Below are 230,686 nucleotides of genomic sequence, written 5' to 3'. Positions count from 1 at the left end.
GTTACAAAGTCTGGAGAGTAGCGCAAGACGGCACGCTGACAGAGATAACAGATCAGGTGAGTGCGCAGTTTGGAACAGGTTCTACAATAGTTGAGCTTTCAATACCTATCACTGAACAGGTCGATCAGGTAAAGGCTGTCTTTGCCATCAGCGGTGGAACAGGCGGAGGAAAACAGTGGGTTGGAGACTTCTATCCCAACCAGCCTGATCACGACGCAACATCGGATGGGGGGCTTACACAGCCAGCATCCGTTGTGAACTTTGTTGTGTGTGACAGCCAAGGTAATGTGACAGAAGAGATAAATCAGACAGAACCTACTCCAAGTGAAGAACAGCCCGCTCCACAACCCACAGCTACGATAACCGTAGATGGAGATTTGAGTGATCTTGGAACTCCCGTTGCAACAAGCACAAATCCTGGTGGAGGAAATGGAGCAGATCTGTACCAGCTCTATGTGACATACGATGCAACGTATCTTTACATAGGATTTGATACTCAAAACTCTGGATCCTGGGATGTTGCATACGGAATAGGAATCGATACAAAACCTGGTGGTTATTACACTGGAGACAGCGATGCGTGGGGAAGAAAGATAAGCTTCGGCGCTGGTTATGCGGTAGATTACGAGATCTACTTCTGGTGGGCCGGGGGGTCAGGTCTTGATAGTAACAACTTCTGCGAATGGAACGGTTTAGTCTGGAATTATAGATCAATAGCTGATGCTGGAGGAACGTTCGATTACACCGGTGACACTAGTAGTGGACTTCAAACGATGGAAATAGCGATTCCATGGTCTGCCATTGGAGGAAAACAGGACGTGGCTTTGATCGTTTGGATAACAGGTGGTAGTGGTTCGGCTGTAGACAGCATTCCTGATGATGGTTCTACAATTGATAATGCCAATGCCGACGAATGGAATGACTCTGATACTTTCACGAATCTCTATCTTCTCCAAGTGAACTGAGGAGGTGATCTCCTTGAAAAAGATAATCCCAGCTCTTTTGTTGATTACGTTTCTTTCTGGATGTATGACACTGCTCAATATAAAGCTTCCGGACGGTGTTTATGTGATAGGAGATTTCTCAAACGGTGTGCCGAGCTCCGAATACAAAATGGCGCTTCAGGGTGATTTCTACACCCTGGAGCTTCCTTCTTCCGTTTTGAGCTTTGAAAATGACATCGCCTGGTATCAGGTTGTGGTTGTTGAAAACGGAAAACCAGTGAAGACCACTTCCGAGATTCCTCTGTGGAAACAGCTCGTTGGAGCCACCGTCACCATATACGCAACACCGAACCTGATGGAAAACGACACAGCAAAGGGAGTGGGAGACTCTGAGAAAGAAACACCTCCCTGGTACTGCGCCGGAGATTTCAACAACTGGACGCTCGAAGAGATGACCTACCAAGATGGAAAGTTTGTTTTGAACACAGGCCGCACCGTCTCTTCCGGTGAAACGATACAATACAAAATCGCAAGAAACACCGACTGGACTCCTTACGAAGAACAGTTCGATGGAACCAGTTACGAAGCCGGATACGGTAAAAACGCCACCTTCACCGCGGACAAAGACGGCACTCTCGTCATAGAATTCGATCCGAAAACGAGCACACTTCAAGCCTACGTGGAGTGAGGTGAGGAATATGAAAAAACTCGCTGTTTTGATAATGTGTCTTCTTGCGTTTTCTTACGTGTTCTCCTTTTCGCCAACGGGTTCTCTCAAGGTGGGTTACTCCTACGATCTGGAAAACCAGAGCGGATCCAGCTACACTGAGCTGTACCTCTCGGGGAACAGTCTTTCCGGCGAGTTCACAACCAAAGATTTGAAACTCGACTCCGGATACATCGCCCTCGATACAGACCTGGTGGATCTCAAAGCCTACTACAATAGAGTCTTTGGATCCACAGGTGACTGGCTTGGAATCTACAGCTTCAACGACTCTAGAAATGGACTTGAAATTGAGCTTTTCGGTTTCAGAGGTGTGACCACAGGAGATGTTTCTTATCTCCAGTACCGAGGAAATCTTTCGAATTTCCATTTCAGCGCAATGCTTGGGAAGCGCTCCACAGTGAACGACACGTACTTCGATTTCAACTGGGAACCGGGCCTCAGGTATTTTGGAGAATTCGGTGTGAGTTATGAGAACGAGGAAAAGATAGGATCAAACAATTTCTTCTACATGTTTGGTATTTCAACCGCAGACTGGAAACACGGAGTGAAACTCACCGGAGTAGGTTCAGAAACATACCTTGACTACTGTGACTACGTGAACGACAACGATCTCGAAGGTGAGATACTCGCAAACCTCTGGACGACATTCGGCGACTTCAAGCTTTGGTTCGATTACAAATTCACATCGAAGACTCCCAAATACGGTGTCGAGTACTCTTCCGGTGATGTCTGGTTCAAGGCCTGGAAGGAAGGAACGAAATTCGATTCTGACATTCTCAACTGGGATGACTTCGGAATGGAAATTGGAAAGAACTTCAGCTTCATTGGCTTCAATGGAAAGATCTCTTACAAGTTCGGCAAACCCGCCCACGATTCCACAAGCGCGATGGGTGAGGTATTCTACGCGGAACTGTGGAAAAACTTCGGCAGTGTCAACTTCTTCGCCAAGTGGCAGTATCTGAACACTCTCTACACAGAGGCGTACACAGCCTACTACGAGCTGAAGTTCACGGATGAAAAGTCCGAGTTCAAACTCTCTCTTGGCGATGGCGATTTCTCCAGCCAGATAAACTTTGTCAAGAAAATCTCTCTTGAATATTCAACGTGGTGGTAAGGAGGTGTCTAAGGTATGAAAAAACTTCTCATTCTCTCTGTGCTTTTGCTGAGTGCCTTCGTATTTTCTGATGTCTTTGTAGAAAACGGAAAAGTGATTTTCACCTTCGAGTGGGAAGGAGCCAAGGTGGTGTACCTCGCAGGAACCTTCAACAACTGGAATCCCACAGCGCTTCCAATGGAAGAAGTGGAACCCGGTCTCTGGAGAGCAGAGCTCGAACTCGAACCCGGAACGTATCAATACAAATACGTGATAGATGGAACTACGTGGAAAGAAGATCCCAACGCACCCGGATACGTGGACGATGGTTTCGGAGGCTACAACGGAATATTCACACTGGTGGAAAAAGACGGACAGCTCTTCATCGTTGGCCTTCAGAAGAAAGAAGAATCAAAGAAATACGAGCCCAATCCCGACAGGGAAGACACCATCTTTGTCGAAGACGGTATAGTGGTTCTCAGATACTACAATCCCGAAGCGGAATTCGTAACCATAGCTGGAAATTTCAACAACTGGAACGCAGAAGAGATAGAGATGTATCCACTCGAAGATGGTTGGTGGGAAGGAGTACTTGAACTTGGTCCTGGAGTGTATGAATACAAGTTCGTTGTGAACGGTGAAGAGTGGGTAACCGACCCCAACGCCTTCGCTTTCGCCGATGACGGTTTTGGAGGAAAGAACGGTGTTTTCGAAGTTTATGAAGAAAACGGAGAACTGAAGGTAAAATCTCCCATCGAGGAAACTGTCCAAGAAGAGACTTCAGAAGAAGCACCCGAAGTCGCTCAGCAAGAAACCGCAGAAGCCGAACCAGAAGAGGTTGAAAAATCCGAGCTGAAAGAAGGACTCAGCGTGGAAGACGGTTTTGTTGTCTTCGCCGTTAGAAAGCCAGAAGCTTCCGAGGCTTACGTTGCGGGAAGTTTCAACAACTGGAGCACTACAGCGAATCCAATGGAAAAAGAAGGGAACCTCTGGGTGGCAAGAATCAAGCTCAACCCTGGCACTTATCAGTACAAGTACGTCTTCACGATAGCGGGAAATCAGGTCTGGCAAGAAGATCCCAACGCGCCTTCCTATGTCCCGGATGGATTCGGTGGAAAAAACGGCGCTTTCATGCTCTCTGAAGAGGATGGAAAACTCGTCATAAAACCACTGGAACAGAAATCTGAGAGTGAGACTCCGTTCTTCGGGAAATACTCCATTGATCTGACTTACAAATACGCAACGGATACCTTCCTCAAATCTCTCGAAAGCTCCCATGAACTCACTCTCGGTGTAAAAACCGACTTCTTGAAAGCAACCTTGAATTTCAAACCGGAAGGCTCTTTCTTGGACAGCGCGAACATAAAGGTGGAAAAGGACGGCTTCGAGGTTTTCGGACACTACAACGTGGCATCTCTGGTGGAAGGGAAGCCCTACGAAGAATGGTTCGCCGAAACAGGCTTTGGTCTCGGTATTTCTTTCCTTTCCTACAAGTTCACAGCTGATGTCGCTTTTGACACAAACGCGGAAAAGGAAAGATTTTTGATAGGAGTTTCGGGAGAGAATTTCGGTACCTACTTTGGAAGTAATTACTTGCTTGGGATAGAAAAAATAGACCTCGCAGGTTTCTTATCCTTTGATCTTCTTGGAGCAAAAACAACCGTCTGGACCGGTTTAATCTTTGCCAAGCCCGTTCTCTACTTTGTGAACCTCGAAGTCGATTCGGACAACTTCGATGTCAACTACCTGTACTATGAAAAAACATCTTCAGAAGACAAAGGATTTCTCAAAGCAAGCATTGATCTCTTCAACCTGGAACTCTACGGGGATTACAATTTCAACAACAAAACGTATACGGTAAGCGCAGGGTACGTTTTCGATGACACCTATGTCCTCGGATTGGCCTACAGATACGGAGACTACGACAACTTTGAAAACGACCCCGACAAAATAACCGTCTTTGGGGAGCTCAGAAACGAATTCGCAAGCGCAAAACTTGGAGTAACTTACGACGCATACAAGAACATCTATCTGGATTTCCAAGGTGAAGTCAACTTCTGATTGTGAGGTGATTCAAGGTGAAGACTAAACTCTGGTTGTTACTTGTTCTCCTCCTTTCCGCTTTGATATTCTCAGAAACCACCATCGTAGTCCACTATCACAGATACGATGGAAAATACGATGGATGGAATCTCTGGATATGGCCCGTGGAGCCTGTGTCTCAGGAAGGGAAAGCTTATCAGTTCACAGGTGAGGATGATTTTGGTAAAGTAGCAGTAGTGAAATTACCAATGGATCTTACAAAGGTGGGGATCATAGTGAGGCTGAACGAGTGGCAGGCAAAAGACGTGGCAAAAGACAGGTTCATAGAGATAAAAGACGGAAAGGCTGAAGTGTGGATACTCCAGGGAGTGGAAGAGATTTTCTACGAAAAACCAGACACATCTCCCAGAATCTTCTTCGCACAGGCAAGGTCGAACAAGGTGATCGAGGCTTTTCTGACCAATCCTGTGGATACGAAAAAGAAAGAACTCTTCAAGGTTACTGTTGACGGAAAAGAGATTCCCGTCTCAAGAGTGGAAAAGGCCGATCCCACGGACATAGACGTGACGAACTACGTGAGAATCGTCCTTTCTGAATCCCTGAAAGAAGAAGACCTCAGAAAAGACGTGGAACTGATCATAGAAGGTTACAAACCGGCAAGAGTCATCATGATGGAGATCCTGGACGACTACTATTACGATGGAGAGCTCGGAGCCGTATATTCTCCAGAGAAGACGATATTCAGAGTCTGGTCCCCCGTTTCTAAGTGGGTAAAGGTGCTTCTCTTCAAAAACGGAGAAGACACAGAACCGTACCAGGTTGTGAACATGGAATACAAGGGAAACGGGGTCTGGGAAGCGGTTGTTGAAGGCGATCTCGACGGAGTGTTCTACCTCTATCAGCTGGAAAACTACGGAAAGATCAGAACAACCGTCGATCCTTATTCGAAAGCGGTTTACGCAAACAGCAAAAAGAGCGCCGTTGTGAATCTTGCCAGGACAAACCCAGAAGGATGGGAAAACGACAGGGGACCGAAAATCGAAGGATACGAAGACGCGATAATCTATGAAATACACATAGCGGACATCACAGGACTCGAAAACTCCGGGGTAAAAAACAAAGGCCTCTATCTCGGGCTCACCGAAGAAAACACGAAAGGACCGGGCGGTGTGACAACAGGCCTTTCGCACCTTGTGGAACTCGGTGTTACACACGTTCATATACTTCCTTTCTTTGATTTCTACACAGGCGACGAACTCGATAAAGATTTCGAGAAGTACTACAACTGGGGTTACGATCCTTACCTGTTCATGGTTCCGGAGGGCAGATACTCAACCGATCCCAAAAACCCACACACGAGAATCAGAGAAGTCAAAGAAATGGTCAAAGCCCTTCACAAACACGGTATAGGTGTGATTATGGACATGGTGTTCCCTCACACCTACGGTATAGGCGAACTCTCTGCGTTCGATCAGACGGTGCCGTACTACTTCTACAGAATCGACAAGACAGGTGCCTATTTGAACGAAAGCGGATGTGGTAACGTCATCGCAAGCGAAAGACCCATGATGAGAAAATTCATAGTCGATACCGTCACCTACTGGGTAAAGGAGTATCACATAGACGGATTCAGATTCGATCAGATGGGTCTCATCGACAAAAAGACAATGCTCGAAGTCGAAAGAGCTCTTCATAAAATCGATCCAACTATCATTCTCTACGGCGAACCGTGGGGTGGATGGGGAGCACCGATCAGGTTTGGAAAGAGCGATGTCGCCGGCACACACGTGGCAGCTTTCAACGATGAGTTCAGAGACGCAATAAGGGGTTCCGTGTCCAACCCGAGCGTCAAGGGATTCGTCATGGGAGGATACGGAAAGGAAACCAAGATCAAAAGGGGTGTTGTTGGAAGCATAAACTACGACGGAAAACTCATCAAAAGTTTCGCCCTTGATCCAGAAGAAACTATAAACTACGCAGCGTGTCACGACAACCACACACTGTGGGACAAGAACTACCTTGCCGCCAAAGCTGATAAGAAAAAGGAATGGACCGAAGAAGAACTGAAAAACGCCCAGAAACTGGCTGGTGCGATACTTCTCACTTCTCAAGGTGTTCCTTTCCTCCACGGAGGGCAGGACTTCTGCAGGACGAAGAATTTCAACGACAACTCCTACAACGCCCCTATCTCGATAAACGGCTTCGATTACGAAAGAAAACTTCAGTTCATAGACGTGTTCAATTACCACAAGGGTCTCATAAAACTCAGAAAAGAACACCCTGCTTTCAGGCTGAAAAACGCTGAAGAGATCAAAAAACACCTGGAATTTCTCCCGGGCGGGAGAAGAATAGTTGCGTTCATGCTTAAAGACCACGCAGGTGGTGATCCCTGGAAAGACATCGTGGTGATTTACAATGGAAACTTAGAGAAGACAACATACAAACTGCCAGAAGGAAAATGGAATGTGGTTGTGAACAGCCAGAAAGCCGGAACAGAAGTGATAGAAACCGTCGAAGGAACAATAGAACTCGATCCGCTTTCCGCGTACGTTCTGTACAGAGAGTGAAAAGTTGTAAAATCTCAATGGTCAAGCCCCAGCGTGAGCTGGGGCTTTGAAACCTAATTTCAGGAGGGTGAGCCGATGAAAAAATCACTGACACTGGTTTTAGTCGTTGTATCGATCCTGATTTTCTCTCAAACATTCAAACTCGAGAAGGTGCTGGGATTCAGCGACATTTCATCTTTAGCATTCAAAGATGGTTATCTCTTACTTGGAACGGGAAACGGTGAAATCATCGTTTACAAAGACGGATCCTATTACAGAGCTTTCAAAGTCCACGACAACAGAGTAAACGAAGTAACCTTTGAAAACGGGTTTATCGTGAGCGCTTCGGACGACAAAACAGTTGGTGTGACGAATCTGGAAACAGGTGAAATAAAACTCCTCAAAGGTCACATGAAAGGTGTTTCTTCCGTCGCAGTGGCGGGCAGTAAAATCCTGAGCGCCTCCTTTGATGGAACCGTGAGAGTATGGTCTTTCCCAGATGGAGGGGAAATCTCTTCTCAAAAGCTTGGACCATCGGTTGTTCAAATCGCCGCCCATGAGAACAGATACGTCGTGGGACTGGCCAACGGACTTGCACTGATCAGAGACCTCTCGAATCAATCATTTTCCATTCCCCTCAAGGCCCATCCTGAAGGAATCAAAAAGATCGTGTTCTCAGAGAATGGACAGTTGATCGCAACCTGTGGGGGAAACACCGTAAAGGTATGGAACGCCTCGAATGGAAATCTCGTCCTCCAGTACGACCACGTCATAACGGTGAACGATGTGGCTTTTCTTGAAAATGACAGTCTCATTTTTGTAGCCGACGACTACAAAGCTGTGGTTTTGAACATTCAGAAAAACGAAGTGGTGAAATCAATCGACGCTCATAACAACTTTGTTCTTTTCGTCTCTTCAGATGACGGCAGCATAGCAACCTACGGAATGGACAAAACTGTCAAAGTGTGGAACGCCAACTTAGAGCTTCAATACTCTCTCTACGGTCACCAACTCTCGGTGAACACAGTAGCTTTATCAAGCGACAGGAAATTCATTGTGAGCGGCAGTGACGATAGAGAAATTCTGATATGGAACGCTGAGAAGGGGATCGCTGAACACAGGATAAAGGCTCTATCAGGGGTCAGAAAGCTTTTGACAGTAGAAAACAACATCATTTCCTGTCTTGATAGCAATCAACTCAAGATTTATAACCTGGAAAATGGAAAGCTCGTGAAGAGAATCAAAGTTGGCACGACGAGCACAATGGACATTGCTCTTCAAAACGATAGAATGGCAATAGGATTCTACGACGGAAGTGTCGCTCTGTTCAGATATCCAACCTTCGAAGAGATATGGAGAAAAGACACAGAACACGAAATGATCCAAACGATTGATATGAACAACAAATTCATCGCCTTCGGAGTTTCTTACTCTGATCCAAAAGACAAGATAGGTTACGTAGAAGTTCTCTCCGCAGACACAGGGGAAAGAGTACTTCTGCTGGAAGGTCACAGAGGAAACGTAAACGCTGTGAAATTCGCTGGGGACTTTCTTGTCTCAGGTGGAGAAGACGGAAAGGTCATTCTCTGGAGCTTGGATACAGGTTCAAAAGTCCGCGAGATCTACCTGAACGAACCAGTGTCCTCTCTATTAATCGATGAAAAGGAACTCTTTGTTGGAACCTGGAATGGAAATATCAAAATTTTTGCTTTTCCAGATCTGACCTTGAAGACTTCTTTGAAAGCCTCTGATCAAAAGATAGGACATTTCATAAAGGTGGGCGATCAGCTCGTAGTTCCATGCGGTGATGGAAAGATAAGGATCCTCGTGGAAAAGTGAGGGGGGAAATCCCCCTCATTTTACACTAGTCTTTCACTTATCATCATGGAAGAAAGTATCGAAGTCCCCTCTAAAACCACTTCTTTGTTGGAGAGACTACCCTTCTCAACGGAAACCTCTTTATCCATTGGATGAATCTGTCTTCTCGTTTCTGATACAATCACCTCAAATACACCTTCAGGAAGAAATACTCCTTCTCCACCAACAATCACGATCTCTGGGCTCAGAATGTTCACAAGATTCACAATACCATCTATGAGGATACCGGTGAATTCGTCCAGTACCTCTTTAGCCAGTGGGTCTTCTTCGTATATTTTGCAGAGCGTTTCGAACTTTTCGTACATGGTTCTTCCTGGAAGAGGTTTTTTCTTTTCATACTGACGGACGCAGTGGGAGATGGAAGTGTTGGCCTCCCAGCATCCGACCCTTCCACAAAAACACGGTCCTCTGTCGTACATTTTCATGTGACCGATCTCTCCAGCCGCGTTGAAAGAACCCTTGTAGAGTTTTCCTTCGATGATAATGCCTCCACCTATTCCTTCTCTGACGAGTATGTACACGATGTTCTTTCTATCACCGAAATGTTTGTTTCTCATCATTTCCGCGAGGGCCGCAAGGTTCGCGTCGTTCTCCAAATACACCTCGAACACCTTGAAGTACTTCTCCACATCTATGTCTCTCCATCTGTTGAGATTTGGAGCGAATGCCAATTTCTTGTGAGTCTTATCAACAGATCCTGGAACCCCTATCACAATCAATGGAAAAACACCGGGGAACCTGGAAACCTTTTCCGTCAAAACTCTGAAACACTCCTCAGGTGTGTCGGGCGTGTCGAATTCATCGACCACTTCAACTGTCCCATCGAAAAACGATATCCCAACGATGGAATGCGTCACCCCAAGATCGACCACTATCGCCTTTGAAAAATCTCTGTTCACGTAGAGTCGTTTGGAGTGCCTTCCCAACTTCGATGGGAGTATTCCTTTCTCGTAGATCATCCTTTTCCTCTTCATCTCGTTCACGAGTTTTGTAACAGTGCTGGGATCGAGCCCGGTTTTTTCCGATATCATGTTTCGAGTAACTCCAGGCTCAAATCTTATCGTGTTGAGAACTCTCAATTTGTTTATGATCCTTGCCTGCTTTAGGGAGTAAATTTCCATGTTTTGCAACTTTTCAGACCTCCCAGAAAGTTTACTTTCGCTTTCAAAGATTATATCCGAATTGTGGTTACAAAAACTTTACCGGCATCAACCCTTAACCGCTCCTGCACTCAAGCCAGCTATGATTCTGTTCTGGAAAACCAAAACGAGTATCACAAGTGGAAGTGTGACGATAACGGCTGCGGCCATGAGCTGACCCCATGGTATCTCGTACTGAGACGCTCCTTTGAAGAGAGCGACTGCGACAGGAACCGTGTACAGGCTCGGCTTTTGCATGAACGTGAGAGCGAAGAGAAACTCGTTCCACGCGGCGATGAACGTCAAAAGCCCTGTTGCCACAAGACCAGGAGCAGACATAGGAAGCACGATAGACCAGAGAGTTCTGAGTTTAGAAGCTCCGTCGATGAACGCCGATTCTTCCACTTCTTTTGGAAGCTCCCTGAAGAAACTCTGAAGCACCCAGACAGTGAGAGGCAGATTCATAGCGGTGTAGGGTATGATGAGGCCAGTATAGGTGTTTATCAACTTCAGCCCTCTCAAAATCAAAAACAGAGATCCCAAAATGGAAACCTGTGGGAACATGCTCACCGCAAGAATCAACGACATCACGATGACCTTTCCTCTGAACTTGAGTCTTGCGATGGCGTATCCAGCAAGCGATCCTACAATTAGTGCCAAAGCCGTGGTTATGCCTGCCACTATAATGCTGTTTTTGATGTTTATATGAAACGGTCTTTCCTTGAAGACCTTCACGTAGTTTTCAAAGGTTATTCTTTTTGGGAAAAGAGAAGGGTTCTTTTCGAAAAGATCCTGATCAGGCTTTATCGACGAAATAAAAGCCCAATAAAGGGGAAAAACGCACCATACAAGAATGAGCACAACAGCTATATAAAGAAGGATTCTTTGCGTTATCGATCTGCTCATCAGGTTCCCTCCTCAATCGAGTTTCAGCCTCAAGGACTTTATGTAAAGTATGGCAAAGACCGATATAAGAACGAATATGAAAACAGATATGGCAGAACCGTATCCAAACCACGCACCGGTGAAAGCCCTATCCATCAGAACGTGTCGGTTATAAACGGCCAGGGTCTCTGTGTTCACAGCACCCCTCGTCATGATGTAGACAACATCGAACACGCGCAGCGCATCGAGTGTCCTGAAAATCAAAGCCACTCCTATCGTTGGCGTTATCAACGGAAGAGTGATTCTGAAGAATCTTTGAATTGTATTTGCTCCGTCGATTCTCGCCGCTTCGTAAATATCCTCTGGTATCACCTGAAGTCCCGCGAGAATCAAGAGAGCCATGAACGGAGTCGTTTTCCACACATCGACGAATATGATCGCCCACATGGCGAGCCCTGGTGTTCCGAGAATGGGGGTTCCCGGTTCTATTATTCCGAGTTTCTCCCAGAGTCTCGACATTATTCCGAATTGATCGTGGAACATCCATCGCCACATTTGAGAAGAAATGGCCGTTGGAATTGCCCATGGAACGAGCATAGCGGCCCTCACAACGCCTCTCAACGCGAATCTCTGATGAACAACTATGGCGATGAGAACACCAAGCACCGTCTCCAGAGAAACCGAAATCACCGTGAAAAAGACGGTGTTTTTCAAAGCCATTATGAAGCGGGTGTCCTCAAAGAGTCTGAAATAGTTCTGAAGCCCAACGAATCTTCTCTCTATACCGGGCCTCAAACCGAAACTGTAGAAACTGTCGTAGAAGGTTTTGAACAGAGGAAAAAAAGCCACTACGGATATGACAAGAATTGTCGGCAAAATCATCCAGAACGCTGTCCAACCACTTCTTTTTTTCATCTTTCTGTATCCTCCTTCAACAGAGTAAAAGAGGCGGGGGAGAGCCCCTCGCCTCTGTTACTGTCCAAGCAGGAATTTGAGCTCTTTTGCAATGTTCTTTATTGCGTCTTCTGGTGTTGTCTGTCTTGTCAGAGCAGCGTGCACGTACCTCTGAATGACATCGGAAACTTCTGTGTAGTTCGCAACCCTTGGTCTTGGAAGAGCGTTGATGAAAACTCCGAGAAGTTCAACCATGAACGGAGCAGCTTCTTTGAGTTTTGGATCTTTGTAAACGGCTTTTCTCGTTGGATTCTGTCCGGCGTTGATCGCTTTGTAGAGCTGCTGGTCGTAACTTGTGAGGAACTTTATGAGCTTCTTTGCGGCTTCCTTTTCTTCAGGTGACGAGAATTTGTTTATACCGAGGACCCACCCACCGAGTGTGGCAGCTCTTCTTCCACCAGGACCCATTGGAAGAGGAGCAACTCCAACCTTTCCTTTGATTGGGGATTCGTCGCTGTTCACGAGGGACCAGGCGTACGGCCAGTTCCTCATAAAAACAGCTTCTCCGTTCTGGAAGATTCTTCTTGCGTCTTCTTCCATGTAGGTGGTAACTCCTTCAGGAGTGACTTTGTGCTTGTAGATGAGATCGACCATGAACTGAAGAGCCGCAACAGCTTCTGGAGAATCGATCACAACTTTTCCACTCTCATCGAGCACATCCCCACCGAAAGACCAGAGGTATTCAAGGAAATCACAGACAAGGCCTTCGTATCTTGCACCCTGCCAGACGAATCCGTGGATGCCTTCAGCCTGAGAGATCTTCTTTGCCATTTCGACGAGTTCATCCCAGGTTCTCGGAGCGTGATCGTAACCGTATTTCTCGAGGAGGTCTTTTCTGTAGTAAAGGAGACCTGCATCTGTGAACCAGGGAACAGCAACGATTCTTCCATTGACCGTGACAGACATCACAGTTCCGGGTAGGAATTCACCGAGTTCGAAGTAGTCTTTGTCTGCTGTCAGATCTTCAAGGAACGGAGCAAACTCAGCAGGCCATATCACATCGAGCATGAGAACGTCTGGATCCGTCTCTCCGGCGGCAAAGTACGTGACGTAGAGATCGTGCCTTTCAGTTGAACTGTCCGGCATCGGAATGATTTCCACTTCGATATCTGGGTACTGCTGGTGGAACATCTCCAGCTGCTTTTTCAGTACCTCGAGTTCCTTTCCGACCCCTCCAGATGTCATAGTGATTTTCACAGCGAAGAGTCCACCAACCAGAAGAACTGCAAGCAACAGAGCAAAGTACTTCCTCATAACAAAAACACCTCCTTAAGTATCAGTTAAATGACGTTATAATCAAATTAACCTATTTGATATTTTGCCAGACTTTTAAATTCTTTGCAAGTGAGTTATCGGGAGAAAACGGGAGATTTTTTTTCGTTAAATGAAAATAATCGAGGATATTCACTCAGAATGAACGAATAGGGGGAAAAATAATGCATCAAAAAGAAAGGGCGGCTAGGCCGCCCTTTTCAATCTTCCAGACCGTTGCTTTTGACCACGTTCGAGTACCAGTAACCACTGTCTTTTATGATACGTTTTTGAGTGCTGTAGTCCACGTACACGATACCAAATCTCTTAGAGTATCCCTCTGCCCATTCGAAATTGTCGAGGAGCGACCAGACGAAGTAACCTTTAAGCGGCACTCCCTCCTGTATGGCCTTCCATGCCTGACCAATGTGGGCCTTCAAATAATCGATTCTGTTTTGATCGTGAACTCTTCCATCTTCACTAACTACGTCGTCAAAAGCAGCCCCATTCTCTGTGATGTAAACCTCTGGTGGGTTGTATTCTTCTTTCACCTTCTTCAGGATCCAGTAGATTCCTTCTGGAACGATCTCCCATCCCATGGCTGTTTTTGGAAGATCCCTTTCAACGAAAGAGACCTTAGCTGGTGCATCTGGATCGAACTTCACCAAATGACCGGAGTAATAGTTCAATCCAACAAAGTCGATCTTTTCCTGTATCTCGGACATGTCATCTTTGTAATTCTCCGGTAGATACTCTCTGGCAAATTCCAGAACGAGCTCCGGATAATCTCCTCTGTAGATCGGATTGAGAAAGAGAGGATAGTTGTTGAACTGATGCATGAATCTCGCCGCTCTGAGGTCTTCCTCTTTTTCACTCGCGGGTTCGAAATATCCATTGTTGAAAACTATTCCGATCTTTCCATCTTTCACAGTTTCCCTGAACACTTTCACCGCTTTGGCGTGTGCCCTCAAGAGATTGTGAACAGCTCGGAAAGCCACGTAAATATCTCTCATTCCAGGAGCGTGGACTCCGTACAGATGCCCCACTATGGCAACAACCCACGGTTCGTTCAAGGTGATCCAGTTCTTCACACGGTCGCCGAAATTTTCAAAGAGAACCCTTGAGTATTCTGCGAACCAATCCGCTATTTCTCTGTTCGCCCATCCTCCTTTCAACTGAAGAGCGAAGGGAAGATCCCAGTGATAGATGGTCACAAAGGGTGTGATACCTTTTTCCAGCAGGGTGTCTATGATCCTGTTGTAAAAATCCAGTCCTTTCTGATTCACCCTTCCTGTTCCTTCCGGAAGTATTCTTGGCCAGCTGATTGAAAATCTGTAAGCCTTTACTCCGAGTTTCTCTATGATTTCAATGTCCTCTTTCCATCTGTTGTAGTGGTCGCAGGCCACATCTCCCGTGTCACCGTTCTTTACATTTCCAGGAGTATGGGAGAAGGTGTGCCAGATAGACATACCAGCTCCGTCTGCGAGGGGAGAACCCTCGATCTGGTAGGAAGCTGTTGCAACACCCCAGAGGAATCCTTCAGGGAACTTTTTCACGTTCATCACCTCTCCTGTTGTTTTGATTCGTGTGCCTAACTATTCTATCAAAACTCTCTGCACAAAAAAAGAGGGGGAGTACCCCCTCGTCTGTACTATATCATCGGAGAACAAAAGGTCAGCCCATCACAACTTCAACCCTGTGCACCTTTCCATCCTCGAAAACTGGAAGTACTTGTCCTTCTATCTTTTTTCCATCAACAATGATCTCTTTGACTCCTTTGGAAACATGAGAGAGATTCTTCACCGTTATATCGTAGATGCTTCCTCTGAACTTTCTTGTGATCCTGAATCCTTCCCATTCTTTCGGGATGCAGGGATCCACCACCAGGCCGTCGTAAGTAGGCCTTATCCCGAGTATATGCTGAGTGATCGCTACAAAGCTCCAAGCAGCAGTCCCCGTGAGCCAGGAATTCTTTGCCTCTCCATGCCTCGGTGCATCTTTTCCGGCAACCATCTGAGCGTAGACGTACGGCTCAGTCCTGTGTATTTCGCTGATGTCTTCGAGATAAGCCGGTGTGATTTTTCTGTAGATCTCAAAGGCTCTGTCTCCCCTACCTATAACAGTCTCGGCTATCGCTACCCATGGGTTGTTGTGACAGAAGATCCCCGCGTTTTCTTTGTAGCCCGGTGGGTAACTCGAGATCTCACCAAGCTCGATGTAATATCTGCTGTACGCCGGCTGCTGAAGAACGAGTCCGTAGGGTGTGTCGAGATATTTTTTGACAGAATCGAGAGCTTTTTCCGCGTATCCGTTGTCCACACCGATACTTGCCATAACACACATTCCCTGTGGTTCTATGAAGATCTTACCTTCTTCACACTCTTTGCTTCCCACCTTTCTCCCAAAGGCATCGTACGCCCTGAGGAACCATTCACCATCCCAGCCGTATTTCAGAGTGGTCTCGATCATTTTGTTCACATGTTTTTCTGCTTCTCTCGCTTCTTCTTCAAGTCCTCGTCTTTTGCAGATCTCCACGAATTCTTTTCCAGCAAGAACGAAGAGCCCCGCTATGAAGACGGACTCCGCTACCCTTCCGTCGAGAGCGTTGACGGTTGTTTGGAAAGACTCATCGGGATCTTTCGAGAAACAATTGAGGTTAAGACAATCGTTCCAATCGGCCCTTCCTATCAATGGAAGACCGTGGGGACCGAGGTTGTTCACAGTGAAGTAGAAAGATCTCTTCAGATGCTCGAAGAGTGATGCCTTTTTGTTCGGATCGTTGTCGAAGGGAACCTCTTCGTCCAGTATGCTCCAGTCACCCGTTTCTTTGATGTAAGCGCTCGTTGAGAGAATGAGCCAAAGCGGATCGTCGTTGAAGCCTCCTCCTATTTCGTTGTTGCCCTTCTTGGTGAGCGGCTGGAACTGGTGGTAAGTGCTTCCATCCTCGAATTGGATAGAGGCCAAATCGAGTATTCTCTGCCTTGCCTTCTCCGGGATCATGTGAACAAAACCTAAGATATCCTGGTTCGAGTCCCTGAAACCTATTCCTCTACTGATACCAGACTCGAAGTACGAAGCGCTTCGAGAGATGTTGAACGTGACCATACACTGGTACTGATTCCAGATGTTCACCATTCTGTTGAGTTTTTCGTCATGGGTTTCTACCTGTATTCTTCCAAGAAGGTCGTCCCAGTATTCTTTGAGTTCCTTCAGGGCGTGCTCAACATCTTCACCTGTTTTGAATTTCTCTATCATCTCTTTTGCTCGCTTTTTGTTTATCACACCGGGCTTTTCCCATTTTTCCTCCTCTGGATTCTCTACGTACCCGAGAATGAAGATGAGTTCTTTCTTTTCGGATGGAGCGAGTTCTATCTCTAAGTAATGTGAAGCGATCGGTGCCCACCCGCTCGCGACGGAATTTCTGGGTTTTCCTTCCACCACCGCTTGAGGAGCTTCAAAACCGCTGTAGAGACCTATGAAGGACTCTCTGTCTGTATCAAAACCATCTATCGGTTGATTCACAGAATAGAACGCGTAGTGGTTTCTTCTTTCTCTGTATTCTGTCTTGTGGTAAATCACAGAACCTTCTATTTCCACTTCACCCGTACTGTAGTTTCTCTGGAAGTTCGTCATATCATCGAGAGCGTTCCAGAGGCAGAACTCTATAAAGGAGAAAAGTTTTATCCTCCTCGGCGTGTTCGTTCTGTTCTCCAGAACAAGGTGATGGACCTCCCCTGTGAAATGTCTTGGCACAAAGTAGGTGATGGTGGCTCTCAGGCCGTTCCTTTCACCTGTGATCTTTGTGTATCCAAGACCGTGGCGCGCTTCAAAGAAGGAAAGATCTTTTCTCACAGGCATCCACGTGGGTGTCCAGAAATCTCCATTTTCTTCTCTGATGTAAAAGTACCTTCCTCCAGCATCCGTTGGAACGTTGTTGTATCTGAACCTCGTTATTCTTCTGAGTCTCGCGTCTTTGTAAAAACAGTAACCCCCTGCCATGTGAGATATGATGGAAAAGAAGTCCTCCGTTCCCAGATAATTTATCCATGGATACGGAGTTTGAGGAGTTGTGATCACGTATTCACGGTTGACGTCATCAAAATAACCGAATCGCACGCTATCACCCTCTCTTCACTTTTTCTGTCTCTGGTATTTTATTCTGAAAATGTTTTCATTCAAAATCTGAAGAGATGGATGCAGAAACAAGTATCGGCGAATATTTTTCAAAAGAAACCATTTTCTTCTAAATCCGCGGTTCCAGTCTCCGGTATTTATTAGACGAAATCAAAAAAGATAATTTATTAGTGGGCAAAAATCTTAGTGTTTAAGATCGAAAACATACAGGCTATTAATAGATAATTTGTTCACATATTTATTATGAAACCATTAATGAGTTAAAATATATTTTGGAGGAGGTGAGAACATGAAATACGTGCTCTGGGCAGTTCTGATTTTGAGTTTGCTGGCTGGATGTGTGCTTTTCACAACCGGAACCAACACCGTAAAAGTTCCTGTGTATCTCACGGACAACCCAACTTTCAACATCGAAAAATTACTGGTGAAAATTTCAAACGCGGAATACCACTATTCATTGGATGGAGAAGAGTACACTGCTACCGCTGCTCTGCTGGAGAATGAGTTCGATCTCCTCTCACTTGCTGGAACTAAAGTTCAGTTCTTCGAGATGGAATTGCCCGAGGGCGCTAATCTCGAGTGGATCAGACTCTACATCGATGCCGCCACTGCTGTTACAAACGGTTCAACAGAGACTGTTAGGGTTTCTTCCAGAAAGATCAAAATCATAAAGCCTGTTATAGTGCAGAACGGCGACTCGATCGTTCTCGACTTCGATGTGGCAAGATCTCTCAAAATCGCAACCACAGGAAATGGTGAATATCTGCTCAGGCCTGTTATAGTTCCCTATCACCATAGGGAAAGGAACGAATACGGTCCTGGTGAGGGAGAAGAACACAGGTACGAAGTGGAAGGAAAATTGAAAGAGACACTTTCAGGAACACCATGCCTTGTAGCGCTCTTTGAAGGAGAAACCTGCCCCGGTACACTCGTGAATCTTGAAATCACAGACGATGATTTTAATTTCGAAGAGCTGAAAAAAGCCACTTACACCGTTTGTGTGTACACCGATTTTGAACTTCCAGAGGAAAATGAAGTCGCTAACACTGATGAAGAATTGGAGATAGACGAAGACGATATGGAAAACGCAAATAATGAGATTTCAACCATACTAGCAGATCTCTCTCCATTCGCATTAGAAACGTTCTATCTCAACGACTCGACGATCACCTACATTTTCGATTCAAATCTGATAGAACTTGCACTCGGTGATTAAAAGTAGGGGAGGGATGCCTGGAAGACTCGAAGAAGGATATCTGGGAAGGCAGATCGTTAAAGATGGCGGGTAAATAATCTTTACACTTCGACTGTTTCTTTCTCTCTTCTCCTCCTTCTGGAGGAGACTTTCTTTTCTTCTTTCACTACCTTTTCAAGGAGTTCTTTTTTGAGTTCGATGGCTTTGAGATTTTCGAGAGCTTTCTTTACCCTCTCTTCGTGGATCTCTCTAACAACTTCCGGCGGCAAGAACATCATCATAGTTTCACCTCCTTTTTGTTGTCATGCCTTTTTATCATTTATTTCTTCTGTCCTGTTATTTTTATAACATAACAGTGATACAAATCAAGAACACATTTTAGAAGAATCGTTTAAGGCTTTATTTATGGGTGTTTACACAGGAAAAATTAGGTTGATCAAAGAGCGGGGTGCCATCCCCGCTCTCGAGTGACAAGTTTGAACCTTCAACCTTCTACAACAAAAGTGTAGATCTTGAACGGATGGTAAACCACTGGGAAGGTGACTTTCTGTTTTTTCTCTTCCAGAACGTTCGTCTGGTAGATTTCACCGTTCCACGGGGTCTTAATGGAAAGTTTTCCTGATGTTCCGAAGATCTCAACAAGCCTCAGAACAATTTTGCCATTCACCCTTCTCAGTGAAGTGAGACGGAAATTCTGGGGAGAGATCTCCAGTAAAGGAGAGGGGAGGTTCAACACCCCGCGATGAACGATGAAAGATCTGTTGAGATCTTCTGATTCTTTTACAACATCTCTCAAGCTGTCCCCAGGGTGCACGTAGACAGAATAGGTGAAACTGTGTTTACCCTCGTCACAGAGAAAATCGGGGAAAATACCCGCTTTTATCAGTGAAAGCGCCATAGTACCCTGATGAACACTGCCACCGTATTTTCCGTCGTTCATAATAGACACACCGAAGTCTGTCTGGGAGAGATCCATCCACCTGTGAAACGGCACCTCGAAACGTGCCTGTTCGAAACTGGTGTTTCTGTGTGTGGGCCTTTCGATGAAACCACCGGAGATATCGAACCTTGCCTTTCTCGACAGAACAGTTGTTGGGAAGTAAGCTCTGAGAAGAGCTCGTCTTGTGTGCCAGTCTACCTTCGTTTCTATATCGAGCCTTCTACTCTTTCTGTAAAGGATGTAATGCTGCGTGATCCTGCTTCCTTCTGATTCATATTCAACACGGATCACTTCTCGAACAGGGCCAGACTCTATTTTTTCTATGTTTTTCGCCCTCAGGGTATATCCTGTCTTTTCCACGTTTTCTGCGATATCCCAGTTGTCCCAGTAGGCAGGGATGTTTTTATGAAGTTTCAAGATGTTTCCCTTCTCTTCGAAAACGTACCTGTCCAGTTCTTTGTCGTAGATTTGAATTGTTCCGTCATCGTTGACGTGCACCCTGAGAAATTCGTTCTCCATGATGTTTGTTTCTCTCAACTCACTTGGAGTTTCCTCAAACGTGGCTTTGCGAAATTTCAGTTCTACTTTCGTGAACGGAGGAATCTCCCTGTCTATGAAGTACACATACCTTCCATCGTGAGTTCTCTGTTTCAAGAGCGCTTCTCCTTCAAAGGAAATCGCGAGATCTTCGTTGAGGAAGAAAAGACACTTCTTTGGAAAAGAGGAAACGTTCAAAAGGGTTAAAACCTCTTCGTCCTCAGAAGAAAAAACTTTGAGAGATTCGATAACGATGTCTTTTGATTTTTCTATCACATGTCTGAGCTCTTTTTCTGTATCTTTATAGACTTCCTTTATAGAAGAACCAGGTAGAATATCGTGAAATTCGTTTCTCAACAGAATCTTCCAGAGTTCGTCTATTTCGTCAGAAAAATCTTTATCCGTGAAAGCAGAAATCAATTCCGCAAGGTAAAGACTGTCTTCCGCTTCTTTGTGAAGTTTCTTTGTCCTGGACTGTGAAGTGTAGGTTCCCCTGTGAAGTTCAAGGTAAAGCTCTCCGTCCCACACAGGAAGTTCTCCGTCGATATCCATTTTTTTGAAGAATTCTTCCACAGTTCCCATCTCAAGGCGCGGCAGTCCAGGAAAATCCTTCAGAACTTCGTAATTTTCCAGCATCTCTTCGGTTGGACCGCCACCGCCATCACCGTGGCCGAACGAAAGAAGGACTCTGTTTGTGAAATCCTTCTGCCTGAAATTCTTCCAGGTTTTGTAGATCGTATCGGGATCTATCTTCCCGTTGTACCCCTCGTTGGGATTTTTGAAACTGAAATAGATCACTTCGGATCCATCTATTCCCCTCCAGCGGCACAGATCGTACGGAAACTCGTTCGTGTCGTTCCAGTTGAGTTTCGTGGTGACGAAGTATTTTATCCCGGCTTCTTTCAGAATTTGGGGAAGCACCCAGGAAAACCCAAACACGTCTGGAAGCCAGCATACCTTGCTCTTTTTTCCGAATTCCCTTTCGAAGAATTTTTGCCCATAGTAGAACTGTCTCACAAGCGACTCTATCGATGGAACGTTGCAGTCCGACTCCACCCACATGCCACCAACGGGTTCCCATCTTCCTTCCTTTACAAGTTTTCTGACTTCCTCGAAAAGTTCTGGTGAATTTTGCTTGAGATCCTCGTACATCTGAGCGGAAGACTGAGTGTAAACGAACTCTGAATAGAGTTTAGAAAGCAACACAGAGTTCGAAAAAGTGCGTAGGATCTTTCTCTTCGTCTCCTCAACTGGCCAGAGCCAGGCGTAGTCTATGTGCGCGTGCCCCACAAGGTGAATCGTTCCAAAACCCGGATGGTCTTTTCTTATTCTATCCAGCTTTTCTTTGAATTTTTCGAACTCTTCCAGAATCTGATTTCTCAACTCTTCAGAAAGCTTCACACCTGTGAACTCTTTGAACTCCGGTGTGTTCCAGGTGTTTTTGATCTCATCTTTTATTCCCGGATCTTCCGGTGCTGTCATCAGATAGGTATCTGTGTCTCTTGGGATCCACACTTTCGAGAGAAACTTCTCGGAGATGTCCAGCAGTTTCTTAGAAAGTGACTCATCTTCTATTACTTCTGCCGTTTTTATGGTGAGTTCGAGAGTTTTCACCACCTTCATCAGTGCTTCATCAACGACGATGAAGAAAGCTTCTGTAAACACCGGTTTTTCCGGTCTTCCAAAAAGACCTCTTGGCATCACCTGAGCTTCTATCGTGTGTGGTTTTCCATCAGCAAGGGGGGTGATGTTCAACATCCTATGATACTCGTTGATCTCACCGTAAGGCTTCCCATCCACAAAAACAAGGGTCTCCCCACCGAACCAGAGTTTCAGGTAGGCCCTCTGCTCTCCAGCGGCAGAGAAAGGCTCTAGCTCTTTCCTGAACCAGACGGGAGCGGAGCTGAAGTCCCATTCGAAGGAAGGATCCACGATTCTCTCAACAGCACCATCGGAGAAAATCCAGCTTTCTATTCTTTCTATTCTCAGAACAGTATACGGAACAATCTCTGAAAGCATTCTCCACAATCGGCCTTTCACAACTTTTTCCTCCTGTTATTCTCTACACCATTTCATAACCTTTTCCACAGGAATTGTTGCAAGAGCAATGCAGTTGTCCGCGGCTCCGTAGTAGACGTAGTAGTAACCGTTGTACTCTATCATCGCATCGCTGAAGACCACGTTTGGTACTCCTCCGAACTTTTCCCAGTCCTCTTCCGGTTCCAGAATGGGTTCCTGTGATCTCTTTATCACCTTCGTGGGATCTTCCAGATCGAGCAGCATGAACCCGAGTCGGTATATGGGTCTGGAAGTACCCGTGTTCTGCACACCATGGTAGAGAACAAGCCAGCCGTACTCAGTCTTTATGGGAGGGGCACCCACTCCGATCTTCAGGTCATCCCACATTCCAGGCCTTGGAGAAGCAATCTTCACAAAGTTGTCCCAGTGCACGAGATCATCGGAAAACGCGAGCCACATGTCAGGCGGTATTCTATGGAACATAACGTACTTTCCATTTATCTTTTCGGGAAATAGAGCCGCGTCTTTGTTGTCCACTTCTGGTATCACAACACCGTACCTCTTCCAGGTGATGAAATTCTTCGTGGAGGCCATAGCGATTCTGACACCACGTGGAGAATAGGCGGTATAAACCATGTAGTACTCGTCTCCTATCCTCGTGATCCTGGGATCTTCCACTCCATAGAGTTCATCATCACTCTTGGGAGCAAAGACGGGTTTTTCAAATTTGTTGAAGTGGATTCCGTCGGTGCTCACAGCGTATCCGATTCTTGAAACCATGTCCTCTCCCTGAGCTCTGTAGAGCAAGTGAAAGAGCTCTCCGTCGTAGACCACAGCCGGGTTGAAAACAAACCTGCTCTCCCAGAGAAAGTACGGAGAAGGTTCCAGAATGGGGTTTGCCGGATGTCTTTCCAGTTTCAGCTCCATGTTCTCCCTCCTCTACTTGAAAGACATAGAAATTCCCTGAAGGAATTGCTTTCTGAAAATCAAAAAGATGAGAACCATTGGAAGAGTTTGTATCACAGACCCTGCCATCAATGGCCCCACATAGGCTGCGTATTCGTGGTTAAAAGTGGCAAGCAAAACGGAGAGAGGCATCTTGTTGTAATCCTTCACCACCATCAGAGGCCAGAGGAAATTGTCCCAGATCCCTATGAACGTGAAAAGACCTACAATAGAGAGTGTGCTTCTGGAGAGAGGTACCATCACCCTAAATATTATCCACAAAGTACTGGCTCCGTCAATTTTAGCGGCTTCTATGTAATCCTGAGGAATCGTTTTGTAGGATTGTGTTAACATAAAAAGGCTCCATGCACTCATCAGAAACGGAATGATCATGGCAGAGTAAGTGTTGTAGAGACCAAGCTTTCTTATGAGAACGAACAACGGGATTATGAACATGAACCCAGGAAAGAGCATCTGGAAAATTATGAAGTTGAAGACAGCGTTGCTTCCCTTGAATCTCAACTTTGAAAGTCCATAGGCAATGATGGAAGAAGTGAAAACCACAGAGAAAGTAACTGTGAGAGTTACAAACAAGCTGTTAAAAAAAGCTCTCAAAAATGGTCTTTCCATTTTCTCTGCCATTGTGAAAATGTACTTGTAGTGCTCCAGAGTGATTCTGGAGGGAAGAAATCGTGTGAATATCTCTTCAGGAGGCTTTATAGACGAAAGAAAAAGCCATACGTACGGGTATATCCAGATCAAGGCAAGAAGAATCATCACCCCATGAAGTATGATCTCACCCAATTTTTTTCTCATACGATGGTCACCTCTTTTTCAATGACTTTTCTGATGAAGATCACAATGGAGAAGTTTATCAATGCTGTCATAATCGCTATTGTCGTCGCATAGCTTGGATTTATTCTCTGAAAGGCGGTGTTGTACATGTATAGCATAAATGTGAGAGTTCTGTTCATCGGTCCTCCACCGGTGATCATGTATGGCTCTGTGAATATACCAAAGGAGAGGTTCACAGCGAGTATCAAAACCGTCACAATTGCCGGGTTTAGTAGAGGAAGTGTGATCTTCCAGAACTTCACCCAGGAAGTTGCACCATCCAGTTCCGCCGCCTCGAATATAGATTTGGGAATAGCCTGAAGTCCTGAGTAGAGAATGAGACCGTAGTACCCGACGAATTTCCAAGTGACCATTATCGCTATAGTCAACATTGCAAGCTGTGGATCTGTGAACCATGGTATCGTGATTCCAAACGCGTTGTAAAGAAATCTGTTTATGGGGCCTGTTTCTGAGAATATTCTCTGGAACATGATTGAGTACGCAACACCTGATGATACATAGGCAACCAAAAAACTCAGAGTCACAAACGTCTTGAAGTACTTCATGCGGTTCAGAGCGATTGCAAACAGAATCGACGCGATGAAAACCATGGGTATGAAATAGGAAAGAAAGTTCATCGTGTTCAGAAAGACCCTCCAGAACATCTTGTCTTCGAAGATCCTGAAGAAATTCTGAAGCCCCACGAATTTAGGAGATCCCACGAATTTCCATCGTGAAAAGGCGAGTATCAGCATCCAGACAAACGGATATCCCCAGAAAATAGCGGTGTATAGAAAATAGATAGAGACGAGACCCCACCCGAGCCTTGCTTCTCTTCTTCTGAGGCTCATCTTTCTCCCTCCGTACCAAACTCAAGGGTAATGGCAAATACATGCACATTTGGAGCGTTGGGTAAGGTTATCTCTTTTATAGGAGTATCAACAGGTATGCTTATCAGGTCAAGACCACATTTTATGTTCTGTTTTTCCCCACTGGCGATATATCTATAATCGAACATCAATTCCTTTGGAAGGATACACCAATCAGTGGCCGTAACTTTGAACATTTTATCATCCACAAAAATTTCAATCTCATAGTCCCCGTGATTTGCAGCCATAAGTAAGTGAAGATTTTTCACATGGATCGCCTCTTCCAACGATATTCTCTGTCCAAAACATCTCACATTATCAAGACCAGAAACCTTAAGAAGAAATGGAGTACTTTCCACAAAGATCAATCCTTCTTCAATCTCATTAGCAGGGAAATAAGCACCTACTATTCCTGCAGGATTATCGAAATTACCTGGTGATACTGGTGTTCCAAATCCATCATTGTTGAATATTTCTTCTAGATTCAAGATAGCGTAATTGCTGATCACTTCTAAAGATACTCTATAAGTCAATTTTTGTTTTTTTGATTCTTCCTCCTGGAAAACCTGACCTTCAACCAAATACAACCTGTTTTCTCGGAGATCAAAGAAAACCGATTTCACTTTTTCACCCTCTCTAAAACTAATTCCATATCTTTCTGGTACGAGTATCAACTGGTCTAAAAAGCCGCTTCCAGATAGAGAAATCCTCAAACTGTTATCCAGCATAATTTCTCCAACGTAGAAAATACCATCACCAGAGAGATTTTTCTCTATCTTTTCACCCATATTCGAATAAACTGCTAAGCTTACATCCGAGAAATTACCACTCGCAAAAACTCTATATTTCCCTGATACTCTCTGACTTTCCCATTTCAGTCTTGCATTTCCTTTAAAGGTGACAGCTGCTCCCCCTCCGAAATCCCCAGTAACAATCTTCACATCGGATATTCCTGGATTCCCGGATTCGGCCTCTAATACAATCAATCCTTTCCTTGATACAATATGGGGATTTTCTATAAGATTCTGATATCGATAAGGCAAACTCATCGCGTGGAGCACAACTCTCAGCGCGCAGATTGTGGACTCTGCACCGGCATTTCTGTTTACGTGTAAATACTCCAGTCCATCATATCCTTCTCCATTTGGACCCAGCATAGGAACACCCAATCTGTTTCCCCCGAAGAGCCATGAAGCGGCAAGGGACGTCAGATAAGCATATTTTTCTTCTCCTGTGATCTCCCAGATTTTTACCAGGGGTGTTACAATGCAATCCAAGGAATAGGAGAGTTCAGGAAAGAGATGAACGTATCTGTCTATGGAGTAAATTAGCCCAGTTGCCAGAAACAAAGGAACCTGTGATTCAAGCATTTTTCCTGCTACCTTCAGATAATTTTCTTCCCCTGTTGCAATGTACGCTTCCACTAAGGCTTCTGCGTAATGATTTCCCCATCCGTTCCATGAAAACCGTTCTTTATAAACTGAGAAGAACGTCCCCACGAAATCCTCTCGAATAAAATCTAAGAGTTTATCAGCAAATTCTTTTATGTCCTCTTTCACATCAAAAACTTTATTGTATTCACACAATCCAAGTATAAAAAGGGCAAGTCGTGAAGATGTCTCCGGCGGAGATTTCTTTACCGCATGATAGATAGCCTGGATGGAACGCAATACTTCCTCATCTTTCGTAAACTGAGCCAGTTTTGATAATCCCCAAAACGCTCTTAGGGTCCACCATGAAGAGGGGATTTTTGCGCTCGTTGGACCATGTTTGTTTATTGTTCCATCTAAGTAAGCGAAGTTGTACAGTAGACCATCAGATGCTTGCATTCGAAGAACAAACCTCGCAGCCTCCTTTGCAAGATCGAGGTATTCCTTCTTTCCGGTTTTTTCGTAAGCTTCACTGTAGAGAAGAACCACCCTCGCCACATCATCAACGCAAAAATCTCCTTCACCCTTTGCTCCAAGAACCTGATATTTGTCTCCGCGTTTTTCGGCATAAACCCAGTAACCTTTCACTTCCTGTCCTTCCAGAAAAAAATTTTGGGACAGAGATTCAAGGTGTGATGGATTAAAAGAGATTGAAAAACCGGCGATCGCTATGAAAAAAGATAAGATGAAAACTTTCTTTATCATTTCCCCACCTCCTGCTTCTTCGGGGAACTAAAAGATGGGGGAAAACCCCCATCAAAATTCTCTGAAGGGTTTCCCCCCAATCTTCAGATTTCTGAAAGATTCACTCTTTTTCTCTAAAAATCGTACGGCGGATTCTACACCTTCAGCCTCATAAATACTGAAGAGTCTGAGATGACGAACAACATCGCCGTATTTGTATCTGTTTGGCATATCTTCCAGTCTCATAGAATAGATTCCCTTTGTGGCGGAATAAACCTCGAACTCACTGGGCATCCACTTAAAAACACCATCCCTGAATTCAAGACTTTCATATATCCAGGTGTCCCCATCGAGCCATTTCCTATAGTCTGAAGGAACAAGTGGATTCTCGGGGAGTATTTCTGCCACGCCTATTCGTGCAATGGGTGAAAAGTTTGTTCTCCAGCGTTCCATGGAAGCGAATATATAAGTTGCCCCCCACCAGAGAGGTTTCATACTATCTTTTGCAGGAAAAACGATGTAGGGTAACTTATCAACCCAGGTCACTGCATTCCTTTCCAACCAATACTCGTAAGGAGTGACGCCTAACTGATCAGCCCAGATCAGTCTTCTGAAAACAGGAAGTATATGTAAAGTGTCTTCAAACAGAATTGCCAAAGGTCTTGTTACCATCGTCTGAAGTTTCATTATATCAGCGTAATTCTCGAATTCAAAAGAATTGTCAACAAGTATATCACCATTGCAGAAAATATGAACCACCAGATTTTGTATCAAACCTCTAAACTTTTCAGAGGCCAGGGTTGTCATTATACCAGCGGCAACAGGACCAGCGCCTATTATTTTCACAGAAACTATTCTGAAAGCACCTGAAGTTTCTTCATAGTGATTGCCAAGATTTCCATCAACATAGAAAGTCGATTCTGGCCAACCACTCACTCTAGCTATGCCTATTTCATCCAAAATAGTACCTTCAATATTTTCGTATCTGATGATCTTCGCAAGACCCCGTTTGTTGACTGTTGCTCCAATTTTTTCAGATTTTATCTCCCAACCAGTTTCTGTCTCAATCACATCAAAAACCTTTTCATATTCAGGTTTACTCACTCTCTCATCTGAAAACACAATTTCTCCTTTTCCTTTTGCAAGAAACACAAGATAATCTTGTGCTGAAATTTTGCCGTTTCCATCAACATCTTCCACTTGATAAGGGATTTCCTTTCCATCAAAGTAAATCCTAATACTATCCCAGACAGGCTCGAAATCTTCTGGTATTAAGTCAAGAAAATGCGAAAATTTCATAACAACAGGTACTTCAACATCCCCAGCTACTACAGGTATCGAAAAATTGGTGCCGAAAAGAACAAAACTAATTAGAAGTAACATTGACACAAAGAAACCTTTCATAATTTCACCCCCAATAAGGAAAAATAAAGGTGAGAGGGAAATCCCCCCTCACCACAGGAGTGCGTTGATTTCTTTAACAGCCTGTTTTAGAGCCTCTTCGGGTGTAGCTTTCAGATACATGAGAGGCTCCATCAGATATGTGGTCATGGCGTTCTGGACGTCTATTGTGTTGGTGATCATCGCAGGCGGTACAGCGTAAGCCACTGCTTCCGCGATCTTTGCAAAATATGGATCCTTCATGTACTCGGCAAACACCGGATTCGTTCCAAGATCTTCTCGCGCAGGCGGCATCCTTGTGAGCTCGATCCAGCGCGCGTCGTTTTGTGCGTTGGAGAAGACCCATTTGATGAATTCAAAGGCTTCCTTCTTGTATTTGCAATGTTCGAACATAACGAGTCCTTTGGTATCCGCGAAGGTGTAGATTGGTTTGTCTTCGGGGTAATTATCTGGAACGGGAGGAGGTGTCATCACTATGTGCGGGTACACCTCAGGATAGTGTTCTTTCGTGTAGTTCAGGTGCCATGGTCCCATGAGCTGACCAAGGATCGTACCGTTTTCGAAAGGATCCTGGCCCAGATCCACAGCGGTCCAGCCGTTCTTGAAGAGTGTGTAGATGAATTCAGCGACGGCTTTTCCGTACTCGTTATTGAAGACGGCTTTACCATTTTCGATGTAGGGTTTTCCACCGCTTGCCGCATAGTAGAACGTGATGAAGTCGAACCATCTGTCCCACCAGTTTCTCCCAGCAACTGCTCTTATAACGTACTTTTCTTTCGGAACAACCCATTTCTTTGCCAGTTCGTAGATCTCAGAGTAAGTTCTTGGAGGTTTGTCGTATCCGAGTTCTTTCAGAAGATCTCCTCTCCACCAGAAGAGCATTGGATTGGAATAGATGGGTATGACGTAGTAATGTCCGTTGAGCTTCCAGCCCTCGAGTATGCCTCTCATTTTCCTTGCGTCCACGAGTTTCCAGAACTCTTCTCCAAACTCCTCATCGAAAGCAACGAGAACGTCCAGTTCTTCTGCAAGCTGGGCAGCAAAGCCACTGAATATGTTGGTACAAATATCTGGTGCGTTCCCAGCTGCAATAGCGTTCAAAATGGCTTCTTCAGAACTTCCAGCAGCTGGGATAACCGACCACTCGATCTGAACATCCGGATGTTCTGCGTTCCACTTTTCAACGAGTTCTTTCCAGAAAGTTTCCTGATTCGGGTTTGGTGCTGTCCAGAACACTATTTTCTTGACCTCGGCGAATGCAAAGACAGAAAGAACAACGAGCATAAAAAGAAGCACTCTTTTCCACATACGTATCCCTCCTTTATGAAAGGTTGGTGTTATTTTGTACTTTTTCTCTTTACAAACTGTGTGAAAACAAGAATACGAACAGGATGCGGATTAATTCCAGTCAGCAATTCATGTAAACGCTTACACGCAAGACAACCCATTTCGTACTTGAAGACCCTCAGTGTCGTCAAAGGAGGATCGAAGTTTTCAGCATCAACAATATCGTCAAATCCTATTACAGAAACATCATCTGGCACTTTGATGTTATGCTCCTTGAGGCGCTTTATCACCCAGAATGCAATGCTGTCGTTGGAAGTGAAAATAGCTTCCGGTATACCATAAGAGTTCAACATGATGTCGATAACTTTTCTGGTTCCCTCTTCCGTGTCATCACATTCATAAAATCGAGGCATCAATCCCGCTTTTTCCATCGCATCTTTGTAACCGTCGTATCTCATCTTGAAGCCGTATGGATGCAGTGGACCGTGAACGTGGACAATCCGCTTAAAACCTTTAGAAATAAGATAATTTGTTGCATAAACCGCACCATCGTATCCGTCACTTATCACACAATCCACACGCTCTCCAGGAATGTAATGGTCCACCAGAACAAAGGGTTTCTTCCTCGATTTGATTTCCTTCAAAGTCTTCTCCGAAAGATCTCCCCCTATGAATATGTAACCATCGGCTCCATTCGACTCAGAAAAATTCTCGAGCATTTTCAGTTCTACATTCATTCCAAGTCTTCCACAATTTTCCTCAATAGCTCTTATTATCACTCCGTAGAACTCTCCCAAAATGCCATTGTTTTGAAGAGGCGACAGTATTCTTTTACTGGCGAACACATAGATATTGAACAGTTTTCCCTTCGAAGCAAGGAGCTTCGCTGAAATCTCTGGTTTGTAACCCAGCTCTTCAATGGCTTTCCAGACTTTGTACCTTGTTTTTTCCGAAACATAACCCGAACCGTTTATCACTCTTGAAACAGTTGCGATGGAAACCCCGGCAAGCTTTGCGACATCTTCTATTGTTGGCACAGTTTGCACCTCCTGTAAGCGCTTACATATCGTTTATACAAAAAATTTCCGTGTTAAATCAAGATCTATTTCAAGCGAATACCTTCAACTATTTCCGATTAAGAAAAATTATTCAGGATTATGACGCAAAATCTCAATTTTAATCAAAATTCACAAAAAACAAAAGCCCCCTGATGGGGGCTTGAAGGTTTTCCATATCAAAACTCTTACTTTGCGTAAGCGACACTTCTTTTCTCTCTTATCACCACAACTTTCAGAACACCAGGATACTCGAGCTCTTCTTCTATCTTTTTAGAAATATCGTAGGCGAGTTTTTCAGCGAGAGCGTCATCCACTTTGTCGGGTTCCACAATCACTCTAATTTCTCTTCCAGCCTGAATGGCGTAGGCCTTTTCAACGTACTTGAAGCTTTTTGCTATCTCCTCCAGCTTCATAAGACGTTTGATGTAGTTTTCCAGACTCTCTCTTCTCGCACCTGGTCTTGCCGCAGAGAGAGCATCGGCAGCTGCCACGAGTACTGCTTCAGGTGTCATGGGTTCTTCTTCTCCGTGATGGCTGAGAATCATGTTTATGATGTCTTCTTTTTCTCCGTATCTTCGGGCAAGCTCTGCACCTATGGTCGTGTGTGAACCTTCCAGCTCCTGATCAACAGCTTTTCCTATATCGTGGAGGAGTCCTCCTCTTCTCGCTTTGTCCGCGTTTAGCCCAAGTTCAGAAGCCATGTAACCGGCGAGCAGAGCCACTTCTATCGAATGGTTCAGAACGTTTTGGCCATAGCTCGTTCTGTATTTCAATTTTCCAAGGAGTTTCACAAGCTCCGGATGGAGCCCCATAACACCCGCTTTGAACGTCGCCTCTTGTCCAGCTTCTTTTATGGCTTTCTCCACTTCCTGCTTTGCTTTTTCGTACATTTCTTCGATCCTTGCAGGATGTATTCTTCCATCCGCCACCAGTTTTTCCAGTGTGATACGGGCTATCTCTCTTCTCAGAGGGTTAAAGCAGGAAAGAACCACCACTTCCGGGGTGTCGTCTATTATCAAGTCCACACCCGTGATCTTTTCAAACGTTCTGATGTTTCTTCCTTCTCTACCTATGATTCTTCCCTTCATGTCATCCGACGGAAGAGAAACGGTAGAAACGGTGATTTCTCCTACATAATCCGGTGCGTATCTCTGAACAGCGAATGCTATGACTTTCTTGGCTTCCTTTTCGACTTCTTCTTCAACCTGTTCTTTCATCTCTTTGTAGAGTTTCGCAAGGTCGTGTTCGTACCTCTGCCTGGCTTCTTCGAGAATGAGCTCTCTTGCTTCTTCCACAGTCATACCGGCAAGACGCTTCAATTCTTCGTCGATTCTTTTTTCCTTTTCTTCGACCTCTCTCATTTTCTCTTCCAGATTTGCTTTGAGTTCCTCAATCTGATGTTCCCTTTTTTCAAGGTTTTCCTCTTTCCTCGTCAGGAGTTCTTCTCTCTTTAAAATTCTTTCCTCAAACGCTCTCAATTCTTCTTCTCTTCTGGATCGCTCTTTCTCGAATTCCTCTCTGAGCCTGTGAACTTCCTCTCTTCCTTCTATTATCGCTTTCTTTTTTATCTCGTTTGCTTCTTTTTCTGCTTTCTCGATTATGGTTTGAGCGTCTTCTTTCGCTTTTCTGAGCTTTTGATTTATCTGATAACTTGCTATTAAGTATCCAATCAGAAGACCACCGGCTCCTGCTACTATGTACCACAGCATCATTCTTCACCTCCATCTATTTTATTGAGAATTTCCTCGATGAGAGAAGGATCGAACCCTCTTCTGTAGAGATAATCTCTTAACTCCCATCGATCTTTGAATCGACCTTTCAATCTCTTCAATTCTTCGTGAAAATCGATCTCCTCCAGAGCCTTTTCGATCGCTCTTTCTATGATCTCTTCATCCACTCCAAGTGATTTGAGCTTCATTTTCACGACTCTCGGTCCAAAGAGTTTCAACCGCATTTCGTCGAGTGCAAAGAGATAAGCCGCTTTTTCGTCGTCCAGATATCCCTGCTTCTTCAAGGTAGTAATGGTACTTTCCACTTCCTCATCTGCGAAGCCCTGTTTCTTCAATCGTTCGCGAAGTTCGTCTTCAAATCTGACTCGATATTTGAGGAGCCTCAACGCATAATTAAGAGGCTTCTTCGCCTGAAGATTTCTTTTCTTTCCTCTGTTCTTCTTTCTCCACTGATAGTAATCCATATTTTTCTCTTATTCTCCTTTCGATCTCTCCTGCTATTTCAGGGTTATCTTTGAGAAACTGAACGGCGTTCGAGCTTCCCTGCCCAAGGGAAACTTCCTCACCTTTGAGAGTGGTGTAGTAATACCAGCTACCTTTTCTTTCTACCATGCTTTCCTCAACAGCGATATTGAACAGCTCGTACTCTCTATCGATCCCTTTCCCGTATATGATGTACGTCTGAGCGGTTTTGAACGGAGGAGCAACCTTGTTCTTCACGATCTTTACACTTATCACGTTGCCTATCACATCTTTTCCTTCCTTTATAGGTTCACCCCTCCTGACTTCCATCCTCATGGTTGCGTAGAATTTCAAGGCGAGTCCGCCGGTCGTGGTTTCCGGGCTTCCAAACATAACGCCTATCTTCATTCTGATCTGGTTTGTGAATATAACTACCGCCTTGGATTTGTTCACACTTCCCGCGATCTTTCTCAGTGCCTGAGACATGAGACGCGCCTGAAGACCCACCTGCATGTCTCCCATGGCACCTTCTATTTCCGCTCTGGGAACGAGAGCCGCAACGGAATCAACAACTATGAGGTCGACCACACCACTTCTTACGAGTTCATCCACTATTTCGAGTGCTTGCTCTCCATGATCAGGCTGAGAGATGAGAAGACTCTTCAGATCCACTCCAAGGTTTTTCGCGTAAACAGGGTCCAGTGCGTGTTCTGCGTCTATGAAAGCAGCCACTCCTCCCATCTTCTGGGCCTCTGCTATGGCGTGAAGCGCGAGGGTGGTTTTTCCGCTCGATTCCTGACCAAAGATTTCCACAATCCTTCCTCTTGGGTATCCTCCAACACCCGTTGCGATATCGATGGCGAGAGACCCTGTTGGTATCACCTCTACAGGCTGAACCTGGGTTTCATCACCCAGGATCATTATGGAACCCTTTCCAAAGTTCTCTTCTATTCTCTTCAACGCTTTTTCCAGGACACTCTTTTTCTGTTTTTCATCAGACATACCTGATCAATCCTCCTTCAAACTGGCATTCGTAAAGAACTCTGTAGATGGGACCCGTCGGTGTTAACGTGGACGAGTAAATCTTGAATCTGTCCACAGCAACTTCGATGGGTGGAAAATCGATGTCTTCGATCAGTTTTTCCCATTTGTCCGGGTAGTACTTCACCCTTCCAATCGTAATGTGAGGGACGAACTTCTCTTCAAACGAAAAACCGTGGTGAGACAGCTCGTTTCTGAGCTCTTCGTAGAGTTTCATCAGGCGATCAGTGTTCTCCACTCCGAGCCAGAAGACGCGCGGAGACATCTTCCTTTTGAAGTACCCAAAACCCTTCACGGTGAACGAAAAAGAAGGAAAACCTCTCACCCTTCTACAGAGGTGTTCGGCTATTTCAGAGATTTTTTGTTCGTCAACCTCCCCCAGGAAAAAAAGTGTGAGGTGCATGTTTTCTTCAGAAACCCACGTTGCACCAAAACCTCTTCTCATGAGTTTTTCTATGATTTCAGAAGCTTGCTTCTTGACTTCTTCGTTAACATCGATAGCAATGAAGGTCCTCATGAACTATCCCTCCAATTTCGTGATTCTTGCAATATCGATCGTGTACGTAATCCAGGAGATCACCGTTACTGTGAGTGAGAGCACCACAAAAAACATGAGAAGTGCGTTACTCAAAAAGCCCATCTTGAAGAGATACGCAGCGATCAACACCACAAATTGAGAAACAGTCTTCGCCTTCCCTATCCACCTCGCTGGCACAACGTTTCCTCTGCTGGCTGCGAGTATTCTGAGCCCGTTTACAAAGGTGTCTCTTGCAAAGACAACCAGAACGTACCACAACGGAAGAACATCCAACATGGCCACTGCCGTGGATATCACGAGAATCTTGTCAGAAACCTGATCGAAGACCTTTCCAAAATCCGTTACCTGGTTTTTCTTCCTCGCAAAAAAACCATCGAGATAATCTGTGAAAGCCGCAAATACAAAAATCAGGAACGACAAAGAGATCCATCCTTCCATGTAAAACCAGACAACAGGAATTACCAGCGCCGCTCTCAACAAAGAAAAAAAGTTCGCAAGATTCATATCACTGACCCCCACATGTCGTACTCGTCGTGCTCTTTTATCACCACTTCAAGAAAGTCTCCTATCTTCCCTTTCCCTCTTACAAAAACCACTCCGTCCACTTCAGGTGCTTCCGTCCAGGTCCTTCCCACAAGAAACTTCCCTTCTTTTCCCTCAACCAGGAACTTCAATTTTTTTCCAACGAATCTATCAAGCCTGCTGTTTGAGATCTCCGCCTGGAGAAGGAGCAGTTCTTCCTGTCTTCTTTTCGCCATTTCCGGGTCAACTTTCTCTTTGAGGTTGAAAGCAACCGTTCCCTCCTCATCCGAATAAACGAAAGCTCCGAGTTTGTCAAACTGAATTTCTTCCACAAATTGCTTGAGTTCTTCGAAGTCTTCTTCAGTTTCTCCCGGAAATCCCACGATTATACTCGTTCTGAGGACCGCGTCCGGGAACCTCTCTCTGATGCTCGAAAGCATTTTTTTCAACTCTTCTGAACTCTTCGTTCGTCCCATTAGTTTCAATATTTTATCGCTTCCATGCTGCACTGGAACATCGAAATACTTCACAACCTTATCCAGTTCCAGCATTGCGCTTATTATTTCCTCTGTCAGATGATCCGGATGAAGGTACATAACCCTGATCCAGAACTCTCCGTTTAGACTGTTCAGTCTCCTCAAAAGATCAGGCAGCGCTTGCTTTCTATAAAGATCAATTCCATAGGACGTTGTATCCTGAGCGACGAGAATTATTTCTTTCTTTCCTTCTTTCAAAAGGTCTTCTACCTCGTGCGTTATGTCTTCTATGCTCCTGCTTCTCAGACTTCCTTTGAACGAAGGTATGGAACAGAAAGTGCATCCTCTGTCACACCCGTCGGATATCTTCACGTAAGCGTAGGGTCTCTCCTCCAGATCGATTCTTTTTCTGTATCTGTACACGGTCTCCGGTCGATTTGGAACAAGATCTGTACCCTTTTCAAGGGCATTCGCTATCTCTTCAGGATCTACAACACCTATCCACTGATCCACCTCGGGGATTTCTTTTTTCAGCTCTTCGTAATAACGCTGAACAAGACAGCCTTTCACAACCAGTTTGTAACTGTACTGATCCTTTGCATCTATGAAAGAGAAGATTTCATCTATTGATTCTCTCTTTGCGTCCTCTATGAAAGCACAGGTGTCCAACACAACCACATCCGCATCCTTCACATCGAAAACTATCTCGTGACCTCCTTCTCTCAACACACCTGCCAGGACTTCGCAATCCGCTTCGTTTTTCGGACATCCTAGAACCTTTATACCAACCCTCACTTCATCATTTTCCTCCTCTTTTTGAGGTACAGCTCCCTGATCTTTTCAAGATGCTTTTTGTACTCTTCTTCTCTGTAATTTGGATAGGTGAACTCCATGTGTCTGAATTCTCCCCGCACGTAAACCAGCGTCACCTCAGCGTAGATTCCTTTGCCTATGTAGATGCGGTTCCCCCAGTGTTTGGTGGAAGCGAGAACGAACTGAGTGTGATGAATGTATCCTGGATCTATGTTGACTTTTCTCTTTCCTTCGATCGAGAACATCTTTTCTATCTCGTTGGTTTCGCGCTTTATATCCGCCAGCTGGAAAGGATGGACGAGTCTTTCAAAACTCACAAGTCTTCCCTTCAAACCCTGTCCCATTTCTTCCGAATAGTAAAGAGTGTACTTCTCGAAATCGAGAACATCCGAAATGTAATCCATGGGCCCAAAACGTCCTTCGAGAACGGGCCTCACTTCGTTGAACCAGTAATCTATGTGCGATGCGAATATGAACATCACAAGATTCACCATGTCAGGTACCTTCACTTCTCCCATGAAACACTCACCTCGAACTTCCTGATCTTCACTGTCCACTCCTCGGAAGCCGTTTTTAGAACCACGTCGCTTCTGGATTCGACAATATACTCTCCTTCTTGAAGAGGAATCTCTCCACTCACACTTTTACCGTTCACGATCGTTTCCTCTGGTGCAACAAGGTAAGCAGGTGGTGTCTGCCGCAGCTTCAAATTCTCCACCGCTGAAAACAGAAGAAAAACCAGTCCTGCTATCAGAAAAAAGAACATCACCAGGTCCCTTGTTTTCTCTTTCTCCTTCTTTTTTCTCGGCTTCTTCTCTTCAACTTCTTCAGCTACTTCTTCCTTGCCTTCTTCGTACAGTTTGAGCATCTCATCTGGGGAGAGTTCGAGAAACTCCGAGTATCGTTTTATGTAACTTTTTATATAGACTTCTGCGTCAAGTCCCTTCAGATCGCCTTCCTCGATCCGCTTCAATTTCGATGGATTTATGTTCGTGAACAGAGAAGCGTCGAGAAGGGTTATTCTTCTTTCCTCCCTCTTTTTTCTGAAAGTCTCACCGAGTTTCTTCCATTTTTCGCTCAAAACAATCTCCTCCAGACCCCCGTGTCTGGTATCCTGAGGCTGAATTTATTTTATCACAGCCGAAAAATCTTTCAGAAAAGGCCTTTTTTGAGCCGTTGTGTGTAGATGTGTGCCAGTCTGGTGGGTTCCGGTATCCTTCTTCCGGGTAAGGTAAAAGCCTTGATCAGTCTTTTCGAACTTTCAACGTCCATGAGATGGCCCGGAGACACGAAAACAGGAGCACTTCCTTCTTTTGTTCTGACCACACAGCCTATTATCTCCTCGCCGTCGTAGAGATAACTCCAGGAACATCTTTTATCTTCAGGCATTTTGAACGTTCCATACAGTCTGGATTTTGCCACACCAATGGTCGGGATCTCTATGAAGAGTCCCATGTGGGAGGCTATCCCAAGTTTTCTGGGATGTGCCAGCCCCTGACCATCGAAGACTACAACATCGGGTTTCGTTCTCAGCTTTTCCCAGGCCTTCAAGAACAGAGGCCCTTCTCTGAAAGCGAGAAGCCCCGGGATGTAGGGAAAAGTTATTTCTCCCCTTTCAGAAACAATCTCCACTATTCTGAAAGAAGGATATTCGAGTACCACTATCACCGCGAGCCCTTCTTTTTTTCCCGGAAACGAAAGATCTACTCCTGCCACGTACTCGGGCTCTCCTTCGTATGGTACAAGCTTTATCTTCTTTCTGAGTTCGTTCTGCACCTTTATCGCTTCCTCCGGAGAAAGATCCCATCTGTGAAGCTGCCTGTAATCCATCGAATCACTCCCTGAAATCGTCTATCAGAATCAAAGCAGATACCGGAAAATCGGGATATATTCTGTTCTTTGCGAGGCTTTCCAGTATCGTGTAGTACATCGTGTAATCTTCCGGTCTGTCGAACCTGTGCACCGTAAAATGCCTGGAAGGATGCGCTTTCCTCAGAATTTCCAGGATATAGTCCTCCTTTTCCGGTTCCCCTATGAAGACATGGTCTCCCTCGAATTTCTGCGATATTCCCACGTCTTCCCAGACAACACGGTCCGGTTCGAATCCAACCCTGTCTTTCCACACTCCCCTCAGGTTGGCTTCGAATACCCTCGAAACAAGCGATGAGATGTTCACAACAAGGAAATTCACGCGATACTTCTCCTGAACGCTGCTTCCAATGAGATTCTCTTTGAAAGAAACGAGTCTTTTTTCATCCACAAAGATGCTTCCGTCGCTATCCACCTTGTACGGAAGTGTCGAAAAGCTCACCCTAACACTGTTTTTCAATTTAGAAAAGAGTGTTAGAATCTCTGGAAGACCGATATCCGTTTCGATGTAAGGACTTATCTTTTTGTAAAGTACGGAAATTTCGAGAGGATTTCTTGAAAGGGCCTTGCTGAGGAGTTTCTTCAGTACATCCTTCTGTCTTTCTATTCGGGCAAGATCCCCCATGGAGTCTTTTCTGTATCTTATGTACGCAAGAAGCTGTTCTCCATTCAATTTGTAAGGAACCCCAGGTTTGAAATCTATGACGAGATTCTGCGACAGATCTTCATAAAACATGACCTCGTTCGGTATCACCTCTATTGGTCCCAGTTCATCCACGAGTATTTTGAAAGCCTCGTAGTTGAATATCACGTAAGAATCCGGCTTCTGTCCCAGAAGTGATTCGATGATCTGAAATAGTTTTTCCATTCCATAAGTGTTGTAAATCGCGTTGATCTTTTTTCCCTCTATCATCAAATCCCTGGGTATCGATACAAAAGAGAGATTTCCTTTTTTCCAGTCCAGCACACCAACAACTATCACATCGGTTCGAACGGTGTGTTCGATCTCTTTATCTTTTCCCAGAACGAGAAACACGTAAGGGTTTTTCACCTCACCCTTGAAGAGATAAGATACCATCTTATCCAGTAAAAAGAAGGATGATATAATTAAAAAGAAGGCTAAACTAATTGAAAGTGACAGAAAGATTTTCTTCAACACGATATCACCCTGACTGTATTCTATCACCGGGGAGGTGATTCTGATGAAAATAGGTATCGTAGGACTCGGAAGGGTTGGTTCCAGCACGGCTTTTGCACTCCTGATGAAAGGTTTTGCGAGGGAAATGGTTCTGATAGACGTCGATAAGAAAAGAGCAGAAGGAGACGCTCTCGATCTCATTCACGGAACACCTTTCACGAGAAGAGCGAACATCTACGCTGGAGACTATGCGGATCTGAAAGGATCAGATGTGGTGATCGTCGCTGCGGGAGTACCTCAGAAACCAGGAGAGACGAGGCTTCAGCTTCTTGGGAGAAATGCAAGAGTGATGAAAGAAATAGCGCGAAACGTCTCCAAATACGCTCCTGATTCGATTGTCATCGTGGTCACGAATCCCGTCGATGTCCTCACGTATTTCTTCCTCAAAGAGTCCGGAATGGATCCCAGGAAGGTGTTCGGTTCCGGAACGGTTCTCGACACAGCAAGGCTCAGAACTTTGATAGCGCAACACTGCGGCTTTTCTCCAAGAAGTGTGCACGTGTACGTGATAGGAGAACATGGAGATTCAGAGGTTCCTGTGTGGAGCGGTGCCATGATAGGAGGTATCCCCCTACAGAACATGTGTCAGATTTGTCAGAAGTGCGATTCGAAGATACTGGAAAACTTCGCTGAAAAAACCAAAAGAGCCGCGTACGAGATCATAGAGAGAAAGGGAGCCACCCATTACGCCATAGCTCTCGCCGTGGCCGACATAGTGGAGAGCATCTTCTTCGACGAAAAGAGAGTGCTTACGCTTTCCGTTTATCTCGAAGATTACCTCGGTGTAAAAGATCTCTGTATCAGTGTTCCTGTTACCCTTGGAAAGCACGGAGTGGAAAGAATCCTCGAACTGAACCTGAACGAAGAAGAACTGGAAGCCTTCAGAAAGTCAGCTTCCATATTGAAAAACGCCATCAACGAAATAACGGCCGAAGAGAACAAGCACCAGAACACCAGCGGTTAATAGGACGTAGAGTGTGTCCATCGGTTTCCACTTTATGTCTTTGAACCGTGTTTTTGGAGGCTCGCCCGTGTAGAGACGAGCCTCCATGGCCACAGCCAGTTCTTCTGCTTTTCTGAGGGCCGATATGAGAAGGGGCACTATTATCACCACAAGCGCTCTTATTCTGTCGAAAAACTTTCCCCTTTCGAAGTTTGCCCCCCTGGCAATCTGGGCCTTCAAGATCCTATCCGCCTCGAGCGCCAAAACAGGAACGAACCTCATCGCAATGGTCATCACCATTCCTATCTCATGGCCGATTTTTCTGGCACCGAACGTCGAGAAGATACTCTCTATAGCCCTGGCAGAAAGCAAGGGCGGAGTGGTGGCAGAGAAATTCTCAGCAAGGAGGATTATGAGCACCAGTCTGAGCATAATGTAAACGGCAGACCATATGGCTCTGTCGGTGATCATCCAGAAGATCTTTTCACCCTCTGATGAGGAAAAGAACTGAACCAGAACCGCAAACACAAGGAAGAACCAGAGACTCCTGAGTCCCGCAAGGTAAATCTTGAATCCTGTTCTGCTCAGAAACATCAAAAGAAAGATAGCCAAACCCGGTACGAGGTAAAACAAAAGATTGGGTACGATCAGCACAGCGGAAATGAGAAAGATCATACCCAGGAGTTTCGCTCTTGGATCGAGTCTGTGAACAATCGAATCAACCGGAATATATCTTCCTATCAGAACCGTCGGCAGTCTCATTTTTTACCCTTTCTCTTTTTTTTCTTCCTTTCTTCTGGGACTCCATCGAGGAGTTTTTTCATCTTCTTCAATTCGCGGTAAACCAGGTAATTCACACTGTTTCTTTCGAATTTTCCGGTCTTTGTAACCCTTCCGGCCTTCATTCCCATGACGATCTCAATCGCGTCGTCTATGGTTTCCACGGTCCATATATGGAAGAGGCCTTTCTTCATAGCCTGGATGATTTCATCCTTCAGCACCAGATTCTTCGCGTTGGCTTTGGGTATGATCACGCCCTGTTCCCCATCGAATCCACGGGTTTTACAGGCTCTGTAGAAACCCTCCACTTTCTCTACGATTCCCCCAACGGGCTGCACCTCACCGTGCTGATTTATGGAACCCGTTACGGCTATTCCCTGCTTTATGGGCACCTTAGAAATGGCAGAAAGGAGAGCCAAGGCTTCTGCAAGTGAAGCGCTGTCTCCCTCCACCTCACTGTAAACCTGCTCGAAGCTGATGGACGCGCTGACGGAAAGTGGAAAGTCCTGAGCGTATCTGCTCCCCAGAAATCCTTCCAGTATGAGAACAGCCTTGCTGTGGATTTTCCCGCTCAGATCCGCTTCGCGCTGAATGTCAACAACACCCGGCCTTCCAAGATAGACCTTCGCGGTGATTTTCACAGGAACACCAAAAGAATGATCTCCAAGGTCGAGAACGGTAAGACCGTTTATCTGTCCCACTTTCGATCCAGTTACTTCGATCATGAGATCGAATGTTTTTATCATTTCGTCGTATTTTTCTTCGAGGAGATTTCTTCTGTTCTCCATAGCTTGATATGACTTGAGAACGTGATCAGAAGTGGTAACTTCTGCTCCTTCCAATCTTGCGAGTTCCCCCGATTCAACTATGAGATTCACTATGTCTCCAAAAACAGCGGAAAGTTTCGTGCTGTTTCCAGCGTTTCTCATAGCGTACCATATGACTCTCTTCACAGCGCCTCTGTCGAAGTGGGGAAGATTCTTCTCTCGACAGACAGACGAGATGAAGGATACGTACTTCTGGACGTTCAATTCGTTTCTGGGTATTTCCCAGTCGAACTCCGCTTTTATCCTGAACAGCTTTCTGAAGTCTGGATCGAGTTCGTAAAGGAGTTCGTACAAATAGGGTGTGCCAATGATGACGACTTTCAGATCGAGGGGTATTTTTTCTGGTTTCAGGGTGATCGTGCTTGAAACTCCTAAGGTGTGTTCGAGATTTTCAACGGAAATCTGACTTTCCATGAGAACCCTTTTCAGGTTGTACCACGCGTAAGGCTGACTCAAAAGCCGCTCGGCCTCGACGATCAAGAAACCACCGTTCGCTTTGTGAACACTGCCTGGCCTTATCATACTGAAATCCGTGTGGAGGAAACCGCCTCTCACGTAGTACTCGATCTTTCCGAACAGATTGGAATAAGTGGGATTCGTTTCATAAATGACAGGGGCGCCTGTGAGATCCGAGTTGTCCACAATCAGATTCAGAGAGTACTTCCTCATGTATATCTCTTTTCTCTCCCTGGCGTCCATTCTCAAAAAGTCCAGGAGATTCTCCACAATATCCTTCTTTACGGATTCAAGGAATTCTTTCACACCTTCGTTTTCGAATTCACTCTCCACTTCAACAAAGAGTGGATCAATGGCGAAGAGTGCCGTTCTTTTGTGGAACTCTTCGAGGGATTTTCTGAACTCGATATCCAGCTTCCTGATTCTGTAGAGCGTCCCATCCACTAGATGCTTCAACTTCATCTGCCTTTCTTCGATTTCCCTTTTGGCCTGGTCTGGTAGGGCATTCACCGCTTCTGGTGGAAGCGGTTTCCCGTCCACCACAGGCAGCATAACGACACCGGCTGGAGTCAGCTGAACCACGAAACCGAGTTCGCTCGCCTTTGCCTCTAAACTCTCCCAGAGCTGCTTTCTCATGAGAGCGTATTTTTCTTCCATTTCGGAAATCTTTCTTGCGAACTCCTCGCTCTCGAAGGATTTGTTCAAAGCTTCAACCACTTCGTTGATCAAATCTTCGAGCCTCTTTTTAAACCTCCTTCCCTGTCCCGCTTTGAAAGAAATGGCCTTTGGTTCATACGGATTCTCGAAATTGTAAACATACCCCCAGTCGTTCGGTGCGGGAAGTTTCTTCGCGACATCCTGGAGCATCATCTGAACGAAGGTCCTTCTTCCCGTTCCCGTCACTCCCGTGACGAAAATGTTGTAACCCTTTTCTTTGATTCTTATTCCCGTTTCGATAGCCTCTTTCGCCCTCTTTTGACCTATAAAACCTTCGTTTGGAGGGACCTCCTCCGTGGTCTGGAAATTCAAAAAATCAAGGTCGAAATTGTTTATCTCATCGGGCCTCAACTTTCTGATCATAATATCACTCCTTTTTTTGTATGATCACATTTTATTGTACAATATTTTGGGAAGAAAACTGTTCAGGTGAACGAGAAAGGGTGGGATTGATGGGAAATGTCATAGTAGTGACTTCCGGAAAAGGAGGGGTGGGTAAAACCACCATAACGGCCAATCTCGGATGCGCCCTGGCCAAACTCGGGGAGAAGGTGTGTCTCATCGATGCCGACATAGGATTGAAAAATCTGGACATAGTTCTTGGGTTGGAAAACAGAATCGTTTACACCATGATCGATGTAGTGAACGGTAAGGTCTCTCCCCAAGAGGCCCTTGTCAAACACAAAATGCTGAAGAATCTGTATCTTCTTCCTGCTTCGCAGATAGCTACGAAAGAAATGATCTCGCCGAACGACATGAAGGCCATTGTGAAAGAACTGATACCACACTTCGACTACATCATAATCGATTCTCCGGCCGGTATCGAAAGGGGATTCAGAAATGCTGTTGCCCCAGCTGAGAGAGTGCTTGTTGTCACAACTCCGGAACTCCCTGCGATTTCTGACGCGGATCGTGTGATCGGTCTTCTGGAAAACTTCGGATTTTCCGATGAGAAGATAAACGTGATCATAAACAGATTCAAACCGCACATGGTGAAAAAGGGAGAGATGCTCACCACTGACGATATCAAACACACACTGTCACTGGAGATCATAGCCGTTATACCGGACTCAGAAGATATCATAGTTGCTTCAAACACAGGAATCCCGGTTTCATTAAACGGAAATTCGAGGATTTCCAAAAACTTCGAAAACCTCGCAAGAAGAATTCGGGGAGAGGGTGTTCCTCTAGAGAACGATTTCGTCACCGTCTCAAAGGGTCTCATCGACACGCTGAAAGACTTCTTCTCAAAACTCAAGAGGGGATGATATTATGAAGTTCCTGTTCTGGGAGTTCGGAAAGAAAAACAAAAGCAGAGAAACCGCTAAAAAAAGGCTGGAACAGATAGTTGGGACAACAAAAAGAAGACAGATGAACATAACAGAGATCATTCCAAAAGAGATACTCGACAAGAATTCGGATAAGATAAAAGAGAGAATCGCCAGCTGGCTTTCCGAGACTTTCAACGTTGAAAAAGAAAAGATAAAGATAGATCTCGAAGAAAGAGAAGGTCATGTGGTGATAATCACAAATGTGTTTTTCAAATGAAGAGGGGGGAAATAGATGCTTAAAAGACTCACAGTTCGGACCTCTTCGCGAACGCAGTTCGTGGATATCACTTCGGAGATTGTGAAATTCATAGAAGAATCTAAAGTGAGAAACGGTATCTGCGTGGTTTTCGTTCCGCACACCACCGCGGGTATCACAATAAACGAAAACGCAGACCCGAGTGTGAGACAGGACATAATGAACACGCTGAACAAACTGGTTCCACCGTCGGCTGGTTACACACATCTGGAAGGAAACGCCGACTCTCATATAAAAGCGTCTCTGGTGGGATCTTCTGTCACGCTCATAATAGAAAACGGACGCCCTCTCCTCGGAACCTGGCAGGGAATATATTTCTGCGAATTCGACGGCCCGAGGACGAGGAGCGTTTATGTAAAAATCGTTGAGGGATGATTCAATCCAGCACTCGTGTTTTGATTTTCTCCTCTATTGAGATCTCCGTGAGTTCTTCGATGAAAACCATCTTTGGAGGTTCTATTCCGTTGAAACGGGTGTTGTACTCAACCGTGTAAGCCCCCGCGTTTATGAAGCACACAAGGTCGTTCAGAGTGATGCTCTTTGGAAGAAAGATTCTGTCGTATATCACATCCACGCTGTCACAAGTGGGACCCGCCAGATGGTACTCTTCGAGCTCTTCTCTTTCTTTTCCGAGGACTCTGATTTCGTACTCGAAGTTTTGGATAGTTTCTGCGAGCCCGTGAAATACTCCCGCGTCGATGTAAACCCATTTTTCACCTGATCTTTCGCTCTTCAAAAGCACTTTTGTGACAAGCCAGCCTGCTTCTCCGACCATGTACCTTCCGGGCTCGGCTATCACTTTCAAATTGTGGACAAACCAGAGGTTTTCGTCTATCGCCTCTTCGATTGCCTTTCCTATTTCTTCCATACTTGGAATTGGCTTTGTGTGCTGAACAGGAAAGCCTCCACCAACGTTCAAGAGGAAAAGATTCAAACCGGATCTCATGGCTTTTTTGAACACTCTCCCCGCGATCTCTATCGCCTTTTTCCAGCTTTCAGGATTCAAATTCTGAGATCCCACGTGAAAACTCAATCCCGCGGGGATCAGTTTCATCTTCGAAGCATAGGAGAGAAGCTGAAGAGCATGCTCTGGATTGGTTCCAAACTTTCTGGAAAGGGGCCAGTCTGCGTCTGCACCATCCGTTTCCACTCTCACAAAAACGAAGCTTCCAGGAGCATTTATAGCGACTTTTTCCACTTCCATCTCACTATCCACTGCAAAGAGCCTTATACCGTTTTTGTACGCGAACGCGATGTCTTCCTCTCTTTTTATGGTGTTACCAAAACTCATTCTCTTCCCATCCACACCAAGTGCGAGGAGCTTTTCTATCTCCCCCTTGGAAGCCACATCGAAATTACTCCCCAACCTGGCAAGAAGGGATATAATACGCGGGTGGGAGTTTGCCTTCACAGCGTAGTAAATATCCGCTTTTTTGAGAGCAGCTTTCATCTCCAGATATTTCTTTTCCACGACCGACAGATCGAAAAGAAGAAAAGGCGTTTTCACTACTTCAAGGGCTCTTCTAATCCAGTATTCCATCATGGACTCCTCCTCAACGGGATATGGTTATGCATATAAAGAATAGGTAAAAAACTCTTTCATAGAAAGACCCATTAAGTTAAATAAATATGTCTTTAGGATAAAACTAAGATTTCAAAACACCGTAAACCCCTTCTGATGAAGAATACAGAGATTTTGACAAAGCCGTATCCGGGGTGTACACTTAGGAGGTGCCGCCTTGAGCGGAAAGATTTTTAAGAAGGAGTGATTTTTTCATGAGAGGTACGGTTAAGTGGTTTGACTCCAAGAAAGGCTACGGTTTTATCACCATGGAGAACGGAGAGGACATCTTCGTTCACTGGTCAGCGATCCAGATGGACGGTTTCAAGACCCTCAGGGAAAACGAAACAGTCGAGTTCGAAGTCCAGAAAGGTACCAAAGGACCTCAGGCTGTCAATGTGAGACCTGTTAGATAATAGAGGTCGAAACCGAATCCAGGCCCCGGTGTTCATCACCGGGGCTTTTTTTGATATATTAGAAGTCGGATCAAAAAAATCAGGAGGTGCTTTGAATTGGTGAGAGTCAGGTTCGCCCCGAGTCCAACAGGCCATCTCCACGTAGGTGGAGCCAGAACCGCTCTGTTCAACTGGATGTTCGCAAGAAAAGAGGGTGGAAAGTTTATCCTTCGAATAGAAGACACCGATACTGAGAGAAGCTCAAGAGAATACGAACAGCAGATCCTGGAATCTTTGAGGTGGTGCGGTCTCGATTGGGACGAAGGGCCTGACATAGGTGGAGATTTCGGACCCTATCGACAGAGCGAAAGACTCGAGATCTACCGAGAATACGCTGAGAAACTGGTGGAAGATAAGAGGGCTTATTACGTGGTTTACGATAAGGAAGATCCCTCTAAAGAGCTCTTCACAACTTACGAGTATCCCCACGAATACAAGGAGAAAGGGCATCCCGTTACCATAAAATTCAAAGTTCTTCCCGGAAAGACTTCCTTCGAGGATCTTCTGAAAGGCTACATGGAATTCGATAACTCCACCTTAGAAGATTTCATCATCATGAAGTCGAACGGATTTCCCACCTATAATTTTGCGGTCGTGGTGGACGATCATCTCATGAGAATCTCCCATGTGTTTCGCGGTGAAGATCACCTTTCTAACACCCCAAAACAGCTCATGATATACGAGGCTTTCGGATGGGAAGCACCCGTCTTCATGCACATTCCACTCATCCTTGGATCGGACAGAACGCCTTTGAGTAAAAGACATGGCGCCACTTCCGTTGAACACTTCAGAAGGGAGGGCATTTTGAGCAGGGCTTTGATGAACTATCTTGCACTTCTCGGATGGAGAGTGGAAGGAGACGAAATCTTCACTATAGAAGAGAAACTTCAGTCATTCGATCCAAAAGATATTTCGAACAAGGGAGTCATATTCGATTACCAGAAACTCGAATGGGTGAACGGAAAGCACATGAGAAGAATCGATCTCGAAGACCTGAAGAGGGAATTCATCGAATGGGCAAAGTACGCGGGAAAAGAAATCCCCTCCGTGGATGAAAGATACTTCTCAGAGACCCTCCGTATATGTCGGGAAAAGGTGAACACACTCTCTCAGCTGTACGACATCATGTATCCGTTCATGAACGACGATTACGAATACGAAAAGGACTATGTAGAGAAATTTTTGAAGAGAGAAGAAGCCGAAAGGGTGCTTGAAGAAGCAAAAAAAGCCTTCAAAGATCTCAACAGCTGGAATATGGAAGAGATAGAAAAAACATTGAGAGATCTTTCTGAAAAGGGTCTGGCATCGAAAAAGGTGGTCTTTCAGCTCATAAGAGGAGCGGTTACTGGAAAGCTGGTAACACCCGGTCTTTTTGAAACCATAGAGGTGCTGGGAAAAGAAAGAACACTGAAAAGACTTGAAAGAACTTTACAGTTCTTAAAGAAAACCTAAAAAAATCACGCTTTATAGTTGAGGGTGACAAAATGAGGCTTGCCTTCTTTGGAGATGTTCATGGAAATTTCGAAGCGTTGAAGGCCGTTCTGGAGGACATGGAGAACAAAGGTGTCGATGAAGTGTTCTGCCTTGGAGATTTGGTCGGCTATGGACCCGATCCTGAAGCTGTTGTACAGACAATCATGGAAAAAAACATCAAAACGATTATGGGAAACTACGACGATGCCGTTGGCTATTCCAAAGAGAGCTGTGGTTGTTCCTACGCGCCCGGAAGGGAAACAGAGGTTGGAGACATCTCCCTCAAGTGGTCGATCGAAAACACTTCTGAGAAAACCAGAGAATTTTTGAGAAATCTTCCCAAAAAGCTGAGTTTCGAAGTTGAAGGAGTCAGATTCTTGCTCGTTCATGGAAGTCCTCTAAACGAACTCCTCGAGTACGTGAAGCCCAACACTCCTCCAGACAGGCTGAAGAAGATCGTGGAATCGGTCGAAGAGAATGTTGTTGTGAACGGACACACTCACCTTCCCATGGTGAAATGGGTTATGGGAAAGCTCGTTTTGAACCCAGGAAGCGCCGGAAGACCGAAAGACGGGGACCCGAGAGCGTCTTACATGATCGTTGATGTTGAAAACGGTACGGTCAGCTTTGAAATAGTGCGTGTCAGGTACGATGTGAAGACAACCGTAGAAAAGATCGCAAGAAACGGCCTCCCAGTTGAACTTGCGACCGTTCTGGCACTCGGACAAACGTTCGACATGGGACCAGGGAAAGTCACTTTCACCCTCGGCCGATGAAGGCACAGCATCCTTTGAACTCACCCGTCCCGCCGACGGGCTTTGTGATGACATCCACGAGATCTTTCAACTCGCTTTGAAGCTTCTTTCTGTATTCCCCCCTCGGTTGCATACAGCCGAGGATTACTCTTTTGAACAGTTTTCTTGCCTTCTCGAAGAGTTTCACAACCTCCTGGAGATCCGGTGGGAAAGATTTTCCAAACTTCGTTCCGGGAGTTGGAATGAACACGTTCAAAACAACGGTGTCTGTCTCCTGAGACAGGATCTCGAGCGCTTTTTCTTCGTGGGTGATCTTTCCACCCGTTATTCCTACCGTGATGTGAAACACCACGTTCTCATAAAAGTGAGCGATATCTAAAATTTCCTGTGGAGTCAATGCGAGTCCGTAGATGCTTTTCAAAACGGTTTCATCACCGAAGAAATCCATAGAAACGACGTCAGCCAGCTCCTTTGCAACCTTGGACTTTTGAAACCCCACGTGAAAGTTGTAAAGAAGACCGTGGGATTCTTTCAGCTCCTTCAAATGTTCGTAATACTTTTCAAACGGAATTGAACCATCTGGAAGCATTCCACCGCTTATCAGAAAGCTTCTGTAGCCTTTCTTCACAAGGGCTGGAATTTCATCCACGGAGATCATGTGTCTCAAATAGTGTGCTCCACAGTGAGGGCAGTTGAGCGAACAAAACGCGCCGGTCACGCTCACGGGAATCGTGTGAGATGGATCCACCGTCACGAGTGAAACCTCCTTAACAAAGTCCCACAATATGTTAACACATTAGAGTTAAAATCTTTGAAGGGGGTGATATCATGAGAAAGTTCCTGGTGATCCTTCTGGCTTTGCTGATAACCGCTCTGCTTCTTGGTGCAAGGCTCACCATCCTTCACGTCAACGACACACACGGCCATGCCTGGGCATTCGATGAGTATCGTAATCCCGGAATTGGGGGCCTTGCAACTATCGCAACGATCGTAGAAGAGGTGAAAAGGGAAGTCGAGAGTCAGGGTGGGTACGTGATCTTTCTCCATGCGGGAGACCTGAACACCGGTGTTCCAGAGTCCGATCTTCAGGATGCCATACCGGACATCGTTGGATTCAACATGATGGGACTCAAAGCCATGGCCGTTGGAAACCACGAGTTCGACAATCCAAGGGAAGTACTCGAAAAACAGATGAAATTCGCAGATTTTCCGTTCCTTTCAGCGAACATAGTGAAAGAAGATGGTGAACCGTTCTTCAAACCATACATCGTCGAAGATCTCGGTGAGCTGAAAATCGCCATCATCGGCTTCACCACAGAAGAAACGGAGATCCTGGAACCCCTCTACCTCGAAGGCCTGAGGTTCGAAAACGCCCTGAAAGTGGCCCAGAAAATAGCACCCGAATTGAAAAAACAGGCAGATGTTGTGATCGCTCTTGCGCACCTTGACTGGGGAGAGCCGAAGAAGGAAGACATCACCACGACACACCAGCTGGCAGGAGTTGAGGGAATAGACGTTGTGATAGCGGGGCACAGCCACGTACTTGGATCTGACGTTGTGGAAGGAAAGATAATAGCCTCGGCCGGAGAATATGGAAAGTACGTTGGAAGACTCGATCTGGACATCGAAGACGGAAAGATTGTGGCGTGGCACTGGGAGGCGATACCCGTTAATTTGAAGGTGTACGAAAACGAAAAGTACAGGTACCTCGGGAAGCCGTACCTCGAAAACAGATACGTCGCAAAGGCTCTTGAATACTTCAAGAAAGTGGGAAATGAAAAACTCGATACCGTCATAGGAGAGACGAAGATCTACCTCGATGGTGAAAGAGAACACGTCAGATCGAAAAGCACGAATCTTGCCAACCTCATAGCGGACGCCATGAGATGGAAAGTGGGAGCGGATATCGCTTTCACAAACGGTGGAGGTATCAGAGCCTCTATAAAACCTGGAAAGATCACTGTGAGAGATATACTGACGGTTCTTCCGTTTGGAAACACTCTCTACGTACTGGAACTCACCGGTGAACAGATCATGAAAGTGCTCGAGTACGCCGCTACCATTCCGGAAGGTAAAGGTGCGTTCCTCCAGGTTTCCGGCCTCACTTGGAAGATCAAAGACGGAAAAGTCGTAGAAGTTCTCGTGAACGGAGAGCCGCTCGATCCAGAGAAAAAGTACAAAGTGGTCACAAACAACTACATGGCAGGTGGTGGAGACGGTTATGTCATGTTCAAAGAGTGGGACGGATACGACACGGGATACCTCATGTCAGACGCCGTCATTGAGTACATCCAGAATGTTCTGAACGGGAAAATAGAAGAGTACGACGATTCGCAGAGGTACGTGAGAGAGTAACTGGAACAGTTCGAAGAGTTCAGGTTGAGGCGGGGCAATCCCGCCTCTTTGGTTTTTGATATTAAAAATTAACTTGAAAATTATTGATATTTACTAATTAACTTTTATGCATACAAACCAGGTTAGTTCCAATCATTCACAAAGTGGGTGATGCGTGTACTTGGCATTGGAAGAACGATACAGAGTATGCAATTACCGGTAACGAAAAATTTCATGCGGGTTTGTGGTACCGGAAGCTATGCGTTAAAAAAGGAATAATGGATGATATGAAGAGACAATATGAAGAGAATTTGTGGTAATCGATGACGTGTAAGCGCTTTGAATTCAAGAAGTTAACAGTTAACTTCTAACACACTGAGGAATACCTTCTTTCATCTATTTGTGAAACATGGAACTAATCGATTTTTACCAGAAACACTCCAAAATGCCCTGACGTAGGTTGATATAATTTATCTTCTGTTTTTTGCTTGTGTTCTTTTCTTGTTTGACTATGCAATTATTCCATTTTTCCAAACAGTACTTGAAGGTGCTCTCTTGTGTGTTAGAATGGTTTATGGAAAGGAAGGATATGGAAGGTCAAAAAACATCTTGCTTTCAGAGTGTGTTTGTGGTATAATTTCTCTTGAACTCAACGGGTTTCAATAATTCCTTAGAGGTATGGAAACCGGTTGATTTTGAAAAAATATTCTTTTTTGTAAAACGTTTCAATAATTCCTTAGAGGTATGGAAACCTTGTTCTGTGTTCCGGAAACGAGGTTGTTCACAAGAGTTTCAATAATTCCTTAGAGGTATGGAAACCTTCATACTCGTCACCGCCTTCCAACCATTTCTTTAGTTTCAATAATTCCTTAGAGGTATGGAAACATTTATAATCGAAGGGGGGGATTTTATGTTAACGTAGTTTCAATAATTCCTTAGAGGTATGGAAACAGAAAGACTGAACCTTCGAGAAGAGGTGTAAGAAACGTGTTTCAATAATTCCTTAGAGGTATGGAAACTGCAACACCTCCTTCTACTTCAATTTGTAGGTTACTGTTTCAATAATTCCTTAGAGGTATGGAAACCGGCGAAGAATTTTTGGAATATACTACGAAACTCGAGTTTCAATAATTCCTTAGAGGTATGGAAACCCTTTGGAGACAAACTTTGTCAAGACATTAGCGCCGTTTCAATAATTCCTTAGAGGTATGGAAACTTAAGCATCATCTCCCCCCTCTTCCAGGAATTGCTTGTTTCAATAATTCCTTAGAGGTATGGAAACACCATGTAGTAGTATTTGCCTCTTGCTCTCTCCAAGTTTCAATAATTCCTTAGAGGTATGGAAACAGTTGAGTAGCCAACCCATGAGCCACTCGGGTTTCACGAACAGTTTCAATAATTCCTTAGAGGTATGGAAACATCTGATACACAGATCTATAATTACTACCATAATAGCGTTTCAATAATTCCTTAGAGGTATGGAAACACCCTTGGATAATTTCGCGCATGTCTCTTTGAGTAAGTTTCAATAATTCCTTAGAGGTATGGAAACATGTATTGCAAGGAAAAGCAAAAATAAGATTCGACAGGTTTCAATAATTCCTTAGAGGTATGGAAACTCGAACTCGAAGAGGCCTATGCACCTGTCCAGCCTATGTTTCAATAATTCCTTAGAGGTATGGAAACATCCTCCTTACTTTGGCCGACACCGTTCGTCCGTTTGTTTCAATAATTCCTTAGAGGTATGGAAACTAAACATATCCAGGTGATGAGTAAATCTCCTCAAGCTGTTTCAATACTTCCTTAAATGTACGAAAAAATAACCCCCACATGAGTGGGGGGATGTTTTTGTTATAGACTCTCATATCAAAAGATCACGTAAGTTCCCTTCTTTTTCACAAACTCTACAAATCTTCTGTAAGTTGGATGGACAGAGAGCGTGCTCGAATCTCCCGTTGCTATCAGTTTTCTTTTCGCCCGTGTGAGTGAGACGTTGAGTCTTCTCAGATCTTCGAGGAACCCTATTTCACCGTTTTTGTTCGAACGCACAAATGAGATGATGATGACCTCTTTTTCCCTTCCCTGAAAACCATCCACACTGTGTACTTCTACTTTCGCTTCGATCAACTCTCTTATGAGATTCACCTGATCATCGTAGGGAGTGATGATCCCGATCCAATCCTCCTTCACCCCCATGGAGAGAAGCTTTTCCACAACCTCTTTCACGATCTGTGCTTCTAATGGATTCTCTCTCGAGGGAGAGTCTTTCCTTTGCCTTTCAAATCTGTCAGATCTGTTCTTTGTGTCTATGAAGACCAGAACGTTTTTTGGGGAGAGAACAACATCCCAGAACTTTCCAAAGTTCGGTATCTCCACTCCAAGGTCGAAGAGCGTTATGTTTCTGACTTTCTCGGCCGCTTTCAGTTTTCCGTCGTAAAATTCTTCACTCGGAAACTCCATCAAAAGTTCGTTCATTCTGTACTGGGTATCGAGAAGAGAAGACTTCTCGGGATATCGAGTTATGAGTTCTTCAAACAGTGTTCTCGAAAGATCCTTCGCGTCTTCTGAGAGTATCGTGGGTGGAAGCTGTTTGTGATCCCCAGCGAGGACGAACTTTTTGCCTTTCGATATGGGAATGAGGATGCTTGGGATAGTTGCCTGAGAGGCCTCGTCAACAACTACCACATCGAAGACTATTCCCGATAGTATTTCCAGAGCTGCGGACGAATTGGTTGAAAGCACAACCTGCGCTTCCCGTACTATCCTGCTCGCTATTATTTCCTCTTTGCGTTCTATGAGGTCCCTGATATCTTGAATCTGGCTGTTTAACTTTATCCACTCTGCCATCTCCTTTATCTTTTCCTTGGAAACTCCCCTGGCACTCCAGTTCTTCTCTGCGTACTCCAGGATCTTCTTGTCGCTGAGCCCTCTTCTCCACTGCGGTGAAGGTTTTGTGAAACTGTCCCTTTTTTTGATCAACTTTGCGAGTTCTTCCTTCATCTTCTTTACCTTCTCGTACTCACTGCTTGTTTCGATTTGATGTGCGAGTGTGGACTCCTTCAGGTGAGAGGACACGCGCGAAGGATGGCCAATTCTCACCAGAGACACTTTCCCCCAGAGCCTCTCCACGAGGTTGTCCACAGCAAGGTTACTCTCCGCTGTGACCAGAATTTTCTTTCCACGTGCTACTTCCTGTCTTATGTACTCCACGAGTGTTCTGGTCTTTCCCGTGCCGAAGGGGCCGTGTATGAGAAAGAAATCAGAACTTCCGAGGGCAAGGGAAACCGCTTCCCTCTGACTCTCGTTCAATCCTTCATCGAAGGGAGTGAACTCTTCTTCAAACGACTCTTCTGGCTTCCTCTTTCCAAGTAGAAACTCAAGAGCTTTTTTCCCTTCCGAAGAAAGCGTCATCAGGTTCTCTATCTGTCTTCTGAACGTGATGTCGCTCGCAAAGAGGTCTATCCTCACATTTTTGAGCTTCCACGATGGAAGCCTATCGACCGCTACCGTGATGAAACGCTCTCCTTTCTCCACAACCGTTCCCGTGTAATCACTCTTGAGGGGGTTTCCTTTGCTTATGAGAACAAGATCACCCACACCGATTTCTGTGTCTATCTTCTTTCTTCTTCCAAACCTCACAAGGAAATATCCAAGTTCTTCTCCTATAAATTTTCCTGTGAGACCCAGAACGGCACGACCCTTTTTCTCTCTTTCCTCCCCCGAGAGCCGCTTCATCTCATCGAGCATTGCGTTTATTTCCGCGTTCCTTTCGAGCTCTACGAGCCTCACAAGCTTCTTTATGAACTGCTGAACCGTCATTGATCTTTCACCCTCATTCTCGGACCATCCTGGATGAATTTTCCTCTGAAAACTTCTTCCTTCAGCATCAGGTGACTGTCAAGGTCATGAAACTCAAAAGCTCCCGTTCCAAGCGCAAAATGAACACTCTGATTTATTCCGAGCGAGGACTCTCCCATGCATCCGATCATGAGCTTCAAACCTGACGATTCTGCTATTTTCACTATGGCAAGAGCGTCGGAAATTCCCGACTTCATGAGTTTTATGTTCACGTAATCAACCGCTTCTTCCTTCACAAGCCTCATCACATCGAACTTCGTCCTCGCGGATTCGTCCGCCGCGACGGGAAACGGAGAGTGGAACCTCACGAACTTCAAGCCTTCTATGTCTTCCCTCCTCACAGGTTGTTCGTACACAGCGATGTCTATTCCTTTTTGATATACTGCTCTCGCGAACTCCACCGCCTCCTTCGGGGTGTATCCCATGTTCGCGTCAACTATGTACTTCGCTCCGCGGGTGACTTTCGCTATCTCTTCCACGGCTTCGATGTCTTCCTTCAAATTCTCTCCAACTTTTATCTTGATCACTCTGAAACCCTCTTCGAATATCTTCTTTGCCTCCTTCACACGGTTTTCGACGGTGTCTATCCCAACTGTTTTGTCCGTTTCTATCTCATCTCTTTTTCCTCCAAGGAGATAACAGACCTGTGTTCCAAGTTCTTGAGAGAGAGCGTCCAGTGTGGCAAATTGAACGGCTGCTTTCAAACTCGGAAACCCGAAGAGCCTGTCTGTGATCTCGAAGATCCTGGCATAGTTTCGCACATCGATGCCTGTGATCATCTCCCTCACAGCGTTTTCTATTGCAAGAAGTGCTTCCACCCTTTCACCGTTCACTCTGAAGGAGGGAGACGCTTCTCCGTACCCTTTGACACCACTTTCCAAAACGATTTCAACCTCGACATTTCTGCTTTCGGAAGATACGCTTCCAGTTATGTGAAACGGCTTTTCGTATTCGTATCTCTTGAGAGAAAGCTTCACGTTCACGATCCTCGACATCTCTCACACCTCCTCGAAACTAATAACTTCTATGGTACTTTCGAACGGCAGACGTTTCTCTTCGCTTTCCGCCTCTCCAACCTGGTTGTCTGTGGGATCGCTTCTCACAAAACGAGTTTTCGGATCGAAGTCTTTCATGAAGCCGTCGTTTGCCACCATTCTGAAGCCGTCCAGGTTTCCAAAGTAGAAGCTTCTGAAAGATTCATTATCTCTCCTCGCACCGCCAAAGGAAAGATCCGCAGGAAGCCACCCATAGGGCTCCACGTAGAAAAGTGCCCAGTCGTGAGGAGAACCGAAGATCGGATTTATGTACCATCCAGACTGCCATCTTGCGGGGACACCTGCGATCCTGCACATCGTTATGAAGAGAAGTGCCTGAAAACCACAGTCGCCTTTCAGGTTGTTCACCACAAAATCCGTTATGTTCTCGTACAGGGCATACGGTTTCACGTAGAAGTACCTCACGTTGAGTGTGATCCAGTCGTATATCCTTTTCGCTTTGAGGTACGGGTTTACCTCGCTACCCACCACCGTTTGTGTTAACCACCTGAGTTTCGGAGTAAAAACGATGTGTGGAGGCTCTTCTTTCAGGAACTCTTCAAATCCCACAACTTTCTCTGAAACTCTTTCAGGATCGACGTGGTTCACCCACTCTCTAACAATGTACTCGAATTCCACGAAAAAAGTGCTGTCTTCGCCTTCGAAGTAGATGGTCCTCTGTGGAACATCGTTCGGAGAAATGTAGTAACTTTTGTGACTTGTTCTCAGAAGTTTCACACTTTCGATCTGAAGGCTTTCCTTGGGAAACGGAAGCCATACGCGGTGCTTGGAGGATGTTTCCTTCAGTTTCAAAGTTATTCTCGCTCTTATTCTGTATCTTTTCGGATCCTCACCCTTTATGAGACGCTCCAGCCGTTCGTGGAGAATTCTTCGGGCTTTTTCACTTCTTTCATCTTTTCTGAGTCTTTCTCTGTACTCCGATCTGACGAAGGCGAGGTTGTGGAAGAAACGCCTTTCGAATCGTTTCTCACCCTCCACGACGATGTAGTCGAGTACTCCTTCGTTCATGAGATATTGGAACTCTCCCTCTGAGAAACCCTCGAACATCTCCCTCATCTTTTCCATCGCTTCTTTTTCGGTGAAAGGATAATCCTCGAGGAGTCTTTCGATCCTCTCTTTTTCGTAGATGAGTCTTTCACGCTGAAGCAAAGGGAGGTCCTTTTTCAGAAAGTCATCGATCAGCTTCAAAGCTACAGAAAAGTTCCCCAGCATTTCTTCTCTGAGCACTTCCTCTGGTAAACTGTAGATGAGAAACTCCATGTTGATACCTCCTTCAGAAAGGGAGTGACAGACGTGTTCATAGAATTATCTTATCCTATAGAAGAGAGAATGTTGACCTATCCGGACAACCCGCCAGACTATTTTGAGCCGAAAAGCAGAATAGAACAGGGAGACGCCGCCAACACGATGATGATTCATCATTTCTCGCACACGGGTACACACGTGGACGCCCCCTACCATTTTTGTGAAGAGGGCTGGACATTGGATCAGATACCTCTTGAATACTTCATTTTTGAAAAACCCCTGCTCGTGGACAGGGAGAAGAAACCAATGGAACTCTTCACCATCGAAGATATCGAAGAACTGGATCTGAATGGTGTGGATCTTCTCATGTTCAGATCGGGTTTTGCGAAGTTGAGAAGAACAGATCCTGCAACCTACAGGTACATGTTCCCCGGCATTTCAAAAGAGTTGGCTCGTTTTCTGAGGGAATCTGTCCCCTCTCTCAAAGCGGTCATGCTCGATTTTCTCAGTGCCGATCCCATCGTGTTGGGTGAAAAAGAAAACTACCCCGCGCACAGATGGCTTTTGTCGAAGAAATTCAGCAGCAAAAGACCTATCATCATATTCGAAGATGTGAATTTAGAACCCGTCGCTGGAAAGAAGATAAAACGTGTGATCGCTCTTCCTTTGAGATTCAAGGGGCTGGACGGTGGACCCGTCAGCGTTCTGGCAGAGGTGGAATGATTTGAACAAAAACCCCGCCGTCCGGCGGGGTATCTTCACACTTCCAGTCTCAGAAGGTCCCTCAGATGCTTTTTCTCCTCATCGATGATCGCCTGAACGGGTTCTTTCTCCGGTACGTAGCTCAATATTTCGCTGTAAAAGACTATGGAATCTTTTTCCACTTCGATGGCCCTTCTCACAGCCTCTCTCAGATCATCAGGGGGAGTTTCTTCGAGCTTGGGAAAGATAGAGATCTCTGCGAGAGCTTCGAGATAACCGAGCACCTCATCGGATGGGTTAAGATCCTGCTCGTATTTTTCGAGGATCTCCTTGAACTTTCTGGAGTGGTCCCTCTCTTGTTCCGCCAGTCGTTCAAAGAGTGCCTTCGTTTCCCCCTCCGTTTTCTCCGTGAGATTCTTGTAGTAAGAGTAACCGGTTGATTCGATCCTCAAAGCTATATTCAGAAGATCCCTTGGGCCTATCATTCTACCGCCTCCTCCACCGGCAGAGCTGGAGTAACCTTGCTTATAGCTCCAAATCTACAGACTTCGATACAGCTACCACACCTGACACACTCCGCCTGATCTATCACGTGAGGCTGTCTCACCTGACCGCTTATACACTGAACCGGACAGACCCTCGCACACGCGGTACATCCAACACATTTTTCAGGATCAATCACGTAGCTGATCAACGCTTTACACTTCTTGGATGGACACCTCTTCTCTTTGACATGCGCCAGATACTCGTCTCTGAAGTATCTGAGTGTGGAAAGAACAGGATTCGGTGCGGTTTGACCAAGTCCACAGAGGGAAGTGTCCTTTACCACATGCGCCAGCTTTTCGAGCTCTTCTATGTCCTTCTCTGTTCCCTCTCCGGAAGTGATCTTCTCCAGGATTTCGAGCATCTTCTTCGTTCCTTCTCTACAGGGCGTACATTTTCCACAGGATTCTTCCACGGTGAACTCGAGGAAGAACCTTGCGACGTCAACCATACAGTCGTCTTCGTCCATCACTATCATTCCACCAGAACCCATGATTGCACCGAGTTTCTGGAGGGATTCGAAATCAACAGGTGTGTCTACGTACTCAGCGGGGATACACCCTCCGCTCGGTCCCCCAGTCTGGATGGCTTTCAGCTTTTTGTCTCCGGCTATTCCTCCTCCAATCTCGTATATGAGCTCTCTGAGTGTGATTCCCATGGGAACTTCCACAAGACCTGTGTTCTTCACTTTACCGGCGAGAGCGAATACTTTCGTTCCCGGAGAGTTCTCCGTCCCGTATTTTCTGAACTCTTTCGCACCGTTTCTGATGATCCAGGGTACGTTTGCAAGTGTTTCAACGTTGTTGATCACTGTGGGGTATCCCCAGAGTCCCTTCTCAACGGGATAGGGAGGCTTCACCTTCGGTTGGCCTCTCTCACCCTCTATGGAGGCCATCAAAGCGGTTTCCTCACCACAAACGAACGCACCCGCGCCGATTCTGATCTCTATATCGAAGGAAAAATCCGTTCCCATTATGTTTCCTCCAAGGAAACCGTACTCTCTTGCCTGATTCAGCGCTATGTTGAGCCTTTCAATGGCGAGAGGATACTCCGCCCTGACATAAACGAACCCCTTCTGAGCACCTATCGCGTAGGCGGCTATTGCCATCCCCTCTATGACGGCGTGTGGATCTCCTTCAAGAACCGATCTGTCCATGAAAGCACCCGGGTCTCCTTCGTCCGCGTTACAGACAACGAATTTCTTCTCGGCCTTTTGCCTCGCCGCGAGTTCCCACTTGAGCCCTGTTGGAAAACCCGCTCCTCCTCTTCCTCTGAGTCCGCTGTCCTTTATCTCCTTTATCACGTCTTCCGGTTTCATCTGAAGAGCCTTCGCAAGGGCAAAATATCCGTCTCTTGCGATGTACTCCTCTATCTTCGTGGGATCTATGACACCGAGATTCCTTGTGACGATCCTAACCTGTTTCTTGAAGAAAGGCACTTCCTCATGAACTCTTGGAACAGGTTTTCCTTCGGAAGCCTTGTAAAGGTACTTCTCCACGATCCTTCCCTTCAAAATGTGTTCTTCGACGATCTCTCTTGCTGCGTCTGGTGTGAGTTTCTGGTAAAACACACTTTCCGGGTAGATCACGGCAATCGGTCCCAATGTACACGCTCCCATACAACCGGTCTCTATCACCCTGACAACTTCATCGAGGCCGTACTTTCTCAATTCTTCTTCGAAGGCATCTTTGACACTCTTTTCGCCGGCGGAAATACACGCTCCACCTGCACAGATAAGGATCGTGTTCGTTGTGAGCGGCACTCTCCTTCACCTCCAGAGTCAGGCTTCTCCTCTTTTGACCACCAGATCTTCGACGACCCTTCCTTCGAGTATGTGCATCTTCACGATTCTCTTTGCGTTTTCCGGAGTGACCCTTCCGTATATGACTGGCTCCTGACCTTCGAGCCTCACTTCAACGGTGGGTTCCACCTCGCAGAGTCCCATACAACCCGACTGAACAACCGCTATATCGTTTATGTTGTATTCATTGAGGGCTTCAACGATCGCCTTCAGAGTCTCTTTGGCACCCGCCGCTATTCCACACGTACCCATCGCAACAGTTATCTTCCCCCTTTTACCTGTTTCGCCCCTCAGCTGGAGATCCTTCAGAGCCTGTTCCTTTATCTTCATGAGTTCTTCCAGACTCTTCACCTTGGCCATCCTCATCCCTCCCGCTTGTACTTACTGATGATCTGAGGCACCATATCGGGAGTTACTCTGCCGTAAAAATCGTCTTCATCCACCATGACAACCGGTGCCATACTGCACGCCCCGAGGCATCTCACACCGTGAACGGAGAACATACCATCGCTGGTGGGTTCATCCGGATTCACCTTGAGTTCTTCGAGGAATCTTTCAAAGATTCTGTCCGCACCCTTCACGTAACACGCGGTACCAAGGCAAACCTTGATCTGATGTTTACCCTTTGGCTTTGTGGAGAAGAAGTTGTAGAAGGTGACCACTCCATAAACCTTCGAGAGAGGAACGTCGAGTTTGTCTGAGATGTACTCGAGAACATCCGCGGGAAGATATCCGAAGAGTTCCTGGGCCTTGTGAAGCACCTGTATGAGTGCATCCTTCTTTCCCTCGTACCCATTTTCTTCTATGAAATTCTCCAGCTCTTTGAAGAGTTCCTCCTTCGACTTGACCAAAACCGCCACCTCCTGATCAGAATTTATCGGGAATTTTTTCACAATTTTTATCTGATATTTTTTTCACATTCACCATAGTCGATTATAACACCTCTCACTGTCATATGATGAAAAGAAAAGAAACAGTCACAAAGTGTTGCATGTAGTGATAGAATCAAATGGGGATTAATTCTTGAAATCGTTTGAAATCTGGAGGTGACAATATGTTTGAAAACGAAATCCTCTTCGACAACGGTCAGCACAAATTCCTGTTTCTGGGATGGGAAGAGAAAGAAGAAGAAGAGATCGTTCAGACGAACCAGTATTTGATCCTCGATGGAAACGAAGGGATTCTCCTGGACCCGGGCGGAGCACACGTCTTTCCCAGGGTGATGTCCAACGTAGCGGAAGTGGTTGATCTTTCCAGCATAAGACATATATTCTACACGCATCAGGATCCCGATGTCACATCCGGGATTTTGCTCTGGCTTTCGATATGTGAGAACGCGAAGATATACATATCCTCTCTCTGGGTGAGGTTTCTCCCACACTTTGGAATCTACGATCAGAAAAGGATCGTTCCGATCTCTGACAAAGGAACAAAGATAAAACTCCTGAGTGGTAACGAGCTCGAGATACTCCCGGCGCATTTCCTTCATTCTACTGGGAATTTCGTTCTCTACGATCCGGTGGCAAAGATCCTTTTCTCAGGAGATATAGGCGCCGCGGTGTTCGAAAAAGGAAAGAGGTACAGGTACGTCGATGATTTCGAAAGACATCTTCCGCTTATGGAGGCCTTCCACAAAAGGTACATGTCTTCCAATACGGCCTGCAAGAAATGGGTGGATATGGTTTCAAAGAGAAAGATAGATATGATCGCACCTCAGCACGGCGCTGTGTTCAGAGGAGAGTCTGTGAAGAAATTCCTCGAGTGGTTCAGAAATCTCAAATGCGGTGTTGATCTGATAGACAATCTCTATTCTTTGTGAGGTGATTCTATGAGAGAAAGAGAAATCGTGGATAAACTCACTTCTGCGTTCTTTGCAGAGAACACGATCATATCCTTCACAAGCCAGCTGGACGAAGCACTGACCAGAAAGCTGAGAAGAATGCAGCGCAGAATAGAGGAAGTTAAAGAAAGGTTTGTGAATCTCAACAGACTGTTTCAGGAACTGGTGGGAGATTTTCAAGCGAAAAGTGATCAGCTCGTCTCTGTCATCCAAGACATGGAAAAGATCAGTGAAAACATCATGGAGGAGTTGAAAAAATCCGGAACAAATGTAGATCAGATCGTCGAAAGGGTGAAAGAAGCTTCATCCCAGATAGGAGAGACCCTTGAAAACATAAGATCGATCGAAAAGTTGATTCAGAACATTATGAGAATCGCCAGGGAAACCAACATCCTCGCCTTAAACGCCACCATAGAGGCTGCGAGGGCCGGAGAAGCGGGAAAAGGCTTCATGATCGTAGCAAACGAGGTTCAGAATCTATCAAACGAAACAAATGAAGTGACAAAGCAGATCGTCGAGAAGGCCAGAGAAATCCTCGAATCTTCACAAAGATCCCTTGAAAACCTCGAGTTCATGGCGAATCTGTTTGAAACAGTTGGTAAAACCCTCCAGAATATGGTTCGTTTTATGGAAAACAACGTAAAGCTCCTTCAGGAGGTCAGAAACTCCCTCGATACCTCGAAGGAGTCACTCTCAGAAAAGAGTGCGGAAATCGACAGTGCAACGAAGGTTCTGGAAGAGACTGCAGGAGGATTCACGACCATAAACAGAGTTATCAACTCAGTGATCACCGCTCAGAGAAAACTGAAGGATCTAAAGATTTAATTTATTGTTTAAGTATACCATTATGAAATGCATTATGTATCTGATACAATAACGTGGGTTAAATCCATGTTGTCGAGGAGGTGCAATCGGATGCCCGTTGCGAAGAAATACTTTGAAATACGATGGCACGGTAGAGCCGGGCAAGGTGCGAAGAGTGCTTCCCAGATGCTGGCAGAAGCCGCTCTGGAAGCCGGGAAATACGTTCAGGCTTTTCCAGAATACGGTGCAGAAAGAACAGGTGCTCCCATGAGGGCCTTCAACAGGATTGGTGATGAGTACATCAGAGTGAGATCTGCAGTGGAAAACCCGGACGTCGTTGTGGTGATCGATGAAACACTACTTTCTCCCGCCATTGTAGAAGGCCTTTCAGAAGATGGTATCCTCCTTGTGAACACCGTTAAGGATTTCGAATTCGTCAGAAAAAAGACAGGATTCAACGGAAAGATATGCGTGGTGGATGCTACAGACATCGCTCTCCAGGAGATAAAGAGAGGAATACCGAACACACCGATGCTTGGAGCGCTGGTCAGAGTGACAGGTATTGTGCCTCTCGAGGCGATAGAGAAGAGAATCGAGAAGATGTTCGGAAAGAAATTCCCTCAGGAAGTGATTGATGCGAACAAGAGAGCTTTGAGACGTGGATATGAGGAAGTAAAGTGCTCAGAGTGAGGAGGTGTGAGAATGTCTCTTAAAAGCTGGAAGGAAATTCCCATTGGAGGAGTCATCGACAAACCGGGAACAGCAAGAGAATACAAAACAGGTGCCTGGCGTGTGATGAGACCTATTCTTCACAAAGAGAAATGTATAGACTGTATGTTCTGCTGGCTCTACTGTCCAGATCAAGCGATCATCCAAGAAGGCGGAATAATGAAAGGTTTCAACTACGACTACTGTAAAGGATGCGGACTCTGTGCGAACGTATGTCCAAAGCAGGCCATAGAGATGAGACCTGAGACTGAGTTTCTGAGCGAGGAGGGATGAGGATGGAAAGGGTCGTCGAGAGAGTGGCCGTCACCGGCGCTGAGGCCGTTGCCAATGCGATGAGACAGATAGAGCCCGATGTCGTTGCGGCGTACCCGATCACTCCACAGACACCTATTGTGGAGTACTTCGCCAGGTTCGTCGCGGACGGCGTTGTCAGGACAGAAATGATTCCCGTCGAAAGTGAACACAGTGCGATGAGCGCTGTCGTTGGAGCCGCTGCCGCGGGAGCAAGAGCGATGACAGCAACCAGTGCAAATGGACTCGCACTGATGCACGAAATAGTTTACATCGCTGCCTCCTACAGACTTCCCATTGTGATGCCCGTTGTGAACAGAGCGCTCAGTGGTCCTATAAACATTCACTGTGACCACAGCGACGCGATGGCAGAAAGAGATTCTGGATGGATTCAGCTCTTTGCGGAAACTAATCAGGAGGCTTACGATTTCACCATTCTCGCTGTGAGACTGGCAGAACACGAAGATGTGAGACTTCCCGTCATGGTGAACCTCGATGGGTTCATCCTTTCTCACGGAGTGGAACCCGTTGAGTTCTATCCCGATGAACTCGTGAAGAAGTTCGTTGGAGAGCTCAAACCCATGTATCCTCTTCTGGATACTGAACACCCTGTAACCTGGGGTCCTCTCGATCTTTACGATTACTACTTCGAACACAAAAGACAGCAGATTGAAGCCATGGAAAACGTAAAGAAGGTGTTCCCGGAAATCGCAAAAGAATTCGAAGAAACGTTTGGAAGGAAATACTGGTTTGTCGAACCGTACAGAATGGAAGATGCAGAGCACGTGATGGTAGCACTGGGCTCCACAAACAGCACGATAAAGTACGTGGTTGATGAACTGAGAGAAGAAGGCTACAAAGTTGGATCTTTGAAAATCTGGATGTTCAGACCGTTCCCGAAGGAGCAGCTTCAGGAACTCCTCAACGGAAGAAAGAGTGTAGTTGTGCTCGACAGAGCTGTTTCCTTCGGAGCGGAAGCACCTCTCTACGAAGCAGTGAAATCTGCGCTCTACGAAGTAGCAGCGAGGCCGATGCTTGGATCCTATGTCTACGGTCTCGGTGGAAGGGACATCAAACCAGAGCACATCAGAAAAGCGTTCGAAGATGCCATAAACGGAAACCTCATAGCAGATGAACAGAGATATCTTGGTCTCAGAGAGTGAAGGAGGTGTGAGGAATGCCCGTTAACATAAAACAGCTGGCACAGGAGTTCGATAAGAAAGAAATCGGTATCACACAGGGTCACAGGCTCTGTCCAGGTTGTGGAGCACCCATCACAGTGAAGTTCGTGATGATGATCGCAAGACACCTCGGATACGAACCCGTTGTTGGACTCGCAACAGGTTGTCTGGAGGTTTCTACCTCCATCTATCCGTACACCGCTTGGAGCGTACCTTACATTCACAACGCCTTTGAAAACGTGGCAGCAACGATGAGCGGTGTGGAAACGGCTTACAAAGCACTGAAAAACAAAGGAAAGATCCCAGAAGACAAAAAATACGCCTTCATTGCTTTTGGTGGAGACGGTGGAACGTACGATATCGGTCTTCAGTCACTGTCCGGGATGCTCGAAAGAGGTCACAAGGTGCTCTACGTCCTCTACGACAACGAGGGATACATGAACACAGGAAACCAGAGATCCGGATCCACACCCCCGGGTTCGGATACCACGACAGCTCCAGTTGGAAAGAAGCTCCCTGGAAAGGTCCAGCTGAAAAAGAACATCGTCGAGATCGTAGCGGCTCACGAGAACGTCTACGCAGCTACCGCATCGCTCTCTGAACCCATGGACTTCTTTGCCAAGGTGGAAAAGGCGCTGAACTTCGATGGACCTTCTTTCCTTGCGGTCTTCTCTCCTTGCGTCAGGTTCTGGAGAGTGAACGACGATAAAACAGTAGAAATATCAAAACTCGCCGTAGAAACGAAGTACTGGCCTTTGTACGAAGTGGAAAGAGGAGTTTACAGAGTCACCAGAAAACCGAGACAGTTCAAACCTGTGGAGGAATTCCTGAAGGCTCAGGGAAGGTTCAGAAAACTTCTTTCAAGACCGGATGCAAAAGAAATCGTAGACGAACTCCAGGAATACGTCGACAGAAGATGGGAAAGACTACTCACACTGGAAGAGGTTACAAAGGACAAACCGATTAGATAAAACGGGCGGGGGTTACCCCGCCTTTTCTGTGGGGTGTTAGCATGCTCGAAGGCAAGGTGGCAGTCGTTACAGGTGGAGGTCAGGGAATCGGAGCCGCGATCGCTCAGCTTTTTGCGGAAAACGGCATGAAGGTAGTCATAGCAGAGATAGACGAAGAAGCGGGCGTTGAAAGAGAAGAGATGTTGAGAGAAAGAGGGCTGGATGTCACATTCGTAAAAACGGACGTTGCAGATGAAAACTCCGTGAAGAACATGGTGAGAAAAACCGTCGAAATATACGGCGGGGTAGACGTTCTGGTGAACAACGCAGCCGTCATGTCCGTGAAGAGCATCTTCGAAAGACCTCTCGAAGAATGGGAGAGAGTGATCAGGGTGAACCTCACGGGGCCTTACATCTGTTCTCGATACTGCGCGGAAGAAATGATAAAACGCGGTGGCGGAGTGATCATAAACATAGCAAGCACAAGGGCATTTCAGTCAGAACCAGACACGGAACCCTACTCAGCTTCAAAAGGAGGCCTTGTGGCACTCACGCACTCCTTGGCCGTGAGTCTTTCCAGATATCACATAAGAGTGGTGAGCATAAGCCCCGGCTGGATAGAAACATCGGAATGGAAGAAGAAGTCCCTGAGAAAAAAAACCCGATCTGAGACCCATCGATCACGAACAGCACCCGGCTGGAAGAGTTGGAAATCCCTTAGATATTGCCCATCTCTGCGTCTTTCTCGCGGACGACGAAAAAGCAGGTTTCATAACAGGCACGAACTTCATCGTCGATGGTGGTATGACGGTGAAGATGATATACGAGGAATGATCGAGCTGGATTACCTGACAATTGCATTCGGAGGAGCGATTGGAGCCGTTCTCAGATACCTTGTTTCCCGTACGATCAATTCACTCCTGCCGTTCTCTTACATACCACTTGGCACGATCATCGTGAACTCTGTGGGTTCTTTTTTCTTTCGTTTTTGATGTTCGCCGCTATCGAGAAAGTTCCTCTCTCTAAGGAAGCCATCCTTTTCTTCGGAACGGGGCTCCTGGGAGCCTTCACCACTTTTTCCACATTTACTTACGAAACGCTCTCGCTCATCGAAGAGAGTCCCGCAAGGGGAGTCGCTTATGCTCTTGCCAATCTTCTCTTTGCTTTTACATGCGCCTACTTTGGAATGATTCTGGGGAGGGGGAAGGTATGAAGCTTCTCAAGATCTACCTCGGAGAAAAAGACAAGCACAGCGGAAAGCCTCTTTTCGAGTATCTTGTGAAGCGCGCTTACGAACTCGGTATGAAAGGAGTCACTGTCTACAGAGGTATCATGGGTTTCGGTCACAAGAGACACATGCACAGAAGTGATTTTTTCAGTCTTTCACCGGATCTTCCTATCGTTCTTGAGATCGTCGATGAAGAAGAGAGAATAAACCTTTTTTTGAAGGAAATCGACAACATAGACTTCGATGGCCTGGTTTTCACCGCTGACGTCAACGTGGTGAAAATGGGTTAACGCTCGAAAAATCGGTCCATGTCCTCATAGCTGATCTTGAAAGAAATCGGCCTTCCGTGAGGACATCTTTCAAACCGCTTCTTGAAAAAGACATCCAGCAGTTTCGATGCGATCTCTTCGTCGAATTCTCCGGATTTAGTGGCAAGTTTACAAGCGGCAAGGGCTATTCTTTCCTTCAGTTTTTCATCAACTGGGAAGTCCCTGAAAAATTCCTCCACAACGTCTTCGGTGAGGAACTCAGGGATTTCAATGACTTTCAAAGCTCCTTCTTCTCCTTGAAAGGAGAATCCGTATTCTTCCAGTTTTTGTTTTTCTTCCCTTGATAGCACAACTGTTATGTTCCTTTTCACCCGTCTTTTCCTCCAGCTTTTTTTCGAAAGGATTTCTTCGTAAATCGTTCGTTCGTGGAGAGCATGAAGATCCACAAAGAGCAAACCATCTTCCACTTCAACGACAGCGTACTTACCCTTGACCAAAAACCATCTGTAGGAAGGTGATTCCGCTACGCTCAGCGCATGGGAGGATATTTCTTCGTACGCAACCGACCTGTACCATTTCCGTGCCAGATTTCTTTTGAGGGTTTCTTCCAAACTCTTTTTCACCTTTTCTTCGTTGAGAAATTTCACCACGATTTTCGAAGGGTGTATGTTCACGTCGAGTTCTTCCGGATTTACCTCTATGAAAAGAACCGCGACGGGATAGCTTCTCTTTGGAAGATCGTAAACTTTCATGAGTACTTCGTGGAGTTCTTCGGAAACCACAAAACGACCGTTCACGTAGAAATACTCTCCCGTTCTGCTGGATCTTGTCACCTCGCGGGATGAAACTATTCCCTTTATCCTCAGGCCGGATAATTCCTCTTCGAACGTGATGTAACCTTTTCTCAGATCTTCAAGGATCAGGATAGCTCTTTCAAAGATGTTCTGTGTTCTTGGAAAGGAATGGACTATCTTTCCATCTGAGGTGAATACAAAATCAACGTCGTTTCGTACAAGGACGAATCTTTCAAACATCTCACGACACATTCTCAACTCGATGGCAGAGGACTTCAGAGATTTTCTCCGGACGGGTAGGTTGAAGAAGAGATCTCTCACCTCAACGGTGGTGCCGGTATCCCTGTGGGTTTCCGAGATTTCTTCCACTTTCCCCCCAGCAATCATCAACTGTGTTGCGAGTGCGTCTTTTTCCGTTTTTGTCACGATCTTGGTTCTGCTGACCTGCACAATCGAAGCAAGCGCTTCACCTCTGAAACCGTAAGTTCTGATCCTGTGCAGATCTTCCTCGCTCTCTATCTTGCTCGTCGTGTAAGGTTCTATTGCCAGAAGTGCCTCTTCTCTGGTCATCCCGATTCCATTGTCGGATACTCTTACCATGTTCTTTCCACCGTTTTCTATCTCAACAACTATCCTGTCGGCCTGCGCGTCCAGACTGTTTTCTACAAGCTCTTTCAGAACGAAAGATGGATTGTGAATCACCTCACCCGCGGCGATTTTTCTGACGAGGCTCTCGGGAAGTCTTTTTATTCTCAAAACAGAACACCTCTCCACTCGATCTCCCTGAAAATTTTAACATCCAGAAAAAAAGGCGGGATAACCCCGCCTGATTTTTTCTATTGATTTCCCTTCTCACACTTTGAACTTCTGAACGAGCGTTGAGAGCTGTTCAGAAAGCTCAGACAGTCTTTCAGCGGCCTGAGAGACCTTGGCAGCGGATTCGGTCTGATCTTCTATGAGAGACTCCATTCTGTTTAGACTTTCCACAACTCCTTCGACTATCTTTGTGACGTTGTCCATAGCGCTTGCCATTTCTTCTGCAGCCGCTCCCTGCTCCTGCGCAGTGGCAGCTGTGTTCTCTATCATGCTGTTGATCTCTTCTATCCTTCCAAGGATCTCCCTGAATCTCTTTGTGACTTCTTCTCCCATCACCGCTATCTCGTCCACTCCTTCGAACATCTCTTTCGAGCCGTTCTCCACGTGTTCTATCGTTGCCCTCAAACTGCTCAACATCTTCGCTATGTCTTCTGTCGCCCTCTGGCTCTCTTCTGCAAGTTTCCTTATCTCGTCTGCCACAACCGCAAAGCCCCTTCCCGCTTCCCCAGCTCGAGCTGCTTCTATCGCTGCGTTCAAGGCAAGTAGGTTCGTCTGCTCTGCTATCGAGCTGATCGTGTCCACTATCTCTCCTATCGTCTTGGCTGAGTCAACGAGTTCTCTCAGGTAGTCCCTCTGTCTTTCTGCTGACCCTTTGAGTTTGTTTATGACTCCTCCCACCGCTTCTACTCTCTCTGTTCCTTCTCTTGCCGCTTTCGTCACCGCTTCTGATCTTTCTGTCAGCTCCTGGGTGATCTTTGAGATGTTCTGCGCACTCGCTGCCACTTCTTCTACCCCACTCGTCACTTCTGTCAGAGCACTGCTCATGTGTTCGCCTCGTCCAGTATCTTCTTGGCTTCTTCGTGCAGGTTCTCTGACATCTTGTGGCTCTCTTCTGAGAGAACTTTTATCTCTTCTGATGCTCCGCTCAGCTCTTTCGAAGCTTCTATGATGCTCACTATCATCTCTTTGAGTGATAGTACCGCTTCTTTCAGGCTCTCTTCTATCTGGGTCAGTTCATCTTTCCCTTTCGCTTCGAACTCTACTGTCAGGTCCCCTTCTCCGAATCTCTTCACTTTCTCTACCTGCTGCCTCATTCTCTTCACTACCGGCATCATCGAAACAAACAACACCGCAAAGATCACTCCGCCAAACACTACATACGTCACTATCGTCCCAAAGGTCGCTTTCTTTCCTTCTGCAAGAAGTTCATCCAGGTACCCCGTCGAGAAGATGTAGAAGTCGTATCCGGGCACTTTTTCCCACACGGTGTATTTCTTCTCTCCGTTGTATTCGTACTCTACGTATTTCTCTCCACCTTTCTTTGCCTCTTCAAACGCTTTCTCAAAGCCTCCAAGCTCTTTCACCTCTTTCATGAAGTTCCCCATGTCTTTGTGGATCAGTACCTTTCCGTCGCTTGTGACAAGAAGCCCGTAGCCGCTCTTGCTCGCTTTCCCTTCTTCTACAACCGCTTTCCAGAGATCGGTGTTCTCAGAGAGGGATATACCTAATGCTATCAGTCCAGATGGTTCTGAACCGAACGTTGTAACTCCCTCCACGAAAAGCAAAACAGGCTTTCCATCGATGGATTCGGCAAGGACAAGCGAAGTTTTGTTTTTTTCCTTCATAAGGCTGAGGTACTTTTCGTACTCTGAATAGTTCTTCTCTTCTATTTTTTCTGGTAAAACCAAATAAGCGGATTCGCTCATCTCATCGACAACAATACCAACGGAGACTGTATCCGTAGCCCCCTGAAGAACAGACTGAAGGTTCGAAGCGATCGTGTAACCTCCTATGAGAGAGCTACCAAGGAGGGTTTTCAGATTTCTTTGAACCTCGTTCAACTTCTGGGAGATGTATTTTGAAAGAGAAGACACCGACTTCTCCATGTAATCTTTTGCGTTGCTGATGAGAAGAGACGAGGTACTTCTCTGAACCAGATAAGCACTGAGAACAAAAGAAACAAGAACCACAACCATTATGAATATGATTCTGAATCTTATGTTCATCTCACATCTCTCCTTTTATGGTTCTGAAACACCCCCGGCGCAAAGCACCGGGGATGTGTCTCATTGAGGGCTCACCGTGACATCATCGAAATAAATCGTAGTTGCCGTTCCTTCTCCGAGTTCGAAACTGATCTGAACGACCTCATCCGCATCGTCTGGATGCGTGTAGGTGAACGTGAACGTCTGACAGTCCGCTGTGAGATTCACCGTTTGAGCGAAGTAGTTGGTCCAGGGATCGTGATTCTGCAGAATTTTCACATTTATAGGTCTTGGTGTATCCGCTTTTGCTTTGAAAGAAATGGTGTAGGTTTTTCCTCTGTAAAGACCTATCCACTGGTTGAACTGAATATGCCACGTGTCAGTTCCAGGATCGGCTATCGTGATATAAGCGTAGCCATCCCTGACACCGTAATCGGAGACCCTGGCACCACTGATTCCGTAGTCTCCCGCCTGCCAAATGAACCATTCGTCCGGGTTGTTGGCCTGATCGTTCACAATAGGTTCGTCGAAAGTGCCGTTATTTATCTGTTCATAGGTCACCTCGGGACCTGCCTGCTGCTGTGCTTGTTCATATTCGCAGTCATCCACTTCCCCGGTGATTGTTTCAGGATTCTTATCTTCGTAGACTCTGATGTAGTCGATGTACATTCTCTGCGGGAATTGGGTGGTTTCGTCGGGATAACCTGGCCAGTAGCCTCCCACGGCAACGTTCAGAATGAGGAAGAACGGATGGTCGAAAACCCACTCAAGACCGAGTTCGGCCAGTTCATCCTTGCTGAGGACGTGGTAGAGCTGTCCGTCCACGTACCACTCCACTTCGTCTTCGTCCCACTCGATGGAGAAAATGTGGAAGTCTTCGGAAAAGTCCGGTACTCCTTCTGGAAGATGATAGGCAACACCTATACCCGCACCACCGGAATATCCCGGACCGTGTGCTGTTCCATAAACGGTTCTGGTGTCGTGGCCAAGCATTTCCATGATGTCTATCTCACCACAGGTGGGCCATCCGACCTCTCCTATGTTGTTTCCGAGCATCCAGAGAGCGGGCCAGATACCTTTTCCTTTTGGAAGTTTTGCCCTTATTTCGATTTTTCCGTACTTTATTTCGAATTTTCCTTCTGTGGTCATCCTGGCTGAGGTGTAGTCGTAGGTTCCGTACTCATCGGAAACCTGTTCTTTTCTCGCCTCAATCACAAGACAGCCGTTCTCAACGAACGCGTTTTCGTCTGTATAGTACTCGAGTTCCCCGTTACCCCAGCCTGGAATACCTTTTGCATGACCGTTTCCTATCTCGAAGTTCCAGATGTTCGGATCGATAACACCGTCATCGAACTCCTGACTCCAAACGAGCTGCCAGTCTTCCACTTTGTCTTCATCCTCCTCGGTGTAGATTTCGTTTTCCTCACCGCTTACCTCGAGAACACCGATGTCCTCCATCACTACGTCGTCTATCCAGACCGTGCCGGTATACCTTCCAAGCTGAAACTCGAAACGAGCATTTTCATCGGTCTCCTGTCTCATGACGAATTCGAACTCGTACTTCTGCCAATCTGTTCCGAGCTCGAAGACCATGCCGCCGGATTCGTCGGTACCGGGGTTGTACGCGGTCCATCCTCTTCCGGCCGTTCCTCCTATCTTCACCCCGATGTTCTTTTGAGAGGAAGCCTTGGCTCGGAAAGAAACTCTGTACTTGTGGAGTTTCTCAACACGTATGGGAGCCTGTATGATCTGAACCGACCAGGTGTGATCTCCTCCGTTTGTTATCTCAACCACGAGAACGCCGTTTTCAACTCGAGCCGTTCCCTCACCGTTTGAATTGGTGAAGAATACCCAGTTTCCTTCTGTGTTTATGGAACCATCCTCTGCGGGTGGGTCTATATCCATACCTGCGATGAGGATTGGTTCATCGAAAGAAGCGTTGCCAAGGATGTTTTGAGCCAGAATGAAAACAGGAAAGAGAAGCAGAGCGAAAACCAGCCTGCTCATCATATTACCCCCTTTTCATGGTTTGAATCTCTTCTCTCCCTCAACCAGAAAAATATCTCTCAACCTTATATCCCTCGAAGATGCACCGACCCTGACCTCGTATTCTCCTGACTCGACAACCCATTCTTTCCCATCGAAACTCGCAAGATCTCTAAGAGGAATTTCCAGAAAGATCTTTTCGGATTCACCCGGGTTCAAAAGTTTTGTTTTGTGGAACGCTTTCAGCTCCTGGAAGGGTTTGTCTATTTTCCCTTTTGGAGCTTTGACATAAACCTGTGAGACTTCCTTTCCAGCTCTGTTCCCGGTGTTTGTGATCGTGTAGGACACCCTGAGTGTCTCACCGTCGATAGCGATCTTTAAATCTTTGTATTCAAACTTTGTGTAAGAGAGGCCGTAGCCGAACTCGTAGGCAGGTTCCACACCAAAGGTGTCGTAGTACCTGTATCCCACGTAGATGTCTTCCTCGTACACCACTCTTTGCGGATTGTCCTTTGGCTCTCCTGGGAACGTCCAGGATGGAACGTCCGAGTAATCCTTCGGGAAGGTCGTTGGAAGTTTTCCGGAGGGATTAATCTTTCCCACAAGAACATCGGCCACTATTCTTCCCATCTCCTGTCCCGCCTGCCAGACAAGAAGAATTCCATCCACAAGGTCTCTCCAGCTTGCGACTTCGATGGGACTTCCGATGTTCAGAAGAACCACAACTTTCTTACCCTGATCGTGGAATTCTTTCGAGACGGTTTTTATGAGTTCCAGCTCGTCATCGGAGAGGTAGAAATCACCTTTCACCGGCTTTCTGTCGTATCCCTCACCGGAGATCCTGCTGATCACAACAACTGCAACATCGTTTTTCTTTGCAGCTTTCTTTATCTCTTTTTCTGGGAGGAAGTTCTCTGGAAGTTTCGGTTTTATGGCCGTTCCCCAGGAGTCGGTTCTGGGTTTATATTCCTCTGTTTCTCTCATCTTTTTATGTACTCCTCATAAGTGGAAGCGAGTTCTTCGTCGAACTTCATGTTTCTTTCTTTTATGCCTTCAAGGATAGAGATCGTGTATCTCGGATGGGTGTCTCCACTTCCCGTTCCTCCCTTTATTGTTTCGATTTGACCGGTGCCAAAGACGGCGACATGGGTATTTTCATCGAACGGAAGAACACCGTTGTTCTCAAGAAGGACAACACCCTCCGCACCTGCTTTGTAGGCGACTTCCGCGTGAGATTCGAGATCCGGTTTGTTTGAGTACCTGTACCCTTTGAAGGAAGGCGCGTTCACAAGAACTTTGAGAATGTTTCTCACACACTCATCGAGAACCTCCTCACTCAACTTTCCCTCCTTCAACGCCTCCATGATTTCTTCTATTTCATCTCTTCTTTCCGTGTTCACCTGATACGCTTTTCCAGGCATGATCATATCGTTTCCGGCCTTGAGCTGTTCTACAGGGTTGTCTCCCGCGTACCAGTCGCTCATCACGAAACCGTCAAATCCCCATTCTTCCCTGAGAACCTTCTTCAAAAGCCATTCGTTCTGTGAACAGTATTTTCCATTCAGTTTGTTGTAAGCGCTCATCACGGTCCAGGGTCTTGCTTTCTTGACGGCAATTTCAAAACCTTTCAGATATATTTCTCTGAGGGCTCGCTCGGACACGATCGTGTCCACTACCATCCTGTTCGTTTCCTGGTTGTTCGCGACAAAGTGTTTTATGCAGGCTCCCACCCCTTGAGATTGAACTCCCTTGACAAAGGCTGAAGCCATTTCACCGGAAAGGACAGGATCTTCTGAGTAGTACTCGAAATTCCTTCCACAAAGAGGGTTTCTGTGAATGTTCATCGCAGGTGCAAGAAGCACATCGACACCGTATTCCCTAACTTCTTCTCCCATGGCTTTTCCCACTTCTTCCAGAAGGTCTCTGTTCCAGGTAGAAGCAAGCATGATTTCAACGGGAAATGCCGTCGTGTAGTAAGTGTTTTCATCGTTTTCCCTTGTGGGATTTATTCTGAGTCCTGCGGGACCATCTGCCAGGACAAACGCAGGAATTCCAAGTCTTGGAATGGGATGTGTTTCTCCAGCCGCACCCGCCACTCTGGAATGTGGGTTTCCAAAAAGTCCTGGAAGACCGACCCCCACAACGAGCTTCACCTTTTCCTCTGTAGTTAACTGAGAGAGGATTTCATCGATCCTTTCCATCGTCTTCTTCCCTCCTCTTTTTCTTTTCTCTGACGACAAGAAACACAAGGAAAGGTACAGTGAGTCCGAGGAGTCCTAAATTTAGGTAGAACTCCACTGGCCTCAAGCCGCGCCACAGGTAATAAAACAGAACTATCAATTCAAGAACCAGAGCCCAAGAAAAAATGGAGAGAACCGCTTTTGTAAACATCACAGATCCTCCAGTTTCCTGTAAAGCTTCGGGATGCTACCGACGAGGAGCTTGGTGTATTCGTGGGTCGGCTCGAGAACCACTTTGTCTGGGTGTCCCCTTTCCACGATTTCACCGTTCTTCATAACGAAAATGTTGTCGGAAACGTAATAGGCAAGCCCCAGATCGTGTGTGATGAATATGATGGACGTTCCTTGTTCCTCTCTGAGCTCTTCGAGGAGTTTTATGATACCTCCTCTGGAGGAAGCGTCTATCATGGATGTGGGTTCGTCCGCTACGATCAAAAGAGGCCTCAAGATCCAGCATCTTGCTATCATGATTCTTTGTTTCTGTCCACCAGAAATCTGGTGCGGGTACTTTCCAAGTACATCCTTCGGATCTATCCCCACTCTGAAAAGCGACTCCTTTATGAGTTCGAGCGCTTCTTTCTTGTTTGAAGGCTTGTTCTCGAGAAGACTTATGGCCTGCCAGAGAGTTCTCTCGACTGGATAGAAGGGATTGTAACTCGCAAAAGGATCCTGGAAAACCGCGTGGACCTTCCTTCTGAATTCAACCAGAGATTCCCTGTCCTTTATATCTTTCCAGATATCTTTACCTTCAAAGTAGATTTCACCGGAGGTAGGGGGAAGGAGCCTCAGTATCATCTTTGCGGTGGTTGTTTTTCCGGAACCGCTTTCTCCAACGAGTGAAACGATTTCTTTTTCCTTCACCTCAAAAGAAACATTCTTCACCGCCTCTATACGACGCTTGGAGAAGAATCCAAGTGAAAAGATCTTTGTAAGGTTCTTCACGACGAGCCTGCTCATGCTCTCTCCTCCATGTAAAGCCAGCATGCAACTCTTCTTCCCGGTTCTATTTCCGTTAGTGGTGGTTCTTTTTCTTTACAGACATCCATCGCGTGAGGGCATCTAGGATGGAATCTGCAGCCAGATGGAGGATTTATGAGATTGGGTGGAGCACCAGGAATGGAGGTGATTCCTCTCTTTTTCACCTCTGGTTCTGGAGTGAGAACCGAATTGAAAAGCCCCTGGGTGTAAGGATGAAGCGGTTTTTCCAGGAGACTTTCCACAGGTGCGAACTCAACTATCTTTCCAGCGTACATGATAATCATTCTGTCTGCGATCTGCCTTACAGTCGCTATGTCATGGGTGATGAAGATTATGCTCTTCACGATTCCTTGGCGTTTCATCTGCATCAGGACTTTCAAAAGAACCTTTTGATTCACAACATCCAGAGCGGAAGTTGGCTCGTCAGCTATGAGAAGGCTCGGATTCAATATAGTTGCGATCGCTATCACGGCTCTTTGTCTCATTCCACCACTGAGCTCAAAAGGATACCTTTTAATCCAAAGTGGATCGAGCCCCACCTCTTCAAATCTTCTTCTGGCTTTCTCCAAAAGTTCCTCTTCGTCTATTCCGTGCGATTCCGCAAGATGCCTCACATACTTTTCCATCCTGATGGTGGGCATCAGTGCGTTCATCGCTGCTTGGGGTATTATCGTTATCTCTTTTCCCCAGAATTTTCTTTTCACTTCGTCTCTTGTCATGGACGACAGCTCTACAAACTCTCCGTTAACTCTCAGAAATATCTTTCCATCAACGAGTGTCAACGGCTTTACCATGTTCATGAAGATCACGTTCGAGAGAGTTGTCTTTCCACAACCAGATTCACCGACAACCCCTATAACTTCGTCTTCCAGTATTTCAAAAGACAAACCATCCACAGCTTTGACAGAAACCTTTTCCAGTTTATAGTAGGCCCTCACATTTTCTGCTTTCAAAAGTATTTCTTTCATTCTTCACTCCTCCCTCAAGCGTGGATTGAAGACTTCATCCATTGCAGTACTGATGACCAGCAGAGAAGCAGTGACAGCCACAATGGCGAGTCCTGGTGGCACGAACCACCACCACAGACCTCTTCTCACTGCCTCCATGAGAACTGCCCACTGAAGCATGATTCCAAGGGAGATTCCCTGGGTGGGACCGAGCCCTATCAAGCTCAGACCTGCTTCTCCCATGATTCCTCCGTTTATGAAAAGAACAAAGGACATGAAGGCGTAAGTCGCAATCGTTGGGATGAGGTCTTCTATCACCAGTCTGAGATCGGAATAGCCGGCCATAACAGAAAGGTACACGTACTCCCTCGACATCACACTCATGAGTTGTGCTCTTATCGCTCGCGCAAACCAAGGCCACTGGAATAAGCCCAAGATGACCGCAACCATTTCAACACTTCGTACCTTCAAATAACTCGCTATCAAAATTGCTATGAGTATCGAAGGAGTAGTAAGGACGATGTTTGTTATTCCCATCAATACATCATCCACAATACCCCTTTTCACGGCGGAGAAACTTCCTATGATCGTACCTACCACAAGCGAGATGATTGCAGCCAGAAAACCGATGTAAAGCGAAGAACGAATTCCATGAAGCAGTTGTGCAAGGACGTCTCTACCGTACGTGTCCGTTCCGAGAGGATGCGCGCTGGAAGGAGGTTGCTCGTAATCCCAGGTCATTTCCATAGGATCCACTTTGTAGAACACTGGCCCAAAAATTCCCAGGAAGAGAAAGAAGAGAAAAATCGAAAAACCTATTATGAACTTTTTGTTCTTGAAAAGTGGTCTTATCATCGTTCGAAACATATTTTATGCCTCCTGTCCCAGTCTTATTCTTGGATCTATCAAAGCGTAAAGGAAATCCACAATGAAGTTAGCGAGATAGATAGAGGCAATAAGAATCACAAAGATCCCCTGAATCAATGGATAATCGAGTGTAGTCAAAGCCCTGAAGAGTAGATATCCCGTTCCAGGGTAATTGAACACGATCTCAGTGATGAGGGCTCCTCCTAAAACCCCTCCTAAGCTCAAAGCGAGTCCCGTAATCTGTGGGAGGAGGGAGTTTCTGAAGACATACTTGAAAATTCTCTTGTCTTTCATACCAAGGTATTCAGAAAACATCGCATAATCGCTTCCAAGCTCGTATATCACCATGAGCCTCATTCCTATCGCCCATCCACCCATTGCAGAAACGACGATGGATGCAAAGGGCATTATGTAGTGCTTCAAAACATCAACGAAGAACGACCAGCTCAGGTTCGGTATCGTTCCCTGAGAATAAGCCCCTTGAACAGGAAGCCAGCCGAGTTTAACTCCAAAAAGGAAGATGAATATCATTCCAAGCCAGTAATATGGGATCTGAGAAACTATCAGGGAAGTTGTAAGGACTCCCTTGTCAATCCATGTGTTTCTTTTGTAAGCCGCTAAAGCACCGAGGCTGTTACCCAGAATCCAGGCGACTATCGTTGCTGGAAGAAGGAGTGCCAGTGTCCACGGAATAACTGGAATGATCAGGTCAATGACTTTCCTGGGGTAGAAAGTAATGGATGTTCCAAGATCTCCTCGAAGTGCCTTGGTGATGAATTCGAAATACTGAACGTACCAGGGTTTCCCGAGACCAAATTCTTCCATTAACGTTTTCTCAGCTGCTCTTATAGCCTCTGGATTCGCCTGAGCCACCCTTGAAAGGTTGGAAAGGATTTGAGATAAAGGATTCCCAGGAATCGCTCTTGGAAGTATAAACACAATAGTGGTTGCCACTATGTAGGTAACAAGCAGGAAGATGAAACGTCTCAAAAGGTACTTGAACATCGATTTCGATCCCATTCAATTCTCACTCCCCACTCTGTTTTTGTGAAACCCGGCCCCGAAGTGGGGCCGGGGAAAGATCACATGGCCGCTTTCTGGAGATCTTCGAAGATCTTCGCGGTGGGTATCTCGATTCCTCCTTCATCAACCGTTCCAAGCCAGGACGGTACGGGCTGTGGATCGCTCTTCTTGGAGATGATGAAGAGAGTCGGCCAGGTGTCCGCGTGCCATGGAGAAGGTCTGAACCAGGCTGGATTGTCCTCGCTCAGTTGATCCAGTACTTCGTCGAGTATTCGTACCAGTGAGCCGTGTAGAACGCGGGTATGCTCGGCATATCTCTGTAGATGATCTGCTGGATTCTGAAGTACGCCTGTTTTCTCACCTCAGGATCGAGTGTAGAAACTGCTTTGTCGAGGAGTTCGACTACCTCATCATTATCGTACCTTTCCCAGTCTCCAGCCCACGTGACTTCACCTACAGGAGCAGACAGCCTCTTATCGAGCACAAACCTGTATATGTTGAACGGATGATCGAAGCTCGGACCAACACTCCAGGATATGATGAGGTCGAACGTTCCTTTCGTCATTCTGTCTGCCCATACAGAGTAATCTGGAAATTCAGTTCTTACATCGATACCTATGCTTCTCAGATTCTTTGCGATCATCTCACACATCATCATCCAGTCAGTCCAGCCGTACGGAACAGATATCGTGTACGGACCAAGTTTCGTGCCATCGGGGCCAACCCTTACACCATCAGGTCCTTTTTTGTACCCTGCCTCGTCCAAGATCTTGTTTGCCATATCGAGATCGAACGGGATTCTTCCATCTTCAGTTCCAAAGGTTTTCTTTGCAAGGTCGTAATCGATGTACTGCTTGTACGGTTCGAAGAGATCGATCACCATGGACGGGTGAGCCTGGCTTCCATAACCGAAGTAAGCCTTTTTGAGCATTTCGTTGTACGGAATAGCGTAAGCGATCGCTTTTCTCACAGCTGGGTCGCTCAAACCAGGTTTGGTATTGTTTACGTACACGAATCCCACACCGTCGGGAATGAAGTAAGGTTCCTTTTTGTACCACGTTCCAACCGGAAGGCCTTTCTTCTCCCACAGTTCCCAGACACTCGGAATGAAGAGTCCGTTCCAGTCAATGTCGCCTCTTTCGAACGCGAGACTGGCACTCGGGTTGTCCTTGTAAATGACGTGAGCCAGATACTTGGGTCTTGGAAGTCCAAAGATGTCCTTGCCCCACCAGTCGTCAACTCTCTGGTACACAACGATGTTCGGGTCGTAGTAGTAGAGTTTGTAAGGACCAGAAACAACCTGTTCTTCAGGTTTGTCGTTGATCCAGTCTTTTATGTTCATCTGTGCTCTGATCCTTTCGTAGACGTGTTTGGGCATCGGTTGTGCACCGAGGGAGTAGGAAAGGAACTGGAAGTAATTGAGATTCTCTTCTTTCGCCTTGAATTCAACCACTTTTGTGTCAACAGCTTTCACGTATTCGATGTAGGTATCCCATCCACCGCCGGGGCCTATTCCGAGTTCTTTGGTGAGCTCCAGAGCGTAGACAAAATCCTCTGCGGTGATAGACACCCCATCGCTCCATCTTGCTTCAGGTCTGATGTAGATCCTCAGAGTTTTGTCGTCCACGAATTCGTATCTTTCTGCGATGACAGGAATCCAAGCGTCTCTTCCAAGGTCGTACTGGAACGCCGGAAGGTACATGAACTGATCAGTACCCCACGTGGACTGCGGTGCGTAGAGATTCCAGGTTGTGGCAGGTCCCCAGATGGCTCCACCGATGTAAACTGTGTCTTCACGAGGCAGAGAAACCTGTGCCATCAAACTGGACAAAGCCACGAGGGCCAGTAGAAACACCAGAAACTTCTTCATAAAAACACCTCCCTTATGATGAAGTGAGTTAACCCACACTTTTCAAAAATTCCTCTATCACCAGTACATTTCCGCCAACAAGAGATGGTGCTACTTCCTTGAAGATCGTGTCTCTTATGAGAACGTCGGCGATCTCTCTGTCTGTTATCTTCTCAAGCTCTTTCTTTATGAAAGAGCCAAACGTTTCCCAGAGGTCGTTCACTATGCCTCCGAGAACAATAACACCCGGGTTCAAAAAGTAGATCACGTTCTTCAAAACAACTGCCACACAGCGAAGGTAATTATCCATGATCTTTCTCACGCGTTCTTCTCCAGAAAACCACAACCTTTTGAGGTAGCGAAATTTCTCTTCGAGAAACTCACCTTGCAGATTTACCTTTTTTTCCACCTCGGCGATGAGTTTCGATATGGAGAGAAAATCCTCCACCTCCCTGTTACTGGAGATATCCAGAACGACGTGCCCTATTTCCCCAGCGGCGAAGTTCTTTCCTCTGACGATACTTCCATTCACCGAAATCGCACCGCCGATACCTTCACCAAAATAGAGAAAGAATGAAACACTGGAGCTTTTCACATCCTGAGAGAAGAACTCCTCAGCAAGAAGGGAAAGATTTGAATCGTTTTCTACCATCACATCGAACCCCAAACCTTCGAACTCCTTTTGAAAATCAACATCTCTCCAGCCAAGGTTCGGTGCATGGATCAACAGTCTCTTTTCAGTGTTCACTATTCCTGGAAGCGAAAACACCAGCTTTGAGATGCTCTCGTTCAGTGTATGGGTTCTGAGGATGTTCTCGTAAGATTCCTTCACTTTTTCTTTGAATTCTTCAAATACCCTTGGAGTGGGAAACCTTTCCACAATTCTCCAGGTTCCATCCAGGAAACCTACGGCCACAAGTGTTTCAAGAACTTCCACGTTGTATATGATCGCTGTGACAAACGATCTTGTAGGCCCATATGTCACAGCCCGTCTTCTTCGGCCCGTTGCCATCCCTTTTTCTTCTATTAAACCTTCGTTAATCAACTCCTCAACGATTCTCCAGATCGCACTCTGAGCAAGACCCGTCTTTTTTGCAATCTCAACTCTACTGTGTGGACCACTTTCTATCAGGTATCTCAAGATCATTCTTTTGTTTTCCTGTTTCATGGATCTGGGATTGAGTTTTTTGTGCACGAAAATGCCTCCCGATGAATTTTGTATCTTCCTCAGAAAGAAATTATAGCGATTGGTTTCAGAAAATACAAACACGATTAATGGGCATTTTCAGAATTTACAGACAAATATGTAGAATTATTTAGAATTATCGTTTGAATTCTCATGTTTTCTTTAAGTTACAACTGAATTCATTTTCGGAGGCTATTCGATGGATGATATCATTTTTGAGACAAAGGAGGGATGATTATGAAGGTTTCTCTCATTACCAAAGTTTTCCCGGAAGGTGAAAAAGTCTGTGCAGCTGTAATCGAGTATCCCGTTGAAATCGATGGGTGGAAACTCTCAACGGATCAATTCTCTGTTAAAGTAAAAACTGGTGAGACATACTCTTCAAGAACGATTACAAAGGTTTACGCAAACGACAATAGAGATCCCTCTTTCAGCATTTTCAACAACCGTGGGAAGTATGTTGTTCTGGAACTCTCCCCTGAGGATTTACACTCAAATACTTTTGTCTTCGGACCTAACTTTCTCAACACCCGTATGGAGCTGGACTACATCGTCTCACAGCTCGTTCCCATTTTTGATGTGAATGGAAACAAAGTAGAACCCTTTACATCGAAGCAGACAGATGAGAAACATCTCATCATCGATGATTTCCTTGCATTCACTTTCAAAGATCCGGAAACAGGTGTTGAGATACCCTACAGATTGTTCGTCCCGAAAGATGTGAATCCTGACAGAAAATACCCGTTAGTTGTCTTCCTGCACGGAGCGGGAGAAAGGGGAACAGACAACTATCTACAGGTCGCCGGAAACCGTGGAGCGGTTGTCTGGGCTCAGCCGAGATACCAGGTGGTTCATCCGTGTTTTGTTCTCGCACCGCAGTGTCCTCCAAACAGCAGCTGGTCCACCCTGTTCACCGACAGGGCAAATCCTTTCAATCCAGAGAAACCTCTTCTTGCTGTCATAAAGATCATCAGGAAACTCCTCGATGAATACAACATAGACGAGAATCGAATCTACATCACCGGGCTTTCGATGGGAGGTTACGGCACCTGGAGCGCTATTATGAATTTTCCTGATCTCTTTGCAGCCGCAATACCGATATGCGGGGGAGGAGATGTCAGTAAGGTTGAGAGGATAAAAGATATTCCCGTCTGGGTGTTCCATGCGGAAGACGATCCGATTGTTCCGGTAGAAAATTCACGCACACTGGTGAAAAAACTTTCAGAGATAGGTGGAAAAGTCAGGTACACCGAGTACGAAAAAGGATTCATGGAGAAACACGGGTGGGATCCACACGGATCGTGGATACCTGCCTACGAAAGTCAGGAAGTCGTAGAGTGGCTGTTTGAACAAAGTAGATAGTTGTGGTAGAATTTAAGTGAAAAATCATATACCTCAAGAGAGCCCTGCTGGGCTCTCTTTTTAATTCTCAAAAAAGGAGGGATTCACATGCCAGCAAAGGTTTATTTCACAGACATGACGACCAACCCAAACATGAACATGCTTCAAAAGTTAGAACTTCTTTTGAAGAAAGTGGAACTGGAAAAGATCATCGAAAAAGACAAGTTCGTGGCTGTAAAACTCCATTTCGGTGAATACGGAAACCTCGCATTCATAAGACCCCAGTACGTGAAAATCATTGTGGACCAGATCAAGAAACTGGGTGGAAAACCTTTCCTCACCGACGCGAACACGCTCTACACCGGCCACAGATCGAACGCTGTGGATCATCTGATAAATGCCTACCTGAACGGTTTCACCTACGAGGTGACAGGGGCTCCTGTGATCATCGCGGATGGTCTCAGGGGTTCAGATGAGATAAAGGTGAAAATAGATGGAAACTACGTAAAAGAAGCGAAGATAGGTGCAGCGATAGCCCTGGCAGATGCGATAGTCGCTGTAACACATTTCAAAGGGCACGAAGCGACAGGTTTTGGAGGAACAATAAAGAACGTTGGAATGGGAAGTGCATCCAGAGCTGGAAAGATGGAACAACATTCCGAATCCAAACCGTACGTGGTTGAAGAAAAGTGTGTCGCCTGTGGAACATGCGCGAAGTTCTGCCCGGTTGGAGCAATCACCGTCACAAAAGTGGCAAAGATCGATTACGAAAAGTGTATCGGCTGTGGACAGTGTATCGCCATGTGTTCCTACGGTGCCATGTCTCCAAAATGGGACAGCTCGACTGACTCTTTGAGTAAAAAGATGGCTGAATACGCAAAAGCGGTTCTCAAAGACAAGAAAGCGGTCTTCATTTCGTTCATCATGAACATCTCTCCAGACTGCGATTGCTGGAACATGAACAAACCTCCCGTGGCTCCCGATATAGGAATCGCGGTCAGTACAGATCCGGTCGCCCTGGACCAGGCCTGTATCGATCTTGTCCTTCAAAAAACGGGCAAAGATCCGTTCCTTGAGGTTCACCCAGATGTAACCTGGAAGACACAGCTCGAATACGCTGAAGAGATCGGTCTTGGAACGAGAAAATACGAACTCGTGAAGGTGGCTTGTGATTTGAAGTGAAAAGTGGTTTAATAGAGGTGGCAAACTTTATGAGGAGGTCTTATTGTGAGAAAACTTGTTTTGATCAGTTTGGTTCTTTTAGCGGTCCTTGGAATGCCCCAGGAATGGGTCTCCCGATCTTTCGGCCCTATTAGCTGGCAGCAACCGTCAGACTGGCAGGAAACACCCCCACTTGGTCTCAACTCGACCGGAGTTTTCAAGGGAGTGGGTGATGGTCAGACACTCAATCAGGGAGTCGGTGTGTTTTTCATCTACGACGCAGGTGTTGAAGAAGCGCTTGTCTATGGACTATCTCAGGATGCATCTCTCGTCGACCAGGGTGAGACAGAGTGGAAAGGATTCAAGGGAAGATACTACAAATTTGAGGGAAACAACCTTTCTTTCAACGTTCAGGTCTTTCCACTCGGAATGAGAGATCTCGTTTTCTGGAGTTTTGTGGCCGGAGAACCTGCAGACGAGGATTTAAAGACTCTGGAGAAGATCCTCTCAAGCATCGATCTGAACGAACGATTCAAATTCAGTAGGTGGAGCTCGCAGGATGGAACGCTTGAGATGTACCAGAACGGCAATCACTTCGAAGGATCTTTTGGAGAGAAAACCTTGGAAGGAATAGTGATCGAAAACAGTATCTTTGGATGGTGGAAAAAATCAGACTCGACCGGCAGCGTGGGACCGTCTTGGTTCTGGGATGGTGCCTTCAACGGAAAGTTCGTAGAAGGGAAACTGCAGTTGTTGTTCTCCAGCTCGGAAGATCCGTTCTACTCGCTGGAAGGAACCACTGTGATCTTTGAAAACGTCTCCGGAGAATTCGAAAGCTCCACGGCGGAAGAAGTGTCCGTTACAGAATCTCTCCTTTGCAGAAGCGTTTACGAAAACACACCTTTCGCTACAGACACTGCGTTCACACCTTTTGACAAACGAATCGTCATGTGGAGCGCGACAAAGCCATTCGAAAACTCCCATATATTCAAATGGGAATGGTACGATCCAGATGGAAATCTGAAGGAAACCGTCTATTACGTCGTTGCTCCAACGATAGAAACGGGTTACGACTATTACGACAGCGTGTGGGGCTGGATGGCAACCGACGGATTCGGAGAAAATGTGTTCGGTAACTGGAAAGTAGTGGTTTACGCGGACGGAAAGAAACTCGATGAAAGTTCTTTTAAAGTGGTTCAGGAACCAGAAATGAAAACGATCGAAACAGAAACCTTCAAATTGAACGTTCCCGCTTACACCTATTACCAGCTTTCTGAAGGAGTGCATTACTTCATATTGGACATTGCAAATCTGATCTTCGCAGAAGCACATTACGAAACAGAACCACTCAACGGTGAGGTTTACAAAACCCCGAATTACGAGGTTAACTTCATAGAGACATCCATGCCGGATTACCAGACGGGACAGAATTTCACCTACTGGATTGTCCAGTTCCCAGAGAAAGATGGACAGTACCTCTACATGGGTTTCTATGCTCCGGAAGAGGACTTCAAGAGATTGGAAAGTCTGTTTGAAAGGATTTTGAACAGCGTTGAGTTAAAATGAAAATACTGATCACCGGAAGGCCAGGTGTCGGGAAAACCACTTTAATCAAGAAACTATCACGCCTCCTGCAGAACGCAGGGGGCTTTTACACTGAAGAGATGAGAGAGGACGGAAAAAGAATCGGTTTCAAGATCATCACCTTAGATGGTGAGGAAGGAATATTAGCAAGAACAGACCTCCCTTCTCCATACAGAGTGGGTAAATACTACGTGAATCTAAAAGACCTGGAAGAAATCGGTGTAAGATCGCTCGAAAGAGCCTTTCAGGAGAAAGATCTGATCATTATAGACGAGATAGGAAAGATGGAACTCCTATCCAGGAAATTCCGGGAGGTAGTCGAAAAAATCTTCGACAGCGAGAAAGATGTGGTAGCCACAATCAAGAAATCGAGCGATCCATTCGTAGAAAAGATCAAAAACAGAAATGATGTCGTCATCTTTGAGCCGAACGAGAAAAATCGTAACTCTCTGTTGAACGAAATTCTGTCTGTTTTAAAATTCAATCGAGGTGAAAAACAATGATACAGATGTTGATTAATTTATTAAAAACGATCCCTTCGCTGGGAAGACACTCATTTCAGGTCGCTTTTCTTTCCGCTCAGATCGCAGAAAAAATGAATCTTGATTCCAACGTTTCATTCTTATCTGGATTGATCCACGATCTGGGACTGATTCTGCCATACGAAGGGAAAACGCTGCTGGATGAAATAGACGACACTTTCGTTATCGTGCGGGACACCCCGGGCAAACCCCTTCACCTTCACAGCATTCTTGGAAGCTTCATCACCGATTACGTCGAGAAACTGAAGCCCATATCCCCCATCGTTTTGAAACATCATTTCCCCGCCTCGTACCTGGACAAAACAGAAGAGAATCTGATCTCCAACATCGTCTTCATCTCGGACCAGGTTTCAAGATACACAATGGTCAATTTAGACGTTTCACCCAGAGATATCCTCATAGCTCTTGAAGATATGAAGAGCTTCTTCTTTCCGGAGGTGTTCGAAGCATGCAGAGAGGTTCTGAACATGGAGTTTGTCCAGTGGCAACTTGAGAATATTCTTGCAGGATACGATGTTACAGACTTGCTGAATGACCACGTAAGAAATTGTCCGGACTGTGACAAGAAAGACCTGATTCAAATTGGGAAAATCGTATCTTTCATCGTGGATACCAAAAGCGAATTCACCACCAGCCACACCTGGAGAGTCGCAGTCTTCTCAAAAAAAATGGCAGAAAAAGCTGGCAGAAACAGTGAGGATCTCTTCATCGCTGGTCTGTACCACGACATTGGTAAAATCAGCGTGAGTTACAAAATTCTCGAAAAACCAGCAAAACTCAGTGATGAAGAATACGCTATTATGAAAAAGCACGTCTATTTCTCCTATCTCATCCTTCTCCCCTACAAAGATGAAAACTGGTTCTTACCCGCGGTAAGGCACCATGAGAGGCTCGACGGTTATGGCTATCCTTTTAGACTGAAAGGGGAAGAAATGACCCTTGAAGATAAAATAATCCAGGTTGCCGACGTGTTCAGCGCACTTTTAGAGGAAAGGTCTTACAGACCTGCGAACACCGTGGAAAAAGCCCTGAGCATGGTGCGCGAAGAAGTGAAGAAAAAGAAGTTATCTCAAGAAGCCTTCGAGTTACTTGAATCATCCCTGGAAGACTTCGATCTCAGCAGTATAGAGGTGGGAAGAGAGATTAGAAAAGAGATCAGAACGTTTGTGAATAGAGTGGTCGAAAAATTCGGAGATTACGTTCTTTAGAGGTGAGAGCATGATCTTGGTGAAGAAATTTTCTTTTGAAGCCGCACACAATCTGACCAGGTACCTTGGAAAGTGTGAGAGACTCCACGGTCACACCTACAGACTCGTTGTTAAGATAGAAGGTCCTCTGAACGAAGAAGAGATGGTCATGGATTTTGCCGAGCTGAAAAAAATCGTCGAAGAGCTGGTTATTTCTAAACTCGATCACTCGTATCTCAACGACATGTTCGACCAGCCCACCACGGAAAGAGTAGCGATATGGATATGGGATCAGCTCTCAAAAGAGATGGAAAAACGCGGTGTCAGGCTCCACGAGATAGAACTGTGGGAGACAGAAACGAGCGGTGTTGTGTACAGGGGTGAGAAGGTTTGAAGGATGTTCAGAACGAAAAAGACCCAAGGATGGTCCCTCTAAAAAAGGTGGGAATAAAAGATCTGCACTGGCCTCTCAAGGTGATTCTCAAGGAAGATGGATACCAGTCCACCGTTGCTCAGATTAGCTGTTCAGTGGATCTTCACCGTGAAAAAAGAGGAATACACATGAGCAGATTCATAGAAGTTCTAAACAAACTGGAAGTGATAACTCCTCAAATCTTCGAAGAGATTCTGGATGATCTCATAGAAATCATGGAAGCAAAGAGGGCACACCTGGAGATCCACTTTCCTTACTTCATATGGAAGGAGTCTCCTGTTTCCAGAAAGAAATCGCCGTTGAAAGTGGACTGCTTCGTTGAAGCAGAAAAGGAGAAGAATTTTTCTTTCAAAATTGGGGTCAGAACACCTGTCCACACACTCTGCCCGTGTTCAAAAGAGATCAGCGATTACGGTGCTCACAACCAGAGGGCTTTCGTTGAAATAACGGTGAAAACCAGAAAGTTCATCTGGTTCGAAGATCTGGTAGAAATAGCGGAGAAAAACGCAAGCTCTCCTCTTTACACCCTGCTGAAGAGGCCGGACGAAAAGTTCGTCACGGAAAAGGCTTATGAGAATCCCCGATTCGTAGAGGATGTGGCAAGAGACGTGGCACTGGAACTGGAGAAAGATCCAAGGATCACCTGGTACAGAGTCTACGTGGAAAGTATGGAAAGCATACACAACCACAACGCGTTCGCCTGTGTAGAAAAAGGAGATTTCGTTCTGGAGGGATGAAACGTGGTTTACACAACTCCATGGAACAGAAAGATCGAGTTTGGAAGAACGATGGTTATGGGAATAATAAACGTCACACCGGACTCCTTCTTCGCTGATTCCAGAAAACAGAGCGTACTCGAAGCGGTGGAAACCGCAAAGAAGATGATAGAAGAAGGTGCTGACATAATAGACGTGGGAGGAATGTCCACCCGTCCCGGATCAGATCCCGTCGATGAGGAAGAAGAATTGAACAGAGTGATTCCCGTGATAAGAGCGATCAGATCGATAACCGACGTTCCGATTTCCGTAGATACATACAGGTGGAGGGTGGCTTTGAAAGCTCTTGAAGCCGGAGCGGATATCGTAAACGATATCAGCGGTTATCAATTCGAACCGGATATCGTCAGAGTAGTTTCTGAAAACAACGTCCCTTACGTTCTCATGCACATAAAAGGAACGCCAAAGACGATGCAGGAAAATCCTCATTACGAAGATGTGGTGAAGGAGATAAAAGAGTACTTCACAGAAAAAATAGAGTATCTAAAAGAAAAAGGTGTGAACCAGATCGTTCTGGACCCGGGTATCGGGTTTGGAAAAAGATACGAAGACAACCTCGAAATTCTTCGAAGGATCGACGAATTCAAAGAGTTAAAACTGCCCATCCTCATAGGTGCTTCAAGAAAATCTTTCATAGGAATCACCTTGGGAAACGTGCCCCCCGAAGAAAGACTTGAAGGTACTCTTGCGGTCACCGCGTACTGCACGATGAAAGGAGTAGATATAATTCGGGTACACGATGTCCTCCCTAACAAGAGGGTGATAAGAATGATGGAGGCGATACTCTGGCAAAGGTTGTAATAGCGCTTGGAAGCAACCTCGGTGACAGGCAGAGAAACATAGAAAAAGCCCTTGAGGAAATGAACAAGAGAAATATAAAGGTAGAAACAGTATCCTCCATAATCGAAACAGAACCATACGGCTACGAAGATCAACCGAGGTTCCTGAACGCGGTTTGTATCGCACAAACACCGCTTTCTCCTCACGAACTGCTGAATACACTTCTTCAAATAGAGAGAAACATGGGAAGAGTGAGAACGATACGGTGGGGACCCAGGATCATCGATCTCGACATCGTATTCTATGAAGATCTTGTTCTCAGCGAAGAAGACCTCATAATACCCCATCCCGATGCGCACAACAGAACGTTTGTCCTGGAACCACTGTGCGAGATAGCTCCAGATTTAATCCATCCTGTGATGGGAAAGACAGTGAGAGAACTACTGGAAGATCTCAGACGACGAAGATAGATCTCGGCAGAGTAGTGAGTATTTCACAGCCCTGCTCTCTCAAGACCACGTCTTCTTCTATCCTTATACCGAACTTTCCCTCCAGATAAATTCCGGGTTCTACGGTGAAAACAACGTTTTCTGGAAGTGGAGAATCGTTTCTGAAGCTGATGGCTGGTCCTTCGTGTACTTCGAGGCCTATCCCGTGTCCCAAACTGTGTCCGAAGAACTCACCGTAACCTTTTTCCCGTATAAATTCCCTGGCAACCGAATCGAGTAGTTTTCCCGTCACACCTGCCTTTGCAATTTTGAGAGCCCTTTCCTGTGCTTCGAGAACTATACTGTGAACTTCCTTTACTTCGTCGGATGGTTCTCCTATGGAAACAACACGGGTGATATCAGCACAGTAATTCTCATATGTGGCCCCGAAGTCTATCACAATCACGTCCCCTCTCTCAACTACTTTGTCTGAGGCTTTACCGTGCGGAAGAGCGGATCTACAGCCTGAAGCCACTATGGTGTCAAAAGCTACACCCTCCGCTCCTTCTTTTCTCATCGTGTATTCGAGAAGGGCGGCGATCTCTTTTTCTGTCATTCCAGCTCTGATCTGCTGTACCGTTTCGAGGAAGGCTCTTTCAGAGATCTCTATTGCCTGTTTTATCTTCTCGATTTCTCCTTCGTCTTTCACCATCCTCATCTGCTTGACTTCATCATCTATTCCTATGAACTTTCTATCTCCAAAGGCACTCGAAATCCTCCGGAAAAGTGAAAGAGAAACCCTTTCTTCTTCCAAAGCAATCGTTTTTATTTTCAGATCATTCACCGTTTTTTTGAGAACATCAATGAAATCCCCACCTTTTACTTCCCTCACCTCGAAATCCGTTTCCTGCTTGGCTTGAACTGTGTATCTGGAGTCGGTTATGAGAAGCCTTGTGTTTTCGGAGATGAGAATGATGGAAAAAGATCCGGTGAATCCGGAAAAGTAAACTGAAGATGCCCTGGCAGAGTTTTCTATGTTCATTATCAGAAAAGCGTCTGCTTCTTTTTCGGAGATGAGTTGAATCAATCTTTCTGATCTGTCCATTGTTTTCCCTCCCTACGCATTTTCGAACTGTATCTTGTAAAGGTTGTAGTAAAATCCTCTCTTCTCTAACAGTTCATAGTGATTGCCTTTCTCTACAATCCTACCATTGTGGACTACCACTATCTCATCGACGTCTTTCACAGTAGAGAGTCTGTGTGCGATCATTATCACTGTCCTGTCTTTTGAAAGCTCTTCTAAAGCCTCCTGAATCTTCGTCTCTGTTATAACATCCACGTTGCTCGTCGCTTCATCAAGAATGAAGATCTTCGCGTCAAACAAAACGGCTCTTGCGAGCGCTATGAGTTGCCTTTCGCCTGCTGAGAGAGTGGTTCCTCTTTCGACTATTTCGTAGTAAACACCTCCGGGTAACCTCTCTATTATATCCAGAGCATGGACTCTTTTCAGTGCTTCGAGAACTCGTTCTTCTGGTATGCTCTCATCGAAAAGCCTGATGTTATCGAGGATCGTTCCGCTGAACAACAGAACATCCTGCGGTACAGCTGCTATCTGTTTTCTCACAAGTTTTAAATTGTACTCCAGAAGCGGAATCTCATCGATGAATATATTTCCCTTCTGCGGTATATAAAGACCGTTTATCAGGCTCATGAGAGTGGATTTCCCACCACCTGTTTCTCCCACTATCGCGTACAGTTTCCCTGGTTGAAAATCCAAGTTTATGTCCTTCAGCACCCAGTTCTTTCCGTCGTACGAAAACCACACGTTCTCAAAACGAACACGACCTTTCGATATTTCATTCGGTCCATTTGGATTTCCTATGACCTCTGGTTCTTCTTTTAAGAGGTTCAAAATTTTCTCGGAGGATGCCATGGAGTTCTGGATTATATCGTACTTTTCGGAAAGGTCTCTGAGAGGCCTGAAGAACATATCGAGGTAAGATACAAAAGCGTACAGAGAACCGAATCCAAGGGTTTTATTCGCGATATACCTGGCACCGTACCACAAAACAAGACTCACTCCCAGAAAGTAAAGAAAATCCATGAGAGGACGAAAGACTCCGAAAACGTAGAGTTGTTCCATCAGAGATCTGTAATACTCTGTGGCCACTGTGGAAAACTCCTTTTCTTTGTGTTTTTCCAGATTCAAGATTTTTATCACGTTGATACCTGCTATGTGCTCTGCCAGGAAGGCGTTGAGGCGGGCGAGGTTGGTTCTGACCTTGCGATAAGCCCTCCTGTCGAAGTATCTGAACAGGAGGATCGAAATGACGATCAAAGGCAAAAGGTAATAGACGTGGCCAAAAAGCTCTCGACTGAGCTGAATGAGAGAAACAACGACCGCTCCCAAAAGGAGAACATCCATAATCACACTGGTCACAACAGAAGAGAAGAACTCCTGGATATTCTGTGTGTCGTTAACGATCCTGGTGGTAACTACTCCGGAAGGTATTCCTGTGAAAAAAGAATACGGAAGTGAAATGACATGGGAAAACACGTCTTTTCTCATCAGAAGGACTATCTTTGAGCCTGCATACCCTGTTACATAAGAACTCGCAAACCCCACCAGAAAGGAAAGGACGCGAATTCCTAAAATTATAAAGGCCGTTATTACAATGCCGTTCAAACGCTCAAACGAAGATAAAGTACTTTCCACAAGAAACTTATCTATCGCCGTTTTCATCAAACGGGGTGGGAGGATTTCCATCACTGTGAGAATCAGAGATAGTACAGTTCCTACAAGAAAAAGATACCAGTATTTTTTAGCGTACCTTAGCAGAAACTTCTCCGGACTCAAAATCACCACCTCTGTCTTGATATTTTACCACTTCTGTGTGTTATAATTGAACACGGAAAATTTCATTACAGGGAGGGAGTTTTCATGAAAAAGCTTCTTGTGATTCTTCTCGCGGTAGTGGCAGTGGGAGCTTTCGCTTTCTCGCTGGAGGATCTGAAGGTCAGCGTTTTTGGGAATTATAATTTTGTTGTTTCTGCGACATCTACAACTTCCGATGCTACGGCCGCTAATTACTTGGATTTTGGTCTCGATCTCACATATCCGGTAGCAGAAAATATGGAGCTGGGTCTTGGGCTTGGTTTTGCTTATCTTCTTGGTACTGATGCTACTCCTCTTTTCTCTGTTGATGCTACTCCGAGTCAGAACGCACTCGATCTGTTTGCTGTTTTCAAATACTCCATTGAACTCGACAGAGAATCCAGAGTTGTCATAAGGGGATTCGGTGGACCCAGCTGGCCTATGGCCAAGTTCGATTTTGGTAAATTCGGTTGGGTCTTTGGTGTTGGTGCCAGCTACACAAGAGACTTTGAAGGACTCGTAGTTGGACTCGGTGCAGGTGTTGAAATGAGAATCTACGAGAAAAACAACGTGATCGCAATCCCCGTTGGAGGAAACTTTGAAATCAACTTCTGATGAAATCCATAGAAACGAAGGGGGCATATGCCCCCTTTTTGTTTTGGGGTGATGTGGATGGACAAGGAAAAATACGTGAAAGGAATAGAAAAAGCACTTCAGAAAATAGCGGTCCGTGAGTTAAAAATCGTCGATATCTCCGAAATATGGATCGAAACGGCTCTCCCAAAAGATCTCATAATCGAAATACTAAAAGAAGGAAAGCTCAATATCCCATCCGGTATCGAGACCATAAAAGACGGGAGGGATGTCATCTGGAAAAGGTCTGGTTCCTGAACGTCTCCAACTACGAGGAAGCCAGCACAAGGCTCAGAGAACTCCTTGACAAGTACTTTTCTCACCTGTTTTCACCATCCGATAAGGTTCTTTTGACACTCCCAATCCCCTGAAGGGGATGGGATTCTTGGCAGCTCTTAGGCTGCCTTCCATGGAGCGCTAATCGCTCCATAGCCACAGAGGTGCGGGTTAAACCTCACACCTCTGGCGGGTGCCAAGCCCGCTACTACTTGGGACTTCGTCCCAAGATACCTTTTCCAAATGTTGATTGCTCCAACTCCGTCCCTGTGATACTCAAAACCGCAGCCGGCGCACTTGTAATTTCGTCCAGACGGCCTGTTTTGAGTGCCGCATACAGGACACGTTTTGCTTGTATGCGCTTCAGAAATGCGCACAACCTCGATGCCGAATATTTGCGCTTTGTATTCTATCTGGCTCATGAGCTTTCTGAAGGCCCATTGGTGCAGTTTTTGATTGAAATTATCGTTGCCGTTTGTGCGTTCTCTTATGTTCGTAATGTCTCCGACGACAATGGTGCTTATGTTCTTTTGCACGCATAAACCGATGAAGTGGCTCGTGATTTTGTGGAGCACGTCGTTGATTTGGTTTCTCGTCTTGTACAGCACCCTTCTTTTGGCTCTCGACAGTTTTTTATACCTTCGTGAGCCCTTTTGGCATCGACTCAAAGCCCCCTGGATATCTGCTAGTCTTTTGTTTCGGTATCTGAGTATGCTGTTGAGAACACCACCGTGATATGAAATCACCTCAGAACCATCGAAACAGGTTATCGGGCGGAGTATTCCGACGTCTACGGACATAACTTTCTGGCTCTGGCCTCTCTTGTGCTCACTCTTCACCTCTATCGCAAGGTGAAGATAATACCGACCGGCTTCGTAAACCAACTTGGCTTGCCTGATTGTTGTACCGGCTGGCAACGTTGTGGGGATTACAAATGGCTCTCGATTGCGTCCCATCGAGAGCTTGACCTTCCCATCTGGCAAAAGCTTGATGGCTTGATTTTTCCAAATGAACGGCAGAAAATTTTTCCTCTTGTATGGCGGTTTTGCATGTGGATTTGTTTTGACTGCAACAAAGTAGCTATTGAGTGCCTGAAAGTACAGCTGGACCATGGCTTGTTTGGAGTGAGTGTGGATATCGATAGCGCTCGACCAGCGAAGGATGTATTTTTGCGCTGTGTTCGGTGAGAGCCAAAAACCTTTCTTGTTTTTGATCTTTTTGACCAGCGACATGGTTTTGTTGTAGATCCGAGCGGCGATCCTGTTCAGCTCGGAACACAAAGGATACAATTCCACCGGCACAGGGACTTTGTAGGTTCTGATCACATATCTTGACACTCTTCAATGTACCTCCTGATGGTTTCTTCTGAAACGGTGCCCACTGAGCCCACATAGTATGTTCTGCTCCACAATCCTTCTCTTGTTCTCAGGTGCGGGAATTTTTCGAGAAGCTTTTTTGAAGACACCCCTTTGAACAGGTTGACTATTTGTGCCGGAGCTAACCGAGGAGGCGCAGAAACAAAAAGATGCACATGATCCGGTTGGATCGATAGCGACAACACCCAATCATAACACGAACATGACCAACAAGCAAGCCTCTTACCCGTTCCCCTGAAGCGGAAGGGCTTGCGAGGCTGTTTTTCTGTCACAGGTGTTGAGGATGTTTGTGAAAGACTGGGCGTTCCATGTGTTCCTTTGGATGATCCTGTGGAAGTCAGCGGAGAAGTGTTTCAGAAGATAAAAATTTCCAGGAAGGTTCTTGAAGCAGACAAGGTGGTTAATCTTCCAAAATTGAAGACCCACTCCCAAATGGTTATGACACTCGGAGTGAAAAACACCTTCGGATGTGTGGTGGGTCTCGAAAAATCTTCCTGGCACATGAGGGCAAAGAATTACGACGATTTCGCGAATCTGTTGATAGACATTCATCGAATCGTGTCTCCAGTTCTCACGATTCTCGACGGTGTGGAGGGTATGGAAGGAAACGGACCCACAAACGGTAAAAAGAAACATTTTGGCCTTGTGGCTGTTTCGAAAAATGCTTTTGCTCTCGACGACGCTGTCTGCAAAGCTTTAGGAATAGATCATGTTGTTTACACGGTTCAGCATGCTCGAAAAAGAAGAGTAGTTCCTGATTATGAAATTGTGGGAACGTTCCACGCTTCTATACAACTTCCTTCCACCGTCTCCACCCTCGATAGACTATCCAGAACCTTTTCAAGGTTCTTTGTGAAGTATCCAAAGATCGACACCAGAAAGTGCGTGAAGTGTCGGCTCTGCGAGGAACGATGCCCCGCCTCGGCCATAGATATCTCCTCTCAGAGAATCGACTACCAGAAGTGCATAAGATGCTACGTCTGCCATGAAGTCTGCCCTCAGGATGCCATAAAGCTTGTCAGAAGACTCGTATAGACAATATATTAGAAATGTATATATTGAAAGCATCCATGTGATGATGATACAATTAATCTGAATTTTTTGAGAATCATTCTCAAAAAAGGGGGCAGAGCCGTGAAACTTTCAAGACTCGTACCAGGAGTTCCCGCAAGAATAAAAAGACTCGAAGTTTCCGGAGAACTGCATGAAAAACTCGTGGGAATGGGATTCGTTCCAGGTGAAGAAATAGAAATCGTTCAAGTCGCTCCCCTGGGAGATCCCATCGTTTGCAAGATTGGGAATAGGAACATCACATTGAGAAAAAGAGAAGCGGATCTCATAGAAGTGGAAGTCGTGGGAGGAGAATTGCCTTTGATCCTTGCAGACGATGGAACTTACGAGATAACCAAACTAAATGGTGGAAGGAGATTTCTTTTTAGAATGAAGAACCTTGGAATCGAATCAGGTAAGAAAATACAGGTTTCAGGAAGGAGATACTACATAGAAGGAAGGGAAATAGATTTAGGATACGGCGAAGCAACCAAGATATGGGTGAGGAGGGTCAGCGATGCCGGTGAAGAGTCTCACCCGCAGAAGTGAGATTTCTCAAAAAATCGTGAAAGTCGCTCTTGCGGGATGCCCAAACGTTGGAAAGACCAGTCTTTTCAATGCCCTGACCGGCACGAAACAGTACGTCGCCAACTGGCCCGGCGTGACGGTTGAGAAAAAGGAAGGTGTCTTCACATACAAAGGGTACACCATCAATCTGATAGACCTTCCTGGAACTTACTCGCTCGGATATTCCTCGATAGACGAAAAGATAGCCCGTGACTATTTACTGAAAGGTGACGCTGATCTTGTGATACTCGTCGCGGACTCTGTCAATCCAGAGCAGAGTCTGTATCTACTTCTTGAAATACTAGAAATGGAAAAAAAAGTTATCCTTGCCATGACAGCCATAGACGAAGCGAAAAAGACGGGAATGAAAATCGATCGTTATGAACTTCAGAAACATCTGGGAATCCCCGTGGTTTTCACCTCTTCTGTTACTGGAGAGGGTCTGGAGGAACTCAAAGAAAAGATTGTGGAGTACGCACAAAAAAACACGATTCTTCACAGAATGATTCTGGATTACGGAGAAAAAGTAGAATCTGAGATAAAGAAGGTAGAAAATTTTCTCAGAGATAAAAAGTTGAGAATCAACCCGAGGTATTTCGCTTTGAAATACCTCTCGGGGGACCCGGAATTTTACTCAGAGGGCGTGAAGCTTGGTCTTCCAGAGCTGAGCGAAGAAGAAAGGATCGGTTATCGCCTTCTCATAGCGAAAAGAAAGAGAGAATACGTTGAAAACGTTGTTAAAGAAGCCTTTGCAGATGCAGGGTCGAAATCTCTCTCTCTATCCGAAGCCATAGATCATGTCCTGACCCACAAGTTTCTTTCGTTTCCGCTGTTCTTTGCCCTCATGTATCTCGTTTTCAAGTTCACATTCGACATCGCGCAGGTCTTTTCGGACTTGCTGGATCTGCTCTTTTCCCAGTTGGGATCCGCTGTTGTCAACACTTTCGGAGAGAACGCTTTCACATCGCTGATATCCGATGGAATCATTGGTGGAGTGGGAAGTGTTCTGGTGTTCACACCAAACATCTTCGCCATGTTCCTCGCACTCGGTTTTCTGGAAGAAAGCGGTTATCTCCCCAGAGCCGCGTTCGTGATGGACAGAATCATGGAAAAATTCAAACTGAGCGGTAGAGCGTTCATGTCCCTCATACTCGGATTCGGATGTAATGTACCTTCTATCATGGCCACCCGTGCCATAGATGATCCAAGAGAAAGGCTCGTGACCATCCTCATCACTCCCTTTATCAGCTGCAGCGCAAGACTTCCAGTGTACCTTCTCATTCTGAGAATCTTCTTCCCTGAGTCCTCCGCTGCCATGCTCTTTATAATCTACTCTCTGAGTATTCTGATAACCCTCCTTTCATCGGTTGTCATAAACTGGCTGTTCTACAGGGGAAGGACTTCACCACTCATTCTGGAACTGCCGAGGTACAGAATGCCCACACTCAAGAATCTGTACATCTACACCTGGAACAGAGGAAAGCACTTTCTGAAAAAAGCCGGAACGATCATATTCGTTTCTGCCATTCTTATCTGGGTTTTGAGTTATTTCCCAGCAGCCGGGGACATTGAGAACAGCTTCTCCGCGATGATAGGAAAATCCTTGGAGTGGATCTTCAAGCCTTTTGGATACTCCTGGAAGATAGTGACATCGCTCTTCTACGGGGCCGTAGCGAAGGAAGTTGTTGTCTCGACTATGTCGATGCTCTATGGATTCGAGGAAGAAACATTCCTGGGAGCAAAGGAAGCTCTGTCTGCGGAAATGGACCCTGTGTCTGCCATAGCGTTTCTCATTTTCGTCATGGCGTACATACCGTGTTTCGCAACTATCGCAACCATATATTCTGAAACGGGAAGTTTGAAGTGGACCCTTTTCTCAATTGGATATTCCCTTTCAATTGCGTATGTGCTATCCCTGATCGTATTCTATGTTGGAAAACTGGTGGTGATGCTAATATGAACATTTTGATGTTCATATTAACCCTGATTTCTGGTATCCTTTACATGAAGATCGATCTTCTGTTCGGCATCTTCCTGGGAGTCGTCTCGCTTGTTTTTCTTGCTGGACAATTCGAGATCTCTAAAGAAAAGTACCATGCACACATGTTCGTTGGAAGTATCATTGTTTTGTTTTTCGCTGGAATGAGTCTTCTTGAGTACCTGACAGGGTTTTTGAGACCCATTCTTGGAGAAGAAAGAATCACCCTGTCAGCGGGACACTACACCCTCTTTCTAACGGGATTGGTGGCACTTTTCATGATATTCAAGAAAAGGATGAGATCAGAATGAGGTTCTTTCTGGTTGCGATCGTCCTTCTTGGTGTATCAATGTTTGGCTTCAACATCATTCTGGAATCTACACCCACACTCTACGATGTGGTGGAGTACTACGCTGGGGACTGGTGTATATTCAGGATGGTGTACGATGGAACCGTTGATCCGTACAATCCTCCTCTCCTTGAAACCAACGCCACCGTCATTGGAAAAGTGATAAAATGGCAAAAACCAGAGGAAAAACTCGCTGAAATACACAAAGAAGGTTCTTCTCTCAATCTCGTAGTGATACACGGAATGGATCCGAGGGAATACACAGGCGAGATGACCGAGTACAAGAAAGAGATTGAGAAGGTGTTCGAGGAAATAGGAGAAAGACTGAGAATAAACGTCTATCTGTTTATCTACCCAACTCTTCTTGCAGATCCGGAAAAGTCAGCCGAAAGATTCATCGATCTCACAAAAGATATGGAGAACATCATCATATTCGCACACAGCATGGGAGGAATAATAGCAGAGCATATCGCTGCTAAGCACCCTGGAAACGTGAAAGGGATAATCTTCGCGGGAACGCCTCACTTAGGAAGTCCACTTGCCAACGTTCTGTTCACCGATCCAGATCGATACGAAGAGGAGTTTCTCATAGACAAAAAGACCGCAGAAAATCTCAGAGCGGCTCTTCTGATATCCTACGCGGGTTTCAGTGCAACGTACGCTCCAGGATACAGATATCTTCTCTGGCAAAGAAAACCACTGGATTTTTCAAATGTTCCGTTTGTGAACCTGGTCGGAACTATTTCCCTCGATAGTGTAGAAAGTATTCCAGGAATTCTACTGAACATAATGACAACATCTGCGTGGGACACTCTGGGATTGATCGGCCTGAAACTTCTCGCAAGTAGTGTTTCCACAATGAAAGACGATTTTGAAGAAACGGATGGTATGGTACCATGCAAAAGTGCCTCATACGGAGGAAATGCACTCGTTTTCGACGCCGATCACGAAGATCTTTACAAAAGAAGAAATATAATCCTCGAGGGGCTTTCATATATTCTTTTCAGAATACTGGAAAACGAGGTGATTTTAAAGAAGGGGGGATCGCAATGAAAGTTCTTTTGATTTCTGCTATTCTGTTCAGTTTTATTCTCGCGGGATGCATGTTGACCACGACTTTCCAAACCCCACCAGGTACTGGAGAGTTTTCAGAGGAGACATTGTTTGAGAACGTTGTCGAAGAAGAATCTCCAGAATCAACAATTACTACTGTTGTGGACAACAGTTTGCCCGAATCCGATCAACACGGAACGGTTCTCTACGTTTCTCCTTCTTCAACAGATGTCACTGGTTTCATCAGCGTGTGGTTCGATCTAAAGAAGCTCCTTGAAGGAAAAGCTTTCAAAGGAGACATCGTTAAGTTTTATATCGACATACTTCAAACCAGAGAAGACCAGGCGACTGTCACTATGAACATCTATGAAGAAACCAGCGACAGCACCTCACTCACACCGATAGCCACGGCTCTTTTGGAGAAAAACGAATGGACGACCGTGGAAGGTACCACGACCGTCCCTGATCTTGACAATGTCGAAAGATATCTACTCGGTGTTTGTGCTTCGGAACCCGCCACACTCGACTTCTACATAGACAATTTCGAATGGGAGGTCATATATCAAGAAGAAGGAGGAGCAATCTGATCACGGATATATCTTTCTTCCCTTCTCATCAGGGATACCCGTTCTCCTGTAAAAGTATGTGTTGATTACATCACGCCACTCCTTCGCGTGTTCGAGTTGCATATGAAGACGCTCTTTCACTCTCTCAAAAATATCTGGTGATACCCTGTCTTTCAGTTCCTCCCATTTCTTTATGAATTCTTCTACTTCCTCCACCCCTTCAAAGTGGAGATCGTACATCGTCTGAAGGAGTGTCTTTCCGGATTTCAAACGATGATCGTATCGTACCCTGTGGAAGAAAAGAAGAAGATCCTCGGGACACGTGTTGATATCATCGTATATCTCTTTCCACGGTGAATGGTATTGAAGGGTGTAACCAGTGCCTCTGGAAGTTCTATCGACACCGATCGCTTCCCAGTTGGCTCTGTGGTAAGTACCCCATTTCGAATATTCGTATCCCTCCGGATTTGGACCGTAGTGGTGACCAGGATTCACCATCCATCCCAACCCGAACGGAGTGGTGTATTTTTCATAGGTTTTGTGGGATTTCATCAACATGTATGAAACATTTTCCAGAACCTTCTCGTCATCGCCGAAAGTGAGTTTTATCCATTCTTCAACTATCCTTTCGATTTCTTCATCGGGATTCCACGCAAGTCTTCCGAACGCGTATAAATTCGCCTGAGCGAGATCGTGGCCCGTCCAGTTCACACTGTCACCAACGTTTGATACTCCGGCAAAACCGTTGTTTTCACGGTCAAAGAGAGTTCCATCCACGATTCTCTTCACGTAAGAACCCTCACCCTTCGCAAATGTATCGAATTCCAGTATCTCCTTCCAGAGGGTTCCTAAAAAACACAGATGAATCTGCTGACCTGTGTATTCCTGCGTGATTTGAAGCTCAAGAATTTGATTTGTCCTCTCCATTCCTCCGAAAAGCGGATTGACGGGTTCTCTCACCTGAAAATCCATAGGACCATACTTTATTTGAATGATCACGTTGTCATCGAACTGCCCATCGAGAGGTTTGAAATTGTCATAAGCCGCCTTTGCTCTGTCCGTTTTGTAATCTCTCCAGTCTTGGAGACAGTTGTAAACGAAAGCTCTCCATATTACTACCCCACCGAACGGTGCCAGTGCCCTTGCAAGCATGTTTGCGCCTTCTGCGTGCGTTCTTCCAAACATGTGCGGTCCAGGATTGAACTCAGAATCGGCTTTGACAAGAAACCCTCCAAAATCTGGAATATAATCGTATATTTCCCTCGCTTTTTCTCTCCACCAGCGCGCCACTCTTTCGTCGAGGGGATCGGCCGTATCCAGCCCTCCCAGATAAACAGGAGAAGCGAAGTTTATACTTAGATAGATCTTAATTCCATACTCTCTGAAGATATCAGCCAACTTTTTCAATCTTTTAAGGTAGATAGAGTCTATCAGGTAAACTTCTCGCTTTTTGACGTTCACGTTGTTTATAACAACACCGTTTATACCTATTGAGGCTAAGAGTCTGGCGTAGTCTTGCGTTCTCTGATTTATGATAATTCTGTTGTCTTTGAAAAAAATGGAGTTCCCTGCGTATCCTCTCTCGATCGTTCCATCGAGGTTGTCCCAGTGGTTAAGCATACGAAATTTCGCTTTCGGCTTCTCCAGGACATTCATTTTCTCGATATCTTCACCAAGTCTTATTCTCTTCATCAAATCAAAAATCCCGTAAACAAGCGCCTTCTTTGTTTCGCCAGTTACAAGCAGGATTTTCGAACCGTTCCACTCGAGCGTTCTCAGCATGAAACCTTCCTCACCAAGATTCTCATCAAGCTTGATGGGAAGGGATTCCAAACGTCCCACCATGATGTATTTTTCTTTCTTCAATGGTCTGGAATAAAATCTGGGAGTGATGCCAATCGATCTTTCAGAAAATCTTCTGATCTCGTCTTTCAAAACTGAAGAACCGGGTTCCAGAATGGAAACACTTGAAAACCAGTCTTTGAGTTTTCCGGCGGCATCAGCTGGTAAACCTCTGTACTCCAGCCAGCACATCCTGTAGTCCACAGCATTTCCCTCCCTGAAAGTTTTGAAAACCCCCGGCGATTGCCGGGGGCTTCGATTCATTTCTGTTCGATGAAGAACTGCATCGGCATGGCATTCAGAGGAGTTCTCAACACATCGTCCGTTACGAGAAATTCTGGTACGTTTCTGAAGTTGTTCTTCGCTATGGCAGGCGAAAGGTCTTCTCCGACGGTTCCTATCATCCAGAGATTTTCTCTATGGATCTTCGTTGCTTCTGCCATGAGCTCTTTGATTTTATCAGGATCCGGCGTGGAGGCTATCTGGTAGTACAGATCGACAAGTCTGTAGACGACCTCTGGTGGTTCAGGCCCTTCGGGTACTTCTTCGGGTTCCACGCCTCTTATGTTCTTGTCGATGTAGTACGAGATCCAGTCACTCCATCCCATGTACCAGAAGTCTGCTATGTCCTCGGAACCCGGGAAGATGACCATCGGTGAAGAGAGTGGTTGAGCAGCCCTATCCATGTTCCACACCATCGCATCGAAGTCACCGGCATCGGCTCTTTCGTAGAAGAGAGACCTTTCAACGTTCTCGATCTCCACCCAGACCCCTATCTGTCTCCAGTATTCCTTCACCATCGTCCAGACGTCAACATGAAACTGTCCAGTCACAGTGATGGTGAATCGGAGTGGTCTGCCATCTGGTAAGAGTCTGTATTCGTGCTTGTCATCCCACTTCAGCCCCATCTCATCGAGAAGCTTGTTCGCTCTGTCTGGATCGTACTCTGCGTAAGCTTTTTCCCACTCGGGATCGAAGTATGGGGATCCACTCACGAGAGATGCCTGCCTTGGCTCAGCGAGACCGTTGAAGAGAATCTCGTTGATTTCTTCCCTGTTGATAGCGAGTGAGAGAGCCTGCCTGAACCTCACATCGTTGAAGACCTTCCTCAGCACCTCGTCGGAGTGAGCGTAGTTCAATGAGATTCTGCTGGCAGAACCGTTCGCAGCGATCCATTTCAGCACCCTGTATCCTCCACTCTGGGCGTTCTCCATGAGCAGTGTGAAGTTTCCTGCTCCCGCTCCCAGTCCTCCGATATGTCTCCACTGCATATCGATTTCACCGGAGATCGCTTTCAGGAGTATGACTTCGTCGTTCTTGACGTATTCGTGCCTCACGTAATCGATGTATGGAAGCTGATTCCCTTCGATATCAACCGCCCAGAAGTACGGGTTTCTCTCGAGTATGTAGAACTGTTCTGTTGGATCGGTGATAGGCTTCCACGGTGATAGTGTTGGAAGCTCGGTGTTTTCAAGGAAGTCGTTTTTATCGTTGAAGAGGTCCACCCAGGTGTTGTGCACACCTTCCACCATCTTCTTCTCTATTTCTTCCATCGGTGTGTACTTTGGATGGAACTGTTTCAGATAGTGTGCTGGTGCTCCGGTAAATCCACCGTATGGAACTTTCAGAAGGAACAATCCATAAGGCTTGCTGAATTCGAACTTCACCGTGTAATCATCGAGTGCCTCGACTTTCACACCAATGTTGTACCAGTCAGGTTTCGAAGGTGTGATATCGTCGTTTCCTACGATGTCGTTAACCCAGAACACGATATCGTGGGCCGTGTACGGTACTCCATCGGACCACTTCACACCCTTTCTCAGATGGAAGATGTATACCCTTCCGTTCTCCAGAACTTCCCAGCTCTTCGCAAGCCCCGGAACGAGTTTTCCACCCTCTTTGTCCCAGAACGCGAGTTTCACTTCGATGAGTTTGGAAATACCCCACCTGTCAGAAGGCCCTTTCCAGACCCTTCTCCAGGTACCACCGAACTGTCCAACTTTTTCAACAGGCTGAACCACGAGCGGTTCCTCCGGAAGTCTCTGTTCGACGGGTGGAAGCTTTCCTTCTTCGACGAGTTTGGTCAGCATCGGTGATTCATGGTACTCGGTAATCTTCTTTCCTGTAGCCTTGTAGTACTCTTCCGGTGTTGCGTAGAAGACCCATGTGTCGTTGGCAGCAAGAGCTAAAACAACCATGAACACAAGCGACAGCAAAACAAGCAACCTTCTCACAACTAACACCCCCTCACAAAGTGATTTTCACACCTCTCAATTTCAAACTTTCGGCGAAATGACAGGCCACGTAATGTGGATTGTCTTCCGTTCCAAGATTTCTGAACTCAGGATACTCTTCCTTACAGATACTTTTTGCATAAGGACATCTTGGGTAGAAGTAACATCCTGATGGTGGGTTTGCCGGGTTTGGAACCTCTCCTTCTATTGGAACGAGTTCTTCCCTCAGATCCGGATCAGGCTTTGGAACGGACCTCAAAAGCGTCTCCGTGTATGGATGCTTTGGATTTTCGAATATCTCCTCGGTGCTGGAAAGTTCCACAATCTTTCCTAAGTACATCACCGCAACTCTATCGGATATGTGTTCCACAACGCTCAGGTCGTGTGTGATAAAGAGATAGGTGAGGGCAAATTCTTCCTGAAGATCCATTAAAAGGTTGAGTATCTGTGCCCTTATGGAAACATCCAGTGCAGATGTCGGTTCATCACACACCACCAGTTTCGGTCTCAGGGCGATTGCCCTTGCTATAACGATTCTCTGCCTCTGTCCACCTGAGAAGGCATGCGGATACCTTATCATGTACTCTGGTCTCAATCCGACTGCTTTCAGAAGTTCTGCCACTCGATCTTCCAGTTCTTTTCCCTTCGCTATACCGTTCACCAGAAGTGGTTCACCAACGATCTCTTTGACCTTCATTCTTGGGTTGAGAGAGGTATAAGGATTCTGAAAGATCATCTGCATATACCTTCTGTAGGGTTTCAGTTCATCTCTGGAGAGCTTTGCTATGTTCACGTCTTTTCCATCCAGATGAAGAATAACATCTCCATCTGTGGGATCTATCGCTCTGAGGATACTCTTGGCTGTCGTTGTTTTTCCACACCCACTCTCTCCCACCAGTGCGAGAGTTTCACCCTGTTTTATATCGAAACTGATATCATCCACTGCTCTGACGTAACCTACCACCTTCTTGAAAAAACCCTTTGTCAGCGGGAAGTACTTTTTCAGTCCCTTCACTTCGAGTAGTTTCATTCTTTTTCCCCTCCATAAAGGAAGCACTTTACTTTGTGGCCGGGTTTTACCTCTACCTCGGGAGGTTCTTTCACATCACACAATCCTTTCATGAATTTCTCACATCTGTTGTGGAACCTGCAACCTGTTGGAAGATTGTACGGATCCGGTACCATGCCCTTTATGGTCTCGAGTCTCGTTTTCCTTATTCCAATCTTCGGAATGGATCTCAGCAGAGCCTGTGTGTAAGGATGGAGCGGATTCTTGAAGAGTTCGAAGACCTCCGCTGTCTCCACAATGTTTCCGAGGTACATCACAGCTACTCTGTCTGCCATCTGGGCCACGACTCCCATATCGTGCGTGATCAGAAGGATCGAAGAATGGTACTCCTTTTGAAGTTCCTTCATTAGATAAAGAATTTGTGCCTGTATAGTCACGTCCAGAGCAGTCGTGGGTTCATCCGCTAAAAGCAACGTGGGATTCAGAGACATAGCCATTGCGATCATACATCTTTGAAGCATTCCACCGGAGAGTTCAAAAGGATACATATCCACTACCTTCTCGGCGTTCGGAATCTTCACCTTTTTGAGCATCTCTACAACGCGCTTTCGTGCTTCTTCCTTTGAAATGTTCTCGTGAAGTAATATCGCTTCTACCATCTGCGCACCAACTGTGTACACAGGAGAAAAAGAGGCCATCGGTTCCTGAAAAATCATCGATATATCCTTCCCTCTTATATCCCTTATTTCTTCACCTTCAGGATCGAGTCTCGTGAGATCTAACGTTTTCCCATTTCTGTGAAACACAATCTCTCCATTAACTATTCGAGCGCTTTTTGGAAGGATCCTCAGTATGGACTGTGCCGTGACACTCTTGCCACAACCACTTTCACCAACGAGACCCAGTATTTCTCCCCTTCGAATATCGAACGAAACCCCATCAACCGCTTTTACTGTTCCTTCAGTGAGATCAAAATAAACTTTTAAATCTCTTATTTCGAGAACCTTTTCCATGACTCTCCTCCCTTCATGTCTTGTATGGGTCGGCGGCGTCTCTCAGACCATCACCGACGAAGTTGAAGCAAAGGACAGTGATGATCACAAAGAGACCAGGTATCAGAAGCCATGGATAGAGAGCGACAGTTCTTATGTTCTGTGCTTCCTGTAGAAGAACACCCCAGCTGATTGCTGGTGGTCTGAGTCCCAGTCCCAGAAAGCTGAGCCCAGTCTCACCGAGTATCATCCCGGGTATCGAAAGTGTGGCAGAAGCTATAAGGTGACTCGTCAGAGATGGAAGCATGTGTTTGAAAATGATTCTCCATTCCGAAGCTCCAGCAAGCCTTGCAGCTACAACAAAGTCTTCATCTTTGAGCGAGAGAAATTTACTTCTCACGACTCTCGCAAGCCCTGTCCAGCCTATCAATGAAAGGATCACGGTGATGGCAAAGTACACCTTTATCTGTGACCAGTACCTTGGAAGCGCCGCAGCCAGTGCCATCCAGAGAGGAATGGTTGGAATACTAATCAGAAACTCTATAGTTCTCTGAATGAAGTTATCGATTTTTCCTCCGTAGTATCCGGATATGCCCCCTATGATGATCCCAAGAACCATGCTGAGAAAGACTCCCACCAACCCTATTGTGGTGGAGATCCTGGCACCGTAAAGAATTCTGGAAAAGACATCTCTTCCGAGTCTGTCAGTTCCAAAAAGGAAGATAGTACCTTCTTCTACTCCAAAGAAATGAACGTCGGATTCCCACGTGTTCCAGAGTTTGTATTTGTCACCGTGAACAAAGAGCTTTATTTTATATATCTTCGTCTTATCTTCCTTATAGATTCTTCTGAACGTCTCCGGATCTCTTTCCATCTTGTATCCATAAACAAAGGGACCTATGAATTTTCCTTCGTGGAAGAAGTGAATCTTCTGTGGAGGAGCGTATACGTACCTTGCAAAGATCCTGTTTGGATCGTACGGTGAGAAAAATTCGCAGAAAATACCAAGAACGTAGAGTATTCCGAGAATCACCATTCCAATAACTGCGAGTTTGTTTTTCTTGAACCTCCACCACATCAACTTCCATTCTGAAGCAAGATACAGTTCTTCTGTTTTGTCCATCTTCTTCCTCTTCCACACACCTATCACCTCATTCAAATCTTATTCTGGGATCGAGCCAGGCAAGTAAGATGTCGGATATGAGAGTTCCTATGATCGTGAAGACACTCAGTATCAAAACGAGACTCCCTGCGAGGTACATATCCTGGGAAGTGAGTGCGTCAAGAAGAAGCGTACCAACCGTGGGAAGGTTCAAAACGATACCCGTCACAACTGCACCTGAGACTATCTGAGGAAGTGCCCACCCAGCAGTGGAAGCAAAAGGAATGACGGCAACTCTCAACGGGTACTTCCAGACGAGTTCTCTCTCAGGTACTCCTCTTGCTCTCGCTGCAACCACATAAGGCTTGTTTATTTCATCGAGGAGATTCGCTCTCAAAACCCTTATGAGACCGGCCATGCTTCCCGTTCCCAGGACAACTACTGGAATCCAGATGTGCTTCAAGAGATCAACAAATTTGGCCCACGACCAGGGAGCACCGGCATATTCCGGAGAAAATAGTCCACCTAAACTAACACCGGTCGTTACAAACATGAACCACAAAAGAATCAGAGCGAGGAGGAAGTTAGGTGTAGCGAGTCCTATATAACCAAGCACGGTAAAAACATAATCACCGATAGAATACTGATGCGTTCCAGAATAAACACCTATTAAAAATCCGAAAACCCACGCGAAAGCCGTTGAAAGAACGGATATCAGTATTGTCCACCAGACCCTCTGATTCAACAAATCACTGACAGGTTTTTCCCACATGAAAGAGTATCCGAAGTCACCTTTCGTAATGATGTTGCCGATCCAGTAAAAGTATCGGACTATCACTGGTTTGTCCAGACCATACCTTTTCTTCAGAACTTCCAGAGCCGCCTGATCGATGGTCTCTCCACTCTGCCTGAGCGTCATAACATATGTGGTGAGATAGTCTCCTGGAGGAAGTTCGATGATGATGAAAGAGACAATAGAGATAACGAACAACAAAGGAATGGCGTAGAGAACTCGTTTTGCTATATAAGCGAGCACACAGTACACCTCCTCGAAAATTGTTTTCAAAATCAGAAGTTACAATAACAAGTTGCATCGTTTCTTCTTGGAATGAATTCTACACTATCACATCAAAAGAAATCAAGTGCCATTAACGGTGATTACACCACATTAACTGCGAATAGTAGAAATTATTGCAGAATATTTTCGTTTTTCTAATTTGAAAGTTCCTTTCACAATAATAGTATAATTTCTTATCGAAGAAGGTCAATTTTTCTTTACAAAAAATAACTTTAGGATGATATAATTTCCCAAAAGAAGGTTGGTTAATTTTATGCAGGGAGGTGTGTGGATCTATGCGAGTCAGGAAGAGACGGGGTCTTCTGGATGTTTCAACCGCCGTACTGGTGGGGATTTTAGCGGGTTTTCTCGGTGTCGTACTGGCAGCATCGGGTGTTCTGAGTTTCGGGAAAGAAACCTCTTCTAAGGGAGATTCTTCTCTCGAAACAGTTCTTGCTTTGAGTTTTGAAGAAACAACAGAAGGTGTGGTCCCATTTGGAAAAGGCGTTGTTCTCACAGCTTCGAAGGATGTAGCAGCAGATGGCGCGTACTCTCTAAAGGTCGAGAACAGAGCCTCCCCATGGGATGGGGTAGAAATCGACCTGACCGGAAAGGTGAAATCCGGAGCAGATTACCTTCTTTCCTTCCAGGTCTATCAGTCTTCCGGTGCTCCACAATTGTTCAACGTAGTCGCGAGAACAGAAGATGAGAAGGGAGAGAGGTACGACGTCATACTCGACAAGGTTGTCGTATCAGATCACTGGAAAGAGATCTTAGTACCGTTCTCACCCACGTTCGAAGGCACACCCGCAAAATACTCTCTCATCATCGTAGCGTCTAAAAACACGAATTTCAATTTCTACCTTGACAAGGTTCAGGTACTCGTTCCAAAAGAATCGGGCCCAAAGGCCATCTATGAAACATCCTTTGAAAGCGGTGTTGGAGACTGGCAACCCAGAGGAGACGTGAACATCGAAGTCTCATCTGAAGTAGCACATTCAGGTAAGAGTTCACTCTTTATCTCCAACAGACAGAAGGGCTGGCAGGGTGCCCAGATCAACCTGAAAGGAATTCTGAAAACAGGAAAAACTTACGCCTTTGAAGCCTGGGTCTATCAGAACTCCGGTCAAGATCAAACGATCATCATGACGATGCAGAGAAAGTACTCATCCGACGCGAACACACAGTATGAGTGGATAAAATCAGCTACTGTACCATCTGGTCAGTGGGTACAGCTCTCTGGAACGTACACGATCCCGGCCGGAGTTACCGTGGAAGATCTCACGCTTTACTTCGAATCTCAAAATCCAACCCTTGAGTTCTACGTGGATGACGTGAAGATAGTGGATACAACTTCCGCAGAGATAAAGATTGAAATGGAACCTGAAAAAGAGATACCCGCTCTGAAAGAAGTACTGAAAGATTACTTCAGAGTCGGAGTTGCACTGCCGTCCAAGGTCTTCCTCAACCCGAAGGACATAGAACTCATCACGAAACACTTCAACAGCATCACCGCAGAAAACGAGATGAAACCAGAGAGCCTGCTCGCAGGCATCGAAAACGGTAAGTTGAAGTTCAGGTTTGAAACGGCAGACAAATACGTTCAGTTCGTTGAAGAAAACGGCATGGTCATAAGAGGTCACACTCTTGTGTGGCACAGCCAGACACCCGACTGGTTCTTCAAAGATGAAAACGGGAACCTCCTCTCCAAAGAAGCGATGACGGAAAGACTCAAAGAGTACATCTACACCGTTGTCGGACACTTCAAAGGAAAAGTCTACGCATGGGACGTGGTGAACGAAGCAGTTGATCCGAACCAGCCGGATGGACTGAGAAGATCCACCTGGTACCAGATCATGGGGCCTGACTACATAGAACTCGCCTTCAAGTTCGCAAGAGAAGCAGATCCAGATGCAAAACTCTTCTACAACGACTACAACACATTCGAGCCCAGAAAGAGAGACATCATCTACAACCTCGTGAAAGATCTCAAAGAGAAGGGACTCATCGATGGGATAGGGATGCAGTGTCACATCAGTCTTGCAACAGACATCAAACAGATCGAAGAGGCCATCAAAAAGTTCAGCACCATACCCGGTATAGAAATTCACATCACAGAACTCGATATGAGTGTCTACAGAGATTCCAGTTCCAACTACCCAGAGGCACCGAGGACGGCACTCATCGAACAGGCTCACAAAATGATGCAGCTCTTTGAGATCTTCAAGAAGTACAGCAACGTGATCACGAACGTCACATTCTGGGGTCTCAAGGACGATTACTCCTGGAGAGCAACAAGAAGAAACGACTGGCCGCTCATCTTCGACAAAGATCACCAGGCGAAACTCGCTTACTGGGCGATAGTGGCACCTGAGGTCCTTCCACCACTTCCAAAAGAAAGCAGGATCTCCGAAGGCGAAGCAGTGGTAGTGGGGATGATGGACGACTCGTACCTGATGTCGAAGCCGATAGAGATCCTTGACGAAGAAGGGAACGTGAAGGCAACGATCAGGGCAGTGTGGAAAGACAGTACGATCTACATCTACGGAGAGGTGCAGGACAAGACGAAGAAACCAGCAGAAGACGGAGTGGCCATATTCATCAACCCGAACAACGAAAGAACACCCTATCTGCAGCCTGATGACACCTACGTTGTGCTGTGGACGAACTGGAAGACGGAGGTCAACAGAGAAGACGTACAGGTGAAGAAATTCGTTGGGCCTGGCTTTAGAAGATACAGCTTCGAGATGTCGATCACGATACCAGGTGTGGAGTTCAAGAAAGACAGCTACATAGGATTTGACGTTGCGGTGATAGACGACGGGAAGTGGTACAGCTGGAGTGACACGACGAACAGCCAGAAGACGAACACGATGAACTACGGAACGCTGAAGCTCGAAGGAATAATGGTAGCGACAGCAAAATACGGAACACCGGTCATCGATGGAGAGATCGATGAGATCTGGAACACGACAGAGGAGATAGAGACGAAAGCGGTGGCTATGGGATCGCTTGACAAGAACGCGACAGCGAAAGTGAGGGTGCTGTGGGACGAGAACTACCTGTACGTACTTGCGATCGTGAAAGATCCCGTTCTGAACAAAGACAACAGCAACCCGTGGGAGCAGGATTCCGTGGAGATCTTCGTGGATGAGGACAACCACAAGACAGGATACTACGAAGACGACGACGCGCAGTTCAGGGTGAACTACATGAACGAGCAGACGTTTGGAACGGGAGGGAGTGCTGCAAGGTTTGTGACGGCGGTGAAGCTGATCGAAGGAGGATACATAGTTGAGGCAGCGATCAAGTGGAAGACGATCAAGCCAACACCGAACACGGTGATAGGATTTAACATCCAGGTGAACGATGCGAACGAGAAAGGGCAGAGGGTCGGTATCATCTCCTGGAGCGATCCCACAAACAACAGCTGGCAAGATCCTTCAAAGTTCGGTAACCTCAGACTCATCAAGTGAGGGGGTGCTCCCCCTCCTTTTTGATCATCATCTCGAAGGGGGGTAGATAGATCATGAAAAAGTGGTTTTTGTTGAGTGTGCTGGGAGTCTTCGCTTTTCTGATCATCCTTTCAGGATGTGTCTCTGCACCTGGTACGGAAGGAGCATTGAACAAGGTTCTAAAGGTAGAAACGGGTGATCAAGGCTGGAAAACGGCGTGGTTCTACGATATTGAGAACTACATCAACGCAGATGCAACCTACACCTACAGCGTCAGGATCTACCACGAAGAAGCCACATCTGTGAAGTTCAATCTCACGTTGAAGACAACAAAAGATCAATACGAATCCATATTCTATGGAAGTGAAGTTCCACCCGCAACATGGGTGACGATTGAAGCAACCTACACGTTGAACTCCTCTAATGGAAATCCCTCGGACATCTACATCGAACCTCAGACCTCCGGTATTGTCTTCTACTTCGACGACTTTGTGATCAAGGATGAGAGTGGCAAAGTTGTTTTGAAAACTGATTTCGAAGACGGTACAGAACAGGGCTGGTTGGGTAACGGCGCCACCATTTCTGTTGTGTATGACCCTGCCCAGTGAGCCGGAATCCTGTGAAATTAAAACCCCCGCTCGTGCGGGGGTTTATTCTTCATACACTGTGTAGATACTCATTTTTCAAATATCTGGAGGAAACGAAAATAAGAAGAGATCCACCGATGAGCTTCAGGAGGTAGATGATGATTTCCGGTAATCCCAACTTATAACCGACCGAGAAGAAAAATGGAGCCTGAAACCCTGCCCAAACAAACATGAGGATTCCTGAAACTGTGAGAACCGCCCTTAGAAGATCCTTCATACTACTTTCCACTTTTTTCCTGAAGTAACTCTCACTGAATATGAAAAATCCAAGGAACGCGATGCCCAAAACTATCACAACGAATTTGTCCACAGCGTTTATGGTTTGTAAACGAGCACTTGTGAGTCCAAGCAAGGTGAAGAAGAATCTTCTACCTTCCATGAATATCACGTAAAATCCAAGAGCACTCGTCACCGAAAGGAAGAGATAGGCCAAAACGTAATTGAAAATTTTTTTCATAATTCCCCCCTCATCCAAAGAAGAGAGCTTTCGGGCCATCGTAACTAACTTGCTTCACGAGTTCTCTTGCTTCCTTAATAGGAATCTGCCCTTTTTCAACCATCTCTCCCACCACATTCGAAAGAACCCTCCTGAACATCTCTGTTCTGGAACCGAAGGAGAGAAGTTTTCTGGAATCTGTGACCATTCCCGCAAGGTTGTACAGAAGATCGACTGAAGCGAGGTATTTCAGGTGCATCTCCATACCGAATGGACTGTCGTTGAACCACCATGGAGCACCGACATAAACATTCGGGAAAGCACGTGCAATGGTGGCTATCGTTGGAAGATGCGTGGGATCGAGTACATAGAGAACGATCTTGAGCTTTCCGTCGAACTCGTTCAGAAAGTACCTCAGCCCTTCTGCAATTCTCAGAAAGTTCGTCGAAATATCTCCTCCTGAGTCCGGTCCGAGTGTTTTGAAAAGACTGTCTCTGTAGTCCCTCAAAGCACCGATGTGAAGCTGTGTCACCCAGTTCGTTTCCTGGTTCATTTTCCCAAACTGAATCATCATGAAAGCCTTGTAATCGTTTATTTCATCCTGAGTGAGTTTCTCCCCACTGAAGGCTTTTTCATGAACTGCCCTTGCTCTGTTTTCGTCCACATAGTATACGGATGGCTCCAGGAGAGCATGGTCACTCGCCACACAACCATGCTCTTTGAAATGTTCGTGGGATTTCCAGAGCGCACTCAGGAAACCCTCCAGCGTGGAGGTATCTTCACCGTAACGCTCCCCCATCTTCTCCACGTACTCTCTCCATCCCTCTTTGTCCACGTTCATTGCTCTGTCCGGCCTCCAGGTGGGAAGGATGGTAACACCTTCCACCACTTCTTTTGCCTTCCTGTGATATTCCAGAGTGGAAACAGGATCATCTGTCGTGCAAAGGATCTCCACTTTCATGTCTCTGAGAAGTTTCTGAGGTGTCATCTCAGGAAGCTTCTTTTTCGTTTCTTCCCATATCTCTTCTGCCGTCTCTTCTGAAATTACCTTCTTTATGTTGAACCTTCTCCAGAGATCAAGGTGTATCCACTCGTAGGTTGGATTTCCCACAAATCTTGGAAACACCTTTGCGAGGGCAAGCCATTTTTCTTTGTTACTTTTCGATCCAGTTATGTACTCTTCCGAAACACCACAGCGTCTCATGAGTTCCCACACATAATGATCTGTCGCACCCTCTACTTCCCAGATATCGTCCCAGGGTTTGTTTTCAACGATGTCTTTCGCATCTAGATGGTTGTGTGGATCCACAATGGGAAGATCCTTGACCTCATTGAACAATCGCACAGCTGCTCTGTTTGTCAGAAGGTAATCCTCTCCAAGAAACATACATCCACCTCCATTTGAAAATGGTTTTCTCAAAAAGAAAATCTTCATGGTATTATTATAATTGATTGTAGACAAAGAAGAAAATCAGGGAGGCAGATAATTTGAATACCCTCAAAAAAGCCTTTGAAATACTGGATTTCATCGTAAAGAATCCTGGCGATGTAAGTGTTTCTGAAATAGCCGAAAAGTTCAATATGAGCGTTTCAAACGCATACAAATACATGATCGTTCTCGAAGAGAAAGGGTTTGTTCTCAGAAAAAAAGACAAGAGATACGTACCGGGGTACAAATTGATAGAGTACGGTTCATTCGTTCTGAGGCGCTTCAACATTAGGGATATAGCTCACGACCATCTCGTGGATATCATGAAAAGAACGGGGGAAACAGTACACCTGATTTTGAAAGATGGCTTCGAGGGAGTTTACATAGACAAGGTGGAGGGTGAGCAGAGCATTCCTATGGTCTCAAGACTTGGTATGAAAGTCGACCTTTACTCCACAGCCTCTGGTAAATCCATTCTCGCCTTCGTTCCCGAAAAAGAATTGAAGGAATACCTGAAAATTGTGGAACTAAAACCAAAAACCCCAAACACCATCACGAATCCCAGAGTACTGAAGAGAGAGCTTGAAAAAATTAGAAAGCGAGGATACGCCGTAGACAACGAAGAAAACGAAATAGGTATCATGTGTGTGGGAGTTCCTATATTTGATCACAACGGATATCCGGTGGCTGGAGTGAGTATTTCCGGGGTTGCACGAAAGTTCACAGAGGAAAAAATAGAAGAATACTCCGATGTACTCAAAGAAAAGGCAGAAGAAATATCCAGAAAACTTGGATATTGAAATCCGTAGATCTATGATTTTTGGTTTTTTCGAAACATTATTAAACATCACATATCAGGAGGGATGAAGATGGAAGAGCTCTTCAAAAAACACAAGATTGTAGCCGTGCTGAGGGCAAACAGTGTGGAAGAAGCGAAAGAAAAGGCGTTGGCTGTTTTTGAAGGAGGAGTTCACCTCATCGAAATCACCTTCACTGTTCCAGACGCTGACACAGTCATCAAAGAACTCTCGTTCCTCAAGGAAAAAGGTGCCATAATAGGTGCAGGTACAGTGACGAGTGTCGAACAGTGCAGAAAAGCTGTAGAAAGTGGAGCAGAGTTCATCGTCAGTCCACACCTTGACGAAGAAATCTCTCAATTCTGCAAAGAAAAAGGTGTCTTCTACATGCCCGGTGTGATGACACCCACCGAACTTGTAAAAGCCATGAAACTCGGTCACACGATTTTGAAACTCTTCCCTGGAGAAGTGGTGGGACCTCAGTTTGTAAAAGCGATGAAAGGACCGTTCCCCAATGTGAAATTCGTGCCCACTGGAGGCGTGAATCTGGACAACGTGTGTGAGTGGTTCAAAGCCGGAGTCCTCGCTGTTGGTGTTGGAAGTGCTCTTGTGAAAGGAACACCAGACGAGGTGAGAGAAAAAGCAAAAGCGCTCGTAGAAAAGATCAGGGGGTGCACAGAATGAAGGTGGTAACTTTTGGAGAGATCATGTTGAGACTCTCACCACCAGATCATAAGAGGATCTTCCAGACAGACAGCTTCGACGTCACCTACGGCGGAGCAGAAGCGAACGTAGCGGCTTTTCTTGCTCAGATGGGACTCGATGCGTACTTTGTGACAAAACTACCAAACAACCCGCTGGGGGACGCTGCAGCAGGACATCTCAGAAAGTTCGGTGTGAAGACAGACTACATAGCAAGAGGTGGAAATCGAATAGGTATTTACTTCCTCGAAATAGGGGCTTCTCAGAGACCGAGTAAAGTTGTCTACGACAGAGCACACTCTGCCATTTCTGAGGCAAAAAGGGAAGACTTCGACTGGGGGAAAATTTTGGATGGTGCCAGATGGTTCCACTTCTCAGGAATTACTCCTCCCCTTGGAAAGGAGCTCCCTCTCATCCTCGAAGATGCTCTGAAGGTTGCCAAGGAGAAAAATGTGACCGTGAGCTGTGATCTGAACTACAGGGCAAGGCTCTGGTCGAAAGAGGAAGCCCAGAAGGTGATGATCCCATTCATGGAGTACGTGGACGTTCTGATAGCAAACGAAGAGGACATAGAGAAGGTTCTGGGAATACCCGTTGAAGGACTCGATCTGAAGACGGGGAAACTCAACAGGGAAGCCTACACAAAGGTTGCCGAGGAGATTTCGAAGAAGTATGGCTTCAAAACGATAGGAATCACATTGAGAGAGAGCGTCTCTGCTACTGTAAACTACTGGTCTGTCATGGTTTACGAAAACGGAAAGCCACACTTCTCAACAAGGTATGAGATACACATAGTCGACAGGGTCGGTGCAGGAGACAGCTTCGCCGGTGCTCTCATCTACGGAAGTTTGATGGGATTTGACTCGCAGAAAAAGGCCGAATTTGCGGCAGCCGCTTCCTGTCTCAAGCACACAATACCCGGGGATTTTGCGGTGCTCAGCATAGAAGAAATAGAGAAACTCGCGTCCGGTGCTACCTCCGGTCGAGTGGAAAGATAAGGAGGTGAAAACGTGCGTCTCAACAGGGAAACGATAAAAGATAGAGCAGCTTGGGAAAAGATAGGTGTCAGGCCTCCGTATTTCGATCTCGACGAAGTAGAGAAAAATACAAAAGAACAACCGAAATGGGTTCATTTCGGTGGTGGAAACATATTCAGGGGATTCGTTGCGGCAGTGCTTCAGAATCTCCTCGAAGAGGGAAAGGAAGATACCGGAATCAATGTGATAGAGCTTTTCGACTACGAAGTCATAGACAAAGTCTACAAACCGTACGACAATTTATCGATAGCGGTCACAATAAAACCCGACGGAGATTTTGAAAAGAGAATCATAGCGAGCGTGATGGAAGCCCTCAAAGGAGATCCTTTGCATCCAGACTGGGAAAGAGCAAAAGAAATCTTCAGAAATCCTTCTCTTCAGCTCGCTTCTCTCACCATCACAGAAAAAGGCTACAACATAGAAGATCAGGCCGGGAACCTCTTTCCTCAGGTGATGGAGGACATGAAAAACGGTCCTGTCTCACCCCAAACATCGATGGGAAAAGTGGCTGCACTTCTTTACGAAAGATTCAAAGCAGGAAGACTTCCTATCGCTCTTCTCAGCCTCGATAATTTCTCAAGAAATGGCGAAAAACTCTACAGCTCTGTGAAAAGAATTTCCGAGGAGTGGGTTAAAAACGGTCTGGTGGAAAAAGATTTCATTGATTATCTGGAAAAAGACGTTGCTTTCCCATGGAGTATGATAGACAAGATTGTACCGGGTCCTTCAGAATTCATAAAAGAGCACTTAGAAAAACTTGGAATAGGGGGAATGGAAATCTTTGTGACATCCAAGAGGACCCACATCGCTCCTTTCGTAAACATGGAATGGGCTCAGTATCTGGTGATAGAAGACAGCTTTCCGAACGGCCGGCCAAAACTCGAAGGAGCAGATAGGAACGTTTTTCTGACAGACAGAGAAACTGTTGAGAAGGCAGAAAGAATGAAGGTGACAACCTGTCTCAATCCTCTTCACACAGCGCTGGCCATCTTCGGTTGCCTTCTGGGATACAAAAAGATCGCAGACGAAATGAAAGACCCCCTCCTGAAAAAACTTGTAGAAGGTGTGGGAGAAGAGGGAATAAAAGTTGTGGTAGATCCCGGCATCATAAATCCAAGAGAATTCTTGAACGAAGTGATAAACATCAGACTTCCCAATCCATATCTGCCAGACACACCGCAGAGAATAGCGACGGACACCTCTCAAAAGATGCCTATCAGGTTCGGCGAAACTATAAAGGCATACCACGAAAGACCAGATCTGGATCCAAGGGATTTGAAATACATACCACTTGTGATAGCGGGATGGTGCAGATACCTCATGGGAATAGACGATGAAGGAAAAGAAATGCAGCTCAGTCCAGATCCCCTTCTTGAGAACCTGAGGTCTTACGTTTCAAAGATAAAATTCGGCGATCCCGAATCCACAGATGATCATCTGAAACCGATCCTTTCCAGCCAGCAGCTTTTCAGAGTGAACCTGTACGAAGTAGGACTTGGAGAAAAAATAGAAGAACTGTTCAAGAAAATGATCACAGGGCCACGAGCTGTGAGGAAAACACTCGAAGAAGTCGTTGGGAGGGAAAATGAATGAAGCTTGTCTTCAGATGGTATGGTGAAAAACACGATACCGTGACACTGGAACAAATACGTCAGATCCCAGGAGTAGAAGGAGTCGTAGGGGCTTTGTTTGACATACCTGTGGGAGAAGTCTGGCCACTTGAGAAAATAATGAAGCTGAAAGAAACCGTTGAAAAAGCGGGATTGAAACTCGAAGTTATCGAGAGTGTGAACGTCCACGAAGACATAAAACTGGGTCTTCCCACAAGGGACAGGTATATAGAGAACTACAAGGAAACGATCAGAAACCTGGCAAAGGCCGGTGTGAAGGTAGTCTGCTACAACTTCATGCCCGTATTCGACTGGATGAGAACGGATCTACACAAAAAACTCCCGGATGGTTCTGAAACGATGGAGTACGATCACCGTCTCATCGAAGGGGTAACACCAGACGAACTCATAAAACGAGTGAAAGAGGGCTCTCAGGGTTTCGTCCTTCCAGGATGGGAATGGGACAGACTGGAGAAACTGAGAGAAACCTTCGAACTCTACAAGAACGTAGATGAAGAAAAACTCTTCGAAAACCTGGTTTATTTTCTCGAAAGAGTTATCCCCGTTTGTGAAGAATGCGATGTGAAACTCGCAATACACCCGGATGATCCACCATGGAGTATTTTTGGCCTGCCAAGGATTATAACAAACAAGGAAAACATAGAGAGAATGTTGAAAGCTGTTGACAGCCCCTACAACGGAATAACGTTCTGCATGGGATCACTCGGAGCAAATCCTGAGAACAACATACCTGAGATGATCAGATATTTCGGAAAGATGGGCAGGATCCACTTTGCACACGTGAGAAACCTGAAGTTCACCGGTGAGAAGAGTTTCTACGAAACTGCACATCCTTCCTTCTGCGGTTCTCACGATCTCTTTGAAGTGATGAAAGCGTTCCATGACATAGGCTACGAAGGGTACATACGTCCTGATCATGGAAGGCTGATCTGGGGTGAAAAGGCACGTCCCGGCTATGGACTCTACGACAGGGCACTCGGAGCAACCTACATTCTCGGTCTCTGGGAAGCTATCGACAAAATGAAAAAGAGATACTGCTGAAAATAAGGGGGCATCGCCCCCTCATTTTCTTTCTTCTATCTTTTTCTCCAGCACCTCTTTTATCGCGTAATAACAAGGCTTGGGATTGTAATTCTCGTCGAATAGCAACGCTTTTCCGTACCCTTTGAAAAAGCCGGGAACCCAGGAGTATTTGTCTGTGAATCCCCAAAACTGGATCGCTTTAACTGCAGGGTTGTCCAAGCATATATCGAAGATCTTCGCACAAACTTCAGCCTGTTTTTTCAAGTAATAATCTTCCGAACCACTGAGAGGAATTCTCACATCCATCTCTGTGATGTATATTTGAAGACCGAGTTTCGCAAATCTCTCCAAATTCCTTCTGAAACTGTCATAATTGAGCCCTCTGTAGTCTATGTGCATCTGAAATCCTATTCCATCTACAGGTACTCCCTTTTCTTTCAGCTCTTTTATCATGTTGTAGACGAAGTTCGATTTTTGCGTTGATTTCTTCTATGCTGTAGTCGTTGTAGATGAGAATCGCATCTGGATCGGCTTCTTTTGCCCATCTGAACGCTTTTTCAATGTATTCAGGACCGATCGTCTTGTACCACACGCTTTCCCTGTAGGTTCCAGAGTCGCTCACCGCTTCGTTCACCACATCCCAGATCTTCACTCTACCTTTGAAATGAGACACCACCGTTTTTATGTGGTCTTCAAGAACGCTCAGAAGTTCTTCCTTTGTCCATTCCCTACCAGTGATCCATCCAGGAAGCTGGTTGTGCCAGACTAAGGTGTGACCGTGCACGATCATGTCGTTTTCCAGGGCAAATTCGACGTGTCTTTCGGCAGGTTCAAAGTTGTATCTGTTTCTTTCCGGGTGTATGGTGTCCCACTTCATCTGGTTTTCGGGCGTGAGGATGTTGAACTCTCTTTTTGCAACTTCCATGTACTTTTCTGCGTCGGGAAGAGACCAGAAATTGTTCCTTGCTGCAAATCCGATGTGAATGTTCAACTTCTCTGCGAGCACTCTCAAGGGTACATCCTGTGAGCCAAAGGACGAAACACACCCGATCAGAAGTAACAACAGAGCAGTCAACCCTTTCATAACATGAAACCTCCTTTTTCATTTGTGTACGGAAATATGATACCAGAAAGAAAAAAAGAGAAAAATGGAGAAAAACGACAATATTTTGAAATAATTCTTTGCGACCCTCAACAATTTCCGTTATTCATGAAAAATGGATCTTGATTTTTCAGGGAGATTTACATTAAAATATTTCCCGAAAGGAAAAAATATAACATACAATCAAGGGAGGTGAGTTTTCATGAGGAAGTTTCTTGTGATCCTGTTCGTTGTTTCCATCTTCACCCTGTTCTTTGCACAGCAGCTTCCACCAGGGATTCCCAGAAACGAGACGTTCATAGCCGACAACCTAACGGGTAGAGCTGCCAACCCCGGTAACTTCAACATCTGGGCTACTTGGGTCTGGAACGACAGGGGTATCCAGAATCTCCTTCTGGAACCACTCTGGTGCGTTGAGTACGCCACCGGAGAGATCATCAACGCTCTTGCCGCTGAACCTCCAAAGTACAACTCCGACTTCACAGAACTCACCATAAAACTCAGAAAAGGTGTCTACTGGAGTGATGGTGTACCGTTTACAGCAGATGACCTAATTTATACCATCGAGCTCGTCAAAAACACACCGGGAATGGGGTACAACTCCCAGATGCAGCAGGTAAAAGAGATCGTGAAGGTGGACGATTACACGGTCGTGATCAAGCTTAAAGAGCCTAATTCCAGATTCCACACCTACTTCCTCGACAGATGGGGCGCTCTGAGACCTCTTCCAAAGCACATATTTGAGAAAGTGGAAGATCCTCTCACGTTCGATTTCAATCCGCCCGTTGGAACAGGACCTTACGTTCTCAAAGGATACGATCCCGGAGGATACTGGACGCTCTGGGAAAGAAGAGAAGACTGGGACAGAACACCAACAGGAATGCTATATGGCATGCCACAACCAAAATACGTGCTCTTCATCACGTATGGTGGTCCCGAAAAGCAGGTTCTCGCCATGGCACAGCACCAGCTCGATGCAGCTGACCTCACACTTGAAGCCCTCAAAGCCGTTCTCAGCAGAGTCAAAACTGCAAGGGCCTGGAGAAGAAACTTCCCGTGGACCGTCAACATCGACCCATGTGTGACAGGGCTTCACTTCAACACAGCCAGAGAACCCTTCAACAATCCTGATGTGAGATGGGCACTCACACTTGCGATCGACATCGTTGAATATGCCGCCAACGCGTTCGATGGTGCCGTAACGCTTTCGCCTATCCACATACCACTTTCAACCGCATACTACAACTGGTACTTCACAAAACTCGAAGACTGGCTGAAGAACTTCGAACTCGACCTTGGAAACGGAGAAAAGTTCAAACCTTATGATCCAACAGCAGGCTTCAGACTGGCTGAATACGCAAAGAAAAGAGGATACCCCGTTCCTGACAATCCAGAACTGATCAAGAGGATCTTTGGACCCGGATGGTGGAAGTACGCACCCGATGTTGCAGCAAAACTTCTTGAAAAGAACGGATTCTACAGAGACAAAGATGGAAAATGGCACCTGCCCAACGGTGAACTCTGGAAAATTACCATCACCACGGGAACCAATCCGGCTCACCCGGGTTACAGAAACGCCTTTGCAGCCGCTCAGGCGTGGAAGAAATTCGGTATCGATGTAACGGTCCAGACAACGGATGCAGCGGCAACTCTTGATCAGAGAGGAGAATTCGAAGTCTCAACAGACTGGCCAGCGGCGGAGCCATGGGGAGGACATCCAGATCTGTTCAGAACACTCGAGCCGTTCCACTCCAAATACATCAGACCCATTGGAGAAAACGCCCCATGGGGCAACTACGCAAGATGGAGCAATCCTGAGATGGACAAGATCATAGACGAGATACAGAAGACAGCCTGGGGAGACACAAAGAGGCTCATCGAACTTGGAGTTGAAGGTTTGAAGCTTCTTGTCAAAGAGATGCCGACGATACCAACGTTCAACTACCCGGGTGTCATCGCATGGGATGAATACTACTGGACGAACTATCCTGGTGCGGAGAACATGTATGCACAGCCGTACCATCACTGGCCCAACTTCAAGTACATGCTCCCGTTCTTGAAACCAACCGGTAGAAAATGATGTAAAATATCTTTCAAACGGGGGCCGGGGGGGATAACCCCCGGTCCTTTAAAGAGAAAAGGAGGTCAGAGATCTTGAACTTCGTGAGAAGGTATCTCCTCCCAAGACTGGTAACGTACTTTCTTGTTATCTGGGTAGGAATCACGATGATCTTTTTCATACCAAGGTTTCTGCCAACAGATCCGGTACAGCAGTTCATAAATCGTCTTGTGGCACAGGGAACGTACATGGATCCGAAGGCGATAGAAGAGATGACAGAAACCCTGAAAGAACTTTATGGACTGAAGGGAAGTCTGTGGGAACAGTACATAAACTTCTGGAAACGCTTTTTAAAGGGAGATTTCGGTCCCTCCTACTATCAGTTTCCAACACCCGTGATAAAACTGATAAAACAGTCTTTGCCCTGGACTGCATGGCTTCTTCTGGTGACAACTGTTCTTTCCTGGATCATAGGAAACATCCTTGGAGGTCTTGCGGGGTACTTTTCGAACAGAAGATGGGTGAAGATACTCGATGCCATCGCGATGGTGATAAGACCGATGCCGTACTATATCCTTGCCCTTGGGCTCCTGATACTTCTTGCATACATCATTCCCATTTTCCCAATTGGAGGCGGCTTTGCGATAGGAATGCAGTTCACCTTCAGCTGGGAAAATCTGTTGATACTCCTAAAACACGCTTTCCTTCCAGCTCTTTCTTTAGTTCTAATAGGTGTGTTTTCCTGGTTTCAAGCCATGAAGCTTGTGGTTCAAAGTGTGAAAACAGAAGATTATGTGAAATACGCAAAGATGGGAGGAGTAGAGGAGAGAAGAATCGTTCGAAGATATGTAATAAGAAACGCCATGTTGCCACAGATAACAGGACTTGCTCTATCTTTAGGTCAGATCTTTGGAGGTGCCCTGATCACGGAGATCGTGTTCTCCTACCCCGGCATTGGAACACTCCTTTACAACGCCATATTCACGGGTGACTACAACCTCTTGATGGGCGTCAGCACACTTTCCATCCTTCTGATCACAACGAGTATTCTTTTGATAGATCTGCTTTATCCTCTGTTCGATCCGAGAGTGAGATACAGATGAAAAGGGAGTGGAAAGAATGCAGGTGTTGAAGGATCTGTTGAGAGATACACGCTTCAGATTCGGCTTTATAGTGTTTCTGGTTCTTGCGGGACTTTCTGTTCTATCTTTCTTTTCACCCTACAACCCTTACCTGTGGAACCAGGTTCCAAGGGACCTTCCTCCCCAGTGGCCTCACATACTGGGTACAAACTCCATGGGACAAGATATCTTCTGGAAACTCACCTTTGCCGTGAGGAACTCACTCATCATGTCGCTCATAGCAGGCCTTGTCTCAAGGGTCATAGCGATGATCGTGGGAATGATCGCCGGATACAAGGGAGGAGCTGCTGACAGGGTTCTCATGTTTCTGAGTGACTCTTTCCTTGTGATACCCCTTTTCATCATAATCGTTCTCATCGCCACGATGGTGAAGGCTCGACTCAGTCTACCTATGCTGGGACTTCTTCTTGGCGTCTTCGGCTGGGCATGGGATGCGAGAGTGATCAGGTCTCAGGTTTTGAGTTTGAGGGAAAGAGATTTCACCTACACTGCTCTTCTCTCTGGATCAAAAGCTCTTTCGATCGTTTTCAAAGAGTATCTACCGTTTCTGATACCGCTCATATTCGCCACTCTCATAGGTAACATGTCCTGGGCTATTGGAATGGAAATCACACTCGCGATACTGGGTGTGTCGAACCTGGACATACCCACACTCGGTACCATGCTTCAATGGTCGATAAACTACCAGGCCCTTCTACTGGGATACTGGTGGTGGGTGCTGACTCCTGTTTTAACGTCTATCTTTTTGTTCATAGCGCTGTATCTGATCTCAATCAGCATCAGTGAGTACTTGGATCCGAGGATGAGGATACAGAGAATAGGACAGGCATGAGGTGATAGCGGTGGAAGTGTTGAGAACAGAAAATCTCAAGTCTTATTACATTCTGGACATATTCGGAAAAAAGAGAGTAGTGAAGGCAGTGGACGACGTGAACATTTCGATCATGGAGAACGAGATATACGGTATCGCAGGAGAGAGCGGATGTGGAAAGAGCACTCTTTTGAGAGCTCTCTTTGCTGCAATAGAACCACCACAGAGAATAGTGGGAGGAAAGGTCTTGTACAGAGAAAACGGAAAAGAAGTGGATGTTTATTCTCTGAACGATGAAGAGAGAAGAAGGCTCAGATGGAGTTTCATTTCTTACGTTCCACAGGGATCTATGAGCGTTCTCAATCCCGTGGTGAAGATAAAGGAGACCTTCAAAGACTTCATAGAGAGCCACACGACCGGAAAGACGAAAGAAGAAGCCTATGAGATGGCAAAAGAACACATAAGAGAGCTTGGCCTTCCGATAGAAATTCTCAACGCCTATCCACACCAGCTATCCGGTGGAATGAGGCAGAGGGTGACGATCGCCCTTGCAACTGTTCTGTCACCGAAGGTGATCATAGCAGACGAACCAACGACCGCTCTCGATGTTGTGACTCAGAGAGGCGTGGTCCAGCTCCTTAAGGAGATACAATCTTCAAGACAGAACACCATCATCCTTGTCACACACGATATGGGGGTTCATGCGAACGTGACAGACAGGATAGCGATCATGTACGCAGGAAAGATCATAGAAGAAGGGAAAACAGAAGAGATCTTTGAAAACCCCTTGCATCCCTACACGAAGTATCTGATCTACTCGCTTCCAAAGTTTGGAGACAAAGGAAGAAGAGAAAGCGCTCCTGGAAGTCCTCCATCACTCGCCGATCTTCCACCAGGATGCAGTTTCCATCCAAGATGTCCACATGCGTTCGACAGGTGTAAAAAAGAAGTACCCCCTCTCAAGGAATACCTGCCGGGCCACAGAGTTGCATGCTGGTTAGTAGAGGAGGGAAAGAATGCCGCTTCTTGAGATAAAAAATCTGACGAAGATCTTCACCATAGGGAGTATCTTCTCCAGAACGAGGATAGTGGCTGTAGACAACGTGAACTTCGATATAAACGAAGCAGAGATCTTCACCCTCGCTGGAGAGAGCGGCTGTGGAAAGACCACGACCGCCAAGATCATCCTTGGCTTTGAAGAACCCACCTCTGGTGAGATCGTCTACAAAGGAAGAAAAATCGATCGGGTGCATCAAAAAGAGAAAGAAAGAAGAGAACTTCTGAAGGAAATACAGGCTGTCTTCCAGAATCCGTTCTCCACGTTCAACCCCCTCAGGAAGGTGGACAGGTACTTCTATGAGACACTCTTCAACCTTGGCATAGCGGATACAAAAAAGAAGGCAGAAGAGATCATCAAAGAGAAACTCTCCGCAGTCGGTATCTCCTTTGAAGAATTCTCCGAGAAGTACCCAAGTGAGTTCTCGGGAGGTCAGCTTCAAAGAATTTCCATCGCAAGGGCACTTCTCACGAATCCTTCTCTTCTCGTTGCAGACGAACCTGTCTCGATGGTCGACGCTTCTTTGAGAATGTCGATCGTGAACCTCTTCAAGGATCTCAAAGAACAGTACGGTGTGAGTGTTCTGTACATCACACACGACCTCACAACAGCGTATTATGTCTCAGACAGAATCGCTGTCATGTTCAGAGGGAACATAGTGGAACTGGGACCCGCAGAGAAAGTTCTCATGGAACCAAAGCATCCATACACCCAGCTTTTGAGGGAATCCGTTCCAGAACCGGATCCGAAGAAAAAGTGGGACATCAGGATAAAACTGTCCGAGACAGAGCAGGCAGAGTATCTGAGACAGGGCTGCAAGTTCGCAGGAAGATGTCCAAAGGTCATGGATATATGCAGAAAGGAGCCTCCTCCGTATTTTGAAGTAGATGGTGTGCAGGTGAAATGCTGGTTGTACAGATGATCCACCTTCATGGTTTCAATAACAGATGAGGAGGGAAAAATATGGAACTGTACAGGGATCCTTCGCAACCCATTGAAGTGAGAGTGAGAGATCTTCTTTCCAGAATGACGCTGGAAGAGAAAGCAGCCCAGCTTGGGTCTGTCTGGGGTTACGAACTGATAGACGAGAGAGGAAAGTTCAGTAGAGAAAAAGCAAAAGAACTCCTCAAAAATGGTATTGGTCAGGTCACGAGGCCCGGTGGATCGACGAACCTTGAACCTCAAGAAGCCGCGGAACTTGTGAACGAAATACAGAGATTTCTCGTGGAAGAAACACGCCTTGGAATTCCTGCGATGATACACGAGGAATGTCTCACCGGTTACATGGGACTTGGAGGAACCAACTTCCCTCAGGCAATAGCAATGGCGAGTACATGGGATCCGGATCTCATAGAAAAAATGACCACCGCCATCAGAGAGGATATGAGAAAGATAGGAGCACATCAGGGTCTCGCACCCGTTCTGGATGTCGCAAGAGACCCGAGGTGGGGAAGAACGGAAGAAACGTTCGGAGAATCTCCCTACCTGGTGGCGAGGATGGGAGTCTCTTACGTAAAAGGCCTCCAAGGTGAGGATATCAAAAAAGGTGTCGTTGCCACAGTGAAACACTTCGCCGGATACAGCGCTTCTGAAGGCGGAAAGAACTGGGCCCCAACGAACATTCCGGAGAGGGAATTCAAAGAGGTCTTTCTCTTTCCGTTCGAAGCGGCTGTTAAAGAAGCGAATGTGCTTTCTGTGATGAACTCCTACAGCGAGATAGACGGTGTCCCATGTGCAGCGAACAGGAAACTCCTTACAGACATTCTCAGAAAAGACTGGGGGTTCAAAGGAATCGTCGTTTCTGACTATTTCGCTGTGAAAGTTCTGGAAGATTATCACAGAATAGCAAGGGATAAGTCAGAAGCCGCAAGACTCGCGCTCGAAGCGGGGATAGATGTTGAACTTCCGAAGACAGAATGTTATCAATATTTGAAAGACCTTGTTGAAAAAGGCATCATCTCCGAAGCTTTGATCGACGAGGCAGTCGCCAGGGTGCTGAGGCTGAAGTTCATGCTCGGACTCTTCGAGAATCCCTACGTTGAGGTGGAAAAAGCAAAGATAGAAAGCCACAGAGACATCGCGCTCGAGATAGCAAGGAAATCTATCATACTCCTCAAAAACGATGGGATACTGCCGCTTTCGAAAGAAAAGAAAGTGGCGTTGATCGGACCGAACGCGGGTGAGGTGAGAAATCTCCTCGGAGATTACATGTATCTTGCACACATAAGGGCTCTCCTCGACAACATAGACGATGTCTTTGGAAATCCTCAGATCCCGAGAGAAAACTACGAAAGACTGAAGAAGAGCATAGAAGAACATATGAAGAGTATTCCGAGTGTTCTCGACGCCTTCAAAGAAGAAGGGATCGAATTCGAATACGCAAAGGGCTGTGAAGTGACAGGGGAAGACAGAAGCGGTTTCGAAGAGGCGATAGAAATTGCAAAGAAATCCGACGTTGCCATCGTTGTCGTAGGAGACAAATCTGGACTCACCCTTGATTGCACAACCGGTGAGTCCAGAGACATGGCAAACCTCAAGCTTCCAGGAGTCCAGGAAGAACTCGTCCTCGAAGTCGCAAAGACAGGAAAACCCGTCGTTCTTGTCCTCATCACGGGAAGACCCTACTCACTCAAAAACGTCGTCGACAAGGTGAACGCCATCCTTCAGGTGTGGCTTCCGGGGGAGGCGGGAGGAAGATCGATCGTTGACATCATCTACGGAAAGGTGAATCCCTCTGGAAAACTCCCGATCAGCTTTCCAAGAAGCGCTGGTCAGATTCCTGTCTTCCACTACGTCAAACCCTCCGGAGGAAGGTCTCACTGGCACGGAGACTACGTAGACGAGAGCACAAAGCCTCTTTTCCCGTTTGGGCACGGTTTGTCTTACACGAAGTTCGAGTACAGCAACCTCCGGATCGAGCCGAAGGAAGTGCCACCGGCCGGTGAGGTGGTGATAAAGGTGGACGTGGAAAACACTGGAGACAGAGACGGAGACGAGGTGGTTCAGCTTTACATCGGTCGTGAGTTTGCGAGCGTCACAAGGCCTGTGAAAGAGCTGAAGGGCTTCAAGAGGGTTTCTTTGAAGGCGAAAGAGAAGAAGACTGTCGTGTTCAGGCTTCACATGGACGTGCTCGCCTACTACGACAGAGACATGAAACTTGTAGTTGAACCCGGTGAGTTCAGGGTGATGGTGGGAAGCTCTTCTGAAGACATAAGACTCACAGGTTCTTTCTCCGTCGTCGGTGAAAAAAGAGAAGTGGTGGGAATGAGGAAATTCTTCACGGAAGCCTGCGAGGAGTGATAAAAGATGGCCTTTTTCGATTTACCACTCGAAGAACTGAAGAAATATCGTCCAGAGCGGTACGAAGAGAAAGACTTCGATGAGTTCTGGGAAGGGACACTCGCAGAGAGCGAAAAGTTCCCCTTAGACCCCGTCTTCGAGAGGATGGAGTCTCACCTCAAAACGGTCGAAGCGTACGATGTAACTTTCTCCGGATACATGGGACAGAGGATCAAGGGGTGGCTCCTTGTTCCAAAACTGGAAGAAGAAAAACTTTCCTGCGTTGTGCAGTACATAGGATACAACGGTGGAAGAGGATTCCCTCACGACTGGCTGTTCTGGCCTTCTATGGGTTACATATGTTTCGTCATGGATACTCGAGGACAGGGAAGCGGCTGGATGAAAGGAGATACACCGGATTACCCTGAGGATCCCGTTGACCCTCAGTATCCAGGATTCATGACAAGAGGAATACTGGATCCCAGAACTTACTACTACAGACGAGTCTTCACGGACGCTGTCAGAGCCGTTGAAGCCGCTGCTTCTTTTCCTCGGGTAGATCACGAAAGAATCGTGATAGCTGGAGGCAGTCAGGGTGGCGGAATAGCCCTTGCGGTGAGCGCTCTCTCAAAGAAAGCAAAGGCTCTTCTGTGCGATGTGCCGTTTCTGTGTCACTTCAGAAGGGCAGTGCAGCTTGTGGATACGCATCCATACGCGGAGATCACGAACTTTCTAAAGACTCACAGGGACAAGGAAGAAATCGTGTTCAGGACTCTTTCCTATTTCGATGGAGTGAACTTCGCAGTCAGAGCGAAGATCCCTGCGCTGTTTTCTGTGGGTCTCATGGACAACATTTGTCCTCCTTCAACGGTTTTTGCTGCCTACAATCACTACGCTGGGCCGAAGGAAATCAGAATCTATCCGTACAACAACCACGAGGGAGGAGGCTCTTTCCAGGCAATTGAACAGGTGAAATTCTTGAAGAGACTATTTGAGAAAGGCTAGCGGTCTTCCTGTGACAGGATGTTCGAGTACCACGAATTCCGTTTCGAACGTATTCCGGAGCACCTCTTCGGTCACCACCTCTGGGGGTGCTCCGGTTTTTATCATCTCACCGTTTTTCATAACGCCTATTCGATCACACAGAGCAGATGCCACGTTTATGTCGTGAAAAACGGAGATGATGGTTTTTCCCGATTCTTTCAACCTTTTCAACACGTTTCCCACAAGACTCACGTTGTTGTAATCCAGATGGGCTGTGAGTTCATCGATGAGTAGGATTTCCGTGTCCTGCGCAATCGCTTTCGATAGCACAACCTTCCTGCGCTCTCCAGAGCTCAATGTCCAGAAGTTTCTGTCGACAAATTTCAGTGTTCCGGTTAGCTTCAGGCTTTTCAGGACTATCTCCTCATCCTTTCTGGACGTTCCACTCAGAAGACTCAAGTGTGGAAGCCGTCCCATTTCGACTATCTCTTTTACAGTGAAGTCGTAGGAGGGAAAGAAATCCTGAGAAACGAAGGTTACTATCTTCGCCATCTCTTTTCTCGAAGTCTCCCACGGTATCCTGCCGAGGAGCTGAACCGTTCCTTTCTGAGGACGAAAAATCCCCACAAGGATCTTTAAAAGAGTAGTCTTTCCGGAACCGTTCGGTCCGACGATGCCGAAGAACTCCCCTTTTTTCACAGAAAGATTTATGTTTTTCAGAGAGAATCCGCCTCTGTATTGGAAGAACAAATTTTCAATCCTTACAATCTCCACTTCACACACCTCTTTTCATGAGGAAAGCAAGGAAAGGTGCTCCAATCAACGCCGTTACAACGCCGACTGGAAGCTCCGTGGGAGAAAAGAAGGTTCTGGCTGCCGTGTCGCATAGTGTAAGGAGAACTCCTCCCACAATCAAACTTGAAAGGACGGACTTCAGAAAATTTGGGCCAACAAGGTAGCGAGAGATGTGAGGAACTATGAGACCGACGAAACCGATAACACCGCTTCTGGAGACGAGAAATGCCGTGATGAGATTCCCAAAAAGAAAAGTGACAACTTTCAATCTCTCAACGTTGACTCCGAGAACGAAGGCCTCTTCTTCTCCAAGCGCCATGGCGTTCAGATGTTTGGAGAAGATCAAAGAGTAAAGTAGAAACGGGATGACTACCACCAGGTAGAAGAGAACATCCTCCCACGTGCTCCCTGAAAAGCTTCCAAAGAGCCACATAGAAATGGTGGTCACATTCCTTTTCAAAAGAACGATCGTCATGTAAGTGAGAGAGCTGAACAACGTGCTTACCACCACTCCAGAAAGCACGATGGTTGTTACCGGAAAGCGGCCCTCTTTCCTTGCAATGAGAAGGGTCAAGAGTGACGCTATCATAGAGAAACCAAAGCTGAGAAGTGGAATTCTGTATATCCAGGAGATTCCGAAGATTTCAGCGAGGTAAAACGACACAACAGTACCGAAAGATGCACCCGAGGAGATTCCAAGGAGATACGGATCAACAAGAGGATTCTTCAAAAGATTCTGAAACGAATTTCCCACGATCGAAAGACCGGCTCCAACCAGAAAACTTGCCAGAACCCTTGGAATTCTGAGAGAAAGAATCCTTTCGACCCCGGGGTTTTCTTTCAAACCAAAGAGGACCCCCAGCACTTCAAGGGGGTCCAGAGGCACACTTCCAAAGAAGATTCCAAGAAGAAAACTGAGTATCAGTATCGGAAAAACGAGTTTTCTCACTCACCTTTTCCTCCGTAGAAAAATTCATAGAACAAATCGAGGAGTTCAAACACATCGGGAGAAGGTTGAGAGGCCACGTTTCCATCCACTGCAAAGACCCTTTTGTTCTTCACTGCGTTTATTTCTTTGAAAGGTTCAAAATTGAGTATTTTCTTTATCTCTTCGTTCTCCGTTCCAGAGATGTAAACTCCAACTATTATCACATCAGGATTTTGAGACACAACATACTCAAGAGAAAGCTGTGGCCAGCCGTTCGGCCCTGCGATTCCAGAAGCAATGTTCACCCCGCCCGCCAGTGAGATGATCTCGTTGAGATAGGATCCCATACCACACGTCCAAATCTCTTTCACATCAGGACCGGGAGATGAGATCAGGTAGAGTACCTTGGGACGCTTCGATGGGGGAACGTTGTAGGTCTTCTTTCCTATCTCAAGCATTTTCTCTCTCAGCTTTTCCGATTTCTCCAGGGCAAGGTCTCGACGATCAAAGATCGTTCCAAGAAGGACCACGTCTCTAATGATGCCGTTGAGAGAATTCGGATTCACAACAAGGACCTTTAAACCTGCTTCCTCAAGTTTTGGAACTTCGGGAAGCTGAAATCCGCCGAACATCAGAACGAGATCGGGATTCAGACTCACCACCTTTTCGATGTTCGCAGGAACCATCGCACCGACTCTTTCGGCTTCGTAGCTGTCGTAATCTGTGACTCCAACGATTTTGTCTTCCAGGCCGAGGAACACAAGAAACCTCGTTGCGGCGGGAGACAGACTGACCACCCTTTCGGGTGCGGATGTGATCTCCACCACTCTTCCAGAATCGTCCACAACCGTTACGGCGAGCGCAACAGCGGTGACAAAAAGAAGAATCAAAGAAACCAGTTTTCTGAACACTTCCATCCCTCCCTGAAAAAGAATATTCCCACCTTCCTGGTGCCGAGGAAGGTGGTTTCCCTTCACCGCGGGCGGGTTTCCCGGCTTCCGGATCATCCTACTCCCCGCACCTTCCCAGGGTGATCGCCCCAGTGGCGTTCTGCGGGTTTCGTCCCCGGTCACGGTGGCGGCCCCGCGCCGGATTTCCACCGGCTTCCCCTTTGAACCCCGAAGGGTACCGCACGGTGAGGGAGGCTTCTATTTGAAGATCATACCACAGTCTTTGAACGCTCCATCTCTTCGGAAAGAAGGTGTCTCAACTGGTAATCTTCGTTCTCCAGTATCGTTTGAATTCCCTTCTTTTTCTTTTGATTCAAAATTATCGGTGCCCTGAGATTTATCGTGGTCTTTTCCGGTTTCCCTGGGGGAATCGTTAACACACAGAAGAAAAGGAGCGCTTCCTGATTTTCGGCTTCGATCTCCTCGAGATCCTCACTTAGCACTACAGGGTCGTAATCGGCTCTCACGAGCTTTGGATCCACAACGGGAAGTCCCACTTCCGGATCCTCGAGTGAAAGCAGCCATCCTATGGGAAAGGTTTCCTGAGGAAAAACGAGCGCGAACTTTCGCAGATGTTCGAATCCGGGAATTCCTTTTTCGAACGTGAAGATACTTTCATCCGAAATTTCCATCTCTCCGAGTTTGGTTTTGTAAACCACGTTATCACCTCACGAAGTCTACCAGGGTCGCCTGAAGCACTCGACTGGCCGATTTCAAAGCAGCTTCAAGAACCGACTGCTGCATAGCAAGATCCGTCACGAGTTCTGTGATGTCTGCATCTCTCTCTTTTGAAAGGTACTCGGTGAAGAAGAAATCGAGATCCTGCACCCTCGAGTTCACCATATCGATGAACCTGCTCACACCACCGACCTCTCCTATTGTTCTGGTTATACGCTCTTCGAAGTAGGATAATTCCTTCAAGAAAACGTTCGACACACGCTCCGATATCTGAGTTTCGTTGAGATTGGAACGAAGAGTGGCAGAAACCTCCTCAAGCATCTGGAACACATTCTTTCCGCTGTCCAGTTCAAAAACCTCACTGGCTGTGACACCGTAATCAATGGAATGTCCCAGCACCAGAATAGAGCGACTCTTATCTGAGGCCGGAAGTGTCGAGATCTTCCAGGTGCCGTTTTCGTTTTCGACCGGCTGACTGAAAACATCGTATCCAGAAAAGATGTACTCGTTCCCTATTCTTGTGTTCGCCACTTCCACCAGATTCTCTTTGATTTTATCGATCTCCTCTGCTATAGCCTCTCTCTCTGCTTTCGAAAGAGTCCCATTCGCTGCTCTAACCAGCAGTTCTCTGAGTCTTTGAGTAATGGAGGAAACGGTTTGAAGGGCACTGTCGTACGCGTTCACGTAAGTTTGAACATGATCCACGCTTCTTTGAAACTGCTCGAGTTCCCTCTTTCTCGTCAGAATGTCACTGGCCCTCTTCGCAACGACGGCATCGTCACTCGGATACCTCACCTTGTATCCCGAAGAGAGTTGATCGTGGAGCTTCGCTATTCTTTTCAAACTCGTCTGTATGTTGAACAGTACCCTATCACTGATCATTTTGTTTGTAACCCTCATTCAGATCACCCCACCATGTTGATCACGGTCTGTATCATCTGATCGACAGCGGTGATGACTTTGGCAGCAGCGCTGAACGCGTGCTGATACTCTATCATGTTTGCCATCTCCTCGTCGAGAGAGACTCCCTTCACTTCTTCACGGGCATTGTCGATCTCCTGTCTGAGGATTTCCGTGTTGTTCTTGAGATTGCTGGCAGTTTCCGCCTCCACACCGAGCTCCGAGATCACTCCACCGAAGAACTCGTAGAAACTCTCCTTGCCGTTCGATAACATCTTTTTAGTGTAAAGATTCTGTATGGTTTCGAGAAGCTCTGGATTGGCTCCACCCGAAGGTTTGATGCTCGTCGCGTTCCAGTCGGAATTTTCCAGAGCGTATCCCACATCGACCGCGAGATTTGCCGGGTTCGTAGCGAGAGAAGAACTCACCTCGAACTGATTGACGATGTTCAGGGGTTCATCGTACAGTGCCCTGTCAAAAGTCAGAATGTCCGCAACCTTGAAACGTTCGCTCAACGTGGTGAAATCGTCAGATTTTGAAACCAGGGTGAAGGAAGAGCTCCAGTCAAAAGTAGTGGGGTCACCGTCTGGATCAATAAATCCAACGGCTTCGAAAAATCCCTGCGGACCTTTTATTTCCATCATTCTGAGATCGAAATCGTAGAGCGACGACGCCCTGAAGACGAGCGAATGATGGGGTGTCAAATCCGCGAGAACTCCCGTGTTCTTTTCGTTGATCTTTTCAACGAGTGTTTCCAGAGTGTCCACAGCTGGATCTATTTCTATATCCGTGGAGTTAATAGTGATCGTGAAAGGCCTTGTTGGGTCAAAACCGGTTTGACCGTAGAAAATGTTTTCCAGAGTGTCTTTGTATTCCAGCACCTCGTAATTTCTCACGAACGCGTTCGATTTCGTGAAGAAGTCATCGTCGCTCAACACCTTGACGGCCGAAGGATCGAAACTGAGCTGCTCATCTGGAACGATCACAAGCATGTTTTCTCCAGTGGATGGATCCGCGTAAATCTGCGCCCTCAGATGCGAAGAAGAATTTATGGAAGCTTCTATATTCGAAAGGTTCACCCCGGAAGAAAGATCCACGCTGATTGTTTCTGTCTGTCTTGTGCCATCTTCAAGGGTGTACTCCACGTTTATGTTGTAAACACCGGAAGACAACCCGGAAAGGTCGGATTCTTTTATGGTTATATACCCTTTTGTCTCGGTGTCGAACCCCATCTGTGACAGAGAATCCCCCAGTGAGAGGAAAAGCCTGTTCCTCAGAGAACCGGTGCTGTCCTCCAGGTAAAGTCTGTATCCCCCTGCATGTGTACCCACTTTCAAAGAGGTACCGAGCAGGTTCCACGAACCAACGAGGTCACCAATGGTCGTTCCAGCCGAGATGTTCAAAACGTTCGATGAGCCACCACCGAAAGAGAGAACGATGTCATCAGAGTTGAAGCGTCTTCCTTCTATTTCAACTTGGCTGCTTGCGGAATGAATTCCTGTTACAGTGTGGTAAGGTCCCATCTCGAGCTTTCTACTTCCTTTGATTCTGAAGATAGAAGGATCATCACTGAAGGCCTCAATTTTCTTGAAGAAGTTGAGGTTCGTTGTCACTCCGTTCGACTCAAAACCATCCCTGTGAACAAGATTCAATGAGTCCGTTATAAAAAGCACGAATTCATCGAGTTTTCTCATGTACTTCACTATGCTGGAATCCCTCAGATCCATCAACGCTTTCAGCTTCCCATCCGAGAGAATCAACTGAGAGTTTCCAACGAAGAGCTCGTGGTATCCTTTTCCGTAAGGTCTCTCCAGTGCTCTGAGTTCTCTATAAGTAGAACCGTTCAAAACGATCTGATTTCCTATCCTCAGGGTAATCTGTCCGTCTTCCGCCTCGGTGTAGTTGATATTCGCAAGATTGGAGAGCTCGTCGAGAATCCTGTCTCTTTCATCGAGAAGGTCGTTCGGTGGAGAGTTGAGCATCATGCTGGTTCTGATCTTGTTGTTGAGGTCTGCCAGTCTTTTTATCATCTGGTTTATCTCGGACACTCTCTGAACGATCTCGTTGTCTATATCTTCCCTAAGCTGCTCCAGTCTCCCGTAGAGATCTTTTATCTGAGAAACCATCTGTTGCGCTCTGGAAACAACCTCCGCTTTCGAGGCAGTGCTGCTGGGGTCGGACATGACTTCTTTGAAAGCGTTCCAGAAGTTGTCCACAAGGCTTCTTATACCATCTTCACCTGGCTCTGCCAGAAGCTGCTCTATGAAGTGAAGGTTGGAAAGGACAGTGTCCCAGTAGTTGTATCTGTTGTTCACCTGTCTGTACTGCACGTCGAGGAAGGCATCTCTCAACCTCACAATCGTTTTAACCTTTGCACCGGTTCCCATCTGCAAGGGAAAAGAAGGCTGTGTCAGGGTAGTGAGGGGAATGGGGGGATTCGCCTCTATGACTGGTCTCTGTCTCGAGTAACCGGGTGTGCTGGCATTCGCGATGTTGTGCCCCACAACGTTCATCGCCAGCTTGTGCGCGTGTATTCCTGTGAGCGCCGTGTTGAGTATTCCAAACATGGACATATCGGGCATTTTTCAGGACCTCCCGTTGAACATCGAAGGACCATCTCTATCGAAGGATCCATTTCGATTGTAGGTGAGTTCATTCCTTTGAAGATTGAACACAAAATCTATGTAATTCAAATGAAAACCTATTGCCTGTTTTAACTTTTCTATCTCGAAGACCAACTTGTTCAGCGTTTCAAAGAAACTCCTTAGCTCTGAAAGCATTTCTTCATCGTCCTTGTAGATTTCCAGAAGATCGATGAGCTTTGTGCCATTTCCGTGTGATTCCAGTGAAGATTTCAATATTTCGTTGCAGGTTTCCATCGAAACGGAAAGCTCCTCAATGTGCGGCAGGATGCTTTCAAGACGTTCGAAGTCCTTATTTACAATCGCTTCCAGTTCTTCTTCCAGAAGATTTCTCATATTCTCCATGAGTCTTATCTTCTCTGTGAGAACCCTCTTCAATTCCTCTCTCATTCGGACAGCTCCTCCAGAATTTTTCGGGCAAGCCTTTCAGTATCGACGAAGTAATTTCCACTCTCTATGGCCTTTTTCAGCTCTTCTACCAGCTGCTCGCGGACAGTTGATATGTTTTTCGCCTCTTCAGCGAATTTTCTGACATCTTCGACGTGCCGAAGCTCAACATTATCGGTGCTTTCCTTTTTCCTCTTCTCCTTTGATTTTTCTACAGAAGGCTTCTTTATTCCTTCGATAGGATTTATATCTCCCGGTCCGTTTATTCTGTCTATCATTCCCTCACCTCCTTCCGTATAATATTATCGGGTGCTTTTCCGCAAACTTAAATCAGGAGGAAGAAGAGTGTCCAGCATAAAGAAAACGCTCGCTTTCTCTCTGGGAACGCTTTTCTCGCGTATCACGGGCCTCGTTCGTGATGTGATTCTCGCAAAAACTTTTGGTGCTTCCTCTACTCTCGATGCTTACTATGTTTCTATAGTCTTTCCGTTCTTCCTCAGAAGGACCTTCGCCGAGGGTGCAATGAGCTCAGCTTTTCTGGCAATCTACAAAAAGTTGGAGAACGAGGAAGAAAAAGAACAGTTCACTTCGGCTGTGCTCACCTCTCTTGGACTCGTTACTCTCGTCATTGTCCTTCTTTCCGAAGTCTTTCCTTATTTCATGGCATCTATCTTCGCCACAGGTGCCGACGAAGAAGTGAAATCACTGGCAGCCGATCTCATACGCCTGACAGCTCCGTTCATAACCATCGTTTTTGTGTGGGCAGTTTTTTATTCGGTACACAACGCTTCACACAGATATTTTCTTCCCGCGTTGACTCCTATGTTTTCGAACTTAGGTGTGATAGTGGGATGTCTGTTTGGTGATGTAAGGTGGGCAGCCGCCGGATTCACGGTAGGAGGCCTGGCTGCACTACTGGTTCTACTTCCCTTCGGAAAATTTCGATACAGACCAACATTCAAAGGTCTTGGGGAATTCTACAGACTCTTCCTTGGAACGTTCATGACAATGGCAGTCTCCCAGATAACCACATTGATCGATGTGAACGTTGCTTCCTTTTTAGACCCGGGTTCACTCTCTTTGATCCAGCTTTCCAGCCGGCTCTACCAGCTTCCACTCGGTATCTTCGGTGTTGCGGTATCCACCGTTGCGTTATCCACCCTCAGCGAAAGCGAAGGGGATTTTCACGAAAATCTGAAAGATTTCATAAGCAAAAGCCTCTTTCTGACCCTTCCTTCCTCGATTGGATTGATGATTCTTTCCGAGAGAATCATTTCCCTACTTTTCGGATATGGAGCGTTCACCCATGAAGACGTGAAAAAATCGGCTCAGATACTCCTCATGTACGCAATTGGATTGTGTTTTGTGTCTCTGTTCAATCTCTTATCTCGTGCTTACCATGCTTCAAAAGAAGTGAAGACTCCCTTCTTTGCCACTCTGCTTGTCTCTGCTGTGAACATATCGCTCGACGTGATACTTGGTTTCACCATGGGAGCCTCGGGTATTGCACTTGCAACGAGTGTTTCATACATTGCTGGATTCGTTTTTCTCGCTCTAAGAATGAAACCCTCCTTCGACAAAAAGATTTTCAAAATCAGCCTGGCTTCTGCAGTCATGGGAATTGTGATTCTTCTGCTGAAAGATTCATTCAAAGGGAATCTCGGAACGATCTTTCTGGTACTGATCGGTGTTTTTGTCTATGTGTTACTTTCAAAACTTCTGAAAATAGAAGAGCTCGAAGAAATCCTCAGAAGAGGATCGCACTGAGATACCCAACGACTTCTAATTTATCACCGGATACATCTCCACTGGTAGCATGTTTCAAAATCCTGGCGTTTTTGAAATTCATATTCAAAAGGGTGGCCACTCCACCGTACCCACACATGCTGATATCTTCTTTCACGAGATATTCGTACAGAAGGCGTGGGTCATTACTCTTTATCGCTTCTATGATATAGGAATCTTTCCTCAGAGTTGTTCTCTGATCTTCATAGTGATTCAGATCTGTTGAGGCTATTATCAGAACACCCGGAAACTCGGCTGCAAGTTTCATCAAAGCACTTGCAAGATCTTCAGCAACCGCAGGACTCTGATCCATCAGACATATGGGAACCATGGAAACCTCTCCAAACACGAACTGAAGAAACGGAATTTGGACCTCAATAGAATGCTCTCTGATGTGAGACATGAAGTCTTCCTCAGCGTATCTAGAATTGCTCAAGATGACCTCTACTGCACGCTGATTCACCGGAACAGTTCCAAGCGGGGTTTCCCACTCCCCCTCTGGCCACACACCCACGGGTCTTCCCAGACCCGTGTGATTTGGTCCGATAATAACCACGACAGAAGGTTCGCCGAACTTAACTGCCTCGAGAAATCCCCACGCAGCAACAGGCCCACTGTAGATGTAACCAGCATGGGGAGAGACAAGGCCAATGGGATTTTGAAGCTTTGTTTCGACAGGGACAGGCAGCTCGCCCGGTCCAATCCTTTTGTCAAGAAAGCACATCCTGATTTGTTCGATGAGTTCATCTCTCCTGGAGGGATAAAAAAGGCCGGCCACGGCCGGCTTTCTTTTCATGGTTCCACCACCCTCACGGTGAGGAATATGACAAGATCTCGCTTTTCTTTGTTTTCGGACTTTGTTCTGAAGAACTGACCTATCACCGGTAGATCACCGAGGAAAGGTAGCTTACTTTCTGTTACGTTCGTTACTTCTCTGATCAGACCTCCTATCGTTATGGTACTTCCGTTCTTCACGATGAGGTGCGTTTGGGCTTCTCGCGTCCTTTCCCCCGGCACTTCATTTATGTAGTTTCCAGGCTCACTGGCCTTCACAAAGAGATCGAGCTCTATGGTGTCGTCGCTTCGTACGAACGGTGTGATACTGAGTTCTATACCGGTCTCGAGGAATTGCACTTCTGGAGTTCCGTCTCCGTTGGTATCTGTAACGTACGGTATTCTGTCACCTATCAATATTCTCGCCTCTTTTCCGCTGGTGGTGACGATTCTGGGGCTCGCAAGAATGTCATCGAGAGTGTTGGTCTTTTGATCTGAGAACTGAAGAGAAAGAGTGCTGTTCAAAATTTCTCCGAGGATCTTTTCGAAATCAAGGTAGTCGGTCACGAAGAAAGATATCCCTGCACCAGAGGACCCTACATTCACATTTCCTCCAGTCAATTCGAGAACAGTTTCTTTGCTCAATCTGTCGATCAAAGATCTATCCACTATCTTTGCAGATATCTCTACCTGTTTCGTCGGTTTTTTCAATTTTTCTATGATGTCATCCAGCTCTTTTTTTATCGTCTCAGAAATCCCTGTTACCACCATGAAGTTGTTCAGGGAATCCACATAGACCGTTCCTCCGTAGAATTCGATCAAAGCTTTTATTTGATCGAAATTGTGCGGCACATCGTAGATGTAGCGCCTTGCAAGATCCTGTTTGGGTTTTGAGACAACGTACACACCGTTTTTGTTGTCAAATAAATAACCATAGTTCTGAGAGATCAGATCAATAAACTTTTCCCATGCGACATTATCTGCCTTCATCGTGATCTTCTCCGAAGGGATGGAGACAAACATCACCGAAATTCCAAGTTCACCGGCGATCTCTTCGAGAAGATCGTAAAGCGGAGCATCCTCTGCGTTTATAGTCAGCTTACCATCAGAAACCTTTACGTAATCTTTCTTTTCCTTCAAAACGATCTTTTCTTTTTCCGTTTCTACGAGTTCTACAGCTTTTCTCACTTCGTTCTCTGGTCCCTCTACGATCATCTGCCCCATGTTCGGAAAGACCGTGATCTCGACATTTCTGAGGAGTTTCTTCAAGTAAGAAGAAAGTTCGTCAGGGTTCACACCGGAAGGTATGGTGACACTTTTCACCGCTTTCTTTTCTGATACAGCTTCTTCCTTTTTCAAGAACGTATCGAGGAGACTTTTCACTTTCTCCGATTGTGAAACAGGAACTTCCACCAGAAGCAGGTTCAACTTGTCAAGATAGACAACTTGTTTGACTTCTGGAACGAGAACTTCCAGGAAGGTCTTGAATTCCTCGAAAGAAAAACCGCTCGGAACTTCCAGCATGAGTCGATCGAACACGTTTTCTTTGACTATCTTTTGGTGCCTCTCGAAGAAAGAACGGTAAATGCTCGAAAGATCTTCCACCGCTTCTGAAGATCCCTTGAGAACCAGAAGGCCCAGTTGATCAAGACTGAAACAGGTAACATCCGGATACAGCTTGCTGGAGAGGTTTATAAATTCTTCAACAGGGAAGGAAGAATCCACTTCGAGGAATTCCACTGTTTCTTCCTTACGTACTTCTCCAAGTTTTTCCACTATGTCTGAGAAGAGTTCCTTTGCCTTTTCGACATTCTCCTTTGTCCCTTCAAAGTAAACTACTCCGTCCAGTATTTCGTAAGTGATCCCGGCGCTGTTTTTCACAACTTCGAGGAGTTTCTCTTGTTCATCAATCCAGCTGGGCAACTTCACAAAGTCACGCGAGATCTCTACTTCGGAAGAGAAGATTTTCTGAAGAAGATCAGCAGCCTTTTCGACTTCTTCTCTTTCACCGATGACGGCAAGTTCATTCCCTAACTCTTCTATTGATACACTGTACAGTTGCGAAACAACATTTTTCGCTTTATCGATCGGTACATTCTCAGTTTTTTTCACGAACCTTATGATCCTCTCCTCCGAAGAAATTATCTGCAATTCCTCAGCGGCCTTTTGAACGTTTTCTTCTTCCTTCCCACTCAGCATTGCCATCTTCAGAGAAGAAAAGTACTCGAATTCAACACCGTACTTTTCCTTCATGAATCTGCTCAAATCTTCCACATTCTCAGTTTTTAAGGCGATTTTCAGAAATTGTGTGTGTTCAATCTGAAGTTTCTTCAGCTGCTCTTCAGCGTTTTCAACGGAACTCCTGGCTCCCTCTATGAAGAGGAAGTTCCCTATTTTTTCCATAGAAACCCCGTACATTCTCGTTATCGCGTCTATCATTTCCTGCTGAATCTCCTTTTTCAATTCCACACTTTTCACGATGAAGTTCTTTCTTCTGAGTGACAACAATTTTTCCAGAATGGGGGATACTTTCTCATAGACTGCTTTTGAAACTGACAGTCCTGCCTTTACATTCTCACCATCAATGTTGAGAAATCTCAGCCTTGAATCCGGTACTCCAAGAAATTGTGCCACTTCTCTGAGAAAGTCCTCTTCACCTTTTTTGATATCCAGATAGAACATCTCACCGAGTTCCAGGTTGTTTTCTGCAATGAAATCAACCAGTTCCTGCTCCTTGTCTATCGGCACCTGGCACACCACCAGATTCATGTCCTTGAAAGGCTGGGCATCTATTCCGAGGAGCAAAGTGATAAGCGAAGCAGCGGATTCTGGGTCGTAGGCATAAAAAACGAATTTTTTAGCCGGAATCTGGACCTGTTCTTCTACAGACACCTGCTCACGAGTTTCCAAAATCCTGATATATCTTTCCACTTTCGAAATCGTCTCAGAATCTCCCACAAGAATCACTCTGGATACCGGCTTTAAGAGATGATACTCGAACTGATACACACTTTTGAGAGCGGTCAGGAGTTCTTCCACTCTCGCTGAATCTACCGAGAAGGAAACTTCTTTTTGCTGAAGGGGTGGAGAAACAGAAAGAAGGCTCGCCACGAGGTCATGTTCTTCCGAAGTTCCATAGACGAAGAGAACAGATTTTGACGGAAGGTAGTCTATCATGGCTTCCTGAGAAATGAGACTCTTTATCCTGTCGGCAACTGTTTGATTCTCTACTCTGTATATACCCCAGAATCTCTGAAACCTTCCGGATACTTCTTCGTATTTTCCTATGAACATAGTCCCATCCGGAAAATAAGCGTAGGCAACTTCTCCGAATGTAACGAGAAGGTCTCTCAGCGCATCTTCGGGTGTGACATCGTTCAGTTTCAAACTCGTTGTTGCACTTTTGACACTATCTGAAACGATTACGTTGAGATTCAATCTCTCAGAGAGGTACTTTACCATATCTTCAAAAGGCATGTTTTCAAAGGACACATCGATTCTTTCCTTACTTCTTGGAAATTCCATCACTATCGTCTTGTCTTCTAAACGGTAGCTTCCTGGGAATGGAACCAGCAGACTCGCGGACACCATAACTCCATTGCCAACGTTCACCACTCGTACACCTTCAACAGGACCAACACCAACGGGAACCATGAATCTGCTGATCTTCATTTGAACCCCTTTCATGAAAATGGAGAACACAGTCTTTGAAGAATTCATTTCTGCCGAAACATCTTCAACCGGTGAAGAAACCTGAATCTTTATGATCACTCGATCATTCTCTATCTTAGGAAGTACCCCTACGAGCTCTGCAGAGAACAACACACTGAACATCAACATGACAAGAATAAGAAGTATTCTCCTCACAGATACCACCCCTCCTCATCTTATTGAAAAAATCTACCATTTTCCACGTCGAGAACCAGAACACCGAGACTCGAAACGTAGGTGACCACATAATTTCCAAAAGATGGGCTCTCGCCCGACACCTCAAAGAGTTTTTCTCCATCGGAGAGAAATACTTTTAATCCATCACCTGTTCTTATGAAACCCAGGAATCGATACTTCAGAGGAGGAAGCGTCACGATCAGAGTGTCGGCTGCCTCTTTCCCAAAGCTGAGCGTCGCGGGATTGAAAACCCTGTACGAGAATTCTGGAGGATTTTCCTGAGCCGTTTTCTTGAGCAAGGGGTTGATCTGTATTTTGTTCACCAGCGCCGTAAAATCCGTTGGCCTTTCCACCTGAAGAGTTCCGGACTCCCTGTTGCCAGCGAACAAATAGAAAAGAACAAATGACCACACAACCCCCATAATTACGAGAAGAATCACCGTTCTTCGGTTCATTGTTTCACCCTTTCTAATTCAAGGGTGATCTTCACACTGGGTTGAGATATTGGGGTACCGAAGAAATTGATCGGTATAACTCTTTTCGCATCAATGGTCAAGGTCTTCACTGTCACCCTTCGTGTCTCAGCAAGTTCCTTTAAGAGATCTTCAACTTCTTCAACACTGATTTCTTTTTCGGTGAAATTGTATTGAAACTCAGGTGTACTCATGATCGTCTTTATTATTTCCTCGTATTCCCTTTGCTTCAAGGTGAAAACCTTGAAAGCAGGTGCCAGGTTTTGAAGTTTCTGTTCCAGTTTTTTGGTGTTGGACATGAAGATCACAAAATCTGGCACCACAAGTCCAAAGACCAGCACGAGGAGAGTCAAAACAGCGAACCAGATAGCGAACTTTCTGTTTATTCCCCTCACTTTCCCACCGCCCTGTACTCAAGCCTGTACTTTCTCAGATAAAAACCTTCCGGTAGTTTTTCTTCAAACAGGAGACTTGTACTCACATTCGAGTTTTGAAAAGTACTACTTACAACGTTTTTGGAAACTTCGTAAAACTCAACAATGGCTTTTTCTTGAGAGAAATCAAGATAGCACAGAGTTCGATTTTGATCTTCAAAAATGTTCAGCAAAACCTTCAAAAAATCTTCCCATTTCTTCCTTTTGTCAAGGAAAGCATTCAGTTGATTGACTCTCACTTCCAATGATTTTATTTGGTTCATAAAAACGCTTTCCACACGGGAGATTTCCTCCAGATTTTTGGAAGAATCTTTCGAAAGCTTCACAGAATACGCTCTCAAAACCTCGGAGTAATCACTTTGCAGTCTTTCTATCATTTGCTCTTTCGCATAACTAAAGTAGATATTAAAGGAAACAGGAGGAAGCAACATGACGACCAACAGTACCAGAAAAGTAGATAACTTTACCTTTCGTTTCTTAAACGGATAGATGTTTAACTTTTCCAATTTCCCTGCCCCCCCTTATCATCAAACCAAGGGTTCCTAAGGATACACCAGGTTTAAAAGAAGGAACGATTCCTTGCTTCAACGCTACTCCCTCGAACTTTTCCAGCGTCTGAGAAAGAACTGGTGAAAGGATTGGGGGATCAACGATGTAGAAGAACTGATCGACCCTGCTCAGATTAACTTCATCCAAAGACACTTTGACTTCTCTGTCGAGTTCAATCAGGAAATCACCAAAATATGGTTGTAAAAAGTCAAGATCTACATTCACTGTTCCTTCCATCAATTCCTTGGGCTGAACTCCCGTGTTCTCCACCACAATGTCCATATAGTCCCAGAACATCGAAAAAAGCAACCTGAGAGAACGATAGTGGTTGTTCTCGAGAACAACTATGGAATAATAGTCACTCAAGAAAGAAATCACCGTAAGAACACTGGTTCCTTTCAAACGCTTCCCAAAATAGAATTCGAACACTTCAAGATATTTAACGATATCGGGAATAACCACATCCGTTTCTGGGAACTCTTTTTTCATGAGGTCTGTTACAAAACTCTTCACCTGGTCAACCTTTGAAACAAAAAACAATCCCTCACCACCGTGAATATCCAGAGGAGCAACAACAAGCTGTTCAGGGAGTATACCAAGATTTCTTGATATTTCCATCGTGGCATACTCTACAGCATTTTGCCTGTTCAACGTAGGAGGAACTTTTATATTCATCACCAGCACGTTCTCCATGGACACGTTCGCAACGACTATATCTTCAAGATCTTTTTTCACGTTTCTTGAAAGATTCAGTATAATTTCATCTGATTTCTCCTCATCTGTTATTTCCAGAAGAGATAATTTGTGATCTAACAGCTTCAATTTGGACCCTCTCATTCTCGCACGGGATATCTCCACACAATGTGAACACCAATTCAGGGAAAGGATATCATTGTAGAAAAGCTGCAAGCTATCTCCCCCCGTACAATCTCATTCTGCCAGTGACTGGTTCCACGGTGATCCACCACCCATCTCCATAGACAGTACCTGCTGTGGAGACAAACCCATTTTTGAAAGTGATGTCTTCTCCATCTACAGCCGTTTTGGAGAGAAAAGTGAATGGAAATTCATAGATTTTCTTTTCATTCTTATGAGGATCGTAAGTTACTATTTTCCCATTATCTTCTATTATCAAAAGTCCGTTTCTGGATGTTCTTTCAATCATTCTAATCGCCATGATCTTAAAAGCAACAGCCTGATGATCTTTTCCCAGCTTGAACATCAGAGTCGGTATGAAAAATCCCATTATCATCAATGAAATAGCGATGACTATGAGAACTTCGATAATGTTCATCCACCTATACTCCTCTGAAGCTGAAATACCGTGGTGTATATCGAATACGCGAGGAAAGCCACAAATCCACCAACACCTGCTATCAATAGAGGCTCTACCAGAGAAACAAGCTGCTTCACACTGTTTTTCACTATGTCCTCGTAGAAGTCGGCCACTCTTTCCATCACTTCGTCGACTTTTCCAGTCTCTTCTCCTGTTCCGATCATCTCATAAATCAACTGTGGAAAAACTCCACTTTCTGCAAAAGTATCTCGAAGGGTTTTCCCTTCGGATATCTTCCGAACCATTTCTTCGGTTTTTCTGATAATGGAAGGTGAACTGGAAGCCTGAGCGGCCATCTTTATGGCATCGGTTATTCTGACACCGCTTCCCACAAGAATTCCCAGTGTTCTGGCGAATCGTTCGAGCCCCATGTTCTGTCTGAGCTTCCTGACAGGTGGAAAAATAAAGGATAGATATTCCTTTATGTAAACACCGTATCTTGATTTCATCAAAACGAAAATACCGGCTATGATACCCACCACAAGCACCGAGAACCACGGCCAGTTTTCACTCAAAAATTCGTTGGCTTTTAGAAGAGATTGAATCGTGGGTGAGAGTGGAATAGAAGTTCCAAAAGCCCTGACGAGGTTGGGGAGTATGTAAAAACTGATCACAAGTACGATTACCACTGCAAAGAAGAGAACAAAGAGAGGATAAGCCATGGCGGATTTTACCTCATCCTGAAGCCTTTTCATACTTTCGTAAAAGTCCGCAGCCCTCTTCAGGGTTCTGTCAAGGACTCCACCTTCTTCTCCTGCTTCTAACATACTGATCAAAACACTGTCGAAAACACCTGTTTTTCTGAAAGCTTCTGCTAAAGAATCCCCTGTTTCAACGCTGAGAGCGATTTCCAGTATAACTTTTCTGAAACGCTTTGAAAAAACCGTCTGACGAGCCAGAATGTTCAACGCTTCTTTTATCCTTATACCGGCCGAAATCATTATGGAAAGCTGTCGGCAGAACGTAGCTATTTCGCTGATTGAAATCTGAAAGAACGGCGAACTCTTCTTTGGATTTTTTCTCTCTTCCACACGAACAACCATCAATCCTCTCTCAGAAAGGATCGATATCGCTTTCAACTTGTTCTCTGCTTCTATGACCCCCGTTATCTTCTTACCACTCCCCTCCACGGCCACGTATTTGTAAAAAGGCATATCAGGTGATCATCCCCTTTATCTTGAGGAGTTTTACCACGTGCTGTTTTTCCTGCTCTATAATACCTTTAACAAGAGATCTTGCTTTCTCGTTCTTCAAGAGTTCTAAAATTTCGTAATAAAAGATGATGGTTTCCTTTTCAACCGATATGGAAAAATCTACTGCTTCCTCGACAGACTTCTCTTTCAGATATTTTTCCATAACTTCAGGAGATGGAAAGAATTTCCCCTCCACAAAGCTTTTGAGATATTCTTCGGTGTCTTCCATATCGAGGTAAGTTTCCTCTTCGGCTCCCACTTCTTCTCCGATCTTTTCAAAGGTTCTGGCATGCTCGGCTTCCTGCCTGGACATGTAAGAGAAAAATTCCTTTATGTCCGGCTGAGTGAAACGCTCGGCAATTTTTCTGTAAAACTCTTCTCCCTCTTTCTCTACTCTTACTGCTATGTTCAGCAATTCCTTTGCAGAAAACATGCTCACACCTCCTTGATGAAATTATAAAACATCTCTTTTAAAATTTGAACTTTTTCTATTTTCATAACTTTCTCTCTGAATCTCCTTGCGCCTTTCAAATCTTTTGTATAACCTGCCAGAAACTTTCTCATTTCCACAACTGCTTTTCTTTCACCCTTCGTCTTTATCAACAATTCGAGATGTCTTTCGAACGTTCTAAGAATTTCTTCCCGGGACGGTTCAGAGTACCTTCCGCTTCGGAGGAAATCCTTTATCTGTTTGAAAATCCAAGGCCTTCCTATCGCGCCTCTCGCTACCAGAAGGCCATCACATCCGCTTTCTTCCAGAGCCCTTTTGGCGTCTTCTGGGGTGAAAACATCACCACTCACAAAGGTAGGAACTCTCTTTTCCAGAACACTCAACGCCTTCCATTCAGCCTTCCCAGTGAAACCCTGAACCACCGTTCTCGTGTGAATGAATACCTCATCCACTCCTTCCTCAACGAGTATTCGATATATCTCCTCGACTTCATTTTTCTCCCATCCAAGGCGAGTTTTCACAGAAAATTTGCCAGAAACACTCTTTCTGAGCTCCCTCACAATGTATCGAAAATGTCTCAAATCTTTCAACAAAGCTCCGCCTGCTCCTTTTTTTACAACTTTTCTCACAGGACAACCAGCGTTCAAATCTATCCACTTGTACTTTTCAGAGAGAATCCTCGCTGCCTCAGAAAGTTCGCTCGGTTCGCTTCCAAAGATCTGGACCGCCACGTTTCTTTCATGTGGTTGTGGTAAGAGTTCTTCTGTCTTCTGAGAATTCATGAGAAAACCCTTTGCACTCACCATTTCAGAGAACGCAAAATCCGCACCCCATTCGAAAGCCAGAGTGCGGAATGCCGAATCAGTGTATCCTGCCATCGGCGCAAGACCGACTTTAAGCTCCATAGAAAACCTCCACTTCCTCCCTGATCTCCTCTGGTACGAACCCTTTCAAAGTCTTCCCAATTCTGGCCCTTTCACGAATCTCCGTAGAAGAAATTTGAACGATAGGCATATCCAGAAACACAATCTCGCTCAGATCTCCTAATACTCTCCTGGCGTGCTCATGATAAGGTTTCCCGCAGTACCTCGGATAAACAACCAGGGTGGATTTTTCCAGGATATCGCGGTATCTGTACCATTTCTCAAAGTAAGAAAGCGCATCTTCGCCAACGATAAAGAACGGTTTTGTCTTGTAGATCTCTGAAAAATACTCTATTGTGAAGATAGAGTAAGAAACGCCTCCTCTCCCTTTCTCATAATCACTCACTTCCACCTTTTCCATTCCTTCGAAAACTTTTTTCAACCACTCGAATCTCTTTTCAAAGGGGGCGACCGTTTTCTTGTGCGGCGGATTGAAAACGGGTACAACGATCAACCGATCCAGATCGAGAATTTCAAGCGTGTAGACACTCACAAGTACATGACCGGTATGAACGGGATCGAACGAACCTCCAAATATGCCTATTCTATTCCCTGTATTCAAACTCGAAATCTCCGATCCTGACAACATCCCCTTCCTTCACCCCGGCTTCTTTCAATTTATTGTTCAAACCGTTTTTCTCCAGAACCTGTAAAAGCATCAATCTCGCATCCCTCTGATTCAGGTCGAATCTCTCTATCCAGACTCTAAGGTTCTCTCCTTCAACCACCCAGTATCCCTCATCTTCTTTGACAACTTCTAAATGGAACTTCTCAGGAAGCCTCCTCCAGACAGGTGAAGGCTTCACGAATTTTTCTTCTTTTCTTTCCGATTTCTCTACTTTCATTTCCCTGACAATGGAGGCTAGCTTTGAAACTAGCAGATCTATTCCCTCACCTGTCAAGGCAGAGACGGGGATCACCTCTCGGTTGGTAGCATCTCTCAGTCTCTTCAGAATCTTCTCCAATTCTTCTTTACCGATAAGGTCTATCTTGTTTGCAACCACTATCTCGGGTTTCTCCAAAAGGAATGGAGAATACTTCTTCATTTCTTCTCTTATGACGAAGTAATCTCTCACCGGATCTTCCCTCTCATAGCCACTCACATCGATCACATGGGCTATCAAGTAGCACCTTTCAACGTGCCTCAAAAATACGTTTCCGAGACCTACACCCTCACTTGCACCTTCGATGAGACCGGGAATGTCCGCTACCACAAAGCTGAAGTCATCGTATTTCACCACTCCCAGATTAGGTATGAGTGTTGTGAACGGATAATTCGCTATTTTGGGTCTTGCGTTGCTGATGCGCGATATGAGGGAAGACTTTCCCACGTTCGGGTATCCAACGAGTCCAACGTCTGCCAGTATCTTCAGTTCAAGTTCGAGCCATCTGGACTCACCTTTCTCGCCGCGTTCTGCTATCAAAGGAGCCTGCTTTGTGGATGTTGCAAAATGGGCGTTCCCTCTTCCGCCCTTTCCACCGCGCGCCACACACACGATTTTTCCCGGTTCGTTCAGATCAGCGATGATCTCTCCGGTAACGGCGTCTTTGACCACAGTTCCTACCGGCACGTCTATGAAAAGATCCTTACCGTTTCTTCCTTTCATTTTCTTTCCCATGCCGTGTTTTCCGTTTTCCGCCACGAATTTTCTTTTGTTCACAAATTCTATCAGTGTGGAAACAGAAGGATTGGCCCTGAGGAAGACGAACCCTCCATCGCCGCCGTCTCCACCATCAGGACCGCCCTTTGGAACGTATTTCTCTCTTCTGAAGCTCACACAACCGTTTCCTCCGTCACCGGCTTTCACGAAGATTTTCACTCTGTCAACAAAATCCGCTCTCTCTATGTTCAACTCGAGACCCTCCTGAACATCTTTTCAATCGCGTCTATCTTTTTCAAAAGATCCAGATTTTCCAGTTCCTCCAATGCATCTCTTATCGAGACCTTTTCCTTTTTGAAAATGTTCAGATTTATAAGGAGATCAACCGTTCCTTCTGTTGTCTCCAGTTGTTTAGCCAGTGAAGCCTTGAATCTGTCCTTGTATTTAGAGATTTCATGGAATGGAGGAAGACGGAAATTCTTTCCATAGTGTATCCTATCCCCGATCGGCGAAAGCTCCAGGAAGACCTCTCCCGCTGTTTCTTTTAGGAAACTATAAAGGAAAATCGTTTCCAACCTGCTCAGGTTAAACGTCTTGAAGAAATTTCTCGGTTTGATATGAACCTTTGGAGCTTTTGAAGGCTTGGGAAATTTCATTCTTTCCAGTTCATTCAACACTTCCGATTTCATAGCACCGGCTGCCACCGAAAAGATCAATCCACCACCAATTTCCAGGAAGATCTGTGGGGGAAGCGCCAGCACTTTATGAACTGCCTCCAGAAGGATTTCCGCTTTGTCAGAGGTTCCCCAGATCTTGAGTTTAGAGAATTCTGCATCAATGTGCTTTGAAACATCGAAGTATTCGGGAAGTTCTTTCTTCAGAATTCCCACAAGGTCATCGAAGGTTCTCAACAGAGAACCTCGTAATTCAGGTGGTTCGTGTCTCCAGCCAATGTTGAAAACCATCGAAAAACAAAAGCTCTTCAGTGGTTTTCCTTCGAATATCAACTCCATTCCTTCCAACTCCTCATTATCTCATCGAAGTTGTACCCTTTCAATTCTGCTCTTTTTCTGACAAACTCGAGGAATTCTTCCTCACTCATCGTTTTTACTTTCAACATCTTCGCTTTTTCGTACTTGGAACCGGGATTTTCACCCACTATGAGATAGTCCGTGTTCCTGCTCACAGAGTTGACGACTTTCGCTCCCAGCTTCTCGAAAAACTCTACTATTTCTTCTCTCGTAAAGTTCTTCAAGGTACCTGTCACGGCGAAAGTCAATCCCTTCAGAATATCGAGTTTCATAACTCTCTCTTCGAGTTTCACTCCAGCTTTTTTGAGTTTTTCAATGATTTCCCTTGTTTTTGGATTTCGGAAGTACTCAACGATGCTCTTTGCGATTTCTGGACCGATTCCCGGTATGTCCTTCAGTGTTTCATAAGAAGCATCTGCGATTGCTTCCAGGGATTTGAAATGTTCCGCGAGGATTTTCGCCGTCTTCTGACCTACCATGGGAATTCCAAGACCCGTTATCAGTTTATGGAGCGGCCTCTTCTTCGCCTCTTCTATCTCTTGGAGAATCTTAGCTATCGTTCGCTGACCGATCCCCGGTCCAAGCTGAGCGAGATCGAAAGGAGTGAGGTAGAAGATATCCGCTATATCCTTTACAAGGCCAGCATCGACCAATCTGTCTATCAACTTCTCCCCGAGTCCTTCAATATCGAGAGCCTCTCTGGAAACCAGAGTCCTCAAAGCCCTCTTCAGTTTGGCAGGACAATGCGGGTTTAGACACCTGAGAGCAACCTCTTCGGGATCCAACTTTCCTACTTTCCCGCCGCAGACAGGACACTTATCGGGTGGTTTTATTTCCTTTTCGCTTCCGGTTCTCAATTCCGGTATCGATTTGACTATTTGAGGAATGATTCCACCGGCTTTTTCCACAAAGACATAGTCTCCTATCCTGATATCTTTTTCTCTTATGTACTCGAAATTGTGCAGCGAAGCTCTCTTCACAATCGTTCCAGCGAGCTGAACGGGTTCGAGCTCGGCAACGGGTGTGAGAACACCTGTTCGTCCAACCTGGATGGTGACATCCAGCACCCTGGTTCTTGCCTGCTCAGCGGGAAATTTGAATGCGATAGCCCATCGCGGTGCTTTCGATGTTTCGCCGAGAATTCTCTGGAAATCGAATCTGTTCACCTTCACCACAACGCCATCAACCCAATAATCCAGCTCCTTCTTTCTTTCTTCCCACTCCCTCCAGTAATCGATCACTTCCTGAATGTTTTTACACAGTTTAGAGTGTGGATTCACCTTGAAACCGAGTTCTTTCAGAAACTGGAGAGCTTCCCATTGTGTCTTCAAACCGTAGTTTTCGGGATGAACCACATAGTAGATGAACGAATCCAGACGCCTTGCCGCAACGAGTGCCGTGTTCAACTGCCGAAGCGTTCCTGCAGCGGCATTCCTCGGATTGGCAAAGGGAGGTAGTCCTTCTTCTTCTCTTTCGTCGTTCAACCTTTTGAATTCATCCACAGGCATGTATATTTCCCCTCTCACTTCTACGGTGACGGGCTTTCTCAGACGAAGTGGAATACTGCGTACGGTTTTCACATTCTCGGAGACATCCTCTCCTTCTATCCCATCTCCTCGTGTCGCTCCCAAGACGAACCTTCCGTTCTCATATCTGAGAGCTATGGAAACGCCGTCTATCTTCAGCTCGGCAACGTACTCGACTTCTGCCTCCTGAAGAGTTTTTTTAACACGCCGATCGAATTCGAGAATCTCTTCTTCGTTGTACGTGTTATCAAGACTCAACATAGGAACAGAATGCTTTACCGTTTTAAAACCTTCGAGTACCTTTCCTCCTACCCTCTGAGTTGGCGAATCCGGTGTAACCAGTTCTGGATACATCCTTTCCAGTTCAATGAGCCTTCTCATGAGTTTGTCATATTCCTCGTCCGTAATAACTGGATCGTTCAAAACGTAGTATCTGTAGTTGTGATACTCGATCTCCTCTCTGAGCCTTTCCACTTCTTCAATTACTTCCTTTGGGATCTTTCTCTCACTCATTCTTGATCACCCCTTGTCTATAGTATAATCCCGAATGGGGAGTTGAGACGATGAAAAAATGGATTTTTCTGTTCTTGTTATTTCTGGTTGTACCCGTTCTTTCCCTTGCCATCGATTTAGAAAATGTCACCGCACAGTTTCAAAAGCTGGTGGAAGATTACGAAAGTGGATCCCCGCAGGATCCATTCGTGAGTTATGTAAAAGAAAACATCCCTCAACTTCAAAAGTACAGAATCTTTCGAAGATTTCTTGCAGGAAGTGTGGAAAAAACTGAATTTGCAAAAACACCGGGTGACTACCTTTTCGTGCTCTATCAAAGCTGGAAAGAAACCAACTGGGAAAGAAAACTCTCCAACGTTCTTTTCCTCTCTTACTTTCAGTCCACGATGTCCGGCTCAAAGCCTTCAGAGAGTGTCCTGAAAAATTCTCCTGCCTTCAATTCCTTCTTTGCCGAATACAGAATGTTCGTTCGCTCCAACGCGTTGAACTTGATTAGATGGATCTTAGCCTACTACACAGGAGGAACAAACACTCCCCCACCTGTTGAATTCAACCTTGGCATCAGAAAATTAGGGTTCTCTTTCAATGTGAATCATGATGTTCATCCAGATATTTTGAAACTCCTCCCTGAAGATCTGGAAACAAAATTAAAAGAAGCGATCGAGGAAATCGCCTCTTCGAAAAACCAAGCCGAGTACACTCGAAACATAAACAGGCAGGCGAGTCTTCTGTGGAAAGAATTCGAAAGTAATATCTCCGCACTCCAGAACGAAGTAGCGGGTATCTTTGAAAACACATCACTATCGATATCCAACTTCTGGTGGATCCGGTTTGTCGTCTACGGTGTTCTTCTGGTGATTTTCCTGAGAAAGTATCGAACGATACTGCAGTTCATCATCGCCGCAGAGATTCTGTTCATCTGGGTGACAAAATCGCTGTATCTCAACACCGTTGAAAACATGATCTTTTCAACTTTTGTCGTTTTCACGTTCATCTTTTTCAATTTTATCTTTCTTGTCAGGAAAAGGTATCTCTATCCACTGCTATCACTGATATTTGTCTTCCTCCTTTTCATCCCGTCGTACATCTCAGTCAGAGAAATGGGTATGGATAGTGCTTTTGAGAACTCACCGTATTACAATCAGCTGAAAGTTGAGATATTTGAAGATCCTGACTCACACGTAAAAACGATCATAAACAGAATAAACACGATAGCCCTTTCAAGTAAAGAACACACAAAGCAAATAGTGGAAACCCTTGGATCTTTACCGGAAGAACTGCTAAAAATCGAAGCTCTAAAATCGATAGAATCCACTAAAAACGGCATTTTCCTTCAGCTGAATGATCGCTCAAAATTCTTCACCACAGCCGGGTTCGAAGACAGATTGAATTTAACCGGTAAAATCGAAGGCGATCTGAGTGATTACCTCTCACAGGAAAAATCCAGGTATAGAAAGTACAAAAGAGAAATCAAATCACTGGACCAATTTGTAGAAAGGATCACCTCGTACACTTCCGAAAAATTCTCACAGGATTTCGAAAGAGAACTGACAAACACCATTGAAAGGTACCCACTCATTGAAGGTGTTTCTTTCTCCTATTCAACGGAGAAAAGGTATCTCTCGCTGAAACCTTATCGCACCGTGAATGGATTGATCGGCATCTTCACTTTCTTTTTGCTTTTCTTCTCCGCTGTTCTTGGAGGAAGATATCTGATCTTTCCCGCAGCAGCGACTCTGTTCACCTCCATCCTTTCGATGATCAAATGGAAACACCTCGAAGTTTTCGTTGAAAGCGGAATTTTCCCTCTGATCATCGAAACTTCGTCCACTCACACCTTCCACATCGAAGTGTTTTTGATATTCGTTTCTCTGTTTCTTCTCTATAAAAACTTCATGAAAAGGAGGGTGAAAGCATGAAAAAGTTTCTCGTGATTTCTTTGATGATTTTCGCGGTTGCTCTGTTTGGTTTCAAAGTCATCATGGTGACGGACGTCGGGGGACTCGGTGACAAATCCTTCAACGATGGAACGTGGGCAGGAGTAAAGCAAGCTGCAGAAGAACTCGGAATAGAAGCGAAAGTGATACAATCTTACGAGCAGTCCGACTACATACCGAACCTCAGCAAAGCAGCGGAAGAAGCTGATCTCGTGTTCGCTGTTGGTTTCATGATGACGGATGCCCTCTTTAAAGTGGCAAAGCAATATCCGGACACGTACTTTGTGGGAATAGACATCACGCCTCCCGAGGGCCAGATTCTCCCGAACGTACTCACATTCACCTTCAAAGAACAGGAAGCCGCCTTCCTGGTAGGTTACGTGGCGGCCGCCATGACGAAGACCGGAACGGTTGGATTCGTCGGAGGAATTCCGATACCTCCTGTGGAAAGGTTCAGATACGGTTACGAGGCCGGTATAAAGACTTACTCGGTTCTCCACAAAAAGAACGTGAAGATCTTGAGAGGCTACACACAGGACTTCGAAGATCCGAAGAAGGGTAAGGACCTCGCCATGTCCCAGTTTGCGGAAGGAGCCGATATTGTGTTCCACGCCTCCGGCGCCTGTGGAAACGGCGTTATAGAAGCTGCCAGGGAGAAATTCTCAGCACTGGCCGGTTCTGACAAACTCGTTGACCTTATAGATTACTACACAACGAACGGAAAGGGATTCTTCGCCATAGGAGTGGACATGGATCAGGATTACATGGCTCCCGGTGCAGTTCTGACGAGTGCCATGAAGAGAGTGGACGTTGCGTCTTATTACGGAGTTGTCTGGGCTTACGAGGGAACGTTCGAAGGTGGACACAGGGTTCTTGGAATCTCCGAAGATGCAGTTGGAATAAGTCCTATGAAGTACACGAAAGGACTCGTTCCCAACAGAGTCATAGCCGAACTCCTTTACCTTGAAAAATTGATGAAAGAAGGCACTCTGAAAGTCCCAGAGACTCAGGAAGAACTCGATGCTTTTGAAGTGCCACAAATCGAATTCCCATTCTGAGGGGGAGTCCTCCCCCTCTTTTCAGGGGTGATCCGGTGGAGTACGCAGTTGTGATGAAGGGAATCGTTAAAAGGTTTCCAGGAGTTCTGGCAAATGATCACGTGGATCTCTTCGTCGAAAAGGGTGAAATCCACGCTATCGTTGGTGAAAACGGCGCTGGAAAAACCACTCTCATGAAACAACTCTACGGCCTCTTAAAGCCCGATGAGGGGGAAATCTACATAAACGGAAAAAGAGTAGAATTTTCTGGCCCCGCTGACGCGATAAAAAACGGTATAGGTATGGTTCACCAGCATTTCATGCTCGTTGACAACCTGACGGCTTACGAGAACGTGATCATCGGGATGGAACCAAGGAAAGGAATTCTTCTGGATAGGAAAAAGGCGAGAAAAGAAGTTAAAAAACTCTCGGAAGAGTACGGATTAACAATAGACGTCGATATGAAAATAGAGGACATGCCCGTGGGGTTGCAGCAGAGAGTAGAGATCATCAAGACACTCTACAGAGGAGCAGAGATTCTCATATTAGATGAACCTACTGCCGTCCTCACTCCACAGGAAACAGAGGAACTCTTCGAAGTCTTGAGACGATTGAAAAAGAGCGGGAAGACGATCATATTCATTTCGCATAAATTGAACGAAGTGATGGAGATCTCCGATAGAATCACCGTTATGAGACAGGGAAGGGTCACAGGAAACCTCATTACTTCACAAACCACACCACAGGAAATAGCGAGATTGATGGTGGGAAGGGAAGTCGTTCTCACGGTTGAGAAAAAGCCAAAAGAAGCCGGTGAAACACTCCTCAAAATAGAAGATCTCTGGGTCAAGGACAACAGGAAACTGGACGTTGTAAAGGGAGTTTCTTTCGAGGTAAAGAGGGGAGAGATAGTAGGGATAGCCGGTGTTGCTGGAAACGGTCAGTCCGAACTGGTAGAAGCGATCACAGGACTTCGCAGAGCGGAACGCGGAAGAGTCCTCTTCAGAGGTGAAGATATAACGGGATACGACCCAAAAAGATTGCGAGATCTCGGAATGTTCCACGTTCCAGAAGATCGACTCAAAAGAGGTTTGATAGTGGATTTTCCGGCATATTTCAACACCATTTTGGGAAGGCACATGATAGAGCCTTTCGTGAAGAGCGGTTTTCTCAACATGAAGGAAATAAAAAGATTTTCAAAACAACTTTTTGAAAAGTTCGATATCAGGCCGAGAAATATAGAACTCCTCGCGGGAAGTTTCTCCGGTGGGAATCAGCAGAAGATCATCGTTGCGCGTGAAATGAGTTTCTCCCCCGAGCTTCTCGTTGTGGCTCAACCGACACGTGGTCTGGACGTGGGTGCGATAGAATTCATTCACAAAACACTCGTATCGATGAGAGACGCAGGTGTCGGTGTTCTTCTCATATCCATGGAACTGGACGAAATCTTCTCGCTCAGCGACAGAATACTGGTTATGTACGAAGGACAGATAATGGGAGAAGTCAGACCGGAAGACACCACTCCAGAGGAAGTAGGGCTCATGATGGCAGGTAAAAGACTGGAGGAGATCAGAAGATGAACAACAGGGTGTGGTCATTTCTTGTCCCGTTCTTTTCGGTCATCATAGCACTTCTTATAGCAGCCGTGGTGATCATTCTGATCGGGCAAAACCCCGTGATAGCGTACAAAGCCATGATCGAAGGGGCTTTCGGAAATATCCAGGCTCTGGCCGATACGGTGATAAAAACCACGCCGCTCATCCTAACAGGACTCGCCGTTGGATTTGGTTTCAGAGCAGGGCTATTCAACATAGGAGCGGAAGGACAGATGATCATGGGAGGGATTCTGGCAACTGTCGTTGGAATGCACATGAGAGGAATACCGCCAGCACTCGCTATCCCTCTTACGATGATTGCCGGCATGCTGGGAGGTGCCGTCTGGGCCTCTATAGCCGGTTATCTGAAGGCAAAAACGGGAGCACACGAAGTTGTGTCAACCATAATGCTGAACTGGATTGCAACCTACATATCCTCTTACCTCATCACGGGACCACTGGCAGTGGGATCGGGTACTCCCAAAAGTCCAGAAATCGCTCCTTCTGCCAAACTTCCTCCTATCATTACAGTTGGCGCTTTAGAAATGACCTCCGGTATTCTGATTTCAATCCTTTCAGCGGTGGTTATATACATCGTTCTGGAGAAGACGAAAACTGGCTATGAGGTGAAAGCAGTTGGATTCAATCCGTACGCGGCAGAATATGGAGGAATAAACATCTCAAAGAACATCGTCATGTGTATGGCAATAAGCGGAGCGCTGGCGGGCCTTGCTGGAGCCCTGGAAGTGATGGGGTTACATCACAGGTTCCTAGGAACACTCTCCGGCGGAAAGGGTTTCGATGGAATCTCGATCGCGCTGATCGGACAAAACCATCCCATAGGCATCATCTTCGCCTCATTTCTCATAGCTGCTCTGCGAACTGGATCGAGCAACATGCAGTTCGTTGGGGTACCAAAACACATCGTCACAATCATACAGGGTATCGTCATATTCCTCGTCGCAGCCGACAGGATTGTTAAAACCCTTCTCAGGTTCAGGAAGGTGAAAAGATGAAAATACTGGAAGTGCTCTGGAACATTTTCTCGAATCCCCTCTTTTACAAGCTCACTCTCACAGCTTCCACTCCTCTTCTTTTCGCATCCCTTGGAGGTGTTTTCAGTGAAGTTACAGGGGTTGTGAACATCGCCCTTGAAGGAATAATGCTCCTTGGAGCGTTTTCTTCGGTGGTGATCACATACTACACCGGAAACGTGTGGCTCGGTTTCTTGCTTTCCATCCCCATAGGGATCGGATTTTCCTGGTTCCACGCCTGGGCGAGTATCAAATGGAGAGGTAACCAGATAGTGAGCGCGACGGCGTTGATACTGGTCGCGCAGGGTCTGACAGGTTTTCTCATGGAACCGATATTCGGTCAGCCGGGGCAGACACCTTATGTGGGTCGAATCGAAGAGATCACACTACCTGGAATTTCCTCCATTCCTTTCATCGGAGAAGCCATCGGAACCATCAGTCCAATAGTTCTCATAGCCTTCGCAATGGTCTTTTTTGCGTGGTTTTTGATCTACAAGACCCCACTGGGTCTCAGAATGAGGGCAGTAGGTGAAAATCCCGAGGCCGCCGATACTCTCGGTGTTGACGTCTTCAAAATAAGGTACTTCGGAGTTCTCATGAGCGGTGCTCTGGCGTCCATGGGAGGAGCGTTCCTTTCCATAGGAGAGGTCGGTAACTTCAGGGAACTCATGACGGGAGGAAGGGGCTTCATTGCCCTTGCGGCCATGATCCTTGGAAATTGGAATCCCATAGGTGCCATGTGGGCCTGCCTCATGTTTGGTATGTCAGAAGCTCTGGCCAATCAACTTCAGAGCAGTCCCATTCTCAACGTACCCGCTACGGCAAAACCGTTGTTCAATCTCTTTCCGTTCGTTGTTACCCTCGTTGTCGTGGCTGGCCTGATAGGAAGAACTAGACCACCAGCAGCCGATGGTGTTCCCTATGAAAAAGAAGAGTAAGACCTCATGAAATCCAGGACCAACTTCGTTGCCCTCACATCATCTTCGTTGTACAGGAGCATCTGCTTTAGAAGCTCCTCGTTTCTCGTTTTTTTCCATTTCTCATAAAGCCGCAGTATTTCATAACCATTCAGAGACGTTCTCCAATCGTACCCCAGATACTTAGCGATTCTTTTGAGTGAGTAGGACATAACCGGAAAAACGAAGTGATTCCTCAGAATTGAGAACACATCGAGAAAATTCATCCTTTTGTTTCTGCCGATCAATGAAATCAGCTTTCTCTTCTCTGGTCCATGATAATGGTAGAGAACACTTCCATCATCCAGAGAGTTCAAAAATGCGATCAGATCTTCTTGATCTTCTTCCAGAAAATATCTGTACTCATCACCTATTAAAAACCCATAGAGAAAATCACTCTCTTCCGCTGGATGATACTCTATGTCAACTATTGTTCCTTCTGGAAGATCTTCCGGAGGAGTTATCATTATCACTCTATTCTCGAGAAACGCCCTCGCCGCCATGATGAACCTTTTTCCCTTCTCTTTTCCAAATACCTTTTCCAGGATTCTCTGGTCCGCCCCTGCGAGATCTTCCAGCGTTTCTATACCCATTCCATAGAGAACCCTGTACGTTTCTTCTCCTATCCCGTTCACCAGAAGCAAACTCTTCTCTTCAAGAAGCTTCCCTTCGCAATCTTCGAGAAAATCACAGTATCTACAGTGTTTTCCCACTCTGGGATGAGGATCATCATCTAATGTCAACATTTCTCTCAAAACATCTTCGACGATGGGTATCAGATTTTTCCAGTTTTCCATCTTTCTTGAGAAGCTGTCGGATACGATCTCCACTCCAGAAACCTTCAGACCAGCTTTTGAGAAAACCAGGGCATGATAAGCGCTCTCAAGGATGTATTTGTCTTTAAACCTTTTTGCGTTCTTTCTTAGAATAATTCTCCATCCATCCCTTTCTTTCACAACCAGATCGGGATTTGAAACCAATCCATGACCCTCAAACTCACACACGATCACAGGATTTTCGAGAGGGAATCCAGCCTCCATTAACTCCTCCGAAAAATTCGGAGAAACCTCTTTTGAAATTTTTTTGAAAGGTAATATCGCCTTGGACACACCAAGAAATTTTCCATATCTTCGTAGCTTATTGTCATCGAATAATCCCTCCACAATTTCGACGTGGTAGAATATTTCTGAAGTTTATTATACTGACAATCGGAGGTGCTCAACATGGATGAACGCACGGAACTTTTGAAAAGAATAGAAGAGCTGGAAGAGAAGCTGCGGCAATGCCAGCAGAGAGAGCAGGAGCTCGAGGCTCTGATAGAAGAATACAACGAAGTCATGAAGAAACAATTCCAGGTGTTCGACGATTTCTTTGAAAAGCTGGGAACTACAAAAATGATCGATCCACTGACAAGAGTGTACGCGAAAGACCATTTCCTGAGACTCCTATCTTATCAACATCAGAGGGCCTTCGAAGAGAACACACCTTACACGATATTCTTTGTGAAAACAAAGGTATCTGAGAATGAAAGAGAAAAAGCGCTGATGAAGATAGGAAAAGTTCTCAAAGAATGCGTGAGGGTACCCTTAGATAGTGTGGGCAGATACTCCGATGATACTTTTGCACTCTTCGTAATCGGTGTTGGAAAAGAAACGGCTCCGAATATAGAAGAGAGAATAAAAAATCACATCGAAAGTATAGGAGACATCGAATACTCGATTGCATACAAAAGCTATCCTGAAGATTTCATGGATCTGGAAAAGGCGATCCTCGATCTTGAAAAGGCGGTGGCTTGATTGGGCAAACTGGTCGTTCAGGGTGGTACCGTTCTCGAAGGAGAAGTGGAGATATCGGGTTCAAAAAACGCTGCTCTTCCAATAATGGCAGCGGCGATTCTATGCGATGAAGAGATAATTCTCAAAAACGTACCGAGACTCCAAGATGTCTTCGTCATGATAGACATCCTGAGATCCATTGGATTCAGAGTGGAATTCGACGAGAACGAACTGAAGATCAAAAGAGAAAACGATATCTCACAGGAAGTACCTTACGAACTTGTCAGGAAGATGAGGGCGTCCTTCAACGTGCTCGGTCCGATCGCTGTGAGAACTGGAAGGGCGAAAGTTGCTCTTCCAGGCGGGTGTTCCATAGGTGTCAGACCTGTGGACTTTCATCTTGAAGGTCTCAAAAAAATGGGATTCTCGATAAAAGTGGAACACGGCTTTGTTGAAGCCACCTTTGAAAGAAGAACCGACCAGGTGACGATTACCCTTCCTTTTCCAAGCGTTGGTGCCACGGAACACCTGATGACCACAGCGGCTCTCCTGGAAGGCACTCGTGTGGTGATAGAAAACGCCGCCATGGAACCTGAAATCGTGGACCTTCAAAATTTCATAAACAGAATGGGTGGACGTATTGAAGGAGCCGGAACCAGCCGAATAGTGATTGAAGGCGTGGAGAAAATGCAGGGAGTTGAATACAGCATCATTCCCGATCGAATAGAAGCTGGAACGTACCTGGTAGCCATCGCAGCAAGTCGAGGAAAAGGTCTGGTGAAGAACGTGAACCCGGATCATCTCACGAACTTTTTTGAGAAACTAGAAGAAACAGGGGTAAAACTTAAAGTTTTTGGAAACGAAGTAGAGATCGAAATGAGAGAAAGACCAGAAGCGGTGGATGTTACAACGAATCCGTACCCTGGTTTTCCCACGGATCTCCAACCTCAGATGATGGCGTATCTATCGATAGCGTCGGGAGTCTCGGTTATAACCGAAAACGTCTTCAAAACGAGGTTCTTACACGTGGACGAGTTGAAAAGAATGGGAGCGGACATAGAAGTTTCTGGAAACGTTGCCATAGTGAAAGGAGTTGAAAAGCTCAGCGGTGCCCCTGTTGAGGGAACGGATCTCAGAGCAACCGCTGCCCTTCTCATAGCGGGAATCATAGCGGATGGTGTTACAGAGATAAGCAACGTTGAACACATATTCAGAGGTTACGAAGATGTCATAGACAAATTCAGCAAACTGGGAGCAAAAATCGAGTATGTCGAAAAAGAAAATTGAGAGAATAAAAGAGATCGAAACCACACTTTGGGACAACCTTGAAAAGTGCGAACTCTGTCCTCGAAAGTGTGGTGTTGATAGATACAGAACCACCGGAATCTGTGGACTGCCCGCCAGAGCGAAGATATCCAACGCGGTTCTTCACTTCGGTGAAGAACCTCCCATCTCTGGAAAAACGGGTGCGGGTACGGTGTTCTTCAGCGGTTGTAACATGAAATGTGTATACTGTCAAAACATGGGATTCAGCCAGAAAGGAATAGGAACAGAGGTTGAAGTGGAAGACCTTGCGGAGATATTCTTGATCCTGCAAAAACACGGTGCGAAGACCCTGAATCTTGTCACCCCCACACCACACCTTCCGTTCATAATCTCAGCCCTGAGAATCGCCATTGAAAATGGATTGAACCTTCCCATCGTCTACAACACCAGCGGATACGAAGACCTCGAGATTCTCAGACTTTTAGAAGGTGCCGTTGATATCTATCTTTCCGATGTGAGATATTCGGACAACGAAGCTTCTAAAAAGTACTCAAAAACCCCGGATTACTGGACAGTTGTTCAGAAGGCCATCATCGAGATGTTCAGACAGGTGGGTGTCTTCGACGAAGAAAAAATGAAAGGCCTCATTGTGAGAATTCTTGTTCTTCCTGGAAACGTGGTGGATTATTCTGAAATTTTTTCTTTCCTTTCAAGCCTGTCCACACGAATTCCTCTCTCCATAATGAATCAGTACATCCCTCACTTTGACGCCCAGAAATTTCCCGAAATAAGCAGAAAACTGAACCAGGACGAGTACGAAAAAATTTTAGAACTGGCTGAAAGATACGGTTTTACCGAAGGATGGTATCAATCTGAAGAAAAAGAGAGAGTGACCGCCAGAGGCCTGAAGGAAATCTCCGAAAAATTACAATTTTTAAGGTTAAAAACCCATAATTCCTATTAAGCAGTCGAAAATGGAGAAAACAACAGATATCCGACCTTGATTTTAAATTATTTCCCGCATATAATTAATGAGAAGATAATATTACGATCCAAAAGGAGGAATCGAAGTTGAAATACAACTCTCCGAGAATAAAAATCCTCAACAAAAAGAGCATCCTCAAGGTGATTCACGAAAACCATCCCATCTCCAGATCAGACATATCGGAGGTCACAGGGCTCACGCCGAGCAGTGTAACAAGACTCACGAAAGAACTCATAGATGAAGGTTATATAAGAGAGATCGGTACGATGGGGAAAAATTCTCCCGGAAGAAGAAGAATTCTCCTCGATCTAAGAAAGAACGCCTTTTTGAGTTTAGTCTTCGATATAGGAGTGAATATAACGACCTACGGTGTTGGATTTTTCGACGGAGAAGTAGAACCGAGGGGAACTTTCAACACACCGAGGGAACCAGTGGAATTCTTCAACATAGTCAAAGAAATCTACGAACGCATCTCAGGTGAATATAGAATTTCAAGAATCTCTCTTTCCGTTCCAGGAATGGTTGATATGGAAGAAAAGAAAATACTTCTCGCCCCAAACCTTGAGTGGGAGAATGTGAGTATAAAAGAACTCCTCAAAGTCGATGTTCCCGTTCTTGCGGACAACGAGGCGAATCTTTCCATGCTCGCCGAAAAGTACCACTCAGAAGATCTGAGAAACGTGAAAGAAGCCGTTTTTATCATCATAAGAGAGGGTGTTGGAGCGGGATTGATGATCGATGGAAAGATCTTCAGAGGTCCTTCTTTTACAGCGGGTGAAGCAGGGCACATGACAGTGAACATGTACTCCGACAGGCAGTGCCACTGTTCCAACTGGGGTTGCTGGGAACTCGTCTCTTCGATCAACTGGGCGATCGAGCAGTACGGGAAAGAACTCCCTGGAAAAAACGCAATAGAGAAATTCCAGGCGCTGAAGCAGAGAAACGATGCAAAAAGAATACTGATGAAATTTGCGGAAAACATAGCGGTCGGCATCGTGAACCTGGTGAACATATTGAATCCTGAACTCGTGATCCTTGGTGGGGAAGTCGTCGATCTTGGTGATAGTTTTCTCGATATTGTAAAAGACTTTGTCCATCAAAGAGCTTTGAAGGCCGCTGTGAAGGATCTGAAAATCAGAACCACAGAATTCAGAAACATCAGTTCCAACCTCGTGGGCGCGGCCGTACTGGCTGTCGAGGACATAATAGAAGAAGTCAAATAGTAGAGTTGAGATTGCAAAAAAGACGGGTCTTGCTCAGAGTGCGATCTGGAGAATCGTTGAGGAGTTGATTAACGAAGGTTTAATAGAAGAAAAAGGGATGGCAACGGGCCGAAGAAGACGGGCTGTGACATATGGGCCTACAAGATCGTTTGTCACAGCGATCATATACAACGTGGAAGTTCTTGAAACACTTGTGGCCGTAGGTTTCCTGGATGGAACCTGGAGAATTGTGGAAAGGTTTCCCACTCCAAGGGTATTTGAAGAATTCAAAGAAAAAGTGAAGGAATCTTACGAGAACATCCTCAGAACCCATACACTGAACGAGAGCATCTCAAAGCTGGTGTTTTCGCTTCCAGGAATAGTGAACACTGAAAAGAGACTGTTGATCCATGCACCGAACCTTGGCTGGAGAGATGTTGATTTTCAAAAGGAGGTGACAGTATGTTCAAAATTTCATCCTATCTTCCAACGGAGATCATTTTCAGGGTGGGAGCGGTGGACGAACTGGAAGAAAGGGCAAAAAAGCTCGGAAAAAAAGCATTGATTGTGACAGGGCGCTCCAGCACTAAGAAGACCGGCCTTTTGCAGAGAGTGGTAGATCTTCTCAAGAAAGCAGGAGTGGAAAGTTTCGTCTTCGACAAAATAATTCCCAACCCGATATCGGATCACGTCGATGAGGCTGCAGAAATCGTGAGAAAAGAGAAAATAGATTTCATCATAGGACTTGGTGGAGGAAGTCCAATAGACAGCGCAAAAGCGATTTCTATTACCGCTCCGAATGAAGGAAAATTCTGGGATTACGTTCCCGTAGGTGGTGGAAAGATTCCAGAAAAATCCATCCCCGTTGTTGCTATACCCACCACACACGGAACGGGAACCGAGGCAGATCCATTTGCGGTGATCACAAATCCCCAAACGAAAGAAAAAGTGGGAATAGGCTATAGAAACACCTTTCCCGTTCTCTCCCTTGTGGATCCTGAAGTGATGAAGACATTACCGAAAGACCAGACCGCGTACACCTCTATGGATGCGTTCTATCACGCTATAGAAGCCTTCCTCAACGTGAATGCGAATCCTTACTCGGATGTCCTCGCCCTGGACGCCATGAAAAGGATTGTGACATATCTCCCAGTTGCTTACGAGAACGGAGAAGATATGGAAGCCAGAACGAACCTCGCCTGGGCCAGTACTGAAGCAGGAATCACAGAGACTCTGACCGGTGTGATCGCAAACCACGCGCTGGAGCATGGTCTCAGTGGTTTCTATCCAGAAATCACCCATGGTCTTGGTCTGTGCATCACAGGTCCGTACCTGTTCGAATACATCTTCGATCACGCCTACGAGAGACTCGCCATCGTTGGAAGGGAAGTGTTCGGCGTTTACGAAACAGACGATAGAAAAGCTGGAAGGATCGCTATCAAGAAACTGAGAGACTTCCAGGAAATGTTCGGTCTCAACAAGAGACTCAGTGAACTGGGTGTGAAAAAAGAGGATATTCCAAAGATGGCAGAAACCGGCTACAGGATACTGAATGGAGTGGTTGTTGTAACTCCCGGTAACTTAACCGCGAAGGACATGGAAGAAATATTCAACAGGTGTTACTGAGGAGGAGATAGCTTGGCTTCGAAATTTAAGAAGAGAACTTTCAGAGAACTCGGCCCTTTAGTTGCTCTCGTCAGTCTGGCTGTCTTCACGGCTATCCTGAATCCCCGCTTTCTGACGGCATTCAATCTTCAGGCTCTCGGAAGGCAGATAGCGATCTTTGGCCTGTTAGCTATCGGTGAAACCTTTGTCATCATCTCCGGGGGAGGAGCCATCGACCTCTCCCCCGGTTCTATGGTGGCGCTCACAGGGGTAATGGTCGCCTGGCTCATGACTCACAGTGTTCCCGTGTGGATCTCTGTGATTCTCATTCTATTGTTTTCTATAGGAGCAGGTGCGTGGCACGGCTTGTTCGTCACAAAACTCAGGGTTCCCGCCTTTATCATCACCCTTGGAACACTGACAATCGCCCGAGGCATGGCAGCCGTGATCACAAAGGGATGGCCTATAATCGGACTCCCGTCTTCTTTTTTGAAAATCGGGCAGGGTGAATTTTTGAAGATACCGATCCCGGTGTGGATTCTCCTTGCAGTGGCTCTTGTGGCAGATTTCTTCCTCAGAAAGACCGTTTACGGAAAACACCTGAGGGCTTCCGGCGGTAACGAAGTCGCCGCAAGATTTTCCGGGGTGAACGTGGACAGGGTGAGAATGATAGCGTTCATGGTATCAGGGTTCCTTGCCGGTGTGGTGGGGATAATCATTGCGGCAAGGCTTTCTCAAGGGCAACCAGGTGTTGGTAATATGTACGAACTCTATGCCATAGCCTCTACCGTGATCGGTGGAACGAGTCTCGCGGGAGGAGAAGGAAGTGTTTTAGGAGCAATCGTAGGCGCGAGTATCATTAGTCTTCTCTGGAACGCTCTCGTTCTTCTCAACGTTTCGACGTACTGGCACAATGTAGTCATCGGAATCGTCATAGTTGTGGCAGTAACTCTCGACATATTGAGAAGGAGACTTGCAAGCAAATAACAGGTGGGTGGGTCATGAAAAGACTTCTGGTTTTTCTTTCGATCTTTTTGACAACAGTTTTGCTTTTTTCAATTGATTCAAAAGTGAACTCCAAGGAGGAAAACGGAGTGAAACTGGTGGCGCTCACTTTCGATGACGGTCCTGATGTAAAACTCACCTCCGCAGTACTGGACACTCTTGAAAAACACGGTGTTGTAGCTACCTTTTTCGTTGTGGGACAGAGGTTGAACGAAAGTACTCGAGCTATCCTCGAAAGAATGATATCCATGGGATGTGAAATAGGAAATCACTCGTGGAATTATGAACCACTTGACAAAAAAGATCCTGAGACGATAAAAGATCACATCGAACGCACGAACGAGCTTATCAAGAAATACGCAGGAAAAGAACCTCGATTCTTCAGGCCACCAAACTTGGCAGTGAGCGGTACCATGTTCGATGTGATAAACATGCCGTTTGTGAGTGGCGTTCTCGGTTACGACTGGGCAGGATGCGATAGAGATCCCCAAAAGATAGTAAACAACGTACTGAAAGGCGTAAGAGATGGTGCAATAATTCTTCTTCACGACGTACAGCCGGAGCCGCATCCGATCGTCGAAGTCCTGGAGATACTGATCCCAGAATTGAAAAAACGTGGATACGAATTCGTCACTCTGAGCGAGCTTTTCAAAAGAAAAGGAGTGAACCCTGAAGATCCGGTGTACAGAAAAAAGATGTGGGTGTATGTGGAATAAACCATCTTTCAAGGGGGTGTTATCATGAGGAAACTTCTGGTTTTTCTTTCGGTTCTCCTGGTTGCTGGTCTGTCGCTGGCTCTCACCATAGGTGTTATCGGAAAATCCGTCCATCCTTACTGGTCACAGGTGGAACAGGGTGTTAAAGCGGCGGGGAAGGCCCTCGGAGTGGATACGAAGTTCTTCGTCCCACAAAAGGAAGATATCAACGCCCAGCTTCAGATGCTCGAATCTTTCATAGCCGAGGGCGTGGACGGTATTGCGATCGCACCGTCCGATCCAACTGCAGTCATCCCCACCATCAAGAAAGCCCTTGAGATGGGTATTCCTGTTGTCACTCTCGATACAGACTCTCCAGACAGCGGAAGGTACGTCTACATCGGAACGGACAACTACCAGGCGGGTTACACAGCCGGTCTCATCATGAAGGAGCTCCTTGGAGGAAAGGGTAAGGTCGTCATAGGAACGGGTTCACTGACGGCTATGAATTCCCTTCAGAGAATCCAGGGGTTCAAAGACGCCATCAAGGATTCAGAGATAGAAATAGTCGACATTCTCAACGATGAAGAAGACGGTGCAAGGGCTGTGTCTCTGGCGGAAGCTGCCCTCAATGCCCATCCAGATCTCGATGCATTTTTCGGTGTGTACGCCTACAACGGACCTTCTCAGGCACTCGTGGTGAAAAATGCTGGAAAAGTTGGGAAAGTGAAGATCGTCTGTTTCGATACAACACCCGATATTCTTCAGTACGTGAAAGAGGGAGTTATTCAGGCAACAATGGGGCAGAGACCTTACATGATGGGATACCTGTCAGTCACAGTTCTTTATCTGATGAACAAGATAGGTGTTCAGAACACTCTGATGATGCTTCCGAAAGTCAAGGTTGATGGAAAGGTTGACTACGTGATCGACACAGGTGTTGACGTGGTCACACCAGAGAACCTCGATGAATATTTGAAGAAGATGGAAGAACTCGGAATTCCAATAAAATTCTGAAAAACACGAGGAGGGGTGTTTCCCCTCCTCGTTTTCAGGGGTGATCGAATGGAGATACTGAAAGCAAAGGGCATAGTGAAAAGATTCCCTGGAGTTGTGGCTGTGGACAACGTCGATTTTGAGGTTTACGAAAACGAGATTGTCTCTCTGATAGGTGAAAATGGTGCTGGTAAATCCACCCTCATAAAAATTCTGACGGGTGTCCTCAAACCTGATGCGGGAGAAATTCTGGTCAACGGCGAAAGGGTAGAATTTCACTCTCCGGTCGACGCGTTCAAAAAGGGTATAAGTGTTATCCATCAGGAACTGAACCTGTGTGACAACATGACTGTGGCGGAAAACATCTTTCTCGCCTATGAAGCTGTCAGAGGACAGAAAAGAACCCTTTCCAGTAGAGTTGATGAGAACTATATGTACACAAGATCTAAAGAACTGCTCGATCTCATCGGCGCCAAATTCTCTCCAGACGCTCTGGTGAGAAATCTCACCACCGCCCAGAGACAGATGGTGGAGATATGTAAGGCACTGGTTAAAGAACCCAGGATCATCTTCATGGATGAACCCACATCATCTCTCACTGTCGAAGAGACAGAAAGACTCTTCGAAATCATAGAAATGTTGAAAAGTAGAGGTATTTCTGTCGTTTTCGTTTCACATAGACTGGACGAAGTTATGAGGATAAGTGACAGGATCGTTGTGATGAGAGACGGAAAAAGAGTCGGCGAGTTGAAAAAAGGAGAATTCGATGTGGACACGATCATAAAAATGATGGTAGGACGTGAAGTGGAGTTTTTCCCACACGGAATTGAGACCAGACCCGGAGAAATTGCACTCGAAGTCAAAAACCTGAGATGGAAGGATAAAGTGAAGAATGTTTCTTTTGAAGTGAGAAAGGGAGAAGTTCTGGGATTCGCGGGACTTGTGGGGGCTGGAAGAACTGAAACGATGCTCTTGGTGTTCGGAGTGAATCAAAAGGAATCTGGAGACATATACGTTAACGGAAGGAAAGTTGAAATAAAAAATCCGGAAGATGCCATAAAGATGGGGATAGGACTCATTCCTGAAGACAGAAAACTTCAGGGACTCGTTTTGAGAATGACTGTGAAGGACAACATCGTGCTCCCATCACTGAAAAAAATCAGCAAATGGAGGCTCGTGCTCGATGAAAGAAAAGAAGAAGAGATCTCAGAAGACTATGTAAAAAGACTCTCCATAAAAACGCCTTCCATTTATCAAATAACAGAAAATCTATCGGGCGGAAACCAGCAGAAAGTGGTCCTTGCCAAATGGCTCGCCACGAATGTGGATATTCTGATCTTCGACGAACCAACACGCGGAATAGACGTTGGTGCAAAGGCAGAAATACACAGAATGATCAGAGAACTCGCCGCACAGGGAAAAGCTGTGATCATGATCTCTTCGGAACTCCCAGAAATACTGAATCTCAGCGATAGAATAATCGTCATGTGGGAAGGTGAAATCACAGCCGTTCTGGACAACAGAGAGAAAAAAGTCACCCAGGAGGAAATAATGTACTACGCATCTGGACAGAAAAAACAGAACGGGAGGGTCGCATAATGAACCTGTACGTGGGACTCGATGTGGGAACGACCGGCGTCAAGGGAATTCTTGTGAACGAGAAGGGAGAGATTCTCGCTACTGCGAACGAAAGACTAATGATGCTCACTCCTCAGCCCGCCTGGGCAGAGCAGGATCCCTTCTCCTGGTGGGAGGCGGTGAGAAAAATACTGAAAAACCTCTCCGACAGATCGAAAGAAATGGGCGGCAAAATAAGAGCGATCTCCACCAGCGGGCAGATGCACAGTCTTGTAGCAATAGATGACAACGGTAAAGTCCTGAGAAATGCCATCCTCTGGTGCGATCAGAGAACATACAAAGAGTGTGAAGAAGCCACCCAGATCCTCGGCGGAGAGGAAAACGTTCTCAAGCTCGTCGGAAATCCTATTTTGCCCGGTTTCACACTCCCAAAAATACTCTGGATCCGAAAGCATGAACCTGAGATCTACGAAAAAATCTCAAAAATCATGCTTCCGAAAGATTTCATAAACTACATGCTCACCGGTGAGGTGAAAACGGAGCATTCCGACGCCTCCGGAACGGTGATGTACAGTGTGTCAAAGATGGAATGGAACAAGGACGTATTGAAAGAACTCAACATACCGGAAAGTGTTCTTCCAGAGATAATACCGTCGAACGGCGTGGTTGGAAATGTGAAACCCGAAGTAGCGTCGGATCTCGGTCTCTCCGAAGACACGCTTGTGATAGGCGGAGGAGCCGACAACGCCTGTGCAGCTCTTGGAATAGCCGTCGTAGAACCGGGTGACGTGATGGTGAGTCTCGGTACTTCAGGAACCGTTCTGGCACCCACAAAAGGGAATCAGCCCGATCCAAAGGGTAGAGTACATTTCTTTGCACACACCGTTCCAGAAACAAGATACCACATGGGTGTGATGCTCTCCGCTACCTATTCACTGGAGTGGTTCAAGGAAAAATTCCTGAGCGAAGATTACGAAACAATCAACGAAGAGGTGGATAAAATTCCTGCAGGATCAAACGGGATAATCTTCCTGCCGTATCTCAACGGTGAAAGGACACCACACAGAGATCCATTCGCGAGGGGTGTTTTCTTCGGTATATCCTCGTACAACACCAAGTGGGATATGGTGAGAGCCATATTCGAAGGCGTTGCCTTCGGTATCAAAGATTCGTTCGATATACTGAGAGAACTCAAGGTGGTTCTCAACAGTGTGAGAATTACAGGAGGAGGTTCAAAGAGCAGGGTATGGAACAAAATGCTCGCAGATATGACAGGATTGAGAATACAAAAACCAGCCGTGGATGAAGGGGCGTCTTACGGTGCAGCGATCCTCGCAGTGTCTGGCTCAATGGGAGAAAATCCCGCGAAAATTTCGAAAGAGTGGTTCCGCGTGAAGAGTTACACTGACCCTGCTGTTGAAAACACAGAAACCTACGAAAAACTACACGAGAAATTCAAAAAACTCTACACATCTCTCAAAGAGATGTTCAGATCTTGAAAAGAGGGCGCTCTGCCCTCTTTATTGAAAGAGTTCAAGTAGTTCTTTTCGAGTTCTTTCGAAGTACTCATTCTCAAGTGCCCAGGAAAACCCTAGTTTTTCGTAAAAATCCTTCACACGCCATCGATAGTGCATGTCGTCGATAAACACGCAATCCACGTGAGGTTTCAACACGCTCGCCAGCTTTTTCGGGTTCATGGGAAGCATGGGACTGATGAAAACACAGGTCCTTATTCCATTTTCTTTCAGCACCTTCAAAACCTCCACTCTCTCCTCTATGGAACTCGCGTTGGGCTCGAACATCTTCCGGATTTCGTCGTCATCAGTTGTGACGCTGAGTCCAACCGAGATTCTTCTCATCTTCTTAAACAGGTCCAGGTCCCTTAAAACGAGTGTGGATTTTGTGAGAATCATCACCTCGATTTCCAGAAGCGGGAACTCCAGAAAGACTTCGAGACATCTTCGAGTGAGCTTGTACTCTTTCTCGATAGGTTGATACGGATCACACATGGTGCTCATGAAAACGTGGTGTGGTTTCTTCTTGATGATATCTTTTCTGAGAACTTCGGCTATGTTTCGTTTCACGATGATTTCTGACTTCCAGTTCATCTCTCTGTATCGCCGTGCGTAATCACTGGCGTAACAGTACACACAGGCATTGGTACAGCCCACGTAAGGGCTGAGAGTGTACCTTCTTTTCGATTCGGAATAAGTCAGTGCGCTCTTAACATTTATCTCTTTTACTCTCATCTTCAAAAGGATACCATGGGAAATTCTTTAGAAATTTTCCGATACTGTTTCAGAATATCCACCGGGATGGTGATGTATAATTTCTCGGGAAACCCTACCAAATGTTGAATCGCTGTGAAAAAATACACAATATGTTGTTAAAAAATAGGAGGGAGAGCATGAAGTTGTCCGATTTGATCTCAAAGTGGATCGATGTTGAACCTTCAAAAAATGCTCAGATAATCCTCAGAGACAGGTATTTCATGAAGGATCTGGATGGGAATTATCTGGAAACGAAATGGGAAGACGTGGCAAGAAGGGTGGCAAGAGTTGTAGCAACGGCAGAGCTTCTGAACCCATCGTACAAGAAGAACGAAAAACTCGACAGAATAAAAGAATGGGAGGATACCTTCTTCAGAGTTTTGAAAGCGAGGATCTTCATTCCAAACAGTCCCACCCTCTTCAACGCAGGACTCGGGGTGAAGCACGATCTCCTGTGGAAGCCCATCGATCAGATGACACTGGAAGATTACGAAGAAATTTACAGATCGAGAAACCATCTTCATATGCTCTCCGCGTGCTTCGTAGTACCCGTTGGCGACAGCATCGAAGAGATCTTTGAAGCGGTGAAAGAGTACGCACTCATAACGAAAGTGGGAGGAGGAGTGGGGAGTAACTTTTCTGAGTTGAGGCCGAAGGGCAGTTTTGTGGCAGGCACACACGGAAAAGCGTCCGGTCCCGTTTCTTTCATGCACGTTTTCAACTCCGCCATCTCCGTTGTGAAACAGGGTTACAGAAGACGCGGGGCACTGATGGGCATCTTGAACATAAACCATCCCGACATAGAAGAATTCATAGACGCAAAGAAAGAAAACACGGGAGAAGCGGTGCTGAACTTCTTCAACCTCTCTGTTGGATTTCCAATGGACAAGAAAGAGATTCTGAAACTCTACGAAGAAGACGGTGAACTCGAGCTTTCTCATCCAAGAAGCACGATCAGGAAGAAGGTTAAGATCAGAGAACTCTTCAGAAAGATCGCTACAAATGCCTGGAAGAGTGGAGACCCGGGACTTGCCTTCCTCGGAGAGATGAACAAATACTATCCACTCTACCCGCACAGAAAGATCAACTCGACCAATCCGTGCGGTGAAATCGGGCTTTCAGATTACGAAGCCTGCAACTTCGGTTCCATCGATGTTGCAAAGTTCTATAACAATGGTTTTGTGGATTTAGAAGCGCTTCAGGAACTCGTCCAGATAGCCGTTCGTTTCCTCGACAACGTCATCGATGTGAACGTGTTTCCAATAGACAAGATCACAAAAGCAGTCAAAGAGAGCAGAAGGCTCGGTCTTGGAATAATGGGATTTGCCGATCTCCTCTACAAGCTCGAAATTCCTTACAATTCTCAGGAAGCTCGTGATTTCGCGGCCAATCTCATGGCTTTCATAGCGCTCCAAGCACACAGAACTTCCTATGAACTCGGAAAAGAAAAAGGGAACTTCCCGCTCCTTGAGATCTCGAGGTACAGAACGGAAGACAACTTCGTGCCTTTCGCTATGGGTATGAGCAACTACGACGATGAAATAAGAGAAGTCATGAAGATGACAAAAGAGTTCAGAAGAAACGTCGCTCTTCTGACGATCGCACCCACCGGTTCGATCTCGAACATAGCAGACACTTCGTCAGGATTGGAACCAAACTTCCTCCTCGCATACACCAGATTCGTGACGAAGGAAGACGGGACGAAAGAGCCTCTTCTCTACGTGAACCAGGTGCTCAGAGAGAAATTGAATCCGGAGATCCTCAAGAAGATAGAGAAAGAACTCATAGAGAAGGGAAGCTTGAAGGATATCCCGGATGTTCCAGAGAAGATAAAGAAGGTCTTCGTAGTCGCACTCGATATAGATCCAATGGATCACCTCCTCATGCAGGATGCCTTCCAGAGGTACGTTGATAACAACATCTCCAAAACGATCAACATGCCTCAGAGCGCAACCGTGGATGATGTTCTCAACGTGTACCTTGAAGCCCTCAGAACAAACGTTAGGGGCATCACCGTGTACAGAGATGGCTCTCTGCAAACGCAAGTGCTGACGAAAGCCTTGAAGACACCGGAGGCTCCAAAGGTCCAGTTCTTCGTCGTCGATGAGAAGCTGAAGCTCCACCCAAGACCGAGAAAAGATACTCTCAGAAGTGTCACAAGGAAGTACAAGAGGCCCGATGGTACCACTTACATAACGATATCTTTCGACGACACGGGAGAAGCAGTGGAGATATTCATTTCCAACGGCAGTGAAATGGCCGAAGCGATAGGAAGACTCTCTTCAGTAGCGCTCAGAGCTGGAGTTTCAATAGATGAAATAGTGGAACAGCTTTCGAAGGTGAAAGGAGAATACTGCAAGGGTCTCGCCGAAGAAATCAAGAAAGCGCTTGAAGACTTCGCAAAACTGTGGCTCAGAACGGGTAAAGAGGCACCAGAGAGCGAGGAAGAGCCGATCGAAAGAGAAAAGTTCATAGTGGCGCACAACCTCAGATGGCAAAGCGGTTACTACGTGGATGACGAAGGAAACGTGTACTGTCCCGTTTGTCTCTCAAAGAATTCCCTGATAAAGCAAGAGGGATGCGTGAGCTGTAAGAACTGCGGCTGGTCAAAGTGTGAGTGAGGAGATGAGAGCATGAAGGTTGTGCCAGCCCAGAGGTGTGTATACTCGTTTTCAGCGAACATGGCACCCGTAGAAGAGGTATACCCTGGTGAACAGGTCGTGTTCGAAACACTCGACGCACTCGGTGGTAGTTACGATAAAATCGATTTTTCGAAGGTGAATCCAGCGACGGGACCTGTATTTGTCAACGGTGTAAAGCCCGGAGACACACTGAAGGTTCGGATAAAGAGGATAGAACTTCCTCGAAGAGGAGTGATCGTAACTGGCAAGGGGTTCGGAGTTCTCGGTGACGAAGTAGAGGGTTTTCACACAAAAGAACTGGAAATAGAGAAATGGGCCGTTCTGTTCGATGGTGTGAGGATTCCAATTCATCCGATGGTAGGAGTGATCGGTGTCGCACCTCAGGAAGGAGAGTACCCAACGGGAACGGCCCACAGACATGGGGGAAACATGGACACGAAAGAGATAACAGAGAACGTCACGGTGCACCTTCCAGTGTTCCAGGAAGGTGCACTTCTTGCTCTGGGAGACGTCCACGCAACGATGGGAGACGGAGAAGTGTGCGTCTCCGCGTGCGAAGTCCCTGCAAAAGTGGTTGTGGAGATCGATGTATCCAAGGAAGAAATCAAATGGCCCGTGATTGAAACGAACGATGCCTACTACATCATCGTTTCTCTTCCAGATATCGAAGAGGCTCTGAAAGAAGTCACACGCGAAGCGGTGTGGTTCATCCAGAGGAGGAAAACCGTTCCCTTCACAGATGCCTACATGCTTGCCAGTCTCTCCGTCGATGTGGGTATCTCTCAGCTCGTGAATCCCGCTAAGACTGTGAAGGCTCGCATTCCAAAATACATCTTCACGGGGGTATGAGGATGCTCTACGACCTTGCAAAACAGCGAAAGACCGTGAGAAAATTCAGAGAAGAAAAGCCTTCCATTGAGAAGTTGATGTACTGTCTGAAGATGGCGAACGAGGCTCCCTCGGGAATGAATGCTCAACCCTGGAGATTTCTCGTCGTAGAAGATGAAGAAATGAAAAGACAAATCAGGGAAACCTGTGAAAAGGCCGAGAAAGACTTCTACGAAAACGTGAGAGGAAAACTTAAAGAATGGCTCAACGAAAACAGTTTCAACTGGAAAAAACCCTTTCTCGAAGAAGCACCATATCTTCTGCTCGTGTTCTCAAAAAAAGACGCACCCTATTCGAGAGAATCTGTCTGGCTCGCGATCGGATATCTTCTCCTCGCATTGGAAGAACAGGGACTTGGAACCGTCCCGTACACACCGCCGAATCCAAATGAAATAGCAAAAATCGTGAACACACCATCAGATTTGAGATTTGAGGTAATACTCCCGGTTGGATACCCGGACGATCCGAAACCCAAGTATCCAAGAGAAGAAGTGAAAGTGAGTTTCAACCACTTTTAATCTCCGGCAGGGGGATTCACACGGTGTATTCTTCCAAAAGTTCACTGTAGTCGTCGAACCAGAGCGCCTGGGAATTCCTCTTGTACACCATGACTTTTCTTCTATTCTTCTCATCGTGTGCTCTATGGTATTTGAAAACGATGAAATTTTTCGTGAGGGCTGCGATTTCTATCTTCCCTGTTCTGTGAGACATAACGTATCTGACCCGCTTGGCGACACCAGATATGTTCGAAATCGCTTTCGTGAAGATCTCGTAACCCTCTTCAATCGGAACGGCGAATTTCCTGTTTCCAGAAACAGGCCTGTTCTGGAACACGTAGTAGGGAGTCACTCCAACAAAGGAAAGTCTGTCCAGAAGCTCACCGAGCACTTCAGGATCGTCGTTTATTCCCCTCAGAAGAGGAGTCTGATTGCAAAGCACCGCTCCTGCGTCTTTCAAAAGATTCACCGCTTCTATCGCTTCCCTGGTCAGTTCCCGGGGGTGGTTGAACTGTGTCATCACGTATATCTTCTTCTCTTTTGTGCTGTACTTTCTGATCATCTTCAACAGATCCGGATCGTCTATTATTCTGTAAGGGTTAAACGCTGGTATCTTGCTACCTATTCTGATAATTTGAACGTGATCTATCTCTCTCAAGGAACTCACTATCTTTTCCAGCTTTTCTGTCGATAAAAGCAGCGGATCTCCTCCCGTGAGCAAAACGTTCGTTATCTCTTTGTGAGTGCGGATGTAATCGAGTTGAGGTGTGATGTCTCGTATGACTTCGGCTCCAACGTTTATGAAGAGTCTCTTCCTGAAACAAAATCTGCAAAATCCACCACAAACATCGTTCACAAGAAAGAGGGCCGTGTCCGGGTATTTGTGCTGAAGCCCCTTTGCAACGGTGTAAGATTTTTCGTTAGAAGCATCCAGCGTTCCCCATTCTTCTAGCTCGTCCTCCTCGGGTACTATGATCTTCCTGATAGGGTCATCAGGGTCTGACCAGTCTATGAGACTCAAGTAATAAGAGTTGGCTCTGAATCGGTACTTTTCCTCTACCCTCTTCAACCTCCCTCTTTCTTCAGGAGACAATTGTTCCACCTGTGTTATGCTGGTGTAGTATTTCACCTTCAATCGAATCACCTCCTGATTTTTGTTTTAACAAAGTTATATTTTCAAAAAATCGAAGAACTCAGCTTCGACGAATACGACATCTGCCATCCATTTTCATTATACCATAATACGGTATAATCGGAGAGCACGATGAATACTGAGAAATATATCATCAGTACAATGTTTGAATGATATCTTGAAATCAGCGACTGTGTGTAGTACAATATAACTTGCAAATGCTTTGCATTTGCAGGTGAGAGTATGAGGATGACAAAAAACAGGGAAGCCGTTCTTGAGATAATCGAATCTTCCAGAGTCCCTCTCACTGCCGAGGAGATACATCGAAAACTGGATGTTAATCTCTCCACGGTCTACAGGGCATTGAAGTTTTTAGAGGAAAGAAACCTCGTGGGTTCTTTCAGTGTGGGTGGCCCGAGATACTTCTTCAAGAAGAAAAGACACTATCACTTTTTGATCTGTGAGAAATGCGGGAAGCTCTTTCCTTTCGAAGAATGCGTGGATGAATTTCTTAAAAAACTCCAGAAAAAGTACGATTTTTCTGAAGAAAGTCATCTGTTTCTGATACACGGAATCTGTAAGGAATGCAAAAAGGAGGTGGAAAAATGAGGAGGATTCTTCTCCTTCTAGTACTCGCTGTCACCGTTTTGAGTTTCGGCAAAACTATCGTGACCACGATAAACCCGTACTACCTCATCGTTTCTCAGCTGCTCGGCGATACGGCGAGCGTAAAGCTCCTTGTTCCCCCTGGAGCGAATCCACACTTGTTTTCACTAAAGCCTTCCGACGCTAAGACTCTGGAAGAAGCGGATCTGATCGTAGCGAACGGACTCGGATTGGAGCCGTATTTAGAAAAATACAGAGAAAAGACAGTTTTCGTTTCAGACTTCATTCCAGCACTTCTTCTCATCGACGAGAACCCTCACATCTGGCTCGATCCTTTCTTCCTCAAATACTACATTGTTCCTGGACTGTACCAGGTTCTCATCGAGAAATTCCCGGAAAAACAGAGTGAAACAAGACAGAAAGCAGAAGAGATCGTAAGCGGACTGGACACCGTGATCAGAGATTCCTTCAAAACACTCCTCCCTTACACCGGAAAAACAGTGGTGATGGCTCATCCGAGTTTTACGTACTTCTTCAAGGAATTCGGCCTGGAATTGATACCACTCTCCAGCGGTCATGAACACAGCACGAGTTTTTCCACGATCAAAGAGATCCTCAGGAAAAAGAACAGATTGCTGCCCTGTTCAGAGAACCACAGCAGCCGGCAGAGATTCTCTCGAGTCTCGAAAAAGAACTGAGAATGAAGAGCTTCGTGCTCGATCCCCTCGGAGTGAACGGAGAAAAGACGATCGTGGAACTCCTGAGAAAGAATCTTTCTGTGATCCAGGAGGCGTTGAAATGAAAATCGTGGAAGTGAAGAATCTGACCTACAGAATAAACGATTTTGAGATCCTGAAGAATGTAACCTTCTCCGTGGAAGAAGGTGAATTCGTTGGAATAATCGGCCCGAACGGAGCAGGAAAAACCACACTTGTGAGAATTCTGGTGGGGGAGATAAAGAATTACGAAGGCAAGGTAGAAGTCAGAGGGAAGATAGGATACCTTCCACAGCTCCATCAGGTTCAGAGAGAGTTTCCCATCACCGTAAAAGAGTTCGCTGCGATGGGAATGTACGGCAGGTACAGAAAGATAGACTGGGAAAAGGTGAGATCGACCTTGAAAGATGTGGGGATCCTTCACAAAGAAAACGATCCGATAAAGAACCTCTCAGGTGGTGAATTCCAGAGACTCTCACTCGCGAGGGCCCTTCTTTCAGATCCGGATATTCTCGTATTGGACGAACCTGAGGCTGGAGTGGATGAAATGGGAAAGGCTTCCTTTTACGAGCTTCTGAACCGATTGAGGAAAGAAAAAAATATCACAGTCATCATGGTCAGCCACGACATCGGAATGGTGTTCAAAGAATGCAGCACCATCATGTGTCTCAACAGGACCCTTCACTGTCATGGTCCAACTGAAACGATCAACCCTGAAGACCTCAAGAGAATCTTCACAGACTTCGACATATGGATCAGAGGAACAAGACACTACGAGATCTACCATGGGAGGGAGAGAGATTGAGCTTCTTTCACGATCTCGCTGAGTACAGTTTCTTAAGGACAGCTTTCGTTGGGGGAATCCTGGTCGCGTCTTTATCGGGCCTTGTTTCTCCAATAGTGGTTTTTAGAAGGATGGAGTTCATAGGAGATGGAACCGCACACGCGGTCTTTGCCGGGCTTGCCGCAGCCACTCTCATCGGAGCGGATCACAGATTGATTGCCTTTGCCACGGCTCTTCTTTTCGCTTTTGCGGTGAGTCTCTTTTCTCGCTCCAGGATCAGCGAAAGCAGTGCCATAGGCATCCTCCTTCCTTTCTTCATGGCCGTTGGAGTGGTTCTCTTTTCTGTTTCGGGAAGGTATCAGACAGATGTGATGGGGTATCTGTTCGGTGACGTGCTTCTTGTGAACAGCACCGACGTCGCGATAACGGCCGTTGTCCTTGCCCTGAGCGTGATCCTCACCGTGGTGTTCAGATGGGACATCAAGTATTTCATAGTGGATGAAAAAATGGCCAGGTTTTATGGCATAAAAACAGATCTCATCCGTTTTCTGATCACCTCGTTCATCGCTATCACCGTGGTGACGACCGTTAAAGTGGTTGGTGTGATCCTCACAGGTGCCCTTCTGATCCTTCCTGGTCTCGTCTCGAAAATATTTGGAAAATCCTTCTGGTCACTCACAACAATATCCGTCATCTTCAGCACCGGCGTTTTCTTCGCGGGGTTTCTGACCGCTTACAATCTCGACCTGCCACCAGGTCCGGTCATTGTGATCATCGCTTTCGTTTCTTTCCTTCCAATGCTAAAATTCTCATGATGTGGAAGATAGCCGTTGTGGATGACGACAAGAATATTCTGAAAACGGTGAGTGAAAAACTCCAGCAGTTGGGACGGGTGAAGACCTTCCTCACAGGAGAAGATTTTTTGAACGACGAGGAAGCCTTTCATGTTGTGGTTCTGGACGTCATGCTTCCAGACTACAGTGGTTACGAGATCTGCAGGATGATAAAAGAAACCCGACCAGAAACCTGGGTGATACTCCTAACGCTCCTTTCCGATGATGAAAGCGTTCTAAAAGGATTCGAAGCGGGGGCAGACGACTACGTGACAAAACCGTTCAATCCAGAGATTCTTCTCGTGAGAGTGAAAAGATTTTTGGAGAGGGAAAAGAAGGGACTGTACGACTTCGGAGATCTGAAGATAGATGCCTCTGGTTTTACTGTGTTTTTGAAGGGGAAAAGAATACATCTTCCCAAAAAAGAATTCGAGATACTGCTCTTTCTCGCAGAAAACGCCGGAAAAGTCGTCACGCGAGAGAAACTCCTGGAAACCTTTTGGGAAGACCCTGTCTCACCAAGGGTTGTGGACACAGTCATAAAGAGAATCAGAAAAGCCATAGAGGACGACCTAAACCGTCCTCGATACATAAAGACTATCTGGAGTGTGGGTTACATGTTCACGGGGGGAGAAAGATGATATCTCTGAGAACCTTTCTTATCACCTTTCTTGTGAATATAGCCTTACTTGGAATCTTCTGGGGAAACAGGATGAACTTTGTGGATGTCGTTATTTTCTCTTTCTTTTCAGCGCTCTTTGTTAGTCTCGCTACTCATATTCTGGTGACCAGCAGACTGAGGAAGCTCAGAGAAGCTGTAGCCAGAAAAAACCGATTCGAAGATTTCCTGAACGATGAGATCACAAAACTCGCCGAAGAGGTGAATTCGGTAGTCGAAAATTCGCTGATTCAGGAAAAAGAAACGGAAAAATTGAAAGACATCGTCACAGGTTTTGTGCACGATGTGAAATCGCTCGTATGGAATGAGGTTGAGGACGAAAATTTACAGAAGATCATAGAAGAATTCTACGAATTCGCCAAGCTCGAAGCTGGTCTTGAAAGGTTGAGAAAAGAGCCGGTTAATCTCGTCGAACTCGTGAACGACGTGGTGGAAAAATTCCCAGGAAAAGTCATTTTCAAGTACGATGACGTCGTGGAAGTCGAAGCTGATTCCATGAAGCTTTTCAGGGCCTTTTACAACGTGATAGAAAACGCTGTGAAGTATTCTTCAGGACCGGTGGAGGTCCACGTGAAAAAAGACAGGATCATCGTGAAAGGTCCCGGACCAGAGATCCCCTATGAGGTGCGTGCAAATCTTTTCGAGAAAAAGAAAAAAAGCAAAGGTACAGGACTGGGCCTGTACCTCGCAAGGGAATTTTTCGAAATGCATGGCTTCAGAATCGCTTACAGGAGAGAAGGAGATTACAACGTTTTTGAGATTTACACTGGATACACCGGCATGTCATCGGTAAAGTCAGAGAGAGATTCGAGATAGTTGAAGTCCACGCCGATCTTCTCCTCGTACTTCTTCCTCAAAAATTTCTTACCAACCTCTCCCAGGATCACAGCGATGAGAAGGTCTTCGTCCGTTTCAACAAGAATTCCCAATTCTTTCCTTGTTTTGTCCAGTTCGGGTTCCAAAAGATCAGCAGGTCTGCAATCTATGGGTTTCTCATCACCAAGAATCTTTCTCATCAGTTCTGGATCAATCAGTGCGGGTGGCCTACCATAGAGTCCTTTCACATAATTCCTCGTTTCGTTGGTTATCCGCTCGTATCTACCATAGACCACGTTGAGAAACGCCTGAACACCCACGATCTGACTCGTTGGTGTAACGAGTGGTGGATAACCGAGGTCTTTTTGGACCCTCGGAACCTCCTCGAGCACCTTATCAAGCAAGTGTTCCATCCTCTGCTCCTTCAACTGCTTGAGAAGGTTGGAGTACATACCACCGGGAATCTGCGAGAATATGATCCTCGAATCTGGATACTTCATCCCCACATCGTACTCGATGTATTTCATTCTCACCTTCGTGAAATGATCCACCAGAAACTTCAGCGCTTCTCTGTCAAAATCCTCTTTTCCGTTTCCTCTGAAAGCGTAATACATGGTTTCAAAAGTTGGCTGAGACGTTCCCATAGAAAACGGAGAAATAGCCGTATCGAAAAAATCCGCCCCTGCTTCGTAAGCCGCTTGATACGCAAGGGGAGCAAAGCCTGTGGTACAGTGAGAGTGGACCTCAACGGGAACACCGAACTTCTCTTTCAAAGCCCTGACGAGTTCGTAAGCCCTTTTTGGAGTGAGAAGCCCCGCCATGTCCTTTATACAAATCGAGTCCACTCCCATATCCAGAAGTTTTCTTGCGAAGTCAAGATAGTAATCGAGAGTGTGGACAGGACTCACCGTGTAACTGATCGCTACCTGAACATGAAGACCGTGCTTTTTTGACTCTTCAATAGATTTCTGCAGATTTCTTTCATCGTTCAGCGCATCGAAGATACGTATGATATCCAGTCCGTACTCCGCCACTTTCTTTATGAAAAGCTCCACAACATCGTCCGCGTAGTGCCTGTAGCCAACGAGATTCTGTCCTCTCAGAAGCATCTGTATCTTCGTGTTCTTCAAACCTTCTCTTATCTTTTTCAACCTCTCCCACGGATTTTCGTTCAGAAATCTGACGGCGACATCGAAGGTTGCTCCTCCCCACACTTCCATGGAGTGAAAATTCATTCTGTCGAACGCTTCGAGAGCAGGCAGCATATCTTCCGTTCTCATCCTCGTCGCGATCAAAGATTGATGTCCATCTCTTAAGGTTGTATCAACGAACATTTTTTTCACCTCCAAGTTTTCTCAAAAGATGTACAACCAGATTCACCCTATCTTCAAATTGATCGAGTCTCGCGTATTCATCCTCGGAGTGCATCTTACCACCGGGAATACCCAGACCGTCTATGGAAGGAACGCCGTTCTGCGAGAAAAACGCCACGTCTCCTCCACCAGTTGCCCTCACAAAACTCACAGTCATTCCAATCTCTTCGGCAGACATCTTCACGATATTCACAAAATCAGGATCTTCTTTCATAGGAAGCCTTCTGAGTTTCAAGCTGTAAGAAACGTTCGCTTCAGGATGTACAGCAGAGAGTCGTTTCAGTGTTTCTTCGAGAAACTCGTACTCTTTGTCATCGTAATACCTGACATCGAAATAAACCTCCGCTTTGTCCGGGGTCACGTTGCTTTCCGCACCACCCTTTACGATCGTTGGATTCAGAGTAAGGTTTGGAAATCTCCCGTTCAATGAAAAGAGTTCCACCGCTTTGAAAGCCAGTTCAACGATCGCGTTGGCTCCTTCGTCCAGTCTTGAAGCGTGTCCTTTTTTTCCGCGAGCGAACAACCACAGGGAGATGATTCCCTTCCTGGAGGATATGAGCTCTCCGTTTTCTCTTCCAGGCTCGAAGGATAGACAGTGAGAACTCATACCGGAAACTTCTTCAAAGGTTTCTCTGCTGAGCGGTGATCCCAGTTCTTCATCCACATTCAGAACCACACAGAGATCGGTATCGTTCTGTCGGAGGAATCTTTTCAAAGACTCAAGGAGAATCACAACTCCTCCTTTCATGTCACAAACACCAGGACCCTTGGCGATGTTTCCTTCTATCGTGAAAGGTCTTCTCTTCGATTCACCTTCGGGAAAGACGGTGTCGAGATGTCCTATGAGGGTAATGTAAGGCGGTTTTCCGCGGAAAGCCACGTAAGCGGCTTCTCTTTTCTCCACTCTGAAACCAAAGTCTTCGAGAATCTCTGTCAGAAACGATGTTCGTCTCAGCTTCTCCTCGAATGGAAGATCGGGCCCTGTGTCGATGTTCACGAGTTTTTCGTAAATTTCGATCCACTTCATTTTTATCCCTCCAACTACATTATACTATCTTTTGAGAAAACCCTGGTGAGGAGGGATGTTATGTCCAGAAAAAAGGCCTTTCTATTCATCGTGCTTTTGGGACTGGTCAGTCTCTTCGCGGACGTTACTTACGAAGGGGCAAGGAGCATCATCGGACCGTTCATGAAGACACTGGGAGCGAGCGCCGCCGCTCTTGGATTTGCCGTGGGGCTCGGTGAACTCACAGGATACGCCTTCAGATTGATTTCGGGAATTCTGAGCGATAAAACACGAAAGTACTGGCTTTTCACCATCCTGGGATACGCGATAAATCTCTTTGCGGTACCGGCTCTCGCGCTTGCAGGAAACTGGCAGACAGCGCTTGTTCTCATCATCGCCGAAAGATTTGGAAAGGCCCTGAGAACTCCCGCAAGGGATGTTCTTCTCTCTTTCGCTTCTGAAGAAGTTGGAATGGGCAAAGGCTTTGGCATTCATGAGGCGCTAGATCAGATCGGTGCCATCTTGGGACCTCTTGCGCTCACATTCGCCCTCGCATTTGGAAAAAGTTACAGATTTTGCTTTTTCATCCTCCTCATACCGGCTCTCGTTGCAATGGTTCTTCTCCTCACAGCACGTATAACTTTCCCAGCTCCTCAGGAAATGAAAAAGAAGAAAGACAATCCAGTGGATCGAAATCCGGGAAGGACTTACTGGTTCTATCTTGCCATCGTTTCGATGGTGGCTTTTGCCTTCGTTGATTTTCCCATCATTGCATACCACATGAAGAGTTTTGAAGTCACGAAAGATTTCTTCGCCCCCGCGACTTACTCACTCGCGATGGCCGTGGATGCGGTGGCTGCGCTGGTTTTCGGTCATTTGTTCGATAAAAAGGGTTTCGTTGCCCTGGCCTACGCGGTTCTTCTCTCTTCTTTCTTTCCCGTGCTTTCTTTTTCGAACAGTTTTCCGCTCATCTTTGCCGGAGTGATTCTCTGGGGAATCGGTATGGGGGCACAGGAATCGATCATGAGAGCGGTTGTAGCGAAGATCGTACCTGCAGAAAAGCGTGGATTCGCTTACGGAATGTTCTTCACCGTGTACGGTGTTTTCTGGTTCTCTGGATCGTGGATCATGGGAACGCTCTACGATATCAACCGGTTCTATCTGATACTGTTCTCTTTCGTAATACAGTTTGCAGCGGCTCTGCTCCTTCTTAGAATGAAAAGATACGAATGGTGAACCATCCTGCCTCCTATGAGGCAGGTCTGCTTCAACCCGTGATAGCTCGTAGACCCTTTTTAGGTTCCGCCAGAGCACGGTCAACGGGCATGAACTCGGACGGCTCCCGCCCTACTTAACGATCGTGATTTTTGGCCGCAATTTCATTATGGCGTATTAAGGTAGAGTCTTGTCTGATAAAATTCATTATGGAAAGGGGGGGATTCAGGATGAGGGTGAACGACGTAAGTCTGATGCGGTACATTCAGCAACTCAGCCTTGAAAGAAAAGCCCCCACACCGGGAAGTTTTCTCTTCAACACAGTATCCGAACTTACCATTCAGCAGAAATTGAGAGGACAGATAGAAGGATACAGAACGACACTTTCACAAATATACAACGGAATAGGTCTTCTGAACACGGCCGATTCGGGACTTGAAAGCATATCAACATCGCTTCAGAGGGCAAGAGAACTCGCCGTTCAGGCTTCGAACGCTACTCTCACAGACGTAGAAAGATCCATGATACAGAAAGAATACGAAGAAATAATGCGCGGTGTGAAAAGGATTATCCAGCAGACAACTTACAACGAACAGAGGGTGCTCGCTGGAGACGTTCGAAACCTTGTGATCCAGACGGGACCCAATGAAGGACAGAACGTAACGGTGAACATACCAAACCTCGAAGAGACTCTCTCCGAACTGTTTGAAGTGGACCTTTCCACCTTCGAAGGAGCACAAAGATCTCTTGAAACCATAGATCAAGCTCTGGAAAACATCTCTCAGATCAGAGGAAACGTTGGATCCTGGATGAACAGGCTGGAGTCTTCAGCGAGAAGTGCGATGAACAGCTACACGGAGCTCTTCAAAACAGAAAGCCTTTTCGAACCGAACGTGGCAGAACTTCTCCTCGAGTCAACGAAGGAAGACATTTTGAGACAGACGGCACTGACCGGAATTCTCTTCAGAATGGAAAATGCGGGAAACGTACTCAAACTCTTGATGTAGTATGTTTTATTTCCCAGAAAGAGAAAAGAAAAGATTCACTTTGAAAAGGCCGGCACTTCTCATCATCGATCTTCAAAGTTATTTCACCTCTCCTGACTCCCCAGCATACCTCCGGGGAGTGGAGTTTGTTATCGAAAACATCAGAAAACTGAAGATCTCCTTCGAAAGAGCGAAACTTCCCGTGATAGCCACAGTCCACGTAGGAGCGTCTCCGATGATGAAGAAGTGGTGGGGAAACGAAGTGGATAAAAGGTGGGGCGTTCCCGTTTTTTCCGATGTTCTTCTTTTTGAAAAGAACACGTACGACGCGTTTTATTCAACGAAACTCGAAGAGGAGCTCATATCAAAGAACATTAATCAGCTGATCATAACAGGTGTGATGACACATCTTTGCTGTGAAACTACAGCCCGAAGCGCTTTTGTGAGAAACTTCGAAGTGATAATGGTGGAGGACGCGCTGTGGGATAAAAACGAATGGTACCACTTCTCTTCACTGAAAAACCTGGCACATGGAGTCGCGTACATCGCAAAGACGGAGGAGATCCTGTGCGCGTTGGAATCGTTGGAGCAGGGCCAGCGGGAGTAGCAGCCGCTGTGTTTCTGAGAAGGTACAACGTTCACGTTACGGTGTTCGAAAAAAACAGGGTGGGAGGACTTTTGCGGAACGCTTATCTCGTTGAAAACATCCCGGTTTTGCCTCCAGCCCCCGGTGAAGAGATCTGCAAAACACTGGAGAAAAGATTATTTGAATCTGGTGCTGAACTCATAAGGGAAGAAGTTGTAAAAGTGGAAAACGAAAAAATTCTGACAGAAAGAGAAACTCATTTGTTCGACTACGTGATCGTTGCAAGTGGCACGATTCCAAAGAGGATTCCAGAGTTCGAAGTATCTAAGAATGTGGTCTATGAATTCATCGATCTTCCAGAATTCGAGCAACTCGCAATCTATGGAGCAGGAGACGCTGCATTCGACAGCGCTTTGAACGCTCTCAGGAGAGGAAAAGAGGTACATCTTTTCAACAGAGGCAGCAGAATCAGAGCGCTTCCCCTCCTGGTCGAGAGAGCGAAAAAATACGAGAAATTCTATTATCATGAAAGATGCCCCATCCTCAAGGTGGAAGAAGAGGGCAAAATGGTTAAACTGAAAACAGAACACGGTGTTTTCACCTTCGACGCTCTCCTTTTGTCTGTGGGCAGGGTCCCAAATACTTCTTTCGTTGAACCTGGAGAAAGAACTTTCATTGTTGGGGATGCGAGAGGTGGTTTCAGACAGGCATCGATAGCGATGGGCAGTGCCATCGAAACAGCGATGGAGATCCTGAGAAGAGAGGGAACAGTATGAAAGTCAGCAGATACACAACTTCGCCGCCGTTCGATGTGAACACCTACGTGTTTGAGATTGATGGTACTCTCTACGTGATAGATCCAGGAGAAGGGATCTCTCAATTCGTCAGCAAGCCAGTCGTTGTCCTCGTCACACACGGCCACTGTGACCACATATCGGGAATCCTGGAACTGGATGTGAGAGGTCTTTTCATCTCTCCCGAAGACGCCTTCACGCTGACAGATCCTGCCGCGAACCTTTCCAGTGATTTCATGGACCATTCGGTGATCGTCGATCTTCCATGGGAGAACATCGATCTTCATTTCAGAACCCTTAAGGTGCCAGGTCACACAAAAGGGTCTCGATTCATCATCTTCGACGGAGTGGTTTTCACCGGAGATACGGTCTTTGCCGACACGATCGGAAGAATAGACCTTGGAGGATCGGAAGAGAAAATGAAAACCACGCTGAAAAAGGTGAAAGAGTTCTTCAAAAATCTTCCAGAGGACTGGCTCGTGTGTCCGGGCCACGGCGAGATCACAACTGTGGGAGATCTTCTGAAAAGGAACATATTCCTGGGGAGGTAAAAGCTGTGAAAATTCTCAAGAGAGTGGGAAAAGAAGAAGTCGCATACGTGTATCTTGGAGAAACTTCCAGAGGGAATCTGGTGGAATTCGTTGAATCGATTCAGCCGCCCATTCCCCGCGAAAAGAAATGGGTTCTTATTGTTTCAACACTCGCTGGATGTCCCGTGGGATGTCTCATGTGCGACGCAGGAGGTTTTTACAAAGGTAAACTCTCCGCCGATGAAATCTTCGAACAGATCGATTTTCTGGTGAAGAGCAGGTACCCAAACGGAAGGATCCCTTCGGAGAAGTTCAAAATACAGTTTGCAAGGATGGGAGAACCCGCCCTAAACGAAGCCGTTCTCGATGTTCTGAAGGAACTTCCAGTAAGGTACGAAGCGCCTGGACTGATGCCTTCGATTTCCACAGTCGCCCCTCACGGGACGGATTCTTTCTTCGAAGAGCTTCTTAAAATAAAGGAAAAACACTATAGAGGTAAGTTCCAGCTTCAGTTTTCCATTCACTCCACAGACGAGAAAGAAAGAGATCGGATCATTCCCGTAAAAAAATGGTCTCTCGACAAGATATCAGAGTTCGGAAAGCGGTTTGTGAAAGAAAACGACAGAAAAATCACCTTGAATTTCGCTGTGGCACAAGAGTACTCGCTGGACCCGGAAGTGATCATAGAAGTCTTCGATCCTGAGAAGTTCCTTGTGAAAATCACACCGGTGAACCCTACCTATCGTTCAAAGGAGAACAATCTGAATTCAGATGTTGACGTCGAAAGAAAAGGACTTCTGAAGCATCAGAACTTCATAGAAGAGCTCAAAAACGCTGGTTTTGAGGTGATCCTGAGTATCGGTGAACTCGAGGAGAACAAGATCGGCAGCAACTGCGGTCAATACGTCCAGAGACACTTGATGAGCGAAAAAAAGATCGTGGATGGTTACCAGTACGTGTGAAAACCCCGCGCAGGCGGGGTTTTTATTTTCCGAGGAGTTCTTTCACTTTCTCAACAACCTTCTTAGGAATCTCATCCTTCGGACTTTCTTCCATTATTCTCACAAGCGCGCTCCCGACGATCGCACCGTCGGCGATCTCCCACACCTTCTCCACCTGTTCGTGCCTGGAGATTCCAAAACCCACGAAGAGAGGAAGTTTTATTCTTTCTTTCACCCTCTTTATGTGATCCGCGAAAGGAAGGTCTTCCCTCTCACCTGTGACGCCGTACCGGGATATGTAATAGACGAACGGAGCCTGAACGGAATTGATAAACTCTATTTCCTCATCTTTGGTGTTCGGTGCAACGAAGGGAACTATGGGATACGCTATATTGACGTTCTTTACCTCCCTCAAGGGCAGGTCAGGTATGATCAAGCCCTTCACACCGAGTTTTTTCAATTCATCGAGGAGTTTTTCTTTTCCCTCTGGATAGTTCACTATCGGATTCAAATAGCTCATCAGGTAGAGATCGTAATCAACAGATATTTCATTCAGCATCTCCAGAATCTTTTTCATAGTGACTCCATTTCTCAGAGCCACGCTGTGGGCAAGCTGAATAACAGGACCGTCAGCCACCGGATCGGAGAACGGAACTCCTATCTCCACACCTGTGATGCCGAGTTCGTTGAGAGCGATAAGTATTTTCCTTGTGGTTTCAAGATCGGGAAATCCAGCGGGGATGTATGCAATAAAGCCCTTCATCCTATCCTCTCCCTGACGTACGGATGGTTCAAAACTGATTCTAAATCCTTGTCGCCGCGCCCTGAAAGGTTCACAACGACGACCTTACCCTTTATATTGATCTTCTTCAGGTAAGCCAGTGCGTGAGAGCTTTCGAGTGCTGGAATGATCCCTTCCAGCCTTGAAAGTTCGATGAAGGCATCGAGAGCTTCTTCATCCGTCACCGCATCGTACAGAACTTTTCCAGTCTCCCTCCAATAAGCGTGTTCAGGCCCCACACCGGAATAGTCCAGTCCCGCCGAAACAGAGTGTGTCACCTGAACCTGGCCCCAGTCATCTTGAAGAACGAAGGTCTTACTTCCGTGTAGGTATCCAATTTTCCCTTTGAGAAGAGAAGCTGCGTGCTTTCCGGTTTCGAGGCCTTCTCCACCAGCTTCCACTCCGATCAGCTTCACACCGGAATCTATGAACGGGTAGAATATACCGGCGGCGTTGCTTCCTCCTCCAACACACGCAACGATGTAATCCGGCAATCTCCCTTCCTTCTCAAGGATCTGCTTTTTTGTTTCCTCACCAATCACTTTCTGAAAGTTTCTCACTATGATCGGATACGGGTGAGGTCCCACGACGGATCCGATAACGTAGTAGGTGGTCTGAAGGTTCGTGATCCAGTCCCGAAGAGCTTCGTTTATGGCGTCTTTCAGCGTTCTGCTTCCGCTCTTCACAGGAACCACTTTCGCACCGAGGAGTTTCATTCTCTCAACGTTGGGTTTCTGTCTGATCGTGTCTTCTTCACCCATATATATGACGCACTCCATTCCAAAGAGCGCGGCGGCCGTCGCGGTGGCAACGCCGTGCTGCCCCGCTCCTGTTTCCGCTATTATTCTTGTTTTTCCCATCCTCTTCGCGAGAAGCACCTGACCTATGGCGTTGTTTATCTTGTGAGCACCTGTGTGAAGAAGATCTTCACGCTTCAAATAAATCCTGGCGTTGTACTTTTCACTCAACCTTCTGGCGAAGTAAAGAGGAGTGGGGCGTCCAGCGTAATCCCTTAGAAGGTCGTTGAACTCTCTCCAGAACGATTCATCCTTCATGATTTCCTCGTAAGCCGCCTCGAGTTCCTCGAGTGCGGGCATGAGAATCTCGGGAACGTACTGACCTCCGTAAGGACCGAAGTAACCTTTCATTCTCACAACCCCTTTGCATTTTTAATGAACATCTTTATTGAATCGTGATCTTTCTTTCCTGGAAAGGCCTCAACACCGGAAGACACATCCACCGCGAAAGGCCTAACCACGTCTATCGCACTTCTGACGTTCTCAGGATTCAAACCTCCCGATAGCATGAGATACCTGAACCGGTCCCTGTACGGGAGGATCAGAGACCAGTCGAACGTTTTTCCACTTCCCCCATACTCCGGTGTCTTCGTATCGAGAAGAACCGGAAACTCCCTGTAATTCAAAGCACGCTCTATATCCCTTTCGTTCGAAACTCCAACTGCTTTTATCACCAGGATTCTCTCCGCTATTTTCCTGCACAGTTCGATCGATTCTTCTCCATGTAGCTGGACCGCGTTCAGCTGAACATAAGAGGCCACATTCAGAATCTTTTCTGGTTCTTCGTTCACAAAGACTCCCACACGAAAAACGAAAGGAGGTAATTCAACAGAAATCCTCCTGGCATCCTCAGGAGAGATGTATCTTTTGCTCTTTGGATAGAAAACGAATCCCACAGCGTCAGCACCGCTCTCCACAGAAAACAGCGCATCTTCCAGATTAGTTATCCCACAGATCTTCACTCTGACCATGCTCTCATCTCTTCCAGAAATCTTCTTGGATTTTCGGCTTTCATGATGGATGTACCAACGAGAACCGCGTTCACTTTCCCCCGCAGATCCTTGAGTTCTCTGGGATCTTTTATGCCACTTTCAGCGACCACAACCGTATCATCCGGCACGAGTGGTAGAAGTTCCCACAGCACATTCTTCTTTATCTCGAAAGTGTCTAGATCTCTCGTGTTGATACCGATTATCTTCGGTCTGATCACAGAAAAGACCTTCTCCAGATCTTCTCTGGAGTGGACTTCTACGAGACTGTCCATTCCAAGCTCTTCCGCCGCTTCATAGATTTCTTTTATCTGCTCTGCAGTGAGTATTCGGGCGATAATAAGAACGGCGTCTGCTCCCACACTGGAAGCCAGTTTCACCTGGACCTTGTCTATGTAGAAGTCCTTAGCGAGAATGGGTCTGCAGGTCAAGGCCCTCGCTGCTTTTACGAAAGAAATATCTCCTTTGAAATAGTGCTTTTCCGTGAGGATGCTGATCGCATCCGCCAGCTCGTCGTACATCCTTATGAAATATTCCAGAGAAGCATCAGCGTTTATATCACCAGCGGATGGAGAGGCCTTCTTGAATTCTGCTATGATCTTTACTCTCTCTTTTCCCGACAGAACCTCCAGAAATCTGTGGTTCATTCTTTGAACGATCAAGTTCTCGCCGTCTATCTTCAGAATATCTTTCTTTTTGGCTTCAACTATTTCCCAGAGTCTTCTGATAGTCCATTACCTCCCTCAATTTTTTGTAGGCCTCACCCGTTCTGATGAGGTCGAGAGCCTTTCCGACACCGTCCTTTATGGTGTCACATTCGCCCACGATCCAGAAGACAACTCCCGCGTTCAGAGCCACCGTCTCCACCTGTGTTCTGCTGGCTTCTCCTTTCAGAATACTTTCCATCAACCGGTACGCCTCTTTGGGATCGGAAGGACCTTTCAGCTCCTCGGGATCTCCACTCTTCAATCCGAGTTCTTCGGGATCCAGCGTCATGGGGACGATCTCTTCCTGAGTAACGAGGAGTAGGTTGTTCTTACCACACGTGGTGAGTTCGTCTGTGAAACCTCCGTTGACCACTGCCGAACGTTCCGTACCAAGACGTTGAAGGGCCGCTGCGAGTTTGGAAGCGAAAGAAAGATCGAAGACCCCCACCATTTGGTACTTTACCCTGGCAGGATTCGTTATGGGACCAAGAAGGTTGAAAGCCGTTCTGATCTTCAGCTGTCTTCTCGCGGGCATCACATATTTCATCGCTGGATGAAGAAGCGGTGCGAAAAGGAAAGAAAAACCGGTTTCTCTGAGCTCTCTTTCCATCTCCTCCGGTGTTTTTTCGAGCTTGTATCCTCCCGCTTCTAAAACATCGGCACTTCCCACCTTGCTTGAGACAGATCGGTTACCGTGTTTTGCAACGGGAATACCAGCCGCAGCAACGACAAAGGCCGTTGCCGTCGAAATGTTGAACGTACCAAAACCGTCTCCACCGGTTCCACAGGTGTCGACCGTTCTCGGAGAAGGTGCTCTTATATGAACCGATTTCTCTCGCATTACGCTGGCCATTCCACCGAGTTCGTCTCCCGTTTCCCCTTTCATCCTGAGCGCCACAAGGAAACCTGCGATTTGAGCGTCCGTGGCATTCCCAGACATGATGAAGTTCATCACTTGACGGCTCTCTTCGAAAGTGAGATCTTCGAACTCTACGAGTTTTTTGAGAGCGGAAACGATGTCAATTTCCACTTCTTCGGAAACTTTCTTTTTCTGAATATCCTGGATGTTCAGGAAGTTCTTTATGATTCTCTTTCCTTCTTCGGTCAGTACGGATTCTGGATGAAACTGAACTCCAAAGGTTGGGTGTTCTTTGTGCTGGAGTCCCATGATCTCTCCATCGTCACTTTTGGCGGTGATTTCCAGAACCTCAGGAAGGGATGCCTCCTCAACGACGAGTGAATGGTACCGCGTAGCAACGAGTGGATTTTTCACACCAGAGAATACACCCTTTCCGTTGTGTACGATCTTCGATGTCTTTCCATGAAGAATCCTCTTTGCATGCACGATCTTTCCACCAAAAGCGTAGCCAATCACCTGGTGTCCAAGACACACACCGAGTATTGGGACCTTCCCGCTGAAGTGCCTCACAACATCGACGGAGATACCCGCTTCTTCAGGTCTTCCGGGACCAGGAGATATAACTATGTGAGTAGGATTTTTTCTCTCTATCTCTTCAATCGTTATCTCATCGTTTCTGAAGACTTCGATTTCACAGCCCGGTTCTACCTCACCGATGTACTGAACGATGTTGTAAACGAACGAATCGTAGTTGTCTATAACGATCACTCTTTTCAAAACAATCCCCCCTGGATCTTCTGCGCAACTTCCAGGCTCCTGAACAAAGCCCTGAGTTTGTTCAGAGTCTCCTGATACTCACGCTCCGGAACGGAATCGTAAACGATACCCGCTCCTGCCTGGAGCCATCCCTGTTTACCTTTGAAGAAAAAGGACCTGATGGTGATAGCAGAATCCATGTTCATCTTTCCCTTATCATCGGGGAAGGAGAAATACCCAACGGCTCCAGCGTATGGCCCTCGTGGAGTGGGTTCGAGTTCTTCTATGATCTCCATTGCCCTCACTTTGGGTGCGCCAGAGACTGTCCCTGCAGGGAAAGTCGCTTCGAACACATCCACAGCATCTTTATCGTCTTTCAGTTCACCGCTCACCTGCGAGACTATGTGCATAACGTGGGAGTACCTCTCGATAACCATCTTCTTCTCCACTCGCACGGTTCCTTCTTTACAGACTCTTCCAAGATCGTTTCTTCCAAGGTCCACGAGCATAACGTGCTCCGCTATCTCTTTTTCGTCGTTCAAAAGTTCTCTCTCCAGTTTCAAATCTTCTTCAACAGTTCTTCCCCGCGGTCTGGTGCCGGCAATTGGCTTCACAGTGGCCTTGTCTCCTTCCACCTTCGCCATGGTTTCGGGAGAAGATCCCAAAACGACCGTGTCTCCGAACTTCAGATAAAACATGTAGGGAGAAGGATTGATCATTCTGAGCGCCCTGTAGATGTAGAACGGATCCAGCGTCGTTTTGAATGTGAAAGCCTGAGAGAGAACCACCTGGAATATGTCACCTTCTACAATGTACTTTTTGGCCTTTTCAACCACTTTGTAGAACTGCTCTCTTTCGAAGTTCGATTCCGGTTCTGTCACAAAAACGTTCTTCTCTGGTTCCTCTTCAAAAGGGCTCAAGACCTTCGATGCAAGTTCCTCAGGACTATCGCTGATGATGAAGACGTTGTTCTTCAGGTGATCGAATATTATGAGATGCTCAGGCACCACGAAATAAAACGTGGGAAACACAGAGGCTCTGACTTTGACTTTCTCTATGTAAGAAATGTAGTCATAACTGACGAAGCCAACTGCTCCTCCCCTGAACGAAGGGAGTTCGTCGTGTTTGACGTTGTATCTATAGACCTCAAGCCAGTCTTTTATCGCTTTGAGAGGAGAGGAAGTGTAATCGAGCTGCTGATTCGAAGTTCTCAAGATTCCCTTTTCGAAAACGAGCACGTCTTTTTTTCCTATACCTATGAAGGAATGCCTTCCGAAAGCGGAACCGAGCTCCACGCTTTCAAGCAGGAAAGCGAATTCTTCTCCTCTGGAAACCTTCATAAAAGTGGAAACCGGTGTTTCCAGATCCGAAACGAGCTTCAGCACGTGCATGCTATCACCCACTGTGATTTTTCAGTTATTATATCACGTAACGATCTTTCCCAGAACGCTTAGCTGTGTAAAGTTTTTTGTCTGCTTCCTCTATCAATTCCACCGGTGAGGACTCTTTCTTTGAAAACGCAACTCCTCCACTCAAAGTTACTTTCTTTTCACTTCCGAATATCTTCTGCCAGTCGAAGTTTCTGATGTTCTCCATGATGCTATTCATCGTTTTTACCACCGCGTCTCGTTCACCTGTTTCAAACACCACCATGAACTCCTCTCCACCGTATCTTCCCACTTTTCCGCTTTTCACAGTTTCCCTCAGTATGTTTGCCACCGCCCTCAACACTTCATCTCCCACAGGATGGCCGAACGTGTCGTTTATCTTCTTGAAATCGTCTATATCCATCATAGCCACTGCGATATTCTTTCCGCTTCGAAGAACCTCCTCCAGAAATCTCATGATGGCCCTCTTGTTGAACAAACCCGTCAGTCCGTCTGTTTCTGAAGCGATCACGTAATCTCGAAAGTCGTTCAGATTTCTGAAAAGAACCATGAGACTCGAAAGAGAATCTTCTAAAGCATTTCTCAAGAGGAATGGATTTTCAACATCTTCAAACAATACAACTCCGAGTTCTGTTCCATCATCTTTCACGACTGCAAAAATGCTATCATCCGAGATCGAACCCTCACCGAAAACACCATGAAAGGACCAAAAAGATGGAGATGTCGGTTTTTCCAGTTTGGAGATCAAAAACTTTCTGAGAACTTCTTTATCAACCGGCTTTCCAAAGGAGTAAATCCTTCCTTCACTCGTGGAAAGAAGAAGCGCTCTGAAGCTTCCAAATAGAGAGAAATTTCTGAACAACACGGCAAGAAGGGAAATCACGTATCTCTCGTCACGGGAGTACTTGAGATAAGAAAGAATTTCTTTCTCAAGAATCTCCCTTTTCAATCGCTTTTCAACGATATGAAAAACGTTTCCTGACTCGCTGCTCTCATAGTTTTTGAGAGACTCGTATGGAGTGTTCAGAAAAACCTGAAGTTCCTTCTCGATTTCCTCTTTTTTGCCTTTGTTTATGAACAGATTCGCTCCACTCTTTTTCGCCCAGAAGGGATTGATCGTGTCAGAGGATGCCGTTAATATTACTATTCCTGAGTCTTTGAAAGCTTTCATTTCTCTCAAAACAACAGAAAGATACAGCCCAGAAAAATCAGGCATGTTGTAATCGATGATGAAGTAATCCGGCTTGTGATTCAAAGCCTTCTGTAACCCGTCCATTCCACCCTCTGCGAGGAGGATCTCTACGTCTTTCTTGATGTTTTTTACGATATCAGAAACGACAAGCCGCCAGAATTTGCTGTCGTCAACGATGAGAACTTTTTTCATCAGTCTCCACCCTATCTCTGAGTTTTCATAATAATATATTATCAGAGAAAAAAACGAGTTGAACCGATGACAGATTAATGGTATCATTTAAAAATGGATCGGGGCGTAGCGCAGGTGGCTAGCGCGCCTGCCTTGGGAGCAGGAGGTCGCTGGTTCAAGTCCAGTCGCCCCGACCATTTTTTTATCGAAGAAGACAAAGCATTATTGAAGGAGGTGAAAGACATGCCAATCTATAGATACGTGTGCGAAGAATGTGGATACGAAACAACGGTCATGCACGGCATAAACGAATCACCGGAGGTTATCTGTGAAGAGTGTGGTGCTAAAATGAAAAGAACGATAGGAAGAGTGGGAATTATTTTCAAAGGAAGCGGTTTTTACATAACAGATTCGAGGAAGAGTGAGAAAAAGAAAGAAACGGCGTCCGCTTCAAGCGAAAAGAAAGACTAAACATTCAAGTTGGGATCGGCGTTCAAATTCAAGGGGGAAAACATCCCCCTTTTCGCTTTTTCGTAGCCCGCCTTTGCGACCATCAGAGCGTTGTCCGTGCAGAGTTCCAACGGTGGAAAGAAAACCTCGTAATTCCATCTTTCCGCCCTTTTCCTTACCTCTTCTCTCAACATAGAATTCGCGGCAACTCCTCCGACGAACGCTATTTTTCTGATTCCAAGATTTCTCGCCAGTCGGAAGGTTTTTTCAACGAGAATATCAACAACCGCCTTCTGGAAAGAAGCCGCAACATCTTCTACCTTGTAGTCTTTTTCCCTCTGAAGGAAATAGAGAACAGAAGTCTTCAAACCCGCAAAGCTGAAGTTGTAACTGTCATCATCCAGCATTGGACGAGGGAAGCTGTACTTTTCAGGATCTCCTTTCTTTGCCACTCTGTCGATCACAGGACCTCCAGGATATCCGAGTCCGAGGAGGCGAGCTACCTTATCGAACGCCTCTCCCGCTGAATCATCGAGAGTCTCCCCCAGTACTTCCATAGAATAGTCCTCATTCACTTTCATCAGCTGTGTGTGCCCACCTGAAACCATCAAAACAACGAGGGGTGGTTTCAGATCAGGGTTTGCCAAAAAAACCGCCTGCACATGAGCCTCTACGTGATTCACTCCAACGAAGGGTTTTTCAAGCGAAATGGCGAGTCCTTTTGCTGCGGACAGACCAACGAGGAGGGCACCGATTAGGCCAGGTCCATAGGTGGCCGCAACGATATCCACTGTTTCCGGTGGGACTTTTTCAAAAGCTCTCTTCAAAAGAATGGGTAAATTTTTGAGGTGGTGCCTGGCCGCCACTTCAGGCACCACCCCCCCAAACTTCTGGTGGACCTCTATCTGAGAAACTGTGAAATTCACAACAACGTTTTTACCATCGTCCAGAACAGCGACCGCCGTTTCATCGCAGGACGTTTCTATTCCAAGAACTCTCATGCCGATTCCCTCATAACAACGATGGGTTTTTCCTTTCCAAGAGCAACTTCTTCCGTGATAACGACCTTTTCCACGTTCTTCAAATTTGGAAGTTCAAACATCATATCTATCATCATTTCCTCAAACACGTTCTTCAGAGCGCGTGCACCTGTGCCTCTCTTGATCGCCTTCCTCGCTATGATCCTGAGGGCTTCGTCCGTTACTTCCAGTTTCACACCGTCGATCTCGAACAGTTTTTGATACTGCCTCACAACGGCGTTCTTCGGTTCTTTCAGTATCCTAACGAGATCGTCTTCCGACAGATCATCGAGCGTCGCTATTACAGGAAATCTTCCAACAAATTCTGGAATGAGACCGTACTGTACCAGATCGTCCGGTGTTACATGTTTCAGGATCTCTCCAAGTCTCATCTCTTTTTTGCTCTTTATCTCCGCACCGAATCCCATGGTGGTACTCTGAATACGCCTCTTTATAATTTCCTCAAGACCGTCGAACGCTCCTCCGGCTATGAAAAGGATGTTCCTTGTGTCCACCTTTATGAACTCCTGGTACGGATGTTTCCTTCCACCCTGTGGTGGAACGTTCGCTATCGTTCCCTCCAGTATCTTGAGGAGAGCTTGCTGCACTCCTTCACCGGAGACATCTCTTGTTATCGAAGGATTTGGGGATTTCTTGGCTATCTTGTCGATTTCATCTATGTAGATGATTCCGTACTGTGCTCTCTCAATGTCGAAGTTCGCTGCTTCCAGCAGCCTGAGAACAACGTTTTCCACGTCCTCTCCCACATATCCTGCCTCTGTGAGAGGTGTTGCATCGGCTATGGCGAATGGAACATTGAGAATTTTGGCGAGAATTCTCGCAAGATAGGTTTTCCCGGTGCCTGTGGGACCAATGAGAAGAACGTTCGATTTCTCTATCTCCACATCGTTAGAATCCAGGTTTGAGAACACCCGTTTGTAATGGTTGTAAACAGCCACAGAAAGGACTTTCTTCGCCCTTTCCTGTCCTATTATGTACTTGTCGAGTTCGGCCTTGATTTCCGCAGGTGTTGGAATTTCTTTTATCTCGTTTTTTATACGGACTTTTCTATCGCTTCTCAGAAGATCGTGAAACAGATCGATACACTCGTTACATATGTAAACGTTGTTTGGGCCTGCTATCAGCCTTTCCACCTGCTGAATATCGCGTCCACAAAAACTACAGAACTTTCCTGCCATCCTCTCATCCTCCTCAAACACTTATCCTGTCCGCGTCTATCCAGAGTCCTTCAAGGTCGTAGAAATCTCTTCCTTTCTCCGTGAAGATGTGGATCACAACACTGCCTGCATCTATGATCAACCATTCGTATTCTTCGCCTTTGTCATAGTAGATCAAGGGTAGCGACAATTCCTTTATCAGATCGATCAGTTCGTCCCTCATCGCCCTCATATGAGTGTAGGAATTCGCCGTAAAAATCACAAAGTAATCCGTTGGAACAGGTGTTTTTCTCATATCGAGCACAACCGGGTTCTCTCCGCCTTTCTCAGAGATCTTTTTCAGGATCTTCCTCAAAACATCTATCACCTGGTTTCACCTCCAGATCACTCCACAGTGACACTCTTCGCAAGATTTCTGGGCTTATCCGGATCCAGTCCTTTCAAATCCGCTATATGATAAGCAAACAGCTGTATAACCGGAGCCATCATGAGCGGATAGAGACTCTCATGGGTTGGGGGAACATGAATGATATCACCTGTGATCTCTTCGAGACTTCTGTTACCCTCCGTTCCCAGAACAATCACAGGCGCATTCCTCGATTTAGACTCGATCACGTTGCTCTTGGTTTTGAAGAATAGGCTATCGTCCGGCATCACAGCGAAAACTGGAAAATCAACATCCAGAAGGGCTATGGGACCGTGTTTGAGTTCGCCCGCCTGATAGGCTGTGGCATGTATGTACGTTATTTCCTTCAGTTTCAAAGCGCCTTCCAGTGCAGTGGGATAACCGTATCCTCTTCCTATGTACATGAAGTTCCTGTAATCTTTGTATTTTTCAGAAAGCTCCCTTATTTGAGGATCCTTTCTCAGCACGTTCTCCAGAAGTTCTGGCATACGAACGAGCTTGTCCAGAATCTCTTCTGCTTCCCTATCCCAGTAGCCGTTTATCTCCATTACTTTCAGTCCAAGAAGGTACAGCACAGCGAGTTCAGCCACGTAGGTTTTCGTCGCGGCAACTCCTATTTCGGGCCCCGCGTTCATGAAGAGCGTCACATCGGATTCTCTATCGAGTGTGGAACCCACCACGTTCACAATTGAAACGATCTTTGCACCGTGCTTTTTAGCGAGTCTAACGGATTCAAGGGTATCGGCCGTTTCCCCAGACTGTGAGATGGCTATCAGAACATCCCCTTCCTTTATGTGAGGCCTCTTGTATCTGAATTCAGAAGAGACCTCGACTTCAACATCTATATCCGTGTGATTTTCCAGAAAATATTTGAACACCAACCCTGCATAGTAACTGGTTCCACACGACACCACACGGATTCTATCTGCATCCTTTAGAAGCTCTTCGTAGTACTCGAGCTCTTCAAAAAATGGTCGATCGTTTTTCACTCTTCCAACGAGTGCATTCACAAGAGCTTGCGGATCCTCCATTATTTCCTTGTACATGAAGTGTTTGTATCCACCCTTCTCTGCCGCTTTTTCATCCCAGTCAACGTGGTAAACCCTTCTTTGCTGCTTCACCCCGTCCGTGTTGTAAACTTCAAATCCATCCTTTCTCAAAACCATCACGTCGCCGTCTTCCAGAAAAACGACGTCTTTCGTAAATCTCAAAAGGGGAGTCACATCCGACGCGAGAATCCCCACACCGCTTCCAATCCCGGCAACAAGGGGACTGCCTTTCCTTGCAGCAACAATGGTGTCAGGAACATTTTTGTGAACAACCGCGATCGCGTAGGCTCCTTTCAATTTCTTGACGGCTTTCAGAACGGCATCAAGCAGATCACCTTCGAACTCTTCCTCCACAAGATGAGCGATCACTTCGGTATCCGTTTCCGACGAAAAAACGTGTCCTCGTTGTTCCAAAAACTCCCTTATCTCTCTATAATTTTCAATTATGCCGTTGTGAACCACCGCGATTTCTTCCTTACAATCCATATGAGGATGGGCATTCATATCGTTCGGCTCACCATGTGTGGCCCATCTTGTGTGAGCGATCCCAACGAAGAATCTATCGTTCAGCTTTTGTTTGAGTCCGTTCTTTAGAACATCTATCCTTCCTTTCTTTTTGTACACTCCGAAACTATCACCCAAATAAGCGATACCCGCTGAATCGTAACCTCTGTATTCGAGCTTCTGAAGCGATGTCACAAGATCTTCGAGTTTCAAATTCTCACCGACCATCCCCACTATTCCGCACATGGGAGATCCCCCTCTCTATCTCCTGAACGATGTTCACTCTAATACCCTTCTCCGCAACTTTTATAGCATGCTTTATGGCCTTTGCATCTGAAGATCCATGCGCTTTCACAACGATTCCTTTCACTCCCAATATAAAAGTACCTCCATAGGACCTGGGGTCGAGCTTCTCTTTCATCTTGTCAAAACTTCTCTTCATGAGAAGCGCCCCAAGGAGGGAAAGAAAACCTCCATCCTTTATAGACTCCTTCAACACACTCGTGACCAACTTTGCAGTACCCTCCATGGTTTTCAACGCGACGTTCCCTGAGAAACCATCAGCCACCACAACATCAACGGTGCCAAGGTTTATATCGTGGCCTTCAACGTTTCCAAAAAACGTATCTCCGAGAAACTCCTTCAAAAGCTGATAGGCTCTTTTGATATCATCTGGTCCTTTGTTTTCCTCAGATCCCATATTCAGAAGACCAACTCTTGGGTTTTCTGCTCCCAGAACCTTGGAGTAAGCGATTCCCATGAAAGCAAAATCAACCAGATGCTCTGGTCTGACCTTGGCGTTCGCCCCCGCGTCGATGAGAACAGTAGCTCCCTTGAGCGAAGGTACGGCTACTCCAAGTGCGGGTCTTTCGATGCCTTCCAGTTTACCCACGATTGAAGTGGCACCAAGAAAGAGAGGACCAGTGGCACCAGCGCTCACAAACGCATTCACTTTTCCCTCGGAGAGCAACTTCAAGCCCACATGCATCGAAGAGTTCTTTTTTCTGAGAACTTCCAGAGGAGGATCGTCCATTTTAACGATTTCAGAGGCAGAAACAAAGGGAAGACCTTTGTTCTTCACTATTTCTTCGGGTCCGATGAGTACTATCTCTCCCTCAACTTCTTTTGAAGCCAAAAGAGCGCCCTTCAAAATTTCATCGGGCGCTCTGTCACCACCCATCACATCGATCGCTATCTTCACTCTATCACTCCGATATCTCAAGCACCTGTTTTCCTTTGTAGTAACCGCAGTGCAGGCAAACTCTGTGTGGCATCTTGTATTCTCCACAGTTTGGACACTTTTCAAGAGGTACGCTTATCGCTCTGTAGATCTTCGCTCTCTTGTGATGAGTTCTCGATCTGGACCTCTTTTGCTTTGGAACAGCCATCTTTTATACCTCCTCGTTTTTGAGTTTATTTTTTAACTCGGCAAGGATCTCGAATCTGCTGTCAACCACAGGAATTTTATCACATTTATGATCGGGCTCTTCATTCAAATTGGCACCGCAGTAGGGACACAACCCTTTGCAGTCCGGTTTGCACAGAACTTTTTCTGGAACGGCGACCACTATTGCTTCAATGATTCTTTCCGACAGATCGAATTCCGTTTCATGATAGTATATGATGTTTTTCAAAGATTCAAGTTTCTCTTCTTTTACATTTTTTCTCATGCTTTCCGGTAGATAAAGAGCTTCTATAACTCCACTTATTTCGACACGAGCGGGTTCAAGACATCTGGCACAGGGGTGTTCTATTGCCGTGTGAACGTATCCACCGACTGTAAAACCATCTTTCGTTTTTGCAACGACCATTTTCACTCGAACAGGTTCCAAGAATCTGCAGAAACCCACATCGAGTTCTATACCGTCCTTATCAAAGATGCCTTCTAGAAAGAATCGCTTCTTTTTTTCTATTTCCGAGAGCTCTACCTTCCAGTTCATTTTTTTACCACCTCTTTTCAGATCAATTATACTGCTATTATTAGTAGTAGTAAATAATAGGGGACGCAGGTGGTAGGTTTCGAGTATTGAAATTTTTGAACAAGCTTCTGATGAGGTTTTTAATAATGTCTGCAACTTACCACCCGGGTGGTAGGTAAGTGGTAGGTAAGTGGTAGGTTTCTCTGAAATCGGCTTGGATACTGGATTTTAGGTGGTAGGTTTTCTGCAACGCCCATTAAAACAGCGTTGTAGAATCTTGAATCTGAACGGTAATATTGTTTGTAAAGACTAAAATAGCCTATTGATGAGAGATTCAGAAACCTACCACACTGAAGTTGGCCTAAAATGGTCAATACAGAGTTTGGTGGTAGGTTTGCTTTGCATATATTCAGTTTCATGCAATTGTTCGTCAATTTAATACAATATACGGTATGTAATTAAAAATCAGATACTACAAAATGTACACAAAACCTACCACCAAACCTACCATTTTAGTTTCAGTTAATAAGATTTTCTCTATAAATCACACAAATTCGACAAAAAGGAGGTATAGAGTTATGAGCTTGAGAGAGGAACTATGGCTATGGAAAAAAGAGAAACTCGCAGAGCACGTGGCTAACAACTTAAGAAAAAAGAAACATGAGGTATGGATTGCTCGTGATCGTGAAGAAATTCTTGAGAGAGTGAAAGAGCTTATCCCGGAGGGTGCAACGGTATCGGCTGGTGGTTCCCTCACTCTGGCAGATACAGGTGTGATTGAACTTTTGCGCAGCGGCAGGTACAACTTCCTTGACAGGGCAGCTGCCAAAACGAGGGAGGAAGTGGAGGAGATATACAGAAAGAGTTTCTGGGCTGACTATTACTTCACCAGTGCGAATGCCATAACGGAAGATGGAAAATTGGTCTTTCTCGACGGGAACGGTAACAGGGTAGCCGCCGTTGTTTTTGGACCAAAAAACGTGGTTGTGATAGCGAGTGTGAACAAGGTGGTGAAAGACGTAGAGGAGGCGAGAGAAAGGCTGAGATACATCTCTCCGATGAATTCGAAACGACTGAATCTGGAAACACCGTGCACAAAAACAGGATTCTGTGCAGACTGTTCTTCTCCTCAGAGGATCTGTGACTACTTTCTGGTAGTGGAATCTGGGGTGAGACAGCCGGGAAGGTTCAAGGTGATTCTGACGCTGGAAGACTTCGGACTTTAAAAAAGCGGGGAATTCTCCCCGCTTTAAAAATTCATCGGTATGATCTTGAGATAGTCATCGAGAGATCCGTCGTCGAGACAGCACTGGATGATTTCTCTTCCCACGGGATTCAGGTCTTCGGTCAGGAATTTTTTCAGTTCTCTCTTGAAGAAGTCTTTCAACTCTTGGGCACCTTTTTCGTAAGCTTCCTCACCTACTTCAGATTGCAAGTGTGGCTGCAGAAGTTCTTTCGGAATGGTGTTTCCTTCGATCTTCATCTCTTTGAGAGAAAAACCGAGGAGCGAACATTTCGATGGAACGAGCTGGTCTGGTCTGAATCTGCCGCCGCCCCTCCTTGAGAGATACTCTCTTGCAATCCACTCCGGCATGAACCCTACTTTGTAAGCGCCGATGTACTGATTTGGTACGAGGATGTATCTTGTCTCTGGTGTATCTATGATCTGTTCGAGAAGAATGTTAGCGAGTCTTACCATTTTTCCAGAAGAGAAGGGCCAGAAGGATCCTACTCCTTCGCTGGTCATACCTTTGGTGCTGACAATGCTTGGATTTGCGTGTCCTCTTGGTGCTACCAGTCTCCAGAGCCATGCCAGCGCAGGGGGCAGAATCTGCATCAAACCCACGATCCCGTACGTTGGTTTTTCTTTCGTGCAAGGAGGAGTTCTCACTCCAAAGCTTCTCACATCCACTTTCACGGGTTCGGAAACCGCGTTCTTCATAAAACGTTTCGGTATGATGACACGCGGGTTCGGACATGGTTTTCCTGGCTCATCTTCGATGTGTTCCCAGATCAATGCGGTTGAGTTTGGAACGGCGTAGACGTTGAGGAATATGAGCGGTTCAGGTGGATGTATGGTCAGCCTTTCCAGATCCGGAGCGCTTCCGTATTCTGTTATGTGGTCGACCCTTATGAACCATCCAGCTTCCGCGTCTTTGGCCACGAGTTTCTTTCCCGTCTGGAGCTTTGGATGGCACATAAACATGTCATCCGCTACAGGCATGAGAACACAGGATTGTTTCAGTTCCATATAGAATTTTTCACCGGTCACAATGTTTTCGGCGAGCTTTATTCTTCCATCCGGTTCTCTGTGTATCTCTTCGAGGATTTCACTCTTTCCTCCTCCACTTGCCCCTTCATGCATGATCACGAGCTCGTTTTCGTAGGGTGTGATAACCTTCACTGCAGATGCGTGCGCGGTGACCCATTTTTCTTTCTCGCCTACGTGGAGAAGAAATCCATAGACTCCTTTCTTGGCGCTGGGACCTGGATAAAGATTGTAGGAGAAGATCTCGTAGTGGGAGTTGTGTCTGTAGTGGACGACCACCTGTTTGCCGTCGAAGTGTGTGTGTCTGAAAGGCGGGGCTAAGAACATGTAGAGTTTGGGTTTGAAATTCTCGGGGACTTCGCTGGCCGGTACGAAGAACTGGAGATCGGCAAGACCGCCAACGAAGAACCCGGCGTTTTTGGGGGCTATCAGAACGGCAGGATATCCGTAATCGTATCCACCGGCCATGAAAGGTAGCAGGATCAACTCCTGTTTTTTCAGCCACTCGAAGGTTTCCTGTCGAATAGGTTCGAATTCTTTTCCGAATCTTTCTCTGAAACGCGGCTTGTCCGTTTCCAGATTGTCACCAACTACGAGTGCGTTTGGGTCTCTTCGTCTCATGTACGGTTCGGGGTAATTGACCACCAGACCATTTTTACAGCGGGTAACTGTTGCTTCGACTACGAAGCCTTTGCCAGGAACTTCGTAGCCTACTTCGAAAAGGTCTCTACCGGCTATGGCAAGGTCAAGTATTTCTTTCCTGCTCTCTGGTATTATTATCTCGGGGGCGTTTTCTATGATATCTCTAACTTCGTCAGAAAACACGAATCTGTCGAGAATAGCTGTTTTCACTTTATCACCCCTCCACGATATGGTGTTCAAGCCAGATTATACCACGCGTCATTATGTAATAATTATGTGTGAATTCAAATTTCCTTATACGTAATTTGAATTTTCCTTTAATAGAACCAACGAAAAAGCGATTGATGATTAAAAATTCCGTGTTGTAGAATATTTTGAGAGATCAGAGTTCAAGGAGGTAGGATAATTTGAAAGTTTATGTTTCCGGGAAAGGAACTCTTATGGACGCTTTGAGAAAGGAACTGGAAGATTCAGAGTGGCAGCTTTCCGAATCGATTGAAGACGCGGATCTCATCGTCTCGAGTGAGATTCTCGAGATATTATCTTCGAATCAGAGAATCGTTGATCTCTATCCCATCAAGGAAAAATCAATTCCGTTTTATAAGGAAAAATCGATTCGCTTTGCAAGCATCTTTCCGGTCTTTCACGGAGAATTCGCTTACTCTGAGTTTTATGTTGTTGAGAAGGTCTCCGATGAAGCAATCGAGAACTTTCTTGATTTTCTGAGAAAATTGGGTGTTGTGTTAAAGGACGTGTTATGGGATGATTATGTGAAACTTCTGGACAGGTCGTGTGCTGTTTTCTACCTTGGTTCAGCGTTTCGGGATCCCTTTTTGATCGATCACGTTTCTCATCTTCTTTCTTGGGAGGAAGAGAAGGAATCGTTTCTGAGACGGGGGAAAGAAGTCATTGCAAACCTCAGCGAAGGAAGCACTCCTGAAGAGACACCCAACATCGTCTCAAAAGTCCTCGCTGCTTTGAGAGATCCTTCCGATATCACTGAGATGAGGCACAAAATCAGGTTGATAGATTTCATACTGCTCAGGTTTATCGAAGAGAGAATGAAAGTGGCAAGAGATGTCGCAAAGGAAAAGAAAAAGACAGACTCTCCCATCGATATAAGGGATATAGAAGAACAGAAGATAAAGGAGATTCTGGACAGGACAGATCTCAATCCTGTTAGAATGAGACGCATATTCGAGGAAATAATGAAGCTTGCCAAAGAAGAGGAGTACAGATTACTTGGAATTTCCAAGACGGTGGCCGTGCTGGGGCCCATGGGAAGTTTCAGTGATGAGATGGCCATGAAACTGATAGGTTCAAGAATACCCCTGAAGTACTGTTCCACAACTGACGAGATCATAGAAATGGTGGAAAAAGGTGAGGTAGATTATGGAATCGTGCCTATTGAGAATTCCACCTATGGAACGGTCATCCCTGTACTGGACGCCTTGCTCAACCACGAAGTGGAGGTGTTTGGTGAGGCAAAGCTCGAGATACACCACTGTCTCGTGGCAAAGAAAAAACCGGATCTGAAGGAGATAAAAAGGATCTACTCTCATCCCCAGGCCATATCTCAGTCTCTTGGATTCATCAACACGTACCTTTCGCACGCTGAGATTCGGTACACTTCTTCGACGAGCGACGCTGTAAACCTCCTGGATGACGAATCCGCTGCCATCATGTCAGAGAGTGCCGCAAAGATGTATGGGTTACTCATACTGAGGAGGAGCATTCAGGACTTGAAAGAAAAGAATATAACGAGGTTCTACATCATAAGAAGGAAAACAGGAAAGATGGAAGGAAAATACACCTCCCTTTTCTTTGGAGTTCAGGACAGACCGGGCTCTTTGAAGGCAGTTCTGGATATCTTCGCAAGCAGAGGAATAAACCTCAGAAAGCTGGAGTCAAGGCCCGCAAGGACGTTCTTGGGAGATTACGTGTTCTTTGTGGAAGTTGAGGCACCTTTGAAAGAAGAGGATATTAGGGACCTGGAAAGGGTCACGGCGTTTTACAAGATCATAGGTGTGTTTGATGAGGTAGAAGAGCTCGATGTGTTCAAATGAGGGGGCAGATCGCCCCTCATTTCGTTACGGGTTCTTTCAGAAGTGGATACTGAAGAGAGTACCCTGTGAGTTTCATTATGATCCTTGGAATCTCGGTGTTGTCGAGAAATCCGGTGAAGTTTTCGGCACCCGGACCAAAAGCGAAGATGGGAACGGGAGTTCCTGAATGTGTTGTGGTGGTCCACCCAACGCTAACCTTTTCTCCCAGGATCCTTCCAAGTTCGATCTTTGGATTTTTGGACATGGAAATCCTGTTCAGATCCTCATCAGAAAGAGTCAAACCGAAATACTCTTCGATGGCCTTTTTGAATTTCTCCCGATCTTTTGGCGAGTAATTTGCCATGATCCAGTCCGTTGTTTTTTTGAAGTTTCTGATTTTGTCCACATCTACTCTGTAGTCGCCCGAAGAAAGCCCTAATCCACCCGTTTCGTGGTCGGCAGTTACGATGACGAGGGTGTCTCCCCTCTTGAGGGCGAAATCGAGCGCCACCTGAACGGCTTTGTCGAATTCCACGACTTCTTTCCAGACCCCGTAGATGTCGTTATCGTGGGCTTCCCAGTCTATCTGGGAGCCTTCCACCATGAGGAAGAAGGGTTCATCATCTTTCGACAGTATCTCGAGCGCTTTTTCCACCATTTCATAGAGCATCGGCTGCTCCTTTCTGCTACTTGCAGGATCCAGGTGACTTGGTGCAAAGAGAGCGAGTATTTTATCTGAATCCGCGGAGATTTTTGAGAGTTCCTCTCTGGTTTTCACGTATATATACCCTTTTTCTTTTGCAAGTTCAATCAAGTTGAGGTTGTCATCTCGTTTTCCACCGAGATCCTTGGGAAGAAAGTTTGCCCAACCTCCCCCCATCACCACATCGACTGTTTCATTCTCAACGAGTTGTCTTGCTATTTCGTTCTCTTCATCTCTACTTTTAACGTGTGCGTAGAAAGCAGCCGGCGTCGCATGTGTTACTCTGCAGGTAACAACGATACCCGTTCGAACTCCGTAGGTCTTTGCCACTTCGAAGATAGTGGGTACCACCGTTCCATCGGGGAGAATGTTGATCATACCGTTGTTCGTTTTGAACCCCGATGCCAGCGCTGTGCCCGCTGCTGCGGAATCAGTCACCCAGCTGTTTGCGGAGTGTGTCTTCACAAGTCCGATGTAAGGAGTCTTCATGAACGAGAGGGGTCTTCCTTCGAGCATGCTGGTGAGATAGACTTGAGAAAGACCCATACCGTCTCCAATGAGGTAGATAACGTTCTTCACCTGAGAAAAAGCGAGCGCGACCAGCAGGGAAATCAGTATCAGTGTAAAAAGCCTTTTCATCCTCGATCACCTCCCGCCTCCAGTGTACGGGGACTTTTTTCGAGCTGTTTTAAGAAACGTGAAAAAATAAAGGCAGGGGCGAGCCCTGCCTTTCACAACAGTTCGTGTTCTCCGAATATGAGAGGAGGCTCATCTTTCAGTACTTTCTGCCTTCGCACAGTTCCGATGTAGACGATGTGATCCCCCGCTTCAAACTGTCCAGTCTTGTCGCACTCAATGTAAGCGATTGTTCCTTCTGGAATGGGAAGGTTCCCTTCGCTCATCGTGTAGGGATATTTTTTGAATTTGTCTGTGTTTCTGCCAGAAACAGTTCCGAAGTATTCAGCTATTTCTTTTGCGTCTTTTCCGAGAATGCACACAGCAAAGGAATCTGTCCTGTCCATGAGTTCTCTTGTGTATCTGGTTTTTCCTATCGAAACGGCCACCATGGGAGGTTGCCAGGAAACTCTCGTCACCCACGCTACAGTGATCCCGTTGAGTTTCCCTTCCACGTTCACGGTTACTATAGCGGTCGAGGTGTAAAGTTTTCCCAGAGCATCCATTATTTCACCCCCCTAAAAAATGGTATCATACTCACTGTGGGGGTGGAAAAGTGAGTTTTGTTTCCTTTGGAAGAAAGGTGTTTCTTCCAAGAGAAAGAGTGATAGCCGTTATGCCTATCAGTACTTCTGTGGAAAAGAGGCTCAAGAACGTGGATTTTTACGCGAACAAAATAATAAACGCGACGTTTGGAAAACAAGCAAGAACCGCGGTAGTTATGGATAGTGGACATGTTGTACTCATTCCTACCAGATACAAAATAGCACTGAGGGTTATCTGGGGGCGGAGAAGAAAATGAAAAAAATCCTCGCCTTTCTCTCAATTGCTGCTGGATCGACGCTTTTCTTCGTTTTTCTGTTTATTTTTCTATCAAAGGTTTTCAGCGGAGAAATTCTGCTCAGCAGGTACATATTTCGAATCGGAGGCTTTGAACTCAGATGGTATTCCACTTTGATCCTCACGGGCTTTTTGATCAGCTACTTTGTGGCAAGAAAGAGAGCGAAGAATGAAGGCATAAACTTGGAAGAATTCGATGAGCTCATTTTCTACGGAGTGATAGCCGGTATTGTTGGAGCGCGCCTTTATTATGTCTTGTTCAATTTGAAGTATTACAGAAGTTTGTGGGATGCTTTGAAGATCTGGGAAGGAGGACTTGCCATACATGGAGCTGTGATTGGTGCTCTTCTCACAGGCTTCTTGTATGTTCGATTGAAAAAGCCTTCCTTCACTTTTTTGCAGGCAACAGACTTGTTCACCTCCGTATTGCCGCTGGGGCAGGCGATAGGAAGATGGGGAAACTTCTTCAACTACGAGGCATTCGGTGTTCCCACGAACCTTCCGTGGAAAATGTTTGTGCCAGAGCCCTACAGACCCGTTGTGTACAAAGATTATTCCTTTTTTCATCCTACGTTTCTTTATGAGTCCATATGGGATCTGCTGGTGTTTTTCATGTTGAGTGTTTATTTCAAAAGGTACAGGAAAAGGCACGGCGAAGTAACGTGCCTCTATTTTGTCCTCTATTCCCTTGGAAGAATCATAATAGAGAGATTGAGGGTCGATAGCCTCATGATTGGAAACATAAAAGCTGCTCAGCTGCTGAGTGCCGTGCTGATTCTCCTGGGATTCACTGGTTTTCTGATTTTAAGATCTTCTCAAGAACCGAAAAGAGCTTTCTGAAGGCCTTTGATCTGTGACTGATTTTTTCTTTGAGATGAGGAATTTCGCCGAAGGTCTTATCGTATCCATCCGGTATGAAGAACGGATCGTATCCGAAACCGCCTGTCCCTCTTATTTCGTTGGCTATTCGGCCTTCTACTCTGTCTTCAACAGAAATAAGGGTGTTTTCCACAGGATCGAAAAAGGTAGCACTGCACACGAAAGCAGCTCTTCTATCTTTTCCTTCAAGCATCTTCAGTATGGTTCTCATCTTCTCTTTGTAGGAATGTTCCTCCATGAACCGGGCAGACATGACACCGGGGAATCCTCCCAGGGAATAGATGACCAGTCCGGAATCGTCCGCCATCACAGGATGTTTGAGTTTTTTCCCGTAGACCACGGCCTTTTTCACGGAGTTTTCCAGAAACGTTTCACCGTCCTCGACTACTTCGATTTTTTCGGGAGAGGGCAGAATCTCCATCCATTCTGGAGCGATCATCTTTATTTCTTCAACTTTGTGCGGATTCGTCGTTGCAAGGTAGACGGTCAGTTTTTTCATGTTCTCTTCCCCCTTTCAAATAGGATTCTACAGGAACTGGTTGGTTCCTTTTTCGTATTGAAATTTAGTTGTAAAATAAAGTCTGGTGCGGAGTGTTTCAGAAAGGAGGGAACTGTCTTGAGGAAGGCATGGGTGAAGACTCTGGCGCTCGATAGAGTGAGTAACACGCCAGTAGTTATTCTCGGCATTGAAGGTACAAATAGAGTGCTTCCCATCTGGATAGGAGCGTGTGAAGGGCATGCTCTGGCCCTCGCGATGGAGAAGATGGAGTTTCCGCGTCCTCTGACTCACGATCTCCTTTTGAGTGTTCTTGAATCTCTCGAAGCACGCGTGGATAAGGTGATCATTCACTCTTTGAAGGATAACACCTTCTACGCAACCCTCGTGATAAGAGATCTCACGTACACGGACGAGGAAGATGAAGAGGCTGCTTTGATAGATATCGATTCCAGACCTTCCGATGCGATCATACTCGCTGTGAAGACCGGGGCACCCATTTTCGTATCGGACAATCTGGTGGAGAAACACTCTATCGAGTTGGAAGTAAACGAAACACAGGACGAGGAAGAGGAATTCAAGAAGTTCGTTGAAAATCTGAACATAGATACGTTCAAACAGATGATAGAAAAGAAGAGGGAAGAAGATGAAGAAGGAGAAAGTTGAAGAAAGAATACGCGAGATTTTGAGGCCTGGATGGGATCTTCTCACAGAAGAAGCCATGCTGTACTCCGCGACGGTTGGAGGAAAGAGGATCCGTCCTCTCCTCGTCTTGACACTGGGTGAGGATTTGGGAGTGGAAGAGGAAAAACTTCTCGATGTGGCGGTGGCCGTTGAACTCTTTCACACGGCTTCTCTGATACACGATGATCTTCCCCCAATAGATAACGCGGATTTTCGAAGAGGGAAGCCTTCTTGTCACAGGACCTATGGTGAAGATATCGCCCTTCTTGCGGGAGATGGTCTGTTCTTCCTCGCTTTTTCTCAGATATCTAAAATCGGAAATTCAAAGATTTTTGAAGAGTTTTCGGAAACGGCCTACAAACTTCTTTTGGGGGAAGCGATGGATGTGGAATTCGAAAGAAGAAAGATGGAAATCTCGCAGGAGATGGTGGAGAGAATGTACGCTTTCAAAACGGGAGCGCTATTTGCTTTCTGTTTCTCAGCTCCATTTATCCTGAAAGGAAAGGATCACACCAAGATGAAACTCCTCGGAGAGAAGTTCGGGGTGGCTTTCCAGATATACGACGATCTGAAAGACATTCTTGGGTCTTTCGAAAAGGTGGGAAAGGACCTCGGAAAAGACACAGAAAAAGTGACGCTTGTGAAAAAGGTGGGGATTCAGAAAGCTCGTGAGATGGCCGATAAGTATTATGAAGAAGTTTTGAAAGGTATCGAATCAGAAGGTCTCTTTCGCACGCTGTTTCTTCTGAAAGAACTCAAACAGATGGTGGAGGAGAGATGAGTTTTTTAAAAAAACTCCTAGAAATTGTTTTGAAAAGGAAGATTCTGTTTTTTACCCTGGTGTTTATAAGCATAACGGTGTTTTTCCTTCTGATCTTTTTTCAAAAAGAAGGCTCCTTGAAGATTGGAAAAGAAGGAGCGGAATCTGGTTTTATCAATTTGAGGGTGGAGATACCACCTGGAGCTTTTGGAAAACAAAAGGTTTTGAAAATCACGAGGCTTTCCGATGAAGAAAGAAAGCTTTATCCGGATGTGTTCGTGGGAGATCTTTACAGGGTGGAATTTGCGGACGGCGTAGATGAGTTTGCTCTGAAACCGATACGTCTCAAATACTATTTCGACGCCAAATACCTCAGAGGGGAGAATTACAACAATCTCACCTTTGCGTACGCGACAGAGGATGGTGGATACCGTATCATTCCCGGATCGATGATAGGAAAGGACGAAAGAGGATATTATGTGGAGGCCTTCACGTACCATCTTTCCGTTTTTGGAGTGGTTTTGAGATCGGCCGGTTTTCAAAAACATGGGATAAGGCTTCTGAGGGAAGCTGTGAACAGCTCCGGGCCAGCTGTTCTTCTGGTACCTGGAGAAGATCCTACCTTTGAAGGTGTCGTTAAGGACAACAACATATGGGAGACGATTTTCCCCGACAGAACGATCATGACGTACGAATACGCCCTTTATGAACCGCGTTCCCTGGCTTACAGTGAGATGTACAGAAGCTTCATAGAAAAAGAAGGAAGAAGAAGCTTCATTGACTTCGAATCGGATTTTCTCTCCCAAGAGATCTTGAAATATTCACAGTACGAGTTCGACATCCTTGCACATGGAACGGGTGGACTGATCGTCTTGAGGATGCTGCAACGTCATCCTGAGGTGAACAACGTCAGAAAAGTCGTTCTTCTTTCAACGCCGGTTCAGGGTACCAACGTGGTGAATCCCCTCTACTTCTCTTCTATCTTCTACGGCAAAGACCCAGAGGTGTTGGAAGACATATTCGGAATAGAGTGGACGAAGCTGAAGATGTTGACATTGCACATCAGAAATCTCATAGACACCCTGGGTGAGGTGGTGCAGGAAATCCTTCCGGATTCTCAACTTGTGAAAGAACTCAGGGAATTTGCAAGAAACGATGTGGAAATAGTATCCATCTGTGGAGACACACCGCCTTACGGAGTTGATGTGTCCGGAACGGAACTTGAGAGGTTCTATCCGGAGTTCGTGAAAGGAAAAGGAGATGGTTTCGTTTCCATTCAGTCCTGTCGGGTGGGTAAAGTTGAGCAGTTGAGCGGGAATTTTTACGATCTCTATTCCCGTGAGGAGAACGTAGCCTACATAAGAAAACTTTTGAAGTACGAGGTTCAGGTTTTTTCCGGTTTCAGGAGCGATGATTACGAGGAATACCTTCCATCGAAAAACCCGGAGCTCTCTGAGGAAAGTGTTCAAAAGGTTGTTGAAGCTAAAGAGACGAAAGGTACTGAACTTTCTGTGCTGCCAGTTAAGATTCTCTTTGAAAACTTTTTAGAACGGATCAGGTCTCTGGAGCTTTCTTCCTATTTGTCTGGAGCCCTGGTGGGTAAGGAAGTCTACATCGCTACCGAGTCGGGAGTTTTTGCCTGGGACAAGAAAGTTTTCGACAAGAAAATAGAGTTTTTTAAAAAGGTAGAAGATTACGCGTCGTTCGTAGATGAAGGCGACATTTTCATAGTGGACAACATAGGAATAAAGAAATACGCACCCTTTCCTCTTGTCGGTGATATCAGTGATGCTCTGATAACAAGGAATGCGATTATCTATGCCAGAGTGGTTCCGGGTGGTGTGAGGTACTATCTTTTCAGGAATGGAGCGGAAAAACTTCTCGCTACCTCTCCCGGTACAACGGTTCGAATGAAATCAGAGAATGGAAACTACCTTCTCATAACGGATGGAGAGGTTGTTGCAATAGGTTCGGATTTCAAGGAGAAAGGAAGAGTGTTAAGTTCTCTGTTCGGAGAGAAGGTGAAAATAGTAGATGCTTCTTTCAAAGACGATGCGTTCTATATTTTGCTCAACGATGGATCTATCGCCTTCGTTTCCAGCAGCAGATCGGAAACAAAAAATTACGGTCTCACTGTTCCAAAAAAGGTCCTGAACTTTCAGGGCAGGATACTGGTTGTTTACGATGGCGTCATTCTGGATCTTTCTGCTGGAAAAGCTCAGCGGTTCGACAGGGGAATTATCGATGTGTTCTTGGGGAACGAGGGTCTTTTCATTGTGTTCGATGAGAAGGTGAGAGTATCGGTAGAAGAGTGGCGGTTGTCAAAGGATTGATTTTGATTTTCATCTTGCTTTCTCTTGTTTCTGTTGCCAATGATCTCTATTCCAATGCTTTGAGTGCATACCTCGAAGGTGACTACAGAAGGGCACTCGAACTTTTTGAGAATGCGCTTCGAGAGGATCCAACCATTGAAGAAAGAGATTCCCTTGTGAAACTGAAAATGGGAATCTGTGCCTACGCAATAGGTGACTACGAGAAAGCCCGTGCTTACCTTTCAAATTTTCCGGATAACGTAGTGGCACAAGAAATTCTGAAAAGATTGAGTGTCCCGGAAGAGGTCTGGAAAAAATATATAGAAACCGGGAAGGCAGGTTCTGAATCAAAAAAGGTTGAAGCTACAAAGAGTATCCCTTTCTGGCTGCCGATGGTTGTTTCTGCTGCCACCTTCTTATCAGTTTTCTTTCTTCAAAGGTTCTTGATGAAACGCCTGGCGATGCGCTCTGAGAAGAAATCCAGTGTTGCTAAAGAGACTCCAGAAGTTGTTGAGGAACTGCCAGAGGGTACCGTCGAAGGGATTCCGGAGGAGAAACCAAGTGAAGCCTTTGCGGAAAAACTCGATTTTCTGGAAGAACTCCTCGGTAAAGTTCAGGAATCTAATCGTGAAGAATATGTAGATGTCGATGAGGTGAAAAACAGAGCCAGAGAAATTCTCGAAAATTCAGAGGAGATACCAGATGATCTCACGGCAGAAGAAGTGAACCTTGATGTGGAAGAAGTCATCAAAGAGTTGGAAGAGAAAGAAGCGTACGATGAAGAGGATGCAAGGAAGCTAGTTCTTGTGGCCAAGAATAAACTCAGGGAGGAATGAAGGTGTGGTTCTTCTTTTCAGGTGTTCTTATGGGAATAGCGAACGTGGTACCGGGTGTCAGCGGTGGTACAATCGCCGTTCTCATGGGTATCTATGAGAAACTGATAGAATCGGTGAATTCTTTTTTTCATGGAAATTCGAAATCTCTGAAGGTGCTGATACCTGTGGGAACAGGTGTTTTGGTGGGAGTATTTGGTATAGCGCGCTTCTTAGAAATCTCCCTTTCGAAGTATCCGATTCCAACACATTTCTTTTTTTTGGGACTCGTCATCGTTAGCTTTGTGAAAACAAAGGAGTATTTCTCGATCAAACCTGTGAACATATTCTTCGTCTTGCTTGGAATGTTTTTGATTTTTATGTTGCATTTTTCAGGTGGAACAACTGCAAAAGAAAACATGTTCCTTCTCGTCTTGGCGGGTTTCGTAGCGGCGATGGCCATGGTAGTGCCCGGTATCAGTGGTTCGCTGATCCTTCTGATTTTCGGTGTTTACGATCACGTTCTTTATCTGGTTTCGCACCTGATAATTGGTGAGCTTCTGATATTCTCCATCGGAGTTGTCGCCGGAATTCTTGTCTCCGTAAAGATCATGAACTTTCTTTTGAAAAGATTCCGGGAGGAAACTTACAGTTTCATCGGTGGGATGATTCTCGCGTCTCTCTACGAGGTCCTTCCGAAAAAGATGAATACAAACGTCGTTCTGCCATCTATCTTGAGTCTTGTACTCTCACTAACTCTTGGATTCTTTCTGCTTTACATTGAAAAGAAACTATCTGTGACTCAGAAACTTTAAAGCTTCTTTTATCAACTCGGATGTTTTCATTCCCTCTCTGTACACGTGTTTCACCGCTTCTCTTGCCTGTTTCTCCGGGTATCCCAGTGATATCAGGGCCTCTAAGGATTCATGATAGATCCTCATGTCTTTTATTCCAGCACTTTCGAATTCATCTTTCAGTTCCATCACGATCCGTTCCGCTGTTTTCTTACTGATGCCGGGAAGTTTTGAAAGGCCTTCCACGTCCTGAGAGGCGATCATTGCTACCAGTGTTTCCGCATCTTCGTTCGAGATGATCTTCAAGGCCGTTTTTGGCCCAAGCCTGGAAACCTTTGTGAGAGAAAGGAAGAGTTCCTTCTTCATCTCGTTTGAAAACCCGTAGAGGGTGATGCCATCCTGTGAAACGCTCAAAAACGTGTGGAGAAAACATTCCCCGCCTTCTTCCACTTCCTCACTGGTTTGAACATCGCAGACGATTTCAAAAACGACTCCAGATTTTGTTTCCACGAGGAGAACGTTTCCACTCTTTTTCAAAACCCTTCCAGAGATTCCCGCTATCATAGTTTCCACTCCTCATTTATCTTTCCGGTTGTCAGGAACTCCCTTACGTATCCCACCAGAAACAGTGATCCTGTAACAACTGTGTCTCCCTCACTGGATTCGATCGCTTCCAGGGGATCTTCTATGACTTCCACGTTTTTGAAGAATTTCTTTGCCGTGTCAACAAGGCCGTTCATGTCTTTCATACGAGGTGAAGGAACACAGGTGACTATGACCCTTTCGAAGATTCCGGTGTACTTTCGAAGAATGTCCTCCCGGTTCTTGTCGTCCAGAATGCCTATTACCAGGTTCAAGGGTTTGTCGTTGAAGTACAATTTCAAGCTTCTGACAAGGCTTTCCGCTCCGTGAGGGTTGTGCGCTCCATCGAGGATGTACGTCTTCCCGTTTTTCTCTAAGATTTCAAATCTTCCCAGATTCTTCGCATTTTTCAAGCCTTCGCGTATTGCTTTCTCGCTCAATGGAAGTCCTGTTGCTTCAAGAGTCTTCAGGGCAACACCGGCGTTTTCTATCTGGTGAGGACCGTTCATTGTCAGGACGAGATCTTCGAAGGTGTTTTCCCCACAGTAATCGAATCTGTTTTCGTGAAGTTTCAGAGATTTAACTCTGACGGAAAAATCTTTGTCAATGACGTACACCCTTGAATTCTTCTTTCGGGCAACATCTTCCATCACTTTGAGGGCTTCTCTTTTTCTTTCCCCTGTCACAAGGGGAACTCCTTCTTTTATTATTCCGGATTTTTCCCACGCGATCTGTTCTATGGTGTATCCCAGCGTTTTTTCGTGATCTCTGTCCACCGTGACGATGGTGGAACAAAGAGGGAACACCACGTTCGTTGCGTCCAGCCTGCCTCCAAGACCAACTTCCAGGACGGCGATGTCAACGTTTTTTTCCGCAAAGTAGAGGAAAGCCATCGCCGTTACAACTTCAAAAAAGCTTGGGGAGAATATTTCTTCTTTGTCGAGCTCGTTCAGAATCGGCTCCATTTTTTCGTAGATCTTCACCACGTCCTCTTCGGATATGTACTCTTCGTTTAACCTTATCCTTTCTCTGAACGTGCTCAGATGAGGGGAGTAATAGGATCCCACTCTGTACCCTTGAGATATCAAGATATGACTTATCATGTTCGTTACGGAACCTTTCCCATTCGTGCCACCTACGTGTATGCTTTTGTATTTCAGATGGGGATTTCCCAGTTTTGAAAGTAGCATTGAGATCCTCTCAAGACCTGGTTTCACCTTTCCCATAGGTCTTTTGTGGTAGAGATACCTGAGAACTTCGAGGTATGCCATGGTCTCATCTTTCACTCCCATATGAGGTTTTTGAAGGAGGTTCCGTTTTCAAGAGGGGGAACTCCGAAGATATCGGCGATGGTTTGGCCCAGGTCGGCAAAGGTTTCCCTGATGCCAACGTAAACGTCTTTTTTCAGTCTTCCTCCGTATCCAAGGAGGGGGACCATTTCCCGGGAATGGTCCGTTGAGGGAGTCGTGGGATCACATCCGTGATCTGCCGTGATGAAAAGAACGTCGTCCTCGTTCAGATTATGCATGATCTCAGGTAATCTTGCGTCGAACTCCTCGAGGGCTTTGGCGTAAGAAACGGGGTCGTTTCTGTGGCCGTATTTGGTGTCAAAATCCACAAGATTTGTGAAGATCAGACAGTCATGATTTTTCTCCTTCATGAGTGAGATCGTTTTGTCTATTCCATCGTTGTTGTCCTTTGTCTTGTAATTTTCCGTCACGCCTCTTCCAGCGAATATATCTGCGATCTTGCCAACACCGTAAACGGGTATTCCATTCTCTGTGAGGACATCGAGAAGTGTTTTACCTTCCGGTTCGAGCGAGAAGTCTTTCCTTTCGGGTGTTCGAACGTAGTTGGGCCACTCTCCTGTGAAGGGTCTTGCGATAACCCTGGCAACTTTGTATCCCATTTCGTTCAGAAGTTCCCTGGCGATTTTGCAGTACCTGTAAAGTTCCTCCAGGGGAACGATTTCTTTCTTTGCCGCTATTTGAAACACACTGTCCGCTGATGTGTACACGATCAGAGCACCGGTCTTCTCGTGGATCGGACCAAGTTCTTTTATGATTTCCGTACCGGATGCAGGTTTGTTACCTATGACTTTCCTCCCCGTTCTTCTCTCGAACTCTTTTATCAGTTCCTTGGGAAAACCATTTGGAAACAGGTCAAACGGCTTCTTGAGGATGACTCCCGCTATTTCCCAGTGTCCGGTCGTCGTGTCTTTACCGGGGCTTTTTTCCATCATTTTCCCGTAGATGCCTTCTGCGGGTTTCACAGGCTCAACACCTGGTATGTCGTCGAGGTTGCCGAGACCCAGTTTTGCCATATTTGGAAGGTGCAACCCACCCACCGCTTTTGCGGTGTTCACAATGGTGTTGCTCCCTTCATCGCCGTACAGATGAGCGTCGGGCATCTCACCTATTCCCACACTGTCCAGAACTATCAGTACCACCCTCATACTTCCAGCTCCTTTCCGAAAAATTCTATCACAAATGGCTGAAAAATCTGATATTATTAACTTTGAGAAGGAAATATCAGGAGGTGTAGACATGAAGGAATACAGACCACAGGAAATAGAGAAAAAATGGCAGGAAGTATGGGAAGAAAAGAAGGTTTTTTATACACCTCAGAGGTCTGAGAAACCCAAGTATTACGCTCTCGTGATGTTTCCGTATCCCTCTGGAACCCTCCACGTAGGGCACGTGAAAAACTACGTCATAGGTGACATAGTCGCAAGATACAAGAGGATGAGAGGATACAACGTCCTCCACCCGTTTGGATACGACGCATTCGGACTTCCCGCCGAGAACGCCGCGATCGAAAAGGGAATTCATCCTGAAGAGTGGACAAGGAAGAACATCAACACTATTCGAGGACAGGTGAAAAAACTCGGTATAAGCTACGACTGGAGCAGAGAAATCGCGACCTGCGACGAGGAGTACTACAAATGGACCCAGTGGATATTTCTCCAGCTCTACAAGAATGGTTTGGCCTACAAGAAGAAGGCAGCTGTCAACTGGTGCCCCAAGTGTAAAACTGTTCTTGCGAACGAGCAGGTGAAAGACGGAAAATGTGAAAGGTGTGGGACGAGCGTCACCATAAGGCACCTCGAACAGTGGTTTTTCAAGATCACGGATTACGCGGAAAGGCTGCTGAACGACCTGGACAAGCTCACAGGATGGCCGGAGCACGTCAAGACCATGCAGAGAAACTGGATAGGAAAGAGCACCGGTGCGGAAATAGATTTTCCTGTCGAAGGATCGGATACAAAGATCAGGGTCTTCACAACCAGGCCCGACACACTCTGGGGTGTCACTTTCATGGCTCTTGCACCGGAGTCTCCCCTTGTTGAAGAGCTCGTTCCTGAGGAGAAGAAAGAAGAGCTTCAGGAGTTTCTTGAACGTGTAAAGCAACAGGACAGATTCAGAAGAACCTCTGTCGAGGCCGAAAAAGAAGGGTTCTTCCTGGGAAGGTACGCCATAAACCCCGTGACCGGCGAGAGGATACCGATCTACGTGGCAAACTACATCCTCATGGAGTATGGAACGGGTGCCATCATGGGAGTTCCTGCCCACGATCAGAGGGACTTCTCCTTCGCTAAAAAATACGGAATTCCGATAAAGGTTGTGATTAAACCAGCAGACAGAGATCTCGATCCGGAGAAGATGGAAGAAGCCTACGAAGGCGAGGGTATCATGGTGAACTCCGGACCGTTCGATGGAACACCGAGCAGCGAAGGAATAGAAAAAGTCATAAATTGGCTCGAGGAAAAAGGCATTGGAAAGAGGTCGGTCCAGTACAAGTTGAGAGACTGGCTCATATCGAGGCAGAGATACTGGGGCGCTCCAATCCCCATCATCTACTGTGAAAAATGTGGTATTGTACCCGTCCCAGAGGAGGACCTTCCAGTGAGACTTCCAAAAGACGTGGAATTTCTTCCAACGGGTCAATCTCCTCTTTCTTTCCACGAAGGTTTCAAGAGGACAAAGTGTCCCATCTGTGGTGGAGAAGCCCAGAGAGAAACGGACACCATGGACACTTTCGTTGATTCTTCCTGGTACTTCCTCAGATACGTGAATCCTCACCTGGAGGACAAACCGTTCGAGCCCGATGATGTGAACTACTGGTTACCGGTGGATCAGTACATCGGAGGGGTGGAACACGCCGTACTGCATTTGCTGTACTCCAGATTCGTAACCAAGGTACTGCACGATCTGGGTTATCTCAATTTCGACGAACCCTTCACCAACCTCTTCACACAGGGAATGATTTACAAAGACGGTGCCAAGATGTCCAAGTCGAAGGGGAACGTGGTGTCCCCGGATGAGATGATAGAGAAATACGGGGCGGATACCTTGAGAATGTACATACTCTTCATGGCACCTCCAGAGAAAGACGCCGAATGGAGTGACGCCGGTATCGAAGGTGTTCACAGGTTCATCAAAAGGCTCTGGAACACTTTCTACACGGTTCTTCCGTTTGTGAAAGAAGAAAACACGGAGAATCTTGTGTTGAAAAACTCCACAGAAAAGGAACTCAGAAGAAAGCTTCACAGTATTATCAAGAAGATAACGGAGGATATAGAGGGTGGATTCAAGTTCAACACCGCTATAAGTGGTCTGATGGAACTCGTGAACCACCTGAGCCAGTACTTGAACAGTGTACCGCAGGAGGAATGGAACAGGAAACTCCTGCGAGAGATAGTAGAAAAACTCACACTCGCTCTTTCACCTTTCGCACCGCACCTTGCAGAGGAGTTCTGGCACGATCTCGGAAACGATAGTCTTGTTGTCCAGCAGGCCTGGCCTTCCTACGATCCAAAAGCGCTCGAAGTGGAGGAAGTCGAAATCGCCATCCAGATAAATGGAAAGGTGAGAGACAAAGTGGTTGTGCCTGTGGATATCTCTGAAGAGGCTCTGAAGAGGATCGTCCTCGAAAGAGAAAGAGTCAAGGAATACGTCGATGGCAAACCGATAAAGAAGTTCCTATATGTAAGGGGAAGGATAGTAAATATCGTGGTATGAGGTGATAGAATGGCGGAAAAGATACCGAAGCCTGTTTCAAAAAGGTTGGTAAGTTACTACATGTGCCTTGAAAGGCTCCTCGATGAGGGTGTAGAGGTGGTATCCTCGGAAGAGCTCGCAAGAAGGCTCGATCTCAAAGCGAGTCAGATAAGAAAGGATCTGTCATATTTTGGAGAGTTTGGAAAGCGCGGGGTTGGCTACAACGTGGAACATCTTTACGATGCGATTGGTGAGATTCTCGGTGTCAAAAAGGAGTGGAAGCTGGTCGTTGTGGGAGCTGGAAACATAGGAAGAGCAGTTGCGAACTACACAGTGATGAAGGAAAAGGGTTTCAGGATAATAGGAATTTTTGATAGTGATCCGTCAAAGATAGGAAAAGAAGTGGCACCTGGCCTCGCTGTGAGTGATGTGAGTGAACTCGAAAAATTTGTTGAAGAACACGGTGTCGAAATAGGAGTGATAGCCGTTCCCGCTGAACACGCTCAGGAGATAGCTGAAAGATTGGAAAAAGCAGGCATCAAGGGGATTCTGAATTTCGCCCCCGTGAAGATAAAGGTATCTGTCCCGGTAGAGAACATAGACATAACCGCTTCTTTGAGAGTCCTTACCTTCGAAATTGTGAGGAGGAATTCTTGATATGGAATACGATGTTTACGTGAGGGTTTCAAAAGAGGATGTTCACCTTCTGAACTACCTTCTTGAGGTGGAAGAGCATATGTTCAACATCAGAAAATACGAAGATGGAGTTTTGAAAATTATCACTCCTTTTCCTGAGGAGGCCATAAAGCTCCTTGAAGGATGTAAAGAGATGGTGGATCTTGAAATCCTCGAGGTAAAGGAGAATCCCGGTGAGGCATGAAAATCGAAAGAGTTGAAAAGGTCGAAGACATAGACTTCGAAGGTCTCTTGAAAGAAGGCTACACCTGTTTCTTTTTTGACTTCGATAACACTCTTGTTCCGTGGAAAGAGAGCAAACTTGAAGAGGATAAGAGAAGGTTGTTGATCGAACTGGCAAAAAGAGCTCGTGTGATTGTTGTTTCTAATGGAAAACCAAGAAAGGTCGATCTTCCAGTCACGTTCATCTGGAGGGCGGGGAAGCCTTTCAGTCTGAAACTCTGGAGATTCTTGAAAAAGGAGAGAATCGATCCAGAGCGCTGCGTGATGATAGGAGATCAGATTTTTACAGATGTGCTCACTGGTAAGATTTTCGGATTTCGTGTGATAAAAGTAGAACCGATCAGTGCGAAAGAATTTTTTGGTACGAAGATTCTGAGGTTCTTCGAGAAAATAGTGGAGGGAAAAGTGCGATGAACACAGGTGAAATGAAGATAAACTGGGTTTCCAGATACATGCCCCTTCTGAACAAAATCGCCGAGGAGTATTCGAGCGAAAAGCCGCTATCTGGTTTCACCGTTGGAATGAGCATACACCTTGAAGCAAAGACGGCCTATCTCGCGATTACTCTGTCAAAGCTTGGAGCAAAAGTGGTGATCACAGGAAGCAACCCACTTTCAACGCAAGATGATGTAGCGGAAGCGCTCAGATCAAAGGGAATAACCGTTTATGCGAGAAGAACACACGACGAGAACATTTATCGAGAAAATCTCATGAAAGTTCTCGACGAAAGACCGGACTTCATAATAGACGACGGAGGAGATCTCACGGTGATTTCTCACACCGAAAAAGAAGAGGTTCTCGAAAATCTCAAAGGGGTATCCGAAGAAACCACGACGGGTGTTAGACGTTTAAAGGCATTGGAAGAGACAGGAAAACTGAAAGTACCCGTTATCGCTGTGAATGATTCCAAGATGAAGTATCTCTTCGATAACAGATACGGGACGGGTCAGTCCACATGGGATGCCATCATGAGAAACACGAACCTTCTCGTTGCTGGAAAAAACGTTGTGGTGGCGGGATACGGCTGGTGCGGACGAGGGATCGCTCTCCGTGCAGCGGGACTAGGAGCCAGGGTGATCGTAACGGAGGTCGATCCTGTAAAAGCCGTCGAAGCGATCATGGATGGGTTCACAGTTATGCCTATGAAAGAGGCCGTGAAGATTGCTGACTTTGTGATAACGGCTACTGGAAACACCGATGTTCTCTCAAAGGAAGATATCCTTTCACTCAAAGACGGAGTGGTTCTGGCAAACGCGGGGCATTTCAATGTGGAGATCCCGGTGAGGGTACTGGAAGAAATTGCGGTTGAAAAGTTCGAAGCGCGGCCGAATGTGACAGGATACACTCTGGAGAACGGTAAAACAGTCTTTCTGCTTGCGGAGGGAAGGCTGGTCAATCTGGCAGCGGGGGATGGCCACCCAGTAGAAATAATGGATCTGTCCTTTGCACTTCAGATCTTCGCCGTGCTTTATCTTCTTGAAAATCACGGCAAGATGTCACCGAAGGTGTACACGCTTCCGGATGAAATAGACGAAAGAGTGGCCAGGATGAAACTGGATTCTCTGGGAGTAAAGATAGATGAGCTGACAGAGAAACAGAGGAGGTATCTGAGAAGTTGGCAGTGAATTCCAAATACCATCATTCCTGTATCAACTGTGGGGGATTGAACACCGATGAAAGAAACGAAAGGGGACTTCCTTGTGAAGTTTGTCTTCTCGAGGAGTCCCCTTCTGATATTTATAGGGCTCTTCTTGAAAGAAAGACTCTGAAAGAGTATCGTTTCTATCACGATTTCTGGAACGAGTACGAAGATTTCAGGAGTTTCTTCAAGAAAAAATTCAGGAAGGATTTGACGGGTTATCAAAGGTTGTGGGCAAAGAGGATCGTTCAGGGAAAGAGTTTCACAATGGTTGCACCAACCGGTGTGGGGAAAACAACTTTTGGGATGATGACGGCCCTGTGGCTGGCAAGGAAAGGGAAAAAATCCGCTCTCGTTTTCCCGACTGTCGCTCTGGTGAAACAAACTCTCGAAAGGCTTCAAAAGTTTTCCGATGGAAAGGTGAAAATCCTCGGTTTTTATTCCTCGATGAAAAAAGAAGAGAAAGAAAAGTTCGAGAAAAGCTTTGAGGAAGACGATTACCATATCCTGGTTTTCTCCACTCAGTTCGTTTCGAAAAACAGAGAAAAGCTTTCCCAAAAAAGATTTGACTTTGTTTTCGTGGACGATGTGGATGCTGTTCTCAAGGCCTCCCGGAACATAGACACGTTGCTCATGATGGTCGGAATACCGGAAGAGATCATAAGAAAGGCTTTCTCGACTATAAAGCAGGGAAAGATTTACGAAAGGCCCAAAAGCTTGAAGCCAGGTATTCTTGTGGTTTCTTCTGCCACCGCCAAACCGCGTGGTATAAGGCCCCTTCTCTTCAGAGATCTCCTCAATTTCACCGTCGGAAGGCTGGTTTCAGTGGCAAGAAACATCACCCATGTCAGGATCTCCTCCAGATCGAAAGAAAAACTGATAGAGCTGCTGGAGATTTTCAGAGATGGGATATTGATCTTCGCACAAACTGAAGAAGAGGGTAAAGAGCTTTATGAATACCTGAAAAGATTTAAATTCAATGTGGGAGAGACCTGGTCTGAATTTGAGAAGAATTTCGAAGATTTCAAAGTGGGAAAGATCAACATTCTGATAGGTGTTCAGGCGTACTACGGAAAACTGACGAGAGGTGTCGATCTTCCCGAAAGAATAAAATACGTGATCTTCTGGGGAACTCCTTCCATGAGATTTTCACTGGAATTTGACAGAGCACCGAGGTTTGTTCTTGCCAGGGTTTTAAAGGAAATGGGTTTGATAAAAGCTCAGGAGAACCCAGATGTCGAGGAGCTCAGAAAGATAGCGAAAGAGCATTTGTCTCAAAAAGAATTCGTTGAGAAAATAAAAGAAATTTTCAGAGGGGTGGTTGTTAAAGATGAAGACCTGGAGCTGATCATCCCAGATGTTTACACCTACATACAAGCGTCTGGGAGATCCTCCCGAATACTGAACGGTGTACTGGTCAAGGGTGTTTCTGTGATCTTCGAAGAAGACGAGGAGATTTTCGAATCGCTGAAAACAAGACTCCTTCTTATCGCAGAAGAAGAAATAATAGAAGAGGCCGAAGCAAACTGGAAAGAATTGGTTCACGAGGTAGAGGAAAGCAGAAAAAGAATTGAAGGGGAACTGACCGACACATCAAAATCTCTCCTGATCATTGTGGAGTCTCCGACCAAAGCAGAGACGCTCTCCAGATTCCTTGGAAGGGCTTCTTCTCGGAAAGAGAGAAACATAATTGTCCATGAAGCGGTGACAGGCGAGGGAGTGATACTCTTCACCGCGACGAGGGGACACGTCTACGATCTTGTTACAAAGGGAGGAATCCACGGAGTAGAGGAAGAAGATGGAAAATTCGTTCCCGTGTACAACTCTCTGAAAAGATGCAGAGATTGTGGATACCAGTTCACGGAGGATAGGGATGAGTGTCCTGTATGTTCTTCGAAAAACATAGATGATAAGACAGAAACGCTCAGAGCCCTAAGAGAGATTTCACTGGAGGCAGACGAAATCCTTGTGGCAACAGACCCAGATGTTGAAGGAGAGAAAATATCCTGGGATGTGACTCAGTATCTTCTTCCAGCCACCAGATCTTTGAGGAGAATAGAAATGCACGAAATCACAAGGTACGGTTTCAAAAAAGCGAGGGAAAGCGTCCGGTTCGTTGATTTCAATCTGGTGAAGGCACAGATCGTGAGGAGAGTGCAGGACAGGTGGATAGGGTTTGAACTCAGTGGAAAACTGCAGAAAAGATTTGGAAGATCGAATCTCTCGGCAGGCCGGGTGCAATCCACCGTTCTGGGATGGATAGTAGAGAGAGAAGAAGAATACAAAAAAAGCGAAAAGGATTTCACTCTCCTTGTTCTGGAAAACGGTGTGAATCTGGAAGTCGAAGGGAAAATCGCAGATGACGTGGTAACCGTTGTGGAACTACAGGAAGTCGAAGAAGAAAGAAATCCGCTACCACCTTACACGACATCTTCGGCATTATCAGAGATTTCACAAAAATTGCGGCTCGGTGTT

At 46.0% G+C, this 230,686-nt stretch carries 208 protein-coding genes, 1 tRNA gene, 6 pseudogenes, 1 CRISPR repeat array and 1 riboswitch (2 of these 217 only partly in view); of the genes and pseudogenes, 106 read left to right on the top strand and 109 right to left on the bottom strand.

The features are described 5' to 3' along the window. The 6 genes from CELL2_RS04900 to CELL2_RS04875 all read left to right on the top strand — a co-directional run. Positions 1-965: the 3' portion of a hypothetical protein gene (locus CELL2_RS04900; protein WP_038033166.1), read on the top strand. The gene continues 394 nt to the left of window position 1, outside the view; the window shows 965 of its 1,359 coding nt (coding positions 395-1,359); the start codon falls outside the window, past its left edge; its stop codon occupies positions 963-965. A 13-nt stretch (positions 966-978) separates the two neighbouring features. Continuing rightward, positions 979-1,632, top strand: a complete 654-nt coding sequence (locus tag CELL2_RS04895; protein WP_038033167.1) for a hypothetical protein — start codon at positions 979-981, stop codon at positions 1,630-1,632. A 10-nt stretch (positions 1,633-1,642) separates the two neighbouring features. Continuing rightward, complete coding sequence (locus CELL2_RS04890; RefSeq protein ID WP_039446214.1) at positions 1,643-2,785, top strand: hypothetical protein; 1,143 nt, start codon at positions 1,643-1,645, stop codon at positions 2,783-2,785. 15 nt (positions 2,786-2,800) lie between these two features. Then, positions 2,801-4,825 (top strand): glycogen-binding domain-containing protein, encoded by a 2,025-nt coding sequence (locus CELL2_RS04885; protein ID WP_038033169.1) that lies wholly within the window; start codon positions 2,801-2,803, stop codon positions 4,823-4,825. Positions 4,826-4,842: 17 nt separating this feature from the next. Then, positions 4,843-7,374: a type I pullulanase gene (gene pulA / locus CELL2_RS04880; RefSeq protein WP_038033170.1), complete on the top strand. Its 2,532-nt coding sequence runs from the start codon at positions 4,843-4,845 to the stop codon at positions 7,372-7,374. Positions 7,375-7,449: 75 nt separating this feature from the next. Beyond that, positions 7,450-9,192, top strand: a complete 1,743-nt coding sequence (locus tag CELL2_RS04875) for a WD40 repeat domain-containing protein (protein ID WP_038033171.1) — start codon at positions 7,450-7,452, stop codon at positions 9,190-9,192. Positions 9,193-9,212: 20 nt separating this feature from the next. Here the strand turns inward: CELL2_RS04875 and CELL2_RS04870 are convergent, their stop codons facing one another. From CELL2_RS04870 to CELL2_RS04845, 6 genes are all read right to left on the bottom strand, one after another. Further along, positions 9,213-10,361: an ROK family transcriptional regulator gene (locus CELL2_RS04870; protein ID WP_038033172.1), complete on the bottom strand. Its 1,149-nt coding sequence runs from the start codon at positions 10,359-10,361 to the stop codon at positions 9,213-9,215. A gap of 78 nt (positions 10,362-10,439) precedes the next feature. Further along, entirely contained in the window at positions 10,440-11,276 is an 837-nt protein-coding gene (locus CELL2_RS04865; protein ID WP_038033173.1) for a carbohydrate ABC transporter permease, read from the bottom strand. A gap of 12 nt (positions 11,277-11,288) precedes the next feature. Next, on the bottom strand, positions 11,289-12,170 hold the full coding sequence (locus CELL2_RS04860) for a carbohydrate ABC transporter permease (protein ID WP_038033174.1): 882 nt from the start codon (positions 12,168-12,170) through the stop codon (positions 11,289-11,291). Between the two features lie 57 nt (positions 12,171-12,227). Then, positions 12,228-13,463: an ABC transporter substrate-binding protein gene (locus CELL2_RS04855; RefSeq protein ID WP_038033175.1), complete on the bottom strand. Its 1,236-nt coding sequence runs from the start codon at positions 13,461-13,463 to the stop codon at positions 12,228-12,230. Between the two features lie 218 nt (positions 13,464-13,681). Further along, the gene (locus tag CELL2_RS04850) at positions 13,682-15,022 is read right to left on the bottom strand and encodes a GH1 family beta-glucosidase (RefSeq protein WP_038033176.1); all 1,341 of its coding nucleotides are present in this window, start codon (positions 15,020-15,022) and stop codon (positions 13,682-13,684) included. A 112-nt stretch (positions 15,023-15,134) separates the two neighbouring features. Beyond that, positions 15,135-17,576 (bottom strand): GH36-type glycosyl hydrolase domain-containing protein, encoded by a 2,442-nt coding sequence (locus tag CELL2_RS04845; RefSeq protein WP_011943512.1) that lies wholly within the window; start codon positions 17,574-17,576, stop codon positions 15,135-15,137. A gap of 307 nt (positions 17,577-17,883) precedes the next feature. Between CELL2_RS04845 and CELL2_RS04840 the strand changes: the two genes are divergently transcribed. Beyond that, positions 17,884-18,810, top strand: coding sequence for a DUF4382 domain-containing protein (locus tag CELL2_RS04840; protein WP_038033177.1), 927 nt, complete (start codon positions 17,884-17,886; stop codon positions 18,808-18,810). An 80-nt stretch (positions 18,811-18,890) separates the two neighbouring features. Here CELL2_RS04840 and CELL2_RS04835 read toward each other — a convergent pair whose 3' ends face one another. From CELL2_RS04835 to CELL2_RS04745, 19 genes are all read right to left on the bottom strand, one after another. Next, on the bottom strand, positions 18,891-19,070 hold the full coding sequence (locus CELL2_RS04835) for a hypothetical protein (protein WP_012310848.1): 180 nt from the start codon (positions 19,068-19,070) through the stop codon (positions 18,891-18,893). 203 nt (positions 19,071-19,273) lie between these two features. Continuing rightward, the gene (locus CELL2_RS04830; RefSeq protein WP_038033178.1) at positions 19,274-22,306 is read right to left on the bottom strand and encodes an alpha-mannosidase; all 3,033 of its coding nucleotides are present in this window, start codon (positions 22,304-22,306) and stop codon (positions 19,274-19,276) included. 15 nt (positions 22,307-22,321) lie between these two features. Continuing rightward, positions 22,322-23,212, bottom strand: a complete 891-nt coding sequence (locus CELL2_RS04825; RefSeq protein WP_012310846.1) for a glycosidase — start codon at positions 23,210-23,212, stop codon at positions 22,322-22,324. A 12-nt stretch (positions 23,213-23,224) separates the two neighbouring features. After that, positions 23,225-24,046, bottom strand: coding sequence for a carbohydrate ABC transporter permease (locus tag CELL2_RS04820; RefSeq protein ID WP_012896065.1), 822 nt, complete (start codon positions 24,044-24,046; stop codon positions 23,225-23,227). Beyond that, positions 24,043-24,915: a carbohydrate ABC transporter permease gene (locus tag CELL2_RS04815; RefSeq protein WP_012896066.1), complete on the bottom strand. Its 873-nt coding sequence runs from the start codon at positions 24,913-24,915 to the stop codon at positions 24,043-24,045. Before CELL2_RS04815 ends, CELL2_RS04820 begins: the two co-directional genes overlap by 4 nt. Then, the gene (locus CELL2_RS04810) at positions 24,912-27,068 is read right to left on the bottom strand and encodes a hypothetical protein (RefSeq protein WP_038033179.1); all 2,157 of its coding nucleotides are present in this window, start codon (positions 27,066-27,068) and stop codon (positions 24,912-24,914) included. The genes CELL2_RS04815 and CELL2_RS04810 overlap by 4 nt, the downstream gene beginning before the upstream one ends. 51 nt (positions 27,069-27,119) lie before the next feature. Continuing rightward, positions 27,120-28,451: a hypothetical protein gene (locus CELL2_RS04805; RefSeq protein ID WP_012896068.1), complete on the bottom strand. Its 1,332-nt coding sequence runs from the start codon at positions 28,449-28,451 to the stop codon at positions 27,120-27,122. Between the two features lie 48 nt (positions 28,452-28,499). Next, on the bottom strand, positions 28,500-29,756 hold the full coding sequence (locus tag CELL2_RS04800; protein WP_004082406.1) for an extracellular solute-binding protein: 1,257 nt from the start codon (positions 29,754-29,756) through the stop codon (positions 28,500-28,502). 29 nt (positions 29,757-29,785) lie between these two features. Then, a complete protein-coding gene (locus CELL2_RS04795) occupies positions 29,786-30,772 on the bottom strand; it encodes a LacI family DNA-binding transcriptional regulator (protein WP_038033180.1) in 987 nt (328 codons plus the stop codon). 206 nt (positions 30,773-30,978) lie between these two features. Continuing rightward, positions 30,979-32,502, bottom strand: a complete 1,524-nt coding sequence (gene rny / locus CELL2_RS04790; RefSeq protein ID WP_011943501.1) for a ribonuclease Y — start codon at positions 32,500-32,502, stop codon at positions 30,979-30,981. Further along, positions 32,502-32,987 carry a regulatory protein RecX gene (locus CELL2_RS04785; protein WP_038033181.1) on the bottom strand — a complete coding sequence of 162 codons (486 nt, stop codon included), beginning with the start codon at positions 32,985-32,987 and terminating at the stop codon, positions 32,502-32,504. The genes rny and CELL2_RS04785 overlap by 1 nt, the downstream gene beginning before the upstream one ends. Beyond that, the gene (recA, locus tag CELL2_RS04780) at positions 32,917-33,987 is read right to left on the bottom strand and encodes a recombinase RecA (protein WP_038033182.1); all 1,071 of its coding nucleotides are present in this window, start codon (positions 33,985-33,987) and stop codon (positions 32,917-32,919) included. The genes CELL2_RS04785 and recA overlap by 71 nt, the downstream gene beginning before the upstream one ends. Next, entirely contained in the window at positions 33,980-34,543 is a 564-nt protein-coding gene (gene thpR / locus CELL2_RS04775; protein ID WP_011943498.1) for an RNA 2',3'-cyclic phosphodiesterase, read from the bottom strand. Before thpR ends, recA begins: the two co-directional genes overlap by 8 nt. 3 nt (positions 34,544-34,546) lie before the next feature. Beyond that, positions 34,547-35,068, bottom strand: a complete 522-nt coding sequence (locus CELL2_RS04770) for a CDP-alcohol phosphatidyltransferase family protein (RefSeq protein ID WP_004082412.1) — start codon at positions 35,066-35,068, stop codon at positions 34,547-34,549. Beyond that, the gene (rimO, locus tag CELL2_RS04765; RefSeq protein ID WP_038033183.1) at positions 35,065-36,357 is read right to left on the bottom strand and encodes a 30S ribosomal protein S12 methylthiotransferase RimO; all 1,293 of its coding nucleotides are present in this window, start codon (positions 36,355-36,357) and stop codon (positions 35,065-35,067) included. Before rimO ends, CELL2_RS04770 begins: the two co-directional genes overlap by 4 nt. Further along, complete coding sequence (locus CELL2_RS04760) at positions 36,354-36,893, bottom strand: DUF4416 family protein (RefSeq protein WP_038033184.1); 540 nt, start codon at positions 36,891-36,893, stop codon at positions 36,354-36,356. Before CELL2_RS04760 ends, rimO begins: the two co-directional genes overlap by 4 nt. Next, positions 36,881-37,456, bottom strand: coding sequence for a RodZ family helix-turn-helix domain-containing protein (locus tag CELL2_RS04755; RefSeq protein ID WP_038033185.1), 576 nt, complete (start codon positions 37,454-37,456; stop codon positions 36,881-36,883). Before CELL2_RS04755 ends, CELL2_RS04760 begins: the two co-directional genes overlap by 13 nt. Positions 37,457-37,527: 71 nt before the next feature. Beyond that, a complete protein-coding gene (gene nfi, locus CELL2_RS04750) occupies positions 37,528-38,205 on the bottom strand; it encodes an endonuclease V (RefSeq protein WP_038033186.1) in 678 nt (225 codons plus the stop codon). Positions 38,206-38,209: 4 nt separating this feature from the next. Continuing rightward, positions 38,210-39,430, bottom strand: coding sequence for an LCP family protein (locus CELL2_RS04745; protein ID WP_200877807.1), 1,221 nt, complete (start codon positions 39,428-39,430; stop codon positions 38,210-38,212). A 16-nt stretch (positions 39,431-39,446) separates the two neighbouring features. Here CELL2_RS04745 and CELL2_RS04740 point away from each other — a divergent pair, with 16 nt between their 5' ends. Beyond that, entirely contained in the window at positions 39,447-40,406 is a 960-nt protein-coding gene (locus tag CELL2_RS04740; protein ID WP_004082418.1) for an L-lactate dehydrogenase, read from the top strand. Here CELL2_RS04740 and ecfT read toward each other — a convergent pair. Both ecfT and CELL2_RS04730 read right to left on the bottom strand, forming a co-directional pair. Continuing rightward, a complete protein-coding gene (gene ecfT, locus CELL2_RS04735; RefSeq protein WP_004082419.1) occupies positions 40,332-41,147 on the bottom strand; it encodes an energy-coupling factor transporter transmembrane protein EcfT in 816 nt (271 codons plus the stop codon). The genes CELL2_RS04740 and ecfT overlap by 75 nt on opposite strands. Continuing rightward, positions 41,144-43,528 (bottom strand): Lon protease family protein, encoded by a 2,385-nt coding sequence (locus CELL2_RS04730; RefSeq protein WP_038037275.1) that lies wholly within the window; start codon positions 43,526-43,528, stop codon positions 41,144-41,146. Before CELL2_RS04730 ends, ecfT begins: the two co-directional genes overlap by 4 nt. An 89-nt stretch (positions 43,529-43,617) precedes the next feature. Here CELL2_RS04730 and minD point away from each other — a divergent pair, with 89 nt between their 5' ends. Genes minD through CELL2_RS04715 form a run of 3 tightly spaced genes read left to right on the top strand, consistent with a single transcriptional unit; the run spans position 43,618 to position 45,127 of the window. Beyond that, complete coding sequence (minD, locus tag CELL2_RS04725; RefSeq protein ID WP_004082421.1) at positions 43,618-44,433, top strand: septum site-determining protein MinD; 816 nt, start codon at positions 43,618-43,620, stop codon at positions 44,431-44,433. A gap of 4 nt (positions 44,434-44,437) precedes the next feature. Beyond that, positions 44,438-44,713, top strand: coding sequence for a hypothetical protein (locus CELL2_RS04720; RefSeq protein WP_004082422.1), 276 nt, complete (start codon positions 44,438-44,440; stop codon positions 44,711-44,713). A gap of 15 nt (positions 44,714-44,728) precedes the next feature. Then, on the top strand, positions 44,729-45,127 hold the full coding sequence (locus CELL2_RS04715) for a secondary thiamine-phosphate synthase enzyme YjbQ (RefSeq protein WP_004082423.1): 399 nt from the start codon (positions 44,729-44,731) through the stop codon (positions 45,125-45,127). A gap of 1 nt (position 45,128) precedes the next feature. Here the strand turns inward: CELL2_RS04715 and CELL2_RS04710 are convergent, their stop codons facing one another. Then, positions 45,129-46,295: a type III PLP-dependent enzyme gene (locus CELL2_RS04710; RefSeq protein WP_004082424.1), complete on the bottom strand. Its 1,167-nt coding sequence runs from the start codon at positions 46,293-46,295 to the stop codon at positions 45,129-45,131. A 233-nt stretch (positions 46,296-46,528) separates the two neighbouring features. Here CELL2_RS04710 and CELL2_RS04705 point away from each other — a divergent pair, with 233 nt between their 5' ends. From CELL2_RS04705 to CELL2_RS04695, 3 genes are all read left to right on the top strand, one after another. Then, positions 46,529-46,729 carry a cold shock domain-containing protein gene (locus tag CELL2_RS04705; protein WP_004082425.1) on the top strand — a complete coding sequence of 67 codons (201 nt, stop codon included), beginning with the start codon at positions 46,529-46,531 and terminating at the stop codon, positions 46,727-46,729. A gap of 96 nt (positions 46,730-46,825) precedes the next feature. Next, positions 46,826-48,220 (top strand): glutamate--tRNA ligase, encoded by a 1,395-nt coding sequence (gene gltX / locus CELL2_RS04700; protein ID WP_004082426.1) that lies wholly within the window; start codon positions 46,826-46,828, stop codon positions 48,218-48,220. 32 nt (positions 48,221-48,252) lie between these two features. Continuing rightward, positions 48,253-49,017 carry a metallophosphoesterase gene (locus CELL2_RS04695; protein WP_004082427.1) on the top strand — a complete coding sequence of 255 codons (765 nt, stop codon included), beginning with the start codon at positions 48,253-48,255 and terminating at the stop codon, positions 49,015-49,017. Here CELL2_RS04695 and CELL2_RS04690 read toward each other — a convergent pair. Then, a complete protein-coding gene (locus CELL2_RS04690; RefSeq protein ID WP_004082428.1) occupies positions 49,001-49,750 on the bottom strand; it encodes a radical SAM protein in 750 nt (249 codons plus the stop codon). The two genes, CELL2_RS04695 and CELL2_RS04690, sit on opposite strands and share 17 nt — an antisense overlap. Positions 49,751-49,824: 74 nt before the next feature. On the opposite strand from CELL2_RS04690, the gene CELL2_RS04685 reads away from it, so the two are divergent. Next, positions 49,825-51,351, top strand: coding sequence for a bifunctional UDP-sugar hydrolase/5'-nucleotidase (locus CELL2_RS04685; RefSeq protein ID WP_038033189.1), 1,527 nt, complete (start codon positions 49,825-49,827; stop codon positions 51,349-51,351). A 635-nt stretch (positions 51,352-51,986) separates the two neighbouring features. Then, a CRISPR array of direct repeats spans positions 51,987-53,149; the repeat unit is 30 nt; unit sequence GTTTCAATAATTCCTTAGAGGTATGGAAAC. Between the two features lie 47 nt (positions 53,150-53,196). Here the strand turns inward: CELL2_RS04685 and CELL2_RS04680 are convergent. From CELL2_RS04680 to CELL2_RS04670, 3 genes are read right to left on the bottom strand one after another with little or no spacing between them, the layout of a single operon-like run. Further along, a complete protein-coding gene (locus CELL2_RS04680) occupies positions 53,197-55,149 on the bottom strand; it encodes an IGHMBP2 family helicase (RefSeq protein WP_010865024.1) in 1,953 nt (650 codons plus the stop codon). Continuing rightward, positions 55,146-56,183 carry an L-Ala-D/L-Glu epimerase gene (locus CELL2_RS04675; protein WP_012310829.1) on the bottom strand — a complete coding sequence of 346 codons (1,038 nt, stop codon included), beginning with the start codon at positions 56,181-56,183 and terminating at the stop codon, positions 55,146-55,148. The genes CELL2_RS04680 and CELL2_RS04675 overlap by 4 nt, the downstream gene beginning before the upstream one ends. Positions 56,184-56,186: 3 nt before the next feature. Beyond that, positions 56,187-57,503, bottom strand: coding sequence for a transglutaminase-like domain-containing protein (locus CELL2_RS04670; RefSeq protein WP_038033191.1), 1,317 nt, complete (start codon positions 57,501-57,503; stop codon positions 56,187-56,189). A 33-nt stretch (positions 57,504-57,536) separates the two neighbouring features. On the opposite strand from CELL2_RS04670, the gene CELL2_RS04665 reads away from it, so the two are divergent. After that, on the top strand, positions 57,537-58,211 hold the full coding sequence (locus CELL2_RS04665) for a cyclase family protein (RefSeq protein WP_011943485.1): 675 nt from the start codon (positions 57,537-57,539) through the stop codon (positions 58,209-58,211). Positions 58,212-58,246: 35 nt separating this feature from the next. Here CELL2_RS04665 and CELL2_RS04660 read toward each other — a convergent pair whose 3' ends face one another. From CELL2_RS04660 to CELL2_RS04645, 4 genes are read right to left on the bottom strand one after another with little or no spacing between them, the layout of a single operon-like run. Then, on the bottom strand, positions 58,247-58,675 hold the full coding sequence (locus CELL2_RS04660; protein WP_011943484.1) for a ferritin family protein: 429 nt from the start codon (positions 58,673-58,675) through the stop codon (positions 58,247-58,249). Next, on the bottom strand, positions 58,672-60,495 hold the full coding sequence (gene nuoF, locus CELL2_RS04655) for an NADH-quinone oxidoreductase subunit NuoF (protein ID WP_038033192.1): 1,824 nt from the start codon (positions 60,493-60,495) through the stop codon (positions 58,672-58,674). The genes CELL2_RS04660 and nuoF overlap by 4 nt, the downstream gene beginning before the upstream one ends. Positions 60,496-60,513: 18 nt before the next feature. Then, the gene (locus CELL2_RS04650; RefSeq protein WP_004082448.1) at positions 60,514-60,894 is read right to left on the bottom strand and encodes a ferredoxin; all 381 of its coding nucleotides are present in this window, start codon (positions 60,892-60,894) and stop codon (positions 60,514-60,516) included. Between the two features lie 2 nt (positions 60,895-60,896). Then, on the bottom strand, positions 60,897-61,385 hold the full coding sequence (locus CELL2_RS04645) for an NAD(P)H-dependent oxidoreductase subunit E (protein ID WP_004082449.1): 489 nt from the start codon (positions 61,383-61,385) through the stop codon (positions 60,897-60,899). A 203-nt stretch (positions 61,386-61,588) separates the two neighbouring features. Between CELL2_RS04645 and CELL2_RS04640 the strand changes: the two genes are divergently transcribed. From CELL2_RS04640 to CELL2_RS04600, 10 genes and pseudogenes are all read left to right on the top strand, one after another. After that, positions 61,589-62,353, top strand: coding sequence for an MBL fold metallo-hydrolase (locus tag CELL2_RS04640; protein WP_038033193.1), 765 nt, complete (start codon positions 61,589-61,591; stop codon positions 62,351-62,353). A 9-nt stretch (positions 62,354-62,362) separates the two neighbouring features. Then, positions 62,363-63,199 carry a methyl-accepting chemotaxis protein gene (locus tag CELL2_RS04635; RefSeq protein WP_004082453.1) on the top strand — a complete coding sequence of 279 codons (837 nt, stop codon included), beginning with the start codon at positions 62,363-62,365 and terminating at the stop codon, positions 63,197-63,199. Between the two features lie 90 nt (positions 63,200-63,289). After that, positions 63,290-63,868 (top strand): pyruvate synthase subunit PorC, encoded by a 579-nt coding sequence (porC, locus tag CELL2_RS04630; RefSeq protein WP_004082456.1) that lies wholly within the window; start codon positions 63,290-63,292, stop codon positions 63,866-63,868. Positions 63,869-63,880: 12 nt separating this feature from the next. After that, positions 63,881-64,180 (top strand): pyruvate synthase subunit PorD, encoded by a 300-nt coding sequence (porD, locus tag CELL2_RS04625; RefSeq protein ID WP_004082458.1) that lies wholly within the window; start codon positions 63,881-63,883, stop codon positions 64,178-64,180. Between the two features lie 2 nt (positions 64,181-64,182). Continuing rightward, positions 64,183-65,361: a pyruvate synthase subunit PorA gene (gene porA / locus CELL2_RS04620; protein ID WP_004082460.1), complete on the top strand. Its 1,179-nt coding sequence runs from the start codon at positions 64,183-64,185 to the stop codon at positions 65,359-65,361. Between the two features lie 14 nt (positions 65,362-65,375). Further along, positions 65,376-66,350, top strand: coding sequence for a thiamine pyrophosphate-dependent enzyme (locus tag CELL2_RS04615; RefSeq protein ID WP_004082462.1), 975 nt, complete (start codon positions 65,376-65,378; stop codon positions 66,348-66,350). Between the two features lie 41 nt (positions 66,351-66,391). Continuing rightward, a pseudogene (locus tag CELL2_RS04610) lies at positions 66,392-66,943 on the top strand (SDR family NAD(P)-dependent oxidoreductase); the annotation flags it as partial. Between the two features lie 52 nt (positions 66,944-66,995). After that, positions 66,996-67,163, top strand: coding sequence for an SDR family oxidoreductase (locus CELL2_RS09555; RefSeq protein WP_371180344.1), 168 nt, complete (start codon positions 66,996-66,998; stop codon positions 67,161-67,163). Further along, positions 67,160-67,542: pseudogene (crcB, locus tag CELL2_RS04605) on the top strand (fluoride efflux transporter CrcB). The gene CELL2_RS09555 and the pseudogene crcB overlap by 4 nt, the downstream one beginning before the upstream one ends. After that, complete coding sequence (locus CELL2_RS04600; protein WP_004082468.1) at positions 67,539-67,847, top strand: DUF190 domain-containing protein; 309 nt, start codon at positions 67,539-67,541, stop codon at positions 67,845-67,847. Before crcB ends, CELL2_RS04600 begins: the two are co-directional and overlap by 4 nt. On the opposite strand, the gene mutL is transcribed toward CELL2_RS04600, so the two are convergent. The 11 genes and pseudogenes from mutL to CELL2_RS04545 form a co-directional block, all read right to left on the bottom strand. After that, entirely contained in the window at positions 67,844-69,376 is a 1,533-nt protein-coding gene (mutL, locus tag CELL2_RS04595) for a DNA mismatch repair endonuclease MutL (protein WP_193325877.1), read from the bottom strand. The genes CELL2_RS04600 and mutL overlap by 4 nt on opposite strands. Before the next feature lie 96 nt (positions 69,377-69,472). Then, positions 69,473-71,442, bottom strand: a pseudogene (locus CELL2_RS04590) (methyl-accepting chemotaxis protein). 60 nt (positions 71,443-71,502) lie between these two features. Continuing rightward, the gene (locus CELL2_RS04585; protein WP_038033204.1) at positions 71,503-73,431 is read right to left on the bottom strand and encodes a carbohydrate binding domain-containing protein; all 1,929 of its coding nucleotides are present in this window, start codon (positions 73,429-73,431) and stop codon (positions 71,503-71,505) included. Positions 73,432-73,443: 12 nt separating this feature from the next. Further along, positions 73,444-75,608 (bottom strand): annotated as a pseudogene (locus CELL2_RS04580) (glycoside hydrolase family 3 C-terminal domain-containing protein). Beyond that, positions 75,592-75,798, bottom strand: a complete 207-nt coding sequence (locus CELL2_RS04575; RefSeq protein ID WP_004082479.1) for a hypothetical protein — start codon at positions 75,796-75,798, stop codon at positions 75,592-75,594. Before CELL2_RS04575 ends, CELL2_RS04580 begins: the two are co-directional and overlap by 17 nt. Then, positions 75,798-76,604 (bottom strand): ABC transporter ATP-binding protein, encoded by an 807-nt coding sequence (locus CELL2_RS04570; protein WP_004082480.1) that lies wholly within the window; start codon positions 76,602-76,604, stop codon positions 75,798-75,800. Before CELL2_RS04570 ends, CELL2_RS04575 begins: the two co-directional genes overlap by 1 nt. Further along, positions 76,601-77,593, bottom strand: coding sequence for an ABC transporter ATP-binding protein (locus CELL2_RS04565; RefSeq protein ID WP_012896090.1), 993 nt, complete (start codon positions 77,591-77,593; stop codon positions 76,601-76,603). The genes CELL2_RS04570 and CELL2_RS04565 overlap by 4 nt, the downstream gene beginning before the upstream one ends. 3 nt (positions 77,594-77,596) lie before the next feature. Then, entirely contained in the window at positions 77,597-78,439 is an 843-nt protein-coding gene (locus CELL2_RS04560) for an ABC transporter permease (RefSeq protein WP_039446213.1), read from the bottom strand. Positions 78,440-78,442: 3 nt separating this feature from the next. Continuing rightward, a complete protein-coding gene (locus CELL2_RS04555) occupies positions 78,443-79,459 on the bottom strand; it encodes an ABC transporter permease (protein WP_012310819.1) in 1,017 nt (338 codons plus the stop codon). 62 nt (positions 79,460-79,521) lie between these two features. After that, positions 79,522-81,332, bottom strand: a pseudogene (locus CELL2_RS04550) (ABC transporter substrate-binding protein). A 28-nt stretch (positions 81,333-81,360) separates the two neighbouring features. Continuing rightward, on the bottom strand, positions 81,361-82,506 hold the full coding sequence (locus CELL2_RS04545; protein ID WP_039446212.1) for an ROK family transcriptional regulator: 1,146 nt from the start codon (positions 82,504-82,506) through the stop codon (positions 81,361-81,363). A 228-nt stretch (positions 82,507-82,734) separates the two neighbouring features. Here CELL2_RS04545 and CELL2_RS04540 point away from each other — a divergent pair, with 228 nt between their 5' ends. From CELL2_RS04540 to folK, 9 genes are all read left to right on the top strand, one after another. Next, the gene (locus CELL2_RS04540) at positions 82,735-83,859 is read left to right on the top strand and encodes a prolyl oligopeptidase family serine peptidase (RefSeq protein WP_235231288.1); all 1,125 of its coding nucleotides are present in this window, start codon (positions 82,735-82,737) and stop codon (positions 83,857-83,859) included. Between the two features lie 87 nt (positions 83,860-83,946). Next, positions 83,947-85,020: a DUF362 domain-containing protein gene (locus CELL2_RS04535; RefSeq protein WP_029683123.1), complete on the top strand. Its 1,074-nt coding sequence runs from the start codon at positions 83,947-83,949 to the stop codon at positions 85,018-85,020. Positions 85,021-85,065: 45 nt separating this feature from the next. Continuing rightward, a complete protein-coding gene (locus CELL2_RS04530; RefSeq protein WP_038033252.1) occupies positions 85,066-86,565 on the top strand; it encodes a hypothetical protein in 1,500 nt (499 codons plus the stop codon). Beyond that, positions 86,562-87,086, top strand: coding sequence for an NTPase (locus tag CELL2_RS04525; RefSeq protein ID WP_038033251.1), 525 nt, complete (start codon positions 86,562-86,564; stop codon positions 87,084-87,086). The genes CELL2_RS04530 and CELL2_RS04525 overlap by 4 nt, the downstream gene beginning before the upstream one ends. Beyond that, positions 87,083-88,333: an HD domain-containing protein gene (locus CELL2_RS04520; protein ID WP_038033250.1), complete on the top strand. Its 1,251-nt coding sequence runs from the start codon at positions 87,083-87,085 to the stop codon at positions 88,331-88,333. The genes CELL2_RS04525 and CELL2_RS04520 overlap by 4 nt, the downstream gene beginning before the upstream one ends. 10 nt (positions 88,334-88,343) lie before the next feature. After that, a complete protein-coding gene (queD, locus tag CELL2_RS04515) occupies positions 88,344-88,706 on the top strand; it encodes a 6-carboxytetrahydropterin synthase QueD (RefSeq protein WP_004082502.1) in 363 nt (120 codons plus the stop codon). Continuing rightward, positions 88,703-89,482: a GTP cyclohydrolase FolE2 gene (gene folE2, locus CELL2_RS04510; RefSeq protein ID WP_004082504.1), complete on the top strand. Its 780-nt coding sequence runs from the start codon at positions 88,703-88,705 to the stop codon at positions 89,480-89,482. Before queD ends, folE2 begins: the two co-directional genes overlap by 4 nt. A 3-nt stretch (positions 89,483-89,485) precedes the next feature. Then, entirely contained in the window at positions 89,486-90,322 is an 837-nt protein-coding gene (gene folP / locus CELL2_RS04505; RefSeq protein WP_004082506.1) for a dihydropteroate synthase, read from the top strand. Then, entirely contained in the window at positions 90,307-90,771 is a 465-nt protein-coding gene (folK, locus tag CELL2_RS04500) for a 2-amino-4-hydroxy-6-hydroxymethyldihydropteridine diphosphokinase (protein ID WP_012310812.1), read from the top strand. The genes folP and folK overlap by 16 nt, the downstream gene beginning before the upstream one ends. Here folK and CELL2_RS04495 read toward each other — a convergent pair. Both CELL2_RS04495 and CELL2_RS04490 read right to left on the bottom strand, forming a co-directional pair. Then, complete coding sequence (locus CELL2_RS04495; protein ID WP_038033248.1) at positions 90,755-91,834, bottom strand: Xaa-Pro peptidase family protein; 1,080 nt, start codon at positions 91,832-91,834, stop codon at positions 90,755-90,757. The two genes, folK and CELL2_RS04495, sit on opposite strands and share 17 nt — an antisense overlap. A gap of 12 nt (positions 91,835-91,846) precedes the next feature. Next, complete coding sequence (locus CELL2_RS04490) at positions 91,847-93,586, bottom strand: ABC transporter ATP-binding protein (RefSeq protein ID WP_038033247.1); 1,740 nt, start codon at positions 93,584-93,586, stop codon at positions 91,847-91,849. Positions 93,587-93,670: 84 nt separating this feature from the next. Between CELL2_RS04490 and CELL2_RS04485 the strand changes: the two genes are divergently transcribed. Both CELL2_RS04485 and CELL2_RS04480 read left to right on the top strand, forming a co-directional pair. Then, on the top strand, positions 93,671-94,219 hold the full coding sequence (locus CELL2_RS04485; protein ID WP_004082513.1) for an outer membrane beta-barrel protein: 549 nt from the start codon (positions 93,671-93,673) through the stop codon (positions 94,217-94,219). A 57-nt stretch (positions 94,220-94,276) separates the two neighbouring features. After that, positions 94,277-94,495: a hypothetical protein gene (locus CELL2_RS04480; protein WP_004082515.1), complete on the top strand. Its 219-nt coding sequence runs from the start codon at positions 94,277-94,279 to the stop codon at positions 94,493-94,495. Between the two features lie 137 nt (positions 94,496-94,632). Here the strand turns inward: CELL2_RS04480 and CELL2_RS04475 are convergent, their stop codons facing one another. Then, positions 94,633-95,850, bottom strand: coding sequence for an RNA-guided endonuclease TnpB family protein (locus tag CELL2_RS04475; RefSeq protein ID WP_039446211.1), 1,218 nt, complete (start codon positions 95,848-95,850; stop codon positions 94,633-94,635). Continuing rightward, positions 95,835-96,044, bottom strand: coding sequence for an IS200/IS605 family transposase (tnpA, locus tag CELL2_RS04470; protein WP_233417792.1), 210 nt, complete (start codon positions 96,042-96,044; stop codon positions 95,835-95,837). Before tnpA ends, CELL2_RS04475 begins: the two co-directional genes overlap by 16 nt. A gap of 94 nt (positions 96,045-96,138) precedes the next feature. On the opposite strand from tnpA, the gene CELL2_RS04465 reads away from it, so the two are divergent. From CELL2_RS04465 to CELL2_RS04440, 6 genes are all read left to right on the top strand, one after another. Continuing rightward, positions 96,139-96,924: a DUF362 domain-containing protein gene (locus CELL2_RS04465; protein WP_010865039.1), complete on the top strand. Its 786-nt coding sequence runs from the start codon at positions 96,139-96,141 to the stop codon at positions 96,922-96,924. A 99-nt stretch (positions 96,925-97,023) separates the two neighbouring features. Continuing rightward, a complete protein-coding gene (locus CELL2_RS04460; protein WP_004082532.1) occupies positions 97,024-97,488 on the top strand; it encodes a ferrous iron transport protein A in 465 nt (154 codons plus the stop codon). Then, positions 97,457-99,466, top strand: a complete 2,010-nt coding sequence (gene feoB / locus CELL2_RS04455) for a ferrous iron transport protein B (protein ID WP_004082534.1) — start codon at positions 97,457-97,459, stop codon at positions 99,464-99,466. Before CELL2_RS04460 ends, feoB begins: the two co-directional genes overlap by 32 nt. Further along, complete coding sequence (locus CELL2_RS04450) at positions 99,463-99,795, top strand: hypothetical protein (protein ID WP_004082537.1); 333 nt, start codon at positions 99,463-99,465, stop codon at positions 99,793-99,795. Before feoB ends, CELL2_RS04450 begins: the two co-directional genes overlap by 4 nt. Further along, positions 99,792-100,886, top strand: coding sequence for an alpha/beta fold hydrolase (locus CELL2_RS04445; RefSeq protein WP_012310808.1), 1,095 nt, complete (start codon positions 99,792-99,794; stop codon positions 100,884-100,886). Before CELL2_RS04450 ends, CELL2_RS04445 begins: the two co-directional genes overlap by 4 nt. Continuing rightward, a complete protein-coding gene (locus CELL2_RS04440; protein WP_038033244.1) occupies positions 100,883-101,473 on the top strand; it encodes a hypothetical protein in 591 nt (196 codons plus the stop codon). The genes CELL2_RS04445 and CELL2_RS04440 overlap by 4 nt, the downstream gene beginning before the upstream one ends. Here CELL2_RS04440 and aguA read toward each other — a convergent pair whose 3' ends face one another. The 6 genes from aguA to CELL2_RS04410 are packed head-to-tail and all read right to left on the bottom strand — an operon-like array spanning position 101,474 to position 109,667. Then, positions 101,474-103,498, bottom strand: a complete 2,025-nt coding sequence (aguA, locus tag CELL2_RS04435) for a xylan alpha-(1->2)-glucuronosidase (RefSeq protein ID WP_038033243.1) — start codon at positions 103,496-103,498, stop codon at positions 101,474-101,476. Positions 103,499-103,554: 56 nt separating this feature from the next. Beyond that, a complete protein-coding gene (locus CELL2_RS04430; protein WP_038033242.1) occupies positions 103,555-105,528 on the bottom strand; it encodes an ABC transporter substrate-binding protein in 1,974 nt (657 codons plus the stop codon). Between the two features lie 13 nt (positions 105,529-105,541). Beyond that, a complete protein-coding gene (locus CELL2_RS04425; RefSeq protein WP_038033241.1) occupies positions 105,542-106,558 on the bottom strand; it encodes an ABC transporter ATP-binding protein in 1,017 nt (338 codons plus the stop codon). Next, a complete protein-coding gene (locus tag CELL2_RS04420; RefSeq protein ID WP_012310803.1) occupies positions 106,555-107,550 on the bottom strand; it encodes an ABC transporter ATP-binding protein in 996 nt (331 codons plus the stop codon). The genes CELL2_RS04425 and CELL2_RS04420 overlap by 4 nt, the downstream gene beginning before the upstream one ends. Before the next feature lie 13 nt (positions 107,551-107,563). After that, complete coding sequence (locus tag CELL2_RS04415; protein ID WP_012896099.1) at positions 107,564-108,652, bottom strand: ABC transporter permease; 1,089 nt, start codon at positions 108,650-108,652, stop codon at positions 107,564-107,566. 28 nt (positions 108,653-108,680) lie between these two features. After that, positions 108,681-109,667 (bottom strand): ABC transporter permease, encoded by a 987-nt coding sequence (locus tag CELL2_RS04410; RefSeq protein ID WP_004082548.1) that lies wholly within the window; start codon positions 109,665-109,667, stop codon positions 108,681-108,683. A gap of 317 nt (positions 109,668-109,984) precedes the next feature. On the opposite strand from CELL2_RS04410, the gene xynA reads away from it, so the two are divergent. Together xynA and CELL2_RS04400 are read left to right on the top strand one after the other, a co-directional pair. After that, entirely contained in the window at positions 109,985-113,164 is a 3,180-nt protein-coding gene (gene xynA / locus CELL2_RS04405; protein WP_038033240.1) for an endo-1,4-beta-xylanase XynA, read from the top strand. 53 nt (positions 113,165-113,217) lie between these two features. Continuing rightward, the gene (locus CELL2_RS04400; RefSeq protein ID WP_011943446.1) at positions 113,218-113,751 is read left to right on the top strand and encodes a carbohydrate binding domain-containing protein; all 534 of its coding nucleotides are present in this window, start codon (positions 113,218-113,220) and stop codon (positions 113,749-113,751) included. A gap of 49 nt (positions 113,752-113,800) precedes the next feature. Here the strand turns inward: CELL2_RS04400 and CELL2_RS04395 are convergent, their stop codons facing one another. Both CELL2_RS04395 and uxaC read right to left on the bottom strand, forming a co-directional pair. Further along, positions 113,801-114,247, bottom strand: a complete 447-nt coding sequence (locus CELL2_RS04395; RefSeq protein ID WP_038033239.1) for a hypothetical protein — start codon at positions 114,245-114,247, stop codon at positions 113,801-113,803. Positions 114,248-114,257: 10 nt separating this feature from the next. Then, on the bottom strand, positions 114,258-115,613 hold the full coding sequence (gene uxaC, locus CELL2_RS04390) for a glucuronate isomerase (protein WP_038033238.1): 1,356 nt from the start codon (positions 115,611-115,613) through the stop codon (positions 114,258-114,260). Between the two features lie 101 nt (positions 115,614-115,714). Between uxaC and CELL2_RS04385 the strand changes: the two genes are divergently transcribed. The 5 genes from CELL2_RS04385 to uxuA all read left to right on the top strand — a co-directional run bounded on the left by CELL2_RS04385 (position 115,715) and on the right by uxuA (position 120,863). After that, complete coding sequence (locus CELL2_RS04385) at positions 115,715-116,455, top strand: IclR family transcriptional regulator (protein ID WP_011943443.1); 741 nt, start codon at positions 115,715-115,717, stop codon at positions 116,453-116,455. Positions 116,456-116,524: 69 nt separating this feature from the next. Continuing rightward, positions 116,525-117,136, top strand: coding sequence for a bifunctional 4-hydroxy-2-oxoglutarate aldolase/2-dehydro-3-deoxy-phosphogluconate aldolase (locus tag CELL2_RS04380; protein ID WP_011943442.1), 612 nt, complete (start codon positions 116,525-116,527; stop codon positions 117,134-117,136). Further along, positions 117,133-118,152, top strand: coding sequence for a sugar kinase (locus tag CELL2_RS04375; protein WP_038033237.1), 1,020 nt, complete (start codon positions 117,133-117,135; stop codon positions 118,150-118,152). Before CELL2_RS04380 ends, CELL2_RS04375 begins: the two co-directional genes overlap by 4 nt. Before the next feature lie 12 nt (positions 118,153-118,164). Next, entirely contained in the window at positions 118,165-119,784 is a 1,620-nt protein-coding gene (uxuB, locus tag CELL2_RS04370) for a D-mannonate dehydrogenase UxuB (RefSeq protein ID WP_029683657.1), read from the top strand. Continuing rightward, a complete protein-coding gene (gene uxuA, locus CELL2_RS04365) occupies positions 119,781-120,863 on the top strand; it encodes a mannonate dehydratase (RefSeq protein ID WP_029683656.1) in 1,083 nt (360 codons plus the stop codon). The genes uxuB and uxuA overlap by 4 nt, the downstream gene beginning before the upstream one ends. Before the next feature lie 21 nt (positions 120,864-120,884). On the opposite strand, the gene CELL2_RS09780 is transcribed toward uxuA, so the two are convergent. Continuing rightward, on the bottom strand, positions 120,885-121,298 hold the full coding sequence (locus tag CELL2_RS09780) for an endo-1,4-beta-xylanase (protein WP_256380510.1): 414 nt from the start codon (positions 121,296-121,298) through the stop codon (positions 120,885-120,887). Next, positions 121,213-121,929 (bottom strand): endo-1,4-beta-xylanase, encoded by a 717-nt coding sequence (locus tag CELL2_RS04360; protein WP_256380509.1) that lies wholly within the window; start codon positions 121,927-121,929, stop codon positions 121,213-121,215. Before CELL2_RS04360 ends, CELL2_RS09780 begins: the two co-directional genes overlap by 86 nt. 220 nt (positions 121,930-122,149) lie before the next feature. Between CELL2_RS04360 and CELL2_RS04355 the strand changes: the two genes are divergently transcribed. The 7 genes from CELL2_RS04355 (at position 122,150) to axeA (ending at position 131,300) form a co-directional block, all read left to right on the top strand. Beyond that, on the top strand, positions 122,150-124,027 hold the full coding sequence (locus CELL2_RS04355; protein ID WP_038033235.1) for an ABC transporter substrate-binding protein: 1,878 nt from the start codon (positions 122,150-122,152) through the stop codon (positions 124,025-124,027). 74 nt (positions 124,028-124,101) lie between these two features. Beyond that, complete coding sequence (locus tag CELL2_RS04350; RefSeq protein ID WP_038033234.1) at positions 124,102-125,109, top strand: ABC transporter permease; 1,008 nt, start codon at positions 124,102-124,104, stop codon at positions 125,107-125,109. Positions 125,110-125,125: 16 nt separating this feature from the next. Next, entirely contained in the window at positions 125,126-125,980 is an 855-nt protein-coding gene (locus CELL2_RS04345; RefSeq protein ID WP_038033233.1) for an ABC transporter permease, read from the top strand. A 1-nt stretch (position 125,981) separates the two neighbouring features. Continuing rightward, a complete protein-coding gene (locus CELL2_RS04340; protein WP_038033232.1) occupies positions 125,982-126,989 on the top strand; it encodes an ABC transporter ATP-binding protein in 1,008 nt (335 codons plus the stop codon). Then, entirely contained in the window at positions 126,976-127,938 is a 963-nt protein-coding gene (locus tag CELL2_RS04335; protein ID WP_038033231.1) for an ABC transporter ATP-binding protein, read from the top strand. Before CELL2_RS04340 ends, CELL2_RS04335 begins: the two co-directional genes overlap by 14 nt. A gap of 41 nt (positions 127,939-127,979) precedes the next feature. Beyond that, a complete protein-coding gene (locus tag CELL2_RS04330) occupies positions 127,980-130,316 on the top strand; it encodes a glycoside hydrolase family 3 N-terminal domain-containing protein (RefSeq protein WP_038033230.1) in 2,337 nt (778 codons plus the stop codon). A 6-nt stretch (positions 130,317-130,322) separates the two neighbouring features. Then, a complete protein-coding gene (gene axeA, locus CELL2_RS04325; protein WP_038033229.1) occupies positions 130,323-131,300 on the top strand; it encodes a cephalosporin-C deacetylase in 978 nt (325 codons plus the stop codon). Here the strand turns inward: axeA and CELL2_RS04320 are convergent. The 8 genes from CELL2_RS04320 to flgM form a co-directional block, all read right to left on the bottom strand. Continuing rightward, on the bottom strand, positions 131,283-132,053 hold the full coding sequence (locus CELL2_RS04320) for an ABC transporter ATP-binding protein (protein ID WP_012896115.1): 771 nt from the start codon (positions 132,051-132,053) through the stop codon (positions 131,283-131,285). The two genes, axeA and CELL2_RS04320, sit on opposite strands and share 18 nt — an antisense overlap. Position 132,054: 1 nt before the next feature. Next, positions 132,055-133,023 carry an iron ABC transporter permease gene (locus CELL2_RS04315; protein ID WP_011943431.1) on the bottom strand — a complete coding sequence of 323 codons (969 nt, stop codon included), beginning with the start codon at positions 133,021-133,023 and terminating at the stop codon, positions 132,055-132,057. Continuing rightward, positions 133,020-133,913 carry a cobalamin-binding protein gene (locus CELL2_RS04310; RefSeq protein WP_065212807.1) on the bottom strand — a complete coding sequence of 298 codons (894 nt, stop codon included), beginning with the start codon at positions 133,911-133,913 and terminating at the stop codon, positions 133,020-133,022. The genes CELL2_RS04315 and CELL2_RS04310 overlap by 4 nt, the downstream gene beginning before the upstream one ends. Before the next feature lie 52 nt (positions 133,914-133,965). Then, positions 133,966-134,149: riboswitch (cobalamin riboswitch) on the bottom strand. A gap of 12 nt (positions 134,150-134,161) precedes the next feature. Next, the gene (gene fliW / locus CELL2_RS04305; RefSeq protein ID WP_011943429.1) at positions 134,162-134,611 is read right to left on the bottom strand and encodes a flagellar assembly protein FliW; all 450 of its coding nucleotides are present in this window, start codon (positions 134,609-134,611) and stop codon (positions 134,162-134,164) included. Between the two features lie 4 nt (positions 134,612-134,615). Continuing rightward, complete coding sequence (gene flgL, locus CELL2_RS04300) at positions 134,616-135,530, bottom strand: flagellar hook-associated protein FlgL (protein WP_038033227.1); 915 nt, start codon at positions 135,528-135,530, stop codon at positions 134,616-134,618. 5 nt (positions 135,531-135,535) lie between these two features. After that, entirely contained in the window at positions 135,536-138,112 is a 2,577-nt protein-coding gene (gene flgK / locus CELL2_RS04295; protein ID WP_038033226.1) for a flagellar hook-associated protein FlgK, read from the bottom strand. 3 nt (positions 138,113-138,115) lie between these two features. Next, on the bottom strand, positions 138,116-138,562 hold the full coding sequence (gene flgN, locus CELL2_RS04290; protein WP_012310783.1) for a flagellar export chaperone FlgN: 447 nt from the start codon (positions 138,560-138,562) through the stop codon (positions 138,116-138,118). Next, positions 138,559-138,837, bottom strand: coding sequence for a flagellar biosynthesis anti-sigma factor FlgM (gene flgM / locus CELL2_RS04285; protein ID WP_011943425.1), 279 nt, complete (start codon positions 138,835-138,837; stop codon positions 138,559-138,561). The genes flgN and flgM overlap by 4 nt, the downstream gene beginning before the upstream one ends. A gap of 67 nt (positions 138,838-138,904) precedes the next feature. Here flgM and murJ point away from each other — a divergent pair, with 67 nt between their 5' ends. Further along, on the top strand, positions 138,905-140,326 hold the full coding sequence (gene murJ / locus CELL2_RS04280) for a murein biosynthesis integral membrane protein MurJ (RefSeq protein WP_038033224.1): 1,422 nt from the start codon (positions 138,905-138,907) through the stop codon (positions 140,324-140,326). On the opposite strand, the gene amrB is transcribed toward murJ, so the two are convergent. From amrB to ligA, 14 genes are all read right to left on the bottom strand, one after another. Further along, positions 140,307-141,140: an AmmeMemoRadiSam system protein B gene (gene amrB, locus CELL2_RS04275; RefSeq protein WP_012310781.1), complete on the bottom strand. Its 834-nt coding sequence runs from the start codon at positions 141,138-141,140 to the stop codon at positions 140,307-140,309. The genes murJ and amrB overlap by 20 nt on opposite strands. After that, on the bottom strand, positions 141,137-144,985 hold the full coding sequence (locus tag CELL2_RS04270; RefSeq protein WP_038033222.1) for a type II secretion system protein GspD: 3,849 nt from the start codon (positions 144,983-144,985) through the stop codon (positions 141,137-141,139). Before CELL2_RS04270 ends, amrB begins: the two co-directional genes overlap by 4 nt. 20 nt (positions 144,986-145,005) lie before the next feature. Continuing rightward, positions 145,006-145,461: a hypothetical protein gene (locus CELL2_RS04265; protein WP_039446210.1), complete on the bottom strand. Its 456-nt coding sequence runs from the start codon at positions 145,459-145,461 to the stop codon at positions 145,006-145,008. Then, a complete protein-coding gene (locus CELL2_RS04260) occupies positions 145,458-145,874 on the bottom strand; it encodes a hypothetical protein (RefSeq protein WP_011943420.1) in 417 nt (138 codons plus the stop codon). Before CELL2_RS04260 ends, CELL2_RS04265 begins: the two co-directional genes overlap by 4 nt. Then, the gene (locus tag CELL2_RS04255; RefSeq protein ID WP_235231294.1) at positions 145,871-146,290 is read right to left on the bottom strand and encodes a hypothetical protein; all 420 of its coding nucleotides are present in this window, start codon (positions 146,288-146,290) and stop codon (positions 145,871-145,873) included. Before CELL2_RS04255 ends, CELL2_RS04260 begins: the two co-directional genes overlap by 4 nt. A gap of 100 nt (positions 146,291-146,390) precedes the next feature. Further along, positions 146,391-147,371 (bottom strand): hypothetical protein, encoded by a 981-nt coding sequence (locus tag CELL2_RS04250; RefSeq protein ID WP_011943418.1) that lies wholly within the window; start codon positions 147,369-147,371, stop codon positions 146,391-146,393. Position 147,372: 1 nt separating this feature from the next. After that, complete coding sequence (locus tag CELL2_RS04245; RefSeq protein WP_011943417.1) at positions 147,373-147,756, bottom strand: hypothetical protein; 384 nt, start codon at positions 147,754-147,756, stop codon at positions 147,373-147,375. Further along, positions 147,753-148,952 carry a type II secretion system F family protein gene (locus tag CELL2_RS04240; protein WP_038033220.1) on the bottom strand — a complete coding sequence of 400 codons (1,200 nt, stop codon included), beginning with the start codon at positions 148,950-148,952 and terminating at the stop codon, positions 147,753-147,755. Before CELL2_RS04240 ends, CELL2_RS04245 begins: the two co-directional genes overlap by 4 nt. Before the next feature lies 1 nt (position 148,953). Next, complete coding sequence (locus CELL2_RS04235; RefSeq protein WP_038033218.1) at positions 148,954-149,424, bottom strand: ferritin family protein; 471 nt, start codon at positions 149,422-149,424, stop codon at positions 148,954-148,956. Between the two features lie 2 nt (positions 149,425-149,426). After that, positions 149,427-150,347, bottom strand: a complete 921-nt coding sequence (dusB, locus tag CELL2_RS04230; protein ID WP_011943414.1) for a tRNA dihydrouridine synthase DusB — start codon at positions 150,345-150,347, stop codon at positions 149,427-149,429. Further along, positions 150,337-150,954, bottom strand: coding sequence for a nicotinate (nicotinamide) nucleotide adenylyltransferase (nadD, locus tag CELL2_RS04225; protein WP_038033216.1), 618 nt, complete (start codon positions 150,952-150,954; stop codon positions 150,337-150,339). The genes dusB and nadD overlap by 11 nt, the downstream gene beginning before the upstream one ends. Continuing rightward, a complete protein-coding gene (gene obgE / locus CELL2_RS04220) occupies positions 150,911-152,218 on the bottom strand; it encodes a GTPase ObgE (RefSeq protein WP_012310777.1) in 1,308 nt (435 codons plus the stop codon). The genes nadD and obgE overlap by 44 nt, the downstream gene beginning before the upstream one ends. Then, positions 152,215-152,979, bottom strand: a complete 765-nt coding sequence (locus tag CELL2_RS04215; protein WP_011943411.1) for a hypothetical protein — start codon at positions 152,977-152,979, stop codon at positions 152,215-152,217. Before CELL2_RS04215 ends, obgE begins: the two co-directional genes overlap by 4 nt. Beyond that, positions 152,970-155,036: an NAD-dependent DNA ligase LigA gene (gene ligA, locus CELL2_RS04210; protein ID WP_038033213.1), complete on the bottom strand. Its 2,067-nt coding sequence runs from the start codon at positions 155,034-155,036 to the stop codon at positions 152,970-152,972. Before ligA ends, CELL2_RS04215 begins: the two co-directional genes overlap by 10 nt. A 50-nt stretch (positions 155,037-155,086) precedes the next feature. On the opposite strand from ligA, the gene CELL2_RS04205 reads away from it, so the two are divergent. From CELL2_RS04205 to CELL2_RS04185, 5 genes are read left to right on the top strand one after another with little or no spacing between them, the layout of a single operon-like run. Continuing rightward, positions 155,087-156,955, top strand: coding sequence for a hypothetical protein (locus tag CELL2_RS04205; RefSeq protein WP_012310776.1), 1,869 nt, complete (start codon positions 155,087-155,089; stop codon positions 156,953-156,955). Continuing rightward, on the top strand, positions 156,952-158,031 hold the full coding sequence (locus CELL2_RS04200) for a BMP family protein (RefSeq protein ID WP_011943408.1): 1,080 nt from the start codon (positions 156,952-156,954) through the stop codon (positions 158,029-158,031). Before CELL2_RS04205 ends, CELL2_RS04200 begins: the two co-directional genes overlap by 4 nt. A 35-nt stretch (positions 158,032-158,066) precedes the next feature. Further along, entirely contained in the window at positions 158,067-159,590 is a 1,524-nt protein-coding gene (locus CELL2_RS04195; RefSeq protein ID WP_029683624.1) for an ABC transporter ATP-binding protein, read from the top strand. Beyond that, positions 159,587-160,621: an ABC transporter permease gene (locus tag CELL2_RS04190; RefSeq protein ID WP_012896130.1), complete on the top strand. Its 1,035-nt coding sequence runs from the start codon at positions 159,587-159,589 to the stop codon at positions 160,619-160,621. The genes CELL2_RS04195 and CELL2_RS04190 overlap by 4 nt, the downstream gene beginning before the upstream one ends. Next, positions 160,618-161,577 carry an ABC transporter permease gene (locus CELL2_RS04185; protein ID WP_008194051.1) on the top strand — a complete coding sequence of 320 codons (960 nt, stop codon included), beginning with the start codon at positions 160,618-160,620 and terminating at the stop codon, positions 161,575-161,577. The genes CELL2_RS04190 and CELL2_RS04185 overlap by 4 nt, the downstream gene beginning before the upstream one ends. Here CELL2_RS04185 and CELL2_RS04180 read toward each other — a convergent pair. Continuing rightward, positions 161,559-162,635 (bottom strand): TM0106 family RecB-like putative nuclease, encoded by a 1,077-nt coding sequence (locus tag CELL2_RS04180; RefSeq protein WP_235231295.1) that lies wholly within the window; start codon positions 162,633-162,635, stop codon positions 161,559-161,561. The two genes, CELL2_RS04185 and CELL2_RS04180, sit on opposite strands and share 19 nt — an antisense overlap. Positions 162,636-162,818: 183 nt before the next feature. On the opposite strand from CELL2_RS04180, the gene CELL2_RS04175 reads away from it, so the two are divergent. The 11 genes from CELL2_RS04175 to xylB all read left to right on the top strand — a co-directional run bounded on the left by CELL2_RS04175 (position 162,819) and on the right by xylB (position 174,201). Next, positions 162,819-163,391, top strand: a complete 573-nt coding sequence (locus CELL2_RS04175) for a diguanylate cyclase domain-containing protein (RefSeq protein WP_011943404.1) — start codon at positions 162,819-162,821, stop codon at positions 163,389-163,391. After that, positions 163,392-164,657, top strand: a complete 1,266-nt coding sequence (gene murA / locus CELL2_RS04170) for a UDP-N-acetylglucosamine 1-carboxyvinyltransferase (protein WP_011943403.1) — start codon at positions 163,392-163,394, stop codon at positions 164,655-164,657. Next, positions 164,638-165,600 (top strand): radical SAM protein, encoded by a 963-nt coding sequence (locus CELL2_RS04165; RefSeq protein WP_011943402.1) that lies wholly within the window; start codon positions 164,638-164,640, stop codon positions 165,598-165,600. Before murA ends, CELL2_RS04165 begins: the two co-directional genes overlap by 20 nt. 107 nt (positions 165,601-165,707) lie before the next feature. Continuing rightward, a complete protein-coding gene (locus CELL2_RS04160) occupies positions 165,708-166,844 on the top strand; it encodes an ROK family transcriptional regulator (protein WP_012310775.1) in 1,137 nt (378 codons plus the stop codon). Positions 166,845-166,854: 10 nt separating this feature from the next. Further along, positions 166,855-167,388 (top strand): ROK family transcriptional regulator, encoded by a 534-nt coding sequence (locus CELL2_RS04155; protein ID WP_256380513.1) that lies wholly within the window; start codon positions 166,855-166,857, stop codon positions 167,386-167,388. Beyond that, the gene (locus tag CELL2_RS04150) at positions 167,286-168,449 is read left to right on the top strand and encodes an iron-containing alcohol dehydrogenase (RefSeq protein WP_012310774.1); all 1,164 of its coding nucleotides are present in this window, start codon (positions 167,286-167,288) and stop codon (positions 168,447-168,449) included. The genes CELL2_RS04155 and CELL2_RS04150 overlap by 103 nt, the downstream gene beginning before the upstream one ends. A gap of 12 nt (positions 168,450-168,461) precedes the next feature. Further along, on the top strand, positions 168,462-169,415 hold the full coding sequence (locus CELL2_RS04145) for an ABC transporter permease (RefSeq protein WP_038033257.1): 954 nt from the start codon (positions 168,462-168,464) through the stop codon (positions 169,413-169,415). Positions 169,416-169,429: 14 nt separating this feature from the next. Continuing rightward, on the top strand, positions 169,430-170,149 hold the full coding sequence (locus tag CELL2_RS04140; protein WP_011943398.1) for a polysaccharide deacetylase family protein: 720 nt from the start codon (positions 169,430-169,432) through the stop codon (positions 170,147-170,149). Positions 170,150-170,173: 24 nt separating this feature from the next. Beyond that, entirely contained in the window at positions 170,174-171,145 is a 972-nt protein-coding gene (locus CELL2_RS04135; protein WP_011943397.1) for a sugar-binding protein, read from the top strand. Between the two features lie 15 nt (positions 171,146-171,160). After that, on the top strand, positions 171,161-172,723 hold the full coding sequence (locus CELL2_RS04130) for a sugar ABC transporter ATP-binding protein (RefSeq protein ID WP_128080927.1): 1,563 nt from the start codon (positions 171,161-171,163) through the stop codon (positions 172,721-172,723). Continuing rightward, positions 172,723-174,201 carry a xylulokinase gene (gene xylB, locus CELL2_RS04125; protein ID WP_011943395.1) on the top strand — a complete coding sequence of 493 codons (1,479 nt, stop codon included), beginning with the start codon at positions 172,723-172,725 and terminating at the stop codon, positions 174,199-174,201. The genes CELL2_RS04130 and xylB overlap by 1 nt, the downstream gene beginning before the upstream one ends. A 21-nt stretch (positions 174,202-174,222) precedes the next feature. Here xylB and CELL2_RS04120 read toward each other — a convergent pair whose 3' ends face one another. Next, positions 174,223-174,951 carry a DUF5131 family protein gene (locus CELL2_RS04120; RefSeq protein WP_011943394.1) on the bottom strand — a complete coding sequence of 243 codons (729 nt, stop codon included), beginning with the start codon at positions 174,949-174,951 and terminating at the stop codon, positions 174,223-174,225. 158 nt (positions 174,952-175,109) lie between these two features. On the opposite strand from CELL2_RS04120, the gene CELL2_RS04115 reads away from it, so the two are divergent. The 3 genes from CELL2_RS04115 to CELL2_RS04105 are packed head-to-tail and all read left to right on the top strand — an operon-like array spanning position 175,110 to position 179,020. After that, the gene (locus CELL2_RS04115) at positions 175,110-177,593 is read left to right on the top strand and encodes an adenosylcobalamin-dependent ribonucleoside-diphosphate reductase (protein ID WP_039446209.1); all 2,484 of its coding nucleotides are present in this window, start codon (positions 175,110-175,112) and stop codon (positions 177,591-177,593) included. Positions 177,594-177,605: 12 nt separating this feature from the next. Further along, on the top strand, positions 177,606-178,463 hold the full coding sequence (locus tag CELL2_RS04110) for an acetamidase/formamidase family protein (protein ID WP_038033259.1): 858 nt from the start codon (positions 177,606-177,608) through the stop codon (positions 178,461-178,463). Positions 178,464-178,465: 2 nt separating this feature from the next. Further along, complete coding sequence (locus tag CELL2_RS04105; protein ID WP_011943391.1) at positions 178,466-179,020, top strand: nitroreductase family protein; 555 nt, start codon at positions 178,466-178,468, stop codon at positions 179,018-179,020. Between the two features lie 16 nt (positions 179,021-179,036). Here the strand turns inward: CELL2_RS04105 and CELL2_RS04100 are convergent, their stop codons facing one another. Then, positions 179,037-180,134, bottom strand: a complete 1,098-nt coding sequence (locus tag CELL2_RS04100; RefSeq protein ID WP_038033261.1) for a KamA family radical SAM protein — start codon at positions 180,132-180,134, stop codon at positions 179,037-179,039. A gap of 240 nt (positions 180,135-180,374) precedes the next feature. Here CELL2_RS04100 and CELL2_RS04095 point away from each other — a divergent pair, with 240 nt between their 5' ends. The 6 genes and pseudogenes from CELL2_RS04095 (at position 180,375) to CELL2_RS04070 (ending at position 184,565) form a co-directional block, all read left to right on the top strand. After that, on the top strand, positions 180,375-180,740 hold the full coding sequence (locus CELL2_RS04095) for a Fur family transcriptional regulator (protein WP_038037478.1): 366 nt from the start codon (positions 180,375-180,377) through the stop codon (positions 180,738-180,740). Further along, positions 180,737-181,539 (top strand): annotated as a pseudogene (locus tag CELL2_RS04090) (metal ABC transporter substrate-binding protein). Before CELL2_RS04095 ends, CELL2_RS04090 begins: the two are co-directional and overlap by 4 nt. Next, complete coding sequence (locus CELL2_RS04085; protein ID WP_038033266.1) at positions 181,536-182,258, top strand: metal ABC transporter ATP-binding protein; 723 nt, start codon at positions 181,536-181,538, stop codon at positions 182,256-182,258. The pseudogene CELL2_RS04090 and the gene CELL2_RS04085 overlap by 4 nt, the downstream one beginning before the upstream one ends. Next, a complete protein-coding gene (locus tag CELL2_RS04080) occupies positions 182,255-183,052 on the top strand; it encodes a metal ABC transporter permease (RefSeq protein ID WP_012896136.1) in 798 nt (265 codons plus the stop codon). Before CELL2_RS04085 ends, CELL2_RS04080 begins: the two co-directional genes overlap by 4 nt. Further along, positions 183,049-183,711, top strand: a complete 663-nt coding sequence (locus CELL2_RS04075) for a response regulator transcription factor (RefSeq protein WP_038033268.1) — start codon at positions 183,049-183,051, stop codon at positions 183,709-183,711. Before CELL2_RS04080 ends, CELL2_RS04075 begins: the two co-directional genes overlap by 4 nt. Beyond that, positions 183,708-184,565: a sensor histidine kinase KdpD gene (locus tag CELL2_RS04070; RefSeq protein WP_012896138.1), complete on the top strand. Its 858-nt coding sequence runs from the start codon at positions 183,708-183,710 to the stop codon at positions 184,563-184,565. The genes CELL2_RS04075 and CELL2_RS04070 overlap by 4 nt, the downstream gene beginning before the upstream one ends. Here the strand turns inward: CELL2_RS04070 and CELL2_RS04065 are convergent. Next, complete coding sequence (locus CELL2_RS04065; RefSeq protein ID WP_038033270.1) at positions 184,511-185,899, bottom strand: pyruvate carboxylase subunit B; 1,389 nt, start codon at positions 185,897-185,899, stop codon at positions 184,511-184,513. The two genes, CELL2_RS04070 and CELL2_RS04065, sit on opposite strands and share 55 nt — an antisense overlap. Continuing rightward, positions 185,889-186,965 (bottom strand): M20 family metallopeptidase, encoded by a 1,077-nt coding sequence (locus CELL2_RS04060; RefSeq protein WP_038033272.1) that lies wholly within the window; start codon positions 186,963-186,965, stop codon positions 185,889-185,891. The genes CELL2_RS04065 and CELL2_RS04060 overlap by 11 nt, the downstream gene beginning before the upstream one ends. Positions 186,966-187,025: 60 nt before the next feature. On the opposite strand from CELL2_RS04060, the gene CELL2_RS04055 reads away from it, so the two are divergent. The 6 genes from CELL2_RS04055 (at position 187,026) to CELL2_RS04030 (ending at position 192,017) form a co-directional block, all read left to right on the top strand. Next, positions 187,026-188,180, top strand: coding sequence for an MFS transporter (locus CELL2_RS04055; protein WP_038033274.1), 1,155 nt, complete (start codon positions 187,026-187,028; stop codon positions 188,178-188,180). 209 nt (positions 188,181-188,389) lie between these two features. After that, positions 188,390-189,166 carry a flagellin gene (locus CELL2_RS04050; protein ID WP_038033275.1) on the top strand — a complete coding sequence of 259 codons (777 nt, stop codon included), beginning with the start codon at positions 188,390-188,392 and terminating at the stop codon, positions 189,164-189,166. Position 189,167: 1 nt separating this feature from the next. Further along, positions 189,168-189,752 carry an isochorismatase family protein gene (locus CELL2_RS04045; RefSeq protein ID WP_038033276.1) on the top strand — a complete coding sequence of 195 codons (585 nt, stop codon included), beginning with the start codon at positions 189,168-189,170 and terminating at the stop codon, positions 189,750-189,752. Then, positions 189,713-190,507: an NAD(P)/FAD-dependent oxidoreductase gene (locus CELL2_RS04040; protein ID WP_038033277.1), complete on the top strand. Its 795-nt coding sequence runs from the start codon at positions 189,713-189,715 to the stop codon at positions 190,505-190,507. Before CELL2_RS04045 ends, CELL2_RS04040 begins: the two co-directional genes overlap by 40 nt. After that, positions 190,504-191,076, top strand: a complete 573-nt coding sequence (locus CELL2_RS04035) for an MBL fold metallo-hydrolase (protein ID WP_011943377.1) — start codon at positions 190,504-190,506, stop codon at positions 191,074-191,076. The genes CELL2_RS04040 and CELL2_RS04035 overlap by 4 nt, the downstream gene beginning before the upstream one ends. Positions 191,077-191,081: 5 nt before the next feature. Beyond that, positions 191,082-192,017 (top strand): radical SAM protein, encoded by a 936-nt coding sequence (locus tag CELL2_RS04030; protein ID WP_011943376.1) that lies wholly within the window; start codon positions 191,082-191,084, stop codon positions 192,015-192,017. A gap of 22 nt (positions 192,018-192,039) precedes the next feature. Here CELL2_RS04030 and trpA read toward each other — a convergent pair whose 3' ends face one another. From trpA to CELL2_RS03995, 7 genes are read right to left on the bottom strand one after another with little or no spacing between them, the layout of a single operon-like run. Next, the gene (gene trpA, locus CELL2_RS04025) at positions 192,040-192,759 is read right to left on the bottom strand and encodes a tryptophan synthase subunit alpha (RefSeq protein ID WP_038033278.1); all 720 of its coding nucleotides are present in this window, start codon (positions 192,757-192,759) and stop codon (positions 192,040-192,042) included. After that, positions 192,756-193,925, bottom strand: coding sequence for a tryptophan synthase subunit beta (trpB, locus tag CELL2_RS04020; RefSeq protein WP_029683529.1), 1,170 nt, complete (start codon positions 193,923-193,925; stop codon positions 192,756-192,758). The genes trpA and trpB overlap by 4 nt, the downstream gene beginning before the upstream one ends. 2 nt (positions 193,926-193,927) lie before the next feature. Further along, positions 193,928-194,545 carry a phosphoribosylanthranilate isomerase gene (locus tag CELL2_RS04015; protein ID WP_029683528.1) on the bottom strand — a complete coding sequence of 206 codons (618 nt, stop codon included), beginning with the start codon at positions 194,543-194,545 and terminating at the stop codon, positions 193,928-193,930. Then, the gene (locus tag CELL2_RS04010) at positions 194,533-195,291 is read right to left on the bottom strand and encodes an indole-3-glycerol-phosphate synthase (RefSeq protein ID WP_200877808.1); all 759 of its coding nucleotides are present in this window, start codon (positions 195,289-195,291) and stop codon (positions 194,533-194,535) included. The genes CELL2_RS04015 and CELL2_RS04010 overlap by 13 nt, the downstream gene beginning before the upstream one ends. Next, positions 195,266-196,897 carry a bifunctional anthranilate synthase component II/anthranilate phosphoribosyltransferase gene (locus CELL2_RS04005; protein WP_235231286.1) on the bottom strand — a complete coding sequence of 544 codons (1,632 nt, stop codon included), beginning with the start codon at positions 196,895-196,897 and terminating at the stop codon, positions 195,266-195,268. Before CELL2_RS04005 ends, CELL2_RS04010 begins: the two co-directional genes overlap by 26 nt. A 5-nt stretch (positions 196,898-196,902) precedes the next feature. After that, positions 196,903-198,276 (bottom strand): anthranilate synthase component I family protein, encoded by a 1,374-nt coding sequence (locus CELL2_RS04000; RefSeq protein ID WP_011943370.1) that lies wholly within the window; start codon positions 198,274-198,276, stop codon positions 196,903-196,905. Positions 198,277-198,304: 28 nt separating this feature from the next. After that, a complete protein-coding gene (locus CELL2_RS03995) occupies positions 198,305-199,657 on the bottom strand; it encodes a PleD family two-component system response regulator (protein ID WP_038033281.1) in 1,353 nt (450 codons plus the stop codon). A 99-nt stretch (positions 199,658-199,756) separates the two neighbouring features. On the opposite strand from CELL2_RS03995, the gene CELL2_RS03990 reads away from it, so the two are divergent. Then, a tRNA-Pro gene (locus CELL2_RS03990) sits at positions 199,757-199,833 on the top strand. 46 nt (positions 199,834-199,879) lie between these two features. Continuing rightward, complete coding sequence (locus CELL2_RS03985) at positions 199,880-200,107, top strand: FmdB family zinc ribbon protein (protein ID WP_011943368.1); 228 nt, start codon at positions 199,880-199,882, stop codon at positions 200,105-200,107. On the opposite strand, the gene tsaD is transcribed toward CELL2_RS03985, so the two are convergent. The 7 genes from tsaD to CELL2_RS03950 are packed head-to-tail and all read right to left on the bottom strand — an operon-like array spanning position 200,104 to position 206,182. Continuing rightward, entirely contained in the window at positions 200,104-201,087 is a 984-nt protein-coding gene (gene tsaD, locus CELL2_RS03980; protein ID WP_029683245.1) for a tRNA (adenosine(37)-N6)-threonylcarbamoyltransferase complex transferase subunit TsaD, read from the bottom strand. The genes CELL2_RS03985 and tsaD overlap by 4 nt on opposite strands. Next, positions 201,084-202,304 (bottom strand): ATP-dependent Clp protease ATP-binding subunit ClpX, encoded by a 1,221-nt coding sequence (gene clpX, locus CELL2_RS03975; RefSeq protein WP_029683246.1) that lies wholly within the window; start codon positions 202,302-202,304, stop codon positions 201,084-201,086. Before clpX ends, tsaD begins: the two co-directional genes overlap by 4 nt. 13 nt (positions 202,305-202,317) lie before the next feature. Then, on the bottom strand, positions 202,318-202,650 hold the full coding sequence (rsfS, locus tag CELL2_RS03970) for a ribosome silencing factor (RefSeq protein ID WP_004082754.1): 333 nt from the start codon (positions 202,648-202,650) through the stop codon (positions 202,318-202,320). 17 nt (positions 202,651-202,667) lie between these two features. Then, entirely contained in the window at positions 202,668-204,488 is a 1,821-nt protein-coding gene (gene glmS / locus CELL2_RS03965) for a glutamine--fructose-6-phosphate transaminase (isomerizing) (protein WP_011943364.1), read from the bottom strand. Continuing rightward, positions 204,460-205,443 (bottom strand): phosphate acyltransferase PlsX, encoded by a 984-nt coding sequence (plsX, locus tag CELL2_RS03960; protein ID WP_012310762.1) that lies wholly within the window; start codon positions 205,441-205,443, stop codon positions 204,460-204,462. Before plsX ends, glmS begins: the two co-directional genes overlap by 29 nt. 4 nt (positions 205,444-205,447) lie before the next feature. Next, positions 205,448-205,630, bottom strand: coding sequence for a 50S ribosomal protein L32 (rpmF, locus tag CELL2_RS03955; protein WP_004082761.1), 183 nt, complete (start codon positions 205,628-205,630; stop codon positions 205,448-205,450). 3 nt (positions 205,631-205,633) lie between these two features. After that, a complete protein-coding gene (locus tag CELL2_RS03950) occupies positions 205,634-206,182 on the bottom strand; it encodes a DUF177 domain-containing protein (RefSeq protein WP_038033282.1) in 549 nt (182 codons plus the stop codon). 557 nt (positions 206,183-206,739) lie between these two features. Between CELL2_RS03950 and CELL2_RS03945 the strand changes: the two genes are divergently transcribed. After that, the gene (locus CELL2_RS03945) at positions 206,740-207,387 is read left to right on the top strand and encodes a lactate utilization protein (protein WP_008193985.1); all 648 of its coding nucleotides are present in this window, start codon (positions 206,740-206,742) and stop codon (positions 207,385-207,387) included. Between the two features lie 23 nt (positions 207,388-207,410). Here CELL2_RS03945 and CELL2_RS03940 read toward each other — a convergent pair whose 3' ends face one another. Further along, complete coding sequence (locus CELL2_RS03940) at positions 207,411-209,282, bottom strand: DUF4914 family protein (protein ID WP_039446208.1); 1,872 nt, start codon at positions 209,280-209,282, stop codon at positions 207,411-207,413. Between the two features lie 197 nt (positions 209,283-209,479). Between CELL2_RS03940 and pheA the strand changes: the two genes are divergently transcribed. Next, positions 209,480-211,138 carry a prephenate dehydratase gene (gene pheA / locus CELL2_RS03935; protein WP_038033284.1) on the top strand — a complete coding sequence of 553 codons (1,659 nt, stop codon included), beginning with the start codon at positions 209,480-209,482 and terminating at the stop codon, positions 211,136-211,138. Between the two features lie 16 nt (positions 211,139-211,154). On the opposite strand, the gene CELL2_RS03930 is transcribed toward pheA, so the two are convergent. After that, entirely contained in the window at positions 211,155-212,459 is a 1,305-nt protein-coding gene (locus CELL2_RS03930) for an alkaline phosphatase (protein WP_004082772.1), read from the bottom strand. 92 nt (positions 212,460-212,551) lie between these two features. Beyond that, positions 212,552-213,001 (bottom strand): flavin reductase family protein, encoded by a 450-nt coding sequence (locus CELL2_RS03925; RefSeq protein ID WP_004082774.1) that lies wholly within the window; start codon positions 212,999-213,001, stop codon positions 212,552-212,554. Between the two features lie 50 nt (positions 213,002-213,051). Here CELL2_RS03925 and CELL2_RS03920 point away from each other — a divergent pair, with 50 nt between their 5' ends. After that, positions 213,052-213,297 carry a DUF370 domain-containing protein gene (locus tag CELL2_RS03920; protein WP_004082776.1) on the top strand — a complete coding sequence of 82 codons (246 nt, stop codon included), beginning with the start codon at positions 213,052-213,054 and terminating at the stop codon, positions 213,295-213,297. After that, positions 213,294-214,175, top strand: coding sequence for a prolipoprotein diacylglyceryl transferase (lgt, locus tag CELL2_RS03915; RefSeq protein WP_029683250.1), 882 nt, complete (start codon positions 213,294-213,296; stop codon positions 214,173-214,175). The genes CELL2_RS03920 and lgt overlap by 4 nt, the downstream gene beginning before the upstream one ends. Here the strand turns inward: lgt and rdgB are convergent. After that, positions 214,123-214,713, bottom strand: a complete 591-nt coding sequence (gene rdgB / locus CELL2_RS03910) for an RdgB/HAM1 family non-canonical purine NTP pyrophosphatase (protein WP_038033286.1) — start codon at positions 214,711-214,713, stop codon at positions 214,123-214,125. The genes lgt and rdgB overlap by 53 nt on opposite strands. Positions 214,714-214,830: 117 nt before the next feature. On the opposite strand from rdgB, the gene CELL2_RS03905 reads away from it, so the two are divergent. From CELL2_RS03905 to CELL2_RS03885, 5 genes are read left to right on the top strand one after another with little or no spacing between them, the layout of a single operon-like run. Further along, positions 214,831-215,376 carry a bifunctional nuclease family protein gene (locus tag CELL2_RS03905; protein ID WP_004082781.1) on the top strand — a complete coding sequence of 182 codons (546 nt, stop codon included), beginning with the start codon at positions 214,831-214,833 and terminating at the stop codon, positions 215,374-215,376. Next, a complete protein-coding gene (locus CELL2_RS03900) occupies positions 215,357-216,175 on the top strand; it encodes a polyprenyl synthetase family protein (protein ID WP_012310757.1) in 819 nt (272 codons plus the stop codon). Before CELL2_RS03905 ends, CELL2_RS03900 begins: the two co-directional genes overlap by 20 nt. Then, positions 216,172-218,487 carry an alpha/beta fold hydrolase gene (locus CELL2_RS03895; RefSeq protein ID WP_038033288.1) on the top strand — a complete coding sequence of 772 codons (2,316 nt, stop codon included), beginning with the start codon at positions 216,172-216,174 and terminating at the stop codon, positions 218,485-218,487. Before CELL2_RS03900 ends, CELL2_RS03895 begins: the two co-directional genes overlap by 4 nt. After that, a complete protein-coding gene (locus tag CELL2_RS03890) occupies positions 218,466-219,302 on the top strand; it encodes a tol-pal system YbgF family protein (RefSeq protein ID WP_038033289.1) in 837 nt (278 codons plus the stop codon). The genes CELL2_RS03895 and CELL2_RS03890 overlap by 22 nt, the downstream gene beginning before the upstream one ends. Before the next feature lie 2 nt (positions 219,303-219,304). Beyond that, positions 219,305-220,093, top strand: a complete 789-nt coding sequence (locus tag CELL2_RS03885) for a DUF368 domain-containing protein (RefSeq protein ID WP_012310754.1) — start codon at positions 219,305-219,307, stop codon at positions 220,091-220,093. Here CELL2_RS03885 and ruvA read toward each other — a convergent pair. Genes ruvA through CELL2_RS03870 form a run of 3 tightly spaced genes read right to left on the bottom strand, consistent with a single transcriptional unit; the run spans position 220,070 to position 223,109 of the window. Then, positions 220,070-220,636: a Holliday junction branch migration protein RuvA gene (gene ruvA, locus CELL2_RS03880; RefSeq protein ID WP_012310753.1), complete on the bottom strand. Its 567-nt coding sequence runs from the start codon at positions 220,634-220,636 to the stop codon at positions 220,070-220,072. The genes CELL2_RS03885 and ruvA overlap by 24 nt on opposite strands. Continuing rightward, entirely contained in the window at positions 220,633-221,925 is a 1,293-nt protein-coding gene (locus CELL2_RS03875) for a folylpolyglutamate synthase/dihydrofolate synthase family protein (RefSeq protein ID WP_128080920.1), read from the bottom strand. The genes ruvA and CELL2_RS03875 overlap by 4 nt, the downstream gene beginning before the upstream one ends. Positions 221,926-221,936: 11 nt before the next feature. After that, positions 221,937-223,109 (bottom strand): phosphopentomutase, encoded by a 1,173-nt coding sequence (locus CELL2_RS03870; RefSeq protein ID WP_012310751.1) that lies wholly within the window; start codon positions 223,107-223,109, stop codon positions 221,937-221,939. A gap of 91 nt (positions 223,110-223,200) precedes the next feature. On the opposite strand from CELL2_RS03870, the gene leuS reads away from it, so the two are divergent. The 6 genes in view from leuS to rgy are tightly spaced (at most 9 nt apart) and all read left to right on the top strand, a layout consistent with a single transcriptional unit that may run on beyond the window. Further along, positions 223,201-225,675: a leucine--tRNA ligase gene (leuS, locus tag CELL2_RS03865; protein ID WP_038033291.1), complete on the top strand. Its 2,475-nt coding sequence runs from the start codon at positions 223,201-223,203 to the stop codon at positions 225,673-225,675. A 9-nt stretch (positions 225,676-225,684) separates the two neighbouring features. Next, the gene (locus CELL2_RS03860; protein ID WP_012310749.1) at positions 225,685-226,311 is read left to right on the top strand and encodes a redox-sensing transcriptional repressor Rex; all 627 of its coding nucleotides are present in this window, start codon (positions 225,685-225,687) and stop codon (positions 226,309-226,311) included. A 1-nt stretch (position 226,312) separates the two neighbouring features. After that, positions 226,313-226,534 carry a DUF4911 domain-containing protein gene (locus CELL2_RS03855; RefSeq protein WP_004082801.1) on the top strand — a complete coding sequence of 74 codons (222 nt, stop codon included), beginning with the start codon at positions 226,313-226,315 and terminating at the stop codon, positions 226,532-226,534. Then, positions 226,531-226,986, top strand: coding sequence for a YqeG family HAD IIIA-type phosphatase (locus CELL2_RS03850; protein WP_038033292.1), 456 nt, complete (start codon positions 226,531-226,533; stop codon positions 226,984-226,986). Before CELL2_RS03855 ends, CELL2_RS03850 begins: the two co-directional genes overlap by 4 nt. Next, positions 226,983-228,197, top strand: a complete 1,215-nt coding sequence (locus tag CELL2_RS03845; RefSeq protein WP_038033293.1) for an adenosylhomocysteinase — start codon at positions 226,983-226,985, stop codon at positions 228,195-228,197. The genes CELL2_RS03850 and CELL2_RS03845 overlap by 4 nt, the downstream gene beginning before the upstream one ends. Next, positions 228,194-230,686, top strand: the 5' portion of a protein-coding gene (gene rgy / locus CELL2_RS03840; protein ID WP_256380512.1) for a reverse gyrase. It continues 534 nt past the right edge of the window; only the first 2,493 of its 3,027 coding nucleotides appear in the window; it begins with the start codon at positions 228,194-228,196; its stop codon lies beyond the right edge, outside the window. Before CELL2_RS03845 ends, rgy begins: the two co-directional genes overlap by 4 nt.

It is taken from the genome of Thermotoga sp. Cell2, from assembly GCF_000789375.1.
Classification (GTDB): Bacteria; Thermotogota; Thermotogae; order Thermotogales; family Thermotogaceae; genus Thermotoga; species Thermotoga petrophila.
Note: the sequence above shows the minus strand (reverse complement) of the source record. Positions and strands in the feature narration are given on the sequence as shown.

Bases quoted from the DNA above. Each gene is read 5' to 3' on its own strand.
- CELL2_RS04890 (WP_039446214.1), top strand. From the start codon at position 1,643: ATGAAAAAACTCGCTGTTTTGATAATGTGTCTTCTTGCGTTTTCTTAC.
- CELL2_RS04885 (WP_038033169.1), top strand. From the start codon at position 2,801: ATGAAAAAACTTCTCATTCTCTCTGTGCTTTTGCTGAGTGCCTTCGTA.
- CELL2_RS04875 (WP_038033171.1), top strand. From the start codon at position 7,450: ATGAAAAAATCACTGACACTGGTTTTAGTCGTTGTATCGATCCTGATT.
- CELL2_RS04865 (WP_038033173.1), bottom strand. From the start codon at position 11,276: ATGAGCAGATCGATAACGCAAAGAATCCTTCTTTATATAGCTGTTGTG.
- CELL2_RS04860 (WP_038033174.1), bottom strand. From the start codon at position 12,170: ATGAAAAAAAGAAGTGGTTGGACAGCGTTCTGGATGATTTTGCCGACA.
- CELL2_RS04855 (WP_038033175.1), bottom strand. From the start codon at position 13,463: ATGAGGAAGTACTTTGCTCTGTTGCTTGCAGTTCTTCTGGTTGGTGGA.
- CELL2_RS04850 (WP_038033176.1), bottom strand. From the start codon at position 15,022: ATGAACGTGAAAAAGTTCCCTGAAGGATTCCTCTGGGGTGTTGCAACA.
- CELL2_RS04840 (WP_038033177.1), top strand. From the start codon at position 17,884: ATGAAATACGTGCTCTGGGCAGTTCTGATTTTGAGTTTGCTGGCTGGA.
- CELL2_RS04835 (WP_012310848.1), bottom strand. From the start codon at position 19,070: ATGATGATGTTCTTGCCGCCGGAAGTTGTTAGAGAGATCCACGAAGAG.
- CELL2_RS04825 (WP_012310846.1), bottom strand. From the start codon at position 23,212: ATGGAGCTGAAACTGGAAAGACATCCGGCAAACCCCATTCTGGAACCT.
- CELL2_RS04820 (WP_012896065.1), bottom strand. From the start codon at position 24,046: ATGAGAAAAAAATTGGGTGAGATCATACTTCATGGGGTGATGATTCTT.
- CELL2_RS04815 (WP_012896066.1), bottom strand. From the start codon at position 24,915: ATGAGCCTCAGAAGAAGAGAAGCAAGGCTCGGGTGGGGTCTCGTCTCT.
- CELL2_RS04810 (WP_038033179.1), bottom strand. From the start codon at position 27,068: ATGATAAAGAAAGTTTTCATCTTATCTTTTTTCATAGCGATCGCCGGT.
- CELL2_RS04805 (WP_012896068.1), bottom strand. From the start codon at position 28,451: ATGAAAGGTTTCTTTGTGTCAATGTTACTTCTAATTAGTTTTGTTCTT.
- CELL2_RS04800 (WP_004082406.1), bottom strand. From the start codon at position 29,756: ATGTGGAAAAGAGTGCTTCTTTTTATGCTCGTTGTTCTTTCTGTCTTT.
- rny (WP_011943501.1), bottom strand. From the start codon at position 32,502: ATGCTGTGGTACATAGTAGCAGGAGCCGGTGGTCTTCTGATTGGATAC.
- CELL2_RS04785 (WP_038033181.1), bottom strand. From the start codon at position 32,987: ATGGATTACTATCAGTGGAGAAAGAAGAACAGAGGAAAGAAAAGAAAT.
- recA (WP_038033182.1), bottom strand. From the start codon at position 33,987: ATGTCTGATGAAAAACAGAAAAAGAGTGTCCTGGAAAAAGCGTTGAAG.
- thpR (WP_011943498.1), bottom strand. From the start codon at position 34,543: ATGAGGACCTTCATTGCTATCGATGTTAACGAAGAAGTCAAGAAGCAA.
- CELL2_RS04770 (WP_004082412.1), bottom strand. From the start codon at position 35,068: ATGAATCTTGCGAACTTTTTTTCTTTGTTGAGAGCGGCGCTGGTAATT.
- CELL2_RS04760 (WP_038033184.1), bottom strand. From the start codon at position 36,893: ATGGGAGAAGTGAAGGTACCTGACATGGTGAATCTTGTGATGTTCATA.
- nfi (WP_038033186.1), bottom strand. From the start codon at position 38,205: ATGGATTACAGGCAGCTTCACAGATGGGATCTTTCTCCGGAGGAAGCG.
- CELL2_RS04740 (WP_004082418.1), top strand. From the start codon at position 39,447: ATGAAAATAGGTATCGTAGGACTCGGAAGGGTTGGTTCCAGCACGGCT.
- ecfT (WP_004082419.1), bottom strand. From the start codon at position 41,147: ATGAGACTGCCGACGGTTCTGATAGGAAGATATATTCCGGTTGATTCG.
- CELL2_RS04730 (WP_038037275.1), bottom strand. From the start codon at position 43,528: ATGATCAGAAAGTTGAGGCCCGATGAGATAAACAATTTCGACCTTGAT.
- minD (WP_004082421.1), top strand. From the start codon at position 43,618: ATGGGAAATGTCATAGTAGTGACTTCCGGAAAAGGAGGGGTGGGTAAA.
- CELL2_RS04720 (WP_004082422.1), top strand. From the start codon at position 44,438: ATGAAGTTCCTGTTCTGGGAGTTCGGAAAGAAAAACAAAAGCAGAGAA.
- CELL2_RS04715 (WP_004082423.1), top strand. From the start codon at position 44,729: ATGCTTAAAAGACTCACAGTTCGGACCTCTTCGCGAACGCAGTTCGTG.
- CELL2_RS04710 (WP_004082424.1), bottom strand. From the start codon at position 46,295: ATGATGGAATACTGGATTAGAAGAGCCCTTGAAGTAGTGAAAACGCCT.
- CELL2_RS04705 (WP_004082425.1), top strand. From the start codon at position 46,529: ATGAGAGGTACGGTTAAGTGGTTTGACTCCAAGAAAGGCTACGGTTTT.
- CELL2_RS04695 (WP_004082427.1), top strand. From the start codon at position 48,253: ATGAGGCTTGCCTTCTTTGGAGATGTTCATGGAAATTTCGAAGCGTTG.
- CELL2_RS04685 (WP_038033189.1), top strand. From the start codon at position 49,825: ATGAGAAAGTTCCTGGTGATCCTTCTGGCTTTGCTGATAACCGCTCTG.
- CELL2_RS04680 (WP_010865024.1), bottom strand. From the start codon at position 55,149: ATGACGGTTCAGCAGTTCATAAAGAAGCTTGTGAGGCTCGTAGAGCTC.
- CELL2_RS04675 (WP_012310829.1), bottom strand. From the start codon at position 56,183: ATGTCGAGGATCGTGAACGTGAAGCTTTCTCTCAAGAGATACGAATAC.
- CELL2_RS04670 (WP_038033191.1), bottom strand. From the start codon at position 57,503: ATGGAGTTTCTCATCTACAGTTTACCAGAGGAAGTGCTCAGAGAAGAA.
- CELL2_RS04660 (WP_011943484.1), bottom strand. From the start codon at position 58,675: ATGATAGGCCCAAGGGATCTTCTGAATATAGCTTTGAGGATCGAATCA.
- CELL2_RS04650 (WP_004082448.1), bottom strand. From the start codon at position 60,894: ATGGCCAAGGTGAAGAGTCTGGAAGAACTCATGAAGATAAAGGAACAG.
- CELL2_RS04640 (WP_038033193.1), top strand. From the start codon at position 61,589: ATGTTTGAAAACGAAATCCTCTTCGACAACGGTCAGCACAAATTCCTG.
- CELL2_RS04635 (WP_004082453.1), top strand. From the start codon at position 62,363: ATGAGAGAAAGAGAAATCGTGGATAAACTCACTTCTGCGTTCTTTGCA.
- porC (WP_004082456.1), top strand. From the start codon at position 63,290: ATGCCCGTTGCGAAGAAATACTTTGAAATACGATGGCACGGTAGAGCC.
- porD (WP_004082458.1), top strand. From the start codon at position 63,881: ATGTCTCTTAAAAGCTGGAAGGAAATTCCCATTGGAGGAGTCATCGAC.
- porA (WP_004082460.1), top strand. From the start codon at position 64,183: ATGGAAAGGGTCGTCGAGAGAGTGGCCGTCACCGGCGCTGAGGCCGTT.
- CELL2_RS04615 (WP_004082462.1), top strand. From the start codon at position 65,376: ATGCCCGTTAACATAAAACAGCTGGCACAGGAGTTCGATAAGAAAGAA.
- CELL2_RS04600 (WP_004082468.1), top strand. From the start codon at position 67,539: ATGAAGCTTCTCAAGATCTACCTCGGAGAAAAAGACAAGCACAGCGGA.
- CELL2_RS04585 (WP_038033204.1), bottom strand. From the start codon at position 73,431: ATGATGAGCAGGCTGGTTTTCGCTCTGCTTCTCTTTCCTGTTTTCATT.
- CELL2_RS04575 (WP_004082479.1), bottom strand. From the start codon at position 75,798: ATGTTTACAAAAGCGGTTCTCTCCATTTTTTCTTGGGCTCTGGTTCTT.
- CELL2_RS04570 (WP_004082480.1), bottom strand. From the start codon at position 76,604: ATGAGCAGGCTCGTCGTGAAGAACCTTACAAAGATCTTTTCACTTGGA.
- CELL2_RS04565 (WP_012896090.1), bottom strand. From the start codon at position 77,593: ATGAAAGAAATACTTTTGAAAGCAGAAAATGTGAGGGCCTACTATAAA.
- CELL2_RS04560 (WP_039446213.1), bottom strand. From the start codon at position 78,439: ATGTTTCGAACGATGATAAGACCACTTTTCAAGAACAAAAAGTTCATA.
- CELL2_RS04555 (WP_012310819.1), bottom strand. From the start codon at position 79,459: ATGGGATCGAAATCGATGTTCAAGTACCTTTTGAGACGTTTCATCTTC.
- CELL2_RS04540 (WP_235231288.1), top strand. From the start codon at position 82,735: ATGAAGGTTTCTCTCATTACCAAAGTTTTCCCGGAAGGTGAAAAAGTC.
- CELL2_RS04535 (WP_029683123.1), top strand. From the start codon at position 83,947: ATGCCAGCAAAGGTTTATTTCACAGACATGACGACCAACCCAAACATG.
- CELL2_RS04525 (WP_038033251.1), top strand. From the start codon at position 86,562: ATGAAAATACTGATCACCGGAAGGCCAGGTGTCGGGAAAACCACTTTA.
- CELL2_RS04520 (WP_038033250.1), top strand. From the start codon at position 87,083: ATGATACAGATGTTGATTAATTTATTAAAAACGATCCCTTCGCTGGGA.
- queD (WP_004082502.1), top strand. From the start codon at position 88,344: ATGATCTTGGTGAAGAAATTTTCTTTTGAAGCCGCACACAATCTGACC.
- CELL2_RS04495 (WP_038033248.1), bottom strand. From the start codon at position 91,834: ATGGACAGATCAGAAAGATTGATTCAACTCATCTCCGAAAAAGAAGCA.
- CELL2_RS04485 (WP_004082513.1), top strand. From the start codon at position 93,671: ATGAAAAAGCTTCTTGTGATTCTTCTCGCGGTAGTGGCAGTGGGAGCT.
- CELL2_RS04480 (WP_004082515.1), top strand. From the start codon at position 94,277: ATGGACAAGGAAAAATACGTGAAAGGAATAGAAAAAGCACTTCAGAAA.
- feoB (WP_004082534.1), top strand. From the start codon at position 97,457: ATGCCGGTGAAGAGTCTCACCCGCAGAAGTGAGATTTCTCAAAAAATC.
- CELL2_RS04450 (WP_004082537.1), top strand. From the start codon at position 99,463: ATGAACATTTTGATGTTCATATTAACCCTGATTTCTGGTATCCTTTAC.
- CELL2_RS04445 (WP_012310808.1), top strand. From the start codon at position 99,792: ATGAGGTTCTTTCTGGTTGCGATCGTCCTTCTTGGTGTATCAATGTTT.
- CELL2_RS04440 (WP_038033244.1), top strand. From the start codon at position 100,883: ATGAAAGTTCTTTTGATTTCTGCTATTCTGTTCAGTTTTATTCTCGCG.
- CELL2_RS04425 (WP_038033241.1), bottom strand. From the start codon at position 106,558: ATGAAACTACTCGAAGTGAAGGGACTGAAAAAGTACTTCCCGCTGACA.
- CELL2_RS04420 (WP_012310803.1), bottom strand. From the start codon at position 107,550: ATGGAAAAGGTTCTCGAAATAAGAGATTTAAAAGTTTATTTTGATCTC.
- CELL2_RS04415 (WP_012896099.1), bottom strand. From the start codon at position 108,652: ATGGACAAAACAGAAGAACTGTATCTTGCTTCAGAATGGAAGTTGATG.
- xynA (WP_038033240.1), top strand. From the start codon at position 109,985: ATGCGAGTCAGGAAGAGACGGGGTCTTCTGGATGTTTCAACCGCCGTA.
- CELL2_RS04400 (WP_011943446.1), top strand. From the start codon at position 113,218: ATGAAAAAGTGGTTTTTGTTGAGTGTGCTGGGAGTCTTCGCTTTTCTG.
- CELL2_RS04395 (WP_038033239.1), bottom strand. From the start codon at position 114,247: ATGAAAAAAATTTTCAATTACGTTTTGGCCTATCTCTTCCTTTCGGTG.
- uxaC (WP_038033238.1), bottom strand. From the start codon at position 115,613: ATGTTTCTTGGAGAGGATTACCTTCTGACAAACAGAGCAGCTGTGCGA.
- CELL2_RS04380 (WP_011943442.1), top strand. From the start codon at position 116,525: ATGGAAGAGCTCTTCAAAAAACACAAGATTGTAGCCGTGCTGAGGGCA.
- CELL2_RS04375 (WP_038033237.1), top strand. From the start codon at position 117,133: ATGAAGGTGGTAACTTTTGGAGAGATCATGTTGAGACTCTCACCACCA.
- uxuA (WP_029683656.1), top strand. From the start codon at position 119,781: ATGAAGCTTGTCTTCAGATGGTATGGTGAAAAACACGATACCGTGACA.
- CELL2_RS09780 (WP_256380510.1), bottom strand. From the start codon at position 121,298: ATGATAAAAGAGCTGAAAGAAAAGGGAGTACCTGTAGATGGAATAGGA.
- CELL2_RS04360 (WP_256380509.1), bottom strand. From the start codon at position 121,929: ATGAAAGGGTTGACTGCTCTGTTGTTACTTCTGATCGGGTGTGTTTCG.
- CELL2_RS04355 (WP_038033235.1), top strand. From the start codon at position 122,150: ATGAGGAAGTTTCTTGTGATCCTGTTCGTTGTTTCCATCTTCACCCTG.
- CELL2_RS04345 (WP_038033233.1), top strand. From the start codon at position 125,126: ATGCAGGTGTTGAAGGATCTGTTGAGAGATACACGCTTCAGATTCGGC.
- CELL2_RS04335 (WP_038033231.1), top strand. From the start codon at position 126,976: ATGCCGCTTCTTGAGATAAAAAATCTGACGAAGATCTTCACCATAGGG.
- CELL2_RS04330 (WP_038033230.1), top strand. From the start codon at position 127,980: ATGGAACTGTACAGGGATCCTTCGCAACCCATTGAAGTGAGAGTGAGA.
- axeA (WP_038033229.1), top strand. From the start codon at position 130,323: ATGGCCTTTTTCGATTTACCACTCGAAGAACTGAAGAAATATCGTCCA.
- flgL (WP_038033227.1), bottom strand. From the start codon at position 135,530: ATGAGGGTTACAAACAAAATGATCAGTGATAGGGTACTGTTCAACATA.
- flgK (WP_038033226.1), bottom strand. From the start codon at position 138,112: ATGCCCGATATGTCCATGTTTGGAATACTCAACACGGCGCTCACAGGA.
- flgN (WP_012310783.1), bottom strand. From the start codon at position 138,562: ATGAGAGAGGAATTGAAGAGGGTTCTCACAGAGAAGATAAGACTCATG.
- flgM (WP_011943425.1), bottom strand. From the start codon at position 138,837: ATGATAGACAGAATAAACGGACCGGGAGATATAAATCCTATCGAAGGA.
- amrB (WP_012310781.1), bottom strand. From the start codon at position 141,140: ATGAAAAGAAAGCCGGCCGTGGCCGGCCTTTTTTATCCCTCCAGGAGA.
- CELL2_RS04265 (WP_039446210.1), bottom strand. From the start codon at position 145,461: ATGAACCGAAGAACGGTGATTCTTCTCGTAATTATGGGGGTTGTGTGG.
- CELL2_RS04255 (WP_235231294.1), bottom strand. From the start codon at position 146,290: ATGATAGAAAGACTGCAAAGTGATTACTCCGAGGTTTTGAGAGCGTAT.
- CELL2_RS04245 (WP_011943417.1), bottom strand. From the start codon at position 147,756: ATGAACATTATCGAAGTTCTCATAGTCATCGCTATTTCATTGATGATA.
- CELL2_RS04240 (WP_038033220.1), bottom strand. From the start codon at position 148,952: ATGCCTTTTTACAAATACGTGGCCGTGGAGGGGAGTGGTAAGAAGATA.
- CELL2_RS04235 (WP_038033218.1), bottom strand. From the start codon at position 149,424: ATGTTTTCTGCAAAGGAATTGCTGAACATAGCAGTAAGAGTAGAGAAA.
- dusB (WP_011943414.1), bottom strand. From the start codon at position 150,347: ATGGAGCTTAAAGTCGGTCTTGCGCCGATGGCAGGATACACTGATTCG.
- nadD (WP_038033216.1), bottom strand. From the start codon at position 150,954: ATGTTGTCAGGATCGGAGATTTCGAGTTTGAATACAGGGAATAGAATA.
- CELL2_RS04215 (WP_011943411.1), bottom strand. From the start codon at position 152,979: ATGGAGTTGATATTCGAAGGAAAACCACTGAAGAGCTTTTGTTTTTCG.
- ligA (WP_038033213.1), bottom strand. From the start codon at position 155,036: ATGAGTGAGAGAAAGATCCCAAAGGAAGTAATTGAAGAAGTGGAAAGG.
- CELL2_RS04205 (WP_012310776.1), top strand. From the start codon at position 155,087: ATGAAAAAATGGATTTTTCTGTTCTTGTTATTTCTGGTTGTACCCGTT.
- CELL2_RS04200 (WP_011943408.1), top strand. From the start codon at position 156,952: ATGAAAAAGTTTCTCGTGATTTCTTTGATGATTTTCGCGGTTGCTCTG.
- CELL2_RS04190 (WP_012896130.1), top strand. From the start codon at position 159,587: ATGAACAACAGGGTGTGGTCATTTCTTGTCCCGTTCTTTTCGGTCATC.
- CELL2_RS04185 (WP_008194051.1), top strand. From the start codon at position 160,618: ATGAAAATACTGGAAGTGCTCTGGAACATTTTCTCGAATCCCCTCTTT.
- CELL2_RS04180 (WP_235231295.1), bottom strand. From the start codon at position 162,635: ATGGAGGCTGGATTCCCTCTCGAAAATCCTGTGATCGTGTGTGAGTTT.
- CELL2_RS04175 (WP_011943404.1), top strand. From the start codon at position 162,819: ATGGATGAACGCACGGAACTTTTGAAAAGAATAGAAGAGCTGGAAGAG.
- CELL2_RS04165 (WP_011943402.1), top strand. From the start codon at position 164,638: ATGTCGAAAAAGAAAATTGAGAGAATAAAAGAGATCGAAACCACACTT.
- CELL2_RS04150 (WP_012310774.1), top strand. From the start codon at position 167,286: ATGTTCAAAATTTCATCCTATCTTCCAACGGAGATCATTTTCAGGGTG.
- CELL2_RS04140 (WP_011943398.1), top strand. From the start codon at position 169,430: ATGAAAAGACTTCTGGTTTTTCTTTCGATCTTTTTGACAACAGTTTTG.
- CELL2_RS04135 (WP_011943397.1), top strand. From the start codon at position 170,174: ATGAGGAAACTTCTGGTTTTTCTTTCGGTTCTCCTGGTTGCTGGTCTG.
- xylB (WP_011943395.1), top strand. From the start codon at position 172,723: ATGAACCTGTACGTGGGACTCGATGTGGGAACGACCGGCGTCAAGGGA.
- CELL2_RS04120 (WP_011943394.1), bottom strand. From the start codon at position 174,951: ATGAGAGTAAAAGAGATAAATGTTAAGAGCGCACTGACTTATTCCGAA.
- CELL2_RS04115 (WP_039446209.1), top strand. From the start codon at position 175,110: ATGAAGTTGTCCGATTTGATCTCAAAGTGGATCGATGTTGAACCTTCA.
- CELL2_RS04110 (WP_038033259.1), top strand. From the start codon at position 177,606: ATGAAGGTTGTGCCAGCCCAGAGGTGTGTATACTCGTTTTCAGCGAAC.
- CELL2_RS04105 (WP_011943391.1), top strand. From the start codon at position 178,466: ATGCTCTACGACCTTGCAAAACAGCGAAAGACCGTGAGAAAATTCAGA.
- CELL2_RS04095 (WP_038037478.1), top strand. From the start codon at position 180,375: ATGAGGATGACAAAAAACAGGGAAGCCGTTCTTGAGATAATCGAATCT.
- CELL2_RS04085 (WP_038033266.1), top strand. From the start codon at position 181,536: ATGAAAATCGTGGAAGTGAAGAATCTGACCTACAGAATAAACGATTTT.
- CELL2_RS04075 (WP_038033268.1), top strand. From the start codon at position 183,049: ATGATGTGGAAGATAGCCGTTGTGGATGACGACAAGAATATTCTGAAA.
- CELL2_RS04070 (WP_012896138.1), top strand. From the start codon at position 183,708: ATGATATCTCTGAGAACCTTTCTTATCACCTTTCTTGTGAATATAGCC.
- CELL2_RS04065 (WP_038033270.1), bottom strand. From the start codon at position 185,899: ATGTTCGTTGATACAACCTTAAGAGATGGACATCAATCTTTGATCGCG.
- CELL2_RS04060 (WP_038033272.1), bottom strand. From the start codon at position 186,965: ATGAAGTGGATCGAAATTTACGAAAAACTCGTGAACATCGACACAGGG.
- CELL2_RS04055 (WP_038033274.1), top strand. From the start codon at position 187,026: ATGTCCAGAAAAAAGGCCTTTCTATTCATCGTGCTTTTGGGACTGGTC.
- CELL2_RS04050 (WP_038033275.1), top strand. From the start codon at position 188,390: ATGAGGGTGAACGACGTAAGTCTGATGCGGTACATTCAGCAACTCAGC.
- CELL2_RS04045 (WP_038033276.1), top strand. From the start codon at position 189,168: ATGTTTTATTTCCCAGAAAGAGAAAAGAAAAGATTCACTTTGAAAAGG.
- CELL2_RS04035 (WP_011943377.1), top strand. From the start codon at position 190,504: ATGAAAGTCAGCAGATACACAACTTCGCCGCCGTTCGATGTGAACACC.
- trpA (WP_038033278.1), bottom strand. From the start codon at position 192,759: ATGAAGGGCTTTATTGCATACATCCCCGCTGGATTTCCCGATCTTGAA.
- trpB (WP_029683529.1), bottom strand. From the start codon at position 193,925: ATGAAAGGTTACTTCGGTCCTTACGGAGGTCAGTACGTTCCCGAGATT.
- CELL2_RS04015 (WP_029683528.1), bottom strand. From the start codon at position 194,545: ATGGTCAGAGTGAAGATCTGTGGGATAACTAATCTGGAAGATGCGCTG.
- CELL2_RS04000 (WP_011943370.1), bottom strand. From the start codon at position 198,276: ATGCACGTGCTGAAGCTCGTTTCGGATCTGGAAACACCGGTTTCCACT.
- CELL2_RS03995 (WP_038033281.1), bottom strand. From the start codon at position 199,657: ATGAAAAAAGTTCTCATCGTTGACGACAGCAAATTCTGGCGGCTTGTC.
- CELL2_RS03985 (WP_011943368.1), top strand. From the start codon at position 199,880: ATGCCAATCTATAGATACGTGTGCGAAGAATGTGGATACGAAACAACG.
- tsaD (WP_029683245.1), bottom strand. From the start codon at position 201,087: ATGAGAGTTCTTGGAATAGAAACGTCCTGCGATGAAACGGCGGTCGCT.
- clpX (WP_029683246.1), bottom strand. From the start codon at position 202,304: ATGGCAGGAAAGTTCTGTAGTTTTTGTGGACGCGATATTCAGCAGGTG.
- glmS (WP_011943364.1), bottom strand. From the start codon at position 204,488: ATGTGCGGAATAGTGGGGATGGTCGGTGAGAATTTGAAACTCGAAGAT.
- rpmF (WP_004082761.1), bottom strand. From the start codon at position 205,630: ATGGCTGTTCCAAAGCAAAAGAGGTCCAGATCGAGAACTCATCACAAG.
- CELL2_RS03950 (WP_038033282.1), bottom strand. From the start codon at position 206,182: ATGAACTGGAAGGTAGAGCTCTCGGAAATAGAAAAAAAGAAGCGATTC.
- CELL2_RS03945 (WP_008193985.1), top strand. From the start codon at position 206,740: ATGAGCTTGAGAGAGGAACTATGGCTATGGAAAAAAGAGAAACTCGCA.
- CELL2_RS03930 (WP_004082772.1), bottom strand. From the start codon at position 212,459: ATGAAAAGGCTTTTTACACTGATACTGATTTCCCTGCTGGTCGCGCTC.
- CELL2_RS03925 (WP_004082774.1), bottom strand. From the start codon at position 213,001: ATGGATGCTCTGGGAAAACTTTACACCTCGACCGCTATAGTAACCGTG.
- lgt (WP_029683250.1), top strand. From the start codon at position 213,294: ATGAAAAAAATCCTCGCCTTTCTCTCAATTGCTGCTGGATCGACGCTT.
- rdgB (WP_038033286.1), bottom strand. From the start codon at position 214,713: ATGAAAAAACTGACCGTCTACCTTGCAACGACGAATCCGCACAAAGTT.
- CELL2_RS03900 (WP_012310757.1), top strand. From the start codon at position 215,357: ATGAAGAAGGAGAAAGTTGAAGAAAGAATACGCGAGATTTTGAGGCCT.
- CELL2_RS03895 (WP_038033288.1), top strand. From the start codon at position 216,172: ATGAGTTTTTTAAAAAAACTCCTAGAAATTGTTTTGAAAAGGAAGATT.
- ruvA (WP_012310753.1), bottom strand. From the start codon at position 220,636: ATGATAGCGGGAATCTCTGGAAGGGTTTTGAAAAAGAGTGGAAACGTT.
- CELL2_RS03875 (WP_128080920.1), bottom strand. From the start codon at position 221,925: ATGGCATACCTCGAAGTTCTCAGGTATCTCTACCACAAAAGACCTATG.
- CELL2_RS03870 (WP_012310751.1), bottom strand. From the start codon at position 223,109: ATGAGGGTGGTACTGATAGTTCTGGACAGTGTGGGAATAGGTGAGATG.
- leuS (WP_038033291.1), top strand. From the start codon at position 223,201: ATGAAGGAATACAGACCACAGGAAATAGAGAAAAAATGGCAGGAAGTA.
- CELL2_RS03860 (WP_012310749.1), top strand. From the start codon at position 225,685: ATGGCGGAAAAGATACCGAAGCCTGTTTCAAAAAGGTTGGTAAGTTAC.
- CELL2_RS03855 (WP_004082801.1), top strand. From the start codon at position 226,313: ATGGAATACGATGTTTACGTGAGGGTTTCAAAAGAGGATGTTCACCTT.
- CELL2_RS03850 (WP_038033292.1), top strand. From the start codon at position 226,531: ATGAAAATCGAAAGAGTTGAAAAGGTCGAAGACATAGACTTCGAAGGT.
- CELL2_RS03845 (WP_038033293.1), top strand. From the start codon at position 226,983: ATGAACACAGGTGAAATGAAGATAAACTGGGTTTCCAGATACATGCCC.